We start from the raw sequence: 230,686 nt of genomic DNA, 5'->3' as shown, positions 1-230,686 counted from the left end.
TTTTGCAATGAGCACCTCACCCATTTGCTCGCCATTGCGCTGGAACATAGTTGGCGTACCCGTGCCAAGCATTAAGTCAACTCCCAAACGGTCTAGAATTGCTTGGTTGATGTCTTCGTAGTTAAACCGCGGGATGCGCACCATGACATTTGGATTGCCTTGCTCGTCAATTACTACCGTATTGCGGCCACCTGATGCATCTTCGATTGCTTTTCGGTAGCCGTCTGATGCAACGATTGCCAGTTGCGCCGAGTTTTCGGCAACTTGCTGATCAAGGGCTGCTTTTTTACTGTTGTAGTCGCTGTCTAGCGCGGCTGTTTTTGAGTCTATCTCGGCTGCTTTATTTTCTACCGCTGCAACCACACGGTCTGCCGCGGTTACGATTTCGTTGATTTGTTCAATGCTCATCATAGTTCCTTAGTAAATACTGTAAATTCTGACATTAAGAAATAGTTACGCAACGTGCGGTACATGTTGTTTACCTGCGCGGTTGCTGTGGTTAGTGATAGTGCGTTTAGCGCATCTATTTGCGGGCTGTAATCAAACATCCATGATTGCGCAGGGATTGTGATTCGAGCCAGCGCCGCCGCTGCTGCAAACTTAAGAACAAACGATCGGTTGTGTACGTTATTTACACCTTGGCGTTTGCGCTGAAGCGGCAGGTAGTCAACGGCTAATAAAGTGCCGTTTTGCGTTACTAGGCCTATCCAGTTGTAGTCAAAGTCGCCGATTTCTTGCTCTAGCACCACGGCCCATGCAACGGTGTTTTCGTCAACATAGCCAGACACATCAATATTTCGGCGGTGTACGATTTGCAAATCGCTAGGCATTGGCTCGTTTGGATTGCGCTCTTCCTGCTCATTCAGGTTTGGTATTTTTGCAAACACCAACTCTTTTACATCAAGCCCTTTGTTTTCAAGTGCTCGGGTGGTTATGTAACCTCTTCCGGCGTTGGTCATAATGCCGGTGATGGCTTCGCTCATAGTGTCTCCTTGGCGATGCTTATACCGCCCTCTTTACTTAAAAATCCATAGCGGTGATGCGCCGCAACAACATGCTGTACATCGGTGGTCATTGCTTGATGTGCGGTGTTGCTCACTACGTTATCAAACCCTAAAAATTGATATAACAACTCAGTGGGCAGTGTGTGTTTTACGTTGTGCGTAATTGCATGCAGTGGCGCGTGACTACTTTCGTTTTGCAGGTTAGTAAAACCATGGCTGTATTGCTGTGCTGCTTTATTTTGTGCGGCCAAATGCAGTGAGTGATCAATGTGGCAGCTATCCCATTGCACGTGCGTTAACCCCAAGCTTAGCGATGCATCCGCTTTGTTATGCACGGTTAATTCATAACGGCGACAAGTGCGGCCATAAAGCTGTATGAGCTCTGGTAGTAAATCAGTATTGCCTGCGAGTGTTGAATCGGTCATGTCAATAGCAATAATGTCCCAGTCACGCCCGTCGAGCCTTTCGCGCACGTTAAGAACCTCCAACCCTAAGCGGTCAAAAATACTTTTAACTGAGGCAATTTCGCCGGCACCAATGGTATTTACCAGTGCATGCTGCACGCGCTTACGATAGAGCTCTATCGGCTCGTCATCTAAACGAGTAGTTAGGCGCTCCCACGCCAAAAAACCTAAAACTGGCTCTTCGTTTTTAGATTCATCTTTTTGGTTAACAGCCCACATAACGTAGTCGCGTGATTGATCCCAATAGCCAGTTGCTGCTTTTACCAGTTTTTCGGCGTAGCCTTTATTTAACCAAGTGGCGATTTCATTAGCCATTTGCCACCTCATTAACGGTTAATGATGTAAGTACCGGCAGCCAGTTCGCGGCGGTTATGTCGTCAATATCAAATTTAATTGATTTAAGCTCGCTAAATTGCTCGTGGCATTCTGCTATCAATTGGCTAATGCTGAATACTGTTTGATGCGCTACGCGTGTAGGTGCATACGCTGCATTTTGACGAAAAGCGGCTTGTATAAACGTGGTTAAATCGCTCTTAATACTGCTGCTTTGTGGGTGCAATTTATACGTTGCGGTAATATCAAAGCCCGTGGTTGCCATGGCGTAAACCATAAAGTCGTCACCTAAACCATGATGGCCTGCGGTGCGAATGTGCTGATTAATCACGCTCAGCAAAGCTGTTGGTACAGGGCCAACATCTAAATAGATGTATGCATTGGCAGTGCCTGGACCCCGGGGGGCGTTTGTTTCTATTTCTATGTTGTCGATTGGTACGGCAAAGCTGGCAATAATTTGTTTGTACACGGCGTTAATATGCCAGCGCGCAGCGGTGCCGAATACATTGCGAATACGCAGGCGGTAATGCTCGGTGCTTTCATCATCGGAACCTGCCTTAATTAACCAATCCTCATTGTTGGTTACGGTGATCCCGCCTTGCTGTTCTGGAAAGTAGCGGTAAGCATGGGCGGGTAAGTTAAATGCGGCACCGGTGTTTTGTGCCTCGGCCAGTGCATATGCAGTGCCTTGCCCGTCGCTGAAATAAACATCTTGCAACAATGTGAGCGTGTACGTTTTATCGCCGAGTACATCAGTAATGACCTGCGTACCAGCAAAAATAGCGCTTTCACCTTCAGTATTGATACGGGTGAACGTGAGTATGCCTTGTGCTTTTACGCCTGCTTGAATAAATACATTACGCGCGGGGCCGTGGCGTTCAATTAACGCAGTGCGGCTAGCGGTCATAATAAATAAGTCTGGCATTAATTGCTGGGCTATCCAATTAAATAGCTGCACAACGGGCTTTGTGATCAACGCTTCAACGGTTCGCCAGAACGGACCAAACGGTGAGTTGTTGGCAACTTGTATGTTTTGTTCTTTTAGTTGTGTTTGCCACTGCGCTTGTGCCGTTTGCTCGTCCATTGGCAAGCCAGCGTTTTGCATTAGGGTTTTAAAGTCCACTTTGTAGGCCTCCGTATTGGCGCGTTTGCGCGGTGATGCTTAATGTACCGTCGTCATTGCGATACACTTTTATAGTGCCTGGCTTAATGCGATTGTCTTGCTCTGTGAGTAATTCAAGCTCAGTTAAAATGGGTGCTATACCGTTTTTATTGCGCAGGCCAACAAGCTTAGTTAATAGGCCGCTTTCTAAAATTCGGTGCTTAATATCCTGCGCGATAACACCAGCCTTTTTTAATGTGCTTGGGCTTAACGAGTCGTTTAGTACAAAGTCGTTATCTTGTATTTCTAAATCTATATGCATCGCTATATCAAATTCCATTAGCCGGCTAACTCCATCATTTGTTCAAAGCTTTGCGCTAAGTCGTCAGATTTAAAGTTCACGGTTTCAATATGCACGCTCTTACGGTTATCGCTGTCGCTAGAACTGCTGCTGTTATTTGTATTGCTGGTTAGGTTTTGTAAAAACGCAGACTTTTGCACCTTGGCTTTATAACTATTGCTTTGCTGTTGTTGCTCAGTGCTTAGTTGGTCAACTTTATATGCGCTGTTGTTTGCCGTGTTGGTAATTGCCTGATCTGTTTTATTCGTTGGCAACGGCGGTAAAGGCGAATTAGCCGCATTAGTAAAATTGTTGGCTGTGCTGTTTTGTAATGCTGAGTTAATAGCACTGCTATTGATGTTGGCCGTTGTTGCGCTAGTTGAGTTTGCGCCTTCGTTAGCAGCTGTGGTTACTGCGTTATTTTTAACGCTTGGGAATGCGCTATTTATTAACGTTTGGCTACGTGCTTGCGACTCTAAATTTAGTGGTACTGTGTTGTCGGTTGGCACAGCGGGCAGGCGCTGACTAGTAAATTTAAACGCATCGTTTGCTGCTTCACGCTCGGTCATTGCTTTTGGTTGGGCAGTTATGGCCGCTGGCGCTAAGTTGCTTTGCGTAGCGTTAGTTACACTGCTATTTACCTCTGTTAATGCCTGCGTGTTATTTACAGCGTCATTAATTGCAGTGCTGGCTGCGCTGTTAGTTACTGCCCTGTTTTGCTCGCTTGGGAACGCGCGGTTTATTAACGTTTGGCTACGTGCTTGCGACTCTAAATTTAACGGTGCTGCAGTATCTGTCGGCACTGCAGGTAAGCGCTGGCTAGTAAATTTAAAGGCATCGTTTGCGGCTTCACGCTCAGTCATTACTTTTGGTTGGGCAGTTATGGCCGCTGGCGCTAAGTTGCTTTGCGTAGCGTTAGTTACACTGCTATTTACCTCTGTTAATGCCTGCGTGTTATTTACAGCGTCATTAATTGCAGTGCTGGCTGCGCTGTTAGTTACTGCCCTGTTTTGCTCGCTTGGGAACGCGCGGTTTATTAACGTTTGGCTACGTGCCTGCGACTCTAAATTTAACGGTGCTGCAGTATCTGTCGGCACTGCAGGTAAGCGCTGGCTAGTAAATTTAAAGGCATCGTTTGCGGCTTCACGCTCAGTCATTACTTTGGGTTGTACTGTCAATGCGTTACTAGCTGTACTTGGTAAATAAGTGGCATCGTTTGCGGCAACTGTATTGGCTGGTAACTTAGCTGCTTTGTTAATTACTGCTTGGCCGTAGTCACGGCTGTAAGCTTGATCGGCGTTTTGCATAACCATTGTTTTTGGTTGTGCGGCTTGCGTTACTTTTGTTGCTTTTATTTCTGTTTCATCATCACCAAAATTAAAGAAGTCTTTTATTGAATCGGCAATACCTTTTAAACCACCTACCTTTTCACTTAACCAGTCGAACGCTTTGCCATAGCCTTTCATCATCATGCCCATTGGTGTAAATCCAAATATGGTTTTGATGAAGTCGAAAAAGCTGCCTAACGGAGATTTAACCGCATTCCACATACCGTTAATAGCGCTCGCTACCCAAGTGATGACGTTAACAAGCTTAGTTATAAACCAAATAACCGCTTTGATCGGGAACAGTATTAAGTTTAATGCGGCACCAAACACTAAACCGAAAACTTCACCTGCTGATGCTACCCCGGCTAGCGCCTGGCTTGATTGTTCAACCGGTGTAAACAACGATACAAACCAATTAAACACGCTTTTAACTGCGTTAATAATAGGCGAAAATGCTGCACCCAGCTCGCTAAATGCATCAATGACTGGTGCAAAACTGTGTACAAAGCCATCCCAAAAACCACTCATAAAGGCTTTGATGGGTTGCCAAAATTTATAGATTAATGCGGCGAGTAAAACCACTAAACCGATGATCACGCCTAATGGGTTGGCCAACATTACGGCATTTAAAAACCCCATGATGCGAGTGACGTTAAATAGGCCCATAGCAAACTTACCCACGCTGACAGCCGCACCTTTGGCATAAGCACCCAGTGCTGGTAAATAGCCACCTGTAAACGCTGCTGTGGTGTGGAATCTACTTTGTGCTAACGTGGCTCTCGCTGTAACGCCAGCAAAAAGCTTGCTCGCTAATGATGCGCTGTGTGTTGCTTTGGTTGATGTAGCCAATGATCCGGCTAGCGCTTTGTTGGCTTTTGTATAAAGCCCTGTAACTGATGTAAGCCCACCAAAAACTGAGGTAAGCGTTAACCCTGAAAATTTAAGTAAACCCATTGAAAAATTTACTAAACCAAATACGGTTACTAAACCCACCACGCCAACCACAACGGTTGCTATTGTGCTGGATAAAACAGGGAATTGCTCGGTTAATGAAACTATATAAGCAAAGCCTGCGGCGAGCATTTCAACGAACGGCTCTACCACGGGTAATAAGCGGTTACCCATTGCTGTAGCGGCGGCATTGAATGAGCCGCCCAGCCTATCCCATGGGCTGGCAATGATGTTTGCCATTTCGGCCGCTTTTGAGTTGTCTTGCACGCCTTCAAAAACGGCAATGCCGTCTTTTAATTTGTCGACTTTAGTGCTTAGTACGTCGACCGCTTTTGCACCTTGTTTACCAAATATTTGCGTTAGCACGTCGCCGCGCGCAACAGAACCCAACGATGATAGACGGTTATTAATACGCCCTAGCACTACGTCTATTGCGAGCATGTCGCCATTATCAGCTGTTAATTCTATGCCTAGCGTTTCTTGTGCCTTGCCAATACCTTGTAATAACGATGCGGCCTGCGTGCCCGCAACCGACCCCGACTTAGCAACTAACTGTAACTCGCCCACTAGGGCAAATTGTTGGGCTGAGCTTAACCCGATGTTTGTTGCGGTTGCGCCAAGGTTTGAAAACGCCGCTTGCATTTCTGCACCGGTGGTTTTGTAAAGCTGTACTGCGGTTGCTGTTTGGCCTGCTATTTGGTTTACCCAATTAGATTTGCCCATTTTGTTGGCTGTTTTTTCGAATATGCCATACATGGTGCCCATGTAGCTGGTAATAGTGGCTGCGTCGGCTTTGGTTGCTACCGCTAGTATGTTTGATGTTTTAGTAAATTCTGATAACTCATCGCCCGTTAGTCCGGCAATGGCTGATTGAATATCGTATGCACTGCGGACAAACTCAGCTGAGTTACCACCGAACTGAAAGCCAAATTCGTATGATGTTTTAGTGAGTTTTTGTAATGCGTCGTCGGCAACGCCGAGTGATTGCACTTCGCCCAAAGCGGCAACGTGATCAATGGCGGGGGCTAGTGATTTAGCCAGTGCATAACCACCGGCAACGGCGGTGGTTGCGCCACGCATCATTTGGTCTTGCGCGGCGGCTGTTTGCTGGCTCAGCTGATTAATTTTAGCCATGACTTTATTAACCGGCCCTGTCACCTTGTCGATGATGCCGATTGAATAAGTCAACTTATCTAACTTGCTGAGTGTTGCCATTAAATTACTCGCCGCCTAATGCTGTGCAAATGCCGTTATTTACGGCGGTTACAAAGTTTTCTTGCTGTGATGTTTCAAGGTAAAGCGCCTGTGCCAAGCTTTCGTTGGTTACTGGCATGTTGCTGAAGTATTTAGCGTGGTATGCCAGTAACTGATCGAGTCTGTTTTTGCCTATTTGCTTGGCTCGGCCTTCGATTTTTTTACGGTAAAATTAAACTCTGGCTGGTATTCTTCAACAATCGCGCCTACTAAAAACAATGCTGCGCCCGGCTGCTTCACCAGTTCTTGAACTTTTTTAGCATCACTTTCAACCACTGTGTTTAATACAAAGTTAGTGGCTGGCTGTACTTTGTTATTTGGCTGCGTCGCGTTAATGTATTTGTTGTAGTCTGCGGCATTTACGTTAAATGTAATGTCGCCAACGGGTGTTTCTAATGTGATTTTTTTCTCAAACGCCATGATTATTCACTCTCTTTTATGTCTGCTTGGTCTAGCAGTGTGTAGGTAAAATAAGGGCCATACTTGGCTGCTGATTGCTCACACAAAGCAATAAATTCATCAAAGTCATTTGGGTTTGCAAACACCTGGCAACCGGCAGACCATTTATCAACTTGCATTGATGTGACCTTGCTGTTTGCGCGGTGGCAGTTAATGCCAAAGTAACCTTGCTGCAGTACTGCTTGGGGTGTGACGTCCGTGTCTAACTCGGTGTTTTGGTTATTGTCACGTAGGACAACAACCGGTTTATGTTGTACAAGGGCGCGGTATTTGCCCTGGTGATAACCCAGCGCCCATAAACTTCTATGCTGCCCTGCAATTAGCACAGCGGTGCCGTCTATGTTCATTGGGTTTTTGCGCCAGTATGTGCCTGCGTCTGTTGTGGCTTTAAACTGCTTTAACTGCCATTCGCCATTTTGCTGATACAGCACACAAATTGCATCGTTAAACGTATTGACGCGTGTGTTTGCATGGCGAATACCTATGATGTTTAGGTTTAGTTCACCCTCAAATACTTTATGCCCACACGCTTGCATGGTGCTTAATAGTGTTGCTGCATTTAAGTTGCGAATGGCTTTAGTCATTACAAGTCTCTCACTTCATCTGCTGTTAGGTAAGGCACGCCATTGATTTTTACAAAATCAGGGCTGGTAACTGGACACTTAATTGATGTGGTGTCTTCTTCACCGCCATCCGCTTTGATGTTTAAAATTTCGTCTAGCTGTGGCAAACAACCAAATGCTTCTACGTTCTTTTTGCCTGCGGCCACTTCAGCATTAAATGCCACATCGAACGGTTCAATACCTTTCCAGCTGCCTGCTTTTTCAGCTTGCGCTTGCACAATTAACCAGTTTTCGTGATCGAGCTTTAGCGTTACTTCTGCTTCTACATCGCCATCAATAAAACCTTTTGGTATACCGCGCACTTTTTTTACCGTGCGGCCGTCGGTAATTTTTACTGTGGCTTCCATGACATGCACCATTGAACTACCAATGAAGATGTCAAAATCCTTACCGCCTAATACTTTTTGCATGTTCGCGCTCCTATTCTGCGTCGTCTAACATGATCCCAACAATAATGGTGCTCGGGGAATCAATTGGTTTTACTTTAAGCACAACCTGTAATGTGCGCGCGTCCATAAATGTAAGGCTGATGCTGTCATCTTTTGGCGCATCAATAAGACCCGGGAACTTATCAGCACCAATGTTGATAGACTTGCTCATATCGCGCAGTGGTTTACCCATCACACGCTTGCCAAACTCAATACCACTGGTGCTGTTATTTAAGCGGCGGTTTTTAATTTGCTGAATTGCAATAATGCGCACAGCTCGCGCTGCTTTATCTACAATGCGTCCTGTTTCAATCTGCTGAAAGTCACCACCTTCGGCGTCTAGCATGTTTACGTCGCCAAAATAAACGCCATCAAAGTCAGGATAAAACTGCGTACAGCTAAAGCGCAGCGCATCAAGTGCTTCGGTTGTTGCATTGGTTAGCGGGTTGCCTGCTGCATCTTCAGGCAATGGCATGAGCGACATTGCACCAGTCAGTACGCGCATTGGGCTGTCAGCAATGGTGACTGCGCTTTTACATAAGCGACCTGTTACAGCGCCTAGTTCGTCACCAAACAGTAATGGCACCACGGCCACTCGGTCACCCACGACACCATCGGTTAATGGTTGTAATGCTGTCACTAAATCTGTCCAGTTTTGCTCAGCCGTTAAACCTGGCGCGGCCAGTAAAAAACGAACACGGCGCGCAAGGCTTGATAAAATCTCAAGCGCTTTGGCTTGATAGCTTTCGATTTCTGCTTTGCCTGTTACGGGTGTACAAATAACAATAATTTCGGGGCTAACGTCTTGGTCCATTGCCTGATCAATAAGCGCCATTACGTCATCACCCGCGCCATGCGGGATAGCGTATCCGCTAACTAAATCATCGCCGTTGCGTTGCCATGCTTTAACTTGTGTTTTTAGTGCTGAGTCGGCATCGCCAAATAACTCATCAAAATCACTTTGTGCATTAATGGCTAGAATGCTGCCGTTGCTTTTGGCTGCTTGGCCAATAAACAACACGGTGCGTTCTACCTGTTTTGTAGCGCCACTGCCTGTTTGTATGGCGGCAACGGATACTTTACCTTGTGCCATGGTCGTTCCTTTTTGCTTTGCGCTACGCCACTTGCATAGCTTTGTTTAAAATAAAATTCATTTGCTCTTTTTGCTCGGCTAATGTTTGTCCTAAAAAGGAGCGGGCCGGTAAATCAATTTTCCAACTGCTCTTACCTGAGCTGCCCTTTAATTCGCGCAGTAAAAACCCTGCTTGGTTAATGCTTAAGTTTGCTGTAATCCATTTAATGCTTGGGCGTTTGCTGCCCTTGCCTTTGCCACGCGGTATTTTGTAGCCCTCGGCTATTAATGCGCGGGCTAAGTTGCGTGTGGCTGGGCCCTCTTTATTTTGTGCGGCTTTGCCTTTTGGCTTGCCTGCATCTAGGCTTACACCTTCTTGGTGGGCACGGGCTATTTTCCCGCTGTTGCCACCTTTGAAATATACCCCTGCGCTATTTGCGCCGTAGCGTACTTTCATGTTGCGCTTTAGCTTGGTGAGCATTTTCTTTTTTTTACCGTTTGCTCTGCCTTGCCATGTTTTGCCCGTTAAATCACTTTGCCTGGTGATCCGCTCTTTACTGCTTCTGTTTGCTGCGCGTATTGCACCGCGTAATATGTTGCGGCGCTTACGCGGCTTAAGCTTTAAAAACGCTAATTGCTCTTTGCTGCGCCCTTCGTCAAATTTGACGTTAAGCACTTACTTCGCCATGCAGTGTGAACGCTTCAGCTATCCATAGGCTTTGCTCGCCAAAGTCGTAACGGTTGCCGTTTAATTCAAACGGGCCGTTGGCTGTTTGTACTAGCTCTATGTCTTCACAAAGCTGTTCCATTGTCAGTTCTACTTCGTTGCTGTTGTCGTCGTTTACGTCGGCGCTAAATTCAATGTCAGTGCTATCAAAACGACCCCCATTGTTTTGCAACCAAAACGATGCAAACGCACAGATCAATGCTGCCGGTGCTGCACAAGGGTTTATGCTAATAACCCCTGAGTAATAAAAACGCGCAGCTAATAAGCCATTACCATTGACCGTTTTGCTACTTGGCTCTATGCGACCACCTTCTATCCAGCTGTCGAACTGAGTGCTTAGCGCTAAATTACGGCCTTGGTATTCAGCGCTGGCTAAATGCTGTTTAAGCATTGCTATTTTGCTTTGGCTCATAACAGCTCAACCGATAAGTTAGGGCTAAGCGATTGCAGCAGTCGCATGGCGTTTAGGCTTTGGCCTTTCCAATGTTCATAATTATCAATGGCCGTTTGGCTCTGTGCTGTTGCGCTATCGCGGTGTGTACTGCCTAGTTTTGATACCAGTAAATTAGCTTTGGCTTTGCTATACACTGCATCGTTATAAAAAATTATTTGCTGTGCGTTTAATGGCTCGCCATTGGTGAGCACTGCGCTGGCTAGTTCTTGGTTAATTTCACCCTGTGCGCGTTTTAGTTTTTCAACTAACAGATCACTTTTACTTGCGTACTCTTGGGCTATTGCGTAGTGCTCAATAAAATACGCGGTGCTCAGTGCTGGGTAATAGCCATTACCTGGCACATCAACATCGATGCTTTGTAAATCTGCTTGTGGCATGCCGCTTAAGTTCATATTGCACCTGTAAAAACACACATTTAATTGGGTGCGGGCGCCACTTAGTCACACTCGTTAAACACATAATACTAACGCTGTGCTAAGTTGCCCGCCGGCGTTGGAGCTAGTCAGCGGTTTGCTTTTCTGGCTCCGCTGGTTTAATCATTTTTTGCAATTCTTTGAGCATGGTTTTAACGCCTGCTTTGTCGTTAATGGCTTGGGCCATTTCGGCAAAGTAAAGGGCGTTGCCTAAGTTGAGCTGTGCTTTGTTTACTTTTGCGGCTATGGCGTAAAGCTTGCCGCCTACGACCTCAAGCCCTGCCCAATCTTGGTTTTTAACTGCATTAATTAAGCGATGCAGCGTAAAGCCAATGTCATACAGGCCTTGCTGCTTTGATTCTGTTAGGTAGTAATTTGCATCATCGTAGAGCTGGTCGATAACGAACGCAGGCCAATGCTTGGTATTAAACACGGTTGGCAGTGGTTGCTTTTGCTCAATGAGTAATGGCAATAGCTCTAACACTGCATCCCAGCGTTTTAAATCAACTAGCCAAATAAACACCCATGCCAATACTTTGTTGTGGTGGTTTTGTCCGCTTAGGCGGTAACGGTTAATGTAGCCTAGGTAGTCATTGCGCTGCAGGGCTTCTGACTTGTAGCTGGCTTTGTCGCTAATATCTGTAAATGTTTTTAGTTGAGCTAAGTCTGACTCGATGGCCGCTGCAAAAAACAGGTACTCGTTTTGCTCGGTGTTGTTTGCTGGCGCGTTGGCTTGAGTGGCTGTTGCCGCTGCCGTTGGCGCTTGCTTTTCAGTGCTACTTGGTACACTGCTAACTGCTTTGGCTAATGATTTTTTGACTAAGCTCATTTAAAAACACTCTTTAATTTGGTTAAAAAAAGCCGACTCAGAAACTGGAGCAAACAGGTCGGCTAATTGGGAATTTTACGAGCTACTTATACCCAGGCATCACCTGCCGCATTTGGTAGCTTGATATTTGCTGACTCAAAGTACATTGCTTTTTCAAGGTCTTCGACGTAGTAGCAATCGTTGCGTGATAGGTAGTCTTCAACACGTTTCTTTTTGGCGTTGTCTTCTACGTGGGTGCGGGTTGACCCTGCTTGCACGTAGTGGCTTAGGTTTTCAAAGCTGGTAATTAAAATGCCGCGCTCTGGAAAGAACGGAATTTTATAGCTAGCTAGGCCGCCGTAAGTGTCAATCACCTGTTGTAACTCAATTTTGGTTTTTTCACTTGGCGTGTGTGCTTGTTTGGCGTATAGCTTGTTTTTGTCATTCGCTAACAGCTCGTCGCCAATGATGGCCACCATGTTTACACGCTTATGAACTGGAATACCTTGCAATGCATCGTGCACCGCTTGGTCTAGGTTTTCGTAATCGCCACCGGCACCAATGCGAATTTCGTCAGTTACAGCACCTTCGGTAATTACACGCTCTGGCGCATCGCGGCGTAACAGTTGTAACCAACCAATGTTTACGTCTTGCAGCATGGTGTTTGTTGTAATGTCGGTTGTGTCGGCCGCTGATGTGCCATTAAAGCCAATTTTAATAATGTCGAGTGCAATTGCTTGGCGCACATGGTTACGGTAACGCTGATGAAAATCAGGAAACTTTGACCATTGGTCCATTTTGTTCCATGTGATGTGAATGTCACACTCAACCGGGTAGCAACGGTATTCGCGCTTAGCGAGCTTTGATACATCGCGAGTTTTACGCTCTTTGGTGTCGTCAGTTTCAACGCCTGCTCGACCTGTCACGCCGCCGTCTACACTCATGATCACTGACTGGCCAACAATGTCGTCTACCAGCGCTGTGTTGATCATCTGTAAAAATTCAGCTGACTCATACGTTGCATCGTATAAGCGCTGTTCAGTTGTTGGTTCTACGTTAAATTGCTCACTCATTGAAGCAACACCGTAGTTGCTTGCCATGCCTGCAAGTACTGCTACAAATAACTGTTTAGTTTTGGTCTTCATGTTCTTTCCTGCGTTTTGCTAAGTTAAGTTAGAGTGAATGCAATTACAGCAACTGGCTGTATTTGCCTTCGTCGCCTTCGGGCTCATCGTCGGCGTCGGTGGTATCACCCGCAGGTGCTTTTAATGCTTTGGCAAACTTGTCGTTTAGTTCGTCCAGTGCTGTTTTTGTGCTTGATAGCTCTTCTTTAAGCTTTGTAAGCTCCGCTGATTCTTCGGCTGGCGGGGTTGTTTCGTCTTCGGCTTCCACGTTGGTGGTTGAGAATGAATCAAGCTTTGCTGTTAGGCCGTCAAGCTTTTGGCCAAACTCGCTAAGCGGTGTGCCGAGTGCATCTTTTAATGCATTGGCTAATTGCGTTTCGTTCATGTCGGATTCTTCCTTTGCGAATAGTCGTTTAAAAAAGGGTTTTTTAGGTGTGTCGATTGGCTCACATGACCCTAAATCAACGGTTAATAAGGCGACTTCCGTGTCGTCTGCTTTGCTCTTACTACTGAAATGAATGCGGTCGGTATAGCAACTTGCTGGGTAGTCGGTCACTGCTAAGCCGGTTAGGTAGGTTTTGCCAGAGCCCATGAAATCACGGCTTATTTCGATACTGAAATATACGGCTTGGTCTGCTTTATTGAGCTGTACAAAGCTTTGGTTTGGGGCAAGTACAGCGTATAAACATACAACGCCCTCTTCGTTTTCGTAGGCTTCAACGCTTTCTACATCGCCCAACATGCCGGGTATATCAACATTGTGTAGGTTTTTAGCGGCCCACCCTGACCAGTTAAATTCATGATCAAGGTTTATGCGGGCGCCATATTTACGCGGGTTGTAGGTTTCTACAATGTCGGCTACGTCTTGCTCTGTAATTTCGCGGCCGTCAACGGTCATGCCAACGGCGGCAATAGAAAGTGGTTTTGTACGTAGTTGACCTGGCATAAACAAACCTTTTAAAAATGTTTTTTAGTTAAGCGTTTTGCTTTAAAGTAATTGCAGTTTGCACCCTCTTTTTAATCCTTTCCAACGGTTTAACTTTTTGAAATTCCTATATTTAGCTTTTAGGAAATGACAGGTTTTTAACAAACAGATTACGCGCTTTATTACTAATACACTGCCGCTATGGATTAATTAACGCGGTGCATTATGAAGGCGAACTACGGACCAGAAATACGCAAAAAAGCACAAGACTTGTATGTTGTTGAGGGCTATACGGTGGATGAAATTGCCGAGCTTGAAGATATGCCAAGTGCGCGTAGTGTTCGCCGTTGGGCTGAGGCTGGTAAGTGGGAGGATATGTGCCCAAGCTATAATGCTGAAATGGCGTTTAGCAAACGCATTAATGTGCTGGCCGATAAAGACAATAAAACCGATGCCGACTACAAAGAGTTAGATTTTTGCACCCGCCAATTATGCGCCCTTAATAAAAGCAAGCTTGCTCCTGCCCCTAAACAACGTGCCAGTAATGATGATGCGGGGAACAATAATGGAGGCGGTAGCAATAAAAAGCCGAAGAAGAAAAAGAAAAACGATTGCTCTGGCATTACCGTTGATATGCTCAACGAGCTTAAAGACAAGCTACTTTACCCACACCAAAAACATTGGTTTGAAAACCAAGACTACCGCAGTCGCTTTATTTTAAAACCTCGTCAAATTGGTGCCACATTCTATTTTGCGTTTGAAGCGTTTTACGATGCTGTGGTAAATGGCCGTAATAAAATATTTATATCGGCAAGCCGTGACCAAGCCGAAGTATTTAAAGCTAATATTGTGGCACTGTGCCGTGAGCATTTTAATATTGAATTAACCGGCTCACCGATGGTCCTTAATTTAGCCGGCGGTAAAACGGTTAAGCTGATATTTAAAAGTACCAATGCGCGCACGGCTCAGTCGGAAAGCGGCGACTTATATATAGATGAAGTGTTTTGGATACCAAACTATAAAACGCTGCGCGGTTTGGCACAGGCCATGGCAACGCATAAGCATTTGCGTATTACCTACTTTAGTACGCCAAGTGTTACCAGTCATGAAGCGTACGACCATTGGAACGGTAAATGGTACAGAAAAACCAAAGCCTGTAACGACCCTGAATTTGCCATTGATGTTAGCCATAAAAACTTAAAGCATGGCCTGTTATGTGACGATGGTATTTGGCGGCAAATGCTCACAGTGCACGATGTGGTTAAAAGTGGCTTTGACCGTATTGATATTGAAGTACTTGAAAACGAATACAGCACGGATGAGTTTAATAACTTGTTTATGTGTAAGTTTATTGATGATGCCCACAGTGCATTTAACCTTAAACAAATTATGGCCTGTGTTGGCGACTCCACTAAATGGGATGATTTTGATTTAGAGTGCGAACGTCCGTTTGCATTAAAGCCTGTGGTAATTGGCTTTGACCCCGCCCGCTTTGGCGATAAAGCAAGCGTTGCTGTGTTAAGTGCTCCGATGAAGCCTGGCGAAAAGTTCCGCTTACTTGAAGCAGTCGATTTAAGCGGTAATGACTTTGAAGCCATGGCCAGCGAGATAAAGCTACTCACCGAAAAATACAACGTGCAACACATTGGTGTTGATACCACCGGCATTGGTTATGGTGTATGGGAGATGATCACTAAATTTTACCCTAACGCCGAGCCAATACATTACAACCCCATTATTAAAAACCAACTGGTTATTAAGGCGATTAACGTAATTAAAAACCGCCGTTTTGAGTTTGACCAGGACGCAGTAAATATTGCCAGCTCGTTTATAAATATTCGCCGTAAAGTGGTTGGCGACCAAATTACCTATGCCACAAACCGCACCGCGACCACAGGTCACGCCGATATTGCGTGGGCAATTATGCACGCTATGAAATTTGAACCACTGGACGGCAATGCCCACAGCCGCCAAACCTCTGTAGGAATTGCAGCTTAATGAAACCACGATTACAAGTAAGTAACGGCCATGCGCCTAACTATAACCAACGAACAGCGGTTACCGATTCGTTTAGCTTTGGCGATCCTGAGCCGTGTTTAGATAACCGGCTAACCGATTACATTGGGGTATTTAGTGATAGCAACGGCATTTATGCACCGCCAATAAGTTTACAAGGTTTGGTAAAGCTGCTGCGCGTTAATGCCCAGCACGGGCCCATTCTCTACTTTAAGCGCAACATGATTTTAAAATGGTATAAACCTAACCCACTGTTAAGCCATCAAGCGCTTAGTAAGTTTGCCTTTGATTTGCTGTGGAGTGGTAACGCCTATTTGCAGATTATTAAAAACTCATTTGGGCAGGTCATTAAGCTGCGCCATTTGCCTGCACTGACTATGCGTTATACCGATACGCGCGGCGTATATGCACAAATAAGTAATCGCAGCCATGAGCCTATTTACTTTAATGCAGGTGAAGTTATTCACGTAAAAGAGTACGACCCAGCGCAAGGTATTTACGGCATACCGCAGTATTACGGGGGTATTCAATCAGCCTTACTCAACGAAGATGCCACTTTATTTAGACGCCGCTATTACAAGAACGGCGCGCACATGGGTTTTATATTCTCAATGGCCGACCCGAACTTAAGTGATGCCGATGAAACAGCACTAAAGAATGCCATACGCGATAGCAAAGGCGTGGGTAATTTTAGAAGTTTGTTTTTTAATTTCCGCAGTAATAAGGCCGATGCTGAAAAGTCGATAAAGATAACGCCCGTTGGCGACATATCAACTAAAGACGAATTTGAACGTATTAAAAAAATTACGCTTAACGACATGCTCAGTATGCACCGTGCGCAAGAAGCACTTAGCGGTCAATCTTCTGGCGACAGCCCCGGCTTTGGTGATTTAGATAAAATCACCCGCGCCTACTACAACAACGAAGTAGTACCACTGCAGCAAGATGTTTTAGGTATTAATAACTACCTACCCGCCGCACAGCATATTGAATTTAAAGAGCCTGAATATTCAGACCTAAACCCAACAACGAAGGAAAGCGCATGAGCTGGATAGACTTTATGGAATTTATTAAACAATGGGGGCGTTTATTTATGTTGAGCTTTTTAGCCGCAGGCATACAAATGTATTTAAGCAAACGGCAGTTTACGTTTTTTCATTATTTTATGAGTGTACTCATTGCGATATTTGCAGCTTACCTTGCCGCTATGTTTTGCGAGTGGCGGCAATTTGATGAAAGCTTAAAAACCGGTGTAATTGGGGTAACCGCCTATGCTGCCCCGCACATTTTAGAGGGGTTCGATACGCTAATAAAAGCAATTAGCAAAGACCCAAAAGCGTTTATTAAATTAATTAGGGGTGGCAAATAATGGGATGGTTTAAAACATTGGTTTCATTCATCACTGACCCAATAGCCGATTTAACCGGCGGCTATGTTGAGCGTAAACGCATAGCGGCAGAAATGGCTGCAGACGTAGCGCGTGCTGAAAACAACTTTAAAATTGCGCAGTTTGAAGCCAAAGCAAGGCGCTGCATGCAAGCCGAGCAAAACGATGCTGATTATGACTTGCTTGTGCTGAAGAACCGCGACAAAACCTTAATGGATGAATTGATCATTCTATTCTTTTTGGGTTTGTTCATCTGCCATTTTATACCGGCCATGCAACCTTACATGCATAAAGGTTGGCAATCTATGGGTTATAAAGGCGCGCCCTGGTACTTTGAATTTGTGATTGTAGGGATTGCGGTTTCGACGCTTGGATTAATGCGATTGTTTAGAGCGTTTTGGGGCGGGAAAGCTAAAGGGAATAAAAGCGCTAGTTAGGAGCTAGCGCTTTGGTGTTTAAACTTCTTCTAGTTTCAAATCAATTGTTAATCTGAATGTTGAGCCCTGCTGGTTTCCTTTGGTTAATTCTGCTTTTGCCATATATAATTTAACCGCCTTATTTATACTCGACTCAAGATTCTCTAGCTTTTCACCAAATATCTGCTTGCTTCTAAATTCACGAAATGCCTTTTCATCTTCTTCTGTTAACTCCAAATAAGTATCATCTATGATTAAATCAAAATTAACGTGAATCTCTTCATCTCTGGACCTAAAGTGATATTTCATAACCGATGTTCTTGTCGGCTCAGCGTGCTCATCTAAACCTAATTCATTTAAAACGTACTTAATAAAATCTAACATTGCTCAATCCTTTTCTAATGCATAGTAATAGGTATAACAAGGTAGCTTTTTTAATTAACCAAGTCTACTAGACCAATCTAGCTCTTTAACCTCTTCAACCTTACCTGCAACAACCTCAAGCCGCTTAAGCGCTCTTGTAAAGTTTGGCCCAGGCACACCATTAAGCGTTGCTGCATTGGTCTTGCTAATACCACGAACTAAGTAATCGCTAAGCGCCGCTTTTATATCTTCACTGGTGCTTTTACCAAACGACAAAAGCACATCTAACCGCTCTTGGCTTTGTGAGCCTTTATGTAAATATTTCATAATTTATTTATCACTTAACTGATAATAAATTAATGATATTTCAATATTAGGCAAATGACCACCTATTTGAGCTTTTTATTGTCACTTTATGTCAAACATTGTCACACTTTTGACACTGCGATCCTTTTTAACTTTCTTTTAGATCCTTTAGTAATAAGGGCTAGCCAGAAAGGGCTTGTCACTGGGGGTGTCAATTGAACGCATTTTTTGCACGAAAGCGGAAGGCGAGGAGGAGTGAATTTTGGAGTCTTTGGGTTCTCAGCTAATAGTTAAATGGTTGTTTGGCATACATGCAACCACTGTATATAATGACAGTTGTTTTTATTAACGATTGGTGAATATTATGGCGCGGGTTACTTGTCCAAATTGCGAAGCTAAAGCAACAGTTACATCACGTGAAAAGCAAAGCGCCCATGTGGTGAATTTATATTGCTCGTGCACTAACACTAAAGAGTGCGGGGCTACATTCCGTATTACCCAGTCGTTTGATCACTTCTTAAACCCGCCTTGTAAAACTACTGCACAATTAGCGGCATCACTTATTAAAAACCTACCTCGAGAACAACAATTGGAATTGATTGGGCTTTAGCCTTAACTTTATTTTAGCCATAAAAAAACCCACAACATGTGTGGGTTAGGACGAAAACGTTAAAAATTGCCTTTCGGCAAAGTTAAATTTAGCTGTTTTGTTGGGGTTTGCAAGTTTCGGTAAACTTAACAATTGAGTAGTATACCCAGTTACGACGTTTAATTTTTGGTTTCATGTTCGTCCTCTTATTAATAAGCTTGGGCGCTTAAATAACAAGGCGGTGTTTTGTAACTGCTCAATAGTGATTCTGCGGCCATCGATAGCGACTACTTTAATTTTGTTCACTGGGTGGCTCTCTTCAATAATTTCATAACGTGAGTTCTTTTTAATATTTTCAATACTACGGTTGCCGTCTTTTTGAGACTCACCAAAGGCATGGCCTAACATTCTTGCTGTATAAAATAACCCGGTTGAAAGCATTTTTTCTGCTGCTGAGTGAGTATTCATAATGCCACCTGCTGTTTTGGTTGTGTTCTGTTAGTTACTGTAAATACGTTGGCGTTAGGTTCTTGCTGGTAGCCGTTGCAAATTTCGGTAGCAAATACGCTGTTATTGTTTTTTCCGCACTGGCCGTATTGGGTTTTAGGCTTTGGCTTGTCGAATTTTGTAATAAACGGGCTGTGCTGATCCTCTGCAAAACCTTTTGGGCAAAATGCCTGGCAACTAATACATGCCATCGGCATTAATACTTTTGAAATTTGAATAGTCATATTTTCTCCTACGCCATTAAATCTAGTGCCCACCAATCGTTACTGCTGATTGCTGATGCGCTGCCTTGTTTTACTAAAGTAACTAGGTCCCAATCGCCAATAGTGACTAGGCCATTTTGTATATGGGTATTATTTGGTGTGTTGCGACCGTCAAGCTGCGCGTATTTATAAGCAAGCTCTACATATTCGCGGGCTTGTTTCCAATGGGCTTCAGTTATGTACCAGCTACCTGCTTTTTGAGAATATGTTTTAGCCAATGACTCAATAGCTAAGCGCTGATCATGCTTTATTTGCTCATCAACATTTAAAACTTGAAGTTGGCCGTCTCGTATTTGGTAAATTTGGCCGTTTCGGCTGATCCTTTTTCCGCTATTTAGATCCTTTATTACTTCATCAACATCATTTTTTGAGGTGCCCATCATATCGAGTAACAACTCAGCCCTAGACCCTGCGGCTATAGGCGTACAGTTATTACCACTAGTCCAAGATAGGTCGGCTGCGCCGACGTTGGTGTTATCCTTAGCATTGAGTTTTTCGGCTGTTCCTTTGAGTTGCCTGGTCCATTCTACTAGGCGAGTTTTAAGGCTTGTTTCGGTGGTAACGTTATAAACATTGTTAATCATGCGGTGAAGCTTTGACTCGATACTTACATTGGTAACAATGCCTTTTATGCGGCGTACTACTTCGGCGTAGTCGTTGCCCATTTGTGTGTCTTCGTACATTGATTTGAAGTTAGCCGCACGGCCTATACACATACCGCCTTGGAGTTTTACGTAGTCTTTCCAGTTGGCAGTATCTGCAGCGTGGCGAATAGGCTCTATGGTCTCGTCGCTTATTGCTTTGCCTTTTGGCATGCGGCGTAATTCACGATACACGGTAACGCTTGGTGAACCCTGAAATTGAAACTGACGAATATTCCATGTACTAGCCCAAGCTAAAACGGGGTTAGCTTGCTCTTGCAGGTTTTCGCCTGTTTCTGCATCTTCATGGTCGCTTAATTGGTAGCCATCAATATTTTTACTGATATATTTGGCAATGTAGCTGGCCGCACTGCCCTTGCTTTTATCCATTTTTATAGCGTCAAAGCGTGGGCTAAAAGTACGATAAAATTTACTGGGCGCTTTAGCTTTTTTGCCTTGGCTTTTTTTAAGGCCCCACTCGCGGCGCTTTTGTTTATAGGTTTTAAACAGCTCACTTTTTTTAGTGCCTGCGCGGTAGCTTACGCATTTTTCGACGGTTTTAATGTGCGTGCCGTGGGTGTTTATATCTACCCATTCGTTTACTACTTTTGCGCGGGTTTGCACAGGGCCGTAATAATCGTAAAGCTCTGTTTTATCTTCTTGAATAAAATACCAACGCAAAATAGCGTTCACTTCTTGCAGTTTATTTTTTGGCATAAACAGCATCATGTGCCAATGCGGGCAACCGTCGGCATGTGGCTCAACTACGCGCACACCAAAGTATTTAAGACCACGGCGCTTTAACTTAGAACGGGCACGCGCCCATGTTTGGGTTAGGTAATTTTGTGCATCTTTTGGGGTTTCGCCGTGCCATTTACTTGAGTTTGCATGAAAACGTGACGGGCAAGTAATAGTGTAAAACACACCTACATAGCCCATTTCGTCGGCTAGCTCTTCGGTCTCGCGTATGCGTAACATTAATTCGTTACGGCGGTTGGCAGGATTTGCCATACCGCTTTTTACGGCTTCAATTAAACTTATTACGTCGCCGTCGCTGCTTTGCAGTTCCATCATTTCTAGGAACTGGCGGCCACTGGCTTGGGCAAAGTTAAATTCGCGCTGTGCCTGTTTTGACGAGTAAGGGCTAATGCCACGGCGTTTAAACTTTTTGCTTTTTTTATCGTGGTATAAATCTTTGCCCACTTGGCCTGTGGCAATTTCTAGTAATTCTAAGAACTGGCGGCGAATAGTCTTTAATTGGCGAGCCCACCATCTATCACACTGCATTTTTAGCAGTGCAATTTCGTAACACTCGGTTGGCAAGTTGTCGTCGCGCATGGCATAAAATGGCACATTAGCGCCTACAGCTTTGGCATGAGTTGCTATTGCATCGTAGGTTAACGATATTATTTTTTCGTACGGTAGGTGTTGGTTTTCTTCGCTTACATCAAGCGTTATTTGCACGCATTCCATAGCGAGTGTGCCTGCGTGTTTTTTGGTTTTTTCAATACTGCTTAAAATATGCCATGGCAATGGCATATTTTGAGTAATACTAAACAGTACGCCAAAGCGTGGCTTTAAACGTGCAATGGTACGGCGTAACCATGTATTAGCACGGTATTGGCTACCCGCTTTTTTTTTGTTGTAGCGGTCTATGTATTTACGGGCCATACGACTTTGTAAAGGCACTGGCACATTTTGCAGGCCACGCGCTAAAAAGTTGCGGTCGTCAATATCGCTAATAGATGAAATTAAACCCTTAGCTATACCAGATAGTCTAAGGGCTTGTAGGTCGAGTGGCTTAGGGTTAGCCATTTATTCGGCAAACTCTATTTCAACTAAATCTTCACCTATTTGAACGGCATCAATTGCGGCGCACATTTGGTCGTAAATTGGCGTGTATTCAATGTAGTCATCAGCAATAAGTTTGACCACTGGCATAAAGTCAGTTAGGCAGTTTTCGCACTCCATTAGCATGGCAACGGTAGAGCGCTTGCCTAAATTTTTAATAGTAAAGTTGGCTTGGTCTACCGCATGCTCAACAATGTTTTTAACTAATAGCTGATTTTTAGATAGATCTTGGTCTTTGATTGTGTTCATTTTAGTAGTCCTTTGGGTTTAAAACGGAATGTCGTTTAATTCGTCGGGCAGGTGCATCTGATGAAAAACATCTACATTTTTTACGTTGTGATGATCTTGAATCATGTATTCTTTATATGAGTAGTTAAACCAAGCGTCTGCACACTCTGCCTCTTCTATTGTTTGCGAGTTAATGCAATCAAACCGCGCTGATATTTCAGGCGCATATTTTTCAAGCACTTCTTCTGCCAACTGACGCGTAACAGAAAGCATATTTCTAATGCTCGGTGATTTCTCACAATCAATTAAATGCCTAAGAGCAGTCTTTGCTTTTGGGTGTAGTTTCATTTTCAGCATTTCCCAGCGTTAAATTACAAAAAGTTCAGGGGCTAGCTCGTAGCCTTTGCAAAATACAAAATGGGCGTATTCGGTTGAATCTGTTTTACTTGGCTTTTGTGGGTCAAAGCCTGGGCGTTTGCTATGAACATAAACGGCGGCTAATGGCAGTTTTTGCCACATAGGTTTTCGCTTTTGGCTACCTAACCAATTAAGGCGTTGCAGCATGATCACTAAACCGCCCTCTTTAACCATTTCAAGCGCATGTTCTGTAAATTCTTGCGCTACGTTAAACGGTGGGTTTGTTATGAGCACGTCGTATTTCGGCAATAAAGCGCTGGGCACGTTTAAAAAATTAACGCCTTTTAAATTAGCGCGTGAGTCTTCGCGAATATCCCAGCTTTCTACAGTAAAGCCTTGTTTTTCTAGTACGGTTGGGTAGCTCATTTCGTACTTGTCGCAGCCGCCTGCGCTTGGGTCTAACATTAACGGGTATGCTTGTTCGTCAAAATTAAAGCGGCAGTTTTCGCTAAACGCTGCTAAAAAATCTTCTATTAACCAATGCGGTGTTACGTAGTAGTCATCTGCATTGCGCTGGGTTCCGCGATTAGTTGAGCTCATGATCAATCCTTAGTGTGAACTAACAGTTAGGTGGGAGTAGCTGGTTTTTGCAGACTCAGCAGGCGCATTTTGCAAAAACTTAGCCGGTGCCATGGCGTTGGCATCAACAAATGCTTTAACCAGTTCTTGTAACTGCAAAATAGCTTTGTGAATTTTAAGGCGTGTATCAGCGTTAAAATTGGCAAAGCCTTTTTCAAGGTCATGACGTTTTAGGCCTGCAGCAAAACACACTATTGTGCGCTCTTGCTCGCTTAACACTTTGGTGTATACGTACTCTGGTGTGTGGCGTTCGCTACCCATTAGCGCTTTTATTTCAGCTAAGCCTTTTGGTATGTTGCGCCCTTCTACAGCTTTTAATGGCGCTGGTTGTACGTTATTGGTTTGTTTAACAAGTGCATTAGCCATGGTTATACTCCTTGTGCTTGTTGTGGTTTAGATAGGGCTTGCGTTTTTAACCAGTACACGGCTTTTTGTATGGTTTGGTTTCCGTTGCCGTGGCAGTAAATAGGTAATGGCAACTCACCAACAAAGGCTTGTAAGCACGGTTCAAATTCAACTGATTTACAATTAACGGCGTCTTTCGTGCTTATTTTGCACGTAAGTAAATACTCAGCTTTGGCGGCTAAGTTAGGTAATGCGTTATACGTGTTTTGGTCAAATACTTTATATGTGCTCATTGCCTTTGCTCCTAGTTATTAATGCTTAGCCATTCTTTTTGGGCTGCGTCGTAACGGGCCTGTAAATACGCTCCTAGGTCGTTTACGTTTACCATGGTGGGTGCACGTTCTGAGTCGCGAATTTTAAATGTGGGTATGGGTAACTGCGCTGCCTTTGCTTTTTGCTCGGCTGTTTTAAACTTAAGGCCTAAGTATTCCTCACAAATGTCTTTAAGCGGCACCGCTGGGGTGTTGTATATCGCTAAAAGTGCAAAGGTCATGTTCATGCGGCTGCGCCTTCACCTAATTTTTGTGCTTTAATTTGCTCGCCGTACTCTGCATAAAAATGATTGGCATTCATTGAGCGCCACAGATTTATGTCTGATTCAAGCCAGACCGCACTGCGGTGTGATACACGATGCGACTTAGGGAACATGCCTTTATTCATTAGGTAGTACAGGTGAGAAAGTGAAATGCCGCACATTTCGAGCACTTGTTTACGCTTTAAGAAGTTTTCATCAGGGCCAACTACTTCACCCTGTAAGTTTTTTCTGTATTTTTCAGTATCCATAATTGACCTCTATCTTGATTCGTTTGGTTCCTAAACGGACTATAATTGTGCTAACCTTTATTGTTAGGGCACGTTATTAAGCCCAATCACATAAAGAGAACACAAAAAGAACCATTTGATGCACTATTGTATCTGGGATAATATTAGGATCTTATAAGAACCATGTCAAACACTATTGGGCTTAAAATTAAAACTATTCGTGAATCACTTCATTTAAGTCAGGCTAAGTTCTGCGAATTGCTTGATATTGGGTTAAGTGGTTACAAGAAGTATGAGGCTGGAATCTCTGAACCTGGAGCTGGTAATTTAGAAAAAATTGCTAATCACCCACAGACAAAAATGTATTTAATGTGGTTGTTTACAGGTGAAACTAATCCTGCAGCTGGACAAATTGCTCCAGGAGATTTAATCAGTCAACAAGGCCTGTTGGATGAAGAAGAGTTTGAAAAAGAGTTTATTGATACTTCAATTAAATCGTTAATGATGTTCTTTCATCTTGATTGGTTTAGGGTAAACCCAGATAAAAAGATTGATATTAACGACTGTGGTAAATTGTTGCTAAAAGACTTGAAGCCTGTGATTGACGCCCGCGCAAGCAAGCCCGCCAATAGCCAAAAAACAGCATAAAAAAAGCCCGCATTTAGCGGGCTTATTATTTACTTGTTATTTAATCGTTTTATTTCTTCATCTACTTGTTGCTTTAAGTTTTGGTAGGCTGGTTCAAGCTTCTGCCTTAGTTTTGGTATTTCTGCATATGTACCGTGATTTAAATTTTGAATTACATGAACAAGGCTTAACTCAAAGTTACTGCAAGCAAGTGCTTCATCATAATATTCACTATTAAGATTGCCTGTATTTTCTACTAACCTATCAAAGTCGCTGCAGATAACATCTAACTGTTTATCATAATTCTTTTTTACGTCATAAAATCTTAGCTTATCGCTCTCTTTGAATGGCCCTTTAAACCAATAGTCTAGCTCGTCAACTTTTGATTTTAATTGATAAATTAAATCTATTGGCTTTAACTGTTTACGCTCTTGGGTTTGTTCTGTAGGTGTACTTTGTGTGCTGTTATTGGTTTCGGTATTACTACCGCCACTTAAAATAGCGGCAATGGCCAATAAAACAATACCAAATATAACTGCTGATTTTTGAGTTATGTCTTTATGTGTTTTGCCTTTTGATTCGGCCTTTTCTTTGTTTGTTTTGTTTATTTTGTTAAGCACTGGCGGGAAGAAAAACCCAGCTGCAAACATACAAATTACCCCTGACAGGTGATCGCCTAAATCAAAATACATTATTACTGATATAAGTGATAACACCCCGAGTACCCACGTTCCGACCTTGACCATATTTATTCCTTTTATTTTCCGTAATATGTGTAGGTATATACATTAATTTATCGTTCATGTTTTAACAAGGTACGCCTTTTTAATGAACATTAAAAAACCCGCCTTAGCGGGTTATTTAACAAGTTTGAATATGGGACGTTCTTGCGCGGGTGGTATGTTAGTTGGCTTTTTAAGTGCTTGGTTTCTAAACATGGTGGCGCGTTTGTGTACCACGTTCATTGATTCTATTTTATCCCAGTTATCTGGCTGTTCTATTGTGGCGCCTAAATCCATGACTATTGAGTAGGCTACACCGCCATCGTCTTGTTGGGCTGCTGTTCCCTCTGGCATGTAGTGCTTTATTTTATGTTTAAGTATGGTTTCTATGCCTGTTGTGTTTTGGCCGCGCACTATTGCGACTCCGGTTATACACAACGCCATTGTTAAACAGATAAACATTACTATAAGTAACGGCATTTAAATTCCCTCTTTTGTTAGTAGGCCAGTAAATTTTTTAGCTGGGTAAATAGCAACAACGCCTAACGATAATAAGTTGAGCGCCACCACACTAAAGCTATAAGCTGGTGACAGCATGCTGCTATCTAGCAGGCCACGCATGATAAATTGTATTAGCTGCACAACCGATTGAGCTAGTGCAAGGTATAAGCAAAGCCGCGCAGTTGTTGAAAACGTGCAACCCCTAATGTTATGCATAAAGAATAGCGCTATGACAAATGCCATTGAACAACTAAACATGGTGAAGTAAAAAAACTGCCTGAGTGCTAGCTTGCTCATTTCTATTGTAATTATGTATTGAGCTAGGCTTGAGCTTACAAAGTGAAACACCATCACTGTAAGTGCAGCAATAAAGCATGAATGCATTGTGTGATCATCAATTGATTTTAAATTACTTTTACCACCAAAAAATAACGCCAGGCGGTGCTTGTTAAGCGTTACTAGCAAATAAAGAATAATAAGCACTTCTAGCGCTCTTATTGTCCAGTCTGTAGCAGTTATAAAATCAATCATGTGTTTTCCTTGGTGGTGTAATTAACCAGCAATAATGCTGGTTAATGATTTGTGCTGGCTTAGTTTAATTTTGGTGGCTCTACACCGCCGCCGCCACCGCCATTGTCCTGAGTATCTTCACCACCACTTACCTGCGCTAATAAAAGTACTGATTTTCCGTTTACGTGTTGCTTGTTCATAACTTAATCCTTTTTTTGTTAAAAGAGCTCTGTTTAAGAGTCAATTTCATTGTAATGATAAATTTTATAATAGCAACTCGATATACTGTATATAAAAACAGTTGCAACTTCCGAACAAGCTGATTTATAACAACTTAATAGTCAGCGATTTCACCTGTTTTTAATACCAAAAACACCTGTTTTTTTTACTCGTTTTTAACTTACATGTTACTTATATTAGAGGTAGCAATACGTTACAACTTTTGTTAAATACACGTGGTTTTGTCTTTCTTCATCCGAACACTTTTTTAAACTGGCTAAAATAGGGCTAAAATAGGGCTAAAATTAATTTAAATTATTTTTGTTAAGGGGTTTATTTGGTGATTATTTCTAATGTGGATGTGGGACCTGGCATAAAAGAACTAGAAAACAATTTAGATAACAGCCTTATAACTGACGCTACTTTTATTGGCCGTGCCAGTGGCAACAGTATGGAAGGGGTTGGTATTTTCAGCGGGGATTTATTGATTATTGATAGGGCCGCAACGGTTAAACACGGCGATGTAATCGTAGCTGCTTTAAATGGACTGTTCGTTTGTAAAATAGCCGACTTAAAAAACAACCAGCTTTTATCTGCTAACCCTGATCACCCAGCGGTAAAAATAACTGAGCATGATGAATACAACGTTGAAGGTGTTGTTGGCCAGTCGATTAGATTGCATAGAACGAGTAATTTGTTAGGGTGAAACTCGCTATCTAGCGAGTTCTTCTTTTTAATTATAAGCCTTTCATAATTTTTTTATGGAGAAATTCTTCATGTGATTTGAGCTGCATTTCTTTCCAAGAAGAAAAGTTAGTGTTACTCACAATAAAAGCTTCCCACTCTTCATCTGGTATAGCTTTAAAGTCTTCTGGAGTATTAACAACAAACCCACTTGCATCAACGAGTTCATCTAAACTTGAGTAACTTGAATAGCGAGATATAAACTCATCCGTCATTACATCGCCAACAGCAATTGAGTCCTGTTTCCCCAACTCTTCTAAGTTCTTTGTTAATTTATTTAATCCACTCATATCGGTTTTTATAGACACTACAATTCCCTTTTCATTTTGGTTAAAAACCTAGTTTAGTTAGATTTTGCAATTCATCAAATTTCTTATACAAAAAAACCCGCTAAGTAGCGGGCTTCTTTATTTAATTTTACTTTTTATATAATTTGCTAAAGCCATAAACAACTCACTTGCTGGACCTGCGAGAGCTACGTTTGGATTATCTTCGTTTTGTTGTCGGTTATGGAAAGAGAACTTAACAATCGTGAGTAATAAAGTTAAGCCAGTGCCAAGTATAAATGCAACTAAAGTTATGATTGACCCTGAATAAAGCATTTTATTTTCCATACTTTGAGTTGGTTGTTTGGCATTTTCTTTGGTTGCCTTTTCCGCCTTAAGCTCAACGTTATTTTTTTTACTTTTCTTTTCTATATCTAAAGCTGCTTTATCTTTTAGGCTTTTCTTTTCTTTTTGTATAGCGGAATTATCATTCTGACTAACAGCTGCTATCGAACTATCTTTTAAAGGCTTTTTATTTTTTTCTATTGTTGTATCTGTTCGATGTTCAAGGATATGAGTTAGTGACTTTTCAGAAAGTTCTAAACCAGTTTTCAAGAAACAAACAGCAAGAAACATAGCAACTATAAAACCAAGTGCTTTAAAACCAAGATAAAACCTTTCTTCCCAAATTTTAAACCCAAGAATAGTACTTTCACGTTTAAGAGTAGTAACATCATGATCTCTACTCAATTCCACATTGTTAGAACTTACGACCCCGTCTGAAAGGTCTAAGTTTTCATCCTCATTTCTATTAGACATAAAAAAGCCCTTAAATTAAAGGGCTAGATTATATTAATAATTTGTTCAGCTCAACTTTATAAAGTGAGATACCCTAGGTTCTTCAATCTATAATACATTGCAGCTTCTGATACTTGGAAGATTCTAGCAAGCTCTTTAATATTACTAATACCTTTAGCAAACAACATTGTTTTAATTGCATCTAAAGGCATAAGAATTTGAGCAGCAAAATTATTAGCTTCTCTTTCTTCCCAATCATCTGAATTAGAATTAAATGCAGCTGGCATATCAATACGCTGCATCTGTTTACCTGGCTCAACATGACCTAATGCATGGTGACCTAACTCATGTGCTAGAGTAAAACGCTGACGATTTAAGCTTTCTGTACCATTACAATAAATAACCCGCTGTCCTTGATTATTAATTTCAGCTAGACCACTTAAGCCTCTAAAGCTTTCATGCTCTGGATTAAAACAGTTAATAGAAGCGACTTTGATGTCTAGTTTAGTCGCAATATCTTCGATATTTACAGGTAGACGCCAGTCCCAATTGGCATCAAGTATATTCTTGACTGCTGGCAATTCCATAATAAACCCCACGACAAAAACAGCCGTAATTGGCTGTTAACTAATAAATAAGACTACTAATATTAAGAATAGTTGCATAAATAAGGTAAGCAACTTAAATGATATATGTTTAGTTAAGTAAACTTTATGCGTGTAAAGTAACTGAAGTTAAGTACCCAGTCAATTAAATATGACACAAACTGTGCTATATCGGGACCCCTTAAAACTGTAAAGGTGACCCTATAGTCCCCCTTGGAAACCTACAACCCTTTAAATGCTTACTTATCAGTCCAATCAAGCATTGGGGCCACAGAAAAGCGTCTATCCAAAGTACATTTATTCAAAGCAAACCTCAGGGTATTAAAATTATTAAGCACAGCTTAAAATGCGCTGCATTTTACACAAAAGCCTAGCGAGCATCAATGTTAAGAGAAAACCTGCAAGCCAAAATAATGGGCTATACCATTTAAAATATTGGTAACTGCAACCGAGCTTAAAATAAGCCCCATAATTCTACTTACTATACTTGCACCACTGTCACCAATTAATTTATGTACATGCGTTGCAAGCAGTAACAAAACCAGTACAACAGCCAATACAGCAAGCATCATCGAAGACGTTAGTAATTGCTCAACCCAAGTATATTCTTCATTACGAGTCATTAATACGGCGCCTAACATAGCGCCAGGGCTCGCTATAGAGGGAATCGCAAGCGGAAAAATAGCGGTTTCAGTGCTGTCGCGTACACTTTTAATTTCGGCTTCTGGTTTACTTTCACCAAATATCATTGAGAGCGCAAAAATAAGTAATATGATACCGCCGGCTATTTGAAAAGCCGAAAGTGGAATTTCAATTGCGTTAAGTAATTGCTCACCTGCAAGTACAAAAAATAAGAGCACTAATGCAGATACGCCTACCGCTTTATATATAACTTTGCGTTTAAATTTCTCATCATCACCACGTGTGACAGCAATAAATACAGGTACAGTACCAATGGGGTCAATAACCGCAAAAAAGAAAATAAATATAGCTAATAGTTCGTGCATTACTGGGTTTCCTAGGTAAAAAGCGCTTAATAAAAACGCTGCAACTACAACACAGTATGTTAGTATATCACGGTAGCATAAGGATAAGAGTAATGATGAATATAGAATCACTCGTAAGTAAAGCAAAACAAGTTTGTGACAACCGTGGTGCGCGTTTTACGCCTATCCGCGAGAAAGTATTTCGCCTATTAGCCAGCGCACAAGGTGGTGTTGGTGCATACGATTTGCTTGAGCAATTAAAAATAACTGAAACGGGTGCTAAACCTGCAACTATTTATCGTGCATTAGACTTTTTAGCTGAGCTAGGTTTTATTCATAAAATTGAAAGCACAAATGCATTTATGCTGTGTCATCATTTTGATCATATACACCCAGTACAATTGTTAATTTGCGATACCTGTGGTTTTGTCAAAGAATTACACTCGAGTGTAATTTCGCATGAGCTAAATAATTTAGCTGCCGAAGGTGGCTTTGTTGTATCAGGGCAGACAATAGAAGCACATGGTAAATGTGAATCTTGCAGAGCATCATAATCCTTCAAAGTTATCCTTAGTGACTATACTCAAACTATATAGTCATTTCACAGAACAAATTTAAGAGTAGCCACTATGAATGTAGAATTCATCAATCCTTTTTTATCTTCTTTAATTAATGTTTTGAGTACTATGGCTCAAACTCAATTGAAGCCAGGTAAACCTCGCATTAAAACTGATGAGATAGCCTGTGGTGATGTATCAGGTTTGATTGGTATGGTTGGCCCGCAAACGCGAGGATCATTTTCAATTACATTTGATGAAGAACTAGCATTGACCATCATGGAGCGTATGCTTGGCGAACGCCCTGATGCTATAGATGAAGAAGTTACCGATATGGTTGGTGAAATAACCAACATGGTAACTGGTGGTGCTAAAAATTTACTTGGCGAGAAAGGCTTCGACTTTGATATGGCAACGCCTATTGTGGTATCGGGTAAGGGTCATACAATTACTCACAAAAGCCAAGGTAAAAAAATCATCATGCCATTTAGCTGTGATGCTGGTAATGCAAACATTGAAGTTAGTTTCGATAAATTATGAGTTGGCAGCAAAAGCAAATTACATTAAAGCCTCGCCCGCGAGGTTTTCATATAATAGATGACGAAATATTGTCTCAGCTTCCTGAACTGGCGAGTTATAAAGTTGGCTTGTTACATTTATTTATTCAGCATACCTCAGCGAGCCTTACAATAAACGAAAATGCAGACCCTACTGTTCGTATGGACATGGAGAGCCATTTCAATAAATTCGTTCCTGAGCGTCAACCTTATTATCGCCACGATTATGAAGGTGACGATGACATGCCTGCACACATAAAAACTAGTACGTTAGGCTGCGAGTTAAGTATTCCTATTTCAAATGGCTATTTAGCGTTAGGTACATGGCAAGGTATTTATTTAGGTGAACATCGCGATTCTGGTGGCTCTAGAGGAGTTATAGCAACTATTCAGGGTGAGCTATTTTAATAAAAGCTCTCGGTTTCAAAGTATTGACTCCTCTGTACCTCACTCACACCTCATAACTTCAAAGTACAACAGCTTTATGGTAGATACCATCTCTCATTTTAAGCTTCAAGGTCGTATTTAACTTTCTTGGAGCTTAAACGCTTCTTGGTTTTTTATTACACCAAAACATATATGAATTAGCTTTCGCATATTTGCACACACAGCTTGCATCGGTGTTTTACCATTATTTATTAACGTCAACTTGTGTCGTTTTATTGTTTTATTCCATTGCCCAGCAACAATGGCTGCCATATAGAGTTTGCATCGAATTCTGGCTGGCCCGAGTTTACTGATTGATGTTCGTCCTTTTAATTTACCCGATTCATTGTGCCGTGGGATTAATCCACAATAAGCCGCCGCTTCTTTGGCTTTATTAAATATTTTAGCCGCAAACAAATACGTCAGCTCTCTCGATAATACGGGCCCAATGCCAGGGATAGACTCAAGTAGTTTCCTGTTTCTTTTTAAATCAGGTTCATTATCTATGTGGTTATCAATGTCAGATTTAAGCTGTTTAATTTCATCGTCTAAAAACGCGATAGTCACTTTTATCGATTGGCAAACACGTGCTGAAACGTTGCTGAATTCACTTGCTTCTAATCGATTCGCTTCTCGTTGACGGTTACTCTCAAGCGCATCTAAACGACGAATAAGGGCTTTAAGCTCTCTAATTTCTAACGCTTCAGGTTGCCAATAATTAACGACTGCGTGCTTAGCACAGCCATAATGAGCAAGCATCGTTGCATCAGATTTGTCTGTTTTGTGAATTATGTTTAAAGCGTCTGCATACTTTTTAGCTTTACCGGGATTCGCTAAAATAATATTAAAGCCTTGCTCGTGTAAAAAATACATCAGCGCTTCATGATAAACACCCGTTGGTTCGAGGGTGATAACGAGCTCACTAGCAGCGCTTTTAGTTGTATTTAAAAGCCATTTTCTATTGTGACAAAGTCTTGGCGCTTGTTTTTAAAGACTTTTGTTTTAATTTTGTTTGTAAGCTGGTCTCTCAACCACGATAAATCAATCTTCTCTTTACTAATATCAATGCCGATAAACATCATCTCTACTTACTCCCCTTGTACATACAGCATCTACTTAAAAAAAGTGTGCTTGGATACCATTCAGTTTCTGAGAATAGAAAGTCAGGGCCTTATCTACGGAGCAGTATTAAATACTAGACGCACAGGCAAGCTCACTGACTTCGATGTGATAAATGATAGCTAATCATTTATCAATGAGAGATACAAGGCGCATAGCTCGCGCGAGAAACCATAGCTTCTAACAACCAAAACTTTAATGCTGAATATTGCACTAAGAATAAAGTAGATAAGAGAGATTTTAAATTATAATTTTATTTATGATTTTTAATACAGAGAATTTTGAAAGGATATAAAAAGATTGGAGCGGTACACGAGGCTCGAACTCGTGACCTCGACCTTGGCAAGGTCGCGCTCTACCAACTGAGCTAGTACCGCATTTTTATTTCTTTAGTTATTTTACGTTGGTGCGCGACAGGTCGCGTTCAACATTCTAGCAACTGAGCTAGTACCGCATTATATTTTCATTCAACACTACAATTTCTTTTGGTTAGAAATTGGAGCGGTACACGAGGCTCGAACTCGTGACCTCGACCTTGGCAAGGTCGCGCTCTACCAACTGAGCTAGTACCGCATTTTCACTTCTTCAGTTATTTTATTGATGCGCAATAAATTACGTTCAACATCCTAGCAACTGAGCTAGCTTTTATTCACTTCAATTTCTTTTGGTTAGAAATTGGAGCGGTACACGAGGCTCGAACTCGTGACCTCGACCTTGGCAAGGTCGCGCTCTACCAACTGAGCTAGTACCGCATTTTAATTATGGATGTAAAACGACCACAATAAAAACAACTCAAACACACTAACCCCGCGTGGGTTATCGTCTTGAGCGGGGCAGGATTCTACAATAATCCGATGTGTTTGCAAGTGTTTTTTACAAATTAAAGAAATTTTCTCTATAGACTTTTAATTCCATAATCGAATCTTTAATGTCATCCAAAGCAAGGTGCGAACCTTTTTTGTTCACTTTTGCAAGCACTTCGGGTTTCCAGCGACGTGCTAATTCTTTAATAGTACTCACGTCAAGATTGCGGTAATGAAAAAAATCTTCAAGTTCACGCATGTATTTATTCATAAAACGGCGGTCTTGCCCAATTGAATTACCACACATTGGTGATACACCTGCAGGCACCCACTGTTTTAAAAAATCTAACGTTTGTGCCACGGCATACTCTTCATCGAATGTACTTGCTTTACAGCGCGCTGTTAAACCCGACTTACCATGCTGCGTAGTACACCACTCGTCCATACCATTTAGTAATTCATCACTTTGATGAATAGCTATGGTTGGCCCTTCAGCTAATATATTCAGGTCTGCGTCAGTGACAACCGTCGCAATTTCGAGTATTTTATCGGTCTCTGGTTCGAGTCCTGTCATTTCAAGATCGAGCCAAATTAAATTTGATTTATTAATAGTCATAATTACCTAAGCGGTGCTTTCCTTTAGATCCAACGCATTTCGATATATCATATTAGCATCAACCGTCGAGCTAAAGCTTTTTTTAGGAAAAGCGACATTTAACTAAGGTTATAGGCCTCCAGTGGCAAAACAGAAAAAATTAAGTAAAGGCCAATCGCGTCAGATCAAGGCCAACCACCAAAAGCGCATTAATAGCGCAGACTCAAGACCAGCTAAAAAAGGCGCGCAAGAGTGGCAAACCGATAATTTAGGTCAGGTCGAGAGCGCAATTGTGATCAGTCGTTTTGGCCAACACGCCGATGTCGAAACACAGAACGGCGATGTACTTCGTTGTAATATACGACGTACCGTGTCAAATTTAGTGTGTGGTGATGAGGTATTGTTTCGCCGTGCCAAAGTAAGTGAAGGTGATTTAGCCGGAGTAATTGAAGCCACGCAAGAGCGTCGCTCGCAACTTACCCGCCCTGACTTTTACGACGGCGTAAAAGTTATTGCAGCTAATATTGATCAAATACTCATGGTATCGGCGGTATTACCTGAGTTTACCCCAAGTATTATCGACCGCTATTTAATAGCCTGTGAAGATATGGGTATTGAGCCAATTTTAGTACTCAATAAAATAGATTTAATTGATGACGCAGGTCTTAGCGAAATACAAAAAGTTCTCGATATCTATCGTAAACTTGATTACCAAGTACTCCTTGTTAGTAATATATCGGGCAATGGTATTGATGAATTAAAAGAAGTACTTGTTGGTAAAAATAACATTTTTGTTGGCCAAAGTGGTGTGGGTAAATCCACCCTCGTTAATACTGTATTACCTAACGCTGAAATATTAACTAAAGAAGTATCTGAAAACAGCGGCCTAGGACAGCACACAACAACTGTTTCACGCCTTCACCATTTACCAAGTGGCGGTAACCTAATCGACTCGCCAGGAATTCGTGAGTTTGGTTTATGGCATTTAGATGTTGAGCGTGTAACCTGGTGCTTTAAAGAGTTTAGAGAATTTATAGGCGGGTGCCGCTTTAGAGACTGTAAACATTTAAACGATCCGGGCTGTATAGTTAAAGAAGCTGTAGCAGATGGCAAAATTTCTCAATTGCGCTTTGACAGCTACCACCGAATTTTAGAAACAATGGCCGATGGCCGTGCAGGCGCCCGTGCGCCTCGCGTATAATTTAGGATAAATACTGTGAGTTTAGACAAATTTAAAATCGCAATGCAGTACGCAATGCCAAAACATTTTATTTCACGCGTAGTGGGTAAATTAGCCGCAGCTAAAGCTGGCGCTTTAACAACGACTTTAATTAAACTATTTATTAAGCAATATAAAGTAGATATGAGCGAAGCCCAATACCCAGATCCTGCTCATTATAAAAGCTTTAATGAATTTTTTACTCGCCCTTTAAAAGACGGCATGCGCCCAATAGTAGAAGATAGCGATATCATCATTCATCCAGTGGATGGCGCAATCAGCCAGCTAGGCGATATTGTTGACGGACAGCTAATACAAGCTAAAGGTCACGATTACAGCTTACAAGCGCTACTAGGCGGCTCACAAGATGATACAACACCATTTTTAGGCGGTAAGTTTGCAACGATTTATTTAGCACCTAAAGATTACCATCGTATTCATATGCCAATTGATGGCACACTAAGCAAAATGATTTACGTGCCAGGTGATTTATTTTCAGTAAACCCACTTACCGCGCAAAACGTGCCTAACTTGTTTGCGCGTAATGAACGAGTAGTAGCAATTTTTGAAACTGAGATTGGTCCGCTTGCTATGGTACTTGTTGGCGCAACAATTGTAGCCAGCATAGAAACTATTTGGGCAGGTACTGTCACGCCACCAGCAGGTAGCGATGTATTTAGTTGGAAATACCCAACCACTGGCGATAACGCCATCACGCTTAAAAAGGGTGAAGAAATGGGTCGCTTTAAATTAGGCTCTACTGTGGTACTAGCATGGGGTGCTGATAAAGCTGAAATACTGGATGACCAACTACCAGAAGTGGTTACTCGCTTAGGTACTGCGTTTGCAAAAATTAACGACTAAATCAATCGTTAATTAGAAATCAAAAAACCGCGTTATTTAAACGCGGTTTTTTATTTTTGAAGGGGTAAAGCCTGCACACGCGTAAAGCGCCGCTTTTAATATTTATAACTGATAACTATTAATTGGCTTCTCTAAAGCGAAGCGCCCTCTAAACCTCTTTGTGAATAAATCACTTAAGATCTTATTGCACTAAGAGAAGCAAAAGAGATGTAAATGAGAAGACATCTGGCATAGAAATTACGAGCTTTGCTCGTCACGCCAGCAAGCTGTGCGTATACAAGTTTGGTGTAAGAATTTTGATGTACTGTAGGCGTGAAGCTTGCTCACGCGAAAAGCGCAGCTTTTAATTCTTTAACGCCACATGTAATAAAAGGCACAGCCCCCTTCGAAACCTATTTTCCACACTCTTTACACTCTAAATCTTTAATCACTTTAAAGTGCTGTTGCTTTAAAGTGAGCGCATCGAAGGTTATAAACACACATCCCTCTGCATAGCCCAGTAATAAGTTGAGCGTAAGTTGCGCCTGCATAGAGCCTATTACACCCAGTAGCGGGCTAATTACTCCTGCGTTACTGCAATTTATAACCGGTGTAGCTTCGCTTTGTGGAAAAACACAGCCATAACATGGGCTATCATTTTGCCTAAAATCAAAGCCCATTAACTGCCCTTTGGTTGCGAGTGCAGCACCAGAAATTAACGGTGTTTTATTAGCAATACAATAACGATTAACGCAATAGCGAGTGCTAAAGTTATCAGAGCAATCAAGTACTATATCAGCACTTTTTAGAATATTAGTGGCGTTACTCTCATCTAACTTTTGGCAATCCGTTACTATGTCTATTTGATTATTAAGACTCGCTAATACTTTACCCGCTGCAGCGACCTTGTTTTGCCCTAAGTGGTTTATTTTATAAAGCACTTGGCGCTGTAAATTTGAAAGCTCAACTTCGTCATCGTCAATTAAAATAAGCGTTCCAATGCCCGCCGCAGCTAAATACAAAAGTGCTGGGCTACCTAAACCACCAGCCCCTACTACTGCAACCGTTGAGGATTTAAGTGCTAACTGCCCTTCAAGCCCAACTTCTTCAAGCAACAAATGGCGGCTATAACGAAGGGTTTCTTTTTCGCTTAGCTCATTCACGTTTACCAGCCTTGTTAGTATTGCCCTTGTTAATATTAATGTGCACTGCTTATGGCTACTTGCAGAGCACTTATAGCCTCTACGTAATTATCAGCCTCGGTAATAGCACGCACTACGGCAACACTGCCTACACCGGTTTTAGCTACCTGCTCAGCACGGCTTAAATCAATCCCACCTATTGCTACCGTTGGATAGCTTTGCATAAGCGGTACAAATTTAATCAGCTTTTCAAGGCCTTGTATTTGCCCTGTCATGTCTTTTGTTGTGGTTGGGTAAATAGCACCAAATGCCATATAACTAGGGCGATAATTATGCGCACGTAGCATTTCATAAAAACCATGAGTAGAAAGCCCAAGCCTTAACCCAGCGTCTTTAATTGCCGCTAAATTGGCAATCTCTAAATCCTCTTGCCCTAAATGCACACCATACGCACCACGCTTAATAGCTAGCTGCCAGTAATCGTTTATAAATACCTGTGCGTTGTATTGCTTGCCCAGCTCAACAGCTTGCTTGATGAGCGCATCAAGCTCGTCTTGCGTTTTATTTTTAACGCGTAACTGCGCTGTTTTAATGCCTTGTTGTAAGCATTTTTCTAACCAATCGGTGCTATCAACAACCGCATATAAGCCCAGCGATTTACTTTCACAAGGTGCGAAATCAGCAGCCATATTAAAATCAAGCGGCACATCAAAATCTAGTTCATCGCCCAGCCAGCTACCTGGCTCAATTACTTGTGGGTAGTCAGCTAAATTAGTGGGAAACGAGGTCTGAGCAACCGGTCCAATCCCCTCGCCGTATCGAACAGACTGTTTTAGCCCTTGGTTTATATATGCCTTAGCTAAAATAAAGGCATCTTTTAATGGGTAGTCTTTAGCTAAACACGCAGCAATTACCGAAGCCATACTACACCCGGTGCCGTGGTTATGCGGTGTTTGTATTTTTTGATTGCCTAACCAGTATTCTTCACCATTTTGCGTATTACTATCAATACAATAATCAATGCAGTAGCCACTTGGGTAATCCCAATGTCCGCCTTTAATAACAACGGCTTTAGCGCCCCAGCTTAATAACTTATTAGCCGCTTCTTTTATTGCAGCCGGGCCAATTAAATACACACCGGTTAATAACTGTGTTTCATGTGTATTTGGAGTTATTACATCCACCAGCGGCAGTAGGCATTCTTTTATTGCGCTTACCGTGTCTTCTTCTGTTAGTAAGTCACCGCTTGAGGCAATAGCGACAGGGTCATATACAATAACGGGAGGCACCGGCCATTTAGCTTTATAATGACTTATATGTTCGCTGATCAACTGAATTTGCTGCACATTGGCTAACATGCCAATTTTTATCACTTTGGCTTTCATGTCTTTTTCAAGCGCTAGTAACTGCGATTCAATAATATCGGTAGACACTGCATTAATAGCCTCTACGCCTAAACTATTTTGTGCAGTAAGCGCCGTAATTGCCGTGCAGCCATGTACACCAAAACTTTGCATTGCTTTTATATCAGCTTGAATACCGGCACCGCCGCCCGAATCAGAACCGGCAATTGTCCACACTACGTTATTCATATTCTTTCCTTCACTGCTGATGCCAAAATGGCATACCCATTGTTGGGGTTGATGGGGCTGCAACGTCTTTTTCAGGCATTGCTTTTGCTTGATATGCAAAGCGCCCTGCTTCAACTGCGACTTTAAATGCGCGGCTCATAGTAATTGGGCAGCCCGCCCCTGCAATGGCTGAATTTAATAATACCGCATCATACCCCATTTCGAGTGCTTGGCAGGCATGCGATGGCAAACCTAAACCTGCATCTACTATTAATGTGGTATCGGGTAAACGCTCTCGAATAGTTTTTAAATTATAGCTATTTAACAAGCCTTTACCGGTGCCTATTGGCGCTCCCCACGGCATAAGCACCTCACACCCTAGCTCATTTAAGCGCTGGCAAAGTACTAAGTCATCGGTGCAATAAGGCAATACTTTAAAGCCATCATTAATTAATATTTTTGTGGCTTCAAGTAACGCAAAAGGGTCAGGCTGTAAATTGTAATCATCGCCAATCAGCTCCAGCTTAATCCAGTCGGTGGCAAATACCTCTCGGCACATTTTTGCAAGTGTAATCGCCTCTTTTACACTGTGGCACCCTGCAGTATTAGGGAGTATTTTTAAGCCTGTATTTTTTATTAACTGCCAAAAGTCATCACCTGCTGCTGCACTTTGTTGGCGCCTAAGCGACACGGTTACAATTTCAGCACCAGAGGCGACTATCGATTGGGTCATGATATCAGGCGACGGATAAAGCGCAGAGCCTATTAATAAACGGCTATTTACTTGCTCACCATAAATAGTTAAACAGTCTTTAGTTTGCATGAGCTTTATCCGCCTTGAATGGGTGACAGCAACTCAACACTGTCGCCCTCATTAAGTACATAGTTACTGTGCCGACTTTGTGGAATAAATTCGCCATTAACAGCCACAGCAAAAGGTGCAACTGCACCAAAGCTTTGAAGTACCTCAACGAGTGCTTTGCTATTAACATTAAGTAGCTCGCCATTAATTGTAATGTTCATTTTATTCTCACTCTATTCGTGAAACTACTTGCGCCACTAATGCCGGTGCCAGCATATAACCATGACGATATAAGCCGTTAATGCTAATTACATTACCAACTTGTGATACTTCTGGGCGGTTATCGCTAAATGCAGGGCGTAATCCGGCTTGAATATTAAGTAGTCGTGCTTCGGCAAATCCGCTGTGTACGGTATAAGCCGCTGAAAGTAACTCAAGAGTTGATCGCACTGTTGCGGCGCCGCTATCTTGCGATTCTATTTCGGTCGCACCAATTACATATTCATGATTAGGTTTAGGCGCTATATAAATTGGGTAACGCGGATGCATTAAACGCACAGGTCGCGTTAAATTTACTTCAGGTGCATATAGCCTTGCGACTTCACCGCGCACACCTCTAAGCGGTTTATCACTTTTAGCACCAAGCCCACGACAATCTATAATGTAGTCAAATGGTCGATTATTTATTTCACCGTTTTTAATGGTTACGCGCTGGTTAAACACACACTTAACTTTGCGCTTGTTGAGCATGGTAAAACTTGCTTTATAAAAGGCTTGGTTATCTATTTGCCCCTCGCAGGGTAAAAATAGACCTTGGTTAAACCGATTAGCAAGCTCTGGCTCTAACTGCGCTATTTGCAGAGCATTCAATGCCTGAGCGCTGTGCCCTGCTATGGGCTTTATTCTCTGAGTAAAGCTTTGTAGATCGCCTTTATCTTGCTGATGCGCAACAACCAATGTGCCTTGCTGCTGAAAAAACACATCCCCCTCAAGTTCACTCACTATTTCTGGCCAGCGCTTCATTGAATCAAGCCCCATTAAAGCTAAATCAGCCTCGCATAACACCGACTCAGCCAGCGGTGCCAGCATGGCTGCTGCCACTTTACCGGCGCTATTTGGGGTTTGCTCATCGTCTGCTTCAAACACCGTTACATGATGCAACTTACTTAGCTCAAGGGCAGCTAAGCGCCCTGCTAAACCAAAACCCACCACCGCAATGTTATAAAACATAAAACCTCCAAAAGCAGTTATTAGTAGGTGCGAACTCACTCGCACTTCTTCAATGTTTAAAGAAGCGAGGTATAAAACCTCACCTACATCTGTATCTAACTTCTTGCTATACCGCTTTGTGGTAAATTTCTGAGCCTGTTTGCTTAAACTGGGCAGATTTAGCTTTCATTTCGGCTTCTACATCAATCATTTTGATCTCAATAGCCTCGCCAGCGTCATTTGGATCAATACCCCGTGTTTCTAAATCTTTAGCGTAATCGCGTACTTCTTGGCTAATTTTCATAGAGCAAAATTTAGGGCCACACATAGAACAAAAGTGAGCCACTTTGCCTGACTCTTGCGGCAGGGTTTCGTCGTGATACTCGCGAGCACGCTCTGGATCTAAACCAATATTAAATTGATCATGCCATCTAAACTCAAAACGTGCTTTTGATAGCGCGTTATCGCGCTCTTGCGCGCCTGGGTGCCCCTTTGCTAAATCGGCGGCGTGCGCTGCAATTTTGTAGGTAATTAAGCCTTCTTTAACATCTTCTTTATTTGGCAGACCTAAATGCTCTTTAGGTGTTACATAACATAGCATTGCACAGCCGTACCATGCTATTTGGGCCGCCCCAATACCTGAGGTGATATGGTCGTACCCTGGTGCAATATCGGTCGTTAACGGGCCTAAAGTGTAAAATGGCGCTTCGTCGCAATGCTTTAATTGCTCATCCATATTGGCTTTAATCATGTGCATTGGCACATGCCCTGGGCCTTCAATAAATACTTGTACGTCGTGCTTCCACGCAATTTTAGTCAGTTCACCTAATGTGCGCAGCTCACTAAACTGCGCTTCATCGTTGGCATCAGCAATAGAACCTGGGCGAAGGCCATCACCGAGTGAAAAACACACATCGTATTGTTTTAAAATTTCGCAAATGTCTTCAAAGTGCGTGTATAAAAAGTTTTCTTTGTGATGCGCTAAACACCACTTAGCCATAATTGAGCCACCGCGCGACACAATACCGGTTACACGTTTAGCGGTCATTGGTACGTAACGAAGCAGTACACCGGCATGAATAGTAAAGTAATCAACACCCTGCTCGGCTTGTTCAATAAGCGTATCGCGGAAAATCTCCCACGTTAAATCCTCAGCCACACCGTTTACTTTTTCAAGCGCTTGATAAATCGGTACTGTGCCAATAGGTACAGGCGAGTTACGTACAACCCATTCGCGCGTTTCGTGAATGTAACGTCCCGTTGATAAGTCCATCACGGTGTCTGCGCCCCAGCGGGTAGACCACACCATTTTTTCTACTTCTTCTTCAATAGATGAGCTAACCGATGAATTACCAATGTTGGCGTTAACTTTAACTAAAAAGTTACGTCCTACAATCATAGGTTCTGTTTCTGGATGGTTTATATTATTTGGTAAAATAGCGCGACCACGGGCTATTTCGTCTCGTACAAATTCTGGGGTAATAAATTCAGGAATACTCGCGCCAAACGACTCGCCTTTATGCTGCGCGGCTAGTAATTCTTTACGAATTTCTGCACGCCCCATATTTTCGCGAACGGCTACGTATTCCATTTCAGGAGTAATAATCCCTTGGCGTGCGTAGTGCATTTGCGTTACGTTTTTGCCAGCGACACCACGGCGAATTTTTGGAAGGTGATCAAAGCGAATATGATCCAGCCCTTCATCTGCCATGCGTTGCTGCGAAAATTGCGACGTCACTGATTCTAAAATTTCAGTGTCACCACGGCTTTCAATCCATTGTTCACGAAATTTTGATAAGCCTTTGCGTACATCAAGTTCAAAATTAGGATCGGTATACGGGCCCGACGTATCGTAAACACGTAGCGGATCGTTTGACTCATAAACAGGGTTTTCATCTGTACCGCCAATAAACGTATCACTTAATGTGATTTCACGCATACCAACGCGCACGCCTGGTTGAGTACCTTCAACGTATACTTTATGAGAATTTGGGAACGGTTGACCCGTTAGGTTATAAATATATTCAGACGCGGCAGCACGAGTTTCTCGGCGTGACGCTTTATTTGTAGTATTTGACATGACTTGCCTCATTGCTTAAGGGTTGTCTTGTCAGATATTCCGAGGAATAGAGAAAGATCGTAAAGTAGCGTACATGCTACTTTGCAGCCTAAAATAAACAAAATCACTTTATTGTGCGCATAAAAAAAGACGCACAAGCGTCCTATTTTAGGCAGCTTGTTCCCTACGCAGGTATTAACCTGATCAGGTTCACGGATCCCGCTTTCGCGATCTCAGCCAAAAACTAATTACTTAGCTTTGGCACTCCGACAAGTATTGATATATAAATTCTGCTCGTCGATTCGAAGATATTATTCAACAAATCTGCGCTGAGTGTACGTCAGTTAAAAACTGCCCGCAAGGGGCTGTTTTTCAAAAACTTAAAATTATTTAGGGATAAACACAAATGTTTGCTCACCTTGCATGACTAATTGCTGGTCTTGCATTTTAAGTTCTGCACCTTGCTTTAAGGCTTGTAATAACTGCAGCTCAAACTCATCAAGCTCTTCGCCACACGACTTGCGCGTCATTCCTAATTTACTTACGGTAAGGTTACTTTCTTCAAGCGAGCCTTCACCAAAAAATTTGTTACAGCCAGCAAAACCGTTTACTTGCAGCGCTTCAATAAAGCTCATTGATGCATTAAACGAAGGTGGAATTGCTAAACCATCAACACGTGATAATTGCCATTGGGTGTATTTAAGCTGCTCACTGGTAACCGTCCCTGTTGATGCGCAACCAACACATAAACCGACTATAAGCATCGGTATTGCTGCTAATTTCATGCTACTACTAACTAATTGTCTAATTAATGTAATAGCAACAATATTTATGCCCTTTATCCGTTAAAAATGCATGTTTTAAATGTAAATTTTTGTTCTATGATAGTTTAAAAGTTGTCCGATTAAGTACTAAGTTGTAGTTTTGAATACGTTATCTATTTGCTCTGGTAAAAATGGCCTACCTTTTTCATTAACAGACGTTCCTATAGCCAGTGCATTGAGCATTACTTTTTCATCGTTTTTACGTATAACCGTTTGCTTAAACGCAAATTTTAAACGACTAATACGCTGCGGCTCCACAGCCACATAAAATTCATCACCTGGTAATAGTGAATGTTTATAGTCCATTTCGCTGCGCATCACGACTAGGTTAATTTTATCTTTCGCTAATTGAGCAAAATCAATACCGTGTGCGTACAAAAATTCATGGCGAGCATGCTCTAAATAATTAAAATAAACACTGTTATTTACGATACCTTGTAAGTCACATTCGTAATCACGTACTTTGAAGTCAACTTTAAAGGTCATATTAGTAATCCTGATTATTTAACGTATAATTGCCGCGTTTATAGCACATGTGTTTAAATAATTGCTACCATACGAGTCCCTAAAATGGAGTTAAGTAACCCAATGAACTTACGTTTGTCTTTAATTACTGCCGCACTTTTACCGCTGCTTGGTGCACCAATTGCAGCTAACGCTGATGATAGCGACCTAGAAAGAATTGTTGTAACTGGCGATTTTCAGCGCGAAAGCATTCAAACTCTAAGCGCGAGTGCGAGCTTATTTAGCGAAGATGAAATTAATCAACGTGGTGCAAGTTACTTAGACGAAATGTTAGGCAGTGCCGCCAATGTAAATTTTGCATCTGGTGCGTCGCGCGGTCGTTATATTCAAATTCGTGGCGTGGGGCTTCGTTCACAATTTGTAGACCCTATTAATCCATCTGTAGGCTTAGTTATTGATGGTATTAACTATTCTGGCCTTGGTGGCAGCTCATTATTATTTGATATAGACCAAGTAGAAATTTATCGTGGCCCACAAGGTACACGCTTTGGCGCAGACGGCATGGCCGGTATGATCCAAATGGGTTCAGCTAAAGCCACAAGCGATCCAAGCTTAAAATTACAAGTAGGTGCTGGCACATACAACACCCGCGAAGCAGGTATTGCAGCAAGCACAGGCTTAACAGATGACACTAGCGCACGCGTTAGCTACTTTCGTAGAAAGTCAGACGGTTACGTAGATAACCTGTACTTAAATGACGAAACACAAAATCAAGACGAGCAAGTAGCGCGTTTTAAATTAAACAGCCAGCTTACAAAGCATTTAAATACTGAGTTAAACCTTCACTATATTGACATAAACAATGGTTACGATGCGTTTACGCTTGATAACAGCCGCAATAGTGTTGCCGATGAACCAGGGCAAGATAATCAAGAAAGCTACGCTATAGGTGTTAAGAATACTTATACGGGTTTTGACGCTTTTGATTTAAATCTAAACCTATCGGCTATTGATACCGAATTACTTTACAGCTTTGACGAAGACTGGGTATGTAACGATACAAGTGAGCCAAAGTTATGTGCTGCTGGCTTACATCCAGATGGATACAGCTCAACCGATTTATACAGCCGCGATCGCGACGATCAGTCTGTAGATTTACAGTTTAATTCTAAAACGGGTAACTGGGTTGCGGGTATTTATTACCAAAACCGTGACGTTGATTTAGAGCGCCAATACACATGGTTAGCAAGCCCGTTTTCTTCAACTTACGAAACGAGTAACGTTGCAGTATATGGTCAAGTAGCGACTCCAATTGGCCCTAAAACAACATTAATTACAGGTTTACGTGTAGAGCAATACCAAGGCGACTACACCGATAGCAATGGCTTTATACAAGACACCGACGACGTAATGGTTGGCGGTAAAATAGCACTTGAATATCAAGTAATTGATCGCACTATGATCTACACCAGCATTACGCGTGGCTACAAAGCTGGCGGTATTAACTCAGAAGCGCTTGCTAAAGCCAAAGATGAAGGCTTAAACCTAAGCGCTGATTTTTTCCAGCAACACACCAGTTTCGACCCTGAATATTTATGGAGTGGCGAATTTGGTGTTAAAGGCTCATCGCTTGATGACAAATTTACGCTTCGCTTAGCTGCATTTTACATGCACCGCGACGATATTCAGTTAAAAGCATGGCAAGTAGAAGGTCAGCAATTTACCGGTTATGTTGATAACGCAAGTTCTGGTAGCAACTACGGATTAGAAGTTGAAGGTAGTTACCAACTAACTGATAATCTATTTTTAACGGGTAGTGCTGGTTACTTAAACACTGAAATAGATGACTTTGTAACGCAGTCTGGCTTAAACCAAGACGGTCGTGAGCAAGCACAGTCACCTAAATACCAGTATGCGTTTACTGCTCGCTATAACTTTACAAGTGAGCTTTACGGTATGATTGGTGTTGAAGGTAAGGACGACTACTACTTCTCAGATAGTCATAACTCACAGGCACCAAGCAGCAACTTAGTTAACTTAAGCTTTGGTTACGAAGCAGACATGTGGGCAGTTCGCGCGTGGGCTCGTAACGTGTTTGACGAGACAGTCCCTACACGTGGTTTTGAGTTTGGTAACGATCCACAAGATGGTTACACAACGCATACCTACACACAATTAGGTGAGCCTCGTGTTGCAGGTGTTACGTTTACACTTAATCTGTAAAGCACAGCCGTTGGCTTTCAAATGAAAGCTACAGCAAGCAAATAAAAACACCGCGTTTAATTTAAACGCGGTGTTTTTATTTGTAGGTGAGGTTTTATACCTCGCTTTTTTATAAAGTTAAATTACACGAGCGCGAAATAAATTCGCACCTACAAATATTACACCTACGCCTACAGGCTAAGCATTACGCTCTTTGCACATCAAACGCTATTACGTCTTTAATTTTTTCTTTATTTGTTGCGAGCATTACCAACCTATCAATCCCTAAAGCAACCCCTGCGCACTGAGGTAATCCATGTTCTAGCGCTTTAATTAAACGCGTATCCATTGGCACTTGCTTTAAACCGTTTTCAGCGCGGTATGCGTTATCTTCATTAAAACGCTTAGCTTGCTCGCTGGCATTTGTGAGTTCGTTAAAGCCATTCGCCAATTCCATATTTTTATAATAAAGCTCAAAGCGCCCTGCTACGCGTGTATCGTGTTCACAAATTTGTGCAAGTGCCGCTTGAGATGCTGGAAAATGATAAACAAAACACGGTTTTTCTTGTCCTATTGTAGGCTCTACTTTCATACAAAATAATAATTGCAGTAAGGTATCTTTATGCGTTTCATTTTGGGCTATATCAGCAAATCCCTGCTCATACGCTAGGTGCTTTAATTGCTCTATGTTCGCTGTTAGCGGATCGAGCCCAAGTGCTTGTTCAAACGCCTGCTGATAAGTAAGCCTTGTTGCCGGCTCAACATCTAAAACAAGCCGCATTAGTTCATCAATTTCATCCATAAGTGCAAATTCATCAAAGCCTGGGCGATACCATTCAAGCATTGTAAATTCGGGATTGTGATGACTACCCGCTTCTTCATTTCTAAATGCTTTACAAAGCTGAAAAATAGCGCCTGAGCCTGCTGCTAACAAGCGTTTCATAGCAAACTCTGGAGATGTTTGTAAAAAAAGAGGGAGCCCACCAGCATGCCCTGGACCTACAAATGTGGTGTTAAAACTGGCCAAATGCACATCGGTTACACTGGCACTGCTTAAGCTCGGCGTTTCTACTTCCATTACATCACGTGCATAAAAAAACTCACGAATGCTACGTAATATCGCTGCACGTTGTTTTAGTGTTTCAATGCTTGCGCTTGGGGCCCAAAGATCTGCTGACATATTTTCTCCAAAAAAAATCCCAGCTTAAGCTGGGATTTTATAAACAATGTTAAAGCTTACTTAACACGGCTTACGTATTCACCGTTACGAGTGTCTACTTTAATTACTTCGCCAATTTGTACAAATAATGGAACTCGTACTACAGCGCCTGTGCTAAGCGTTGCTGGTTTACCACCAGTACCCGCTGTATCACCCTTAAGGCCAGGATCTGTTTCAGTGATCTCAAGCTCAACAAAGTTAGGTGGTGTAACAGCAATAGGGCTGCCGTTCCATAATGTAATTGTACATAAATCATTTTCAACTAACCATTTAACTGCATCGCCTAGTGCTTTTTCGTCAGCAGCAATTTGCTCAAATGTTTCGTTGTTCATGAAATGCCAAAATTCGCCGTCTGTGTATAGATACGCTAAATCTGTATCCATTACATCAGCACCTTCAACTGATTCACCCGATTTAAAGGTTTTTTCAAGCACCTTACCAGAGATAAGTTTACGGATACGAACACGGTTGAACGCCTGGCCTTTACCAGGTTTTACCATTTCATTTTCTAAGATACTGCAAGGCTCGCCGTCCATCATAATTTTTAGGCCGCCCTTGAACTCGTTGGTGCTATAATTCGCCATCGTTTCCTCTATTTATATTTTTTCGAGTAATCTACATGCCAATGATACAAAGAAATGAAGCAAATTTGCATAAAAACTGGCAAAAAGAATTAGCAAATGTAGTTACCTGCCCAAAAACCTTGCTTGAAATGGTCGGTTTATCGAGCCAAGTCCATGAAAACGACCTAAAAGCCCGCAGTTTATTTCCGGTACGCGTGCCTATCCCTTTTATAAAAAAAATACGCAAAGGCGATCCAAACGATCCTCTTTTATTGCAAGTCATGCCACGCCATCAAGAATTTTTAACTAAGTCGGGTTTTAATAAAGATCCCCTACTTGAGCAAGATAACGACCAACCAGGTCTTTTACATAAGTATAAATCACGGGTTTTAGTGATGTTCAAAACCGGTTGTGCAGTAAATTGTCGTTATTGCTTTAGAAGACATTTTCCGTATCAAGAAAACCAACTTAATAAAAAAAGTCTGCTTGAAACACTAAGCTACATAAAATCAGATGCTGATATAAACGAAGTGATTTTGAGTGGTGGCGATCCGCTCATGGCCAAAGACGATGCCATAAGTTGGTTTTTAGATGAGCTTGAGCAATTACCACAAATTAAACGAATGCGAATTCATAGCCGTTTACCTGTTGTTATTCCTGCACGTGTTACCAATGAGTTATGTGAGCGATTAGCAAAATCGCCATTAAAAATTATTTTTATTAATCACATAAACCACGCCAACGAAATAGACGCTGATTTTAAAGCTGCCATGCAAAAGCTTAAACAAGCAAACATAACGCTTCTAAACCAAGCTGTAATTTTAAAAGATGTGAATGATACGCTCGATGCGCAAATAAATTTAAGCGAAGCGTTATTTGACGCAGACGTATTGCCGTATTATTTGTATTTGCTAGATAAAGTTGAAGGGGCCAGCCACTTTGATATTAATGAAGCGCAAGCAATTGAAATAATGGCAGAGCTATTAAAAGCTCTGCCTGGATTTTTAGTGCCTAAATTAGTTAGAGAAATAGGTGGCCAAAAAAGCAAAACACCTATCGATCTTAAGCTAATTTAAACATATATATTTACGTTGTTACCCAATGATGCAGTTACCGACTTAGCCGGTGTTTGTGCACTTGACGATTGTGCAGCACCTTCAATAAGTGCAAGTGCTGCTGCGCCATCTGCTAGTTGCTGCTTTTTAGATAAAGCAGCGCTATAAAGCTCACTGCCTTGGCCTGAGCCAGAAACAGCGGGTAAACTTGTGCCTGATATATTCATATAACAAACCTGACTTTTAAATGTAATCCAAGTATTATGTCGGCCATGCAGTACAAAGCTTTAGGAAAACCATGGATTCAATTATTGAACAACTCAATACTAATTTAAAAATTGTTTATCGTCAGGCGCTTGATGCCGACAAAAAACTCGATGAACTACAACAGCAAGGCCATGGCAAATTTAAAGCCTTATTTGCACAAGATGCTGGTTTTAGCTTTGAAGCTAAACGCTTTAAGCCGTATGTTCTTGACGTAGCCGCTGACGTTGAAAGCTTATCTAACGATGGTTTTGATGAAGAAAAACTTAAAACAACCGTTATTAAGTTACAACAAATACTCACGCTGTTAGCTACTTTTAAGTAAAGCTTAAAAATAAAAATGCCGCTATTTAGCGGCATTTTTATTTTAAGTTAATCTAAATTTGGTAATATTTGCTCACCAAACCATTCTGTTAATAAGCGTTTTTCGTAATATAGTGATTCGTCGCGGCCCATTTTAATTTTATCCATAAAGCCCATATCTTTGAGCTCCACATCAGTATCTTTACTAAGCACGGTACCGTCGTTATTGGTTAACGAATAATTAAGCTTAATGCGTGGAAAGTATATTGGTTTTACTACACGAATTTCCTCCATACCACCATAACGCACATCTCCCGCTAAATCTAAATCAGTAAACTCTACGTTTAACTTATAATCTTTTGGTAGTTGCTCAGCTAATTTAGACATATGTTTTTCAAAACTTACCGCAATACTTTTGTGATACGAGCCCTTAGCTTGGTTAGACGCTCGCACATCACGATAATCATTAAAGTCATTCCATTTAACAACAGACTCACCAGCATGGGCAAGCGCAGGCAATGCGATACACATTGTTGTTGCTATTTTTTTAACTAAATTCATATCTTTCTCCAAAGAGGTAACCAATCACAAAAGTGTGGATTGGAGTAAACCTAGCATTAGCTATTACTAAAGCTATTTTAGCACTTGTTTATTAACTATAACTTAATCTTACGAATCAAGTGTTACTTGTTTTGCACAAAATGTAATCAAAAGTATTTAATGTGCTGATATCAAAAAAATACGATTAAAATCATATAAATTACAGATAAAACATGTAAATCACCTCTATTTATGGTGAAATTAACTTAATTGATAAAAGGTACCCACGGAGCTTTCATGACTATTTTAGTAACCGGTGGCGCAGGCTATATTGGCTCGCACACTGTTTTAGAACTTTTACAGCAAGGTAACGATGTTGTTGTTATTGATAATTTAAGTAACTCATCACAAGAATCACTTGCGCGCGTAAAAAATATAACAGGTAAAGAAGCCACTTTTTACCAAGGCGATATTCTCGATAAACCCTTTTTAGATTCAGTATTTGCAAAACACACGGTTGATAGTGTTATACATTTTGCGGGTTTAAAATCAGTAGGCGAGTCGGTTGCAAAGCCAGTTGAGTACTATCAAAACAACGTTCAAGGTACGCTTACGCTTGTTGATGCGATGCGCGATGCGGGTGTATTTAAATTGGTATTTAGCTCGTCAGCCACGGTTTACGGCGACCCTGCAAGCTTACCAATCAAAGAAGATTTCCCTGTAGGCGGTACTACCAACCCTTACGGCACATCTAAGTTAATGGTTGAAATGATGCTACAAGATATCGCTAAATCAGATGAGCGCTTTGCGTTTGCTATTTTGCGTTACTTTAATCCAGTGGGTGCACATGAGTCGGGCTTAATTGGTGAAGATCCTAATGGTATTCCAAACAATCTTTTACCGTTTATCGCACAAGTAGCGGTAGGTAAATTAAAGCAACTCGCTGTATTTGGTGATGACTACGACACAGTTGATGGCACTGGTGTGCGCGACTATATACATGTTGTAGATTTAGCGATTGGCCATTTAAAAGCGCTTGATAAAATTGCCAGCAGTACGGGTGCATTAGTTTATAACCTAGGTACTGGTAATGGTTACTCTGTACTACAAATGGTTAATGCATTTATTAAAGCAAGCGATCAGGCTGTACCCTATCAGGTTTCACCTCGCCGCCCTGGTGATATTGCAGCATGTTATGCAGCGCCAGAAAAAGCACTTAATGAACTTGGCTGGGAAGCAGTGCGCGGTATTGATGAAATGATGCAAGATACCTGGCGCTGGCAGTCAAATAACCCTAACGGTTATAAAGGTTAAGTAAAACAAGCTTTGCGCTTACAATAAGTGCGCGGCATCAAGCCGCGCATACCGAGCATTTTAAACACCGAATTCAATTTTATGGCTGCGTCGTAGGCGTAGAGCTTACTCACGCGAAAAGCGCAGCTTTTAATTACTTATATCCAATATTTAATAACGAGTATCTTCGTTATGTCTGCGCCCACTGTCTTAGCAAGTTATGGTACACACCTGTTAATTGAATAATCTCTGGGCTATCTTCTACTTTGCTGCGCAAACTTTGAATCGACATATCTAAATCAAAGAGTAAACTACGTTTTTCGTCGCTGTTTACCATGCTTTGCAGCCAAAAAAATGAGGCTAATCTACGCCCACTCGTTACTGGCATTACACGATGTAAACTCGTTGAAGGGTATAACACCATACTGCCTGCGGGCAGCTTTACACTGTGTGAGCCATAAGTGTCTTCAATAACAAGTTCACCGCCCTCATAGTCTTCAGGATCGTTAATAAATAACGTCATTGATACATCTGTACGAATTTTTACTGGCGTACCCGGCACTTGTCTAATTGCATTATCTACATGTACACCAAACGATTGCCCGCCTTGATAGCAATTAAATAACGGAGGAAAAATTTTTGCAGGAAGTGCAGCCGACATAAACAAATTATTACGCGCAAGTGCTGCCATAATAATATCGCCAAGCTCTTGGCATTCAGGACTATTTTCAGGTAGCTGTAAGTTATTTTTTGCTTTGGTTGATTGATGACCTGCGGTAATACTGCCATCGGCCCACTGCGCTTTAAGCAAAACCTCATGGCAATACGCCACTTCTTCTTTCGTTAATAGCTCTGGAATTTTAACTATCATGTGCGCCCTCTCACATTTTCATCAAATAATTAAGGGCAGGTAATAGGCCTGCCCTTATGCTTACTTTTGTTTTTTAATTTGTTTTAAAATTAAAAAGAGTAGCTCGCTGTTAAACTAAACTTACGACCATCACCTGGTACAAAGTGTCCACCACCTAACTGATCAACGTAATCTTTATCACCTAGGTTTTCACCATTAAGCTGCAGGCTCAAATCTTTTGATATGTCATACGCAACCATTAGGTCAAAAATAGTATAACCTGGCGCACGAGAGCGTGTTGACGTAGTGCCGTTGTAACGCTCACCTACATACTGCGCACCTAAACCAAACGATAACTTATCCGACATATCGTACGTAGTCCAAACACTCGCGCTATTTTTAGGCGTACGTGCAAGCTCGTTACCGATTTGAGTTGCGTCGTCGCCTAATGCTTCTGTTACTTCGCTATCTTGGTAAGTGTATGAAGCAATTACAGTCCACTCTTTAGTAATTAGGCCCGTTGCTGAAAGCTCTAAACCTTGAACGCGCTGCTCACCACCGAGTATTTCGTCACTTGAGCTATCTGCAAATGGGTCATCAGTACGGGCATTGGTTTTTTCAGTACGGAAAAGTGCAGCATTAGTCTGCAGGCGGCCATCCATTAGGCTCCACTTAGTTCCTAATTCATAACTGCGGCTTTCTTCTGCGTCTAAATCAGCTGCATTTGAACGCGTAGATACCGTTAGGCTTTCAGCCGATGGGTTAAATGAATTACCTGCGCCTAAATATACACTGCCATTTTCTGTAGGTTTATAAACTACAGCTGCATTCCAGCTAAATAAATCGTCACTTGTAGAAATTAAAGCGCTTGGATCATTGTAATCGTTGTGATAATCCGTAGTGAAGCTATCAAAGCGAATTCCACCTGTAACTTCCCATTGCTTGTTAAGCGTCACTGTATCAAATGCATAAATAGCTTGGTTTTTAGCTTTAGCTTCAATGCTTGTACCGTCACGGCCGTACACACCCGTAAATGCAATTGTTGCATCAGGATTGTATAAGTCGTTACGTATTCCATCTTCAATTAGGTTATCAGGCGTAGTGGCAACAAAGTTATGGCGTGTAAACGTTTCATTTGCAAGTTCAACACCCACTACAACATCGTGAGTAAAGCCAGCAAATTCATAGTTACCAATTAAATCAACTTGAAGTGCAGCAAGTGAATTTTCTGTATCACGTGTTTTTTCATCCGCAAAGGTAATATCAGTGTCTGTTGTAACCGAGAAATAACGCGGTGCAGTTGTTACTGACTCACGCTTAACTTTACCTAAACGACCTTGCACACGTAACGTAGTATTTTGAGAAAAATCATACTCATAACGAGCTGTTGTTGAGTAAGCTTCAATATCTTCGTAATCACGGTAAATATTACCGTAAAAGTTATCAAAGTCGACAGGAGAAGGTGAGCGTGCACTATCTGCAAGTTCAGCTAATGGCGTATCACTGTAAACCCAAGGAATACCATAATCTGGTAAATTGTCTTGGCGTTGATACTCTAGGTTTAAATCAAAACGGCTGTTTGTACCAAGCCCTGTTGCAAATGCAAACGCAACAGCATTTGTTTCATTTTCAACATGGTCACGACCTGCAACATCACCTTTATCAGTAAGAAGATTGATACGTAGTGCGCTTGTATCGTTTACTTGAATGTTAGTATCAAAACGACCACGGTAATCGTTTTCTGTACCTAAACGTAGAGAAACGTCGTTAAAGTTGTCTAACTTCGCCTTTTTACTTTCTAAATTAACACTACCACCTGTTGCGCCACGACCAGAAACTGCAGAGCCTGGGCCTTTTGCAACTTCAACGGCTTCAATGTTGTAAATATCACGTGTGTAACCTGCAACATCACGAATACCATCAACAAAAATATCATTTGTTGCACTAAAACCACGAATCGACATGCTATCGCCAGTAGGTGAGCCACCCTCACCTGCTGCTAAAGAAATACCTGAAACATTACGCAAAGCATCACGTAGGCTATCTACGTTTCTGTCTTTCATTACCGCTTGGTTGATTACTGTTACCGTTTTAGCTGTATCGAGTAGCGGTTGAGTGTATTTATGCGACGTTGATTTTTCTACAACATAACTAGACTCAGTTTTAGTTTCTGCTTTGGTTACCGATAGTTCTTGAACATCCTGTGCACTTGCCCAAGTTGAAAGCGTAGCTGTAACAACCGCTGCAATTGGCTTCACGTACGCATTTCCTTTATTCGATGGCTTACTCATGGTTACTCCGTAGTTTTTATTAAGCACTTAACTATTGTTAATTTAAGGTACATATTTAATTTCGGCGAAATCCTACCACTCAAACAACGCAATGTAAACGATAATTGTTATCAATTGCATTGTTATGTGAATTCCTATATTGTATACACACTCAAAAATTAACAGTAATTACGTCCTTGTAATTGCTTGTCGTAACTTTCAGGATTGTTGTTAAGTAATGCGAAGCTTAATTAAACCAATTAGCGTAGTTATCGCGCTTTGTAGCACTATGGCAGTAAAAGCCGACACTGTTAGTGAGCTAGAACAACTCGTTAATAAATGGCTACAAATAGAAAATCAAAACACAGAATTAAATACTCATTGGCTGGAACAAAAAAGCAGTATGGAGCAAACCTTAACGCTTCTTAATGCCGAGCAGCAGCAACTTAGCGAGCTTAATCAGCGTAGAAAAAAAAGCACCAGTGAGCTTGCCCAAAAACGCGAACAGCTTGTAACTCAGCAATCAGAACTTGAAAATGATCAACAGCAATTAAATGATCAACTAGCACATATTTCTGGGCAATTACTTTCATTACAAGTGCAACTCCCCCCGCCCCTTTTGAGTAGTTGGAAAAACGCCGGTGATTTAAGCGATTCAAAACTCAGTACAACTGACAAATTACAAACAGCACTAAAAATGCTGACTCTACTTAATGATTTTCAACAACGTATTTCTATTCACGAAATGGCTATTAAGCATCCTGACGGGCAAGAAGTATGGGTTAAGCAGCTTTATTTAGGTGCAGCTCAAGCATGGTTTGTAAGCGAAGACTTAAGTTATGTAGGTATTGGTTTTCCAAGTGACTTAGGTTGGCAGTGGGAATTTGATTCAAGCATTAATGCAGAACAAGTTGCACTGGGTATTGCTGTACAGCAAAAAAAGCGCGCTGCTGATTGGGTAACACTCCCAATATTAAGTTATGTAAATAAAAACCAGCAAGGGGCTAAATAATGGCGACTAACAGCATAATTAAAGTATTTAGCGCCACAGTTTTACTTTTTAGTGCAAACATATCTTTTGCAGCTAGCAGTGATGATGCTAAGCAAAGTATTTTAAGTGATATTAAAACAGCGCAGCGTACTCTAAGTAAAACTCAAAATAGCATTTCAAAAGAGCAAGCGACCCTTGCAAAGCAAATTTTTACCAAGCAGCAATCGCTCAGTAAATTACGCGAACAAGCAGCCGTTAATCGCCGCCTAGCTGACGAAAACACATTAAGTCTTGATCAGTTACAAACCCGATTAGACACTTGGCAACAGCAGCAGCAATATCAATTAAACTTACTTAGCCGTTTTGTACGCCAAAACACCAGCAATAGTACTAGCAGTAACGAGTCGGCTAATAGCCAAAACGAGTTATTAAGCCGTGTTGTATCGCTAATTAATAATCAAGAGCAAGCACTTTATCCACAGTTAAAAAAACAATCGGTTGTGCTAAGTAATGGCGAATTAAGCCAAGCTAATACCCTTCAAGTCGGGCCTGTTGCATGGTTTAGTACGCAAACACCTAAACTTATGGGTTTATTAAATTTAGATGATGAATCTAATGCATTAAAAGTAGCGTTAGTACAATCAACAAGTGACGACAACCCACTCGATAATACTTTAAAGCAAAACGGTGTAGGCTCTACATTACTTACTTTTGATCCTAGTTTAACGCACTTAGTAACTAGCCAAGCCCAACAAGAAAGTCCGCTTGAACACCTAGAAAAAGGCGGTTTATGGGCTATCCCTATTATTTTATTTGCCTGCTTTGCACTAACCATTGCGCTATTAAAAGCCGCACAACTACTGCGTTTAAGTAAAATTAAAATGCACTCTCAAATGCAATTACAGCAATTTTTTAAAGCTGAAAATAGCAGTGAATTTGCAGGCATGCAGCAGCAGCTATTTAACTTAACGCTGCAAAGCGAAAAAGGCCAAGTACGAGACGATCAATTATTTAATCAGTTAATTCATGATAAGCATAAACTCGATAACTTTATTGGCGCTATTGCCGTTACGGCTGCAGTAGCCCCACTACTTGGCTTGTTAGGCACTGTTAGCGGCATGATCGAAACATTTAAAATGATGACTTTGTTTGGCTCAGGCGACCCAGAAGTTGTATCGGGCGGTATTGCACAAGCACTTATAACAACCGAATTGGGTTTAGTCGTTGCCATCCCTGCATTGGTATTAAATGCACTGTTATCGCGTAAAGCAAAAGCGTACTACAGCCAACTAGAAGGCTTTGCATTACAGCTAAGTCAACTAGAGAAAGGAGAAACCAATGTTTGAGAAAATCGTTAGTAACCCTATTTGCTGGTGTATTCTTTTACTCGCTTTATTTGTATACCAGCTGATTTTTCATGACTTACTGCACCTTAAACAATACCAAGCGCAGCGCAAAGGTTATTGGCAAGAAGTTAGCTCTATTTTAACTGCAGCGCTTCCGCTACTTGGTTTATTAGGCACCATTGTTGGTTTGCTTGATACATTTAAAGTAATGGCGCTGGGCCATAACGAGTTAATGAGTGACGCCATTGGTGACGCATTACTAACAACTCAACTCGGCCTTGTGTGCGCTATTCCTGCGTGGTTAATGCAAGCTTACTTAGCGTATTCGCAGCGTAATCCTAAATTACATACGTTAAGTAAACAGTTAGGGTAACACTATGCAATCACGATTAAAGCACAAGCTAGAGCAAGAAGCGGGGCAACATATTGATATGTCGCCGCTACTTGATGTGGTATTTATATTGCTAATATTTTTTATTGTTACAACCGTATTTGTACGCGAAAGCGGCGTTGAAGTTGATAAACCACAAGCCGTATCGGCCAGTCGTCTTGAGCAGCAAGTTATATTTTTAGCAATAACCGACAACCAACAAGTATTTTTTGATGGCAGCCAAATTGGTGTTGCTGGTGTACGTAGTAGTGTCGAGCAAATGTTAAAACAGCAACAACGCCCTGTGGTTATTCAAGCTGATAAAACAGTACCTACTGAATTACTTGTTCAAGTAATTGACGAAGCAAAGCTGGCAGGCGCAGCGCAAGTTAACTTGGCTACGAAACAATAATATGCACACGATTAACCCGCTTCAAAAAACAAAAAACAATCGCCATCCGCTGTTTGCATTTGGCCTTAGCCTCATTGTGCTTAGTGCTGCATTACTGCTTTTATGGCTTGGGCAACTTGCTGAACATCATATACAAGACAAAGTGGTTGTACGTGAGATTGCCATGGTGGCACTGCCACCTCCGCCACCTCCATCAATATCACAACAGCAAACAAGTGAGCCAATGCAAAGCTTAGCGGTAGAAGGTGCAGGCGCGTCAATTCAAGCCGTAAAAATTAAGATAAAGAGTGATTTAAGTATTGTAAAACCCGATACACCCAACGTAAAAGTAAGCGCGCCACAATGGCAATCAATGAGTGTAAATTGGGATGCATTTAGCTTAAATCAACTCGATGGTCTCCCCACTTTACTTACTCCCGTCAAGGCCGTTTTACCAAAAAGCTTAACCCGCCGAGGTGTTGATGTATTTACTGTAAAACTCGATGTATTTATTGATGAAAGTGGCAAGTTAAGTTTAATTGAGGTAGTACAAAACCCATACCCTGAACTTAAACCAGCTATCGACAAAATTATTAAACAAAGCCGCTTTAGTGCACCTAAAAAAGAAGGTGAAACCGTACGCGCTCGCTTTATTTGGCCAATCGAATTTAAACCTTAAGCCTATTAAAATGAAAAATATGAATATATTTAAAACGCTAAAACCATTAACTCGCGCAGTTATCACTACTTTAATGTGCTCACTCCCTTTATTAGGTGTAAGTAGCGTGCATGCAAGCGCTGCTAGTACGCCATTAAAAAGTGCGCCACTAAAAGTAACGTTATCGCCTAGCGATCCAACATGGCAGTTGGCTATAAATAATAAATTACTAGGCCCTACAGAGGTCCTTATTGAGCCGACCGAGCGCGGTTTTGCTCGCCAAGTGCAACCACTTTTACAAGCAGGTAATTACAGTGAAGTTGCGGCGCTATTTAAAGGCCGTGATATAAGCGAAGATAGCACTGCTTTAAACTTATTACGTGCACAAGTACTGCTTTCAACAAAAGACTTTAATAACGCTGAACTAGCTTACTTAGCGTGTTTAAAAGCCTCACCTGATTTAGTAAAAGCACACCAAGGTTTAAGCCTTTTATACATGCAACAAGCAAAGTATGACAAAGCACAAACACACCTAGTTCACAGTATTGAACTTGGCCAAGCTGATGCACAAAGTTATGCGCAACTTGCTTATATACACGTGCAGCATAGCCAACCTTGGAGCGCAGTAGCGGCGTACCGCCAGGCGCTTATGCTAGCGCCAGAAACAAGCCAATATCAACAAGGGCTATTGTTTGCGTTAATTGAATCGGGTGATTTAAGTCAGGCAAGTGCATTACTAAAAGAATTACTTAATAAAAGCCCTGATAAAGCTGAACTTTGGCTGCAACGTGCACAAATAGCATTACAGCTTGATCAAAAAAAGCAGGCGCTTGCTGCTATTGAAGTAGCCCTAAAACTCAACACTAAAGATGCCAGTAACCAGCTTTTAGCAGCCCAGCTGCATTTAACTGAAGGCAGCACTGAACGCGCAGTGAGTTTATTAAAGCAAGGTTTAAAACACGCCACTAAACAGCAGCAAGTTGAGGTTATTAATACCACGATGCAAACTTTAGGCTGGCTTGTATCTCAACAAAAATGGGGTTTAGCTAAAGAGCTAATAGGCAGCGCAAAAAGATTAACTAAGCAGCTACCCCGTGATGAACAAGCGCAGTTTTCTGTATACAGCGCACAAATTGCTATGCAACAGGGTAATACTAAACGTGCTCTTAAAAGCTTAAATAATGCACTTAAAATAAACCCGAATTTAGGTGATGCCCTACTTAGTTTAGCAAGTATATATCGTAGTAAAGGCCAACTCACCCAAGCTAAACTTATGTATGTTCGTGCACAAGCTCTGCCTGATTACCAACTATCGGCGTGGCTTGGATTATCGCAAATAGCGATCGATTCTAAAGACTACCCGAGCGCGCTAAAGCATCTTAGAAAAGCATTACAAGCCAACCCACAACGCCAGGACTTAATTACTAATATTCGCGCCCTTGAGAATATAGTGCGCCAAGAAGGGTAAGTTTAACGCCGTGGTTAAATTTACTTGTATAAGCACAGCTTGCTGGCTGTGACGAGCAAAGCTCGTAATTTCTATGCTTTGATGTTTTCTCATTTACCCCTCTTTGTGCAATAAGATCTTAAGTGATTTATTCACAAAGAGGTTTAGAGGGCGCTTCGCTTTAGAGAAACCAATTAGTAGCAAAGTAATCAGCTATAAATATTAAAAGCTACGCTTTTCGCGTGAGCAAGCTCGTTTACAATATATATTAAAGCATTACCAATTTTGCATTTCGACTATGCGTGATTGCGTGCGTGCATATTCAAAGCTCAACTTTTTACCTTTGTACAAATGTTCAATGTCGGTTTGCGCATTTATTACCAGCAATTTATGGCAATCGTAAAATTCATCGACTAAGGCAATGAAGCGCCGTGCTTCGTCGTCAAATGTGTGCTCATCAAGCGTTTGTTTTTCGCGTTGGTAGCTATCTTCTATACCGTGAACAATAACTTTACCCGTTGCTTTAACACCCATTTGCGGCACGTTCGATACGTATAACACATCAAATTGCGTTGCTAAAAACATATAATCGTTAGCACTACGCGGGCCGGAGCATAGCGCCATAAAATCAATCATCAAGGCATTATCGGCTCTTAATAAATAATGTAAATCGCGCCCATGCACAGTAATTGTATTGCTGCATGTTACAGCCGGATACGAAGCTAAAAACTCATTTTGAAAATCGCGTTTAGGTAAATTAATAAAATAGTGACGGCTGTTTTTACCATATCTAAAGCGGTGATCGTCCACCCCTGCTACGTTAATTATATGGCAATAGTTATTAATTAAATCGATAGTAGGTAAAAATCGCGCCCGTTGCAGGCCGTTGTAATAAAGCTGCTCTGGCTTTGCATTCGATGTGGCCACCAGCACAACACCTTGTTCAAACAACGCATTGAACAATCTGGCCATAATCATGGCATCGCCAATGTCGCTCACAAAAAACTCGTCAAAACACAGTACTCGAATATTTTTAGCCCATTGTTTTGCAATTAGAATGAGTGGATTTTTTTGACCTTGTAGCTGCGAAAGTTGGGCATGCACTTGTGCTATAAAATGATGAAAATGCAGTCGCTGCTTTTGCTCAATAGATAGGTTTTTATAAAATAAATCCATTAACATGGATTTACCACGCCCTACGGGTCCATATAAATAAATGCCTTTTATTAAGGGTGCTTTTTGCCACCATGATGTGTGAGCTTGAAGTTGCTCGCTTAGCGTATTTAAAGCTTCCACCGCATTTTGCTGCGCGGCATCAAAACACAGTTCACCTGTGTCTATTTTTGCTTGGTAAAGGCTTAAAATTTGTGTGCTGTGCACTGTCATGGTATTTCACTATCGGCTATAATCGCGCCCATTGTAGCCGACTAAAAATGTGAACCAAAATGAAATTCCCTTGCCGCTTAGATAAATTTATTAGCCACTTAGCTGAAATACCGCGCACCCAAGCTCGTGCTAGTATTAAGCGAAAAGAAGTAAGCGTGAATGGCGAAATAATCACATCACATAATTTTCAGCTAGCCCAACAAGATGAAGTACTGCACCAAGGTACGCCTTTGGTATTTTTAGGTAAGCGCTATTACATGCTAAATAAACCTGTTGGCTATGTATGCGCTAACAGCGATGAGCTACATAAAACCGTTTTTGACTTACTTGATGAGCCAAATATGAGCGACTTTCACGTAGCAGGTCGCCTTGATATAGATACCACCGGGTTAGTTATTATTACTAATGATGGCGATTGGTCACATAAAATTACGTCGCCTAAAAGCAATAAATTTAAAACCTACCTAGTCGAAACTCAAGAGCCTATTACCGATGAAGCACTTGAGCAATTACGAACAGGTGTCATGCTGCATAACGAAAAAGATTTAACTCGCCCAGCTATAGCAGAGAGACTTGCTAATTACGGCCTGCGTTTATCAATAAGTGAAGGTAAATATCATCAAGTTAAGCGTATGCTTTACGCGGTAGATAACAAAGTGGTTGAGTTACATCGCGAGCAGATTGCGGGGATTACCCTAGATGAAAACTTGGCCAGTGGTGAATATCGATTATTAACACCCGAAGAAATTAAGTTATAAAAGCGCTTTAAAGGAGCCTAAGTTTGGATATACTAGGGCGTGTTGAACTTTGTGGATTGAAATTTGTTCAATCTAGGGGCGATTTAATCGCGGCGCGAGGTTTGTAACCTAGTGGGCTAAGTAAAAATCGAGCAACAAAGAGTTAATCGCCCCTAGAAAGAACCCAAAAGGCAGAGCATGTTTGGCATTTATGCTGCGTTATCGCCTAATTATGGGGAATAACCACACTACATAGGCTCTGCCTTGCCTAAAAACCAAACATACTACTGCAAATTCAACCACCAACGTTCAACACGCCCTAACTAAAACAATATAGCCAAACTTTTACTTGAGCCTGTTGGCTTGCTCTACTAAAATAGCGCCCTTCAAAATCACTAAGGTCGGCCGTGTTAGTTAACTACAATCCCCCTATGAGTCCGTATTTAACAATACTTTTTCAGGATGACGACTTACTTATAGTTAATAAGCCAAGTGAGTTATTAACTGTTCCAGGTAAAGATCCTAAACATGCCGACAGCTTAATTAATCGCGTTAATCGTGTTTTTCCAACAGCACGAATAGTACACCGCTTAGATATGGCGACTTCTGGCATACTGTGCCTTGCCATGAATAAAGCAGCGCACAGACATTTAAGTATGCAGTTTCAAGAGCGCGAAACAGCCAAACGTTATATAGCACGTGTATACGGACACCTTGAATCTGAAACAGGATCAGTAGATTTACCCCTTATTTGTGATTGGCCTAATCGCCCTAAGCAAATGGTTGATCACGACAGAGGTAAACCTTCGCTTACGCATTTTAAAATACTAGAGCGTGAAGAAAATGCAACCCGTGTAGAACTAACCCCTATCACTGGTCGCTCGCATCAACTACGTGTGCATATGTTAAGCCTGGGTCATCCTATTTTAGGTGACAGGCTTTACGCCCATAAAGAGGCACTTGCTGCCGCTCCTCGCTTACAATTACATGCACAAATGCTGCAGTTGAAGCACCCAACCACTGAGCAAGTACTTACTTTTGAAGCCGAACCTGAATTTTAACTGGCTCAAATACTTCGTAAATTATTAAACTTTTAGATAACTTTGCCGATACCTAACTAATTGTCATTAGTTAGGTGCGTTATGCTATTTCCACGGTTTTTAAAAGGCGCTTTTTATATACAGCTCAGCTGTGCGCTACTTTTAGCTAACCCTATCAGCGCGGCGGAACATATTGCCCCACCTAGCCAATCAAGTATTGAAAAGAGCGACGTTGAGCGACTTCTTCCAAGCGATGAAATAAAACCAATATTAGCGGGTGAAACAGAATTTTTAAGCCTTTACAGCGAATATATGAGCGCTGATTTTAGAGGAGTAGTATTACTTATACCCGATTGGCACTCTTCACCTACCAATAACTCAGGCATGAGTTACTTGCGTAAAGAGCTTAATAATTTAGGTTACAGCACCTACGCAATGACAGTGCCCGACATTGATTGGCAAACTAGTAAAATGGCAAAAACAACGCCCAGCGAAACCGAAGCTGCGCCTAGTAAAGCCGAGGAACCTGCCTCATCCGACACAACAGCAAACGCCCAATCGCAGCCTGCAAAAGTAAAAGAAGAACCTCATTACGTTAATGCAATTGAAAAAGTAACTGACGACATACTTGATAACTATAAAATAAATCTCATCTCTCGTTTTAATGCGCTGTATCAAACCGCTATGGAAGATTCGAGTAATATAGTGGTTATAGCACAAGGCACGAGTGCGGGTGTGTTGTTGGAGTACTATGCAGATTTTCCAGATGAGAGACTGGATGCGTTTATAAGTTTAAGCAGTTATCTACCTAATACCAAGCGTAACGAAAGCTTGAGCCAAACAGCATCACTTGTTGCACCCGCCTTGCTTGATATTTACTACGCAAATGACAGCACAGACATTTTAATGAGCCTTAAAAATCGTCAGCGATGGGTTAACCGAAATGCAAAATTTGATTACCGCCAACGCCAGTTGTTTGGCCTGCGCGATCAACCCGATCAACACGCACGCCTAACAAAAGAAATAGACGGTTTTTTACGCCGACTTTTTTAAATACTCATAAGCAGCTTGAATATCTTGGCTCTTTTTAACAGCCAGTTCCATCATGTGTTTTGGTAGGCCTTGCGACACTAACTTATCAGGGTGGTGTTGCGACATAAGTTTACGATACGCTACTTTTATATCACGCTGCGTTGCATCGCTATTTAAACCTAATAACGCCAATGCTTGCGCACGGTTCATGTTATTATTTGGCGGTACATGGTGCCCAGAACCTTCACGGTAACTACTACTTTGACCTTGGTTTTGTTGCTGCTGATTAAATTGCTGCTGTTGCTTTCTAAAGTTAAACTCAGCTTGATAACGTTTTAATACAAATGCAAAGTGTGTTTTAGAAATGCCTAGCTGTTTACTTACTTCTGCTAATAATTGCTTTTCTTGTTCGGCTAATACCCCGTCAGAAAACGCCATTTGAATTTGTATTTCTAAAAACAACTGTATTAGATCGTTTCGTTTAGCAAAGCGTTCTTTAAAATCATGTACTGTTTCTTTAAGTGAAAAGTCGCTCTCTTTACCTGACTGAAATGCATGTTGTGCTTCGCGGCGCTCTTCCCCCTTTAAGCCCATTTCATCCATGAACAAGTTAGCCGCTTTTATATGTATTTCGCTCACTCGGCCATTCGATTTTGCAATGTGCCCCATAACAGCAAAGCAGCTTGAAAAGAATAAAGCTTGGCGCTCGTGAACATCGTCACCACTAAATAAGCTAGAAAAACCGCCTGCTTTATCAAAGTTATTTTTTAAGCTTTTATCAAATAAATGACCTAGGTATAAACCTAAAATAGCACCAAATATTTTGCCAAACATAAAGCCAAAACAAAAACCGAGAATTTTTCCCCACATCTATAATACTGCCTTCTTAAAAATTGAGTTGTTACGCCTCAAGGCGCGTGTTTAATTGGTTTAAACGCTCTGGTGTACCAATGTCATCCCACTGCCCTATATAGAGCTCAGTAGAGACTAAATGTTCATTTAGCTTTTCACGTAAAATAGGCCCTAAAGGGCGAATACCTTGCGTTAATCCTTTAAAAAAATCAGCCTGATACCGGCCAATCCCCGAAAAGGTATATTTTTGACTCTCGGCCGACAAATGGCTCAATGCAAAGTCGCCATCTGGGTTGTGTGGCGGGTTTTCTATAAGCACTATGTGCGCCTCACCGGGTTGTAAATGGAGTTGCATTAGCGCACTTACATCATAGTCGGTGTATACATCGCCATTTATTACAATGAACGAGTCGCCCAACAGCGGTAACGCTTCAATAATACCGCCGGCCGTTTCAAGGCCACCTTCAACTTCTTGGCTATAAAGTATATTTACGCCAAATTGACTGCCATCTTTAAAGTAGTCTTTTATTTTATCACCCTGCCACGCAAGGTTTATTACAATATCGGTAATGCCGGCTGCTTTAAGGTTATTTATATGGTGCTCAATAAGTGGTTTTTCAGCCACTTTTAACATTGGCTTTGGCATATTTTGCGTTAGCGGCATCATTCTTTGCCCGCGCCCTGCAGCTAAAATCATCGCTTTCATGAGCGCTCCTTTGCCAACTTTTCAGTCACTTTTGGCACTATGATATTTTTTGTCCACTCACTCAATGCTTTAAGCTCTGGGTAAATTGCTGCTACTTCAATAATGTAATCAAGCGTCGGTAAAATATTATCTAAATAACCTGTTTTACCATCGCGTAAATACAATCGACAAAATATACCCGCAGCCTTTAAGTGGCGCTGTAATCCAGTTAAATCAAACCAATATTTAAACTCATCGAATGAAGTGTTAGCCAGTAAATTTTGAGCTGTAAATTCTTGATAAGCAAAATCAAGCAAACCTGTTAATTCTTGCTCTGGCAATTTAAAGTAGCAATCGCGCAGTAGCGATACTAAGTCGTAGCAAAGCGGCCCGCGTACAGCATCTTGATAATCTATAATGGCCCACTGGCCGTTACTGTTCATAATATTACGGCTATGGTAATCACGATGAACGGTAACCGTTGGTTGCTCAAGCATGGCCTTTATTAATAGCTCTGAACTTGTTTGCCATATTATTTTTTGTTCTGCACTGAGTGGCTCATTAATAAAGTCGCTTACTAACCACTGGCTAAATATATCAAGCTCTAGCTTTATAAAATCTTCGTTATACGCTTGCATAGCAGAAACTGTGGGCGTTTTTGCCCACTGAGCACTTAAACTAATTAATGCTTGGTAATGCTCGGTGCGATTTGCATCATCAAGCATGTCAGCTAGGTGCGTACTGCCTAAATCACTGAGGATAAAAAAGCCCTGTTTCTCATCACTTGCAATAATAGTGGGAAGTAAAAAACCTTGCTCAACAAACACCTGGTTTAGCGAAATATAAGGCTCGTTATTCACTTTTTTTGGATCTGAGTCCATCACTATTAAATGCTTATTATCGTGATTTAAACGATAATAACGGCGAAAGCTAGCATCCCCCGTGATCGCGTTTAAAGTATGCGACTTGGCATTAAGGTGTGTGTTTATAAATTGTTGTAAATTCTCAAAGCGTGTCATTTTATTAGATATCTATTTTTATAGGTCAATTACTGTAATTGCCATTATTTTCCTTTATTATGTGTATATTATATTAAACACAAAGTATTAAGGTCGATAAATGAGCAAAACCTGGGGCATATTGATGCTAAGCGTAGTTAGCGCACCATCGCTTGCCGAAACTGAACTGGCACACAACCTTTGTGGCATTTCAATGCAAACCAGAGCTTGGCAACCACTTGAAGGCCTTAACCTTGGTGAAGTTGATATCCAAGCTGATGATGTTGAGCTGCTTGGCACTCAAAGCGCTGAATTTACCGGCAATGTTGATATTAACACCCTTAAGATGAGTTTGTCCGCACAAACTGCGTTGATAGACAAACAGCGTGGTTTATTAAATGCAACGGGGCCAATTACTTATCAAGACTACGTAAGTAAAGTAAACAGCACCGGATTAAATGCCGATTTAAATAATTCAGAAGTCAGTTTGTTAGGCGCCGACTACAGCTTAACCGAACAACAAGGTAAAGGCGGCGCTGAAAAGCTCACTGTTAATCAGTCTGGCTTATTACTCATGAATGCAAGCTTTACTACTTGCCCAAGTGACACACCAGCATGGGAAATTGAAGCTGACGAAATAAACCTTTCACGCGAAGAAGGCTGGGGCGAAACATATAACGCCGTATTGCGTATTTTAGATACACCGGTTTTATATTTACCTTATTTTACATTCCCGCTGGATGAGCGTCGTAAATCGGGCTTACTTACCCCGACCATTTCAAGCTCTGACAAATACGGCCTTGAAACAATTACGCCGTATTATTTAAATATTGCACCTAATTTTGATGCCACTATTACCCCTCGTTATATGTCTAACAAAGGGCTGCAATTACAAACAGAATTTAGATACCTAACAGAGCAACACGAAGGCTTAGTAGGGATTGAATACTTAGATAGTGATGATTCTGAGCCTGATTTAAATGAACGCTACATGTTTCATTGGCAACAGCAAAGCTACCTAGGTGAAAACTGGCGCGCAAACGTTGATATAACCAATGTGAGTGATGATAACTACATCACCGACTTAACTTCAAACTACGCAAGTAAAACCGATACTCAATTGTATCGTACTGGCTCACTTACCCATTTAGGTGATACATGGCGCACCGATATAAAAGTGCAAAACTTTGAAGTACTCGGCGATCACTTAGAGTCATACACTGCAATACCACAAGTTAATTTTACGCAAACAGCGCCTTGGCGTTTTGATAATTTTGACTTTAGTGTGTCGGGCGAGATTAGCCATTTTACTAATGATTCATCAGAAGTGGCCATAGACAGCGCAACTCGTGTACACGTAGAGCCAAAAGCACGCTACAACTACGCTACGCATGCGTGGTCATTTTTATCTGAAGTGAGCTTATTACAAACAAATTATAAGCAAAGCGGAAACTTAACCGGCACGCAATACAGCGATACCGTATCGCGTACTATCCCAAAAGTACGTTTGTACTCTCAACTTAACTTTGAGCGTGAAGCATCTTACTTTTTCGAAGATGGTATACAAACACTAGAGCCGCAAATTCAGTATTTATATACACCTAATAAAGATCAGTCAGACATTGGCTTGTTTGATACAACCAAACTGCAAGATGATTATTATGGTTTATTTAGAGACGTGCGCTTTTCGGGTGTTGACCGTATAGCAGCTGCTAATCAGTTTACTTTAGGTGCTACAACGCGCTTATTTGATAAAAAACAAGAAGAAGTGTTTAACTTTAGTGCGGGCCAAATATTTTATTTAAGTGACGATGCCAAGCCAACAGAGCAAGGCTTAAACTCAGACACTAATTATAATGCACTATTTGCAGCTCAAACCATGTTACATTGGCACCGCCGTTGGTACCTCGCTGGAGGTATTCAATATGATACAGATGGCAAGCAAATGGTACAGTCAAATGTAACGCTTGATTATAAAGGTGATAATAATCAGCTAGTACAATTGAACCATCGCTATGCAAATGATGTCTCAGGAAATACAATCGAGCAAGCAGGTGTATTTACAAGTATTCCTATTAGCGACGAATGGCAATTTATTGCGAGCTATCATCGAGATCTTGAAAACAACAGAAGTATCGAAGTATTGAGCGGATTACAGTATGAATCATGCTGTTGGGCTATCCAAATTACTGGCCATCGCCAAATTGAAACTGATTTAAATCAGTCAATCGGACAAGAACAAGCAACTTTTGATTCAGGTATTAGTTTGAATTTTGTATTAAAAGGACTTGGCAGTAAAAGCCGTTATGATGCACAAAAATTATTACAACAAGGTATTTTTGGCTATCGTAGACCGTATTTTCTTAGTAACTAGAGTACTATCAGCAAGAGTAGTAAAAAGAATATGAATTTAAAAAAATTATTAACATCAGCAGTTTTAAGTGCCAGCCTTTGTCAAAGTGTAATGACTGCACCAGTAGAAATAGATAAAGTTATTGGCGTTGTAAACCAAGGCGTAATTTTAAAAAGCGAAGTAGACACCATAATTGATCGTGTTAAAAAGCAAGCACAAGAACAAGGCCAGCAATTACCAAAAGATGAAACACTTCGTGTACAAGCTGTAGAGCGTTTAGTTAATCAAGCGCTTATGATGCAAATGGCTGAGCGTATGGGGTTACAAATCTCAGACAGCCAACTCGATCAAACTCTCGCTAACATGGCAAAAGAGCAAGGCGGAACAATCGCCGACTTACGCCGCACTATTGAAGGTTCGGGCGAAAGCTTTCAAGCTTACCGTGAAGAAATTCGTAAAGAAATCACAACGCAGCAAGTAACACGTGCAAGCGTTGATCGTCGTATTTATATTAGCGAACAAGAAGTTGATAACCTCTTAAAAATTATGGAAACCCAAGGTCAAAGTGCTGAAGAGTACGACATTGGTCATATTTTAATAGATATCCCTAACGATGCGACAGCTGACGAAATTGCTGATGCAAAAACACGTGCAGATAAGGTTATTGAGCTATTAAACGATGGCCAAGAGTTTAAGCGTATTGCTATTTCATCATCAAGCGGCTCTAAAGCACTTGAAGGTGGACAACTTGGTTACATGGGCATTAACGAAATGCCATCGCTTTTTGCTGAAGCAGTAAAAGGGCAAAAGAAAGGCGCTATTGTTGGCCCACTTCGCTCTGGTGCTGGTTTTCATATCATTAAAGTACAAGACGTTCGTGGTCTACAAGTTGTAGAAACAACTGAAGTACGTTCACGCCATATACTTATTAAACCTTCAATTATTTTAAGTGAAGAAAAAGCACGCTCAATGCTTGCAGGCTTTGCAAAAGACTTACGTGCAGGAACAGCCGACTTTGGTGAACTTGCTAAAGAGTACTCAGAAGATCCTGGCTCTGCACTTAAAGGTGGCGAGTACGATTGGACAGATCCAACTACCTACGTACCTGCGTTTAAAGATACATTACTTTCTCTTAAAGAAAATGAAATAAGCGAACCGTTTAGAACACAGTTTGGTTGGCATATTGTGCAGTTACTTGGCAAACGTGTAGCTGATAAAACTGAACTAGCTAAACGTAACCGTGCTCACGGTATGTTGTTTAACCGTAAATTTAAGGAAGAAAGTTTTAACTGGCAGCAAGAAATGCGCGAGCAAGCTCACGTTGAAATTTTCCCTATAGACCAATAAATATGACTCTAAGAATTGCTATTACACCGGGAGAACCAGCCGGTATTGGCCCAGATTTGCTACTCACGCTTGCTCAGCAAGCGTGGGACGCTCAACTTATAGCGATTGCTGATGGCAAACTATTAAAAGAGCGTGCAAAGCATTTAGGCTTAACAATAAACTTAATTGAATTTGATGATAATGCCCCCGCCATAGCAGCACCTGCGGGCAGTTTGTATATTCATCAGGTTGATTTAGGTGCGGATGTAGAGCTTGGCGTACTAAATGACGGTAACGGCCAATACGTGTTAGATACCTTGCGTATAGCAAGTGAAAAAAACATGGATGGCACGTTCGATGCGGTTGTTACGGGCCCTGTTCACAAAGGCATTATTAACAAAGCGGGCATTTCATTTAGCGGACACACTGAGTACTTTGCGCAGCAATCAAATACTGCAGATGTGGTTATGATGCTTGCAACTGAAGGTTTACGTGTTGCACTTGTAACCACGCATATTCCACTTGCGTATGTATCGCGTGCCATTACTCCTGAGCGCTTAACTAAAGTAGCGGGTATTTTAAATCACGACCTACAAACTAAGTTTGGGATAGAAAAACCACGTATTTTAGTGTGTGGCTTAAACCCACATGCAGGTGAAGATGGCCATTTAGGTCGTGAAGAAATAGAAACAATCACCCCAACGCTTGAAATACTTAGAAGCGAAGGGATGAATTTAATTGGCCCACTACCGGCCGATACCTTATTTCAACATAAATACCTATCTGAAGCAGATGCAGTACTTGCTATGTATCACGATCAGGGATTACCTGTGCTAAAATACAAAGGATTTGGTAAATCGGTAAATATTACCCTTGGCTTACCATTTATCCGCACCTCAGTTGACCACGGTACTGCACTCGATTTAGCAGGTACTGGTACAGCTGACGTTGGCAGTTTTGAATTAGCGATCCGCGAAGCAATTAAGCTCGCCCAAGAAAAAGCACAAAATCAATGACCGATAAAGTACATTTAGGACACCGCGCTCGTAAGCGTTTTGGGCAAAACTTTTTATTTGATGAATCTATCATCGATAAAATAGTCTCTGCGATTGATCCTAAACCAGAAGACAACTTAGTAGAAATTGGCCCCGGCCTTGGCGCAATTACTGAGCCAGTAGCCGACTTAAGCGGCCATTTAACGGTTGTTGAATTAGATAAAGATTTAGCACAACGATTAATTGAACATCCATTTTTGGGTCCTAAATTAACCGTTAACCAAGGCGATGCAATGACGTTTGACTTTGCAAGCTTGGTTCGCGATGACAAAAAATTAAAAGTGTTTGGTAACTTACCTTACAATATTTCGACACCGTTATTGTTTCACCTTTTTGAATTTTCAGATCATATTGAGCACATGCACTTTATGCTTCAAAAAGAAGTAGTAAAACGCATGGTAGCAGGCCCAGGTAGTAAAACATTTGGTCGCTTAAGCGTAATGACTCAATATTACTGTAATGCAATGCCGGTTGTTGAAGTACCACCTGAGTGCTTTAAACCAGCGCCAAAAGTTGACTCTGCTGTTATTCGTTTAATACCTAAAAAGCCAGAGCAACGTACAGCAAAAAGCGTTAAAATTTTAAACACCGTGTGTTTAGAAGCATTTAACCAGCGCCGTAAAACGCTACGTAATAGTTTAGGTAACTTACTTACCGCAGAAGAACTAACTAGCATTGGCATTGATATAACGCTGCGTGCTGAGCGCTTATCTTTACAACAATTTATTGATATAGCTAACTGGATTTATGACAACAAGCAGTAACATTGGATCGCCTGTAAAGGTATCTGTAGAAACATTTTACGTAGAAGGCCAATCTCAACCTGAGCTTGAAAAATACGTATTTGCTTACTCGGTAACAATTAAAAACCATAGTTTATGCAGTGCAAAATTACTGAGCCGCTATTGGTTAATTACCGATGCAAATGGCAAACAAGTAGAAGTTGAAGGCGAAGGCGTTGTTGGCGAAATGCCAGATATTGGCCCAGGCGAAAGCTATAAATACACCAGCGGTGCAATTTTAGATACACCTGTAGGCACTATGCAAGGCCATTACACGTTACGCAACGAGTTTGGCTCTGAGTTTCAGGCGCCTATTAATGTGTTTCGTTTGGCTTGCCCTAACATTTTGCATTAAGCACTTAGATGGCAGATTATGCGATAGGTGATTTACAAGGGTGTTTTAGTGAATTTAACACCCTTTTACAACGGGTTGATTTTAAGCCAAGTAAAGATCACCTATATTTAGTTGGCGACATAGTTGCTCGCGGGCCTGACTCCCTAGCCTGCTTAGACTATATTTACCAACATCAAAATAGCATGACCATCACTTTAGGCAATCACGACCTTCACATGGTTGCCTGCTACTTTCTTAACAAACCCACTAATCCAAAAGATAAATTAAACTCAATATTTGAAAGCCCTAAATTGGCTAACTACATCGCTTTTTTACAAACCCAGCCATTGGCTTTAGAGCTTATAAAACATAACTGCTTTATATCTCATGCGGGGTTAAATCCCGATTGGTCTGTTGAAGATGCGCTAAAACAAGCTCAATTTGCACAAAGCTGTTATCAATCAAGTAACGCAAAAGCGTTTTTTGAACACATGTATCAGCCTCACCCCGCAAAGTGGTCTAACACCCTTGATGACTTTGCAAAGTTTAGATACATAGTTAATTACTTTACCCGCATGCGTTTTTTAACAAGTGATAACACACTCGAGCTTAATGCAAAGGGTGGAATAACCGACAGCGAAACTCTCACTCCTTGGTTTAACCACCCCAATATAGCTAAATCTAAACACGATATTATTTTTGGTCACTGGGCCGCACTTGAAGGTAGAACAGGTAATTCACGGGTTCACGCCCTAGATACAGGCTGCGTATGGGGTAACACCATGACCCTAATGGAGCTGAGTACTAAAAAAGTAATTGTAGAAAAATCCCACCTTTCGTCTAAATAAACTGAAAAAAAACAATACATCTGTTAGATTTATCAATTAATAGTTAAAATTAATTAAAGTAATTGATTTTAATTACTTAACTTATTGGTACAAACGCCGATAAGTCTTAATTGAAGTACTTTTTGAGTGGAAATCTTATGAACCTGACAGTAAGCCAGCGTATTTGGGGTGGTTTTATATTTATCACACTATTATTATTAATAATTGGTGGTAATTCCTTAATAAAAATTGCAAATATTGACCGTTCCACTCAAAAAGTGAACCAACTATCACTCCCAGCATTAAATAAAAGCTCTGAGCTACAAGCCGAATTTATTTTAATGAGTAAAGCCGCTCAAGCGAGCTTTTATACGACATCAGCCAATGAGCTTGCACCAATAAAAGCACAAGTCCTTGAGCAAAAACAGCAATTCAACACGCTGCACCGTGAACTTCAAGACGTAGTAAAAAACGATACTGCACTTAATCAAAGCAGCCAAAATGTAGAAAAAACTTATTTAAGCTTTTTAAGCACCGTTGAAAATTTATTAGAAGACAAAGGCAAGCAACTAGCATTAAATAAAACATTAAAAGCACAATTAGAAAACATAGAACTAAGTGCAGAAGATGCTAACTCTGTTGTACTCGACATTATCGACATTGACGGATTTGAACAAAACCACCCTCGCGCTTATCAAGCTGCAAATAATTTAGAAAACAACTTTATGTCGGTAGTTAGTAACAGCACCGACATGCTAACTGTTAAAACGCTTAACACTCTCGATATTGTTAAGAACGAGCAAACGTATTACCTTGAAGAAGTAGTACGCACCGTTGATTTAATTAAGCCAGCAATAGAGCAAACGCATAGCGACTTATATTCAAGCCTAAAAGAATATGTTGATATTTTAGAAAATAACATAAAGGGCAGTAACAGCTTAGCGGCAAACAAAAAACGTTTAATTGATTCGATTACGCTTACGCAATCAGAGCTTGCACAGTCAGAGCAAGCCACCAAAATGGCACTTAACCAAATTGACGAGCTAGTTAATCAAGCGAGTGACGTTGCGTTTAAATTACAACAAGGTGTGCGCAGCGATGTAGACTCAGCTAATTTATGGACCTGGGTTGGTATGGTTATAGCCACCATTTTAGCAATTGTGATTGCCATTATTACTGTTAGCCGCATTACTAAACCACTTGCCGAAGTTAATCGCATTTTAGATATTGTTGCCAGTGGCGACATGACACAACGTTTAGATGACAGCGCTCAAGACGAGTTTGGCGAACTATCTAAAAGTTGTAATACACTAATTGACAGCCTACGCAGCCTAATTAAAGGTATTATTTCGCGCTCTACTCAGCTTGCAGCAGCATCAGAGCAAACATCAGCCATTACCTCAGAATCAAGCCAAGCAATTCGTAACCAGCAAGCACAAGTTGAACAAGCCGCAACCGCAACAACCGAAATGAGCAGTACATCGCAAACAGTTAGTAACAGCGCTCAACAGGCACTTAGCGAAATTAAAAATGCTGATAAAGAAGCTGAACGCGTTAAAGGTATTTCGAATAACAATAAAGCAACGATTGAACAACTAGCGCGTGAAGTAGACGACGCCTCACAAGTTATTAATAAACTGCATCAAGATAGCGCATCAATTGGCAGCATATTAGATGTAATACGCGGAATAGCGGATCAAACTAACCTACTTGCACTAAATGCCGCAATTGAAGCTGCGCGAGCTGGTGAATACGGCCGAGGCTTTGCTGTTGTAGCTGACGAAGTGCGCTCTCTAGCGAGTAAAACTCAAGAGTCCACCCAAGAGATACAATCAATGATTGAGTCGCTACAAACAGGCGCTGAAGCTGCAGTAACGGCAATGAGCAAAGGTAAGCAACGTGCTGTATCGTGTGTTGAACAAACCGACCTAGCAAGTAGCGCACTTGATTCGATTACATTTGCAGTTTCGCAAGCACACGACGTAAGCGAAGAAATTTCGACTGCCGCACTTGAGCAACAACAAGTAGCACAAGAAATTAGCGAACGCCTTGAGTCGATTGTAGCCATCGCAGAGCAAACAGCCGAAGGCGCAAACCAAACTAATATTTCAAGTTCAGAAGTAGCAAAACTTGCTGAAGAGCTTCGCTTGTCGGTAGACGAATTTAAAGTTTAGGTTTATTAAAATAATTAAAAAACCCCGATTATACAGTTTATCATCGGGGTTTTTGTTTATCTGTACTTTAGAAGCGAGGTATAAAACCTCACCTACAATATATGCACACCCTGTAGGTGCGAATTTACTTCGCGCTTATGCGACTTAGCCTTACCAAAAGCGAGGTATAAAACCTCACCTACAATATACTTCTGTAGGTGCGAATTTACTTCACGCTTATGCAACTGAAAATACTGCTTTTATTTATAAAAATCTTTATACCACTTAACTAATTCGTTAACACCTTGCTTAACGTCAACCTGCGTTTTATAACCTGTTACATTAAATAAATCTGTAGTGTCGGCAAAGGTTTTATAAACATCACCTGCTTGCATTTCACGGAAGTTCTTTTTAGCTTCAGTACCTAACTCAGCCTCAATAGCTTCAATAAACTTCATTAAATTTATTGGGCTCCCGTGACCAATGTTATAAACTGAATAAGGAGCAGAGCTAGATGCTGGCGAGCCAGTTTCTACTCTCCAATCCGGATTCGCAACAGGTATAACATTGGCTGCACGTACAACCCCTTCTACTATGTCGTCTATGTAAGTAAAATCACGCCACATATCGCCGTTGTTGTTTATATCAATCGTGTCGCCGGCAAGTATTTTTTTAGTAAAAATATACGGCGCCATATCAGGGCGACCCCATGGGCCATAAACGGTAAAAAAGCGCAGCCCTGTTGTAGGTAGGCTATACAAGTGAGAATAGCTATGCGCCATTAGCTCATTCGCTTTTTTAGTTGCGGCATAAAACGATACCGGGTGATCAACACTGTCAGTTGTTTCAAACGGTGTTTTTTCGTTTAAGCCATATACAGAGCTCGATGAAGCATAAACCAAGTGTTTAACTTTATTATTACGACACCCTTCAAGCACATTTAAGTGCCCTACTAAGTTAGAGTCTGCATAAGCATCTGGGTTTTCTATTGAATACCTAACACCGGCCTGCGCCGCTAAATGGATTACTTTATCAAACTGCTGTGCTTTAAATAACTCGCTCATTGCTGAGCGTTCACTTATATCAAGCTTAATAAATGTAAACGCTTCATGGCTTTCAAACTGCGCTAAACGAGCTAGTTTTAAATTTACATCGTAATAGTCATTAAGGTTATCAATACCAACGACTACATGGCCGGCCGCTAACAATTTTTGGCATGTTGCCGCACCAATAAAACCAGCAGCACCCGTTACTAAATATTTCATAATTTCCTATGCTTTAAGTAGATAAAGTTGAAAGTTGAAGACTAAAAGCCTAACCCCAAGTTTCAATAGTTTTCATTAAGGCAGATATTATTTTTGATAACTGCCTAGACTCTTCTATCCAAGTCCGTACTTTTACCTCAATGCCTTTAACTTTTAAAGCTATACTTATTTTCTAACGCGCCAGCAAGCAAGGCGCCTACAACAATAACATCGCAATTATACGGCTGAGTCGTAGGCGTGAAGCTTGCTCACGCACAAAAAACACTAATTTCAACTATAAGCCTTTAACCTTTGAACTTTGTTTATTAATCGCTACCAAACAAATCGCGAGTATAAACTTTGTCAGCAATATCACTGAGCTCTTCAACCATACGGTTAGATACAACAACGTCAGATATTTGCTTGAACTCGTTTAAATCTTTAATTACACGAGAGTGATAAAACTCATTTTCTTTAAGTACAGGTTCGTAAACTACAACCTCAATACCTTTCGCTTTAATACGCTTCATAATGCCTTGAATAGCAGAAGCCCTAAAGTTATCAGATCCTGTTTTCATTACTAAGCGATAAACACCAACCACTTTAGGGCTGCGCTTAATTATTGAGTCTGCAATAAAGTCTTTACGTGTGGTATTGGCATCAACAATTGCACCAATAATGTTGTTTGGTACATTTGCATAGTTTGCTCGCAATTGCTTTGTATCTTTTGGCAAGCAGTAGCCACCATAACCAAATGATGGGTTATTGTAATGACCACCAATACGCGGGTCTAAACTAACGCCCTGTATAATCTGTTTAGAGTTCAAGCCATGTGCTTCAGCGTAGCTATCAAGCTCATTAAAATAAGCGACGCGCATTGCTAAGTAAGTATTTGAGAATAACTTAATAGCTTCGGCTTCTGTTGAGTCAGTAAAAAGTACTTCAATATCTTCTTTGATAGCGCCTTGCTTAAGTAAGTTAGCAAATACACTTGCACGCTCACTTTGCTCACCAACAACAATACGCGATGGGTATAGGTTATCGTGTAGCGCTTTACCTTCACGTAAAAACTCCGGTGAAAATATTAAATTACTAATACCCAACGTCTCTTTAATATTTTGCGTAAAACCAACCGGTATAGTCGACTTAATCACCATAACTGCATTTGGGTTATGCGCTATCGCATCTTTAATTACAGCCTCTACAGAGCTTGTATTAAAGTAGTTATTTTCAACATCGTAATCGGTTGGAGTCGCAATAATTACAAAATCAGCGTTTTTGTACGCTGCTACTTTATCAGTCGTGGCTGTAAAATTTAAATCACTGCGTGTTAAAAAATCACTAATTTCAGTATCAACAATAGGCGATTGCTTATTGTTTAAAAGCGCAATTTTGTGTTCGTCTATATCTAATGCAACCACTTCATTGTGTTGTGCTAACAACATAGCATTAGAAAGGCCTACATAGCCTGTACCTACAACGGCAATTTTCATTTTATTCCCTTAATATTTATAGTGTTAATCATTCTAATTTTACTTTATGAGCGTTCACTTAAAAACAATTTTATCACCCACAACACATAGGTACTACATCGAGAAGTTATTAGCACAATAAAAACCCACCCCATAGGTGCAAATTTACTTCGCGCTCATCTAATTTAACTTTACCAAAAGCGAGGTATAAAACCTCACCTACAAAACATTTTTACCACCGCGAACACAGAGGCGCTTCGCGCTACACAGAGAAGTTATTTGATCTTCTCCTTGTCTTCTCGGTGGTGATAATAGTGTCTTAATCACTTTATGAGCATTTAGCCCAAAACAATTTTACCACCGAGAACACAGAGGCGCTTCGCGCTACACAGAGAAGTTATTTGATCTTCTCCTTCACTTCTCCTTGTCTTCTCGGTGGTGATAATAATGTCTTAATCACTTACTCTATAAACAAGCTATAAAACCTCACCTACAAAACATTTTTACCACCGAGAACACAGAGGCGCTTCGCGCTGCACGGAGAAGTTATTAGATCCTCTCCTTCACTTCTCCTTGTCTTCTCGTTGGTGATAATAATGTCTTAATTACTTTATGAGCATTTAGCCCAAAACAATTTTACCACCGAGAACACAGAGGCGCTTCGCGCTACACAGAGAAGTTATTTGATCTTCTCCTTCACTTCTCCTTGTCTTCTCGGTGGTGATAATAATGTCTTAATCACTTACTCTATAAACAAGCTATAAAACCTCACCTACAAAACATTTTTACCACCGAGAACACAGAGGCGCTTCGCGCTGCACGGAGAAGTTATTAGATCTTCTCTTTCACTTCTCTGTACCCTCTGTGTTGATAACTATTACTTATTCACTTTGTGAATTCACTTAATAAATAAGATTTAGAACTCATCTAAATACATTACTTATAGTAACCTACTAGTTCAGTTATAAAATTTGAAAGTTGCGTCTCAGGCAGCTCATTAATTCCAGCAGCAGCGGCTCGTCCACCACCGGTTGCAAACTTACTACATATATCAACAGCTCCCTGCTTATTACTAAGCGGAGCGCGTACGCTAACAGTGTAACTTCCCTTATTATTGCTTGTAACAACACCATGCGCTTTAGTCGGAGCTTGGTTAGCTAAATCATTACCTAATACACCACTAACACGACGCGCCCAAGGCTCATCATCTAATAAAATAACTTTGGCAGTATCACAATCATGCAGAACTTTGGCCCCTGCAGCTTTTTTCATATCAGCTTTATAAGCACGCTCTAAAGTATAGTAAGCAGAGTTTTCATCGTTAATGGCATCAAGCGGCGATTTATATTGCAAAAGTTGCTCGTAAAGATCTTCTGGAGAAAAATGTAAATCAGCAACTTCACTCCCATAACCATTATAATTAATATACGTACCAAATGCTTTTAGCTGCGATTTTTGTAATTCAGTCAGTTTTAACTTATCAGCCTCAGCATCAGCCTTTGCAAATAAATTATCACCATACGCAGCAGTAATTGCCCACAGGTGGAATTGATTATTAAGTAAATCACTCACAATTAAACTGGTGCACATATTTGCATCCAGATCTATATGAGGAAATAAATTTGCGTGATTAGGAATGTCACCTGCTTTGTGATGGTCAACATACATAACTTTAGCGCCAGCCGTTAAAGCATCATGAAGAGCTGGCATATTTTTTTCCATTGAAATATCAAGCACACGAATACAGTCGCCTGATTGTGGTGTTACTTTTTTTAGTAACTGAATATCACGCTTAACCCCAGTTACTTTAACTGTGTCTGTCGGATTAGCGAGTTGTAACTGAAGTAATGCGATAATACCATCAGCATCACCATTAAAAACATCGTATTTCATAATAGTCTCAAAGTCAGAAAACAAAGTACTTTGCTTAACTAAGCGGTTAATCTTTAAATTATTCAGGTATCAAAGTCTGAATACCTATAATTTTATAACTTCTTTTTCTTTTAAATACTGAATAATTTGCTCAACACTTTGTTCAATACTTTGCTGTGCTGTTTTTACATGTAACTCTGGTGATATTGGTACATCAAAAGCAGAGCTAATCCCCGTAAAGTTAGGTATTTCGCCAGCTCTCGCTTTTTTATACAAACCTTTAGGATCGCGGCTTTCGCATACTTCTATTGGAGTATCAATAAACACCTCAATAAACTCACCGTTGGCCATAATACTGCGAGCCTGGGCACGATCTGTAGCAAATGGAGAAATAAATGCTGTCGACACTATTAAGCCAGCATCAACAAATAACTTAGCAACTTCACTAATACGACGAATATTTTCAATACGGTCTTCATCGCTAAATGTGAGCCCTTTATTTAGACCCATACGAACATTGTCACCATCTAACAAATAAGTATGACAACCTAATTCAAATAATTTTGATTCCACCGCATTAGCAATAGTCGATTTACCTGAGCCACTTAATCCCGTATACCAAAGCAAAACCGGCTTATGTCCTTTATGACCTTGCTTTTGTTCTCGTGACACCGTTTGCGTGTGCCATACTATATTTTCATCCTGGCTCATTAATATACCTTACCTTTTATTCTTGTACGGCCCGAGGTAACCCCACACCGACGTAATATAATTTAAAATGTGACACCATAGTCCATTACATGTCTACTTAAACGGAAAAAACACCGGAATACAAACTAAAACAACCACTGCATAAACAACACTGACAGGTAAGCCCATTTTAACAAAGTCATTTAATCTATAGTTACCGGCATTAAAAACCATTAAATTAGTTTGATAACCATAAGGGCTTATAAAGCTTCCACTTGCAGCAAAAGCAACTGTCATAACAAACGGCAATACATCTACTCCAAACCCCAGGGCAATGGTATAACCTATAGGAAACATTAATGCAGCTGCCGCGTTATTAGTCACAAACTCAGTCATTAACCAAGTTGCTATATAAACAAAAATTAAAGCAATATATACATAACTCGGATCGTTATACTGGCCAATAAAATCGCCTAATGTAACTACTACACCAGAATTAACTAAAGCATTTGAAAGCAAAATTGCCGACGAAACAACTAACCAAATATCAACTGGAAAGCGTCTAACCAGCTCATTCGTAGTTAAACTACAAGTGAATAATAACGCTCCGAGTAATAATACTAAACCTTCTAATAAATCTAGAATACCAAAAGCGGCCAGTACAATGATTGAAATAAACCCACCAATAGATAGCCAAGCACGCCACCCATTTATTCTTGATTCAGGCTCAACACCAGAAAGTACTAAAAAGTTTTTATTAATATTGGTTCTTGTTTTGTAATCTTTACCCACCGCTAAGACTAAAAAGTCACCAGAACGAATTACAACATCCCCTAACTTTCCAGAGACCTGCTCACCATCGCGTCTAATTGCAACTACAGCGGCATCAAATAAAGCCCTAAAACCTGTTGTTTTTAAGGTTTTACCAACAATAATACTTTCCTGTCTAACTACTACTTCAGTTAAATTGCTATTTAACGTACCGTTTTTTTCAGCAAAAATCTCTAAGCCTGTAAATTGTCCAAGCTGAAGTAACTTAGTAACTTCGCCACAAAATATAAGCCTATCAGAGCACTGTATAACCTCCGAAGGAGACACGGGGCTAATTAAGTGCCCCTTTCTCACTATTTCAACTAAAAATAATGACTCTAAATGCCTCAAGCCATTAGCTTCAACGGAACGCCCGATAAGCTCAGAGTTTTCAGCAACCTTAGCATCAATAAAATACCCTTCAGAGGTCGCCTTTTTTTGCTCAATACTGGGTAACATATTCGTGCAAAAATACATAACAACACCACAGCAAACAACTAAAATAGCCCCAATTGCTGTGAACGAAAAAAACGACAGTGAACGTCCAGAAGCCTCAATATACATTGAGTTAACAATCAAATTAGTTGACGTTCCTATAAGTGTTAAAGTACCACCTAAAATAGAAGCGTAGGAAAGAGGTAAAAGTAGTTTACTCGAAAAGTGGTGAGGATTATTACGTATAGGAGAAAGTAACGTAGCGACAACAGCTGTATTATTTAAAATAGACGAAAAAAGTGTAGTAACTCCAAATAACCTAAACCAAGTAGAATGGTAACTACTCACAATTATTTTAGATGCTACAACCCTTAACAAACGTGTTTTTTCAAGTGCTAAAGAGCACAATACAAGTAAAATTAAAGTCACTAAACCAGGGTTTGCAATACTTGTTAAAAATTGCTCTTTAGTAACCAAATCACAAGCTATCAAAGCAATAAGTGTCGCTCCAAAAACAGCGACAGGCCTTCCTTGAATAACAATTAATCCAGTAACCGTAAGTGCAAAAATAAAAAGCGTTAGATAAGCATCTAATGGCATAATTATAGTAGCCATCCATAGTTAATAAAACAAAAGTGCGGGCTAAAAAAGCCCGCAATGCTTAGCACGAGCAATCTATCGGATTACTTTTGCATCCCAATGAGGAAAGTGTTTACGAACCAACGCATTAAACTCAACTTCAAAAACAGAGTGTTGGCTTTGCGATTTATTCGTTTTAGCATCCAGAGGCTTACGTATCATCCCAGCACCAACAGTTACGTTAGTTAAGCGATCAATAATAATAAACGCTCCTGTGTGTTTATTAATATCATAAGCATCAAATTGTACAGGTGCTGTTAAAGCAAATTGACAGTTACCAATCTCATTTAAGTTTAGCTGCGACGCTTCTTTTTGCTCTAGCGTATTCACGTCAACTTTATAGTTAACAGCTTCTACGTGGCCAAAAACAGACTTACTGCCAACTTTTATTTCATACTCACGGTCAACTTGTAATGCCTCTTCAGTCATCCAAACCACATCAGCTTCTAAATTAGCAGATGAATGAGGTTTTTGATGAGGGCGCACTAGCATATCGCCACGACTAACATCAATCTCATCTTCAAGCGTTAATGTAATAGCCATACCCGCAGAAGCTTTTTCAAGGTTGCCATCAAAAGTAACTATTGATTTAACTTTACTTTCTTTACCTGAAGGTAATGACGCAACAGTATCCCCCACTCTAATATCGCCAGCAGCTATAGTGCCGCTAAAGCCACGAAAATCTAAATTAGGGCGGTTAACATATTGTACTTGCAGTCTAAATTCATCATTTTTAGCATGCGTCACTGAAACCGTGTTTAAAAGCTTCATTAGCGTAGAACCAGGATACCAAGACATCGCTTCACTTTCATTTACTACGTTATCACCACGCAGTGCCGAAATTGGTACAAAACGTATATCATCAAAAGATAGTTTTTCAGCAAACTCTCGGTAATCTTTTTTAATGTTTTGATAAACAGATTGCTCGTAACCGACTGCATCCATTTTATTAATAGCAATAACTACATTCTTAATCCCTAACAAAGAACAAATATAGCTATGGCGACGTGTTTGAACTTGCACACCATGGCGAGCATCAATCAAAATAATTGCTAAATCACATGTTGAAGCGCCCGTTGCCATATTACGAGTATATTGCTCATGCCCTGGCGTATCAGCAATAATAAATTTACGTTGATCCGTTGCAAAGTATCTATATGCAACATCAATTGTAATACCTTGCTCACGCTCCGACTGAAGGCCATCAACTAAAAGCGCTAAGTCAAAATCGTTGTCTGTAGTGTTAAAGCGTTTTGAATCTTTTTCGATAGCAGCCATCTGATCTTCAAAGATCATTTTGCTGTCGTAAAGTAAGCGGCCAATTAACGTTGATTTACCATCATCTACACTGCCGCAGGTTAAAATACGCAGCATATCTTTGTTTTCGTGTACTTTTAAATAAGCTTCAATATCGGTTGCAAGTAAGTTTGTATCTTGTGACATAATTTTCTCTGAAATTTGGTTCGTAATAGGTTAATAACAAGTAGTTATTTATAATTTAGTAATAACTTGTCTCTTAAAGCTTCTAACGTATGGTTAGAAATAACCTTCCATTTTTTTCTTTTCCATAGAACCAGCTGAATCGTTATCGATTACTCTGCCTTGGCGCTCTGACGTAGTACAAAGCAGCATTTCTTGGATAATTTCAGGTAATGTTTGAGCCACAGACTCAACAGCACCAGTTAATGGATAACAACCCAATGTTCTAAAGCGAACCATTTTTTGCTGAACTTCTTCGCCTTTTTCAAGCTCCATTCGCTCATCATCAACCATAATTAATGTGCCATCACGCTCAACAACAGGACGCTCTTGTGCAAAATATAATGACGGAATTTCAATACCTTCAAGGTAAATATATTGCCAAATATCTAACTCAGTCCAATTGCTAAGTGGAAATACGCGAATGCTTTCACCTTTATCGACTTTGCTGTTATAAACATTCCAAAGTTCTGGGCGTTGGTTTTTAGGATCCCAACGATGGTTTTTATCACGGAATGAATAAACACGCTCTTTAGCACGAGATTTTTCTTCATCGCGACGAGCACCACCAAATGCAGCATCAAAACCATTCATATCAAGGGCTTGCTTTAAACCTTGAGTTTTCATAATGTCAGTATGTTTAGCACTACCATGAACAAATGGGCTAATCCCCATTTCTAAACCTTCAGGATTTTTATGAACGATTAAATCGAAACCATGCTTTTCAGCCATTTGATCTCTAAACTGAATCATTTCTTTAAATTTCCAGTTTGTATCTACGTGCATTAACGGAAAAGGTATTTTACCTGGATAAAAAGCTTTACGTGCTAAATGTAGTAATACCGAAGAGTCTTTACCAACAGAGTAAAGCATTACTGGATTATCAAATTCTGCGGCTACTTCACGCATTATATGAATTGATTCGGCTTCGAGGGCCTTAAGGTGAGTTAACTTTTCTTCATTCATAACGTTTGTTTATATCCTAAATTATCAAAATCCATCCAAGCCAATTATTAAAATATTATTTGGCTAAACTAAAACTATTATGCGTACTAGTTTAAATATTATAAACACCGCATTCAATGCGCAAGTATGCGTTCATAGTACTATATTCTTCACTAAGGTGCTGAGTGCTTCATCAAGAAAGTAAATAATCCTTATTTACTCTATAAGCGAGGTATAAAACCTCACCTACAAAACATTTTTACCACCGAGAACACAGATGCGCTTCGCGCTACACAGAGAAGTTATTAGCTCTTCTCTTTCACTTCTCTGTGGTGATAATAATGTCTTAATTACTTTATGAGCGAGGTATAAAACCTCACCTACAAAACAACTTTACCACCGAGGGCACAGAGGCGCTGCGCGCTACACAGAGAAGTTATTAGATCCTCTCTTTCACTTCTCTGTATTCTCTGTGGTGATAATAATGTCTTAATTACTTTATGAGCATTTAGCCCAAAACAATTTTACCACCGAGGGCACCGAGGCCCTTCGCGCTACACAGAGAAGTTATTAGATCTTCTCTTTCACTTCTCTTTCACTTCTCTTTCACTTCTCCTTGTCTTCTCGGTGGTGATAATAATGTCTTAATTACTTACACTTTAAGCGAGGTATAAAACCTCACCTACAAAACATTTTTACCACCGAGAACACAGAGGCGCTTCGCGCTACACAGAGAAGTTATTAGCTCTTCTCTTTCACTTCTCTGTGTTCTCTGTGTTCTCTGTGGTGATAATAATGTCTTAATCACTTTATGAGCATTTAGCCCAAAACATTTTTACCACCGAGAACACTGAGGCGCTTCGCGCTACACAGAGAAGTTATTAGCTCTTCTCTTTCACTTCTCTGTGGTGATAATAATGTCTTAATCACTTACTCTATAAGCGAGGTATAAAACTTCACCTACAAAACATTTTTACCACCGAGAACACTGAGGCGCTTCGCGCTACACGGAGAAGTTATTAGCTCTTCTCTTTCACTTCTCTGTGTTCTCGGTGGTGATAATAATGTCTTAATTACTTACTCTATAAACAAGCTATAAAACCTCACCTACAAAACATTTTTACCACCGAGAACACTGAGGCGCTTCGCGCTACAAAGAGAAGGTAAATCACTTCTCCCTTTCTTCTCAGTGGTGGTAGTTACTCATTTTATGAGTGATTACAAAACCTATATAGTCGCTCTTTTTATACTATTTCCAATGTTTATCATAAGAGCCTTTTCTACCTAGCAATCCATCGTAAATACCTTTGAGCATAAACCCAAAGCGCTTACGTCTATTTTTTTGCATAACAGAATTTAAAAAAAAGCGAATTGGCATAAAAAACAAACACCTTACTTTCCAATAATTTGGAACGTAAGCCCTGCGGCTCAACAATAAAATATTTCTAAACTGATAATACAGCCTAATTGGGGCACCAACTTTATAAGTTATACCCACAAACTTACTGCGTGAGTCTCCTAAACGATGAACCATTTCTATATTTTTGGCTTTAGCAATATCAAACCCCATACTTCGAGCACGCCAACACCATTCATGGTCAACCCCATCAATAAATAAAGATTCGTCTTTTAAACCTATATGATCAAGAGCGCTTAAATCTATCATCATCCCTGAAGCAATAATTTGAGTAACACCGACTAGGTCGTCGTATTCAAACACCTCTTTTTGAACCATAGGGTTTACTTTTTTATCTGAAAAACTACAACGAATTCTAGGGCCAATAGCAACTACATTTTGCTTCACTTTAGTAGATGCCTTAAGCAAGCTGCTTAAATTGAAAACCATATCAGTAGGTATTAAGCTGTCTTGGTCAAGTAAAATGGCATACTCACACCCTGCTTTTAAAAGATAAATAAGCCCAGCATTATGCGCATGCGCAATACCCGAGTTATCAGCAAGATGAATATAATGGTAATGACTAATTACTTTTGTGAAATCGTGAGGGGTTGGGCTATTATCAACTATAACCACTTCTTCTGTTTGCCCATATAAACGCGTTAATAATCGTTCTGTTAACGCTAGGTCGGGCTTATAAACAACTAAAACTGCACCAATCATAATTAATTGTGTTTATTTAAGCCCAATATAAAGCGGTCGGCTTTATATGCAACTTTTATAATCCATGAAGGCATCATTCGTAATACTAATACAAATAACGCATAACAATAATTTTGTAACGACTTTTGCTTAAGGGAATCCATAGCTAAAAGCCTAGCTTTAAATTCATTTACCGACTTACCTCTACCACGGCGCTTATAAAAACCATTTATGCGCCTAAAATGAAGTAATGGCTCTTTTACATTCGCAAATTTGCAGCCATCTTTTGCCAGTGCTATCCATAAAAAATAGTCTTGAGTGTTAAGCATATTAGTTAAATACCTATGCCCACGTGCAAATACACTATACCTAATAGCAACCGTAGGGTGGTTTATAGGGCAACGACGCGAAAAAGCGCAAATTAATTTAGAATGAGTAAGGGGTAACCTACGTATACCAGCTCTGTTACCTTGTTCGTCTACTTCCCACAAAGCAGAGCCAAGCACATCAACATCTTGATGCTTATTTAGTAAAGTAACTTGTTTTTCAAAACGGTGAGGTACGCAAATATCATCGGCATCCATTCTAAAAAAGTATTCTGGATTTAGTGGTAAGGTTGAATCGATAATGTAGTTCATGCATGTGCTTAACCCTTTATTTTTTAGGCCATGCACTAGCGCTAAATTTGAGTGTTGTTTTTCTATTTTAGTTAAGTAAATAGCAATATCGTCTGCTACTTCACCATCGAGCACAATCATAAATAAATCAGCAGGTAAAGTTTGGTTTAAAACACTTTCAACTGCTTGTTTTACCCACTCTAGCCGGTCGTTGATATAAACAGACATACCACAAACAACACTTACGCTACTTGCAATTGGGTAAGTAGACTGCAATATAAACTGATTATTAGTTGCCGAAATTGGGATCATACTCTCTCTATAAAAAGATAAAACAACTCAAACAAACAGTCATTTACAAACTAGAAGCAATTCTAGCTTACTTTAATTAAGCACACAAAAAAACATAACGAATAATAACGCTAGTTTTACTTTTTATTAACTACCTAAAAGGCTTAATCGCAAAGTTTTCACGTCTACGGGTTAAATTAGGATTATATGCAGTATCACAAACTATGATGTCAGCCCATGTAGCTTGCAAATAAGCAAGTACAGCATTACGTGCAATAACCAGCTTTATGAATTCCACCCACAGTACCTAGATACAAATTAGGTAGCGTAATTAAACACCTTAATTTTTGAATGCCAGCTTAACTTATGATTCTACTTAGCTCTATAAATAACTTAAGGACTTACCGTTTTAATAAGTTTTTAAACTTGCGCATAGTGCTGCCTTTTTCTGGCACTAGCTCAGCAGTAGTTAGCGCTTTGTTTTTAGCATTCATCGCTCTAATAACCTCATTTAACTTGTCGATAAACTGCCAGTTTTTAGGATTAAAATAATGCGCACCTTTAGCAAACTTTATTGCGTTGTCTAAATCACCTAGCTGAAGGTAATAACAAGCCAGCTCGTAGCAAATTTTACCTCTTTTACTCGGGTGAACAGTAAACTGGTTTATATGCTTTAACAGCAAATCGTCAATTAACGTATTATGGTCTATCGTTTCATATTGCACATTAAACAGTTCATAAATAGCTGGCGTATCAATCATTAAATTAGGGTGACTCATTACTAAGCTAACTAATTTTGCATGCAATGCAGAATCATATTTAAGTAAATACTCAGAAATTAATGCTAACTGCGATAAAGAAGCGCTCTGCTTTACAAAAAATCGCTGCTGCACATTTTTAAAAATGTTCAATAGCGGCAACAAATGAGGTTGTTTATAGTGCTCTATAAAACTGGTCATTTTTTCACAGCTTTGGTTATTTAATGCATTAAAGGTATCGGGCGAAATTAAAGAATACTCCCGACTACCAATATCACAACTTTGCAATGCTGCATCTAATTTAGGCTCTAATGCCCCCAAACCAAAATGATTTAGTAAGCGCTTAAACTCTAAGCTTTCAAAGGTAAAAGAGGGGTTAATTCTACTATTTTTAAAACCTTCATCCAAACTCATACCCAATACACAAAGCATATCTGCAACTATATTACCTCCTTGCATTAGTCTCTCATCAAACGGGCGTAGGTGCATTTTTTTGCTATCTATATTTTTAAAAACACGCTCTAAGTATTGCCATAAAAAGCTATCAACTTCTGGCGGCGCAATAAATGGTTTAATATTAGAATGTCGCTTAACGGATTGATTATAATTAGACTCTAAAAGCTCTACAGGGTTACGTACATAGGCAATAAATTCAGCGTGGGGTATCAGTTTTTGAATATCAATAATTCTGTGGAAGAAAAACTCTGACGACAAAAGTAGAGTCGAATGTCCGGTTTTTTCAAATTTAAGTAATAAACTTGTTACCTTCTCGGCATCAACTTGCCAAGTACCATTTTTAGCTTGTGTTAGTATTTCTCGCAAGTTTCCAGAGCTAATCTTATCTTTAGACAGGTCGTGTTTAGGATAAAAAATACTATTTGATTCTAAATGCGTTATATTTTTAACAAGCCACGCTTGTATAGCTGACGACCCAGTTTTACCTGGGCCGGTGTGTATAATTACTCGTTTGGTATTGTTCATTTTAACGAAAAGTCTTCTCTGGTTTGGCTTAACCAAGGGCTATAGCATGGGTCGTTTTTAAGCTGCTCACCCCATGTATTTTTCATATAGCTAACCTCTTGTTCAAAGCGCTTTATTTTTTCAGGAGTATCTTCAGCACCACGGCTAACCGACTCATGATGTATCATCTCAGCATACGGAGTCCATACATTTAAATACCCTGCTTGTTGTACTTTTAAACAAAAATCAACATCATTAAAGGCTATGGTTAAATGTTGCTCGTTTAATCCACCTACTTGCTCAAATACAGATTTTTTAACCGCTAAGCAAGCCGCAGTAACAGCCGAAAAATTTTGTGTTATTTTAAGGCGTTTAAAATAACCAGCATGTTCTTTTGGTAAATATTTGTGCGCATGCCCAGCTACACCACCTATACCTGTAACTACACCAGCATGTTGTATTGTATTATTTGGGTAGTACAATTTTGCACCAACACACCCAGCATCATTGCGTAAGGCATGGCCTAGCATTTCGTTTAACCAATTGGGTGATTGTATTTCAATGTCATTATTCATTAAAACAATCACCTCACCGTTGGCTTTACTTACTGCGTAATTATTAATAGCCGAGTAATTAAAGGGTTTGTTGTAAGTGAGTAAGCGTACTTTTTTAGCACTTTCCAGTTGCTTAAAATAGCTAATAGATTGAGGGTCGTCAGATTGGTTATCAACCAGTAGTACCTCAAAGTTTGTATAACGAGTTAAAGTATAGAGCGAGTCAATGCATTGTTTTACCAACTTAGCACTATTTTTAGTAGGTATAATAATAGACACTAATGGCTGATGCTTAGGGATAGGCCAATTCACTTTATAGGTATTACTAAGCAAACCTGTTTCTACAGTTATGTCAGCGTTATCACTAAAATAGCATTGCAGCGCTTTTAAGCCGGCATCGTGCGTATAATTTTTTTCACTTCCAGCGAGTGCAGTAGAGCCTGCTGCAATACGCCAATGGTATAAAACATAAGGTATGTGGACAATTCCTTTTGCATTACACGCTTTAATTGCCCGTAATAGTAAATCGTAGTCTTGGCTGCCTTCTACACCTTTAGTAAACCCGCCAATGGTATTTAACAGCTCTTTTTTATAAACCCCTAAATGGCAAATATAATTATGCGAATACAGTAAGTCTGGGCTAAATTTAGGCTTAAAATGAGCCTGTTCAAACTCACCTTGCTCGTTAACTTTATCTTCATCACTATATAAAATATTAGTTAAAGGCTCATTTTTTATAAATAGCGCGACTGTGTTTAAGGCGTACCTATGCAGTAAATCATCATGGTCAAGTAAAGCAATATACTCACCAGTAGCTAAATTAAGGGCATCATTAGATGCAACCGAAATATGCCCATTAACCTCGCGCTTATGGAATTTAATTTGTGGGTGCTGCGAGTAGGTATTTAATAATTGAGTTAACTCAAAATCATTTGAGCAATCATCAACTAAAATTAACTCCCAATTACTATAAGACTGCCCAATCACTGACTCAACCATAGCCTTAAAATGCTCAAGGTTCGGCTTATAAACAGGCGTAATGATAGATATTTTTACACCTTCAGTCACTATAGGCAGCAGAGACAAAGAAAAGTTATTATTGCACATAGTGGCTTTATATCCAGAAGCCCTAGGGGACATAGCCTTATTTATATTTCTGAAATATTTACGATAGAAATGTACTAACCACTTTATTTTACGTAACTTATTTTTGATTTTAAAAGCTAAATCTGGCAATTAATCATTCCTACTCCAAAGTGTAACTAAAACTAATCTTCAATCAAAAATTAGTCTGAAGATAAAAATTTACATATTTAAAGTCTAAGGCCTAATTTAGCTCGTCACACTTCAACAGTGAAATATACTCATCGGGTGTACCACAAAATACAACTTCGTTTTTTTCAATAAGATTATAATGCAGTACCTTGCCTCTCTTAATCAAAAAGTTATATAAAGGAGCAACATATAACTCGCCTTTTTCCCACTGTTCTTGCGGTAGCGATACATAATAATTGTAAGCGTTATAATAATCTTGAATATTAGCAAAGTGATATAACCCAGTGCAGCATAAATCAGATATTGGATTTTTTTCAGTCGTTAAATTAATAACTGTACTTATATCATTAACAGGGCGTACGTAAGACCAATTAGCCCCCTCACCTTTAAATACTTCTAAATAACCATCGCCTAGGCTTTCAAGATCCGGATAAGTAAAATCAGGTCTGAAGGTGTCAATATTAAAAATAGTAATAGGGTCGATACTACTTTGGTAATTAGCTAAACCTAAAGAAACGGTCTCTGCTTGACCTCGTGTTTCTTCTGTTAAAATTACAATGTCGTAATCTAGTATGTTCAGCGCTTTTATACGCTGTAGAACAAATTCATAGGTGCCGTAAACATCCCTGATTATAAAAATAAACCTTTCACTAGCAAAATATTTAGAAAAACTTTCTACTGAATGATCAAATAAACTTTTACCGTAAGCTTCAAGCATATATTTTGGTTGCGTGTAACCTGCTTTAAAAAAGCGAGAACTGAGTCCAGCCATTGGAATAACAATCATTTTTGTATCCTATTCTAATTCTTTTAATTTTTTATGTAGACGAAAGGCGTTTGCAAATAAAGCATCTTGGCGTTTGGTGTCGTCACTGTGCAGAGGTAACATCGATAAAAAAAGCTGTATTTGCATGGCAATAACTTGCTTTTGTGAAATTGAAAATTCTTGCTCGATAAGCTGAATAAAAAACGCTTGAATATTTTGTTGTTTATTATTTGTGTCAATACTAAGTTCAATAACAGTATTTTTTAAATCGACCGTATAATAACCAGCAATTATCCAATCGTATAAGCCAATAATTGAATGAGCCAACTTTGCAATGTCGTAATACACATGCCCGTAAATTGAAAGCTCACTGTCTGTTGTTAAACCACGCGGATCGATGGTTTTAATACGATTAGCGCGAAAGTCATATAAAATATTACTAAAACAAAAATCACCATGCAGTACGGAGCTATTATGGTTATCGCTTGGTAAATTTTTACTCGATAAGCTCAAAACATCGTTAAGCGAGGCACTTACATCAGCATATATCCAAACTTTATCTTGGTCATAACCACGAGTACTACAAAATTCAGTTAGTCGCTGGTCTGTTTTTGTACCAAAAAGCTCAGGTAAAGTATTAGTAGCCGCCTCTTCAGGTGCTTTCTCTTGACTACACGCTTTTAAAAAACCAACACATTCAGTCAGTATGCGTTTCCATACTTTTTGTGGTAACTCAGAAAAAACATACAACTCATTGAGCGCAGTATTATGTAAATATTCTAAGCGGTAACTAGTGCGCCCCTCGTGATTACGCTCACCTAAATATTGTGGAATGTAATTACGTAACGAGAAAGGTAACGTAGCAAACCAATTAGACTCGGCTGCAATCTTTATATCTTTACTACTCGATTTTTCAATCCAATTTGGAGTAATTTTTAAATCATTGAACGCACGCTGAGTAGTAAAATTAGCTTTTGATGAGTAATAAGTATTAACGTGTCCAAAATCCAACCAATCTTTGGCTAAACTACTCGAAAAATCAGTATGCGTTTTATAATAGTTTAAGCCAGCTAAAAAGTTCCAATTAGATTTTGTAATTGCTCGTAAAAGCTCTCTAGGCTGAGAAAATTTAAAGTAACCATTAATAATTTGGCTACCATTAATATCAAGTTGACCTTGTGCTAACTGCAACCAATCATTGTCATTTTCGGTTGCTACTGCCCAGTGGTAGTTTTCTTCTACAGTTGAAAGTGAGGCAAAATTATCGCCCTGCGGCAGCTTTTTAAAAAGCGTATCGCCAAATAGCACATGCAATGGCTCATTAAATGTGTGCTCAGACAAATTAAGCGCTGTAATTAACGATTCACCCAATGTGAGGTTATCTGGCAAGGGCAGTACTTCAACTTCATTCGTTTTTAGTAACTCTAAATCAGTACGAGACACTTTATAACTTTCGGGTACAGTCAGGTAAGTACGCACACCTTTAGGAGCAAGTTTTAATTGGTGCAAAAATAATCTTCTATTACCTAAAGGCAAAAAGCTAGGCGGTATACGCCCAAACTCAGATTGTAGCTCTTGCCCTATATACGCACCCGACATTATTAAAAACATAGTCTTTACCTAAAATTTATTACCTACAGTTCATTACCACTGTCGGTGTGTGCATTTTCTTTTGCAAGTAATTGCATTATTTCATCGTAACTCATTGACGCAAATTCTGACGGCCTAATTGATTTATCATCAATATAAAAACCATCAAAGCCACACCAAGGTTTACCCACTATAATTTCATCGTAAGGCACTTCATGCTTATCAAGCCATTCAACAATGGTTGGTAAAGTATGAATATTAATTTTACCTACATTCCCTTGGAATGTTCGCATATTACGTGCTGTAGCTATAACGATTTCAAAACCATCATTTTTATATTTTTTAAGGTTAGCTACAAGCTCTTTGTTCGGTAAAACATTTACGTAATCATTGGTATTTGCTTGGGTTAACGTTCCATCTAAGTCAACTATTAGTTTTTTCATTTTTTTCCAATCTTAGTTTATATTCATTATATTTTTTCAATATCAACGGACCATTTGGTCTTATTTTCAATGCAATTCCCATTAAAGACAAGGCTAGGTTTATATCTAAAGATTCTAATTTTATAGCTTTATCTTTGTAATTATCAGCAAGAAAATTATATGTACTTTTAAGTTGATAAAATTTATCTATTGCAGCTTTATAGTCTTGGATTTTAAATGATTTTAGAATCTCAGAAATAGTTTTTAAATCCAGTAAAGATTGGTTATAGCCATTATAGTTAATGATTTCAGCCATAATAATACTTTCACTTATTTGAGGTGAACGTAATCCTGAGGTAGTCAAGGTATCATTAGTAAACTGCTGCATGTATAACCCACTAAATATTGCACTATTACCCAACAATTTGGGACCTGCATCCGCAAAAAAGGGTTGCTGGCTGTTAATGCTTCTTTTAAATCAGCCATAAAACTTACATAATTTCTGTTGACCTGTATGAGAAAATCTCCACAAGCAGATCCACTCCCTAAAAAAGATGTCATAACTTTATTATCTTTTATTATTTTAGGCTTAAACTCTTTAATATCTAAATCAGGGCGTGCCCATATTATATTCTTAAACTTTAGATTTCTCGTAAATTCATAGTTACTCATCATAGAAAGCACATATTGAATGTTGAAAAACATTTTTCCTTGATTTACCAAATTAGATGGTAAATTGGTATCTTTATATGTCATATCATCGTGAATAACAGTCTCTACTTCTACTGATGGGTATTTACTTTTAAACTGCTTAATTAACTGGCTTGAATCATTATTAATAAGACTTTTACCGCTAGGAAATAAATCAAAAACCTCTTCAGTAGACAAGGAAGAAAAAAATGTTTTATATTTATCCGGAATGAGTCTAGTACCTTTATCTCCATGACTTCCAAAAGCAGTACCTATACCTTTCCAAGTCGAAATAAAAATAGGTAGATTATTTTTTCTGGCAAAAGAAAACCAAAAATCTAAACACTCGTTTGCACCTCGAAGCTGCCCAGAAAGGCAAATAGCGTATGGTAAACTTTGCCCATTATTAATATTTAATCGAAAATCGGATTGATTCAAAAAAGCTTTACTTACAAAATTAGAGTACGTATCTGAAAATCTAAACTCGCTTAAAGCAGCAAGCCAGTATTTGGGCTCAACTAATCTATAAATTTTATTGAGAATATCATTAGACATCTCAATTTTTATTTTTTTATTTTCTGATAATACGTAGTCTTTGAAAATATAATCCCCTAATAATGAATTATCTGATAATGCATAACTAAAATAATTAACTTTATCTTTCAATCTTATAAAGTCTAGGTGAAAAAAACTAAGTAATGGGTTAATGCCGTTCACTTAAGGTGAGCGGCTTTTTTATTTCTAGCGTACCGCTGTGGTCTTGGCTTGACTGCACGAGGAAAACCTCGATCCCTTCGAGGCTCTAGAATTAGGCTTTCTGCCATCGCATAAAAGTATTTTAATTGACGTGGTATGGCTCCAGGTGTTGAATAAGGTAATCCAACAAGCAACCTCATTATTTGAGCTAAACTACCATTGAAACTCAGTTGGTACGGTAAATAATCACCTTTTAATGTGTGGCACATTTTTACCATCTGATATCGCACCATATTATAAGTAAGCAACACTCCCCACAGCTCTTGCTTTACAAGCGCTGGTAAGCGACTTCTTAATGTTAATCGATTGCCCAGCATATATTGCTTTTGTTCCCGATAACCAAGCTCTATCTCCCAGCGGTGACTGTACAAATCACCTATATCGGCTGATAGATATCGCATCGGATCTGTCATAGATGTCATCACACTATATGATTTCCCCTTTATTTTTCGAGTCACTAACCTCGCGATTAAGGTGTTAGGCAGCGTTGGCCACATCTTTCTTGCTCTTGGGTTGCTGCTAAGTTGGACTAATTTATCATTACGCCCTAATGTTTGAATAACTTCATATTGCACATTTTTTTTCAGGGGGATTAGCCAATGGCGTTCACTGCCAGTTGTTTGCCATTTATGTAAAAGCCCTAAAGAATAGAAACCTTTGTCGAATAAAGTGAGACTGTTATCGGGTGTGGTTTCTATAAGCTTTTCAGCCAGCACCATTTCATTGACCTTGTAATCATCAAAAGCACTCCCCGTGATTAGGTGGCTGCTTAGCTCCATTTGACACACCATTCTGACCTGTGGGTATTGTGTATTAGTCGGTTTTGTAAAGGCTTCATTGTTTTGGGGTGAGTCATCCGTACGCCAAACGACACCATCGACACCAAGCAAGGTAAGCCCATTCCAATGAGGATGATTAGCGTCATTATTCCAATGCCTTTGGGTGCATTCAAATAAGGCTTTCATGGCGGCTTCACCTAGGTTTTTACGACGCTGAGTTAAAGCACTTGGCGCAACAAATGGCTTACCATCGCGGTCAACAATGTCGAGCATATTAACGACATCGGCCATCGATTTGTCATTATAAATAACCATCCCGATCAACAACCAAGCCATCGATTCTAGGGTTAGTTTTCTTTTTCGTAGTGTAACGGTTTCGGTCAGTGCATAGGCTTCTTCGATAAGAGATAAAGGGAGTAAGTCTGCGAGTGTTTCAACGTCATTAGGTTTGATGTTGTTAATAATATCGAGAGCATTAGAAAGTTGCATAAAAAAATCCGAATTCTACAAAAGAATTCGGATTCTTACATACCTAGAAGATCGTTCAAGTGCTATTAACTAATTCTTAAATGATCGGCATTAAAGTAATGGGTAATTTTTTTGTTTAGATTGAATCGAATAAAAAATTTCGTTATCACGATCCAATATCTCAGAGTAAATATTAATATATTTATCTAAGCCTTTATCCGGACTAACTGAACTAAATAAATCAATGAGATTTTCATCATCTAAATATACAAAGTCTTTGTTTGGTTTAAGTAAAATTTCATTTTTTATTTTAATATTGAAGTTTTTATAAATAGAATTAAACCTATATAACTGATGCCCAACAATGAATTGTTTAACCTTTATAGGGTCTATAAAATAATAATGATTGATAGCTTCAATTAATAAATCAAACTGCCCTTTTGAGTAAAGCACTGATAAAACTTCATTGATAGCAGAACTAGTTACAGTTAAAAATTTTTCTATAGTAGTTTCAGTTTTTTGATGCCAATAATTTAAGATATAATCAGCAAGCCAAGCGTATATGTTATTAGGCTTACCTTTAGAGAGCAACACCCCTTTTGCATTCCGAAAAATGATACTTTCTCCAATCATTTCACTACCTCTAGTCTATTTTTATATTCATCAATTTTTTGAATAATTAAAGGGCCGTTTGATCTATAGAGAAAAGCCGACTCCATATATTTCAATGCTTTAACAACATCTTTTTTTTCTAAGCTAATTGCTATATCTCGAAATAAATTAGCTGAGATATTTTTATGCCAACGAATATAATCTTCGCTATTTTTAGGTGAAAAAACTGCATTTAGTGCAATTGCAAAGTCTTTATTTAGTTGACTATTAACTGCTGAAGATAAAAGAGTATGAAGTAATGGGTATTTGTAAACCTCATCAGAAGTACCACTAGGTACATAACGCTCTACTTGCCCAGATAAGATTGCATCGGGCTCAATATAATCCACGACCTCATACAAAAAGTGAGAGGTTCTTATAAATATTACTTCATTAAATATAAGAGCCAACTGTTCATTTAAATTAAAATCAAAAAAACTGTCACCAAAAACAAGTAATCTCTTATTCGTTTTAGAAAAAGGATTTTTTATAATACGTATTTTCTCGCTATTACCCACCACTGTATTATAATTATTTACATCCCAAGTAATATAATGATATTTTTCCATACCAACAAACTTGTTGTAACTTTCTAATTTTGGATCATCAAGCATTGTATTAAGATCGCCATGCATCGATGAAACCTTATACTTAGGTTGCTCTAAATTAACGCCCATAAAGCTGGCTAAAACTTTTGTTATTTCCCAACTTCCTTCGGGAGTTGGGTGTGTATCGGTCTTAAAAAATGGCTGATTCGCATTCAAATATGACTCAAGCGGGTAAAGTACATCATCCAACATAAACTCTTTGCTTACTATCGACTCTACACCTAGCTCAGGATAAGCCTTAGACAAAACAACTGGTTTTGAAGGAAAAATAATATGCTTATAAAAAATATTGCGTTCAGTACAAAACTGACTTCGCTTGGCTATATTTTTATTAAATATATCCAAGCATTCAGAGCTTATTTTTATTTTACCAGTTAAATAATCAAACTGTTTATGATTACCTGAATATAAAAACTTTACTCCATCATCCATACTGAGCACGTTATTTACTATTTGCATTTACTTTTAATCCTTGCCTTCAACTCAGTAATTACAGGGCCTGTTGGTCTGATTTTTTGAGCAAGTGTTATTAACTCTAAAGCAATATTATTTTTTTGTCTTCGCAAATCAAAGCCGCTTCTCTGAAAACATCCGCTAAATGGTCTGATATCAGATTAGTATGATGCGTAATAAAGCTACTAGAAATTACTTGCTTTTGCTTAATAGGCGTTAAATCGAAGGTTTCTTTAGGATTGAGTGAGTATTTATAGTTTTCAAAATCCACCTTATATAATTTAATTACTTTTTCTATTATAGCTTCAGACTCTAGCAATTCAGATTTCTTAGATTTAGTATCAGTTTTGTGTGGAATTTTGTTGATTATTTCAACGCCAAAACCTTTTAGGTACTCTTTTACTTTAGTCATATCTTCTAGATAACCAATAAAAGAAGGGGTAATGCCATGCATATTATAAAATTGAGGTCTAAAATGTTTATCTGATGTGGATAAATCTGGGTGTTTTAATAAAATATCTAAATATTCTTCAAATGAAATATTATAATCAACTTCAAGACCGAGTTGTGTTACAAAATTATTCCATACAACCAGGTCTTTTTGACTGGCTACTTTATCCAAATAAGCAGACACAACCCTATCGAAAGGATTGCGAACCACAGTAAATATAGGCACATGTGGGTTGTTATATGGAGGGAAGTTGTTGATGTCATGTACATTACCAACTTCTCCACTAAGCAGAGAATTTTGTATCGTAGTACATGCAACTTTTGGATTTAATAGATAAGCAATATTATTATTTGGTTGATACTTTATAAAGTTGTTCATTTTTTAACTCTTGTATTAAATTTATTTAAAATGTCTGTATGTAGTTCACTAGTTATGCTGTCTAGATTTATTTTTGATAGGTTCATTAACTTTTCAATATAGCTTTCATCCATGCCATGTAAGCAGCTATTTATTCCATTATTGATACAAGATTCAAACTCCCTAACGTTTGAAGCGAGAACAGGCACTCCCATAGCTCCAGCTTCTACAAACTTAACATTAGATTTAGCATTATTAAATACATCATCAACAAGTGGTACAAGCATAACATGATGTTTGGCAATAAAATCTAACATAGCATCATAAGGTAATAGCGGGTAACTACTAACATTAGGTAGTGCTAAAATGCGCTCTGATGATTGCGTAGCACCTAATATTGATAAGGTTACTTCTGAATTACTTTGTAAAAACTCATACAATGGCTGCTCTATCAATTCAAAGTCTTCTTTGTGTGAATAAGTTCCTGATGCGTAAATTAGCTTCAGTGGCCCTTCTTTTTTAAGGGGCTTTCTTATTTTAGAGTGGCTTATTCGATTGGGATAAACCTCACAGTTTTTTTCATACGTGGTTTCAATGTATTCTTTCAAGGCAATGGTCGAGACAATACAGCTGTCCATTTTTAATAAAAATGTTTCGTAGGCCGTAGCTACAAACATTGCTTCGTTTAAGTTCCACTCACCACCTTTTACCGAGCCGATAGATGCGACATGTTCAGGGAATACAAGGTCATCAATTTCCCCAACACACTTTTTATTTTCACTTCGTGCGATATCTAAGAACTTACCTACATTACCTTGCTCTGCAAAGCAGCGCTGGAATATAACTGTGTCTGCTTTTTTTATTAGCTCTTTAGCAATAGATACTGAAGTTTGAGAATGTATAACTCCAGCTTGGATATTATTGTGCTGCATCCATTGTGCAACATTTAAAGACCTATAACGGGTAGAGCCATTGGTTAAGCCTGCAGAAGTAACAAACAATACTGATTTTTTTGCGTTATTTACAGGGTAATAAATTGGCTCAAAATACTCGTCTGTAGGCTTTAGTTTGTACTCTATAAGTGAATCACCTTTAACTAAGCTCTGGTATGCCACAAACTCGTGATGCCCACCAAGCCTTACTTCAAAGTTACCTAGCTCTGCTTTGGCTATATCGGAGTCGTTATTTACCAACGCTTCAAATATATTAAAGAAATAATCTTTAGAAATAGCTTTAGGTAAATATTCAGTTTGCGCCTCAGCTAAGCGCTCAAAATAGGCCTCCGCGCCCATTTGTAACTTTTGCGCGACCACATACTCTTTTGGTAGAGGCATGCCTAGCGACTTTAGCTTAAGTTCAGCTTTGCCTTTATTTTCTATAATCGCTGCTGCAGATGGCTCTGGTGATGAGAATAAGACCTCAAATAAGGTTACATTCTCTTCTAAGAAGCGGGAGTAAATAGCGGGCTCACCCAAATCATACAATAACGATGAATGCTTTAAGCATTTATTTACTCGCTCTCGAGTACCTACGTATGAGCCAATAACTTGTGTTGTAGGGTTTATACTTTTGATAAAACGATCTAGTCGAGATTGAATATTAATCAGCCAACCTACATCTACAAATAGTACTTTACTTTGATCAAATATCCCTTGCTCTTTTAAGTACAATTCTAAGCCGTTTCTTCTACTTTCATTCGCTTTATAAATCTCATGTGACAACGACTCTAGCATTGCTGACAATGCCGAAAAATCATTCCAATTAGGTATATAGTCGACTGATTTAAAATGCTGCTCTACTTTTTTTATGACTGCTTTATTTTCAGGATCTAAATTAGCTTTATTTAGAAAGTAACTAATTTTTTTCTCAGCTAGATGAAGGCCTTCTATCAAAAAGTATAAATCGTTAGAGGTTAATTCTGGTTCAAATGTAGCACCTACAACTGAAGCCCTCGATAAGTGTAAATAGCTTGATTCGAATTTATCTTCATTTAGCTCTGACTTGTATAGGGTATCAAATGCCTTTTTAATAATACGCCCATCTCTGGCCATAAAGACTATTTTACGAACACCTTCTGAATCAGCGAGTTGCTTTGTATGCATAGCCATCATGCTAGCAAGAGGTCCTGTAAGCTCAAAGCCAAGTTTAGTGTAAAAATCACTCGCTAATTGAGGATTTTCTAATGACCACATGCGTGCTGCTTGTGTACTAAAGCTATCCCATACTCTCCCCATTTGAGACAGCGTTGCTTTTTTGTCTAATGAAAGCTTAACTAGTTTAGTTTTTGCTTCATAAATAGGGGTAAAACGTACAGCATTAAAACCAGCCTCGCGAGCACACTTAATGTCGCCAATCCAGTTATCGCCAATATGAAGTAGCTCGTTTTCTTTTATATTTGCCTTTGCAGCAAAGCGTTTAACTTCTTTAAATAACTTGCCAGTATCTTTTTTCATTCCTCTTTCTGATGAAAGGAAGAATTCATCCCAGTGATCATAGCCATTCTTTATTAATATACTTTCTATGGTTTGGCGATCTAGATACATGTCACTTGTTATATATATCTGTTTCCCTTGCTTGCGTGCATATTCGTACAATTCCTTACCGATAGGATGAACGATGCAGACGTTTATTTCAGCCTGTTTTTCTATGCTGCTGTTTCTGTAAAGTGGCATGTTTTCATAAATTTCATCGACTGAAATATCATCAACTTTACCTTGTTTACTACCGAGTACTTTACCCGCCGTTTTCATGCGTTCTTCAAATAGCGACAAAATGCCAGCTTCTTTAGCGGTGTGATTATATTCAGCTATGTCAAAAACAACTTCTGGTTCAGCAACTTCTCTAGTAACTAAAGTATCAAAAATATCAAAAGATATAGCTTTAGCACTATCGATAAGCGCCTTATAGTTGTCTAATTTACTATTTCCGCCTACAGATGAAGCTGTAGGTATAAACTTTAATATTTGTGGGGCTATTACTTCTACGTAATGGCGTTTTGCTACTTTATTTTTAGCAACTAAGCCTTTTTTTTGCACGTAACGTATCATCAGTTATCAGCGAAATTGCAGCATCAGCCATTGCAGAAATATCTAGGTATGGCACAACTATACCCGCATCATTTTCTACAAAGGTATGCATACCACCAGCAGTTTCATCAAAACACACTACTGGCAACATTTGCTCTGCAGCTTCCATGCAAACTAACGGATATGGGTCTTCTCTTGATGTTAACAAAAATAGATCACCATGTTTAAAGTAATCTCGTGGGTTAGCCTTCGGGCCTATAAATTTAACAACATCAGCTACACCAAGCTTATGTATTGTGTCCTGAGCATTCAGATCTTTTTCTTTATCAGATCCAATCCAGTGCATTTCTACATTAGAAATATTATTTTCTTTTAACTTGTTCGCTACCTCACAAAATAAGTCAAACCCCTTTCTTTGCTCTACGGCGCCGCAACCAAAAATAATTTTTTTGCCTTCGCATGGGTGCTGTGTTTCCTCTGTCGCTTTGTAGTGATTAATAAAAGGCTTTAAATACTCTAATTCAATTTTATCAAAACGCTTGTTAAGTGAGGCTACACTACCTGGTGATACAGCAATATATTTGCTACATAAACTTTTTAATATTTCTACTTCGTTTTCAAAAATACTAAAAACACTTTCCATTTCATGAACGTGAGTTACAAACTCTGCATGTAAAAATTCAAATGCTTTTGCATAAGGAGCTGCTGCAATCGTATTAACATATATAGTTTGAACATGGTCTCCACAAAAGTCTTGTATATCTTGCTCTGTATGTGGCTTATCGAAAAAAAATGTAGGGGCAATCGATTCGAACTTCGCGTTCCAAGGTCCAGAGGCTCCAACAATAATAGAGAAATTTATATTAGTATTTTCTTTTAACCAGCCCATTAGCGACAATAGTACGGCAGGCGCCCCTGTTTCAGATGCTTCATGCGAAATAAACAAGATAGAGGGAGAGTTAACTTTATTCGTTAAATCAGGATCTACATATTGTACCCTTGCTCTACGTCCTTCGTATTGACCATATAATATATAATGCTCAAGAGGGTTTATATGGGACCCTGCAACATCTGGATTAGACTTTAAATAATATTCCGTATTAAATTCGTGTGATGGGTTACGCCCTTCTTTTGCTCCAAATTTAACAAAATGCTCTATTGGACAGCCCGACACATCTGGGTAATGTTCTTTATAATATTCTTCGCTAAACAAGCCACTATTTTTGAATAGCAAGAAAGTAGGATCTTTTGGAGCTGTTTCTTCGGTAATGATAAGTGGAATAACATCTTCCGAGCTAAGCTCCTTTACCGGTATAGACTCTAATTTTATTTCTTCGGAAAGATTTACTTTTACCTGCTTATCTACTTTTTTTAACTCAGGGAGTCGTGTTCTACTTTCTTGCTCCCCAATTGATATAAAGTGAAATAAAGGATTTACACCTGCTTTTTTTACGTCTTCGTTGTCATTAAGATAGAATGAAGTGTCAAATTTTAAGCTTGGGTTTCTACCTTCTTTCCAGCCAAAGTAAAAATAGTGTTCTGCCGGAGTGTAAATAGAACTTTTTACATCTGGATAGCGATTTGCATAAAATTTTTCATCAAAGTAATCCGAGTTTTCAACTTGGCTGATACGACTTTTATCTTTAAAAGTTTGCTTAATTTTTTTTAATTTTTTTAACATGATTATTTATTCCCTAGTAACGGAAGCCACCATGCTTCGTTATCTAAATACCAATCCAATGTTTTAGCGAAGCCTGTTTCAAAGCTCTCTGCTGGTACATAGCCTAGCTCGTTATTTGTTTTAGTTGCATCAATTGCATATCGGCGGTCGTGCCCTGCACGATCTGTAACGTATGTTATTAATTGCTCAACGTTATTTTCCATAGCAGCTTTAGCATTAGGGAAGCGTTTTGCAAGCTCTGGGTTTGTAGCAAATTTTTCGCCCATTACTTTACATACTAATTTAACTATATCTATATTGGCCCATTCGTTATTGCCGCCAATGTTATAGTTTTCGCCAATACGACCTTTTTTAAGTACAAGCTCTATACCGCGTGCGTGGTCTTCTACGTATAGCCAGTCGCGAATTTGTTGTCCATCGCCATAAACAGGTAAAGGCTTGTCGTTTAAAATATTAGTAACAATAAGCGGTATTAGTTTTTCAGGAAAATGGAACGGCCCATAGTTGTTTGAGCAATTTGATGTAGTAACCTCAAGTCCATAAGTATGGTGGTATGCACGTACTAAGTGGTCGCTTGCCGCTTTTGATGCAGAATATGGTGAGTTTGGTGCGTAAGCTGTTTCTTCAGTAAACGCAGGATCGGTTGCGCTTAATGTGCCGTATACTTCGTCGGTGCTTACATGATGAAAGCGATGCTCTAAAGGCTCGTTAGCAGCTGCTTTTGGCTCGTCTATCCACTTTTTTTTAGCTGCTTTTAATAAGCTGTATGTACCTAGTATGTTTGTTTCAATAAAGGCGTCGGGCCCTGTTATTGAGCGATCTACATGTGACTCTGCTGCAAAGTGTACTATGGTGTTTAACTGATGAGTGTCGATTAGGTTTTCAATTAACGCTGTATCGCAAATATCGCCGTGTACAAAGGTCATATTTGGGTTGTTTGCTACACTGTCTAGGTTTGCTTTGTTACCTGCGTAGGTAAGTGCATCTAGCACTATTACTTTGTCTTGTGGGTTTTGCGCTAACCAGTAATGTACAAAGTTGGCTCCTATAAAACCTGCACCACCGGTTACTAATAAATTTTTTACTGTCATCTGTTATTCCATTTTACAAATTTTGGCTTTACGCCTTATGCCATCGTTACAAGTCATAAGCTGTAAACTCTAAGCCGTAAGACTACAAATTGCTGTTTACTAAATAGTAAGGTAATAAAAGGTTATTTATTTTGACCTTTTATGTGTTTTATTTAGTAATAATAATTACTTTACTCGCCTAAAAAGTGAGGTTTATACCTCACTTACAAAATATTTTTATAACCAAGAAGCTTAATAACACCAGCAAGCTAAGCGCCTGCAATCACTTCTCTTTGTTTTGTGTGTATTCTCTGTGGTGATTAACCACTTTATGAGCGAGGTATAAAACCTCACCTACAAAACATTTTTACCACCGAGAACACAGAGGCGCTTCGCGCTACACTGAGAAGTTACTAGCTCTTCTCCTTTACTTCTCTTTGTCTTCTCGGTGGTAATAATAATCTCTCAATCACTTTATGAGCTTTAGCCCAAAACAATTTTACCACCGAGGGCACAGAAGCGATTCGCGCTTCACGGAGAAGTTACTAGCTCTTCTCCTTTACTTCTCTTTGTCTTCTCTGTGGTAATAATAATCTCTTAATCACTTTATGAGTTTTAGCCCAAAGCAATTTTACCACCGAGAACACAGAGGCGCTTCGCGCTACACAGAGAAGTTATTAGATCTTCTCTTTCACTTCTCTGTGTCCTCTGTGGTGATTAATCACTTAATTACTTTATTAGCGAGGTATAAAACCTCACCTACAAAACATTTTTACCACTGAGAACACCGAGGCCCTTCGCGCTACACGGAGAAGTTACTAGCTCTTCTCTTTCACTTCTCTGTGTCCTCTGTGGTGATAATAATCTCTTAATCACTTTATGAGCTTTAGCCCAAAACAATTTTACCACCGAGGGCACAGAGGCGCTTCGCGCTACACGGAAAAGTTATTAGCTCTTCTCCTTCACTTCTCCTAGCTTACCGGCTGGAGAGCGGATTTTACACGCTAATACGTTTCAGCCCGTCAAGCAACCGGACCTGATTAAAATTAATTAATAGCCCAGTTTTTATGCCTGTTAACTTTAAATAAGTTATAAGCTGAGCTGAATGAATAGGCAGCAGTTTATCAACAGCTTTTAATTCAATAATCAATTTTTCAGGTATCAATATGTCTAACCTATACCCTGCATCTATACTTATACTTTTATAGCTAATCGGTAATGCAACTTGATTCATAGGTAACAAACCAGCTTGTTGTAACTCATAAAGTAAGCAATTTTCATAACTAGATTCTAATAAACCAGGACCAAGTGTTTTATGTACTTCAATAGCGCAACCAATTACAGTTTTAGTTACCAAATCTTCCATAAATAGCGCCCTTAGAATCTATTTAGCACCTAAATAATTATAAACCCGTATTTTACCACCGAGAACACCGAGGCGCTTCGCGCTACACGGAGAAGTTACTAGCTCTTCTCCTTCACTTTTCGGTGCTCTCTGTGGTGATTAACCTCTTTATGAGCGAGGTATTATAAAACCTCACCTACAAAACATTTTCACCACCGAGAGCACCGAGGCGCTTCGCGCTACACGGAGAAATTATTAGATCTTCTCCTTCACTTCTCTGTACTCTCTGTGGTGATTAATCACTTTATGAGCGAGGTATAAAACCTCACCTACAAAACATTTTTACCACCGAGAACACCGAGGCGCTTCGCGCTACACGGAGAAGTTACTAGCTCTTCTCCTTCACTTCTCTTTGTCTTCTCTGTGGTGATAATAATCACTTAATCACTTTATTAGGAGGTACAAAACCTCACCTATAAAATTAACCTATTGGTTAAGTTTTAGCTCTGTTAGCATTTCTTTTAATTGTGCGCGCCAGTGAACTGTTTTTACGCCACTTATTTCTTCAGTCTGAGCTTTATTTAACACGCTAAATGCAGGGCGTTTAGCTGGTGTTGGGTAGCTTGCTGCTGGTATTGCACTAATTGGTATTGATTTAGTTAATAGCCCTTGCTCAATTGCAAGCTCTTGTATTGCTACTGCAAAATCGTACCACGAAGCTACACCCGCATCGGTCCAATTTAAAATAGTTGCTGTATTTTCAGTATTTAAAACTTGCTCACTGCTTGCTTTAGCTACTAAAGCCCATAGCATATTCGCCAAACCTGCCGCCCATGTTGGCGTACCCACTTGGTCGCCTACTATACCTAACTGTTCTTTTCCTGCCATTAATCGTAACATTGTTTTTACAAAGTTATTACCAAAAACAGAATAAACCCACGCGGTACGCACTATAGTTGCTTGCGAGCCTAAAATTTCATTAATAGCCTGCTCACCAGCTAGTTTAGACGCGCCATAAACGCCCAAAGGATTTGTTGCATCGCTTGCGGTATAAGGCATAGTGCTTGTGCCATCAAACACAAAATCGGTCGAAATATGTATAAGCCTGGCGTTAATATGCTTGCATGTGCTTGCTAAGTTAGCAGCAGCTAACTTATTTACTGCATAGGCTGTATCGGTATCGGTTTCGGCTTTATCAACCGCTGTATAAGCTGCAGCATTAATAACTATATCTGGCGAGTGTGTTATTAGTAACTCGTTTACCTGTTCGGCATTACTAATATCAAGCTCTTTTGAGCCAAAGCATATTAGCTCTACATTGCTTGGGCAGGTTTTTTGTAACTCTGAGCCTAGTTGGCCATTTTTACCTGTTACTAATATTTTCATAATGAGTACTTAATTTGGGGCTATTAAAATTTTGGGGCGTTTTTAAAGCTAAGGCCGGCTTCGTCTTTAGCTGATAACTGCGGTAACTTACCTTCAACTAATGGCCAATCAATATTTAGAGTTGGGTCGTCCCACTTTATTGATACTTCAACATTTGGGTTATAAACGTCGGTACATTTATATACAAATTCGGCGGTTTCTGTTGTTACATAAAAACCGTGTGCAAATCCTTCTGGCACCCACAATTGGCGTTTATTTTCAGCCGAAAGCAACACGCCTACCCACTGCCCAAAAGTTGGCGAGCTTTGGCGCATATCTACGGCTACGTCGTATACTTCACCTTGCGTTACACGCACTAATTTACCTTGGGTATTTTGTGTTTGGTAGTGTAAGCCGCGCAGTATACCGTGCGCCGATTTGCTGTGGTTTTCTTGCACAAAAGTGCGCTCGCCACAGTGTTGGTTAAATAGCTCTGTGCGAAAAGTTTCCATAAAAAAACCGCGCTCGTCACCAAATACTTGTGGCTCAATAATTTTTACATCAGGGATGCTAGTTTCAATAAATTTCATTTTAATGCCTATTAAAATACTGTTTGCTCTAAAAGCGATAATAAGTACTTGCCATAGCCTGATTTTTTAAGCGGCTTTGCTAGCTTTTTAAGCTGTTCTGCATTTATATAACCCATGCGGTAGGCTATTTCTTCTGGGCAGTTAATTTTTAAGCCTTGGCGTTTTTCTATTGCGCGAATAAAGTTAGCAGCATCTAGTAAATCATCTAGCGTACCTGTATCTAACCAAGCGGTGCCACGGCCCATTATTTCAACATTTAGCTCTTTTTTAGCGAGGTATTGGTCTATTACGTCGGTAATTTCAAGCTCGCCTCGCTCAGAGGGTTTTACATTTTTAGCAAACTCCACTACGCGACTATCAAAAAAGTATAACCCTGGTACTGCGTAGTTAGACTTAGGTTTATCTGGCTTTTCTTCTATTGAAATGGCTTTGCCGTTTTGGTCAAACTCAACCACACCATACGATTTAGGGTTTGAAACATGGTAACCAAACACTGTAGCACCTTGCTCGCACTCAGTTGCATTTTGCAGCGATAATGATAAATCGTGACCGTAAAACAGGTTGTCGCCAAGCACAAGTGCCGCGCATTGGCCTTGTAAAAAGTCTTCAGCTAATAAAAATGCTTGCGCTAGGCCATCTGGACTTGGTTGCTCTTTGTATTCAAATGTTATACCCCATGCACTACCATCGCCTAGTAGCTCTTTAAAACGAGGTAACTCAGCGGGGGTCGAAATAATTAAAATCTCGGTAATACCTGCCATCATCAAAGTAGATACCGGGTAAAATATCATCGGTTTATCGTAAACAGGCATTAATTGTTTACTCACCACTTTTGTAAGCGGGTATAAACGTGTACCCGAGCCGCCCGCTAATATAATGCCTTTACGAGCGGACTTATACAGCGGTTTTGTTAATGAATTCATATAGATTCCTGTCTATCTAATTATTATTTTAGCGCTAAACTCAATGCTACCTTAGCTCTTTTACTGTGGCTAAAATTATTTTACCAATACCAAATAGCATTAATTGCAGCACGGCAAAAAGTAAAATATTGTAAAGCGTATCTGGGTATTTACTGTCTTGTGGTAGCGTGGCTGACTCAACCACTACTAAATATTTAAGCTGCCTATAAGCCTCAATTCTGGCTTTATCGAGCGATACCTCAGAAGATGTATAACCTTTAAGCGCTAGCTCTAACTCAATTTTTAAGTCAGAAAATTGCGCAAGCACCTCGCTTACAGAGGTTCCATTATTTTTAATATTACTATTGGTGCCTTGCTGGGTAGAAAGCCTATCTCGCTCTAACTCTAGCTGGGTTTTAAGTGCGCTCAGCTCCGACGCTAGCATAACTACTTGCGGGGCTTTTTCGGTCATAGTTGAGCGTAGCCCTTTTAGCTCTGCACTTTTAGTCGCTATTTTCCCCTCAAGCCCATAGGTTATTTGCTGCAGCGCCATGCCTTCGGCCTCTGGGTCAAGTAAGTTATTTTTTTGCTGAAACGCAAGAGTGTTTTTTTGTGCATCACGCAAGCGTTGCTCAACTTTTGCATGCTCTAATCGTATAAACTTTAATTGCGCATCAGCTAGTTGGTGGCCTATTGAATTTATATACCACTCTGCACGGTTAACTATTGTTTGGGTTAGAGTGTTTGCAAATTCAGGCGTAAAGCCCTGGGCTAATATTTTTAGTACACCTGAGTCTTCGTCTATTTCAATAGTGGTGTGGTCAATGTAATAACTTAGTAGGTCTTCACTGCTAGCGTTGCTACTTAACCCCGTAAAAATATCGCCATGCTCTTGGTAATGTGCTTTTAAGTTATTGTGTGCTTGTAAGTAATTAAGCATGTCTTGCGAGTGTATGTACGCTTTAGCTATTTCGGTATCGGCTGTTGAGTTACCACCCACACCTAGGCCACTAAGTAGCGCCATTGAAGGGTCCATTGTTGCCATGCCGTCAGGCTGCTGAATTATTAATTGTGCACGGCTCTCATATCTAGGGGCTGCTAAAACGAGTTGGTAAAAAGCAAATAATATAAAAGGCACAACCAATAGTACAAACCACGGCTTAGTAAATAAGTGTAGGCCGCGCTTATTATTTAACTTAGCCATAGCAGCTTGCTTTACGTTTGGTTTTGCATTTTGCTCGGTAGAGGTACTTGATTGTGTTTGCTTTGCTTTGCTATTTATTTTGTCAGTAAGCCTAGCTAACTCTTTATTTATTTGCTCGCTTTTAGGTTTTAAATTACGAGCGCGCTGCATAACACGCCTTGCTAGGTATATATCATTTTGTTCAACCCGTTGAGCAAGCCCTATTAACTCCTCACCATTATCCCAAATGGCTTTATCGGTTTTTAACCCTAGCTCTGTAAAGCGCTGTTCTATTTTTTCTACCGCTTGTTGACTCATAATTATAATGCCTGGTAATGAGCAATTCCTTGCTCTAAATCGTTGTAAAAAGTAAGTTCACCTTGGTGCAATACAATGGCGCTATCACAAAAATGGCGTAGTTCGTCCATTTCGTGGCTTACCATTATCACATTAGCATTTTTACTTTTGTATGTGAGGGCTTCGCGCGTTTTTTTTCTAAAGTTTGCATCGCCTACCGAGGTAACCTCATCTATTAGGTATACGTCAAAATCTATACCTATTGAACAAGCAAATGCTAGGCGGGGTTTCATGCCGCTAGAGTAAGTTTTTACTGGTAAATCAAACTTTGGACCCAGCTCGGCAAATTGGCGTACACGGCGCACGTATTGGTCTAAGTCGGCAACGCCGTTAATCATTCCTATAAAGCGGGCATTTTCGGCGCCACTCATTTGCGGGTGAATTCCTGTGGCAAGCGCTACCGGCCACGATAAGTGAAGGTCGGTAATAATTTCACCTTTATTAGGGTATTCGCTGCCAGCAAGCATTTTAAATAACGTAGATTTACCTGCGCCATTAGAGCCTAAAATAGCAATGTTATGGCCGCTAGGTATTTCAAAGCTTATATTTTTAAAAATATATTGGTTACCTAACGTAGAGGGGTAGTACTTGGTAACATTTTGCAGCTTAATCACTTAATACTCCTTGTTGCATAAGGTTACCTGCTTAGCGCCTGTTTCCACGAAACGTGGTAAACAGCTAAAGCAAAAAACAATAATACAATCGTACAAGCTAATAAATAAAACTCACTTACTGCCTCTGTAGGGTAAGTGCTATAAGCCGCATGACGAGTTAACTCTATTGCATGCAAAATTGGGTTCCAATCTAAATATGGCCAGTACTCTTTAGGTATATCCTCCATCGAAAAAAATACACCCGATATAAAAAACAAAGGCCTGGTTAAAATGCCTCGTACTTTAGTAATTTCAGGTACATAACATTGTCCAATAGCAAATAGTAACCCCAGTGACAACGCTATAATCCATACTGCAAAAGCGTTGGTTATTAAAAATAATGGATCGTCTATATTAATATCCATTTTAAATAAAAACATAAGCAATAATATAAGCAAAAATACAAATAGCTTAACGAGTAAATAAAAACAACTACTGGCTAATACACTACTAATTGGCTGCACTTGCCTAAAGGCAAATAAGGCTTTATTTTTTTTTATTGAATTTGCTGAGTTATTTAAAGTTTCTAAAAACAATTGAATTAACAGCATGCCGTACATCATAAATTCGAATGTGGGCACTGTATGCGAGTCACTACCTGAGATCAGGCCGCGTAAGTACGATAGTAAAAATATAAAGCTTAATGGCTGAAATACCGCCCACGCTAAACCAAATTTATCGTTGAAGCCTGTGCGGATTTCTCGTACAAAAAGGGCAAATATAACGTCGCGCCATATTGCCCAGTTATTACGTTTAAGTACTGTGGTCATTTAGGTGGCCACATTTGCCGCAATAGCAATTTGATAAATTATTTGCGTTATATCTTTAACCGATTGCAAAAACTTGGTGTCGACTTTTGGGAGTACCAAAATTTGGTCACCTGGTTTTAAGGTGCCGTAAGCGTCTACGTCTATCATGCCGTTAGGGTGTATAACCATTATTTGGTCGTAATTGGCGCGTTCGCTGTAGCCACCCGCCCATGCTATGTAGTCGTCAATTGTTGCATTTTGGTTGTACACAAGCGCTTGTGGCATGAGTACTTCGCCGCCTATGTGTATTAAATCAGTTTTTGCTGGTATGTATATTACATCCCCCTGCTCTAACCTAATATTTGCAACTTGACCTTGATCAGAAATAACTACTTTGCCAAGTGGAACCGCTTTGCGGGCACGTTCGGTAAACTCTAAAATCATTTTACCTTCTTCGGCTCTTATTTTAGCTTCTCCGTCGGACGACGCTGGGGCGGTAAATATGCTGCGCTCTAATCGGTCTAACGCTTGGTCAATCATCTCTTTTTGCTTTTTAGCAACGCTTTTACGCTGTATATAAATTGACTTGTAGTCAGCAAGGTCTTTATTTATTTGTATATTGGCAAGTAAGTCGTGCAAGCGTGTGTTATTTTTTACTGCAAAGTACGAAGACCCTAAATAACTGCCAGCTACCTGAATGTCGAGTACCTGCGCACGTATATCGTCGTTAAAAATAAGGCGGTCGCCATCTTTAAGTGTAAAGCTTTTAAACTCGTTGTAAGGTAAGTAAACCGAAAATGGGCCTGTTTTACGATCGCCTACTATTCCTACGTGGCTTACTTTAGCAAGTGGCAAGGCAAATTTTGCTAGTTGCTCACCCGTTGCTTGATTATCTTTAAACTCAAACCTAAATGGTGCTCTTACACTGCCTGATACAACAACTGTTGCCTTTTGGCGCTCAACTAAAATTACGTCGTTGTCTTTAAAGTTAAACTTAGGGAGGTAACCACTTAGTATAAAGTCGTATAGGTCAATATTTTGAATTACTTTATTGTTGCGTAATACCTTTATAGAGCGGTAACTGCCTCGTTCAGAGTCTATTCCACCGGCTCGCTTTAAGTAGTACAAAATACTGTCGGAAGCTATACCTGCATATTGCCCAGGACGAACAATGCTACCACTTATGTAAACACTCACTGGCGTTGCTGTAAGTAAGTTTACGTATATTTGTACACTACTTTTATATACTTCTTTTATTTTATTGCTTACATAACTGTTTAGCTGGCTTGCTTTTACGTCTGCTACGTATACAGGACCTACATTAGTTATAAATAAATTACCTTGGTTATCAACCGTTATAACTTCTGATTGATTTATTGCACCCCACAGCCAAATAGAAACTTTGTCGCCTGGTGCTATTGTATAATCGTCGTTTAAACCATCTTGGCGCTCACTTTCGTAACCACCTGCAAATAAGTTTGCACCATATGGAGGTGGTAAGCCAAGCTCAGGAGTAGGTAGTAATTCAGCCGCTGACATTTCGCCTGGCAATAATGTTCCTGAGCGCCCTTGTTTATTATATGTTCCATTTTGTAACGCAGCATTAGGTAGTTGTGTTTGAGTTGTACCTGCGCTTTCAAGCAGGCTTAAAGACATTTGTTCTGCTGCAGTAACATTAGCGCTAAATAGACTAAAGGTAGAGCAGGTTAATATTAAAAATGTTTGAAATATTTTGCTTAGCATGTTCATAAAGGGCTTAAGCTCCAAAGCTAATTTGGTTGTTTTTGTTTTCAATTACTTGAGGCGTTACTACCCATTGCTGGTTGGTATTTTTACACACAGCTCGACGTTCTTGTTCGGCTAATTGTTCTGCTCTTTTTAAATAAACCACTCTACAGTTTTCACCCAATGCTGACGTATATTGCAGGCCTAATGTAAACTCAATATCATTGTATTGGCCTGTATAGCCTTGCGGCTTAGAGTCTAATACATCACTTAAATACGTGGGTAATGCGCTAGTACCCATAGATTTTATTGGCTCGTCTATTAATGCGCGTGTTGCGTGAAGAACAGGAGGTGGCGTAGCACAGCCTGTTAAAAACAGAAAAGGGAGAAGTGATAGTAAAACTTTATTATTTTTCATTATTTATTTTCTAATCTATTGGTAAGTAACAAAATAAAATCCTTGATGTGGCTAAATTTTCGTTAGCTTTTTCCATACTTGTTTAGTAATTGCCGAATAACACATAAAAAACAATAAAAAAGACACTAGCATTATCCACTCTGCAACTGCATAAACTTCAGCTAAACAACCTAGCAGGGCAAGTATACTTGCACCAGACGAAATAACAATAAGCGAAAATCGATGGCTGTAACCTGCTGCTTCAAAAATATGATGCAAATGCTGTCTGTCAGCCTGAAAAGGGGATACACCTGATTTGACTCTTCGCATTATTACTGTTGCCATATCCATTAAAGGTACCGCAATTATATACAAGGCCGTTACAGGTCTTAATGCTGGCGCATCTAATTCTATTCCTATTACCATGAGCCAAACTAGAGTTAAGCCTATGAGCATATTGCCTGAGTCACCCATAAATATTTTTGTAGCTGAACTGTGCAGTTTAAGATTAAATATTAAATACCCTAATAAGGCGGCAATAAATAAAAAAGGCAGCAAATACCATGCATTAGTTACTCGACTTAGTAAAAACGCCAAAGCAGTAAATGCAACTACACTTAGTAAACCGACTAACCCGTCCATGCCATCCATCATGTTAATAGCATTGATTCCTGCAATAATAGCAATAACTGTTAATACAATCCCAAACCCTGCTAATTTGAGTTCAAACCAACCTAAAATATATCCTAAGCTGTGTAAGTAGATCTCTGTTCCAAATATAACTAACGAGGCTACAAGCACTTGTGCAACAAGTCGGATTTTTACCGAGAGTTGATAACGATCATCTAAAGTACCCAAAAAAAGTACCAACGCTGATGCAACTAAATAAATATTTAAGTTTCGGCTGTGTTCTATAAATAACATTGAAGTAATTAATACGGCTAAATAAATTGCAATTCCGCCAACTAAAGGGATGTTTCCTTTATGTATTTTTCTATCGCAAGGGAAGTCAACCAACCCTGTTTTTACAGCAATAGGATTAATCACTTTTATGGCAACAAGTGAGATAATAAACGTAATTGAGAGAGGGAACCAAAAATCCATTATTTATCCATCAATGTAAATAGGCTAATACATAAGCACACAAATCACTCATAACAATGCAAAAACCTCACATTTATATCAATAGATTATAACTATATTAGCAATAAATAAAAGCTAAAAAATATTAAGGTTAATTAACATTTTAAAAATAACACAACAAAAAAGAGCTTAACACGCCTAAGGTACTAATTTACTCAATATTAAAACACAATATAGATAGATTGGTTTAAACACAGGCTGAACAGTTATTATTTTTGCTGTATCCGCATTTAAGCTTTTATATATTGAATAAATGATGCAAACCATAACTGTTCTTGAATATTTACACTTTAACTTCTATTTTAGATACCAACGTAAATATAAGCACCAATAAGGACAGTTAATGCAAATACTTCATCATGGGGCCGTTAACGGGGTTACCGGCTCGTGTCACGAACTAGTTATTAACGAGCAAACAAGCGTGCTTATTGATTGCGGGTTGTTTCAAGGCGAAGACTCTAAAGCCGACCTATCTATTGAGTTTGATATAGCCTGTGTTACTGCGCTTATTGTTACCCATTGCCATATTGATCATGTTGGTCGTATTCCTTACTTATTAGCTGCAGGTTTTAAAGGCCCTATTTTTACAAGTATTGCATCGGCCAGCTTACTACCCTTAGTAATAGAAGATGCTTTAAAAGTAGGTGTAACTCGCGACCCTAAAATTATAAAAGCGTGTTTAAGCCTGCTAAACAAACGCATAGTTGCCGTTGATTATAAAACATGGTTTGAACTACCAAGTAGAGGTGAACAAACTGCCAAAGCACGGTTTCAGCGGGCTGGCCATATATTAGGTTCTGCCTACGTAGAAATTGATATTACTAATAGCGATAACAACAAACATCGCGTTGTATTTTCAGGAGACTTAGGCGCGCCATATACCCCGCTACTCCCTTCGCCTAAGCCGCCCTACAAAGCCGACACCCTAGTTATTGAATCAACCTACGGTGATAAAAATCATCAAGGCCGAAAAGAGCGAACTCAAACTTTAAAAAATGTGATTGAACGCGCTGTTGCCGACAATGGTATTGTTTTAGTACCTGCTTTTAGTATTGGCCGCACACAAGAGCTGCTATATGAGCTTGAGCAACTCATACATAGCTCATCTAAAAAGTCTAAGTGGCGAGACATTCACGTAATACTCGATTCCCCCATGGCAGCTAACTTTACCGAGCAATATAAAAAATTTAAGCACCTTTGGGATAGCGAGGCCAAACGCAAAATTGCAAACGGTAGGCACCCGCTCGATTTTAAAAACCTAACTACTGTTGATTCACATAAAGAACATATGGCTATTATTAATTATTTGAGCTCACGCCAAACGCCAGCCATTATATTAGCTGCAAGCGGTATGTGCACAGGTGGCCGTATAGTTAATTACTTAGAGCATTTTCTAAGTGATGAAACCACCGATGTACTTTTTGTAGGTTACCAAGGCCATGGTACTTTAGGCCGCGAAATTCAAAAATATGGCTCACGTAACGGGTATATTTTTATAAATAATACACGCATTACCATAAACGCAAAAGTACATACAATTAGCGGGTACAGCGCCCATGCAGATCAAAAAGGATTAGTTAAGTTTGTAACGGGTATGTATAAAAAGCCAAGCCATATAAAAATTGTACATGGAGATGATGATGCAAAAAACGCTTTGGCAGCAAAGTACAAAGAGATATTAAGTAGTGAAGTTAAAATAGAGATTGGTAAATTGTAGGCGTGAAGCTTGCTCACGCAATTTGATAAATACGTAAAAGCTGCGCTTTTAATGCGCCTACATTCTCACATACACCGAGGATGAAAAACCCACGTAGGCGTGAAGCTTGCTCACGCATGAGGGCTCAAAAAGGAATAAAAATATATGGCTAACACACATAAACGTTTAAAAGGCAGGTGCCCTACCATTAATGCTTTTTACTCCATAACTTTATGTTGCTATTCTCGTAAGCCGTTATTAGCTAATTACTTAAATGCACGATTGATATCAAAAGAACTTGCCCTGTTTTCTAAAAATAATTCACTTAGTACTATTTGCTACGTAATTATGCCTGATCATATACATTGGCTTTTACAGTTAAATAGTAATTCTGACCTATCAAACCTAATTAGGAAGTTTAAAAATATTACAACTTATAGGCTTAATAAACAAAACGGTACAGAGGGAAAGGTATGGCAATCTAATTACTATGACCACAAAGTAAGAGATGGTGAAGATATAATAAATCAAGCTAGATATATAGTTGCAAACCCTTTACGCGCAGGGTTAGTAGACAACATACGCAAATACCCATACTGGGCTAAAGTATCCCCAGAATTAGCCTTTACATATCAATGAACTAACAGTATTAAAAAATGTGGGTAGTGAGGGAACATTCATGGTGTTTTGTGATCTTATGAATCGCTTAAAAACAACAGAACTAAACACCATGAATGCGTCTACTATTTTGCACAATATGCTCCGCGCTGTCACCCCTAACTCTATTCATAAAGCCAGATTTAATACTCTAGTCGCTGCCGTTAAATCTCTTTTGCACTGTCAGCAATGCACCTTGACGTCTATCGGCCGCAATTTGGATTCAAAAACAACTGAAAAACATGATATTAAACGTATTGACCGACTACTCAGTAACAATGAGCTTTTGCGTGAATCGATATCGGTTTATGTTCGCTTAAGCCGCTTTGTGGTCACTGAAAAGCATCCCGTCATTTTGGTCGATTGGAGCCATGCTGATACACAAACCAAATACTGTATTCTGCGTGCCAGCATTGTCAGTGAAGGTCGCTCTTTAACCCTGTATCAGGAAAGTGCATTCAGCTTTCAATATCATTGCCCAAAAGTGCAAAAACGGTTTTTAAAGATGCTCAAACTGATCTTGCCGAGTGATTGCCGCCCCGTGATTGTGACGGATGCGGGCTTTAAAGTCCCCTGGCTCAAAGCCGTGCGGAACAATGGCTGGCATTATATTAGTCGGGTTCGTGGTACGGCACATTTGAAAACGCAGGACAGCGATGAGTTTATTCCATGCCAGTCACTATTCAAGAACAATCAGCGTAAGAGCCAGTATCTTGGCGCGACCGAGCTGACCAAAAGTGCAAAATATCAAACTCATGCAGTGTTGGTTGGCAAGGGACATAAGTTATTAAAAAGAGATAAAAAACGCGGTTATAAGGAGCCTTGGCTACTCGTTTCTTCTCTTCCAAAAAGACACCACTTTCTCGAAAAGGTGCTCAAGCTATACGGAATGAGAATGCAGATAGAGGCAGGGTTTCGAGACCAAAAAAGTGTTAGGTTCGGCTTAGGCTCAGATCTGCACAGAACGAACAAACTCTATCGATTAGACATACTTTTACTGCTCGCAACATTGGCTCATTGGTTCTCAATGATGCTGGGTGCTGTGATAGACAAAGCAGGAAAGACAGGGGCTTTTCAAGCTAACTCAAGCAAAAACAGGCGAGTAGTGTCATGGGCATTTGTTGGGTTGCGATACTTCAAAAAACAGTCCATTAAGCTGCGGCGGCGAGATTACTTGGAAGGGCTAGCCTATTTCGTACAGGTGGTAGTGCAACTCGATTGGAAAAATATGGATGTGAGTGATGTGATTGAAATTTAATAATTATTTTTGGGGATCCCTTAGCATACTGGGATTGCGTTTACTTGTAAAAGCTGCGCTTTTAGTGCGCCAGCAAGCAAGGCGCCTACATTCTCACATACACCGAGGATGGAAAACCCACGTAGGCGTGAAGCTTGCTCACGCAATTTAGTAAATACGTAAAAGCCGCGCTTTTAGTGCGCCAGCAAGCAAGGCGCCTACATTGTCACTACACCGAGGATGGAAAACCCACGTAGGCGTGAAGCTTGCTCACGCAATTTAATAAATACGTAAAAGCTGCGCTTTTAGTGCGCCAGCAAGCAAGGCGCCACATCGTCACATACACTGAGGATGAAAAACCCACGTAGGCGTGAAGCTTGCTCACGCAATTTAGTAAATACGTAAAAGCTGCGCTTTTAGTGCGCCAGCAAGCAAGGCGCCTACAACGTGACGCACCAAAAATATAAAAACCTGCGTAGGCGTGAAGCTTGCTCACTCAATTTAATAAATACGTAAAAGCTGCGCTTTTAGTGCGCCAGCAAGCAAGGCGCCACATGGTCACATACACCGAGGATGAAAAAACCCACGTAGGCGTGAAGCTTGCTCACGCAATTTAGTAAATACGTAAAAGCCGCGCTTTTAGTGCGCCAGCAAGCAAGGCGCCTACAACGTGACACACCAAAAATATAAAAACCCACGTAGGCGTGAAGCTTGCTCACGCAACCTATTCTAAGAGCCGCTTACGTTGGGTAAAGCAGTTACATTAGTTTGGCTACTTTGTTTTTCTTGCCAGTTAAGGTCGCATATGCCATCTGTTGGAGCAAATGCAGTAGGCGCTTGCAGTAGCAGCTTACGTATTAGAATATGATCTGAGTCATCACATGCTGCTTTGAGTTTACCTAAAAATGGCTCTAGCTCATGCCATGGCATTTTTATTTCTTGCGCACTTAAAATTCTTGGATGATCGGTACCAATAACATTGTCGCCAATAAGTAGCTCTTCAAAAAGCTTTTCGCCAGGGCGCAAACCTGTACATTTTATTTCTATATCACCATTTGGCCGTTTTTCGTGCTTAACTTCAAGCCCCGATAAGTGGACCATTTTAGTTGCTAAATCTTTGATTTTTATTGGTTCACCCATATCAAGTACAAACACATCGCTGCCGACTCCCATAGCACCAGCTTGAATAACCAATTGAGCAGCTTCTGGGATCGTCATAAAGTAGCGTGTGATATCTTGATGGGTTAATGTTATTGGACCACCGGCTTTTATTTGCTTTCTAAATAATGGTACAACAGAACCAGAAGAACCCAGTACGTTACCAAAACGTACCATTGTGAAACGTGTCGAACTTTGAATATCAGACAACCCTTGCAATACAAGCTCTGCCATGCGTTTTGTAGTTCCCATAATATTTGTTGGGCGCACCGCTTTGTCTGTTGAAATGAGAACAAAAGTATCGACTTTTGCATTTATAGCTGCCGTAGCAACGTTGTAAGTCCCATAGATATTATTTCGTACACCTTCAACTACGTTATGCTCTACTAATGGGACATGCTTATACGCCGCTGCATGGTAAACGGTTTTGACTTTAAAAGTAGAAAACGTAGATTCAACTAGTTTTTTATTTTGTATTGAACCCAAAATAGGTATTACTTCTATATTTAAACCGTTTGTAGTGCGGTATTCCGATAACTCTTTTTCTATTGCGTATAGAGCAAACTCAGACAACTCAAAAAGCACTATTTTAGTTGGGTTGTTTTTAATTATTTGCCTACATAGTTCCGAGCCGATTGATCCGCCCGCACCTGTTACCATTACTATTTTATTTTCTATATTTGCTGACATTAAATCTTGACGTGGCTGAACCGAATCTCTGCCTAATAAGTCATCTATTTCTACATTTTTCACTTCATCAAGGTTGGTTGTACCCGAAACGATATCAGCCATACCTGGAATGGTCATTACTTGTAATTTAAATTTCTCTATTGCATTAAGCACTTCTTTTCGACGACTTCTTGAAACGCTAGGTAGTGCAAGTAGAATTTTATTAACGCATTTTTGCTTTGCGATTTCAGAAATTTGAGAAGGCGGATGAACGCACACCCCCTGAATTAACGATAAATGCTTTTTAGGATCGTCATCAATAAAGGCAACAGGTGAGTATTCTGACCCATTAGCTAGCGCAGTAGCAAGTTGCCGTCCAGCAGAACCCGCACCGTATATAATAACTCTTTCTTTACGACGCATTGTTATTTGCCCTACAACAGCCCTGACAGCCAGTCGAGCTCCTCCTACAAATAGAATACAAAAACTAGCGTATATAAATGGCACTGTTCGTGGGACTGGTGCACTCAAAAAGAAAGATAGAACAGTTAAGTAAACGGTGGAAAGCATAACACCTGCGATAATAGCCCACATAGCCTGCATGTTCATATAGCGAAGTACAGCTCTGTACAGCCCTAGTTTCACAAAGCTTAATAAACTTAGGGGGAGGACTGCTGCGAGTAGTATCCATGTGTGGTTATTTTTTAAAACAGCCGTGCTGTCGAGCCTTAATAAAAAGGCAAGCCAAAAGGCAACAATAATAAAAATGCTATCTACAAAAAGCGATACGACTCTTTTCTGAGGGCGAGGCAAGTTAACTAAAAATTTTAAAAACACAATATATTTCCCTGAAGCTAGCAGCGATACTGCCATTCTATTAGTTGCAATTTTACTACACGATGAACGACTGTTGCACTTAATAATTAAAGACTATATGCAAAATATTAAATAGTCTTTATGTATTTAGTTACTTTGTGTAATTTTCAGAATGCTACTTAACTCTATCACCACTGCCACTTCCAGTAACCGTTTGTAATATATAAGTAAAGTAGAGCTTGAGATTCAATGTGGCGATCATTTTGGCATCTGTTTCTGCTAGCAGCTCAGGAGTAGACATGTCAATTTCGTTAACTTGCGCTAATCCCGTTATGCCTGGTCGAACTGCAAATACATTCTTAACATCTCGAGCCTGGGTTAGCTCTTCTTGATTGAACAGCCCTGGACGAGGGCCAACTAAGCTCATTTCACCTTTTAGTACATTCCAAAGCTGCGGTAGCTCGTCTAATTTTGTCTTTCGTAAAAAACCACCAAATGTTGTAATAGATGCAGTGCTTGCTAAATGGCTAGCTACCGAGGCAGTATCTACTGTCATTGTTCTAAATTTGACTAAAGTAAACGGTTTTTTATTCCGCCCTACACGCTGCTGCATAAAAAGCGGCGAGCCAGTATCAAATAAGCCAATGACATATAAAATGAACAAAAATGGCATCGTAAGTATTAAACCTACTAAAGAAAACAAAATGTCGAGTATTCGGATCATCAATTAACCTATTTAATTTTTTGCAGATAATTTAAAGCCATCTTCAACTGAATATGGAGGTGTCCATTTTAACGTATCTTTTGTATGAGTAATATCTACTTGTAGAGATCCTATTAAACGATCAACTACGCTTTTTTTACCTAATATTGAGCCGGCAATTGAAAATAACGTTGGCGGTACTGGGAGCGCTAGATTTGACTTGCCCTGTACCTTAGCCATTAATTGTACCATTTCTGCAGTGGAAAGGTCATGGTCATCACTAACCAAAAACACTTGATTAGTAGCATTTGGATGCTCAATACACACTTCTATGAGATCAACTAAGTTATAAACAGAAACTAAGCTTCGCTTATTTTTATTTATCGCTCTAAAAGGTAAAGGAAACCCTTTATTGACTAAACTCATTAAAGAAGCAAAGTTAGCCTTTACTCCTTTACCGTAAACTAACGGAGGCCTTATTATGACTATTTCCATACCTGTTTTTTTTCCTAAAGCTAGTAGCTTTTGCTCTGCCTCTGCTTTAGATATTCCATATGGATCTTCTGGAGAATTTTCTTGTTCGGTGAAGGGTTCACGCCCTGTTGTGCTCTCCCCATTGACTTTTATCGTACTTATAAATATGAACCGCTTAACACCAGCCTCTGCTGCCTGAGTAGCTAAATTTAACGTCCCTTGGGTATTTACAGCCCTAAACGCATCAATAGGATTTTTTGTTTTTTCATTCATAACATGAACCCGAGCTGCTAAATGGATTAGCACATCGTTAGAGCGGAGCATCGAAGAGTAGTCAGTCTTCATATCAATACTAGCACGTAAATGATTATCCGAAGTCTTACCTTTGCGCCCTATCGTTTTAACTGTATATTTTGCACCTAAAGATTTAACCAAGGCTCGTCCAACAAAGCCTGTTGAACCTGTAATTATTAAATTAGACATTACTTTTAGGTCTTTTGATGAGTTCTAACACTTTAAATGGGAGCTTAAAGAGCAAAATTAATATATTTGTATAAATTCCGTTTTCTTTACACGCTTTAACTATTTCTTTATTTAATGTAATTGAACTCTTAATACCTGATGTACTAACCCCACCATCGCGCATTCTAACCAATGTACTGTTGATATGCTTGAAGCGAGCTTTGTGTACAAGTAGAAATCGGATAAATATTTCGTAGTCAGCTGATATTTTATAATCTATTTTATAAAGCCCATATTTATCATATAAGTCTTTTTTTATAAATGATGCAGGATGAGGAGGCATCCAACCAAATCTTAACTTCCATGCTTTGAAGTTAGGTAGGGAGTAAAATCGTGTAATATGGTTTAAATTTTCCGGTTTTACAAATACTAAGTTTCCAAATACAACATCTATACTTGGTTCAAAAGCTGCTACGACTTGAGATATTGACTCGTTGGTCTCATAAAAGTCATCCGAGTTTAAAATACCTACTATTTCACCTGTGGCATTTTTTATACCTTTATTCATCGCATCGTATATACCATGATCCGGCTCACTAATAACCTTACTTAATTTATTTTTATACTTATCGATAATATTAAGGGTATCATCAGTTGAGCCACCATCTACGACTATATACTCTATATTGTCATGCGATTGAGATAAAACGGACTGGATTGTGTGTTCAATTGTAGCGGCACTATTGTAACAAACGGTTACTATAGAAACTTTCATTATTTTATGCTCTTTATATATTTAAAAGTACTCTCAACTAAAGTCATTGCCATTTTCTCAGTAACACTTTCGCTATAACAACGAAGTTCAGGTGCATTGCCCGAAGGCCTTAAATGCACTATATCATTACTTTCTAACGTAATGCGCAGTCCATCCGTAGTGTCTACCGCTGTGTGCGCTGGCAAATTAAGTGTGCTTATAAATCGCGCTACATCACTCGTTATCTCTTCCAACAATGCTTTACTTTTTGCTATTGGGAACGCTTTTAAACGGTCACTCGCTGTAAAACGCTGGGGTAAATCTTTTAATAAGCTTGAAATACTTTGTGGCTGAATTAATAGCATAAATGCAGGTAATAATGCATCACGTGTTGGTAAGGCGCTGAGCGGTTTGCCATTTAAAGTAATATTGCTTCCGAGCAAATACCCGCCGTTAGCCTCAAATCCTGCTACGCTTTCATACGCTTTATTCAAATCAGCAAATTCCGCTATTACGTAAGGGGAGCCAATTTTGGTGCGCGCAACATGTTTAAAGTACCCTGATTTTTCTATCGCCGTATTACAACTAACAGGCACTGCCAACGCGTCTATGTTCAGTAACTGACTGCATAATAGCCCCAGGATATCACCTCGAAGCCACTCACCGCTCTCATCTGCCACTAACGGTCGGTCGCCATCACCATCTGTTGAAAATATCGCATCAAAACCATATGTTTTTGACCAATTACGGGCTTTTTGTTTGTCCTCATCCGACACGGCTTCGGTGTCTATAGGCACAAAGGTATCACTTCTTTCTAAACTCGTTACTTCTGCGCCTAGGCTTTCAAATAATGATTTATATATATCTCGCCCAGCGCTTGAGTGTTCATATATGCCTATCCTTTTACCTGCGAGCGCATCGCCACTAAATAGCGCTGCATAACGGCTTATATACGCCTGCTCTGCGGCATTACTCACCGTTAACGCTGATATCTGGCTAAGCGGCGCAAAAGGGGCATCATTATGTAGAATAGCTTGCTCATCTTCTTTGGTTATTTCACCATCCGGACGGTAAAATTTTAGGCCATTGCGGTCAAAAGGAATATGGCTGCCTGTAATCATTATACACGGCATCGCATCTTGCATCGCTTTATAAGCCAACGCCGGGGTCGGTATCACACCATAATAAACGGTATCAATATTAAGTTGCTTTAACCCTTGCGCGCAGGCTTGCGCCATAGTGTAACTACTTGGCCGGTTGTCTATCGCCAGTGCAACTGTGTTAAAACTAAATTCATTATCAATTGATTTTACAAACGCGATGGCAAATGCAGCACATACATCTGCCGTAAAGTCATTAACTAAACCTCGTGCCCCACTGGTACCAAAAGCAATGCCACTCTTTGAAATCACTTCTGAGCTAACTAATTTTTTATTCATTGTATTTCCAAATCAAGTCATGCTTATTGTTTACCACCAAGAGCATTTAGACACTGCGCGTTACACAGAGGAGAAACTTGTATTACAAACAGCGCCTTTTCTTCTCTGTGTATCTGTGGTGAACTAATCGGTGTTGCTACATCTCTAAGCAAGCTATAGTTTTATCTTTTTATATTGTTAATTATTTTACGCGCCCATAGCGGTCTTCAAAACGCACTATATCGTCTTCACCAAGATAGGAGCCTGATTGCACTTCAATCAATTCTAAATCAACTTTACCCGGGTTTTCTAAAGCATGAACCGCGGTGATAGGAATATAAACCGACTCGTTCTCTGTTACATACTGCTCTGTATCGTCAATTTGTACTTTGGCCGTGCCCGATACAACAATCCAGTGCTCTGCACGGTGGTGATGCATTTGTACACTCAGCTTAGCTCCAGGTTTTACGGTTATACGCTTAACTTGAAAACGCTCACCATTATCAACAGAGTCATACTTACCCCAAGGACGGTATACTTCTCTGTGTAGTTTGGCCTCTGTTCGCTGCTCATCTTTTAATTGTTGTACTATTGCTTTTACATGCTGTGACTTATCTTTATGCGCAACGAGCACCGCATCTTTGGTGTTTACTATGACCAAATTTTCAACGCCAACGGTAGCAACTAGTTTATCTTCGCCAAACACCAAGGTGTTTTTTGTATCAACGGCTTTTACGTCACCACTAAATGCATTACCATTTTCATCTTGCGGTGATACTTCCCACAATGCAGCAAAACCACCCACATCACTCCAACCAGCATCCATAGGCACAACAACAGCATCTTTAGTGTGTTCCATTACCGCATAATCTATTGATTCGTCTGGGCATGCTTCAAACGCCGCTTTATCCACACGCACAAAATCCATGTCATCATTTTGTACTTGCATGGCTTTTTCACACGCAGCATATATATCTGGGCGGAATGCTTTTAGCTCGTCTAGGTAACGGCTTGCTTTAAACAAAAACATACCGCTATTCCAGTAATAATCACCGCTTTTAATATAGTCTTGTGCTGTAGCTTCATTCGGTTTTTCGACAAAGCGCTCTACCACAAACCCTGCCTGATACTGCTCACCGCGCTTAATATAGCCATAACCTGTTTCTGGTTTATTACCTACAATACCAAAGGTCACTAACTTCCCTTGCTCAGCAAGCGTTGCCGCTTGGCTAACGCTTTGCTGAAACGCACTCGTATCATTAATAACATGGTCTGCAGCAAGTACGAGTAACAACGGGTCTTCGCCGTTTTCTAATGCTTTGAAAGCAGACAGCGCAATGGCTGGGGCTGTATTACGCCCTACGGGCTCTAAAAATATACCACTGTGCCCAACACCTAATTGACGTACTTGCTCTGCCGCTATAAAACGATGCTCTTCATTGCAAATTAGCATAGCCGGTGAATGGTCTAATCCATCTAAGCGATTTAACGTGCTTTGCAGCATCGTATAATCACCGGTTAAGGTTAAAAATTGCTTAGGGTAATTACCGCGCGAGAGCGGCCATAAACGTGTGCCTGAGCCACCCGCCATTATTACTGGTAAAATCATGTTAAATTCCTTTTGAGTCTATTGCTTGAAGGTACCATTTTGTGTGTTTGTGTACTTCATTACTTTCTAACAGTGCCTCTATAGCCAGCCAGCTGTAATTACTATGTTGCTGAGCAATCGGTAAACTGTTCAACTCATTATTGTTTATTTTTAAAACATACGCTATTGCTACATAGTGAGTACTTATACTTTCATTGAATACACAATCTGTATAAAAATGGTCATAGGGACCTAATAGATTTGCATTTTCAATTAAATATTGTGTACCTAACTCTTCAAGCGTTAAACGTTTAAACGCATCAGCTAATGCTTCATTCTTTAATATTCGCCCACCAGGTACAAACCAAAAGCCTTTTGCTGGACGATTCAAACGCTGACCAAGTAATACTTCATTTTTTTCATTTATTACTACTAAGTCAATAGATACCAAAGGTGTACTATCAATAACGGTTGTAAATATTTGCTTTTCTAAAAACATATTACTTTCTAAAGTTATCTTGATTTAGTAAAAACCACGCATATGTTTGGCGTAAGCCTTCTTCTAAGCTAATTGAATACTCCCAGCCTAAGGATTTTAAACGAGATACATCCATTAATTTTCGAGGTGCACCGTCAGGTTTAGTGCTATCAAACTCAATATCACCTTCAAATCCAACAACCTGAGCAACAGTTTCAACTAGTTCTCGAATTGTGCAATCCACTCCTGTACCCACATTTATATGACTAAGCATATCTTGTGTATTTGCTTTATAAAGTCCGTCGCTTAGATTCATTACATGAATTGACGCCGCAGCCATATCATCTACGTGCAAAAACTCGCGCATTGGCTTCCCTGAGCCCCAAGCAACCACTTTGTTGTTCCCCGCTAATTTAGCTTCATGAAAACGACGCAGTAATGCAGGTATAACGTGTGAGTTTTCTGGATGAAAATTATCATTTTCACCATATAAATTTGTTGGCATTACAGAGCGATAATTACGCCCATATTGCCGGTTATATGACTCACACATTTTAATACCAGCAATTTTTGCAATGGCGTATGGTTCATTGGTCGGCTCTAACGTTGCTGTTAGTAGTGCATCCTCTTTCATAGGTTGCTCAGCGAGTTTAGGGTATATGCACGAAGAACCTAAAAATAGCAGCTCATTAACACCTGCTAAGTGAGCGCTGTGAATAATATTATTTTGAATCGTGAGGTTTTCATATATGAATTCAGCAGGATAAGTATTGTTTGCAACAATGCCACCTACTTTTGCTGCGGCTAAATAAACCTGGTCGATATTATTTTTATTAAAGAAATCAAGTACGTCCGCTTGGCTTAATAAATTCAGTTCTGCTCTTGAGCGCGTAATGACTTCTGCATTGCTTAGAGATTTTAACTGCCTAACAATAGCACTGCCAACCATGCCATTATGCCCTGCAACAAATATACGTTGTTTGTTCATTATTCAATCCATAATAAAACCCAGCAAAGCTTGCTGGGTTAATAAGTTAATAATTAAAAACAGAGATCACTCTACAGAGACATTTACATCATAGCCATGCGACTTTAATATGGCATGTTGCTTTGCTTTAGCGAGATCATTTTGTACCATCTCGGCACACATTTCTTCTACCGTAATCTCCGGCACCCACCCTAGCTTTTCTTTGGCTTTTGATGGATCACCTAATAATGTCTCAACTTCTGCTGGTCGAAAGTAGCGAGGATCAACACGTACAATGACATCACCCACGCTTAATGCATGCGCATTATCACCGTCAATCGCAGTAACAGTCGCAATCTCATCAACTCCTTCGCCTGTAAACGCTAAAGTAATTCCTAACTCTTTTGCGGATAAAGTAACAAACTCACGTACCGAAATTTGTTTGCCTGTTGCAATAACAAAGTCCTCAGGTTTATCTTGTTGTAACATCATCCACTGCATACGAACGTAGTCTTTTGCATGTCCCCAATCACGAAGTGCATCCATGTTACCGAGGTATACACACTTTTCCAAACCTTGAGATATATTTGCTAAAGCACGTGTAATTTTACGCGTAACAAACGTTTCACCACGGCGAGGCGATTCATGATTAAACAAAATACCGTTACATGCATACATTCCGTATGACTCACGATAGTTAACAGCAATCCAATATGCGTACATTTTAGCTACAGCGTAAGGTGAGCGTGGGTGGAATGGAGTCGTCTCTTTTTGAGGAATTTCCTGTACTTCACCATAAAGCTCAGAGGTAGATGCTTGATAAAATTTAGTTTTCTTTTCTAGACCTAATAAACGAATAGCCTCAAGTAGTCGTAAAGTTCCCATAGCGTCCACATCAGCAGTGTACTCAGGAGCCTCAAAAGAAACGGCTACATGACTTTGTGCGCCTAAGTTATACACTTCATCTGGCTGCACTTCTTTTAAAATACGCGTTAAATTTGAAGTATCGGTTAAGTCGCCATAATGTAAAAAGAATTTAGGATTTACTTCGTGGATATCCTGATAGATATGGTCAACACGCTCAGTATTAAAGCTAGAAGCACGACGTTTAATACCATGCACTTCATAACCTTTTTCAAGTAAAAACTCTGCTAAATAAGATCCATCTTGACCTGTAACACCAGTAATTAAGGCCTTTTTCATAAACTAACTCCAATAATTTCAAAAATTCTATTTACATACTGCTCTTGAGAAAAATGTGTATGAGCATACCCAATATTCTCTTGAGATACTTTTTCTATTTCACGCTGATTTACAAGCATATAATTTAAAGCTTTAATAATTTCTTCTACCGAAACGGTGTTTAAGACAAAGCCATTTTCTAAATGTTTAACAAACTCAGAAATATATCCGGCTTTACTTGTCAGTAAGTATCGACCAGCAGCCAAGCCTTCAATTAGAACTATTGGCTGTGCTTCTGTTGGGTAATAGCTGGGTAATGCTACCACATTGCACCATTCGAATAACTTATTCTTTTCTTCACCTTTTACAATACCGCAATACTCAATATTATGACTGAGTGACGCTTCTATTTTTTCTTGCATTTGATACTTAGTGAGCTCTCCATCAGTCAAATATGCCCCAGCAATTTTTAAATCGATAAGATGCTGTTTCATATTTAATTTTTTCACCGCTTCAGTTAGCTCAATAATACCTTTTGTTTGCATTAAATTAGACAAAAAAAGAATTTTCAGTGGACTGTGCACTATGTTAGTACTGAAATTAGATATTTCTTCAGAAAAACAGTTCCCAACAACTTCAACGTTTATATGCTTATACATCGAAAACTGAGTATTCATTGGCTGAGATAATACAATAGCTGTAGTGACCATTCCATACCCTAAATCAGCAAGGACTCTCCAACTTCTAGGTAATGTTTCAATAAAGCTTTTGAAGTCTGAGCCATGCAAATGCACTACAACTTTTGATCCAAATAAATTTGCTAACAAGAAAATGTAGGTATCTCTTAGGAGACCAAACCTTGTTCGACTGTTTGTTAAATATATAGTTTCGGGCCTAAACCTAATAAATAAATATATTAATTTAAAAAAATAAATTACAAACCCTAGCAATTTGGCAAAAGTAGAAGCGCCAGTACTGTTAAAACAATAATGTACATTATTTTGTTCACAATATTCAGAGTCTAATAAATACTTAAATGCGACAGATTGTCCTGTAATGAACTCAGGATCTGGGCCAACTAATAAAATGCTACTTTTCAAAAAAAACTCCGCTCTAAATAATCACTGCCGTTAAGCTTTAATTCGTAACAGCTTTTTCCATACAACTGGGTTCAAAAAGTAATTTTTTAATAAACCTCTAAGTCCAAAATGTAGAAAGATAGCTCTAAACTTTTCTTTACGCTTCGTCGAAGATATCTTAGAACTAACCCCGCCCCCTTCAAAAACCGCAATCGGTAGGTCAATTTGTTTAAATGCCCCCTTACCAAAGTCTTTATAGAACCGAGCTAGCAATTCAAAATCACCAAATATTTTGTAACTTTCATCGTAAAAAGATTTATCACTGAAAAACATTGATTGATGACAGCTAAATAATTCTCCAGAACTTAAAATAACAGGCTCTTTTTTGGATTTTTCTAACTTTCTTTCTTTGTTAAATTTATGCCCATAGATAACTTTATATTCTGAGTTCGAAAATTCCTTTTTGCTTATCGCAAGCTTTAACGTATCGTTAAAGGCAAACTCATCACCAGCATTTATAAAGATTATCCATTGCCCTTGACTTAACTTAATGCCTTTATTCATCGCATTATAAATACCCGTATCAGGCTCTGAGATAAATTTATTTGTGACACTCTGCTTTTGCCACTCGGCTAAAAAGTCACTGGTACCATCACTTGACAAACCATCAACTATAATATGCTCAAAATCAGTAAATGTTTGCGATTGTATTGTTTTGCATGTTCTTTTTAAACCATCTAGATCATTAAATGTGATAGTTATAACTGATACTTTCAATTAAAAGCTCCTAGGCTTAAACTTTATAAAAGACTGTAAAGTTCTTCGTATCTTTTGGATATATTTTCATACGACCAACTTTCTAAAGCATGTTTTCTTGCTGCAATGGATAAATTTTCTCTATTTTGATAAACCCAAATTATCCCTTCAGCAAAGTCTAGAGGGTCATATGGCTTAGCCAAGTAGCCTGTCTTCTTTTGTACAACTACATCTTTCAACCCTGAAGTATCAAAACAAACAACAGGTACTCCACATGCTTGAGCCTCACTTCCTGTTTGGCCAAATGCTTCTAGCCTCGACGGAACTAGCATGACATCCATAGCATTGTAAGCTGCCGCAATAGCAATCTCATTATTTAAATGACCTGTAGAATAGCAATCAAAGCCTGCTATTGAGTTTTGCTTATCATCAGCACCGAATATTAAAAAAACAGTATTTTTCGGTTCTATATCAACAGCTATTTCATTTAACTTTGTTAAGGCTAACTCCAATAAATCGAAACCTTTTCTACTATCTGTTTTAGCAGATAGAGCTCCAAAACCTATTACAATCTTATTTTGAGGTATACCGATAAGTTCCCTCATAGCTTTTTTATCTAAAGGCTTATAAATATCTAAATCTAAAGGGTTTGCTATAGTTGAAAATGAAGCAGGGCTATTTTTAAATAACTCACTATTTTTAGCACATTCAGTTAGCCAATTACTTGGAGTTACTATTGTAATTTTTTTATTACCCCACGCCCTCATCTTTCTCTGCCAAACTAATTTATTTATATCAATGCCTTCATTAGCTTTAGGTGAAGTATTGTTATAACCTTTTAAATACCGAACACTTTGAGTGTCATCAACATAATGCTCTGCACCACAAAAAGCCCACATATCATGCAATGTCAATACTAAACTTTGTTTTATTTTACCAATTTGTTCTATTGATATACTTTCATCATTTACCCAATGAATATTAACGATATCCGGGGATTGGCTTTCAACTAAGTTCTTCAAACCGCCAGAAAACCAATTAATTGAATGATAATTCTGATTTGATGTTTTTTGCAAAGAGATAATTTTACGCGAAATTTTATATTTTAAAAAACTCATTAAACGAAAAGTAAAGCTATTATTAGTAATAATATCGCTATCTGGCTGATTTTTTTTTGAAACTACCATTCTAATGTCTAAACTCAAAGAGTGATTTTTTAATGCACTAAAAAAGCGAAATGTTGCCTTTGCAGCTCCACCTGCTGAATCTGAGCTAGAGACTAAAACGACTTTTTTCATGAAATAAGCCTCCACGCCTTCCTAAAGGCTCTAATAATTAAACTGGGGTAATTTTTTTTATAGAACCTTTTTATAGCCTTAACTGCAGTTACGTTTTCTTGTGTTAATTTTTTAGGCCATTCATTAGGGCTACTTTGAGCTAATGGAGAAGTAAAAATATCCCAATTACCACAGTTTTCACCACTGCCATCATTTCCTATGTTTTGTATGTATGTCTTAGTAGGGTTAATACACAACCCGTTGTTCTTATAAATAGTGGCATACCAAAAAATAGCCCACGTATTTAACCTACCATCTAAGTTAGCTTCGACTTGTTTCCAAAAATTATGGGTATTATCTAAGTTGAACTTACTTATATCTTCTTTTGTAAAATTACTTACCAAAGATTGTGGGTTTTTCTCAAAAAATTGCCAGTTTTCAGCCCAAGTAGCCCAGCCCCAGCAATTCATTGTACGCCAAGCAAATGTATCTTCATTTATTCCAAAGTCGATCGGATGGGTCCATCCAGAGATGTGCCAAATAGACTCATTACTTTTATATTCAGTTAAAGCATCATTCATAAATGTTAAAAAGTACTTAGAAGTTACTAAATCATCTTCAAGAACAATAACCTTCCCGTGCTTATTAATGACTTCACTAACACCAGACATGATATTTTTCGCAAGACCGAAGTTCTCGGTCCTAGCTTCAATATGAATTTCTTTAAAGTCACCATTCACTTTATTAACAATATCTACAACAGACTCATAATCAGCTCTATGCTCTGCTTTTTTAGGGAAGTCTAAAAAAACATATAACTCTGTCTTCTCAGCTAAAAAATTATCTCTTAAAGCATTTAATGTTCGTAATGTATGATCTGGCCTAGCGTAAGCAAATAACACTACTGGTGCGTAACTTCTCTCTATATTCATAACCTATTTAGCCTTGATGAAAATTAAGCTTTTAACTTGTAATAAAAATATATTAGGCGCCAAAATTATATTCGACAAAACAGCTTGGCTCGCCTGCGCTAATACTGCTGATATTGCAGCCCCTACAATACCATAACGGGGTATTAAGATGAGGTTACATATAATACATACACATAAACCAACTAGAGTTTTTGCAAGTGCTAACTTTCCTTTACCTTCAAGAACCATCCAAATAGTTTGTGCAATCCCCATATTAATAAAGAGATTAGTAAAAACATGAATTGCTAATACTTCACTAGATGATCTATAAACCTCCCCATATAGGAAAACAATCAGATATTCTGCAAAAAAATAAAATGGAATACAGATTAACCAACCAAATACAGCATAACCAAAAAACAACTTTTTAATCCATTGCTGGTACTGCTGCTCTGATTCAGCTTTTTTTCGCGTAATGAAAGGAGTTATAGTTTTTTGGATAATAACTGGAATAAATGAAAGCTGGGATGATATAGCTACACCAGCCGCATAAAAACCTAGTGATTCCGGAGACGTTAAGTTTTTTATAAGTAATTGGTCAACGCGCATATAAAGTACGACTGATAGGCCTGATAGTAGGTAAGGCCAAGACTCTCTAAGCAATTTAACAGTCAATTTTTTTGATACTGTCCAACTGAGGAAAGTATTATTTTGGTAATACATAATAATTAAAGCTAGTGCAGCAAAAACCATCTCTAGGCCAACAAAAAGAGCGAAGTAAATAATATCCTGCTCAGTAATAATTAAAAATATTCTACCAATATTTACAATACTGTAGGCTATCAATTTGGCTACAACAGATTTTTTATTAAGAGATTGACTTTGAAACCATAGTTCTAAAATATCCATACTCTGGAAAAATAGCGTAATACCAGCAAGAGCTATTAACAAAGTTAGATTAGGGCCTTCAAAACAATAGAATAAACTAACGGCCAATAAATACGATAGCCCTCCCGAAATCAACTTAATAAAGAAAGCAGATCCTATTATTTCTTCGCTATTTTTAGGGTTTAATGAAAGCTCTCTGACGACAATTCCGTCTAGCCCTGCGCGTGAAAGTGTTTGGAAAAAAATTAAGGCTGAAATGACGTATGCCAACTCTCCAAAGCTAGCTGGTCCTAAATATCGAGCAATCCAGACGCTTACAAGCATACCTAACCCAATTCGATAAAATTTATCAAAGAGCAACCAGGCTGAATTAGAAATGAAAGATTTTATATTTGCACTAATCTGCATTAGCGGGCACTTTTATTAAAGATTTTATTTAAAATACGGCTAATTCTTCTTTTTATATAAATAGTAAAATCATTTACATGAATATACTTTAAAGAAAATGCATTTGGCTTATGGACTGTTCTCGATAGCTTAACCAGCTCATGGCTCGACAATGAAATAGTTCTTTTTATTGCATAAGGCTTGAAAGGGATACCGTGAATATTTGATTTAAATATTATCGAATTTACGCCCTCATTATTTTTGACAAACTGATATTGCTCTTTATCCTGCTGAGACTCTATTGGACAAAAATAAAAAACATTATTAATAAATTTATTTATATTAATATATTTATAATCCCGCTCATCATACAGCAGCTTATTTTTCACTTCATCTTTTTGTACTTTAGTAAGATCAAACTGTCCAGCAAAACATAAGCTGTGCTTTGCCCCAACTAAAGTTCCAAATAGAGCAGCAGCATACCCTCCTGCACTAGAGCCTATAAATACAGCATCATATCCATCACATAACTCTTTTAACAAGCTTTTTACTTTATCCACAGAGTTGTACTGCTCGCTTATACCTGCAATGTACCACTGCTTATATAAATCCCTTAGCAATATAACCCTAGAATAAGAAGACTTAGGGATTATATTTTCCCATTCGTAGCGATCATTATCTATTATTTTAGATAGTTCTAAATCAGTATTTGGAAAGTATAACCCATTACTTGAAAAGCATACTAAGCACTTTTTATTATCAACATGAGGGTTATCAATAACCTTATAGTTATTATACTTTCTATACTCTGGCAGTTTTTCTAACCCAAACTGCTCAGATAAATACCCAGGCATACGAAGTCCTTTTTAACTTAGTGGTTAATTTAAATATAAAATTATAATGAATAGTCAAAGCGTAAAGTAAATAACCAAAAAAACTTTCATATGACTGCTTGCAAGGCGATGACGCAATATTTTACCATCTAATACAAGTAAATATAACTAAAAACACTTTATAAGTGACTCAATTCAACTTGGTTTTAATACTTTTGGACATGATGTGGCATCTACCTTTGCTCTAAGAACTAATAACAATAAGATAATCAGCTGGTAGGAGGTAGCAATACTTGCTGAAAACATCATTGATAGAAAGAAATATAGAGTTAAAAAATTAATCCATTTTTGACTATCCGGTAACTTCCAAGCTTTAATAACTGTAAAAGAGGCTAATAATAAAACTATAATTATCCCAACTAAGCCGGTCGACATTGCCAGCTCCAAAAATAAATTATGTGGGTAATAATTATGTGCTTGCTCTAATAAGCTACCGCCAAAAAAAATATTATCAGTAAATATATCAATTGCTGACATATATTGTTCTAGTCGAATTCCTACTGACATGTAACCTGCGTCAGAGGTTGGGTTAAACCTTGCTAAGGCTGGAGCTATGGCAATTATATCTTGAACAAACCTTATAAAAACAGCTATAAAGAAAAGAAATACCCCGCCTAGAGATATCTTAACTTTCGTAGAGGATCTAAATAAGAAAAACATAAATAAACATAATAATAAAGCTAGTAAAGGCCCTCTAGAACCGGACAATATCATTAAATAAAGTGATAAAAAAATGTGTATTAATTTAATGAAAATCTTAATATTAGAATTTGCGGCTATAATAATCCCAGCACCTAAGTAGAGTGCTATAGATATTGGGTTTAACCTTTCAAACCCAAGTCTTCCTGGTTCTGAAAATGGAAGGAGAATAAACAATAATAAAATAAAAAACAAAGAGTACTTAAAAAACACTTGCTTTAAATACTCTAAATGAGCTTTATTAAGGTCGAATGCAATTAAAGCTATAGGTATTAGTAATAAAATAAATAGATTTTGAAAGTAATAAAAAAATGTAAAAAAGCTGTTTTCAAATCCATTAGCAAAATAAATTAACACACGTAAAACATACGCAATAATACAAAAGAATAAGAAAACATGAGATCGAGTGTAAGTAACTTTAATCCTAGAAAAACATATTACTAAAATTATTGTAACTACAGTAACTAAACGAAATAATTGTGTTATAAATGGTACAGGAAGAACAGAGCCTATAAGCCCAAAGATTTGATAACCAATTAAATGCGTTACAATAGCAAATAATATAACCTTTTCCGATTTACGCAAATCCACTTTGTTAGCAGTTAACAAGCTATACCCCTAAAGAGTACTTTTCGAACGTCGAGTAAAAAAACGAATAAACACCCACATAAGCGATAAGCTCCCCCCACAAAATGCCCCAACGACTACAATAATTAAACGTTTAGGAGAGGATTTAACTTGTGGAACTGTAGCTGGAACTACTGTCTTGAATAAGTATGCATCACTTACCTCAGCCAGCATTAATGTTTGGGTCTGACTTTCAATCATATTGTAAAATACAACTTGCATATCAGTAACTGGCGTTTGAGAAATTTTTGACTTTAGATAATCAATATTCTTTTTAGACTCACTCATGTCCTTTTTTTGATAGAAACTATTAATCTCTTGCTTTAAAAGGTCAACCCATTCTTTAGCTATATTAGGAGAGTAGTGGGTAAAAGAAATTGTTAACATCCCTGTTTCATCATCTAAAGAAATAGACAACATCTCTTTTATTACTTTATATGTTTCCCAACTAGTAGGCTCAGGGTCTTTATCAGTCTCATCAATATTAATCCAGCTATTATCCTTGGGATTATAAACCTCTTGGTCATAAACTAGCTCGTTGGATAAACTATCCCAGCTTTTTACTCCCATAATTAACGGCTTTAAGTTGTACTTATTATAGAAGCTCTCTAAAAAGGGCCAACTTTTGATAAGTTCCATTGCTTGATAAACTCTACTGCTATCCCCACCACCCAAATTTATCCCTGCCATAGCTGCTAAACCACTATATTGAGAGGCTAACCCTGATAAGCCGCCCTTTGACTCACTCTTCGCTGGAGTCAACACTAACTGAGCTGTGTATTTATTTGGGAGACTCAATGAGTAAATTACAGCCCCAATTACAAATGTTACTGTGATAAAAATAACTTTCCATTTATCCAACCACAAAGCAGCTGCTAGCTCTTTTAGACTAATCACCTCATCATTTGATATTAAGTTATTAGCATTTTCCATAAACTTTCTCTTTTTTGTTAGCTGTTAAAGCTGCCTAAAGCTAAGGCAGCTTTACATAATGTATAACTGTCTATATGCCTAAAGTGTTGCTATTGCAGCCACTGCTACACCTAGTTGGTAAAGTATTTGTGTGGCGGTGCTCCAAAGCGTGAGCTTATCCATATGGTCAGCGTTTAAAGGCACGACAATTGTGTCACCGGCATCAAGCTGGTTATTACTTGATGCAAACCAACTACCCTTATCTGGAATTACAACTGAACCGTTGGCCTTGATTATGTATATACTATCTTCATCGGCGCGATCTTTTAACCCACCACTAAGGTCAAGATAATCTTCTAGACTAACCCCCGCTTTAAATAAATGAGAAGTAGAGTAATTAACTTCTCCTATTACGCTGACTGAATCACGCTTGCTTGGTACATAAAGTGTATCGCCATCTTGCAGCACTAAATTTTGCCTGTTTTCGACGATTAACGGTAAATCGATAACTAAACGCCCCACTGCTTCAACGCTTGCTAAATCGTTTAATAGTTTGTTCATTTCATCGTATGAAAGTGAATTACTGCTTACAGAGTTCTGAAAGCTTTTTGATGCAATATCACGGCGTAATTCTGTAGATAAACGAGCAAGCTGCTTTTGTTCTTGTTCTTTTATGGAAGCACGGGTAAAAATAGCAGCCTTCTGCTCTGCAAATTCAGAGAACCCTCCAGCACGTTCGAGTAACTCCGTAAGCGTTTCGCCGCGGCGTATTGTGTATGTGCCCGGAAACCTTAGTTCGCCTTTAAGTTCCACTTTTACATTTTCTTGCCAATTTGGAATGGCGAATACGTTAATACTGTCTTTGCTTTGTAAAGTAATATTGTTTTTTGAATCACCTATCATTGCGCTTTCGAGGTCTAAGCGTAAATGCTCAATCTTAGAGGCGTCACTTGAAACGATGCGAGTGATTTCGGCTTGTTTTAGATAGGCTGACTCTAACAGCCCACCTGCAGCAGTCACTAAATCACGTACATCTCCACCAACCATCAACGGATAAACCCCAGGGGACGTAACGTTGCCGCCAATTTCAACAAGTTGTACAGCATGATCAACTGATGCTTGTTGTTTAAGCTTAGCTAAAATGGGCGCTAAAAGATTATGCCGACTAAATAAAGCATAATCATCAAATTCAGTTTCAAGTTCAGCATTCTTTTGTTTTAAATCAATGTATTTTTCAAACTCTTTTTGCTGATATTTATGCCATTGCTCAGCCTTAAGCTGTTGCTCTTGCTGCTCTTGGCTTAAGGCCATATTAGTAAGTGCTGAATTTTCAGCCTCTTTTTCTTCAAAACGGCTAAATACTACGATTTTATCATTAGCTTTTAATTCTAGGTTGTTTTCAGGGTTTTTAATAATGGCTTGTGCTACATCAAATTGGTGCGCTTCTATATCACCATTTATATTAATTTCGCGAATAACTAGGCCGTAGCTTAGATCTGCTTGTGGAAGCAAGTCGCCACGTACTGATTTTAAAACATCAGAAATACGCTTACCTTGATACCATTGATAATTACCCGGACGTGCTACTGCACCAATTAAGCTAATTGAATTTTGATATTGCGAGCTAACTGAATTAAAGCGAATACGGTCGCCATCTTGTGGGATATAGTTAATTTGTGGTTTTGAAAAATCGACTGAGAGTACTTCTTTACGATCGAAGTTAAAGCGCTCTACAATAGCGCTTTTGGCGTATGCATTTGGTTTGAGGCCTCCGGCCATTGCTAATAACTGCTTAGCAGATTCACCTTTTTTAAGTTCAAAAATAGCGGGACGTTTAACTGCACCTTCAACTGTTACTTGAGCGCCAACTGATGGTATAAATACAACATCACCCGGCTTTAATACGATATCGTTGCTGCTATCGCCTTTAATAAGTAAGTCATAAAGGTCAAAATTAGCCACCGTTTTACCCGAGCGCTTCACTTGAATATTACGCAGTGAAGCAATTTCAGACACGCCACCGCTTACAAATAAAGCGTGCGAAACAGTTGTTAATGATGAAACACTGTAGCTACCTGGCTTGTATGCCTCACCTAACACTAAAATACGCATGCTACGAAGCTGATCAAGCGATACAAACGCTTTTACACCTATAATCTCTTGCTCTACTTTTACTTTTACTAGCTCTTTAATTTCAGCAAAGGTTAAACCGGCCACTTCTACAGGGCTTAAATCTGGAATACTAATACGTCCTTCACGGTCAACTATAACTTCAAAACTGTCACTTTCTTTACCATAAAAGTTTATTTTTAATTGATCGCCAGGGCCCACAATATATGTATCTGGTACTGCGGCATTTTCGCTTGGCATAAACGTAGTAGGTTCACCTGCAAACAACTCATAGCCATATGGCTTAAGTTCGTCTATTTTTGGTTTAAAGCGCTCTTCATCTGTAAGCTCTTCTTTTTCTGGCTCGGTACGCTCACCAATACTACTTTGCTGCTGTGTATTATTTTGATTATTAGATTGGTTTGTACCAGTGATCGTTGATATATCAACACCATACTGTTTTGCGAGAGCTTCTTGTTGAGCTTTAGGTAACTTTTTAAATTGCTCAATTTGAGACGCTGTTGGCGTAAAAGCCAAAGTACTAAAACTACAAAGTAGAATAAAAGCACTAATAAATTGTGTAAAAACTTTCACGAGTAGGTATATCCCTAGGTCTACAACCAAAATTGGTGGCTATAATACCTTAATTTTAGGCAAATAAAAAAGGGACTTTCGCCCCTTTTGTCATTTTAGTGTCATTAACTTAACTACATTGGTTAAAAACTGTAAACCAACGTGAATGATGTTTCAGTGTCAGTGCTTTCTTTGTCGTCAGCAACATCTGAGTTATTAGTGACATTAAAAGCGACTTTCATTTGTAACGAGCCGTTTATTTTTGCAAGTAATGCAGTTTCAGAGCGAGTTTTAGTGTTTGTATCACCGTACTCAACAGCAACTAATTGAGTAAAACGTGCATTCTCAGAAATTTGCCAGTTGTAATCTAACTTACCCAAGGCAATTACTTCGCCTTCAAATTCACCAGCAAGAGAGTTACCGTTGTCATCAACTTCAGTGCTGTCATCTGGGTATTCAAAGTATTTATAACCAGGACCAATTTCAGCACTTAGCCACATAGTTTTTTCGTTTAATAAACGTAAACCGTAACCAGCAGAAATTACTGACTCACTTCTATACGCTCCAAAATAATCTGAAACGTGTGAACCATAAATGAATAAATGAGAATGATCTTCATTTAATTTGTAATTACCTTGCGCAGAAATTGAATACTTTTCGTTAGTGCGCTGCTTGTTTTTGTCACCATTTGCATCTTCAACTTCATCTTCTTTGTAGATGCCGTCTAGCTTGTATTCGTTGTTCCAGTGTTCAAGGTTGTGCTGAACTTTAATGCCACCTTTGAGTGTGGTCGTTTCTGTATTACCACTTGTGACAATAGCACCTAGTTCACTGGTAACTTCCCATGTTCTTTGTTCTGCGTCTGCAGCAAATGCGTTTGTTGCAGCAGAAGCCGCAACTAAAACTGATAAAAGCTTTAATTTCATTAAAAAATAACCTTTGTATAAATGTACATCTATTTTATTAAAGCATTACTTGTTAGAGCAAGCTAAACAGCTAAGTAATAATGTAAAAAATTTTCATGCAGCAAATACCGCATGAAAATTTTATGTTTAATAGCTCTTTAGCACTATAACAATTAAAGATAACTTTAATTAAATAACTATTTAAAATTAGTCTTGCTTGTGAAAGTGAACATCCATTTGTGGAAATGGGATAGTAATATCTGCATCATCTAATGCGATTTTAATATTTTCCATTAATGACCAGTAAGTAGGCCAATAATCAGCAGCGTTAACCCAAGGACGAACAATAAAGTTAACACTTGAATCGCCTAACTCATTTACAGATACATTGTAAGCTGGATCTTTAAGTATGCGTGTTTCTGCATCTAATACAGATTTTAATACTTCTTTTGCGTGACGTAAATCAGCATCGTAGCCAACACCAATAACTAAATCGATACGACGAGTAGACTCTCGTGAAAAGTTAGTAATAGCACCAGACATTATTTGGGAGTTTGGTACGATAATTACTTTGTTATCTGGAGTACGTAGTTCAGTTGAGAATATTTCGATTTTTTTAACCGTACCCATTTTATTACCTGCTTCAACAAAGTCACCAGACTTAAATGGACGAAGTAAAATAATTAGTACGCCTGATGCGAAGTTAGATAATGAACCTTGTAATGCTAAACCAACAGCTAAACCGGCAGCACCTAAAATAGCAATGAACGAAGTTGTTTCAATGCCAATTTGCGAAAGTGCCATTAAAATAGTTACAGCAAATACAAGTGTGTACACAATACTTGAAACAAATGAAGCGACAGCTTTATCTACTTTCTTTTTAGCAAAACCTTTTTCAGTTAAGTTAGAACAAAACTTAGCAACACGACTACCAAGTAAAAAGATAACAAGCGCAACAACAGCTTGTATACCGTAGTGTAAAATTAGGCCTGAGTTATCATTAAGCCAATTAAGTACTGAATCCATATTTACTCCAAATGTTTTTTATTAAGCGTTTTCGGGCATTATTATACATTAATTTACAATTTACTCTCATGAAATAATAAATTGATACTATTAAATGCAAGTGTATTCTATTTTTTAGAGGCATTTATGCGATAAAACATAGCCTACTTTGAAAAAATATTAACGGCTAAATACTAATTATATTTGCCTGATTTAAATTATTTTAATTTATTTCACTTTTGGGCTTCACAACAATTATTATTTTATGTATTATGCGCGCCACACCAAACAAGGTGTGTGTAGTGGCGGTTGTAGCTCAGTTGGTAGAGCCCCGGATTGTGATTCCGGTTGTCGCGGGTTCAAGCCCCGTCAATCGCCCCACTTTTTTATCTTAGTAATATCCTATCTTTATATTGAATAATCTCCCTTACTTATCTCTTTTAATATCCCGTACAGCAAACCAAAGCTTTATCACCTGAATTAATTAATATTTTAAACTAAAACAGTTTTTCAGCAACCTTCCCTATTTAAATTAGTTTAGCGCGAAGATTTATTAAACAAGTATCCAGCCTGCAATTAAATTACATTTATTTAACCAATGTGATTGTACTGGCTGTACTTCAATACAAAAAGTGCTAGGTTTCTAGTACTAACATCATTTTATTACAAAACATCAAACTTCTACTGGGATATAAAATTAAGCATGATTAAACAGGTTTTAGGAAATTTACTGTGTAGTTGTTTAGCTGTAATGAGCTTTAACTCATTGGCTCAAAGCAATGATGAATATAATAAGCTATTGATTGAGCTTCAAAAATTAGTTTCTGAAAAAAAATACACTCAGGCTTATCAAAAAAGTAATAGCGAATACCAGTACCTGGGCGAACCCGTATACGACTTTTTATTAGGGGTCAGTGCACTTAAAACAGGGCATGCGGCGCCAGCTGTATTTGCCTTTGAACGCGTGGTTGAAAATAATCCTAGATGGTATGAAGCTCGCTTGTACTTAGTTCGCGCTTATTTAACAGTTAATAATTTACCTGCTGCCGATACTCAAGCTTTAATACTAATCAACTCACCTGACACACCTAATAATATAAAGTCTTCAGCACAATCATTGCTAGAAACTGCAGCACTTAAGCAACAAGAGGCTGGACGCTCTTATAAACAAAATATTGAGCTTGCCCTTGGCGTAGATGGCAACGTAAACGCAGGTACTGCAGAAAATACGATTATAATTCCTAATATTGGTGAGTTTTTGTTATCGCCAGAAAGTAAAAGTACGCAGGACAACTATGCACGACTTAATTACAGAGGAAAGTACTCTCACCCTATTGATCAAAAAAGCTTAATCACTTTAAGTATTGATACCGGGTGGTACAAGTTTGAAGAACTCAGTCAATACGATCGTATAAATGCGCACATTAATGCCGCCTATCAATATAAACAAAATGACATAAGTTGGTTTGCACTAGTTGCTACCACTCCGTTGATGCTTGATGGCGAACTTTATCGTACTGAATCAGCTTTAACGGCCGGAGCTAATTTTACGCTAAATAAACAAGTTAATTTATTTAGCTCTTTGACTGCAGGTGTTTTAAACAATAGATTTGATGAAAAGCTCGATAATTCATTTTATGCGATAAATACAGGTGCTAGCTATGCAGCTCGAAATTGGTTTCAAAGCTTAAGCATTAACGCTAAAAGCGAGGAAGCTGACATTACTGAGGGTGAATTTAATAGCCGTAATATTACGAGCTTGTACTACCAAGTGAACACTCAGTTGGCTCAACATTGGCAGTTGTTATCTCTTGCTGGATACCAATGGATTAATTATAAAGATGATCACCCTTTATTTTTACAAGAACGTGCCGATAACCTCTTTATGTTCTCAACTTCTGTTCGCTACTTAGTTAATCGCGATTTAGCCATACAGTTGGCTGCCAACTATCAAGATAAATCCAGTAATATTTCTTTATTCGAATATGACCGTTTAGATATAAATTTAAGCGCTTCTTACTCATTTTAATTTAAGGTATTTATGAAACATTTACTCCCTGTAATTACCACTTTACTTTGTGTAAGTTTTTATACACAAGCAAACGACCCTGCTGGTAAAACTATTTTAGCACGAGGCTCTGTACTCGCGGTTGATGGAAGCAATGAACAACAACGACAGTTGCAGCGCAGAGATACTGTTTTTGGCGTAGATCGCATTACGACTGGAGAGAAAAGCAAAGCGCAATTTTCGATGTTGGATGGTGGTTTAATAGCCTTAAAAGAAAACTCAGAATTAAATATTGCTAACTACGAATTTAATGACAATACCCAACAAGGCTCTGCTTCTATTGAGTTACTTAAAGGCGGTTTGCGCTCTATTTCCGGCGTAATTAAAAAAAATGGCGGCTCTTATAGTGTAAAAACTCCCGTAGGCTCTATTGGTATACGCGGAACGCATTTTGAAGTTCAACTGGTTAAAGGCGATGTATTTTTAGCGGTATGGGATGGCGCAATAGATTTAACGTTAGAAAATAATAACGTGGTTTCTTTGGGTGATAACGAGGCATTTTCGTTTGCACAAATTACAGCCACTGGTGAAGTCTTTAAAACAACACGTGCGGCACGCGTGTTTGATCAAAATATAGTAGCAATTGATCCTAAAGACGACAACGAAGAAGAAACTGAGCAAGCATCGGTAACTGAAGTTGAAGTAAATGCTTTTGAAGCTGATACAGGTGTTATGGATATATATTCTGAACAACAATTTCAAACTGTTAGCAGCGCATCTTTAGTCGATCAAATAGCTCAGCGCCAAGGTGTATTTAACTATGAGGTATCAAGCTTTAATGTAAATTCGAGTGTGGGTGCTGTTACTGACTTTGCTATGACTATGGCAGTTGATTTTGATAATGGCACCGTGCCTGATGGCGAAATTAGTTTTAATGACGCCGGTGGAAATTGGTATGCAGCTTACAGCGGCTTAATAAATTTAAGCGAACTTGAGCTGGCCGTTACATTTGCATCCCATGGTAACAATAAAGCCGAGGGCGATGTTGATGCAATATTTTTGAATGACTTAGACAATATTACTGGCAACTTTAATCTTAATGAAATAAATAATCCTGATGTAAATGCTAGCGGTTCTTTTAAATTAGAACCATAAACACATTGGATACAAAGCTTTTATTATGGAGTATTTAAAATGACAGCAAAAAATATATTTTTGCTTGGTTCTGTGGTGTTTTTGTTAAGTGCCTGTGGAGGCTCAGAAGAAAGTCCCACTCAAGAGGCAATACAATCACCTACGGCTGAAGTAATGCCAACGGTGACTAGCTATATAAATTTGGCTGGTGTTATAGCGAGTAATCAAACCAAGAGTACAAAAGTTTTAGGTGCTGTCACTTCAAGTAGAGGGGTTGTTGGAGCAAGTTTAGCTAATACTCGCGCTAATATTGTTTTTTCACAAACAAACGACACCGTACAAGGTAATGTTTCTTTTTTACTTGAAGCTTCGGATACTGATGGCATTGCTGAAGTTAATTTAGTACTCCCTAGCGTTAATAAAAGCATATCACTTTGTTCTTCTGATTGTGGTGTTGACTACGAAAAGTCAATTATAGGCCTCAGCCCTGCGCTTTATGGCGCAACTCCAGGGGAAATACGCCTTGAAATATGGATAACTGACACTTTAAATAATCAAGCACTTGCTGATGCAATCACTTTTAACTGGCAACCATATCAAATTGAAGGTGTTACAGCACAACGAGACGAAGATAATATTAATCTTTCGTGGCAAGCCAACCCCGAACTTAATCGTTACAACGTTTATATTGCAACTCAAGCTGGAGTCTCATCTACTAATATTAATGAATTAGAGAATGGGCAACAATTTTTAAGTATTCAAGATACTGCATTAAGCATTACCGAGTCACTTACTAATAAAAGTTACCAAGTACTTATTACCGGTGTTGATGGCAGTGGTGAAAGTGGTTTTGCTAATATAATAAACATAGCGCCAGTGGGTGGAGAGCTTGCATTTGCACCAGAGGCAAATGCCGATCAGTTTCAGATAAGTGAAGATCAAACTCTGCAAGGTAACGTGCTAACAAATGATACGAATCAATACAGTGGCGATTTACGTGTAAATGCAGATGCATTAATTCTACCGCAGCATGGCACTCTTAATATAAATGAAAATGGGGATTTTACTTATATCCCTATTGCAAACTTTAATGGTGAAGATGCCTTTAGCTATCAAGTTGCTAACGAGCTAGGTATGACAGACACCGCAGTTGTAGAGATAACCATTTTAGCTGTTAACGACGCTCCTATAGCGCTTGATAATACTTACAGCGTTACAAACAATGGAACCTTAGTTGTCCTATCGCCAGGCTTACTTATAAACGATAGCGATATAGACTTAGATGACTTAACTGTTGATACAACGCCGGTTAGCGAACCAACAAGAGGACAATTAACCCTTTTTGATAATGGTGGCTTTGAATACCAAGGCGAGCAAAATATGCAAGGCCAAGACAGCTTTCAGTATAGAGTTGTTGATGCTCAAGGTGCTCAGGCTATTGCAAATGTAACTATTGTAAGCTCAAACACTAACGTAGCCCCTGTAACAAAAAATGATAGCTATAGTTTAAGCGAAGATGAAACACTTGTGGTTACAGCAGCCAATGGTGTGCTTAGTAACGATACTGACCCAAATAATGACAGTTTTTCAGTTGATGAAACGTTTATGGTGGCACCCACACATGGCCAACTATTATTAGCAACTGATGGCAGCTTTAGTTATGTGCCGGATGCTAATTTTAATGGTGTTGATCAATTTCAATACCAAGCTATAAACTCATTAGGTGCAACCTCTACAGCCACAGTAACTTTAGTAATAAACAGCGAACCCGATAACCCTGTTGCACAAAATGATGCCTATCAATTTAGCAAAAATAAACTATTTGAAGTAACAGTACAAAATGGCTTGTTAATTAACGACTTTAATATTGAGGCTGGTGATTTATCGGTTAATACCACGGCAATTAATACAACTCAAAATGGCGAACTAACATTAAATGCTGATGGCTCGTTTACCTATCAGCCAGACTTAGGTTTTATTGGTGTAGATAGCTTTACCTATTCAATTTCAAATGAGCAAGGTTTAACTGCAACAGCTCAAGTAACCTTAAGTGAAAGCGGCGTTAATACTTTTCCACAAGCCAATGACGATCAATATACGTTAGACGAAGACAGCTCTGCATCTTTATTAGATGTGCTAGCTAACGACACTGATGCAGATGGCGATACAATTACTATTTCTAATATAGAAAATACTGCTGGTGAAGCGACTATTGTCGCCGGAAAAATACAGTTTACTCCACCAGCAAATTTTTCAGGTGAGATAGTACTGACTTACACCATTACCGATGGTTATAACACTGGTAATGAAGGTATAAACGACAGAACAGCAAGTGTGACGATTACTGTTACACCCGTTAATGATGCCCCTACTGCAAATGCTGACTCAGCAACGATGAACGAAGATGCTCCTGCGTTATTAGTTAACGTATTAGCTAACGACTCCGACATTGACGGCGATACTCTTGTGATAATAGCCGCTACTGCAGATAGAGGTTCTGCATCTGTTGTTGATAATAAAATCCAATATACGCCTGCTCCTAATACAAACGGAACAGCAATTATTAACTACACAATAAGTGATGGTAACGGCGGTACTGCAACTACTAACTTAACAATTACTATTATTCCCGTAAACGATGCTCCAATAGCAAACGCAGACTCAGCTACGATAGATGAAGATGCAGCACCAATACTAATAAACGTATTAGCCAATGACTCAGACGTGGATGGCGACAGCCTTACCATAAGCGCAGCATCAGCTGATATTGGCTCTGTATCAGTGGTTGGTAATCAAATTCAATATACACCGGCAGCCGACGACAACGGCTTAGCAACAGTTACTTATACTGTAAGCGATAGCAACGGCGGTGCCAGTACAACAACGTTAACTATCACTATTACCCCCGTAAACGATGCTCCAATAGCAAACGCCGATTCGGCTACCATGGCTGAAGATGCAGCGCCAATACTAATAAACGTATTAGCCAATGACTCAGATGTAGATGGCGACAGCCTCACAATTAGTGCAACCTCAGCTGACATTGGCTCGGTCTCAGTAGTTGGCAATCAAATTCAATACACCCCTGCACCCAATGCAAATGGACTCGCAACTGTTGTTTATACGGCAATTGATAGCAACGGTGGTGCCAGTACAGCAACACTATCTATTACTATTACTCCCGTAAACGATGAACCCATTGCAAATGCCGACACGGCGACTATGGATGAAGATGCTGCGCCGCTACTCATTGATGTGCTGGTTAATGATACAGACGCGGATAGTGATAGCCTAAGCATAACAGCAGCGTCAGTCGATAGCGGTTCAGTATCCGTTGTCGATAACAAACTACAGTACACACCGGCTGCAAATACCAACGGTATTGTTGTTGTCAGTTATACTGTAAATGATGGGAATAACGCTACAGATACTGGTAGTTTATCAATTACGATTACTCCAATTAACGATGCTCCAGTTGCGTCAAACCAAGGTTTTAATATTAGCGAAAACGCAACCGATGGTGACACTATTGGGACTGTTAGTGCCTCAGACATTGAGAACCAAAATTTAAGTTACACCCTGCTCAGTGGTGCCCCCATATTCGAAATAAACAATGATTCTGGCTTATTAACTGTAAAAGGTGAAAGCCCGTTTGATTTTGAAACAACTCCTCAGTACATATTGAGCCTAGCTATTACTGACGATGGTACGCCTAACGAAACAACTACTATTGATATAATAATTGATGTCACTGATGATGCGGAGCCTCTAGTTCCTGTTGAAGATGAAACATTTGGTCGCCCTATAACAGGTGAACTTGAGCTTTCGGGTGTTTTTTCAAGTGGTGAATTTAATGACAGTATTGAGCTAAATAATAACCTTTACTTTGTAGGTTTTAGTAATAACAGCGACAAAGATATTGTTATTGCATCCTATACAACGAGTGGTGTGATAAATACAGCATTTAACAGTGATGGCGTTAAGGTATTAGATTTAGAAAATGATGAAGAAGCAACTGCTATTATCTCTGATGGTACAAGCCTCTTTGTTGCTTACACTAGTTTTGATGGCACAAATACCGAAGCATGTTTGTTGAAAATGAATACCGCTGGCGTATTAAGTAATAACTCTGGAGATAATAATTCAGGTATTCACTGTACCGCATTAGCAAGCACTCTCGTTATTAATGACCTTGAGTTTAGCGACAATAAAATTCAAGCTGTTGGTAAGTCATTTAATGGTAACGACGACGATAGCTTATGGATAAAATACGATATATCTACACTCGCTTATGAAGCCGGAAGCCCTAAAATAGTCGATGTGAGCGGTGCTAATAGAGATGACGAAGCGTTTGCTATTAAAAACTTTAATAGCTCTGATCTTATGGTTGCCGGCAGTGTAACAAGTGCAACTGGCGATAAAGACGTACTTATTCGTTATTTAATTTCTGATGGTGAAAACAACGGAAGTTTTAATGGTAGCGCAGCATTATCGTTCGACTTGTCTGAGAATAATAAAGATGACGAATTATTTGCAATTGGCGGCGCTAAAAACACCGAATTTACAGCTTTTGCAGGTGGTTACATAACTCGTAACAGTGGTGAAAAAGAAGCCGTGGTTTTGGCTATTGATAAAACGGGTACTCTTATAACGAGTTTTGGTGATGCAGGTACTGCTATTTACGATATTGATGGTAACGGTGGTGCAGGTAATGGTGGCGCGAACGTAACAGGCGTAAAATACGAGCCAATTAAAAATGGAATTACTTTATCTGGCACTACCGGTGTTTCAGCTAACGAAAAGTTATTTTCTGCCCGTATTTTAACTTCAGACGGCTCACTTGATAGTACTTATGGTGCATCAGGTATTAATATCATTTCAGATATCAATGGAAAACAATTTGCCAAATCAGCAACTATAGATGCTAATGATACTGTATGGATATCGGGTGTTGTTGACGACTCAACCACCAAACCATTTGTTGCTGCAGTTGACGAGCAAGCCACATTATTTACCAACTTTGCAGACGTTGGTTATCTTGCTTTTGATACTATAAGCGCAGAATCTGACCATCAATCAATGCACGTTTTACAACTTAGCAATGACCCTCATGCCGGTAAGTACATTCTTGCATCAACGGCTAAATCGGACTCAATTACTAAGTTAGTATTAACACGCTTTACGAGTGCAGGTGATATCGATACTAGCTTTAGCGAAAGTGGCCATAAAGAAATTGCCATAGATTTAAGCGCATTTAATATAGCTTTGGTTGAACACAATAGCGGAAGCTTATTTATTGCGGGATCTAAAAGCAAAACTGACGGTGAAGAGGGCTTTATAGCTAAAGTTGATCAAAATGGTGATTTAGATACCTCATTCGCCAGTGATGGTATTTACTATACTACTATTTCAGGTGCTGAAAAGCTTAACTTAACTGATTTAGCACTTCATGATGGCGACATTGTTGCAGTTGGCTCTGTAGTTATAGCTGATACCCCTAGCTCGTTTATCATGATGCTAGATTCTGACGGTACACTTGACGATAACTTTGGTAGTAATGGAACAATTATAGGAATACCTTTTGAATATTATGAAAGTGTTTTTATTAATGATGATAATATTTTTATTGGTGGTAAATCTGTATCAGGTGCCAGTTCAGAATTAGTAGCATTAAAGCTCGACTCCGACGGCGAGCAAACCTACAAATACACAGGTGAAACAACCACTGATACCGAGAATAAAATGGTAAAAGTTTTAGTCGACGAATCAAATAAATTATATTTAATTGCAAACGTTGTAGATACACCTAATAAAGCCAGTATTACGCGATTACTTGCATCCGGAGTAATTGATGACAGCTATCCGTTAGGCCAATACGCGTTAGCTTCAACGGGAGATACCGAAGTAAAAAGTGCCGTTTTTGATAGCAACAACAATATTGTTTTAGTTGGTATGGGCAATAATAAAGGTATGTTGGCACGTATTTTAGCTGATGGCACAATTGACGATACGTTTGGGCCGAATCGCAGTGGGTTTTACGAAGCAAGCCAATGTACCAGTACACATGTATTTACTTCAATCATCTTACAAAATGACACCCAAGTAGTTGTAAGCAGCACCTGTAATGACACTAACTCTAACAATGTTAGTATTTCTAAATTCAATTTTGTAGAAGATGGAGCTTAGCCTTAAATTATGAAAGTTGAATTTTTTGGTGTTAGAGGCTCAATGGCTTCAGCAGGAAGTAATACGCACATTTTTGGGGGAAATACCTCATGTGTGTACATTGAACAAAGTAACGGTAAAGATCTTATTTTAGACTCTGGTACCGGTATTGTAGAACTCGGTACACGTTTACTAGGAACACAAAGTCCTATCAATATTTTGCTAACGCATAACCATTGGGACCATATTCAAGGGTTTCCTTTTTTTAAACCTATTTACCAACCTAACCGCGATATAACTATTACTGTGGGTAACGTTGATGATAAAAAAAGTGAAGATGCCATATTAAAGCAAATGAGTGGTTCGTACTTTCCGGTGTGTTATCAAGATTTACCTGCCAGCATTACGCTTAATACTGATTTATCGTCTCAAAAGCAATTTACACTTAATGGTTTTTTGGTTTCGACTGCTCCACTAAATCACCCTGGTGGTGGTACTGCTTATTGTATTAAAGCAGATGAAAAAAAGGTGGCTTACGTTACCGACAATGAGCTAAATCCGCCAGACAAGGTAAACACAAGTATTAGCGAATGGGTCAATTTTATTGAAGGCGCTGATTTACTAATTCATGATGCTCAATTTATAGATGCAGACTTGCCTCTTAAACATGGTTGGGGGCATAGCACCATAGATCAGGTGGCTGAGCTTGCGATAAAAGCGAGTATTAAAAATGTGATTATTATTAGCCACGATCCATCAAGAACCGATGAACAGTTATTAGCTATAGAAAAATATTTACACACGCAGTACGCTCAACAGGTAAAAATAGAATGCGGCCGAGAAGGACGAGTTTTTGATTTTTAGTCTATCAAGGAGCGTTACTCATTAGCTCCTTAAAACCAATTACTTCAAAGCACTTTTTCATTGGCGCTGTTATTACATTATTAATTGCATCAATAGAGCTATTTTCAACTGGGTCGCTTGCAAAGTTAGTGAACCGCGTAGAAGGTATAATATACGACTCTCGGTTGTTACTAACACTTTCAGAGGCGCCTAGGCGTATTGATGAAACCGTTGTAATAATTGATATCGATGAAAAGAGCATGCAAGAACAAGGACGCTTTCCTTGGAGTCGCTCAAAAGTAGCTGACCTTGTTACAAAGCTTACTGATGCAGGTGTTATTGTTATTGCATTCGATATATTTTTTTCTGAACAGGAAGAAAACCCTGTTACAAAAATTATGTCTGAAATTCCTGATTTATCAAAAAAGTACACCATCCCCTTTGCTGAAATTACTAAACAAGTCGATGCAGACACAAAACTAGCAAGCGCATTATCTAAAAATGATACTGTTCTTGGTTTTTTATTGATTGATGAACAACTCACTAATCAAAACTTGCCAGCTAAAAGCAGTGTTATATGGGCAAATGCGGATCATACTAATTCACAAATAAACCAGTTTCCTGGTGCTATTGTAAATATTCCACAGTTACAAAATGCTACAACGGGTACCGGTTTTATCAATGCACATAGCGATGAAGATGGTTTTATACGTAAAGCAGCTCTTATAAATCGAGTTGGCAATAAGCTTTATCCTTCTTTAGCACTTGAAGTTGCTCGACTTTATACCCTTGCTGAAAACATAGAAACCCGTTCCAATATATTAGATGGTATAACCTTATTCGAAGGTATAAAGTTTCAAGATAAGTGGATTCAAACTGATGAATATGGGCAAATATTAATTCCTTACAAAGGGCGTGCACATAGCCTCCCTTATTATTCGGCTACCGATATTTTGACCAAAAAAATTGGTTTAGAGGAATTAGAAGGCACTGTAGCCTTTATTGGCACATCGGCAATTGGACTCGCTGATTTAAGATCAACACCTGTTGGTTTACAGTATCCCGGTGTTGAGGTACATGCCAATATATTTGAAGGGTTAATGCACCCAGAGCTACTGCCATCTAAACCTAATTGGTCACTGGGAGCAAGCTTACTCATCATTACATTAACGGGTAGCGTACTGTCGTTTTTTAGCCACGGTAAGAGCGCACGTTTTATTATTGTTTTGTCTCTTACAGTCACGAGTATCGTTATATTTTTAAACGTTTATTTATGGTCAGTGCAAAAAATTAGTTTACCTTTATTAATGCCCCTTTTACTCATCATTATATTAGCGGGTTATTACATCATTGTTGGTTCTATCGCTGAAATGAAACATAGCCGAAAAATAAAATCTATGTTTGACCAATATATGCCTCCTGAGCGTATAAATCAGATGATATTACAGGGTAAAAGTTTATCTCAAAAAAGTGAGCGAAAAAATATGACGGTGTTGTTTGCCGACATTCGTAGTTTCACTTCACTATCAGAAAGTATGTCGCCCCATCAGTTAAGTGAATACTTAAACGAATATCTTACGGCTATTACCAAAATCATATTTGATCATAACGGGACTATTGATAAGTACGTAGGCGATATGGTGATGGCATTTTGGAATGCACCACTAAAAGATGAAAACCACGCTCGCCATGGTGTTGAAGCCGCAATGGGTATGATTAACGGGTTAACGCAAATAAATCAGTTATTTGCAGAAAACAATCAGCCTGCAATAAAAATTGGTATCGGTTTAAGTACTGGCGATATGAATGTAGGTGATATGGGTTCGGTTTACCGTAAAGCCTATACAGTTCTTGGTGATACTGTTAATTTAGGTGCTAGAGTAGAAAGCTTGACCAAATTTTATGGCGTAGCTATTCTTGTTACAGAAGAAACGATGAAGGAATGCCCTCATATTTCATTTCGTTTAATAGATAAAGTACAAGTTGTCGGAAAAACAACGGCTATACAGTTGTTTGAGCCTATAAATTTTACAGATAAGCTCGATGAAGAACAGTTAAATGAAGTTAAAAAGTCGCAGCAGGCCATGACGCTTTTTTATAATAAAAACTGGCCACAAGCGCTTAGCTTATTTAAAGAACTACACAGCACGACCGTATTTAGCTCTGACGTTTATACCATTTTTATCGAACGTATTAAGGGCACTGATTTGCAAACACTAGCTAAGGATTGGAATGGTGCCTTCAAACATACTAAAAAGTAGTAAACATATGCGACAGCACATTAAAGACAAAACAAACCTTCAGCATTTTATCGATATTAGTATTAGGCTAACAACAGAAAAAAACTCGTCTAAGTTACTTGATGAAATACTGCAAGTTGTGATGTCGATAGCAAATTCTGATGCTGGCAGCATTTACTCTATTACCCCAAACAAACAACTCAAGTTTGAAACGGTAATAAATAAGTCATTAAATCTTTATTTAGGTGTAGGTGGCACTTTAGGGAGCCCTGTAGATTTTCCTAATATAGATCTTTTTATTGATGGCAAACCAAACGAAACAGCTATTGTTGCCCACTCTGCAAATTCCGGCGAAGTGATTAACATTCCTGACGTGTATGATGCCCTGCCCTTTGATATGAGCGCAGCTCGCAAAATGGATGCCCGCACGGGTTACCGCTCTGAGTCCATGCTAACAATTCCTTTAAAAGATCATGAAGATGACATTATTGGTGTAATCCAGCTTATAAATGTAAAAGATGCGCAAAATAAAAACATTCCTTTTAGTGAAGAGCTTGTCACTCTAATTCGATCTTTTGCCTCTTTAGGCGCTATTTCACTAACTAACTCGACACTAATTAAGGGAATGGAAGATCTTTTTTCGACCTTTGCTGAAACAATTGCGATGGCAATAGATGAAAAGTCTCCTCATACCGGTGGCCATTGTAAACGAGTGCCAGCACTCACGTTAATGCTAGCAGATGCCGTGCATGATATAAATAAAGGCCCTTTGGCTTCATTTTCTATGAGTGAAGCTGACCGACATGAGCTTGATATAGCAGGCTGGTTACATGACTGTGGGAAAATCGCGACTCCCGATCACATTATGGAAAAGTCGACAAAACTAGAAACTATTTTTGATCGAATAAAATATGTAGATGCTAAATTTGAAATAATTAGCCGAGATTTAAAAATAGCGTATCAGCAAAAAATCATCTGTGCGATGAAGCTGCAAAAACCTATCGAAGTTCAACAATTTGAACGCCTACTTGATACCGAGCTTAAACAGTTGGCATTAGACCGTGCATTATTACAGCGTGTGAATGTAGGGGGCGAGTTTTTAGGTGATGCAGAACTTGAGCACATTGAACGCATTGCAAACAAATACCAACTCGTTATAAATGATATTAATACACCATTGCTCTCAGCTGATGAAGTTGAAAACTTAACAATACGAAGAGGCACGTTAACCGAAGCCGAACGTGAAGTAATGAAACGTCATATGGATGTAACTAAAAATATTTTAGATGCCCTGCCGTTCCCTAAACACTTAAGCAATGTGACTGAATATGCTTTAGGTCATCATGAAAAACTTGACGGTACTGGTTATCCAAGAGGTTTAACCAAAGAGCAAATGTCGGTGCCTGCAAGGTTAATGGCTATTACGGATATTTTTGAAGCGCTATCTGCGGTAGACAGGCCCTACAAAAAAGCAAAACCGGTCAGTGAGTGTTTATTTATTTTAGGCTCAATGGTTGCTAAAAACCATCTTGATGCTGACATTTTTGCTATTTTTATTGAGTCGCAAGTCTATAAAAATTATATCAATGAATATGCTAACCCAGAGCAGCTAGATGAGGTAGATTTTGATAACTTACCCGGTTACACACCTATAAGTTAGCACCTATAAAGCCATGCCTTTATTCAAAATACGCTTATTACAGCCTATACCTATCCAAACAAAAAAATGCCACCTTACGGTGGCATTTACACACGGGGTTATTTCTACTTATAGAAATCCTTTTACTTTTTATTTGTTTTTTTATGTTGTTTTATTAACAAAAAATATGGCTCCAAAGGTAGCATTTAGTGCTCTGTGTAGCAACAGTAAAAGATAAAGTTCATATATCTGCCATATTAACGTCATAAAAAAGCGCGAAGTAAATTCGCGCTTATAAACTTAACGGGCGTTATATTTTAATACACACGTACTTTTCTTCTAAATACTCATCAAGCCCTTGATGGCCGCCTTCTCGGCCTAAACCAGATTGCTTAACACCACCAAATGGCGCTACTGGGTTTGATATAACACCTTCATTAACGCCGACCATACCAAATTCAAGCCCTTCACTAACTCGGTAAATTTGCTTAATATTTTGGCTGTAAAAGTAGGCTGCTAGACCAAATGGTACATCGTTAGCAAGTGCAAGCACTTCACTTTCTTCATCAAAAGGAAAAACCGTTAATACTGGACCAAATACTTCTTCGTGGTAAATATCCATCTCTGTCGTTACGTTGTTTACTATTAATGGGTTTTGAAAGCTACCACCTAAGTCACTATTATCGCCAATCAACGTAGCACCTTTATCGAGTGCGTCTTGTACTAACTGTTGTACTTTCTCTTTGGCTTTAGGGTAAATGAGTGGGCCAATATCAACATCGTCTTCAAAACCATTTGCCACTTTTAACGCTGCAACCTTAGGCGTGATTTTTGACAGTACTTTGTCGAGAATATTACGTTGTATAAAAATACGGTTTGCAGCAACACATGCCTGCCCACTGTTTCTAAATTTAGCCGCCATTAGCCCTTCAACAGCTTCATCTAAGTCGGCATTATCAAAAATAATAAAAGGTGCATTACCGCCAAGCTCCATCGAGGTGCGCTTAATTGTGTCTGCACATTGCGATAGCAACTGCTTACCTACACCGGTAGAACCGGTAAATGTAAACTTACGCACAACTTCTGAGTCAGTCAGCATTTTACCTACTGTTTTGGCATCTTGAGAAACCAGTACATTAAATGCACCTTTAACAAAACCAGCTTGATCAGCTAAGTAAGCAAGTGCGATAGCACAAAGTGGCGTGTGTTCAGAAGGTTTGAGTATAAAGCTACAGCCCGCAGCGTAGGCTGGCGCTACTTTACGAGTAACCATAGCAATAGGAAAGTTCCACGGCGTTATACCAGCTACAACACCGACAGGCTGCTTAAAACTAGTTAAACGATGCGAGTCATCTGTTGGCGGAATTACATCTCCGTAACTACGTTTGGCTTCTTCTGCAAACCATTTGATAAAACCTGCACCATAATCAATCTCACCAAGGGATTCTTTGAGTGGTTTGCCTTGCTCTTTAGTCATCAGCTCTGCAAGTGTTTGCTTGTGCTTTATTACTAGCTCATACCAGCGCATCAAGGTTTCGCTTCGCTCAGTGGCATTCGTCGTTTTTAACTTAACAAAAGCCCCTTGAGCTGCAGCTATTGCGCTATTTACACCCTGCTCGTCAATATCGCTTACATCAACAATACTTTTTTCGGTCGCGGGATCGTTAACGCTAAAGTGCGTGTCTGTTTTATAAAACTCGCCGTTAATAAATGAGTCAGAAAAAATAAGATTACTCAAAATAAACCTCCAAAATTACGTTTTAAGGTGTTAGCTTTTAATGCGTGACATAGAGCCAAGGCTAACATTTTAGGATCTTTGCTCACGTGAGAAGCGCAGCTTCTATATTTATAACCTAGAGTTAAAACACATAACGCCAGCAAGCTTTGCGTCTACAAATAACATACGAGCTTTGCTCGTCACGCCTACAATTCACAAACAAAAAAGCCGCTGTATCAAACAGCGGCTTTTAATATATACATCGTTAAAAACTAGTGCTCTTCATTAACGATATTGAGATTGTACTTAGGTATTTCAACCACTAGGTCTTCATCTCTTATAATTGCTTGGCAACCAAGGCGTGACTCAGGCTCTAAGCCCCATGCTTTATCTAGCATGTCGTCTTCTAGCTCATCACTTTCTTCAAGTGAATCAAATCCTTCACGAATCACTAAATGACACGTAGTACATGCACACGATTTTTCACAAGCATGCGCAATGCTAATACCATTTTTAAGCGCAGCGTCGAGTACCGTTTGACCTGTAGGAGCTTCAATTGCAGCGCCGTCAGGACATAATTCAGGATGTGGAAGAAAAACAATTTGTGGCATTCTAATCTCTCTTAAATGTTGTCTACTGACTGCCCTGTAAGGGCCTTTTTAATTGATGCATCCATTCTACGCGATGCAAAGTCGCTACTCGCATTATCGACTTTTTCGATAGCTGCTTTAATTTCGCCAGGCTCTTGTGTATTTTCGCGCACTTTTACCAGTTCTGCAATTTCAGCGCGTAAGTTAGCTAGTTGCATATCGTCAAGTAATGCACCATCGGCTTCAAGTGATGCGTTAAGCGCTTCTATTACGCGCAACGCTTCTACTTGTTGCTCTTTAAGCATACGCGCTTGCATGTCGCCTTTAGCGTTGCTCATTGATTCTTTTAGCATGTTAGCTACTTGGTCATCAGATAAACCAAACGAAGGCTTAACTTGAATCTCAGCTTGTACACCTGTTGATTTTTCCATAGCTGAAACACTTAATAGGCCATCAGCATCAACTTTAAAGGTTACACGAATATGCGCAGCGCCTGCCGCCATTGGTGGAATACCTTTTAAGCTAAACTTAGCAAGCGATCGACAATCATCAACAAGCTCACGCTCACCTTGCAGCACATGTAATGACATGGCTGTTTGACCGTCTTTAAACGTCGTAAATTCTTGTGCGCGTGCTACCGGAATCGTCGTATTACGCGGAATGATTTTTTCAACCAAACCGCCCATCGTTTCAAGGCCTAGCGATAACGGTAATACATCAAGCAATAACATGTCAGAATCGGGCTTATTGCCAATTAATACGTCGGCTTGAAGTGCAGCACCCAAGGCTACAACACGATCAGGATCGATTGAAGTTAGCGGCTCTTTATCAAAAAAGCTTTGTACTTGGCTACGTACCAATGGCATACGGGTTGAACCGCCTACCATAATAACTTGCAGCACTTCTTCATTTTCAATGCCAGCATCTTTTACAGCACGACGACACGAGCGCAGCGTTTTTTTAATTAGTGGCATAGCCATTTCATCAAACGTTTCGCGCGTTACTTCAACGGTGTATTTTTGATCGTCAAACTCAAGGCCCACGTTTACTTTAGCGTATTGGCTTAATGCTTCTTTACACGCTTTTGCTTTATTGATAAATAAACGTAAAACTGAAGGTGATAATGCTGACACACCTGTTTGCTGCTTAAAGTAATCAACAAGGAGCGAATCAAAGTCATCGCCGCCGAGGCTAGAGTCGCCACCGGTTGCCATTACTTCAAACACACCTTGGTGTAATCTAAGTACTGATATATCGAACGTACCACCGCCTAAATCATAAACAGCAATAATACCTTCTTGGCCAGAGTCTAAACCATAAGCGACTGCTGCTGCTGTTGGTTCATTTAATAAACGTAGTACGTTAATACCAACAAGCTCTGCGGCATCTTTAGTACTTTGGCGCTGTGCGTCATCAAAGTACGCTGGTACTGTGATTACAGCCCCTAAAATTTCTTGGTTGCCAAAACTTTGCTCAGCTCGTGCTTTTAATGCAGCTAAAATATGGCTTGATGCTTTAATTGGACTAATTTTACCTGCCGCAGTTTCTATTGCTAGCGCACCATTGTGCTCACAAAATTCATACGGTAGTTGCCCATAACTTTGCTCTATTTCAGCCTGAGTTTTACCTAAAAAACGCTTAACCGAAATAAGTGTGTTAGCAGGGTCTTGCGTTGCTGCTTGTGCAGCTTCTGCGCCAACAGTAATACCGCCTGCTTGATAACGAACAACCGACGGTAACATAGCCGCGCCAAGATCATCAGTTAACGTGCGGGCTTCGCCGCTTTGCACTGTTGCAACTAATGAATTAGTTGTACCAAGGTCAATACCTATTGCTAGTTTATGTTCGTGTGGTGCCGCGCTTTGCCCCGGCTCAGCAATTTGCAATAATGCCATAATGCTCTTTAAACTCGTGTTGCTCGCTTTGCAGCAAGTAATTAATCGTCAAATAAACTGTCTTCGATACGCTCTAGTTCTTCACGTAACTTATAAACAAACTTCAGTTTACGAATATTATCTGCGGCAAGTTGATATTGCTGCTCATCGTTACTTGCTAATTGCTCAGCAAGTTGTGCACTGTATTGCGCATTTAATTGCTTAATTTGTTTTTCAAAATTTACAATGGCGGTATCAGGATCGCTAGCTGATGTTAGCTCTTCAAGTTCTTCACGAAGTTCCATTTGCTGCATTAAAAACATTGGATCTTGCAAGGTTTGCTGCTCTGCACGAATATCAACGCCTAGCTCACTCAACATATATTCGGCACGTTTTACTGGGTGCTTTAATGTTTGTAGCGCATCGTTAATTTCGGCGGTGCTTTGCACAGCCATTAACTTATCGCGGCTGCTCGCATTCGCGTGGCGATCAGGATGTACAGTACGCTGTAATTCCAAGTAGTGCTTGTTAACCGTTGCTAAATCAATATTGTAATCAACGGGGACTGCAAATAATTCAAAGTAACGCATAACTTCAACCAATAATATTCAGAAATAACAAAGCCCTACATTAACTGGCAGGGCTTATTTATACTACAAAGATATTTAAAGCTTAAACGGTAAAGCTTTCGCCACAACCACACTCATCTGCTTGATTAGGGTTATTAAATTTAAACCCTTCATTTAAGCCTTCTTTAGTGTAGTCGAGCTCTGTGCCATCGATGTAAACTAAGCTTTTAGCGTCAACAATTAATGTGACACCTTTAGCCGCAAAAGTTTCATCGTCTTCGTTTAAATCGTCAACAAACTCAAGTACATAAGCAAGACCTGAACAGCCCGTCGTTTTAATGCCAACGCGCAGGCCTAAACCTTTACCGCGGTTTGCTAAAAATGATTGTACGCGGTTTGCTGCCGCATCTGTCAATGTCACTGCCATGAGTTTCTCTTCTTACTTCGCTTGTTTGCTTTTGTAGTCTGCAATTGCTGCTTGAATTGCGTCTTCAGCTAAAATTGAACAGTGAATTTTCACTGGTGGCAACTCAAGCTCTGCACTGATATCAGTGTTTTTAATTGTCGCTGCTTCGTCTAGCGTTTTGCCTTTAACCCACTCTGTTACAAGTGAAGAAGAAGCAATTGCGCTACCACAACCGTAGGTTTTGAATTTTGCATCTTCAATAACGCCAGTGGCAGATACTTTAATTTGCAGTTTCATTACGTCACCACATGCTGGTGCGCCTACCATACCCGTTGCCACTGACGGATCGTTCTTATCTAGAGTACCTACGTTACGTGGGTTTTCTACGTGGTCGATTACTTTATCACTATAAGCCATTATTCTATCCTCATTACCTGCTAGGGTATGTGCTCACACTATTAGTGGTGAGCCCATTCAACTGAATCTAAATCAATACCTTCTTGATGCATCTCCCAAAGTGGAGACATCTCACGTAGGCGACCGATAGAGTTTTTCATTAATTCGACGGTGTAATCAATCTCTTCTTCGGTAGTAAAGCGACCAATACTAAAACGAATTGAGCTATGTGCTAATTCGTCGTTACGGCCAAGTGCACGTAATACATAAGAAGGCTCTAAGCTTGCAGATGTACAGGCTGAACCTGACGATACTGCAATGTCTTTTACTGCCATAAGTAACGACTCACCTTCAACAAAGTTAAAGCTGATGTTTACAATACCCGGTACTGATTGGTCTTGTGTGCCGTTAAAGTATACTTCGTCCATATCAGCCATAATGCCGTCGATTAAACGATTACGTAAGGCGCTGATGTGTGCGTGATCTTTTTCGAAATCTTGCTTAGCAATTTTAAACGCAGTACCCATACCCACTAATTGGTGAGTTGCTAGTGTACCAGAGCGCATACCGCGTTCATGTCCGCCACCGTGCATTTGCGCTTCAAGGCGAGCACGTGGTTTACGACGAACGTAAAGTGCACCAACACCTTTAGGGCCATACACTTTATGTGCAGAGAACGACATAAAATCAACTTTAAGCTGTTGCACGTCGATTAATACTTTGCCCGCGCTTTGCGCTGCATCTACGTGGAACATAATTTTACGTTCGCGACACATTTCGCCAATAGTCGCGATATCTTGAATTACACCTAGCTCGTTATTAACGTGCATGATGCTTACAAGTACTGTGTCGTCACGCATTGTGTCGGCAAGTTTTTGTAAATCAAGTAGGCCGTTTTCTTCAACGTCCATGTAAGTTACTTCAAAACCTTGGCGCTCAAGCTCACGACATGTGTCGATTACAGCTTTATGCTCAGTTTTAGCGGTAATAACGTGCTTACCTTTTTTCTTGTAAAACTGTGCTGCACCTTTAATAGCAAGGTTATTTGATTCTGTTGCACCCGATGTGAAAACAATTTCACGTGGGTCTGCATTAATTAAATCAGCAATATCTGTACGCGCTTGGTCAACAGCTTCTTCTGCTTGCCAACCAAAACGGTGTGAGCGTGACGCAGGATTACCAAACTTACCGTCCATTGTCAGGCACTGCATCATTTCTTTAGCAACACGTTCATCAACAGGCGTGGTCGCTGCGTAATCTAAATAAATCGGTAACTTCATTTCTCTCTCCGCTGCAGGTCAACCTTAAAGTTGACAGCTTACTTGAATGTTTTCCAACTGCTTAATTGCATTATTGATACTGTTATCTTGGCGCGATGCTATTTCTTTCACATCTGATTTTTCCACCAATTCAGCAAGGGTAATATTATTCAAAAATTCTTCTATGCGTGCGCTTAAGTCTGACCACAAATTATGTGTTAAACAACGCATACCACTCTGACAGCCGGTATCGGCACCTTGGCAACGTGTTGCATCGACCGATTCGTCTACGGCGCTAATAATATCGCCAACAGAGATAACGCCCGCTTCACGCCCTAGTAAATAACCACCACCAGGTCCACGAACAGAACTTACTAGGCCATTTTTACGTAAACGAGCAAATAATTGTTCAAGGTAAGACAAAGAAATTTCTTGTCTTTGTGAAATATCAGCAAGGGCTACAGGACCTACACCTGTGTGTAGTGCAACATCCAGCATAGCTGTAACGGCATATCTGCCTTTTGATGTTAACTTCATAACGCCCCCTGCACAAAAGAGTGCAAATTTTAATTACCAGAGTAAATTAGTCAAGTATTATCACTTGATAAAAATTTGATTTATAAACTCTTACTTTTTAAATTATAGAGTTAACAAACTTTCAATACTTGACCTCTTTGGTCAAGTATTACAGCCATTGTAATTACCTGAGTATTTTAGTCAAGTATTAGCTAGTTATTTACCCATTGGTTTTTATAACTAATAGCTATAACTAAGTTACTTAGGGATAGACTTATTAATTGAGGTGAGAATACCGCGTAAAATATTCATTTCGGCATCTTCAGGGTGAGCTCGGTTAAATAAACGACGTAATTTAGTCATAACTAAACCAGGGTGCTGTTTGATAATAAAGCCTGTTTTGAAAAGCGTCTCTTCAAGGTGCTCATAAAACAGCTCTGTTTGTTTTGAGCTTGGGTAAACAGCATCGTCTTCTTCAACCTTTTTAGGTTGTTGATTTAAAAACGCCATACGTGTTTCGTAACTAAGTGTTTGTACGGCCATAGCTAAATTAAGCGAGCTGTACTCTGGATTAGCAGGAATACATACGTGGTAATTACAAAGCTGTAATTCTTCATTAGTTAAGCCGCTGTTTTCACGACCAAATACTAGCGCTACAGGACCATTTACAGCTTCAGCAACGAGTTTTTCACCACATTCACGTGGTTCAACCATTGGCCACGAAAGCGTACGAGAACGCGCACTTGTGCCAATTGTTAATGTACAGTCAGCGATAGCTTCTTCAACAGTACCTACAATAACTGCATTGCCTAAAACATCAGTTGCGCCTGCAGCTAAAGCACTTGCTTGGCTGTCTATTTCACAAGCAGGATCAACTAAATAAAGCTTTGATAAACCCATGGTTTTCATGGCGCGAGCCGCCGAACCAATATTGCCCGAATGTGACGTGTTAACTAAAACAATGCGAATATCATCTAAGATCATTACTGTGCTACTTTGCTATGCCAAAAAATTGCGCAAATTCTAACATGAAAATGTAATAAGATCCTAGATTCAAAAGGCTAGATCCTAAGATCCAAGCCAATATAACGATTCTTACATGGGTAAATTCTAGGGATATACCACCAATTTGTTTTGATGTTTAAACCATTGCCGCCTTTACATAAACATCAAAACGGTTCTTTTTAGTTTTAATTTGCATACTTGGGGTTTTTTCGTTTAAGAATGGGGCGTAATCAGGGCGTTTTACAACGACACGCTTACTGGCGAGTGGATAGGCAAAATCAAGTAGGTCGTCAGCGTCGTTGTCTGCACCAACTAGCTCTTGAAATACGCGCATTTCTTTTTTAACTAATGCTGATTTTTCGCGATGCGGAAACATGGGATCTAAATAAACAACATCGGGCATGCTTTCGCACTGAGAGAGCAAGGTATGGCTTGAGCCAAATATTAGGCTCATGTTTTCTTTCATCCACACACCAATTTCAATATCGCTATAAGCTCGCTTTAACCCATCGTATAAGAGGGCTGCAACAACCGGATGACGTTCATGTAATATGACTTTGCACCCTAGCGAGGCAAGTACAAAGCCGTCTCGCCCAAGGCCTGCGGTAGCATCAAGTACAACAGGCGTTGCGCCTTTATTTAAACCCACCGCTTTGGCAATTGCTTGCCCTTTACCACCGCCAAACTTACGCCTATGGGCGGCGGCACCGGTTACAAAATCAACGTTAATTGCACCCAGTTTAGGCTCGTCGGTTTTAAATAGACTTAACCCTTTATCATCGTAATGTAAGCTAAAGCCACTGCAATTTTGCGCCCATTGGGCTAAACCAAAGCGTGTTTCTAATTCATTTAAATAAGGGCGTAACTCTTTAAAAGCACACTGAATAACCACAATAAACTCCGACGATAAAATACGCCTGTAGTATATCAACCGCTTTACTTTAAAGCACTAAAATAGCTCTATATCACTATGATGATTCGCATTGACCTTTGCGGCTTCCCCTTTAGTACGTAAATTGGATATAAGTTCATTGCGGCTTTCGGCAACTTGTTTAAGCTGATATTTGATAAAGGCTAAATCACTATTAGCCGATACAAATAACTGCATTGTTTGATCCAATTGAGATATATATAAAGTGAGATCCGCAGGATTTGCTTGTGTTTGTTGTAGCTTAATAGCGCAGTCAAGTTCATGTAGCTGCTCTATAAACTCTTTAGTACTTTTGTTTTGCTCTACATTTTGAGTAGTTAACTGCTTAACAATATCTTGAAGGGCTGTACTTATTTGAGCTGCCTGCTCATAACTGCTTTCGCTTCTTTCCATGGTAACAACCTTCTCGTTGGTTACTTCTAATATATGCGGGAACAGATCTTTGTAGCGCCCATACAAAGCATCGTTATCAACTGGCATATTTTTTATCAAAAGGGACACTTTGGGATAATTAATGATAGTGCTGCTACCAATATCAACAAATCGTTGAGCATTTCGATGTTGCTCAAGCAGCTCTTGTTCTAACGGGCAAACACCACTTTGCTGGCTGTAAAAAATACCTTTTCCTTGATACCAAAACACAACCACAACATCTAAATTTAAAGGAGCAAAAAAGGTAAAAAAGTATTCACTCAACGATTGAAAGTTATTAGCGTGATAACTTTGTCCAACGTAGCGCATTATACGCCCCATATCGCCTGACTCTGTCATTGCCATTTCAGCTGTTTTATTCGCTTTGACTATATCCAGTTTTAGTTTTGCGCATTTTTGCCTATATTCGTAAAGTACCTTTATTCGCGCTATTAACTCTTCTGCATTAAAAGGTTTTGTAATGTAATCAGATGCGCCGACGCTGTAACCTTTTACCCGATCGCTTAGCTCTATTTTAGATGAGAGAAACATAACGGGAATATCCTGAGTATTTTGACTTTGCTTTATTGTTTTACATACGTCATAACCTGACATACCTGGCATTTCAATATCGAGTAAAATAATATCTGGGTTGTATTTATTGGTTAGCCTTAATCCTTCATCGCCATCTTTTGCATGAATTATTTTACAAAACCCTGCTAAAGACTCTTCAATTATATGATGAACATACTTGTCGTCATCAATTGCCAATACCAACTTTGCCATGCCTTAGTCCATTTTATTAGGTGTGCTAAAAGCATAGTACGGTAGGATGAAATTACTAAAAATTATTAGATAATAATTTTAAAATAATAAAAAAGCGCCATTAAGGCGCTTTAATTTGATTTGTGCTAAATATTAATTTTTAAACAGCAATACCGCTATGGCGTAGTAACGCGTCGACATTTGGCTCACGACCACGGAACTTTTTAAATAATTCCATTGGCTCTTCACTGCCGCCTTTTTCTAAAATATTTTGCATGAAGGCTTGCCCTGTTTCAGCGTTAAAAATACCTTCTTCTTCAAATTTAGAAAATGCATCAGCAGAAAGTACTTCAGCCCATTTATACGAATAGTAACCTGCACTATAACCGCCGGCAAAAATATGACTAAAACCATTTTGAAAACGGTTAAACTCAGGCGGTTTAACGATTGATGTGCGGCTACGTACATCGTTTAGTACTGCTTGAATTTGGCATTGCTCACCCACTTTGTAATCGTTATGGATTTTAAAGTCGAATAACGAAAACTCAATTTGACGTAGCATTTGTACGCCTGAGTTATAGTTTTTAGCAGCAAGTAACTTATCAAGTAACTCTTTAGGTAACGGCTCACCCGTTTCATAATGACCTGAAATAAAGCTCAGGGCTTCTTCGTCATAACACCAGTTCTCTAAAAACTGACTAGGAAGCTCTACCGCATCCCATGCAACACCATTAATACCCGCAACAGGAGCTGCATCAACTTGTGTCAACATGTGGTGAATACCATGACCAAACTCATGAAATAAAGTAGTTACTTCGTCATGAGTAAACAGCGCCGGTTTATCGCCAACCGCCTTATTAAAGTTACACACTAAATAAGCCACTGGAGTTTGTAGTTCGCCGTTAGCACGTACTTTACGACCCATACAGTCATCCATCCACGCACCACCACGTTTGTGGTCGCGTGCATATAAATCTAGATAAAAGCGCCCACGAAGCGTATTGCTACTATCTACAATTTCAAAAAAGCGCACATCTTTATGATAAGTATCAAAATCAGTAACTTCTTTTACGCTAATACCAAATAAGCGATTAACGGTTTCGAATAATCCACTTAATACTTTATTTGCAGGGAAGTAAGGACGTAGTACTTCGTCTGAAATTGCATACTTTTCTTGCTTAAGCTTTTCGCTGTAGTAACCAAAATCCCATGCTTCTAATTCAGAAATACCGTGTTTTTGTTCAGCATACGCTTTTAGCTCGGCCACTTCTTGCTCTGCTTGTGGTTTTGATTTAGCCGCTAGGTCTTCTAAAAATGAGAATACTTGTTCTGGTGACTCTGCCATTTTAGTCGCGAGTGACTTTTCAGCGTAGCTGTTGAATCCTAGTAACTGTGCAAGTTCATGACGAAGCGCAAGCTCCTCTCTCATAATATCTGAGTTATCAAACTCACCGGCGTTAGGGCCTTGATCTGATGCGCGCGTAGAAAACGCAGTGTAGGTTTCCCTGCGTAGTTCGCGGTTATCTGCGTAAGCCATTATTGGTAAATATGATGGAAAATCGAGTGTAAATAACCAGCCATCTAATTCTTTACTTTTTGCGGTGTCGGCTGCAAGTGCAAGAGCTGATTCTGGCAAGCCAGCTAAGTCGCTCTCATCAGTAATATGCTTGTGCCACGCTAAAGTCGCATCCATTACATTGTTGCCAAATTTTGAGGCAAGCTCAGATAAACGTGCGCTTATTTCACCATAGCGTTTTTGTTGTTCTGGCGCTAAAGCAATACCCGATAATTTAAAATCACGCAGCGCATTAGTAATTGTTTTCTGCTGTGCTGTAGTCAGCGTTTTAAATTCGTCGCTGTTATAAAGCGTATTATACGCGTTGTATAAACCTTGATGCTGACCTACAAATGTTGAATATTCAGATATTAACGGTAAGCACTGCTCGTAAGCTTCACGTAATTCGTCGTTATTCATTACTGAATTTAAATGCGATACAGGGGAAAACATGCGCGATAATTTATCGTCAGCTTCTTCAAGGGGTAATACTAAGTCATCCCACGTGTACGAACCTTTAGCTAACACGTCATCAATGGCTTTACGACAAAGCTCAATACCGTCTTTTAGTGCGGGTACTACATACTCAGGCTTTATTTTTGAAAATGGTGGTAAGCCTTCAAGGCCAATTAATGGGTTGCTCATAAATACTCTCTTTGCGTTAATGCATTACGTTTTAAATTGGGTCTAAAAGTAAAAAAACAACTCAACTGCTTTTAAGTTGTGTAATTTTAATAGGGTTGCTCCAGAGCAAAACACAAATAACTCATTAATGAGTCGGCCACTTTATAACGTTCTAGTACCGTATCAACTAGGTTATTACTGCATATTTGCTTTTGAGTAAGTGGGCTAATGGCTATAAAGTCTTTTCGTTTGAGCTCATCTATTAAGGGATGATCTTTTTCAAAACCCCTTGGTGGGCGTTTTAGCGACTCTCCTGACATTTCAAATATAGATTTAAATTGCTCATCATAAATTGCTTTTTTATAGCTATTTGGGTTTTCATCTATGCAGGTTCTAATTGCATTAAGCGCCTTTGATTCTGGGCGCCAAATACCAGCACCTACAAAACATTCGTCATTTGCTAAGTGAAAATAAAAACCAGGGGCGTGTACGTCTTTTCCCATAAAATGGCGAAATTGAATTCCTACATTAATTTTATATGGGGTTTTATCTTTACTAAAACGCGCGTCTTTATGGATTCTCATTAAACTACCGCCGACTTTTTTATCTGATGCGACAAAATGGCTAGAAACCTCAGCAAGTGGTGCTTGCATTTGCCTAATGAAATCTAAAGCGGGCTCTCTTACGTATTCCTCATACTGTGATTTATGGTCGTTAAACCAGTCTCTATTATTGTTTTGATCAAGCAGAGCAAGAAATTCGAATGTTTTTTTACTAAACATAGGTCACCTAAACACTCTTTATTTTTAAAACTTAATGTTATGCTAATGCGCATAAAACTCAACGCCTAAGGACATAAAATGACACAACACTTTGATTATATTGCAATCGGTGGTGGCAGTGGTGGTATTGCCTCTGCAAATAGAGCGGCAATGCGTGGCGCTAAAGTAGCACTTATAGAAGCAAAACACATGGGCGGCACGTGTGTAAACGTGGGCTGTGTACCTAAAAAAGTAATGTGGCACGGTGCTCAGGTTGCTGAAGCAATTAATTTATATGCCCCAGATTACGGCTTTAATGTTGAAGTTAAAGGCTTTGATTGGAGCAAGTTAGTAGAAAGCCGTGAAGCCTATATAGGCCGAATTCATAAAGGTTATGACAGTGGCCTTGCTAGCAATGGCGTTACTGTAATCAAAGGCTTTGCTAAATTTGTAGATAATAAAACAGTTGAAGTAAACGGCAAGCACTACACAGCCGACCATATATTAATTGCAGTAGGTGGACGCCCAAGCATTCCGCATATTGAAGGTGCTGAACACGGTATCGATTCAAATGGCTTTTTTGAGCTAAAAGAGCAACCTAAGCGCGTTGCAGTAATAGGCGCAGGCTACATAGCCGTTGAGCTTGCTGGTGTATTACATGGTTTAGGTACTGAAACACATTTATTTGTTCGTAAGCATTCTCCACTTCGTAACTTTGACCCATACATAGTTGAAACCCTTGTTGATGTTATGGCTGCCGAAGGCCCTACTCTTCATACAGAATCTGTACCTCATAAATTAGTTAAAGAAGATGATGGCTCTGTAACGCTACATTTAGATAATGGTAAAACTCATAACGTTGACCAAGTAATTTGGGCCATTGGCCGCCAGCCAACAACAGATGCAATTAATGTAGCTGCTGCCGACGTAGAAGTTAACAGCGATGGTTTTGTTAAAGTTGATGAGTTTCAAAATACCACAGCTAAAAACGTTTATGCTGTTGGTGATATTATCGAAAACGGTATTGAACTTACGCCTGTAGCAGTTAAAGCAGGGCGTACTTTATCAGAACGCTTATTTAATAAAGAACTACCTGATGATTTAAAAATGGATTACAGCCTAGTTCCTACTGTTGTATTTAGTCACCCACCAATTGGTACTATTGGCCTTACTGAACAAGAAGCTATTTCTCAATACGGCGAAGAAAACGTTAAGATTTACCAATCTGGTTTTACAGCTATGTACACAGCGGTAACTAAACATCGCCAACCTTGTAAAATGAAGCTTGTATGTGCCGGCCCAGACGAAAAAGTAGTTGGCCTACATGGTATTGGTTTTGCGGTTGATGAAATGATTCAAGGTTTTGCAGTTGCCATGAAAATGGGCGCTACTAAAGCTGATTTTGATGCCGTTGTTGCGATTCACCCGACTGGCTCGGAAGAATTTGTAACGATGCGCTAGGCGCTAAACTCTAAGCGCTCAATTATAAAAAGCCCTTGTTAAGTAATTAGTAAGGGCTTTTTAATGCTTGTTATATTTTGCACAATAAACCACTTAAAACGTCACATTAAAAACATCGATTCAACATTAAAAAAACATCTAAGCCATTATTTTAAAAGCAAAAATTTTAGACCAATAAAAAGGTTAAAAGTTTAAATTTTGTTTTGGCTTTAAAGCATTTTAACGATTAGAATCCCGCGCATTTATAGTTTCTCTTGGTTATTTATGTTTTTACTGCGATCTTTTATTTATTTATTATGCCTAGCGGGTGTTGCTCATTTAATTCAACTTGAAGGGTTTGAATTAAAACAGGATGCACTTTACAGTGAAGAAACTCTTACCGAACATATGCAAGATGTTTTAACTTTTTTAAGCTGTATTTTATTTTTTTACGCTTCGCGAATTAACTTTCAACTCAAAATACCGGCTGTATTACTAGCTGCGTTATCGGCAATGATGTTTGTGAGAGAGTTTGATACCTACCTCGACTTATACTTTTTTGATGGCGCTTGGCAAAGTATCGTCTATTCAATTTTAGCTGGCGTGTTTGTTTATTTAATAACAAACAGAGGAAGTATTTTTAACGCTTTAAAAGCCTATAGCCTCACTCCTAGTTATGGAATTTGCTTATCAGGCATGGTTACTTTACTCGCATTTTCGCGAATGATGGGCAAAGGCGCATTTTGGCATTCAGTAATGGGTGATGACTATGTACGTGCGGTAAAAAACATTGTTGAAGAAGGTATAGAAACGCTTGGCTATACTTTGATTTTTATTTCAGCCATTGAGCTTGTACTCATATGCCGAAAAAGAATGGCTAAAAATCACAAGCATTGCACTGATCAAGTAACTCAATAACGTAGCTAAATTTTTTATTGGTTACTTTTTTTACACTAAATTTGCTAATTGGTTTAATAAATCAATATACTGAGCCTGTTTTTATCAACTCACGTTTAATTGGATACCATGACTAAAGATATATTGCTGCATCCGTTTCTTCTTTCAATTGTAATGATCACAATTGCATTTGTACTAAAAGTGCTTGTTGATAAGCTTGCTAAAAGTCGCGCAGAAAAAAAAGAAAAAGACATCCGTTACATCGCACACAATATTAAGCACTTTATTAATTTTGTAATGATGATATCGCTGCTATTTGTGTGGTCGACCGAAATTCAAAACTTTGCACTTTCTATTGCTGCTTTTGCCGTGGCGATTGTACTTGCAACGCGTGAGTTTATTCAGTGTGTAATAGGCTTTTTTTACCTCGTAACAACTCGCCCGTTTAGAGTGGGTGATTGGATACAAGTAGGTGATTACTTTGGTGAAGTAGCTGAAACGGATTGGATAAAAACAACCATGCATGAAATTGATATACATACTTATCAATTTTCAAGAAAAACCATATACATACCTAATAATAAGCTGATTACCAGCTCTATTAAAAACTTAAATTTTGTAAAACGCTTTGTTACACATCATTTTATTATTGTCCGAAGAGAGAGCTTTAACCCTTACCCTATTCACGACACACTCACTGAGCAAGCTAAACTGTACTGCGAAGAGTTTCAAGAAGTAGCAAGCCGTTATAATTCGATGATTGAGCGTAAACTTGATGCAAAAATATCTGGCCCAGAGCCGGTAATTCACTTTGGTACAACCGATTTAGGTGAATTTAAAGCAAGCTTTACCTTGTTTTGCCCGACAGAAAAAGCGCTTGAGATAGAGCACAAATTAACAGAGTGCTTTTTTGCGTTATGGTACAAAGAGGCTGAAAAAAATAAAGAAGGTGAAGGAGAGGCATAAACCTCGCCTACACAAAGTAAAAATACAAATCGTAGGTGCGAATTTATTTCGCGCTCTATTTCTAAGTCTGTATTTAAAAAGCGAGGTATAAAACCTCACCTACCCAAAGTAAGAATGCAAATCGTAGGTGCGAATTTATTTCGCGCCCTATTGCGTGAGCGTATATTTAAAAGGCGAGGTGTAAAACCTCACCTACAATAAACATCAAGCACGTAGGTAGGAATTCACTTCGCGCTTGAGTAATATTTAAGCTGTACCACCGACCGTTAACTGATCAATTTTAAGGCTTGGTTGGCCTACGCCTACCGGTACGCTTTGACCATCTTTACCACAAACACCAACACCTTTATCAAGTGCTAAGTCGTTACCAACCATAGATATTTGCTGCATTACTTCTGGTCCATTACCAATAAGCGTTGCGCCTTTAATTGGTTGGGTAATTTTACCATTTTCGATTAAATACGCTTCTGATGCGCTAAATACAAACTTACCTGAGGTTATATCAACTTGTCCGCCGCCAAAGTTAGGCGCGAATACCCCTTTTTTAACTGAGCTTATAATATCTGCTTGACTGTGCTCACCACCTAACATGTAGGTGTTAGTCATGCGAGGCATTGGTAAATGCGCATAAGACTCACGACGTGCGTTACCGGTAGGATTTACACCCATTAAACGCGCGTTTAGCTTATCTTGCATATAGCCTTTTAAAATACCGTTTTCGATAAGTACGTTGTAAGCGGCTGGTGTGCCTTCATCATCAACATTAAGTGACCCACGGCGATCAGCCATGGTGCCATCATCAACAACAGTACACAGCTCAGATGCTACTTTTTGGCCCACTTTACCACTAAACGCAGACGCGCCTTTGCGGTTAAAGTCGCCTTCAAGTCCATGCCCTACTGCTTCGTGTAAAAGCACGCCAGGCCAACCATTACCAAGTACAACTTCCATCGTGCCTGCAGGTGCATCAATAGCTTCAAGGTTTACTTTAGCTTGGCGTACAGCTTCTTCAGCAAATTCCATCCAACGTGGTTTACCATCAACAAGCTCTTTAAAGTAACCATAATCTAAACGTGCACCACCACCTGCGCCACCGCGTTCACGGCGACCATTTTTTTCAAGCAGCACTGAGCAGTTTAAACGAATAAGCGGGCGAATATCGGTGGCAAACGTACCATCACTTGCTGCGATTAATACTTCTTCGTATACCGCTGACATTGAGCTAATTACTTGCTCTGCATCGGGTGCTAGTTCACGAATATAGTTTTCAAGTTCGCGTAATAAACTCACCTTGTCGGTATCGCTCATACTCGAAATTGGCTGATGCGCTGCAAACTGCTCTTTAGCTTTAACATCACTAAATACTTTAATCGCTCTATCTTCGCCAGCATCTGCGATGCTACGAGCCGCTGTAGCCGCTTTATTAAGTGCTTCAAGATTTATTGCATCAGAGTAAGAAAAACCTGTTTTTTCGCCGCTTACAGCACGTACACCAACGCCACGCTCAACGTTATAAGAGCCTTCTTTAACTAAGCCGTCTTCAAGCACCCATGATTCGTGGTGGCTTGATTGAAAATATAAATCGGCGTAATCCACTTTATGCTGATGTATGTAAGCGAGCGTTTTTTCGAGCTCTTCTCTATTTAGCTGGCTGTCTTGTAGTAAATGCTGTTCAACCGAATTCATAATAAATGCTCTCTAAATCGTTGATGAGACTGCACGGGCATATCTCGTCTAATTTTTTGTAACTGGTCTAAATCTGCGTTGCAGCTTATAAAACCGGTGCCTGTTGGCAATTCACTCAGGGTATTGCCCCAAGGTGAAATAATAATACTGTGGCCATATGTTTGTCGGCCATTTTCATGTGTACCGTACTGAGCAGCTGCAACTACATAACATTGTGTTTCTATTGCGCGAGCTGCTAATAGCGGTTGCCAATGCGCTTGCCCTGTAGGGACTGTAAATGCACTGGGTACTAAAATAATATCGGCGCCTTGGCGTACTAGTTCGTTAAATAAGCCACTAAAGCGCAGATCATAACATACTGTTAAGCCAATTTTACCAAAGGGAGAATCAACAACCACTACATCGCGACCTGCTTGGGTAAAATCTGACTCTCGATAGCTACCTGTTTTATCATCAACGGTTACATCAAATAAATGTATTTTGTTATACGTTGCAACCAGCTCGCCTTGATTATTATATAAGTGCGATGCTGCGTAATACTTATGTTCGTTAAATAGCTCAGGCATTGTGCCTGCATTTAACCAAATATTATGGTGTTGGCACAATTCACTAAGTTGTAATTTGTATTGATCAACTTGCTTAGCAACACGTAACGTATCGTTACCACTTTTACTAAACACTAAAAAAGCTTCTGGCAAGCAAACAAGTAATGGTCTTGTTGCTGGCAGAGTTTTAAGTGCGCGCTTTAAGCTTGCTATGTTGTCATCAGGGTTTAGCCCTGAACACATTTGTAGGGCAACTATTGTGGGTGTGCTTATGCTTGCTGTTTTGTTCATTACGTTACTGTTACTTGTGCATCTTTAAGTTTTAAATCGACTGATGCTTGTGGCTGATTTTGCGCAGCTTGAGGTAGTGTAACTTCACGACTTTTTCTGTCGAGTTCTTGAACAATAGGATCGTTCATTTTACCCGTTACTTTAAAATTGATCTCTGAGATGACGCGCGCAGAATGAATAACTTTATCAAGTGCTAAAGCAGCAAGCCCTGTTACTGGATTAACCATCCATGCCACTATAACCGGAATGCTTGAGGTTACTTGTGGCGCTACAGCAAGGTCGTAATCTATATCTAGCGTATTTAAGTTTGCGTAGCCTTTAATTGTTAAATCGGCAGGCACACCGTCCATTTTAGTATCTTTAGTGTAAGCGATACCGTTTTCTAACTGCATAGAGCCTTGCATGCTGTTATAAAAAAAGCCCTTTGAAAATACATCTCTAAAATCAAGTTTCAGTTTGCGCACGAGTGAATCAAGGCTCAACAGCGAAAATACGCGTGCACCACCATCACTTATTTCAGTTAAGTGACCTTCCCCTAAATCCCAAGTAACCTCACCACTTAAAGTTTTCACATCAAAATCATAAGGTGCTGCTTGCCAAGTAAGATCATAATTTAGATCAGCTTTAGAATCCTTAATTGCAGAGGTAATATCAAACTCGCCAAACAATGCGCCTATATCATCACTTTTAAGCTCACCACTTAGCGTTGTTAAACCATTTTGCCACTGCCCTTTAGTGCGCAGTACATGATCTCCTTTATCGATTACAAGTTCTGATATCGATAAGCGCTCGCCATCACCTAATAATGACGCACTCACTTTATCAAGCTGGTAGCGATCAATTTTGCAGTCACTACATTCAAACTCAATGGCAGGTATTTTAGTAAGCCAGCTCAAGTCTTCCTCAGGAAGTACATCTGTTATTTCAATTAATTGCTCGCTAGGCTGTGCAAAATTAAGCCTTAAGTAATCGGCATTAATTCGTATAGGCATGCTCGGTTGTGATGTAGGAATAAAAACCCCAGCTCTAAGTTCTTTAGCATTTAGCTTTAGGTATAAATCGTCTTTTGATGGTGCTAAACGCATTTCAAAATCATTAAAGATGATGTTACTCGCATCAAGCATACCTATATTTGCGACCACCTCATTAAGCGGTGGCATAATCCCTTTTGATTTTTTATCTGGGTTTGATTTACCTGCTTTAATTATTTGATCTATCAGATCAAACCAAGGCACTAATTCACTCTGCTCAAGATTTATATTTACGCTTAAGTCTTTTTGGTTTAATCCTAAGTCTTGTTTTCCGAGCACAAAATGGACATTACTAAACTGTGATTTTCCATTTTCTAAAATAGCATTAAAGTAAAACTGTTGATTAGCGTTTGCTGTAATGAGATTAGAAATATCATCACCTTGAACTACTGCATCAAGCGCCCACATTTGTTCGCTATTTTTATTATAAGGTGCGGGTAAGTTACTCGTTAAGCCAAGTAGTTCTGAGTTTACCTGTGCACGGTAATTAAAGCCTTGTTCGGTAAAATTAAGTACTAAACCAATATCAACATCGCTTTGCCCGCTTAAATAATTTTTTAATATACCTTGTCCACTGTCAATTAATGTATCGGCGTCAATTTTGGCGTTTATATCTATGTTTGCTTGGTAATTTTTAGCATCACTTTTGCTGCTGTAATTAATATTTAGCGGCATGCCCAACCACTTCGCAGTCGCATTTTTAAGTGTGATGTTGTCGTTTTTAAAATTAAGCTCGCCAGTTAAGTTTTTAAGCTCAATACCTGGCGTTGCTATAAATACTGGCAAGTCATTTAAATTAACTTTGCCGCTAACACTGGCTCCGCCTTTAAACTTAGAGCCTACTAAAAGCTCAATACTGGCATCGGCTTCGCCTTTGCCCTGTACAACTTTAAAAATTTCAGCAAGAGGTTTGGCAATAGGTGTCGCTGCAAAAAAGTCATATAACTTTTCCATCTCTGCTTTTTTATCAATTTGCACAATAAGTTCATCAGCATTCATTAAATCTGCAATGCTCACCTGTACACTATTACCAATATCTAAATTAACCAACTTGCCTTGCTGGCTATATATGTCCATCCGCTCATTAGCAAAATTTAGCTGTACATTAGCATTAGTGACCGCAGGCCAATCAGGGTCAAACTCATAGGTTGCATTGTCTATTTGTGCTAATACATCAAACTGACCACTACCATCAGTAAATGGGAAACCAGACAAAGGCCCTGCAAATAAGACCTGTGCTTTAGATACTTCTCCGCCTTTAATTGCACCATTTAAATAGCTAACAAGTTCAGGGCTCATCGCTTTTAATGGGAAGTAATGACCTGCAATATTGGCATCTGGAGCGAATGCTTCTGCGTAAAGATCTAATCGAGGATCATCTGTTAGACTAATTTGTAATTCTGCAGCAAGAGTAACTTCATCATTATCAAACCAGATATTGTCACTACTTATATGCCAGCCATCATCTCGCTTAGCTAAATCTAGCTCTACATTTAGCTGATTATAATTTATGTCGTTACTAAAGCTTTCGCCTGTAACTAATGTGCCATTTTCACCAAATAAATTTATTCGACCACTACTTTGGGTAAGTAAACCATTTACTCTAAGTCCTTGCGCTGCTCGCACCGATCTTAATTCTTGCCAGCCAATATTGTTAGCCTCAAACCATAATTGCCATTGCTGTGCATTAGAAAAACTTAAATAAGCTTGATCTATTTGCCCACTAGGTTGGCGTTCTAAAAATGGTTCAAGTGCATTAAAATTACTTAGCCCGGCTAGGTTACTCAGTAATTCAAAATCAACTTGATGCAGCCACACTTTATTCTGCAGCCCTAGTTGGGCTTCAAACTCTAAACTTGGCCATGTTTTATCGTTACTATTAAATGTTAAACCGGTGCTTTTTAAGTGCCAGCTATTTTGTTCTGGATATAGATGGAATCCACCTTCACTCAAACTAACTTGGTGGCTTTGCTCTTCTCGCTGCCAGCGTACAAAGCTTGGTAACCACTGCATTTTCACATCGCTTACAAAACCTTTATCTAGTTTTAGCCATGCTTGTAAATTAATATCGCTATGCAGTTGTTGTTTTTGCGTATTTATATATTGCGCTAACCAATTAGATACATCGACCTTATTAGCCTGTACATAAATGTCGCCCGCAACCTGCTCTAGAGTATCCCCGGTAAGTGCTATGCGCGCGTCAAAGTCTCCGACCGAAATACCCGGCAGTGCCAGGCTTCCACTACCAAGGTGCTGCTCATCTTCATTTTGCCAAACAATGTTTTGAAGAAGTAATTTACGTTCTTTACCGTCTTCTAAAATAAAGTTAATACTGGAATTTTCTATTGCAAAATGACCCGTTTTACCCAAAAACAGTTCTTCAATTAGCTCTTTTTGCTCAAAAGAAACTTCGTCGTTATCACCGGTTTTAAATAAGTTGGTGATATTTACACTGGTATGAAAACCATTAATAACAAAATAATTAGATCTAAGTTGCAGTGCTTTTAAGCTTTCCCATAGGTTTAGCTCTAAGCTGGTTTTAGCAATGGTGAGTGATATTGGTGCGGTTTCGTTATCTTTAAACGATAAATTTTCTAGCACTAATGCAGGACCACTGCCCTGCCAACTAGCTGATATTTCACCAATAGATAAGCTTATTTCAAACTTTTCGTGTAAATAGCTTTCTATGTCACCTTTGTACTCGTTTGCATACGGGAGGGTATATTTTAAAATTGAAACAATAACGGCCAGTAATACCAAAATTATGGCGCAGGTCTGCCATAACTTTCTAAAACAAAAAAAACAGACCGCTTTTGCTTTCATTACATCATTACCACATCAAACTGTTCTTGGCTGTATAAGCTCTCTGTTTGAATATTGACTTGCTTACCAATAAATAGTTCAAGCTCAGCAAGGTTATGATACTCATCGTTTAGTAGGGCCTCACTTACAGCAGGCGCTGCATACACCATAAACTTGTCCGCTGCGTATGCTCGGTTAACACGCACTATTTCACGTAGTATTTCGTAGCAAACCGTTTCAACTGTTTTTTGTGAACCACGACCGGAACATGCTGGGCATACATCACATAAAATATGCTCTAAGCTTTCGCGTGTACGTTTACGCGTCATTTCAACAAGGCCAAGCGCTGAAAGCCCGTTAATATTCGTTTTAGTGCGATCTTTTGCAAGGGCTGATTCAAGTGAATGAAGCACCCGCCTTTTATGATCCTCACTTACCATATCGATAAAGTCGATAATGATAATACCGCCTAAGTTACGCAGCCTGAGCTGGCGGGCAATTGCAGAGGTTGCTTCTACATTGGTATTAAAAATCGTTTCTTCTAAATTACGATGCCCTACAAATGCGCCTGTATTAACATCAACAGTCGTCATTGCTTCTGTTTGGTCAATAATTATATAACCACCCGATTTTAGCGTAACTTTACGATGTAGTGCTTTTTGAATTTCGTTTTCAACGTCAAACAAGTCAAATATAGGTCGCTCGCCTGGGTAGTATTCAAGCACTTGAGAAAGCTGTGGAACAAACTCTTCTGTAAATAACTTTAGTTCTTCATAGCTGAGTTTAGAGTCAACGCGAATGCGCTCCATATCTTCGCCTACGTAGTCACGCAGGGTTCTAAAGGCAAGCGTTAAATCTTCGTGTAGGATACTGGCTTTACTCGTTTTTCTACGACGTGATGTTATTTTTTCCCATAATTTTCTTAAAAAGCCGGCATCGTGTCGTAATTCAGCTTCGCTAGCACCTTCGGCAGCTGTACGTACGATAAAGCTGCCATTTTCATCGCCATATTCTGCGACTATTTTTTTAAGACGTGAGCGCTCTTCTTCAGTTTCTATACGCTGACTAACCCCTACATGGGTCGCATCAGGCATAAACACTAAATAGCGAGAAGGAATAGTTATATCAGTGGTGAGCCTTGCGCCTTTAGTGCCTAGCGGATCTTTTACCACTTGCACCATAATGTATTGGCCTTGACGAACTAACTCTCTAATATCTTGTACTTTTTTTATTGGTACGTCGTCTACGCCTTCAACAATAGAGGCACTATTTACAATATCGGATGCATGCAAAAATGCAGCCTTTTCGAGGCCGATATCAACAAAAGCAGCCTGCATACCCGGAAGTACACGGCTTATTTTTCCTAAGTAAATATTGCCTACAATACCTAGATTACCGATTCGCTCTAGCTGTATTTCTTGCAGTACACCGTTTTCTATTAGGGCAACACGGCTTTCGCTCGGTGTGACATTGATCAGTAATTCTGTACTCATGTTACCTTCTTAAGAATGTTTTTAATAATTGTTCGGTTTCATATAAAGGTAAGCCTACAACAGAAAAATAGCTACCCGCAATGTGAGTTACAAAGCGGCCGCCTAAACCTTGGATACCGTAGCCACCGGCTTTATCTTGTGGCTCACCTGACTCCCAATAAGCATTAATTTCTTCATCTGTTAAGGTTTTAAAAGTAACATCTGTGCTTACAACACAGCTAAGCACATCATTTTGCGTTGCAAATGCAACTGCGGTAAGAACTTGATGCGTGTTACCCGATAGGCGTTTTAACGTGTGTGTAAAATCGTTTTTATCGCGAGGTTTACCCAATGACTCGTTATCTATAACAACCACGGTATCACTACCAAGTACAGGGCGATCGGTATATCCAAGCTCTACACCGCTTTGGGCTTTCAAGCGCGCTAAACGCTCAACAAGTGCTCTAGGTTGCTCGTTTGGAAGTGGGCTTTCATCTGCATCAACACTAAACTGTGTAAATTCGACACCTAATTGGCTTAATAACTCTTTACGACGGGGAGAGGCTGATGCCAAATATACTGCGGTAGTCATTACCTGATCCTAAAATGTCTGCGATATTTACGAAGTAGTAAAAAGACCCAAAACCAGCTAACCATTCCGGTTGCTACTGGCCATAAGTACTGTGGATTAAAATAAACACCTAACAAAAAGTGATTTAGCCAAAACTGCATTAAGTGATACAGCGTTAAAAATAAACCAATTAGTAGGCTTTGTTGCCAAAGCGAAAAGTTACGAATTTTTTGAAAGTTGCTCGCGGTTACAAAAATACATACCGAGAATGTAAGCGAGTTCACGCCCAGCGGTGAGCCAGACGCTAAATCGATTAATAAACCAACAACCCAAGCAGTACCAATATTTAAACGATGCGGTACTGCTAGCGACCAATACATAAGTACAAGTAAAACCCAGTCAGGTCTAAATGGCTCAAACGAAAATGGAAGTGGCATTAGTGCCATTATTAACGCAAAAAAGATGCTTAGCGCAATTAACAATGAATAACGGTTAATCATCGCTGATTTGCTCCTGTTGATTACGCCATAAAATAACCAGTAAGCGAATGCGATCTAGTTGCGCAATAGGTTCTGCAAAAACTTGTGCAAACGGTCGCCCTTCATCACGATTTATTTCGGTTACTACTGCCACCGGGTACCCTTCAGGAAATGTCCCCCCTAAACCCGATGTAACAAGTACATCGCCAATTCGCACATCTAAACTGTGTGGAACGTGAGAGAGCTTAACGACGTTAATTTTACCTATGCCTTCAACAACCGTTCGTACATCGTTACGAAGTATACGTACAGGTGTGGCATGTGTGGTGTCGGTCATTAGTAGCACGCGTGAAGTTGTTGAACCAACCTTTGTAAGCTGCCCTACTACACCCATTTCATCAATTACAGCTTGGCCTTCACTAAGCTCGTCAGTTGTACCACGGTTAATAACAACCTGATGACTATACGGGTTTGAATGTACAGAAAGTACCTGAGCAATAATTTTACGATTTGATTGCTTTGCAGATGAGCCTAATAAGGCGCGCAGTTTTTGATTTTCTCTGGCTAGAAATTGATACTGCTGAAGTTGCTCGCTTTGTAGCATTTGCTTTTTTTTCAGCGCTTCGTTTTCAGTAAGAAGTTGATCCCGCGTATGCAGGCTTTTAGCACTTAAGCTAAATAATTCGTAGGGTAAATTAGCAACATAGATTAGTGGGCTAACTAGAGTATTAAGGCTGGTACGAACAACGGTACCACCTTGCGTATATCTGTCTCCAACTATGAGTACGATACTCAAAAGCACTGCGACAAAAAGTCGCAGTTGCAAAGAGACTGTGCGTCCAAACATTAATTTCATTAGTCGTAACTAAAAACGTCACCACCATGAACATCGATCATTTCTAATGCTTTACCACCACCACGCGCAACACACGTAAGTGGATCATCAGCTACAACAACCGGAATACCCGTTTCTTCCATTAATAAACGGTCTAAATCTTTTAACAATGCACCACCGCCAGTAAGTACCATGCCGTGCGCAGAGATATCTGATGCCAGCTCTGGTGGTGATTGCTCAAGCGCAACCATTACTGCACTCACAATACCCATTAACGGCTCTTGTAAAGCTTCTAGGATTTCGTGTGAGTTAAGCGTGAATGAACGCGGAACACCTTCGGCAAGGTTACGACCACGCACTTCAATTTCGATTGGCTCATCAGTTTTGAACGCAGAGCCAATTTGATGCTTAATATTTTCAGCTGTCGCTTCACCAATTAAGCTACCAAAGTTACGACGTACATAATTAATAATAGCTTCGTCAAACTTATCGCCACCAATACGAACAGATGATGAGTAAACAACACCGTTAAGTGAAATAATAGCCACTTCAGTTGTACCACCACCAATATCAACAACCATAGAACCTGTTGCTTCTGATACTGGTAAACCTGCGCCAATAGCTGCTGCCATTGGTTCTTCAATTAAGTAAACTTCACGAGCACCAGCACCCATTGCAGATTCACGTATTGCACGTTTTTCTACTTGAGTAGCACCACACGGTACACAAATTAGTACACGCGGACTTGGGCGCATAAAGTTATTGTTATGCACTTGCTTAATGAAGTGTTGTAACATTTTTTCAGTTACATAAAAATCAGCAATTACACCGTCTTTCATTGGACGGATTGCTTTAATATTTCCCGGTGTACGACCTAGCATTTGTTTTGCTTCTGTACCTACAGATGCAACACTTTTAGGTCCACCAGCGCGTTCTTGGCGAATAGCAACAACAGAAGGTTCGTTTAATACAATACCTTCTTCTTTAACATAAATTAGGGTATTGGCTGTACCCAAGTCGATCGATAGATCGTTAGAAAAAATACCACGGAGTTTTTTAAACATGAGGCTGGATGACCTTTGAAATACGTTCTTATATTAGCTGCCTCACTTTAACATGCTCAACTATATGAGCAATATAAAGCGCAGCGCCTTTGTGAATTTGTGAAAAAAGGAAGCAAAGCTTCCTTAATTGAGTTTATCGTTCGCGAACTAAGCGAAAACCAATGTAGTTAGATCTAAAATCAGGCGCTAAAATTAAACGCGTAGATGCACGAGCAAGGCTTGGTGCAAAGTTCCACGCTCCGCCTCTTACTGCTACATCAGACTCACCTGATTCTTTATCGGTCCATTCCCATACATTACCTACGGTATCGTATAATCCAAATGCATTTGGAGAAAAAGAACCTACTGGTGATGCACGTCTATTTGACCATTCACTACCACACCAACCACAGTTAGCTAGGTTTTTACCAATTTCGTTACCCCAAGGGTATTCTGTTTCGGTTCCTGCACGTGCTGCGTATTCCCACTCAACTTCGTTAGGTAAACGAAATTGCTGCCCTGTTTGACCCGATAACCACTCAGCGTAAGCTTTTGCATCGTTATAAGTTAAACATACAGCAGGAAAGTCACTGCCTTGCTCAAAACCAGGATTACGCCAATTTAAATTTGCTTCCCATACTGGTTCGCCATTTAAATAATACGCACATCCTTTATTTTTTTCCGCTTGAGTTTTATAACCTGTATTTGCTACAAATTTTTCGTAGGCACCTACGGTTACTTCTTTACTTTGCATAGCGAAAGAATTTGCTATTACTTTTTCAATTACTGGACGTTCATTAGCTAAACCATTGCCATTGATATCGCCCATTTTAAATTTGCCTGCAGGAATAACGACAACCGGCGTTTCAACGTTTGCATTTAATACATTAACGTTTTCACTAACCTGGCGTGTTGTTACTTCTGGTTGCTCTCGAGTATAGGTCGGTGCAGCAATCGACTTAGGCTTTTTTACCAAATTTGCATTAATTATTTGTGCTTTATTCAAATCAACACGAACTTGATAAGGCTTATAGCCAAGTTTACGTATTTCAATGTTGTGAATACCCGGCGGTAAACGTGTGATCAAGCGTGTTGAGCCAAAGCTTACACCATCGATAAACACTTCATCGTCGTATACGTTTGATCGTAATGTTAGCTCTATTGATTGATCCTTCTTCTTATTAAGGATAGAAGGGTAATCTTTTTTCACCGATGCAGGTTTAACTGAATAATCACGTACTGGCTGCTTTTCTAAACGAGAAACCGACACCGTGTTGCTATTATCCGCGCTATTACTGAATGTTAACTGACTATCAGTAAATGTATTGTTATACGCGGGTTGATAAGCCGCGGTAAGTGGCGTGCCGTACTCAGAACAATAACGGTTATCAATGCTTAATAAGCTACATAAACGGCTACTGTTTACTTCGCCGCGCATGGTTACGCTTAAGTTAACGCTGTAGTTACCTTGGCCGCTAAATGCACTGTTAACTACATGGCTACTTAATATTTGTACTTGAGCGCCCGCCAAATTACGTTTTGGCTCAACAATGCGCTCTTCTGTTAAGTTTGCAAATATTTGATCTACAAAGCGTTTAGTTGCTTTTTGCAGCCCCATTTGCTGACCGCGTTGCTCACACGCTGCTAGCGTTTCTGTTCGCTTACAGTTAATCGTATGGTTAACTTCAAGCGTGCCTTCACGTGTAAACTCGTTACGTAAACGCTCTACTCTGGCTGTAGTTAACTGCTCTTTTAAGCTCTCTAAAGTATTTAAAAGCGTATGTTTAGCAACACGAATTTGCTCTATATCTTTACGGTGGGATGCAATTGCCGCCAACTGCATAGAAATATCATCTTTGTTTTGCTTATGATCAATCACCGCTTTTTGATAGCGTGATTGAGCCGCACTAATATTAATAGTGGGATCGTCAATTAAACGACGGTACATTTCGTTCATCGCATCGAGCGCTTGGTTTTTTTCTTTATCTAGCTCTGTAGAACGAGAACGAAGTAGCTCTAGTTGATTTTGTAACTGACTTTCTTCTTTAAGATGTTTTTCAAGTATTCTTGTCGAGTTATCGTATTCTGTCTGTTTAACACTAATCTCTGACTCAATTCCAGTTACTGTAGCTGTGTCTTGTGCAAATGCACTACTAGCTAACAAACTAGCTGAAATTAACAGAGATAAAGGAGTAATTCGCATATATTCCAGTCCCAAAAAGCGGCAATTATTTGGTCGTTATTATTTTTTATAATTAAAGCCTTATGCTATGTACTTGCAGCACAAAACACAAGCTTTGTTCAATTATTATCTTAGTTTACAACTATTCGCGTGTTTCACGCCAGTAAATAACCCGATCATTTCCTCTAAAGCGTCCTAATTGTAAAATAGTACGAGGATCAAGCTGTGTTTCATCCCCCTGCCAATCCCACTTTAACCAATCATAAGTATTATATTCTAAGGTAAATTCACCCAAACCATTTGGCTGCGCATAAATACCATTGTTTGCCGGATACACTCCCGCCTCTAACTGGCCAGATACACCTGTTCCATATTCGTAGGCTAATTGCGGGCTGTTAGGTGATATTTGAGTGATTTGGGTATGATCAAATACACTACAGTTATCTTCTGCGTTATTTACAAATCCACTGCCGTTGTAATACTGAGCCTGCATAGGAATAAGTAAAGGGTCGAGATCGGAGCCTGCGTTATTACCAAGTACTAAACGTCCAAACCTAAACTCTATTGGTAATGTATTTAGTCGTACGCTATTACAGCCACCTGAACATGCTGTTTGTGTATTAGGTTTATCATTTGCATCAATGAGCGTTGCTCCTTCTATGTCAGAAAGCGTTGCCATTAAACTCACCATAGCAAACGGTCCATCTGCTTGCCCTACACCTAATCTTTGAAGTGTGGTGTTTATTTGGCTCATTTGCCATTGGCCGTCGATTATATCTCCCCAGTTATTATTTCCTAGGTTTACTAAGCGGCTAGCAAAATTAGTTGCGGGTACATAGTTAGCTACTTCATTATTTTCGGCATTAATGGCTACACTGGACTTATCAAAGCCCTCTTTATAATTAGCCATTAGCTCACCATTTTGATTTAGTGCTTGTACTGTAAAGCCGAGTTCAAAAGGTTGATCAAGGTAAGTTAAATTACTGCCGTATTGCGTGCATTGTGCGGCAGCTTGAACCCCCACTACCTGAAACTGCGAAGGTGAAAAACGACCAATATTATATAATTCACCTTTTACATCTCCCGCACCAAAGTAATCGGCATCTTGCAGACCTGCTGTTAAATCAATTATGCCAACTTGGTCGTAATTATACTGCGATATAGATTCACTCCAACTGCCTGTGTCACTAAAGGCAACAGTGCTCATCGCTTCAAGCGTACCTTGAACGCCTGGCGTAGGCGCTTTAAGTAATGCCTCTACAAGTGGTTGCTCTATAATAAAGTGCTTGGCAATGGTGTTATTTATTATATTGCTGTAGTTATCTGGGTAACCATCGTTGTTAGTGTCTTGCCCTGTTTGCCATTGCACCGCATTCATTTTTAAATCGAATGCTTCGCCAGTTAATCTAAATAAACTTCCATCAGCGTCTGCTGCATAACCATCACTTGCAATTTCCATCGCTAACCCAAATGGCTTTACAACATACTCATTTGAACTCCCCGTTAGATTTACTGATAAATTAGTGACTGGGTCTAAAATTAAATTGGTATTTACATTTAAACTCAATTTTCCTGCATCGAGATAATTTATAACAATCGGGGCTTTAGACTCACTATCAAAGTTTAGTATGAACGATTTAGAGGCTTGCTCGACCGCAAAGGTATTATTGTTGTTACTAAGTGAAACCGTATCAGAGCAACTTGCACCCGCGCTGCATGTATAGGATAAATCTAAGCTTACACCGCCACCAGCAGGAAATGCAGCTTCGCATACGCCCGTAGTGGTATTTGTTTTTACCGCTTGAATAGATAGCGCTTTTGCATTAAATCCAGTATTTGAAGGCTTTGCTGATAACTGAGTAGGAATTGTAGTATTTCCATCTGTATCATTATTAAAAATAAATCCAGCATCAGAAAACGTAACTTTACAGCCACTCAAACCAACATTGTTACCACCGATATAACAACGAAGAGGTGCAGAAGGCTCTGCAGTGTTATATCCAAATGTAACACTGCCTGTGGTGCGTTTAGCAAATTCGACAGCTGTTGAGCCTGTAAAATTAATATTCTCCCCCGTAACCCAGCTTTGTTGCCCACTATTGTCTGGAGAAAGGTTTAAACTAGACGGCTCAGCAAATAGTAAATCGCAGGCGTCATTTGCGCAGGCTGTGAGTGTCATCTCTTTAGCTTCACACGTTAGACCTTTGTTATCGCTGATTGTTAAACGATAATGATCTAGGGTTTCTGGTGTATAAATACCACAAAAACCAGGGATACTCTCTGGTACTGGTAGAGCGTCAAACGTTGAGCTCCCTTCGGTAATAATTTGAGTAGCCGATGTAATTGACCCCTGATACGTTACATTTTGAGCGATTCTTACCTCACCAGTGGCAACAATATAGCCCGCAATATTTGCATCGGCTGCAATAGCAACCGCTCCATCAACATAAATAGCTAAATATGCACCAGTTTCTACCACTATATTTGTTTTACCTATATTCAAAAATGAAGTTGATAGAAGTGAGGTTGTGTCTTTTAAAAAAATACGTGTAGGCGCTGTCACTCTGTATTGTGTTTCCAGCATACTTAACTGCAACTCATCGTAATAATACATTCATTTTGCTGCTTTGCATTGTGAGTGTTATTGGGTAATCAATAAAATCAGCCACAATATTTTCAGGGGCTATATTAACTAAATCTTTTGTAGTCCAAGGGAGTGACTGAATTATTTCTTCATCGCTGAGATTTGGTTTATCCATTTGCACTATTTGATAAAAATAGTGCGGTATAACTAAATTAACTGCACAAATATCAGTAGAAACCTCATTTGTACAAGCAACAATTGCAGCGGTATAATCGGTTTACTCAGACACATTAACACTGTGAGAACTGTGAACCATCCATTGGTCGCTTTGTTTTTTTAAACATACTGCGTTAACAGTATCTGCGTAAGTTGCAACACCAATAGCTGTATTTGGATCTAAACTACGATTTAACCACGAAAACAGCTTTTCTTTCATATAGCTACTAATGTTAATTATGTATGAAATAAGTGTCGTACATTTTAACTACTTTGCCAAATTGAAAACCAAAAAAAATGCATGAAACATTCAAAATAGATGAAAATAACCAAATACAACAAATAGATAGCTCGTTTCTAAAAAAGAGAAATATTTATTTAGGTATAAAACGTGATGATTTGCTTCATCCGTTAATAAGTGGCAATAAATGGCGTAAATTAAAATATAATTTAGTGTACATGCAAAAGATAAATAAGACAGAACTTCTGACTTTTGGTGGTGCATTTTCAAACCATATTCACGCCTGCGCAGCTGCGGGAAAAGAATTTAATATAAAAACTCACGCGATTATCCGCGGACCAGAACTTGATAACAACAATCCAACAATTCAGTTTGCAAAACATTGTGGTATGAACCTACATGTTGTTAATCGTATAGAATATCGAAAACGTCACGACACCGAATACCTTAATGCTCTGCAAGAGCGTTTTCCAAACGCTTATATCATCCCTGAAGGTGGTACAAATGAACATGCTTTATTAGGGTGTAAAGAATTAGTACAAAGCTTACCCGAACATAGCTACTTAGTTTGTCCTACAGGTAGTGGTGGCACGCTTGCTGGACTAATAGAAGGCAGTGCTTCAACAACACAAGTTATTGGTATAGCGGTATTAAAACAAGCTGAATATTTAAATGAAGAAATAAAAAAGCTGAGCGCTAAAGCTAATAACCAAACTAACTGGCAATTACTCACAGAGTTTCATGATGGGGGTTATGGTAAGTTTTCACCTGAGTTATGGCAGTTTTGCCAAGATATGAGTCACACTTATAATCTGCCACTTGAGCCTATTTATAGCGGAAAAATGATGTATGCATTGTGGCAGCTTATTGAGCAAGATTATTTCCCATCTGGGAGTAAAATTATTGCTGTTCATACCGGCGGGCTTCAAGGATTAAATGGGCTTAAATATAGAGGGTTAATCTAGATCTTAATTAAATACCGCTTGCGTAAACTCTTGAAGCGGCTCTGAAAAATAAAAACCTTGAGCTCCTACCACTCCCAATTTGGTAAGCGTAAGTAGCTCTTTTTGAGTCTCTACGCCCACCGCGTATACGGGTAGATTTAAAAGACTAGCGGCTTCGACTATCCTTTTTATTTTCTTTTGATTTTGAGTTTTTTCATCTAATAAATGAACCAGTTCGTATGATAACTTAAGCCCACATACTTGGTTATAATCAACTAGCATGGCTACTTTCTCACTGCTTTTTACATTATCAATCACAATGTGTGAATGCCCTTTTTTAATAACATTAAGTGCATTAGTTATCGACTCTCTGTGAGTAAAAAATTCTGCCTCACTTATTTCAAATTGTAATTTAGTATTTAACTTAAGCCCTGCCATTTGATTGGCTAACCACTCCCAAAATACAGTATTAAACCAATTTTTAGGGTGTAGATTTACACTAACAGTTAAAGCCGAAGACTCACTGAGCATTAGCTTTTTGACTTGTGTTATTACAGCTTTATCTAATATTAAAGCGTCTTGATCACTATAAACCTGCTTAATAAAATAACGAGCGGCCAGTAAACCAAGGTGGCTATGCCTAACCCGAATAAGAGCTTCATGCTGCAGGATATCTCCACTAGAGAGTTCAAATACAGGCTGAAAGAATAATATAAATTTATTCTTTTTAATGTTTTCTATAACCTGTTTGCTAGAGAGGTGTTTTTCTTGGCTGTGATTTAACGTTAAACGGTGGCAATGCTGCAATAGGCTGCTTTGTGATAGCGCGAGTGCTGATTTTGCTAGCTTATAAACCGCCACTTGATCAGCGCCTAATTGATAATCACACGCACCTATTTTAATATTTTTATGAGTAATATTTTTTTGATGATTTTGACATATTAAAAACACATTTTTATGGAGCTTTTCAACGTAGCTATTCAACTCGCTAATAGAAATGTTTGGTAAGGTAACCGCTAAGTAATTAGAGTTTAGTATTTTTACCGACACATCCTTAAGTTCGGCTAATTTTTTAGTAATTAAGACTTTAAAATTGGCTTCTATATCCGTTTTTTTATCAAAGCTACAATCACACTCAATAAGTAAAAATAAGTTATGTAATGCAGTATTAACTCCATACAAAGAACTTAAATCACATTTTTTTGCCTGTTCGATTAGTTGAGTATTTTTATGCCTTTGTTGAATAATTTTAGTCGGCTGTATAACTGTATTTTTAAGCATTACTTTACGGTTTACTTTTAACAGGCTCCACCAGCGATAAGACCAATTAGCAGCGCCTAATATAATCAGATTTAAAAATATAAATAAGTAGCTTTGTGTTACCCACACTGGATAGTGATAGAGGCTCAAACTTAATGTTTTGTAAGAAAAAACTTCGCGCTCTATATTCACTAAATGCCTAAAGTGCTCTGCAGGTTTTGGCACTTCCAACACAAAACCTTCACTTTTAGCTAATGCGGCCAACACTTCATTATTTATAGAGGGGGATAAATTTAATTCGTAAACACGCTTAACGAACTGCTGTCCAGAACCATGTGCTTTTTGATGTAATGCATCATTTAAAATGAAATTAAAACTAATAAGTATCACCAGAAACAGAACAAAAGAGATACCTTTGAAGTACTTTAAAAGCCAGAGTTTACTCTTTTGCATAGCCTGCCACTCGTTATATTAATAACTAAAGTGTTGTTCAATATCTATAGAAGCACAAGGTTGCAAACTAAGTTTAAACTTTTATTAATAGCACTAAACAAAAAACACTCAAATAAACGAGAGCTTACAAAAATAAACAGCTATGCCCTTTATTCTGTAAATAGATGAAAGCCATCGACAAAGCATTAAATCTCGTAACTCTTGTACTTTAGGGTGTGATTCATCTTCACTATCAGTTTGAGGTAAACCTTCAGGATTAAAAATTTTAACCTCAGCACCAAAATACGTTAATAAACGTGCACTCTCCTCTATTACCAACTTGCTATAAGAACGCGCCCTTAATGATCCATATCACAATAAAATTTTAGGTTTGTGCTCAGAAAAACTAACGTTAAAATTTTTAGTATGTGGAACAACGCTGTGTGTTTTATTTGTATTTGGTAACCCATTAACTTCTGACATTTATAACTCAACCTTTACCAAATGAATATACGAAAAATCGAATATATGAAATTTCATATACAAAAGCGCGTGAGTCAAATTCTATTTTATAAATTTTTTAAGTTATTAAAAAATCGGCTCAAGCCAATGGAAGGGATTGCGGTAGGTATTTAATAAAAATATTAAATTATATGTATAGCGCAACTATTTATTTAAACAGCGAATTATAGTTTCACGTAGTTTTTGTGTTTTAATGGGTTTTGCAACATGAGCATTCATGCCAATAGATAAGTATCGTGTAATATCATCTTTCATAACATTAGCTGTTAAGGCAATTATTGGAATATTTGCGATAGTTTCATCACTATCATTACGAATAATTTGAGTCGCCTCAACACCGTCCATGATAGGCATATGAATATCCATTAAAATTATATCAAACGGCTCTAATTTTACTGTTTGGATGCACTCTAATCCATTATCAACTAAGTAAACCTGAGCGCCGCTATTTTCTAGTATGTTGGTAACTATTAGTCGATTGATTGAATTATCTTCCACAACTAATACTTTAATACCCGCCAGCGACTGTTCACTCACAGTATTTACTTTAGGCACTTCATTAAAAAAACCTAACACTCTACTGCTCACCTCCTTATACAAGACACTCGAATAAACAGGTTTTTGCAAAATTGTGTTTATATTTATTTTGTTAGCCACATCATTAAGTAAAACCTCATGATCCCTTGTAAGTACAATTATATTATTGCAAAGCTGGGGATTAATATTATAAATACGCGTTAAAAATGTTTCACTACTCATCGCTGGCATTATCCAATCGACAATAATGACTTTAAATTTTTCTTTATTCTGTTCAATAATATCAATAGCTTGCTTAGCAGACGAGCACGCAGTACATACTAAACCCATAGCTGTAAGCTGATTTTCAATTACTTTAAGGTCATCTTCATTATCATCTATAATTAATACATCAAACGGATCAGTAAAGATTAGGTTAGCCGTATCATCAATCAACGCTTGGTTGTTCAATTTAACTTCCACCGAAGCAACAAACTCACTACCCACAACTTGAGTGCTGTGTACCGTTATATCACCACCCATCAATTGGCATAAACGCTTACTAATTGTTAAACCTAACCCTGTACCACCAAACTTCCTAGTTGTAGAACTATCTGCCTTCAAATAAATTGCTAAGATTATCCTCAGCGATGCCAATACCTGAGTCTTTAACTGTAAAATATAAGCAAACACTTTGCGGATCGTCTAATAACTTTCTTGACTCAATTAAAACCGATACAGTGCCGTGAGGGGTGAATTTAATTGCGTTAGAGCATAAATTTAACAGCACCTGATTTATTCGCACTACATCGCCGATTAAGTCCAGTTTAACTGCCTCATCAATGCTAATATCAAATGTGACCCCTTTACTTTGGGCCAATTCATTGAAGGTTGCTTTGATATAATCAACAACCGAATTTACGGAAAAAGGAAATTCTTCAAGGTTAACATTTCCAGACTCAATTTTTGAAAAGTCTAAAATATTGTTAATAACCACCAGGAGTTGATCTGAGGAATATTTAATTTTATCTAAATAATGCTCATACTCATCAGGTAAACCTTTTTCGAGCAAAATATTAGTCAAACCAATAATCCCACTCATAGGGGTTCTAATCTCATGACTCATATTTGCTAAAAACTCAGACTTAGCGGATGTCAGATGCTCTGCTTCCTCCTTGGCGTGCAAAAGCTCTTCAGTGCGCTCTTCAACGCGCGACTCTAATCTTTGCTTTTCTTCATCAAGCTCTTTTAAAAGTTGAATGCGGCGTTGGTTTAAAAACAAAAACTAAAAAACTGCTAAGAATAAAAATAATTGCAGTAGCGCTGTAAATTAATATTTTATTTTTCTCAAAGTAAGTTGGCTCGTAATAAGAGATAATTGACTCTTCTGGCAAGCTCTGCGGAGCAATATTAAACTTACTTAATTGTCGCCAATCATATGAGTATGTACTAAGCCCTTCACCACTAATTTCATTTAACGCTTTATTTTCATTATAAAAAACTATTGAATCGGCAATACGTTTACCTATTTTTTTCACCCGACAAAACATACCCACCAACAACACCTGAGCCTAATAGTACTTCCCAATAGCTAAACACTGGCGCCGGACTTTCTTCAGTTAATCGCTCTACTAGCTGATAAGGACTAAGTGATTTATTATCGAAACGCCTAAAAATGGGGGTTAATAAAATAATTGAATCTGCTGGGGCATTTCTTACTCTGGTGAGTAATTCTGGTAATGGAAGATCAAACCACTTTTCTACATTTAAATACGAAAAATCACGGTTAATAACCGAAAATAGTCCTCGATGAAAGCTCATACCAATATCGTTTTTTGTATCTAAAATCACGATCAATTTTTTAGGCTTCATTAAATTAACAGCATTTGCTGTTGCTTGCGCATAATCTAATTTAGCTTGGATCACAGCTCCGCTAGTCTTTTTTAGTAGATTAAACTGGGTGCCTGGCTCTAAGTATATTCGTGGAGCATTTATAAAAAAATCATCTAATTGATGATAATAACGTCGCTGCAGATGGCGACTGAGTAACGATGATATCGATGTGCTTATTTTTATATTTTTGTTTGAGGTAGTCTTTCATTAACTGTTTTTGATTAACTTCATCAAAGCGATTTACATCGATATTTTCGACAAATAGTTCATAACTAAAAGAACGTTTTGTAAGCTCTGTACGCAGTCCAAGCTCAACACTTTTATACCAAGGCATATCTTGATTTGTTGAATTTATAAATAAAATATGAGTAACGTCTGAAGGAGGTTGAGCGTGTGAACTAGGGCTCAAGAATTGAAAAACAAGAAATAAAAATAAGATATTAGTTTTCATGTTTCTCATTGTGTAATCAGGGGAAAGTAGTTTAATGGTAAGTGTTAACGATATATATCAATTAAATACAAGATAAAATTTACTGTAATTTAACATTACCAACAATACTATTTCACTTTACAGCCTAATGAGGTCTTATATTGATAGTTTTTTGATTATCATCACAGCGCAATACGCATAAAAAACCCAGTACGAATACTGGGTTTAGAGTAAAAAGTGTAAAGAATCTAATTACCTTTACACTGTAAAAGTTGGAAAACTAAAACGGGATATCGTCATCAAAATCAATGGTTGGTTCCATTGGGTTTGATGCACCACCTTGCGGAGCACTTTGTGGTTTAGGAGCGAAACCACCTTGCTGCTGCGGTGCACTATTTTGTTGTGGTGCAAAGCCGCCTTGCGGTTGTTGGTATTGATTATTTTGTTGTGGTGCTGGCGCTGACTGAGGTTGCGCTGCAGGTGCTGCTTGCTGTTGTGGAGCATAACCACCTTGTTGCTGGTTATTTTGGCCTTGATTATTTTGACCGTAACCACCACTTTGTTGAGCACTTTGCGCTTGATTACCTTGGTAACCACCTTGTTGCCCACCTTGTGATTGATTACCTTGGTAACCACCACTTTGTTGATCGCCACCACGTGCGCCCAACATTTGCATTTGACCAGTAAAGCCATCTACAACTATTTCTGTAGTGTACTTTTCTTGGCCTTGTTGATCGGTCCACTTACGTGTTTGAAGTTTACCTTCAACATAAATTTGTGAACCTTTACGACAATATTCACCAACAATTTCAGCTAACTTGCCAAAAAATACAACACGGTGCCACTCAGTTTTATCAACCATTTGGCCAGTGTTCTTATCTTTATAGCTATCCGAAGTTGCTAGGGTAATATTTGCTACACCGTTGCCGTTAGGCATATAACGAACTTCAGGATCTTGCCCTAAATTACCAACCAAAATTACTTTGTTCACACCGCGTGCCATGGAACCATCTCCTATAAATGTTAGATTAAACCAGCGACTTTACGCGCTTGGTCTAGGTCAAATTCTTTATCATTAATCTTTAAATAGCTGCGACTTTCATCGCGAACTACAGTTGCTTCTATTACACCTGGTAAAGCAACTAACTGAGAAGCAAGTACTTGAGCATGCTCTTCAGAATCTAATTTGGTCATTAAACTAATAACTTTACTTTTGGGTGGGACTTGCATTTTCCACGCAATAATAAGCCATATTAACCCAACAAGTGCCGCTGCCGCAAACACAGCTTGCGTCGTTGTAGTTTGTGCTACATAGCCACCTAACATACCGCCCAAAAAGGCGCCTAAAAACTGACTCGATGAGTAGCCACCCATTGCTGAGCCTTTTTGGCTTGCTGGTGCTATTCGCGATACAAGCGCAGGCATAGTGGCTTCTAAAAAGTTAAACGCCACAAAATAAAGCAGCATACACACAGCAATGCCTACTACACTATTAACCCATACCGACATTGCTAACATACTAATAGTTAACAAGGCTACTGAGCCAATAAATGCTTGTTTTTCTCTCTCTTTTTTAATGGCCACAATCATTATTGGTACCATTAATAAAAATGCTAAAAATAGCACTGGAATATACAAATACCAGTGATGGTCGGCAACCAAGCCATCTTTAATTAATTGGCTCGGCAGTACCACAAAAATTGTGGTTAGCGTTAAATGCAATAACAATACACCTGCATTTAATCGTGCTAACTGAGGGTGTTTAATTAATTTTTTAATGTCGCTGAAGCTTGCTAATGTATCGCCTTTGGGCGCTTTATTTACCGCCTTTGGCACTAGCATGGTCACTATAAATATACCAAAGACAGCTAAAATAGCAGTCAACCAAAATACACCAGCAATACCCCACGAAGCTGCAACAATTGGCCCAAGTAACATAGCAAAGGCAAAGCTCATTCCTATGCTCATACCAATAACGGCCATTACTTTTGGTCGTTGCTCATCGCGGCTTAAATCTGAAGCAAACGCGAGTAGCGCACTGGCTATTGCGCCCATACCTTGTAAAGCACGGCCTACGGTAACCATTTGGATAGAGTCAGCTAATGCAGCAACGACAGAGCCAATAGCAAATACAACTAAGCCACCAACAATAACCTTTTTACGACCAATCTTATCGGATAATCGACCCATAGGTATTTGTAGTACAGCTTGCGTTAAACCATACGCACCAATGGCAAAACCAATCCAAATAGGCGAAAAACCTTCAAGCGATTGTCCATAAATAGCCAATACAGGCATCAGCATAAACAAGCCGAGCATTCTAAATGCAAACACACTCGCCAGTGATACAGCGGCGCGTTTTTCTCGTGAATTAAGTGAAGATGCGGTCATTATCTGCGTGATCTTACTCTATGAAAAATTGAGGTTGGGATTCTACCATAAGCGTAGCAATAATTAATCGCCTATAAGTAAGGATTTTTCATTGATCAAGGATTAATATTGCTTCGTATTATGCGATACTGAGTAAATAATTTTGGTAATAAACGAGATAGCATGGAAAACATTGAAGTCCGAGGCGCCCGAACGCACAATTTAAAAGACATCAGCCTAACCATCCCACGTGATAAATTAATAGTTATTACGGGTCTATCTGGTTCGGGGAAGTCATCACTTGCATTTGATACGCTTTATGCAGAAGGACAACGCCGATATGTTGAATCACTCTCTGCGTACGCAAGACAATTTTTATCGCTCATGGAAAAGCCTGATGTGGATCACATCGAAGGCCTCTCTCCTGCCATTTCTATTGAGCAAAAGTCAACGTCTCATAACCCGCGTTCAACCGTAGGTACTATTACCGAAATTTACGATTATTTACGACTTATGTTTGCCCGCGTTGGCGAACCACGATGTCCTACACATGATTTACCACTTGCTGCGCAAACCGTTAGCCAAATGGTAGATGCTGTTTTGGCTCTACCTGAGGGCAGTAAATTAATGCTGCTTGCGCCAATAGTAAAAGAGCGTAAAGGTGAGCATGTTAAGTTATTAGAACAGCTATCTAGCCAAGGTTATATTCGCGCCCGTATAGACGGTGAAGTATGTGACTTGTCTGATCCTCCAACGCTTGAGCTTCATAAAAAACATACAATAGAAGTTGTTGTAGACAGATTTAAAGTAAAAGATGGCTTACAACAACGCTTAGCAGAATCGTTCGAAACCGCACTTGAAATGTCTAATGGCGTTGCACATGTAGCATACATGGACGATAGCAGCGCTGAAGAGATTCTATTTTCAGCAAATTTTGCCTGCCCTACTTGTGGCTATGCAATGACTGAACTTGAGCCGCGTTTGTTTTCGTTTAATAACCCAGCTGGTGCTTGTCAAACCTGTGATGGCTTAGGTATACGCCAATATTTTGATCCTAATCGCGTAGTGCATAACCCAGAGTTAAGCCTTGCTGGCGGTGCAATTAAAGGCTGGGATAAACGCAGCTTTTATTACTATCAAATGCTACAAGCCGTTGCTGAGCATTATAGTTTTGATTTAGATGTGCCTTATCAAGATTTAGACAGCGAATCGAAAAAAATTATTTTAGATGGCTCTGGTAGCACTAAAATTGCGTTTAATTACCGTAACGACCGTGGCGATTTAATTACGCGTAACCATGAGTTTGAAGGCGTTTTAAATAACATGAATCGCCGCTACCGTGAGACCGAGTCAAACTCTGTACGCGAAGAACTTGCTAAATACCAAACAAGCCAAGCATGTCCTAGCTGTAATGGCTCGCGCTTACGCGAAGAATCTCGAAATGTATTTATTGGACAAACCAACTTACCTGCAATCACATGCATGAGTATTGGTGAAGCCATGGAATTTTTTGAAGGTTTAGAGTTAACCGGACAAAAAGGCCAAATAGCTGAAAAAATATTAAAAGAAATTCGCGACCGCTTATCGTTTTTAATTAACGTTGGCCTAAATTATTTATCACTTGAACGTAGCGCCGATACATTATCAGGTGGTGAGGCTCAACGTATCCGCTTAGCCAGTCAAATTGGTGCCGGTCTTGTAGGTGTAATGTACGTACTAGATGAGCCATCTATTGGGCTGCATCAACGCGATAACGACCGCTTACTACAAACACTAATCCATTTACGCGACTTAGGTAACACCGTTATTGTGGTAGAGCACGATGAAGATGCAATTCGAGCCGCTGATCATATTATTGATATTGGTCCAGGTGCGGGTGTTCATGGTGGGCATATTATTGCACAAGGTACGCGCGACGATATTTTAGCAAGCAAAGAGTCTGTTACGGGCCAGTTTTTATCAGGCGTACGTAGAATAGAAATACCAAAAGAACGTCACCCAACAAACGACAAATGGCTAGAGCTATTTGGCGCAACAGGTAATAATCTTAAAAATGTGGATTTAAAAATCCCATTTGGTTTAATGACCTGTGTGACAGGTGTATCGGGCTCGGGTAAATCAACGTTAATAAACGACACTTTGTTTAAACTTGCTCATACAGAGCTAAATGGCGCAACAACTGCCGAAGCGGCACCATATAAATCAATTAGTGGTTTAGATCATTTTGATAAAGTGATCGATATTGATCAAAGTCCGATTGGTCGTACTCCGCGTTCAAACCCGGCAACCTACACAGGTATATTTACCGGCATTCGTGAGTTATTTGCAGGTACACAAGAAGCGCGCTCACGTGGCTACAAAGTAGGTCGCTTTAGCTTTAACGTTAAAGGCGGACGCTGTGAAGCTTGCCAAGGTGACGGCTTAATTAAAGTTGAAATGCACTTTTTACCTGATGTGTATGTACCGTGTGATGTATGTAAGAGTAAACGCTATAACCGCGAAACCCTCGAAGTACAATACAAAGGTAAAAACATACACCAAGTGCTTGAGATGACTGTTGAAGACGCTCATGATTACTTTGATAAAATACCGGCTATTGCGCGTAAGCTTAAAACGCTGATGGACGTTGGTTTGTCGTACGTGCGTTTAGGTCAAGCCGCTACCACGCTTTCAGGTGGTGAGGCGCAACGTGTAAAATTAGCACGCGAGCTATCAAAGCGTGATACTGGTAAAACGCTCTATATATTAGATGAGCCAACAACAGGCTTACACTTTGCTGACATTGAACAGCTGCTTGTTGTACTTCATCGTCTGCGCGATCACGGCAATACAATTGTTGTTATTGAGCACAACCTCGATGTAATTAAAACAGCAGATTGGGTTATCGATTTAGGACCTGAAGGCGGAGCTGGCGGTGGTGAAATACTCATTGCCGGTACGCCTGAAGAAGTAGCTGAGTGTGAGCGTTCACATACTGGGCATTACTTAAAACCTCTATTAAATAAATAGAGGTTTTACTGACTCACGATAAGGAAAGTCGGTGTTACTCGGTTGTATAATTATAAAGTGTCGGGTGAGTTACCAAATTTCTATATAAAATATTTTTATAGTAACGTCAGTCATGTTGATATGTGCTATATAAAAAATGCCGCTAACAAGCGGCATTTTTTTATTTTAATAAACTTACCCGCGAGGAATAAAACCAAGCGCATCGTATACCGATTTCAATGTTTTCTCAGCGCGTACACTTGCTTTTTCAGCACCTGACTTCATTATGCCATCAAGTAGGTTTTGATCTTCTCTGATCTCTTTAAAGCGTGCTTGAATTGGCTCAATCATATTTACAACTGCATCTGCTGTATCTTTCTTTAAATGGCCATACATTTTATCTTCATACTCAGGAACTAGATCTTCAATTGAGCGCTTAGTTGCAACACTCAATAAAGTAAGCAAGTTTGATACGCCAGGCTTTTCTGTGCGATCAAAATAAATACGTGCTTGTTCATCTGAATCAGTTACTGCTTTTTTAAGCTTTTTCACAATTTGCTTAGGCTCATCTAATAACATGATGTAACCATTTGGGTTTTCGTCAGACTTAGACATTTTTTTAAGTGGATCTTGCAAGCTCATTACGCGTGCACCAAACTCAGGGATGTACGGCTCTGGTAATTTAAATACGTCGCCATATAAATTATTAAAGCGTGTGGCTATATCGCGAGTCAGCTCTAAGTGTTGCTTTTGATCATCCCCTACTGGTACTTGATCAGCTTGGTATAATAAAATATCTGCAGCTTGCAATACCGGATATGAAAATAAGCCCACGTTTACGTTATTTGCGTGCTTAGATGACTTGTCTTTAAACTGAGTCATTCGATTAAGCTCACCCATTTGCGCGTAACAATTTAATACCCACGCTAATTGTGCATGCTCAGGTACTTGCGATTGTACAAATAACGCAGATTTTTCAGGATCAATGCCACATGCCGCATAAAGAGCAATACCATCTAACACTCGAGAGCGCAGTAATTCAGGCTCTTGGCGAACCGTAATAGCGTGTAAGTCTACTAACATAAAGAAACTTTCGTGGTCTTCCTGTAACTTTAGCCACTGGTTAATAGCGCCAACATAGTTGCCTATTGTCATACCACCGGTTGGCTGAATGCCGCTTAAAACTACTGGTTTACTCATGATTTTCCTTTATTTTGCTTAATGAATAATATTTAACGCTGCGTTAGAACAGGTATTATATCTAAGAAGTTATCGCATAGGTACTGCGGATTATAATCCTCAAGATTTTCACCTTGGTTATAGCCATAACTAAGTGCAATTACGTCTATATTAGCGGCTTTAGCTGCAAGTATATCGCTTTTAGAATCACCTATCATTATTGCTTTATTAGGTTCCGCATTTAGTTTTTTGCAGGCAAATAGCAATGGTTCTGGCGATGGTTTTTTTGCCATGTCGTCACCGCATACAACCACATCAAAATGACTCGTTAGTGCCAGTTTATCGAGTAGTTTCTCTGTAAAAATTCGAGACTTATTAGTGATTAATGCTTTAGGCATACCGCGAAGTGCTGCAAGCCCTGTTTCTACATGTTGGTACAAAACACTATACTCACCAACTTGTTGTTCATAATACTTATAGAACTGTAATATTGCTTTGCCACTAAGTGACTCATCTAAATTTTCACTCACTTGCATATCGCCACTCAAAGCGCGTTTAACAAGGACTTCAACCCCATTACCAATCCAACTTTCAACCAAGCGTTGACTAACAATAGGAAAAGCAAAATCGCTCAAGGTTAAATTAATAGCGATATACAAGTCGTAAACGCTATCAACCAAAGTACCATCTAAATCAAATAAGGCGACATCGTACTTCATTACTTAACACTTCCAAGCTGCTCACGCATTTGATCAATCACCACTTTGTAATCAGGTTGATTAAAAATAGCTGAACCTGCAACAAACATATCAGCACCCGCTCGAGCCGCTGCTGCAATATTATCGACTTTAATACCACCATCAACCTCTAAGCGAATATCTCGGCCTGATTCAATAATACGCTGTTTGGCTTGGCGTAATTTTTCAAGCGTATGAGGGATAAAGCTTTGCCCGCCAAACCCAGGATTTACCGACATTAGTAAAATGGTATCTAGCTTATCAATAACATGGTCTAAATAACTTAGGCTTGTTGCTGGGTTAAACACTAATCCTGCTTTACAGCCATGATCTTTAATTAACTGTATTGTACGATCGACGTGCTCGCTGGCTTCAGGATGAAAAGTAATAATAGAAGCACCAGCCTCAGCAAATAAAGGTATTATGCTATCTACAGGCTTAACCATTAAATGTACGTCGATAGGTGCTGTAATACCGTAATCTCTTAGTGCTTTACACACCATAGGACCAATTGTGAGATTAGGTACATAGTGATTATCCATTACATCAAAGTGAACCACATCAGCACCCGCTTCGAGAACTTTATCAACATCTTCGCCTAGCTTTGCAAAATCAGCAGACAAAATAGAAGGGGCTATTAAATATTTTTGCTCTGGGTTAAACATGATTAACTCCATCAATAAATAGTGTATTGCGTTAATGTAACTTAATTGAAGATGTTACCCAAGTAATATGGCGTAATAGCCCCCATTTTAGGTAACTTTAAGTTTGATATTTAACCAGTATTTGCTATGATTAAAAAAGTAACAAATTATTGGATTTCATCATGCGTGCTTTTAAAATTGGGATATTAATTGCGTCGGCATTACTGCTTATCGGGGCGTTTAGCTTTGGTTCAAGCTCTGAGCAAGAATTAAGCTCAGTGAGTAATTGTCATAATACACAAGTGGTAAGTGCTCAAAACACTTTAACTGCGTGTATTAAAGCTGAAGAAGAGTCATCATGGTTTTCGTGGTTAACTGGCGATAGCCGTAGTGCTCAGTTTCATTACCTTGATTTACTGGAACTACTTACTAGTTCTGAAGATTCTAAAAACGCTCCTTCTTTAAAACCTTTATTTTAAATAATGCTACAATTTTTTAGCGCGTTGCAAAGTGTGCTAGCTGCATTTTTTGGTGTTCAGTCTGAAAATAAACGCCAAGTCGATTTTAAACAACATTCCCCTTTATCCATCATTTTAATTGCGATTGTACTATTTGTTGCTTTTGTTATCGCAATTTACGCAGTGGTTGCTTGGGTGCTAAATACATAGCCATCAACTCGTCAACTTTATTTCTAGAGCCACCTTTGGGGCTAATAGTGCGCTTTACTTGAATTTGTTCAAGCGATGCTTGGCTATAAATTTTACGCGTCCACACGGTATCGTGGTTTGAAATAAGCACAGGTGTGTTATTTTCAAATGCGGCTTGTTCTGCCAAATTAGCTAAGTTAGCCTGATCATCTAAATTAAACCCCCCTTTTGCGTAAGACGTAAAAGAAGCCGTTTTACTTAATGGTACATAAGGTGGGTCGCAATAAATAACAGCATTGTTAGGCACTAACTTAAAAACGTCATCGTAATCTAAACAAGTGAACGTTGCTTTTTGTGCTTTTTCAGCAAAAAAATACATTTCTTTTTCAGGAAAGTAAGGCTTTTTATACTTACCAAAAGGCACATTAAAAATGCCTTTTAAATTATACCTACACAGTCCGTTGTAACCATGGCGGTTCATGTATAAAAACAAGATTGAACGTTCGTATACATCACGGCTTTGATTAAACTGCACACGATATTCGTAATACGCATCTGCGTGATTATTCAAATCAACAAATAGCTTTTTAGCGTCACTAATAAGCTCATCTGGAGAGCTTTTTAGCTCTTTATATAAGTTAATTAAGTCTGCATTGATATCGTTGAGGATATAGTGCTTAAAGTCACTATTTAAAAACACAGAGCCTGCACCAACAAAAGGTTCAACCAAAGTATCAGCATGCTTGCTAGCTTGGTTTAATCGCGCATTAATGTTTTCAACTAGGCTGTATTTTCCGCCGGCCCATTTAAGGAAGGCTCTACTTTTTTGCTGCATTGGCTCTTTACTTCAATCTGGTGTTGCGCGATTTTACACTAAAGCAGTGTGTTTTACTGATCTACGACTGCTATTTCTTGCTTTATTTTACTAATTTTTTTATAGAAAGGTTTATTTTTTCTAACCCCAGGGGGTAAAGTATCCATTGCTGATTTTGCCTCGTTTATACTCTCAAAGCTGCCAAATGTAACAACCCACCATATTTGATTATTTCGCTTCGTTTGGTAAGAATGTGCTTGCTGCTGTAGATTGAATTGAGCAATGAAATTATCGCGAACTTCCTGCTGAGTTACCGCTAATAATTGAATAACACTATTTGTATCTGCTTGCTGCATGTACCAAATATTATCTTGGCTGATCTGAGTTTGCTCTGCTGTATTTACTTTCTCTACTTTTAGAGCTTTAGATACAACGTCACCTGCTTCACTGCTTTTGTTTTTAACGCTATTATCAATAACATTGTCTAATACCTTGACGGTATTTGCAGGTTCGGTAAGACTTTGCATGATAGCAGGCACATCATTAATGTGTACGCTCTCTGGCTCAATATCTGGCTCAACTCCTTCAGGGTCATTTAAGGTAACTACTGAGTCATTTTGCTTTATAACCGGCTCACTTACTTGCTCTACAGATATTGCTGTATTTAGGACTTGTGCTTCTTCCTGCTGATAATATTGTTGCCACCACTGCGTCATATCAGACTTATAAAGCAGACCAATAATTAAAAGCATAATTAACAACATCAAAATCAATAAGTGTAATCGCCAAGATACTTTATCTTTAACGATAATATCGGCTATGTGCTCGCTAGGTTGCCAAGCAAGCAATAAACTGGGGTTACCATGAGCCTCGGCTAAAAAAGTACTAAAAACAGGGTCTTCATCATAAGGTAAATCAGTAAAGTACCACTGCAATAACATCTTGCTTTCTCGAAGCGTTAGTGGCTCCAAGTAAATTTCGACAGCGTCATTTAAAGCAAGTTTAGACTGTGATGCAATTATGATATACAACGTATTACGGCTATTTTTAGAAAGCAGCTCAAGCTCAATTAGTATCTCTTCAGATAGTTGCCTACCGCCATCAAGCACCCATAAACAAGGTCCGCACTGCTGTTGCTCAAGCAGCTGGTAATAGTTTTCAGGTAAACTTAAATTATGATCAACCAAAGGGGAATTAAAGCTTTGCTCTAATAAATCGCTCATTAGCTGAGCGTCAGTCATTTGTGCACTTACTTGCACAAAAGCTTTATTAAAGTCATTGTATTTATCTGTAATGAAGGTTTCGAGCATATAGCTTTTACCTAGCCCCGATGTGCCAAGTAAAACTATTAAATTTTGTCCGTACTCAAATTGCAGTGCGATTCTATCCACCAAAGCCGCACGGCTTGGTAAAATTTGTGACTGCATTTACTGCTCGATTAAGTCTCTAACTTGGTCATCAGAGACATCATCAACTAATGCACACTGGCCAAATTGGGTAGGTAGAATAAAGCGTATAGTGCCTCTTTTATTCTTTTTGTCTTTACGCATATGCGTTAGGAACTGCTCGCTAGTCATTTGCTTTGGAATTTCTGTTGGTAAATTATATAGCTCAAGCAGCTTAATAATTCGATCAACTTCACTTGCGCTTAAATCTTGGCGTGTCTTAGCAAGTTTAGCTGCTAATACCATGCCTGTTGCAACAGCTTCGCCATGTAACCAAACGCCGTAGCCCATTTCTGCCTCAATTGCATGGGCAAATGTATGACCTAAGTTTAATAAAGCACGTAAACCATGCTCTTTTTCATCTTGCGCAACTATAAGTGCTTTTATTTCACAACATCTAAAAATAATATGCTGTAAGCACGATTCATCTAGTTGCTGCAAATTAGCTACGTTTCGCTCTAAGTATGCAAATAATTCGGTATCGTAAATCAGACCATACTTAATTACTTCAGCCATACCTGCTGCAAACTCTCTTGCTGGTAGGGTGTGTAATGTTTGTGTATCAATAAAAACCGCTTGAGGCTGATAAAATGCCCCTATCATATTTTTACCTAAAGGATGATTTACTGCCGTTTTACCACCTACCGATGAGTCAACCTGTGAAAGCACTGTCGTTGGTATTTGAATAAACGGTACGCCGCGCTGATAACACGCCGCTACAAAACCAGTTAGATCACCTATAACACCGCCACCTAACGCAATTAAGCACGTATCTCGGCCACAGTTATTTTGGAGTAAAAATGCTGATATTTTTTCAAACCATTCAAGTGATTTATATTGTTCACCGTCAGGAATAATAAAAGATAGCGGATTTTGATCTGCTAATGAGTCAAGTAACGCTTGTAAATATAAAGGCGCTATTGTGTCATTAGTAATGATGATAGGCCGACAATCACCAATGTGGTGAACCAGGCGGCCATTATCTTGAAGTGCAGATTGCCCAATATAAATAGGATAACTTCGCTCGTCCAAATTAACTGTTAATTTAAGCATGCTTAGTTATTTCCTTATTATTGGTTTTTAAAAATCTAATTTCTCGATGATTTGGTTAGCAACAACTTTAGCGCTTTGCTCATCGGTACGTACAACAAAATCGGCAACTTCTTTGTATAGGGGCTCGCGTTCTTCTGCTAAGCGCTCTAGTACGTTACGAGGTGCTTCTTCAGTTTGCAGTAATGGGCGACGCTTGTCGCGTTGCGTACGTGCAACTTGCTTTTCTATAGGTGTCTCTAGGTATACAACGATACCTCGGGCCGAAAGCTTGTTTCGAACTTCTTTGCTCATTACTGAACCACCACCGGTAGCAAGTACAATACCTTGCATCTCGGTTAAATCGCCAATAACAGACTCTTCTCGAAGTCTAAAGCCTTCTTCACCTTCAAGATCGAATACCCATGCAATATCTGCACCTGTGCGGCGTTCGATTTCTTGATCAGAATCAACAAATTCAAGGTGTAATTGGTCAGCGATGTGACGACCAATCGTGCTTTTGCCAGCCCCCATGGGGCCAACTAGAAATATATTACGTTTCTCAGCCATATCTTTTAGTACAAACAAACTCTAAAATTTGAAATAAAACCCCGCCTAACGACCTGGCCCCAAAATTAAGGAGGGGATTATCTCAGTAATTGCAGGGGTATTTCAAGTCAATTAGAATAAAAAGCCATATAACGAGCAATTAATCTAAATAATCACCCGTTGGTTAACATAAAACCACTGTATTTTAATCAATTTGTATTTTCGGTGTCACGAAAATAAGTAATTCACGCTTTTCATTAAACTCACTTGTGGTTTTAAATAGTCTTCCTACGTAAGGAATATCACCTAAAATTGGCACTTTACTCGTAGTATTAATGATTTGCTGTTGGAAAATACCACCGAGTACTACGGTTTGGCCATTCTCGACTAACACTTGTGTTTGAATTTCTTGAGTATCAATAGACACCGCTTCACCAGTACCTGTTTGTACGGTATCACCACGTGTATCTTGAGTAATAATTAAATCTAGAATTACTTTATTATCAGGTGTGATATGAGGTGTAACTTCTAAGCTCAGTACCGCTTTTTTAAAGCTTACGGTAGTAGCACCGCTTGAAGCTGACTCTGTATAAGGAATTTCAGTACCTTGCTCTATTCGCGCTTTTTGCTGATTAGCCGCTATTATACGTGGACTTGCAATAATCTCGCCTTTATTCTCTTCTTCAAGCGCACTTAGTTCTAAATCAATCAGCGTACCGTTAGCCAGTTTTGCTATGTGTAAGCCAATGCTAGCCGCAGGGTTAGTGATAGGTAAATTTACATTCAATCGGTCTGAAATACTTGGTGCATCTGAAGTAGATGTCGCATTATAAATACCTTCTGCGCCTTCAAGAGAGCCTGAAATACCAACACTACTGCCTTGGTCACTAAAGCCCCAACGTACGCCTAAGTCTTCAGTAACGTTATCGCGTACCGTTACCATCCGAGATTCTATTACAACCTGCTGCACTGGAATATCAAGCGTTTCAATCATGCGGCGAATGTTTTCTATACTCTTAACAGTATCTTTTACTAACAAAGTATTTGTACGTTGATCAACAGATACACTACCACGGGCAGTTATAATACTGTTTGTATCTGTTTTTAATAAGTCAGCAAAATTTTCGGCTTTAGCATAGTTTAATCGGATGTATTCACTATATAGAGGCTCTAAGTCTTCAACTTGCTGTTTAGCTTTTAAATCTTTGGCTTCACGTGCTGCAAGTTCTTCTGCAGGCGCTACCATTAATATAGAGCCATCCATGCGCTTATCTAGCCCTTTAATACGTAGTACTACGTCAAGCGCTTGATCCCACGGTACACCATCTAGGCGCAGCGTTATATTGCCCGTTACTGAATCACTGGTTACTAAGTTAAAGTCGTTGTAACCCGCGATAATTTGCAGTGCTGCACGCACAGAGATATCTTGAAAATTTAAGGTCATAGGACGACCTTGATACTCAACCCCACCATCTAAGTACGCATTTTGCGTTTCATCTTTTTCTATTGTCAACGTTAAAATATTATCTATTTGCTGATACGTAAACGTGAACTGAGCATTAGGTTCGATAACAACACGACTTAAACCATCTTCTTTAAAAGTCTCGATATTACTTACAACAGTTCCAAAATCTAATACATCTAATTCATAAAGTAGATCGTCTAAAATATCGGTGTGATGAAAGTCAGCATAAATTTTCCCGCCACTTTCATGGACTTCAATTGCAGCTTGAGTGTCTTGTAAAAATACAAGTACTTTTGCTTCACCCTTCTCACCACGTCTAAAATCAATTGACTGGATACGGTTAATGTAATTTCCACTTACATCACCTGAGTCCATCACTACATCTTCATTTTCAGATTCTGTAAGAGGGTTATCAGAGACACGTATCGATACTAAATTGTTATGAACTTCAGTCTCATAAATTTTTAATCTATCTAAGTTTACCGTTACCTTTAAACCACTGTTAGTTAAAACATTAGTAACACTGCTAATTCCAGCTTGATTAACTTCAACATCATTTAAACCAACTTCTAACTCTGCAGTATCAAAAAACATTTCGATTCGGGCTGGGCTATTAAACACTTGAACTTTTGGTTCAAAGGTTAACTCTTCATCAAAAACAAGCTGTAATTCAGTTTCGCCTTTAAGTAATGGATTATAACGAACATCATAAAGCAATGGCCCAGCTATGGCTGAGTTTACAGTGACTAAAGCAACAGCAGCCAGTAATGTCCGTGAAATACGATGAAGCCAAAGTACATCCTTATGCATCCTATTTTTACCTTTTTTATTATTAATTTGCGCCATCTGTTGCCGCCTCTAACATTTCTAATTTCGTCAGGCGCTCTTTCCAACAGCCAGACCCATCAGGGATTAATTCCACTAATTCTATATAGTCGTTGCTTACTCTTTTTACTTTGCCATCATAACTTCCAAGATAATTCCCTACCGTTACGCGGTGCAAAGTGTCATCTGTTGCTGTAATTAATGCCCATATTTGTCCACTAGAGCCAATTGTGCCTTTCATTGCTAAATTATCTAGCGGGTATTTCTCTAACGGTTCGCGGCGACGCTCTTGATCTGGGTGCAAACAGTTTTTTACTTGCGTTAGTTTATTTTGAATAATCTCAGGCTGAGGCGCTACAAACGGGCTACGTAGCTGACCAGCACTATACTCAAATATTTCAAACTTTGTCAGTTCAGGAATCGTCTCAACCTTTGGTGTGGTGCTTGCTTTTACCTGATCAATAAATTCTTTTTGCTCAGAAGTGTCATCATTACAACCAGCTAAAACAAACGCTATAGCTAAAGGTACTACGCGAAGGAGTTTCATTTTTTAACCCCTTCTTCATAACGATATGTTTTTGCAACAACACTGAATGTTAACTGTTTATCGCCCGATGATAAAATAGAAAAGTCATGTAAGCTTACAATTCGGGGTAACTGGGCCACTTTACCTACAAACTCACCAAACTCATGGTAGCTACCTATTACTTCGATTTTAATAGGTAGCTCGGTATAAAATTCTTTTTCAACTTCTGGCAGCCAACCTATTTTTAAAAAAGTCAGACCACTCGTTGTCCCAACATATGATAAATCATCAAGTAAACCAGGAGTTTCGTTCGAAGTGGGTAGACGCTTTAATAGCTGTGAAAACTTATCTTCCATTTCAATCATTTGTTGACGATATATTTCAAGGTTGCTCGCTACTGCATACTTAGTTCGATAAGTTGTTCGTAGTTCAACTTCTTTTGCCACGGCACTATGGTAGCTGTCAATTTCATCAGAAACTAATAGGCTATAACTAAAAAACAATACAAGGCCCGCAACAAATGTGCAGCAAATTGCTTTAACAGCAATTGGCCAATCACCAATGTTATCAAGCTCTATTTCATTCCAATCAATTTCACTCAGTGCTTTAAAATCAAGGTTCATCGCTAACCTCACCAATTTTATCAAATGGTTTTACATAAAATTCCATATTAAAATCACTAAGTAAACGCGAAGATTGATCGCCTGCAACAATGCCCTGCATTGAAGGATTCTCTAGTAAATATGAGCTTTGTACTTGGCGGAGCATTGTTGATAGGCGATTATTAGATTCACTACGTCCTAAAACATGTATTTGGCTGCCTTTGCGCTCCAGCTTTGTTAAATAAACGCCACCTGGCACTATTTTGGCAACTTCATCCATTATTTGCGTACCCAAATTACGGCTGCTTTGCAATTCTTCAATGAGCCTCATACGCTGTTGTAAATTTTCCTTTCTTTTATCTAAGCTTCGTATTTCACTTATTTTTTTATCTAGCATGCTAATTTCTGAGCTTAAATAATTATTCTTTAAATTTTGACCATCTTTTAAAGCGCTATAAAAAGAACTTAATAAATACATACTTGCAAAACAAAGTATAACGACACCAACAAGTATAGTTACAAATTTCTTTTTCGATTCTTCGCGCTGCGATTCACGCCAAGGAAGTAGATTTATATGTGGCATGTTGAAAAGCTCCTTAATGCCAACCCGGTCGCTATTGCAAACTGCGTTTTGTGACGCTGCATTATATTACGATCTACCTTTGGGGAGATTTCCATATTTACAAAAGGCTCTGCAACAACAGAGTGAATACCGAGTTCTTCAATAAGCAATCGGTCGATACCTTTTATCATCGATGTACCGCCCGTTAATACAATATAATCTATTTGCTCTTTACCACTGGTTGTTAAAAACATTTGCACAGCTCTGCGAACTTGTTGAAGTAACGAAGTTTGAAAAGGGGCTAATACTTCAAAGGTATAGTTTGGCGGTAAATCACCTGATGTTTTGCCTATTTCGGCTTCATCAAAGCCTTTATTATAATAAGCAACAATACTATTTGTATATTGATCGCCACCAAAAACTTGGTCACGGGTATAAATGGTTTCCCCAGCTTGCACAACACTCACAAGCATTAAAACTGCGCCAATATCGACCACAGCCACACACTTATTAAATGCATCGCTAGGTAATTGTTGATAGTAAACGTCCATAGCACGGCTCAATGCGTAGCTTTCTACATCTACTATTTTGGCTTCTAAATTTGCGGCTTCTAAAGCGCCCACCCGTGCTTCAACACTCTCAGTACGAGCAGCCGAAAGCAAAACATTCATTTTGCTAGGATCGGCCTCATTCGTCGAAAGCTTCTCAAAATCGAGGCTCACTTCATCAAGCGGGTAAGGGATTAAACTATCAGCTTCAATTTCAATTTGCGATTCAAGTTCAGCATCTGTTAACGATACATCCATGAAGATCACTTTTGTAATAACTGTTTGGCCAGAAACAGCCACTGCAGCAGATTTTAACGACTTCGGTAATTTTTTTCTTAATTTTGTAATAACGTTACCAATCGCTTCAATATCTTGGATTGTGCGCTCACTCATCGCACCTTTTGGCATCGGCTCAATTGCAAGTGCTTCTAGTCGAAATCCAGTTTCAATTTCACGTAAAAGCACCGCTTTGATAGAGTGCGATCCAATATCAATTCCTACCATCATCGGGGACGGTTTTTGAAATAGTTGACTTAGCATGTTTCAACTTGGCCTTTGTTTTAATAATAAACAAGTTATAATTTTTATCTGAAAAAATATTATTCATTTTTTAATCAATATATACTAGCAGTCAAAACTCGCAATTGGGAGTCCATTTAGGGAAATATAAGTGATTTTATTAAAACGAACTTTACAATTTTTTATCATTTGTGTGTTAATTGGTCTGATCACTTTGGTCAGTCTTTATTACTACGTTAAACCTGATATCCCCAGTGTGCAAGTTTTAAAAGACGTGCAATTACAAACTCCTATGCAAGTATTCACAAAAGATGGGCTTTTAATCAATCAATTTGGTGAAAAGCGTCGTATTCCAGTGACTATTGATGAAATTCCTCAAACCCTCATTAATGCATTTTTAGCGACAGAAGATAATCGATTTTACGATCATATAGGCATAGATCCTATAGGTATTGTACGTTCGGCTATTGTTCTTATATCTACCGGCGAGAAAAAACAAGGCGCAAGTACTATTACTATGCAGCTTGCTCGTAATTTCTTTTTAACTCGCGAAAAAGCATATATTCGTAAAGTTAAAGAAATATTTATAGCGCTACATATTGAAGGTGTATTAACAAAAGACGAAATTTTAGAGCTTTACCTTAATAAAATAGAATTGGGTAATCGCGCTTTTGGTATTGGTGCTGCAGCACAAGTTTATTACGGTAAGGAGTTAAAAAATTTAACACTTGCACAAATGGCGATGATTGCAGGTTTACCGAAGGCCCCTTCAGCTTTAAACCCAATTCGTAACCCAACGCGTGCAAAAGCACGCCGAAATGTTGTTTTAGGGCGTTTATTAACTGAAAATTATATTACTCAAGAAGAATATAACGAAGCAACGAGCCAACCTATCACCGCTTATTTTCATGGTGCTGAAATAAATTTATACGCCCCGTATATTTCTGAAATGGTGCGCGCTGAAATGGTCTCGCGTTATGGAATAGATAAAGCTTACAACTCAGGTTTTAAAATTTTCACCTCGGTAGAGTCTAAAGTTCAAAAAGCAGCGCAAAACGCACTTGTAAACAACTTACATAATTACGATATGCGCCATGGTTTTAGAGGACCAACAGATGTTTTATGGGATCCTGAAACACAACCTGCTTTAACTGAGCAACAAATACTCAATAAATTACAAAGCGTAAATGAGTTGGGTACTTTGAAAGCAGCAGCCGTGCTTAGTGTTAATGATAAAACAGCGTCGGTATTACTTAAAAGTGGCGAGCGCACAACTCTTACTTGGGATAACTTAAAATGGGCGCGTAAATATATTACTCGTTACCGCCAAAGTTTTGCTCCAAAAGCAGCTACAGATATTTTAACGCCAGGAATGCAAATATGGGTGCGTAAAAATGAAGATGACAGCTACTTACTAAGCCAAATACCAGAAGCATCAAGTGCTATTGTGTCACTCGACCCACAAGATGGCAGAATTAAAGCTATTGTAGGTGGTTACAGCTTTGAGCAAAGTCAATATAACCGAGCGGCACAAGCAAAGCGTCAAGTAGGTTCTAATATAAAACCTTTTATATATTCAGCAGCACTTGAAAAAGGTTACACGCTTGCGTCTATATTAAACGATGCTCCTATAAACCAATGGGATAAAAGCCAAGGCGTAGCATGGCGCCCTAAAAACAGCCCTGCTGTATATAATGGTCCGATAAGAATTCGCCGTGCTTTAGCACAATCTAAAAACGTTATTTCGGTGCGCTTACTACGCGGCGTTGGATTACAACGTACAGCTGATCATTTATTAAAGTTTGGCTTTAAAGATTCAGACATTAATCGCAGTGAATCACTAGCACTGGGTAGTGCTTCCATTACACCACTTGAACTTGCTCGTGGCATGAGTGCATTTGCCAATGGTGGCCACTTAATTGAACCTTACTTTATTTCAGAAGTTCAAGATGCTTACGGTAATGTATTGTTTAAAGCAAACCCTGCCCTAGCCTGTGATGAAGAGCCTTTACCAACACGCAATGAATTCTCACTTCATAATAGTAGTGATGAAGTGGAACCAACAAAAAAATGTGCACCGAGAATTATTTCTAAGCAGAATGCATTTTTAATTGCTGATGCAATGCACAGTGGTATTTGGGGCGGCGGTAGTTGGGCCCATAAAACGGGTTGGAGTGGCACAGGTTGGCGCGCACAAGCTTTAGAACGTCGTGATCTTTCGGGTAAAACAGGCACAACTAACGATTCTGTAGACACCTGGTTTAGTGGTTTTAACAGTAAAGTAATGACTTCTGTGTGGGTGGGCTTTGATAACCCAGGTAACGCTCTTGGCCGTTCTACGTACAATAACAACTTAGATAGCAGCCAAATATCTGGTGCTGAATCGGGGGCTAAAACAGCGCAGCCTGCATGGATTGAATTTATGAAAGCCGCACTTGAGGGAACACCTGAAGCGCCAATTGAACCACCTGAGGGGCTTGTTTCGATTCGTATTGATTTAGCCACTGGTTTGCTAAGCCACAAAAATGACTACACCAGCCGCTTTGAATACTTCGAAAAAGGCACTGCACCGACAAAGTATGTGCTATCTCAGCCAAACGATATATTTGAAGAAGACACAAAAACCGAAGAAGAGCTATTTTAATAATATCTCTGTAATACAAAAAACGGCAGCTTATTTAAGCTGCCGTTTTAATTTAAATAATCGCTTATTTTAAGTTTTGAACAAGCCAATATAAGTCAGAGTGTACACCCGCAGCGGTTACTTCTTTCCCAGCCCCTGGCCCCTGAATCACAAGCGCGTTATCACTATACCATTTACTATTAATTACAAAAATATTATCGCCAGGTGTAAGGTTTGCTAACGCATCCCCATTGGGGACATACGTAATTCCTACTTTAGCGATAACTTCAGTTTTTGTTATATCTAATAGGCCTGTGTATCTCAGTACTGAGTTATTAGCTTTTGCTGTATCAGCATGCTCTTCAATGAACGCATCTAGCTGGGCTTTATTGTTTAGAAAGTCTTCCCAGCTTCCTAGCGCAAGCTCGCCGGGCATTAATGCCGATAAGCTAATATCATCAAGCTCAAGCTCTATACCTAACTCTCGGGCTAAAATAAGTAACTTACGCTGCATATCTCGTCCAGATAAATCCTCGCGAGGGTCAGGCTCTGTGAACCCCATTTTCTGTGCTTCTAATACCAACTCAGAAAAAGCAGTGGTACCATCATACTTACTACATAACCACGAAAGTGTACCCGAGAACACGCCTTCAATACGCGTAATTTTATCACCACTATTTTGCAAATCAGCCAAAGCAAAATTGATAGGTAAGCCTGCGCCTACACTTGTATTATATCGCCAATGTAAATTACGTTCGCCAAGGTTACTACGAAGTGCTTTATACCATGAAGTAGGTGCTGTACCTGCATATTTGTTAGCACTAATTAAATGACAATCTCTGTCTACAAAATCTGTATATAAAAAGCTAAACTGCTCACTTGCAGTAATATCAATTAACACTTTATGTTCGTAGTTAAGCTCGCTTATCGCATTAAGTAAATCCGCAGCTTCATAGCTATTCGCCTCATGCTGCCATTGAGTTTTCCATTGCGGTATATTTATGCCACTTGCATTAAATAACATATGTTTAGAGCGAACCAGCGCTACCAATTTAATACTAAAGTCGTCTGATAAACGCTCAAATTGTGCCGATAACTGCTCAATAAAAGCATCGCCTACATTGCCAAGGCCCGCAACTATAACGGCTATTTCTTGGCCTTTATTGATTAGCTTATCGTGTAAGGCGCTTTGTATATCGCTATCTATAAATTGGTCTGTTAGTAATAAAACATAACCATTATCTTGATGCACAAAACGCGGCTTTATAGTCTGCTCAGCTAATACCTCTAAAGCTTGCAGTTTTAGTACGCTAACGTCTTGCTCAGGGGCAACAATTGCACAGCCATTTAAATTTGACTCACTAATATTAGCTCTACCAGCAAAGTAATTAATAACTTGATATGTTTGTGCAGCCGGTACTACTAAATACACTTCACCATTATGGTTAAAATGATGAAGGCTATGCTGAATAAGCTGACTAACGCTTGCGACCTCACCTTCACTTAATCCTTCAACCATTAACAGATCAACATTTTGCAGCGTGGTTATAAAGCGCTTTTTCTTTGCTGAACCTTCTTTTACTATATCTGTTGGGCTTGCTTGCACATCAAAACTACTACGAACAGCTAGCTTAATATCGCTGTTTTTAAGTGGCGATAGTGTTTTTGCATGTAATACAGGGTTACCCAAACGAGCTAATAAATTAGCTTGCCCGCGACAAATTTTGCCGTATTTAATCGCTTTTTTAACCTTACGAGGATCAGTGCTAAACACTCCCTGTGTATCGGTCCAAATACATACTTGCTTAGCATTACAGTAATTTGCAAGTAGTGTTGCACTATAATCGCTACCGTTGCGTCCAAGTGTTACGGTCTCACCTTTCGTATCGGCGGCAATAAACCCAGTAACAACATTTATCTTATTAGGTAAAATTGACTGTCGACATTGCTGCGCATTTTGCGCATGCATTAATTCACCATCGTTTAAGGTAAAAAGACTACGGGCATCTTGAGCACACGCCTCAATATTTAACTGCTGTAAATAAGTAGCGAGTAAACGTGCTGACCACAGTTCCCCATGCGCAAGTAACGCAGCCTCTTTTAGCTGCTCAGCTTGAGCAAGTTCTGCAATATTACTAAGCTCGGTATTTAGTGTTTTAAGTGCGCAGCGCTTTAAATCAGCTTGTAATAACTGCTCAATTAAATCGCTTTGATGGTTATTTAACTGCAGTAAAATATCAGCGACAGCTTGCGTGTCTTGCAGCTGATAACTTTGCCACAACGACACAAGTGTATCTGTAGTCTTACCTGCAGCAGATACCACAACACAGTCACCCGGCTGAGTATGCCCAATAATTATTTTAGCTACGCTTTGATAGCGCTCACTAGAGCTTAAGCTTGAACCACCAAATTTATGTACACAATTGACCATATTAATCACCAAAGCGCTGGACGGGCTGCACTTAATTTAACGTTTCCACCAGAAGTGCCAGCACCTTTGCCTACACGGCCAACATTTTTATTTTTCCCTGGTTTTACAAGTTCAAATACTCGTTCAAAGTCAGCTATTAAATCGTGTATATCTTCAATCCCAACCGAAATACGAATAAGCGTATCGCCCACACCCGCTTCTAAACGTGCCTTTGCCTCCATACCTGCGTGCGTCATAGTTGCAGGGTGACAAATTAAACTCTCTACGCCACCTAGTGACTCAGCTAAACTAAACGTTTTAAGGCTAGTTAAAAATGCTGCGGCGTCGTTTATATCGCCTTTAATATCAAAACTAACCATGCCACCAAAGCCAAGTTGTTGTGCTTTAGCAAGCTCATGTTGAGGATGTGACTCAAGTCCTGGATAGTAAACTTGGCTTACAAAATTGGAGCTTTCAAGGTACTTAGCTATTGCTAGCGCATTTTCTTGGTGCTGCCTTAAGCGCACATTTAAAGTACGTAGACCACGAAGCGTTAAATAACTATCAAAAGGGGCGCCCGTAATACCAATATTATTTGCCCACCAAGCAAGCTCATCACCAAGCTCTTGTGTTGCAGCAATAACAGCGCCGCCCACTACATCTGAGTGCCCGTTAATATATTTAGTAGTTGAATGCACCACAATATCTACACCAAACTTAATAGGGTTTTGTAAGGCAGGAGACAAAAACGTGTTATCTGCGGCAACCAATGCACCGCATTGCTTAGCAACATCGGTAACCGCTTTAATATCGGTTAAACGAAGTACTGGGTTACTTGGAGTCTCTATCCAAATAAGCTTAGGTTTAATTGCTAAAATTTGTTGAAGGCTTTCTTCTTTTGTTAAATCTAATACTTCAAGCTTCAATAGTCCGCGTTTTTGTAACGATGTAAATAAACGATAGCTACCACCATAACAATCATGTGGAATTACTAACGTGTCGTCACTGTTAAGTAGCTGAGTAGCTAAATGCACGGCAGCCATACCAGTGGCCGTAATTATGCCACGAGCGCCACCTTCAAGCTTAGCAAGCGTCTCTGCTAAAATATCACGATTAGGGTTACCACTGCGGCCATAATCATACTCACGCTTAGTATCAAAGTCGGCAAACGAATAAGTCGTTGATAAATAAATTGGCGGCACCACTGCACCATGATGTTTATCAGCATCAACGCCGTTACGTACAGCAATGGTCGCTTTGTTTTTTTCGCTCATATTCGTCACCTGATTAATTTGGATGTTTAGACGTCTAAAAGAGTAAGTTATCCGTTTTAATAAGTCAAAGGATTTTAAAGCTCTAGATGGCTAAAGTTAGGGAAGGCGTTTGCTAGTATCATATTTTAGCTCACAAAAGTGAGCTTATTTTTACATCCCAAATAGGCTTATTAAGATAGATCGGTATCTATTATTTGACTATCTTTTTTAAATCGATAGAATTTCACGCATATTTACACGCTTTTTATACCGTGTGAGAAATTAATAATCTGAGGCAACGATACATCTTATGGCTAAATGGAATGGTGAGTATATTCACCCATACGCAGAACACGGGAAAAAATCAGAGCAAGTTAAAAAGATCACCGTTTCGATCCCGCTAAATGTATTAAAAGTTTTAACGGATGAGCGTACGCGTCGTCAAATCAACAACCTTCGCCATGCAACAAATAGTGAATTGCTATGTGAGGCGTTTTTGCATGCCTTTACTGGTCAACCTTTACCAAATGACGATGACCTACGTAAAGACAACGCAGAAAAAGTACCAGAAGAAGTTAAAAAGATAATGCAAGAAATGGGTTTAGAAGTGCCTATTTTAAACGAAGAATAAATCGTTACCTTTTTAATCAAAAAACCTCAGCATTGCTGAGGTTTTTTTGTTTAAGCGTTATATATTACGCCATATAATTTTCAGGCAAGTCAATTTGCGCAACACCCGACTCAACCGCAGCAAGTGCTACAGCTTTAGCTATACGCGGTAGTAAACGCGGATCCATTGGTTTTGGAATAATGTACTGCGCACCAAACTCTAGCTTATCTACGCCTGCGGCTTTTAAAACTTCTGCAGGTACAGGCTCTTTGGCAATACTACGAATAGCCTCAACTGCAGCAATTTTCATTTCATCGTTAATCGCGCTTGCACGTACATCAAGTGCACCACGGAAAATAAACGGAAAACATAAAACATTGTTAACCTGGTTAGGGTAATCAGAGCGCCCTGTTGCCATAATTAAATCGTTGCGTGCGCCGTGAGCAAGTGCAGGATCGATCTCTGGATCTGGGTTTGAACATGCAAACACGACCGGCTTTTCTGCCATTAGTTTTAAATCTTCGGCAGCTAACAAATTAGGACCCGAAACACCAACAAACACATCAGCATCTGCAATTACATCTTGCAATGTGCGTTTATCGGTATTGTTAGCAAAAAGCTGTTTATATTCATTTAAATCATCGCGACGAGTATGAATAACACCTTTACGGTCAAGCATATAAATGTGTTCACGCAGTGCACCACACTTAATTAACAGTTCCATACACGCAACTGCAGCAGCGCCTGCACCTAAACATACAATTATTGCATCTTCAATTGATTTACCTTGTACTTCTAGCGCATTTAACATGCCGGCAGCCGTAACAATGGCGGTGCCGTGTTGGTCGTCATGAAAAACAGGAATGCTACAACGCTCTATTAATGCTTTTTCAATTTCAAAACACTCTGGTGCTTTAATATCTTCAAGGTTAATACCACCGAATGTGTCAGCAATATTGGCAACCGTGTTAATAAAGTCTTCTGTTGTTTTGTGCTTTACTTCAATATCAATAGAATCAAGCCCTGCAAAACGTTTAAACAATAACGCCTTGCCTTCCATTACTGGTTTAGACGCTAAAGGACCTAAATTACCCAAGCCCAAAATTGCAGTACCATTAGTGATAACCGCAACCATGTTACCCTTACCGGTATATTTATATGCATTTGCAGGATCTGCGGCAATTTCACGTACAGGCTCAGCGACACCTGGGCTATAAGCTAGGGCTAAGTCTTGAACTGTTTCAGCTGGTTTTGTTAGCTCAATGCTAATTTTACCAGGTACGGGATGTGAGTGATAATGTAGTGCTTGTTCACGAAAGTCAGACATAACGCGATGGTATCCTGCAATTTAAGTTAAAGTGAGAGGTGGAGTCTTGGGGTACGATACCCTTATTATTTTTAAATTCCAAGCAATATCAGGTCTATCCTGTTATATGCTATATCCTTTAATTTTAAGAGGTTTTTCAGTAACTTTGCAGGATTATATAAACATTTGATAAATAAAAATTCACCAAAAAAGTAAGTTTTGAGGTGCGTTTATGTCTATTAAAATATTAAAAAAATGTATGTTTAACGTATCATCATAAACTTAAAATAACAGCCTACTACACTACTTTAAAAACAGATAAGCCCACGTTAGCTACTTTTATCAACCTAGTTAAAATTTGTACTATTTAAAATATAGAGAATATCTATCAATTTGTCTGCAAAGGTTTATGCATACTCAGAATAAGAATAGGAAATAGTTATGCAAGGTGTGATGTAGCTCGAGCAAGCTAAATAAGATAAGAAGTGGTAAATTTTAGACATAAAAAAAGCACCCTAAGGTGCTTTTTTTAACTAAACAGCAATAATTACTTCTTGCTGCTAAGTGCACCGAAGCGCTTGTTGAAGCGATCAACACGGCCGCCAGTGTCTAAAATCTTTTGCTTACCAGTGTAAAACGGGTGACACGCAGAACATACGTCTAAGTGAATGTCTTTACAAAGAGTTGAGCTAGTTTCGAATTTGTTTCCGCATGAACATGTTGCAGAAATTACTTCGTACTTAGGGTGAATACCTTCTTTCATAGGAACCTCTAGTTAAGGCCGCATCGCTCTCCAAACCCGAAGTCTGGCACCATACGTCGTTAAAACAAATTTGTTGGTGGCGGATTTTATCCAACAACCTTCCCCTGCACAAGTATTTATTTATCTTTTCGCTAAAAAAGTGAACAATCTCTTTCTCAAGTACTATTGCTAGTAGGTTTTTAGCGGTATTTTTAGTACATTACAGCATTAATTTTACGGGTTGAGTTGTTATGAGTTTTGTTGAAGTTGCTATTAAAGTCCCGCTTCCACGCACCTTTGATTATAAAATAGAAGAGCAGCTCAGTGGCTTATCAACACCCATACTACCGGGCATGCGGGTTTTAGTACCTTTTGGTAATCAAAAAAAAGTAGCTGTTGTTCTGGGTATTAAAAACAGTACCGACGTCCCTTTAGATAAAATTAAGAATATTATAGAGGTAATAGACGATACCCCTATTTTAAGCGCCCAACATTTAGAACTCCTTAGCTTTACTGCCCGCTATTATTGCTATCCCTTAGGCGAAACTATTCACATAGCGCTACCGAGTGCACTTCGCCAAGGTGAATCGCCAGATAAAACCAGTATTAACATGGTTGATCTGACAGAAAAAGGCGCAAAAGTATCGTCATTAAAAGCCAAAACACAACTCAATTTATTAAAGCAGTTGTCGCAATCGGGGAAATCATCGTTAACCGAATTAAAAGCTCTTGGCTTTAGTAAAAAAACAATAGATAGCCTAATAAATAAAGAACTCATTACGCAAACTATTGAACACGATAACCAATGGCAAAGCGTTGCACCAACTGTCGGTAGTAAACCTGTACTTAATAAAGAACAAGCGGTTGCCTGTACAGCAATAAATCAAAGTAATGGATTTAGCAGCTTTTTATTAGAAGGCGTAACTGGCAGTGGTAAAACAGAAGTGTATTTACAGTGCCTAGAAGAAGTACTCAAACGTGGCGAGCAAGCATTAGTATTAGTGCCAGAAATAGGCTTAACGCCACAAACTGTAAACCGTTTTCGTCGCCGCTTTCCTGATACACCCATTATGCTTTGGCATTCAGCCCTTACCGACAACGAGCGATTGCAAACATGGCGTTTTTGCGAAAAAGGCAGTTGTGCAATAGTTATAGGCACACGTTCGAGTATTTTTCTGCCATTTTTAAAACTCGGTATGATAGTTGTCGATGAAGAGCACGATTCATCATTTAAACAACAAGATACCCTTCGTTACCATGCTCGTGATTTAGCTGCATACAGAGCTTTTCAGCATAAAATACCACTTATATTAGGCAGTGCTACACCCGCACTTGAAACACTTCACAAAGCAATTAATAACAAATATCAGCTACTAAGTTTAACCGAGCGCGCGCAAACTGCGACAGATAACCAATTTAAGTTACTCGATATGAAAGGCCAACCCGACCAAGCAGGTATTGCACATGCAAGCCTTGCAACTATGCGCCAACACTTAAATCGCGGTAAACAGGTTATGGTTTTTTTAAATCGTCGAGGTTTCTCACCCACTCTTATTTGCCATGAATGTGGCTGGCTAAGTGAATGTAAACGCTGCAGTACCAGCGCCACATTTCATAAAGCGATTGGGCAAATGATTTGTCATCACTGTGGCGATCAATACCCTGTTCCTCATCAATGTCCTGATTGTGGAAGTACGCAAATATTTCCAAATGGCAAAGGTACAGAGCAAATTGAAGAGTTTTTATCGACCGAGTTTCCAGATACACCCGTTACTCGCATAGACCGCGATTCAACTCGCCGTAAAGGCAGCCTTGAAAAAGCACTAGATGAAATAAACCTAGGCGGTGCACGCATTTTAGTTGGCACACAAATGCTTGCCAAAGGCCATCACTTTGCAGATGTAAGCCTTGTTATAATTTTAGACGTAGATAGCGGTTTATACTCATGCGACTTTAGGGCGACAGAGCATTTAGCACAGTTAGTTACTCAGGTCGCGGGGCGAGCTGGGCGTTCAGGGGAGCCTGGGCAAGTATTATTACAAACACACTTTCCAGAACACCCGCTTTTACAAGACTTAGTTAATAATGGTTACCAAGACTTTGCTCGCTTTGCACTGAGTGAACGCGATGATGCAGACTTACCACCCATTACAAATATGGCTATTGTCCGTGCACAAGGACACAGCATTAAGCTAGTCGTCGATTTTTTGACAGATTTGGTTCCTGTGAATGGGGTATCTGGTATACAATTGCTCGGTCCGATCCCTGCTCCACTTGAAAAAGTCGCAGGTATGTATCGTTTTCAATTACATATTCAAGCGCAAGATCGCCGCATATTACATCAGTACCTTGCGCAAATGGTTGATTATTTAAGTTCAAGTAAACTTGCACAAAAAGTACGCTGGAGCTTAGACGTAGACCCTATAGACATGATTTAGGTTAAGGCCAAAATAACACCATGGCACAGCACGATTATATTAACAAAAAGCCTGCAGGCAGAAACAGTAAAAAAAACGCACCCGCTAAAAAACCATTTCCTATTCTTTTAGCTGTCATAGCCATCTTACTCGTCGGTGGTTTTGCTTATACATTATGGTTTATTAAAAGTAATGCAGATCCAAAACTTGTCGAAAAACAAGCAAACCCCACTGCGCCCGCAAAAGTAGAAGTGGTTATTCCACGCACACCAGAGTTTATTAAAGAAATTAGAAACCACGAGATTCAAGTTGAAGTGAAAGAACTTGAGCAAAAAGGCCCTTACGTTATGCAGTGTGGTTCGTTTAAAACCCACGCACAAGCGGAATCGCTAAAAGCTAAAATAGCATTTGCAGGCCTCATTTCTGAAATAAAACAGGCTGAAGGCAGCAATGGTACTTGGTATAAAGTGCGCTTAGGCCCTTATAAAACCAAACGCCAAGCCGAAAGTGATAAAAACAAACTTAAACGTGTAAAAATAGTCGGCTGCGGAATTTGGGGCTGGACTTGAAAATAAACCATTCACCCATATAACCTCTTCATAATCGTTTTTTACGAGTTGCCTATGCAGCTCGATGATGAGGAATAACATGACTACTATCGTAAGTGTACGCCGTGGCGACAAGGTTGTAATTGGCGGCGATGGCCAAGTGTCTCTTGGTAATACCGTAATGAAGGGCAACGCCCGTAAAGTTCGACGTCTTTATAATGGCAAAGTAATCGCTGGTTTTGCCGGCGGTACTGCTGATGCCTTCACTCTTTTCGAACGCTTTGAAAGCAAATTAGAAATGCACCAAGGAAACCTAACTAAAGCCGCAGTAGAAATGGCTAAAGATTGGCGCAGCGACCGTGCACTTCGAAAACTCGAAGCGCTGCTCGCTGTAGCAGACGAAACAGCCTCTTTAATTATTACCGGTAATGGCGATGTGGTTCAACCTGAAAACGACCTAATTGCAATTGGCAGTGGTGGTAACTTTGCACAATCAGCTGCAACCGCCCTTTTAGAAAATACAGATTTAAGCGCTCGTGAAATAGTAGAGAAAAGCTTAACTATTGCAGGCAACATCTGCGTATTTACTAATAACTTCCAAACAATCGAAGAATTATAATAGGAACTATCATGTCTGATATGACCCCAAGAGAAATTGTTCACGAGCTAGATCAGCACATTATAGGTCAGGCTAAAGCAAAAAAAGCAGTGGCTATCGCACTTCGTAACCGCTGGCGCCGCATGCAACTCAAAGAAGATTTACGCAGCGAAGTAACACCAAAAAACATTTTAATGATTGGTCCAACCGGTGTAGGTAAAACAGAAATTGCCCGCCGATTAGCAAAACTTGCTAACGCACCCTTTATTAAAGTAGAAGCGACTAAGTTCACTGAAGTTGGCTATGTTGGTAAAGAAGTTGAGACTATCATCCGCGATTTAGTCGATGTATCAATTAAAATGACTCGCGAACAGCAGACTAAGAAATTTAAACATCGCGCCGAAGAAGCTGCAGAAGAGCGCATTTTAGATGCCCTTTTACCACCAGCGAAAGATCAATACGGCGAAACGCAGCGTGATGATAACTCATCAACTCGCCAAGCGTTCCGCAAAAAGCTACGTGAAGGTCAGCTAGATGATAAAGAAATTGAAATCGATTTAGCACAAGCACAACCAAACGTAGAAATTATGGCGCCTCCTGGTATGGAAGATATGACCAACCAGCTACAAAGCATGTTTCAAAACATGGGCGGCGATAAGCGCACTAAGCGTAAACTAAAAATCAAAGAAGCCTTCAAACTATTAACGGAAGAAGAAGCCGCTAAATTAGTAAATCCTGAAGAGCTAAAAGAGCAAGCTATTTTTGCAGTAGAGCAAAACGGTATTGTGTTTATTGATGAAATAGACAAAATTTGTAAGCGCGGCGATTCTTCAGGTCCAGATGTGAGCCGTGAAGGTGTTCAGCGCGACTTACTACCGCTAATTGAAGGTTCAACTGTAAATACTAAGCACGGAATGGTTAAAACTGACCATATGCTGTTTATTGCCTCTGGTGCGTTTCAGATGGCGAAGCCATCAGATATGATCCCAGAGCTACAGGGCCGCTTACCGATTCGAGTAGAACTTGAAGCACTTACTGCAGATGACTTTAAACGCATCCTTACAGAGCCTCATGCATCGCTTACCGAGCAACAACGAGAGCTGCTTAAAACTGAGCAGGTATCGATTGAGTTTAGCGACGATGCAATTGAGCGTATTGCCAAAGCAGCTTGGCAAGTTAACGAGAAAACCGAAAACATCGGTGCTCGTCGTCTACACACTGTAATGGAAAGATTGATGGAAGAAATTTCATACGACGCTTCTGAAAAAGCAGGCTCGTCATTAGTAATCGACGCCGCTTATGTTGAAAAACACTTAGGTGCACTTGTTGAAGATGAAGACTTAAGCCGCTTTATTCTATAAAACGAATATAAACGTTATACTAAAAGCCTCCAGATTGGGGGCTTTTTAATGGGATATATTAAATGAAACACGTAACAAAAGTGCATTACCACAGTGTAAGTAAAAATCTAGATGTTTACTTTGATGATGACAGTAAAGCTGTATTTAGCTGTGAGTTTTTACGTGTACACTCCCCTTCAGCTGAAGTGCAGGGCCATGGCTCTGGCCCAATGAAGCTAGTACTTAATAAGCAAGCTGTAGGAATAAAAAGTATTGTACCTGTTGGGCATTACGCACTTCGTTTAGATTTTGACGATGGCCATAACAGCGGACTATTTAGCTGGCGCTACTTTGAAAAACTACAACAGCAACAAGATACATTGTGGAGTGAATATTTAGCGCGGGTAACTGAACACGAAAAAAGTAAAGATAGCGTGCCTATAAAATTTGTTCCTTAAACTTTATAGGCCCGTTCTATTAAGCGTTATTAAACCTTAAATTTATCAATTGCAGTGAACAGAACGCGAGCCTGCTCAGAGACCTCTTCACTTGTTTGCGCATTGTTAGCAGCATGTTCAGTTGCGTCTTGTGCAATATCGCAAATTCTTACTACATTTTTATTAACCTCTGATGCCACTTGGCTTTGCTCATCAATAGCAACTGCTATTTGAGAGCTCATTTCCATTATTGTTTGTACATCTTCAGTAATTGCGCCTAATAGCTCACCTGCTTTAATTGCTTGCGAGGCACTTTCATCACCTTGAGAGCGACATTTGTGCATAATACTCACCACTTCTTGAGTACGCTGCTGTAAGGTACTTATAATACCTTCAATCTCACTTGTAGACTCTTGAGTACGCTTTGCTAATGAACGAACCTCATCTGCAACAACAGCAAAACCACGACCATACTCACCAGCACGGGCCGCTTCTATTGCTGCATTAAGTGCAAGTAAATTTGTTTGATCTGCAATCCCTCGAATTACATCAAGCACTGAACCAATTGTTTCACCATCTTTTTCAAGTTGCGACACTACATTTGATGCATTCCCCAGCGAATCAGATAGGGCCCTAATGTGCTTAACGGTAGAATCTACTTCACTACGCCCTTGTTGTGCACTTAAATTTGTTGACTCTGCTTTTTTCGCAGCCGCTTCAGTATTATGTGAAATATCCTGAATCGTCGCCTGCATTTCGGTGGCTGCCGTTGCAACCATGTCGGCTTCATGTAGTTGCTCTTGCATACCAGAGCTTGTTGCTGCGGTACTTTGTGATAAATGCTCTGTTGCTACATTAAGCGTGTTTAGAGCACCATTAACTTCGTTAATTAAGTTCTTAAAATCGCCTATTAAGCTATTAAAGTCGACCGTCATGGTGGTAATTTCGTCTTTACCAGTTTGCTCTATCATCACGCTCAAATCATTATTACGACGAATATCGTTAATGGTGTGATAAACCCGCTCAATAGGTACAATAATGGAGTGGCTTGTAAAATAAACGAGTGCTAATACAATCACACCTGCAATCACAAATACCAAAATAGCTAAAAATTGAGCCTGCTCTACACTTTGCTCTACTTGTAACTTAGTGTCTTTAACGATTTTAGAAACAATGGCGTCGCTTTTATCTACACTGTCACGCATTACTCCAAGTGCGCCTGACTCAAGATCTAGCCCTAGCTTAGTTTGGGCCTGCACAAGTGTTTGAAATTCGCTTTGGTATATATCAATCAAAGGATTAATTTGTGCTTTATAGTCGCTTGGCAGCTGTGCTGCAGCTATCTGCTGCTTAAATGTATTAATTCCCTCATTAAAACGCCCTAGGTACTTAATATCAAATCTCAGCATGAAATCTTTTTCTGAGCGTCTTAGTTGCAGCATTGACGACAGCAGTTGGTAATTTTGCTGCTCTTTTAATAGTTGCTCAACTTCATGAACCGAGCTTCTAAGCTTGCCATATAACCCGTCGGTCGGGGTTAAACCAATCTCTTTTTGAAGCTTAACAACAGTTTCAAAATCATTATTATAGCTATTTATTAGTTGCTCAAAGCGCTGGACCTGCTCCTGTGCGATACTTTGGTTAGCCATTAACTGTTGTAACTTTTTTACTTTATCACTTAACTGCTCAAAATCCGTTTCAAATGCAGTTAACGCGTCTTCTTGTTTATAAAACAAAAAGTTTTTTTCATGTTTACGCAATGCTAATGCATGTACGTTGAGCTCTTCTGCTAATTGAATAGTCTTGTTTAAGCTCAAGGTTGTACGTGATTCAAAAATAATCACGCATAAAAGGACCACCATTGCTAAACCAACAACGACTGCGTTTAGTTGTAAACGTCGTTTAATTGTTAAGTTTTGTAAAAAATTCATCGCTAACGCTTTTTTTGAATATGCATTTTTATTATAGCTAATAGATCAAAAGCGACTAATTAATTTAACTTTTTATTATTGGTAATTCTAAACAGTTTAAATGTGATGGCTATAAGGCGACACTATCCCACAAACCTTTATGTAACGATTGTGTGTTATTCCATTGTTGTTTAACCAACCAATCAATTAAAGGCGCGGGATCGCTGGGGTAATTTATCTGCTTGTTTTGCGGCGCGCTATTCCAATCATCAAGGGCTTGTGGGTTTAAATAGTTCATAACATGCGCCATGCCCATGGCAAATAAAGTTTTTGCATTTGCTGCTTGCTCAAACTGACCATCTAAAGGCTTTAATAGTAACTTTTTACCTAACTTAAGCGCTTCACTGGCAAGCTCAAATCCCGCATTACCAATAACGCCACTTGTGTTTGCTAAGTCGTTTAAAAAACCAGAGCGTGAAGGGGCTCGTAAATGTATATGTCCAAAAGATTGATTGGTGGCATTTGGGTGATAGCAATAAAATTCTTTTTCGGGAAAGTCTTTTAAATAATCAACAACGCTATCTAAGTTTTCGAAAGGTAAATATACCAATACCTTGTTCATTACTGCTACAGGGTTGTCGTGATTATGATGAGCAATAAAAGGCGGTATTATATTATTTGCAAATGGTTGCCAGTGCACGCCTAAGTAGGTAGTCGCTGGTGCATAATGC

General features: G+C 39.3%; 215 protein-coding genes, 4 tRNA genes, 2 pseudogenes and 1 riboswitch (2 of these 222 cut by a window edge). Of the genes and pseudogenes, 57 read left to right on the top strand and 164 right to left on the bottom strand.

Annotated features, from left to right (window positions below):
- From RB214_RS02950 to RB214_RS02875, 17 genes are all read right to left on the bottom strand, one after another.
- Positions 1–408: the 5' portion of an SUMF1/EgtB/PvdO family nonheme iron enzyme gene (locus RB214_RS02950; protein ID WP_309168349.1), read on the bottom strand. The gene continues 843 nt to the left of window position 1, outside the view; only the first 408 of its 1,251 coding nucleotides appear in the window; the start codon lies at positions 406–408; its stop codon lies off the left edge, out of view.
- A complete protein-coding gene (locus RB214_RS02945) occupies positions 408–983 on the bottom strand; it encodes a phage tail protein (protein ID WP_101163705.1) in 576 nt (191 codons plus the stop codon). Before RB214_RS02945 ends, RB214_RS02950 begins: the two co-directional genes overlap by 1 nt.
- A complete protein-coding gene (locus RB214_RS02940; protein WP_309168348.1) occupies positions 980–1,783 on the bottom strand; it encodes a hypothetical protein in 804 nt (267 codons plus the stop codon). The genes RB214_RS02945 and RB214_RS02940 overlap by 4 nt, the downstream gene beginning before the upstream one ends.
- A complete protein-coding gene (locus RB214_RS02935; protein WP_309168347.1) occupies positions 1,776–2,924 on the bottom strand; it encodes a baseplate J/gp47 family protein in 1,149 nt (382 codons plus the stop codon). The genes RB214_RS02940 and RB214_RS02935 overlap by 8 nt, the downstream gene beginning before the upstream one ends.
- Positions 2,914–3,243 (bottom strand): DUF2590 family protein, encoded by a 330-nt coding sequence (locus tag RB214_RS02930; RefSeq protein ID WP_309168346.1) that lies wholly within the window; start codon positions 3,241–3,243, stop codon positions 2,914–2,916. Before RB214_RS02930 ends, RB214_RS02935 begins: the two co-directional genes overlap by 11 nt.
- Entirely contained in the window at positions 3,243–6,737 is a 3,495-nt protein-coding gene (locus RB214_RS02925) for a phage tail tape measure protein (protein ID WP_309168345.1), read from the bottom strand. Before RB214_RS02925 ends, RB214_RS02930 begins: the two co-directional genes overlap by 1 nt.
- Before the next feature lie 4 nt (positions 6,738–6,741).
- Positions 6,742–6,855: a hypothetical protein gene (locus tag RB214_RS20455; RefSeq protein ID WP_375144332.1), complete on the bottom strand. Its 114-nt coding sequence runs from the start codon at positions 6,853–6,855 to the stop codon at positions 6,742–6,744.
- A gap of 53 nt (positions 6,856–6,908) precedes the next feature.
- Entirely contained in the window at positions 6,909–7,196 is a 288-nt protein-coding gene (locus RB214_RS02920; protein ID WP_004588926.1) for a putative phage tail assembly chaperone, read from the bottom strand.
- Positions 7,197–7,198: 2 nt separating this feature from the next.
- Positions 7,199–7,819 carry a hypothetical protein gene (locus tag RB214_RS02915; RefSeq protein ID WP_309168344.1) on the bottom strand — a complete coding sequence of 207 codons (621 nt, stop codon included), beginning with the start codon at positions 7,817–7,819 and terminating at the stop codon, positions 7,199–7,201.
- Entirely contained in the window at positions 7,819–8,268 is a 450-nt protein-coding gene (locus tag RB214_RS02910; protein WP_004588928.1) for a phage protein, read from the bottom strand. The genes RB214_RS02915 and RB214_RS02910 overlap by 1 nt, the downstream gene beginning before the upstream one ends.
- 10 nt (positions 8,269–8,278) lie before the next feature.
- A complete protein-coding gene (locus tag RB214_RS02905) occupies positions 8,279–9,379 on the bottom strand; it encodes a DUF2586 domain-containing protein (protein WP_309168343.1) in 1,101 nt (366 codons plus the stop codon).
- Between the two features lie 22 nt (positions 9,380–9,401).
- Positions 9,402–10,034: a phage virion morphogenesis protein gene (locus RB214_RS02900; RefSeq protein WP_309168342.1), complete on the bottom strand. Its 633-nt coding sequence runs from the start codon at positions 10,032–10,034 to the stop codon at positions 9,402–9,404.
- Positions 10,027–10,497, bottom strand: coding sequence for a phage tail protein (locus RB214_RS02895; protein WP_309168341.1), 471 nt, complete (start codon positions 10,495–10,497; stop codon positions 10,027–10,029). Before RB214_RS02895 ends, RB214_RS02900 begins: the two co-directional genes overlap by 8 nt.
- The gene (locus RB214_RS02890; protein ID WP_309168340.1) at positions 10,494–10,931 is read right to left on the bottom strand and encodes a phage head protein; all 438 of its coding nucleotides are present in this window, start codon (positions 10,929–10,931) and stop codon (positions 10,494–10,496) included. The genes RB214_RS02895 and RB214_RS02890 overlap by 4 nt, the downstream gene beginning before the upstream one ends.
- A 106-nt stretch (positions 10,932–11,037) precedes the next feature.
- Complete coding sequence (gene gpM / locus RB214_RS02885) at positions 11,038–11,781, bottom strand: phage terminase small subunit (RefSeq protein WP_309168339.1); 744 nt, start codon at positions 11,779–11,781, stop codon at positions 11,038–11,040.
- Positions 11,782–11,867: 86 nt separating this feature from the next.
- Positions 11,868–12,905, bottom strand: coding sequence for a phage major capsid protein, P2 family (locus tag RB214_RS02880; RefSeq protein ID WP_309168338.1), 1,038 nt, complete (start codon positions 12,903–12,905; stop codon positions 11,868–11,870).
- Positions 12,906–12,948: 43 nt separating this feature from the next.
- Positions 12,949–13,830, bottom strand: a complete 882-nt coding sequence (locus RB214_RS02875) for a GPO family capsid scaffolding protein (protein ID WP_309168337.1) — start codon at positions 13,828–13,830, stop codon at positions 12,949–12,951.
- A gap of 204 nt (positions 13,831–14,034) precedes the next feature.
- On the opposite strand from RB214_RS02875, the gene RB214_RS02870 reads away from it, so the two are divergent.
- The 4 genes from RB214_RS02870 to RB214_RS02855 are packed head-to-tail and all read left to right on the top strand — an operon-like array spanning position 14,035 to position 17,649.
- Positions 14,035–15,807 carry a terminase large subunit domain-containing protein gene (locus RB214_RS02870; protein WP_309168336.1) on the top strand — a complete coding sequence of 591 codons (1,773 nt, stop codon included), beginning with the start codon at positions 14,035–14,037 and terminating at the stop codon, positions 15,805–15,807.
- Positions 15,807–16,871: a phage portal protein gene (locus RB214_RS02865; protein ID WP_004588937.1), complete on the top strand. Its 1,065-nt coding sequence runs from the start codon at positions 15,807–15,809 to the stop codon at positions 16,869–16,871. Before RB214_RS02870 ends, RB214_RS02865 begins: the two co-directional genes overlap by 1 nt.
- A complete protein-coding gene (locus tag RB214_RS02860; RefSeq protein WP_039972501.1) occupies positions 16,868–17,194 on the top strand; it encodes a phage holin family protein in 327 nt (108 codons plus the stop codon). Before RB214_RS02865 ends, RB214_RS02860 begins: the two co-directional genes overlap by 4 nt.
- On the top strand, positions 17,194–17,649 hold the full coding sequence (locus RB214_RS02855) for a hypothetical protein (RefSeq protein ID WP_309168335.1): 456 nt from the start codon (positions 17,194–17,196) through the stop codon (positions 17,647–17,649). Before RB214_RS02860 ends, RB214_RS02855 begins: the two co-directional genes overlap by 1 nt.
- 18 nt (positions 17,650–17,667) lie before the next feature.
- Here the strand turns inward: RB214_RS02855 and RB214_RS02850 are convergent, their stop codons facing one another.
- Together RB214_RS02850 and RB214_RS02845 are read right to left on the bottom strand one after the other, a co-directional pair.
- On the bottom strand, positions 17,668–18,012 hold the full coding sequence (locus RB214_RS02850; RefSeq protein ID WP_004589364.1) for a hypothetical protein: 345 nt from the start codon (positions 18,010–18,012) through the stop codon (positions 17,668–17,670).
- A gap of 54 nt (positions 18,013–18,066) precedes the next feature.
- Positions 18,067–18,318, bottom strand: a complete 252-nt coding sequence (locus tag RB214_RS02845) for a hypothetical protein (RefSeq protein ID WP_004589365.1) — start codon at positions 18,316–18,318, stop codon at positions 18,067–18,069.
- 343 nt (positions 18,319–18,661) lie between these two features.
- On the opposite strand from RB214_RS02845, the gene RB214_RS02840 reads away from it, so the two are divergent.
- Positions 18,662–18,907, top strand: coding sequence for an ogr/Delta-like zinc finger family protein (locus tag RB214_RS02840; protein WP_309168334.1), 246 nt, complete (start codon positions 18,662–18,664; stop codon positions 18,905–18,907).
- Between the two features lie 171 nt (positions 18,908–19,078).
- Here the strand turns inward: RB214_RS02840 and RB214_RS02835 are convergent, their stop codons facing one another.
- From RB214_RS02835 to RB214_RS02790, 10 genes are read right to left on the bottom strand one after another with little or no spacing between them, the layout of a single operon-like run.
- The gene (locus tag RB214_RS02835; protein ID WP_309168333.1) at positions 19,079–19,354 is read right to left on the bottom strand and encodes a hypothetical protein; all 276 of its coding nucleotides are present in this window, start codon (positions 19,352–19,354) and stop codon (positions 19,079–19,081) included.
- Complete coding sequence (locus RB214_RS02830) at positions 19,351–19,617, bottom strand: hypothetical protein (RefSeq protein ID WP_309168332.1); 267 nt, start codon at positions 19,615–19,617, stop codon at positions 19,351–19,353. The genes RB214_RS02835 and RB214_RS02830 overlap by 4 nt, the downstream gene beginning before the upstream one ends.
- Before the next feature lie 8 nt (positions 19,618–19,625).
- Positions 19,626–22,112, bottom strand: a complete 2,487-nt coding sequence (locus RB214_RS02825; RefSeq protein WP_309168331.1) for a replication endonuclease — start codon at positions 22,110–22,112, stop codon at positions 19,626–19,628.
- A complete protein-coding gene (locus RB214_RS02820; protein ID WP_309168330.1) occupies positions 22,113–22,397 on the bottom strand; it encodes a hypothetical protein in 285 nt (94 codons plus the stop codon).
- Positions 22,398–22,415: 18 nt separating this feature from the next.
- The gene (locus RB214_RS02815) at positions 22,416–22,724 is read right to left on the bottom strand and encodes a hypothetical protein (protein ID WP_309168329.1); all 309 of its coding nucleotides are present in this window, start codon (positions 22,722–22,724) and stop codon (positions 22,416–22,418) included.
- An 18-nt stretch (positions 22,725–22,742) separates the two neighbouring features.
- Positions 22,743–23,333 carry an SAM-dependent methyltransferase gene (locus RB214_RS02810; protein ID WP_309168328.1) on the bottom strand — a complete coding sequence of 197 codons (591 nt, stop codon included), beginning with the start codon at positions 23,331–23,333 and terminating at the stop codon, positions 22,743–22,745.
- Positions 23,334–23,342: 9 nt separating this feature from the next.
- Entirely contained in the window at positions 23,343–23,738 is a 396-nt protein-coding gene (locus RB214_RS02805; protein WP_309168327.1) for a hypothetical protein, read from the bottom strand.
- Between the two features lie 2 nt (positions 23,739–23,740).
- Positions 23,741–24,010, bottom strand: a complete 270-nt coding sequence (locus RB214_RS02800) for a hypothetical protein (protein ID WP_309168326.1) — start codon at positions 24,008–24,010, stop codon at positions 23,741–23,743.
- Between the two features lie 11 nt (positions 24,011–24,021).
- Positions 24,022–24,276, bottom strand: a complete 255-nt coding sequence (locus RB214_RS02795) for a pyocin activator PrtN family protein (protein WP_309168325.1) — start codon at positions 24,274–24,276, stop codon at positions 24,022–24,024.
- A complete protein-coding gene (locus tag RB214_RS02790) occupies positions 24,273–24,560 on the bottom strand; it encodes an AlpA family phage regulatory protein (RefSeq protein WP_309168324.1) in 288 nt (95 codons plus the stop codon). The genes RB214_RS02795 and RB214_RS02790 overlap by 4 nt, the downstream gene beginning before the upstream one ends.
- A 162-nt stretch (positions 24,561–24,722) precedes the next feature.
- On the opposite strand from RB214_RS02790, the gene RB214_RS02785 reads away from it, so the two are divergent.
- Positions 24,723–25,187, top strand: a complete 465-nt coding sequence (locus RB214_RS02785; RefSeq protein ID WP_309168323.1) for a helix-turn-helix transcriptional regulator — start codon at positions 24,723–24,725, stop codon at positions 25,185–25,187.
- 29 nt (positions 25,188–25,216) lie between these two features.
- Here RB214_RS02785 and RB214_RS02780 read toward each other — a convergent pair whose 3' ends face one another.
- The 3 genes from RB214_RS02780 to RB214_RS02770 form a co-directional block, all read right to left on the bottom strand.
- Complete coding sequence (locus tag RB214_RS02780) at positions 25,217–25,912, bottom strand: hypothetical protein (protein ID WP_309168322.1); 696 nt, start codon at positions 25,910–25,912, stop codon at positions 25,217–25,219.
- A gap of 111 nt (positions 25,913–26,023) precedes the next feature.
- Complete coding sequence (locus RB214_RS02775; RefSeq protein ID WP_309168321.1) at positions 26,024–26,368, bottom strand: hypothetical protein; 345 nt, start codon at positions 26,366–26,368, stop codon at positions 26,024–26,026.
- Positions 26,369–26,920 (bottom strand): hypothetical protein, encoded by a 552-nt coding sequence (locus tag RB214_RS02770; protein WP_182779552.1) that lies wholly within the window; start codon positions 26,918–26,920, stop codon positions 26,369–26,371.
- A gap of 538 nt (positions 26,921–27,458) precedes the next feature.
- On the opposite strand from RB214_RS02770, the gene RB214_RS02765 reads away from it, so the two are divergent.
- Positions 27,459–27,824, top strand: a complete 366-nt coding sequence (locus tag RB214_RS02765; RefSeq protein ID WP_309168320.1) for a S24 family peptidase — start codon at positions 27,459–27,461, stop codon at positions 27,822–27,824.
- A 31-nt stretch (positions 27,825–27,855) separates the two neighbouring features.
- Here the strand turns inward: RB214_RS02765 and RB214_RS02760 are convergent, their stop codons facing one another.
- The 4 genes from RB214_RS02760 to RB214_RS02745 all read right to left on the bottom strand — a co-directional run bounded on the left by RB214_RS02760 (position 27,856) and on the right by RB214_RS02745 (position 30,538).
- On the bottom strand, positions 27,856–28,170 hold the full coding sequence (locus tag RB214_RS02760; protein WP_309168319.1) for a hypothetical protein: 315 nt from the start codon (positions 28,168–28,170) through the stop codon (positions 27,856–27,858).
- Positions 28,171–28,269: 99 nt separating this feature from the next.
- Positions 28,270–28,947: a hypothetical protein gene (locus tag RB214_RS02755; protein ID WP_309168318.1), complete on the bottom strand. Its 678-nt coding sequence runs from the start codon at positions 28,945–28,947 to the stop codon at positions 28,270–28,272.
- 56 nt (positions 28,948–29,003) lie between these two features.
- Positions 29,004–29,513 carry an ImmA/IrrE family metallo-endopeptidase gene (locus tag RB214_RS02750; RefSeq protein WP_309168317.1) on the bottom strand — a complete coding sequence of 170 codons (510 nt, stop codon included), beginning with the start codon at positions 29,511–29,513 and terminating at the stop codon, positions 29,004–29,006.
- A 404-nt stretch (positions 29,514–29,917) separates the two neighbouring features.
- Entirely contained in the window at positions 29,918–30,538 is a 621-nt protein-coding gene (locus RB214_RS02745; RefSeq protein ID WP_149602124.1) for a MarC family protein, read from the bottom strand.
- 95 nt (positions 30,539–30,633) lie between these two features.
- On the opposite strand from RB214_RS02745, the gene RB214_RS02740 reads away from it, so the two are divergent.
- The 3 genes from RB214_RS02740 to RB214_RS02730 all read left to right on the top strand — a co-directional run bounded on the left by RB214_RS02740 (position 30,634) and on the right by RB214_RS02730 (position 32,039).
- Positions 30,634–31,071, top strand: coding sequence for a transcriptional repressor (locus tag RB214_RS02740; protein ID WP_002957918.1), 438 nt, complete (start codon positions 30,634–30,636; stop codon positions 31,069–31,071).
- Positions 31,072–31,146: 75 nt separating this feature from the next.
- Positions 31,147–31,614: a chemotaxis protein CheX gene (locus tag RB214_RS02735; protein WP_024595807.1), complete on the top strand. Its 468-nt coding sequence runs from the start codon at positions 31,147–31,149 to the stop codon at positions 31,612–31,614.
- Positions 31,611–32,039 carry a secondary thiamine-phosphate synthase enzyme YjbQ gene (locus RB214_RS02730; RefSeq protein WP_309168316.1) on the top strand — a complete coding sequence of 143 codons (429 nt, stop codon included), beginning with the start codon at positions 31,611–31,613 and terminating at the stop codon, positions 32,037–32,039. The genes RB214_RS02735 and RB214_RS02730 overlap by 4 nt, the downstream gene beginning before the upstream one ends.
- A gap of 117 nt (positions 32,040–32,156) precedes the next feature.
- Here RB214_RS02730 and RB214_RS02725 read toward each other — a convergent pair.
- The 5 genes and pseudogenes from RB214_RS02725 to orn all read right to left on the bottom strand — a co-directional run bounded on the left by RB214_RS02725 (position 32,157) and on the right by orn (position 34,595).
- Positions 32,157–33,139, bottom strand: a pseudogene (locus tag RB214_RS02725) (IS110 family transposase).
- A 338-nt stretch (positions 33,140–33,477) separates the two neighbouring features.
- Positions 33,478–33,553, bottom strand: a tRNA-Gly gene (locus tag RB214_RS02720).
- 120 nt (positions 33,554–33,673) lie between these two features.
- Positions 33,674–33,749: transfer RNA gene (locus tag RB214_RS02715), tRNA-Gly, on the bottom strand.
- Positions 33,750–33,852: 103 nt separating this feature from the next.
- Positions 33,853–33,928: transfer RNA gene (locus RB214_RS02710), tRNA-Gly, on the bottom strand.
- Positions 33,929–34,049: 121 nt separating this feature from the next.
- Positions 34,050–34,595, bottom strand: a complete 546-nt coding sequence (gene orn / locus RB214_RS02705) for an oligoribonuclease (protein WP_004336052.1) — start codon at positions 34,593–34,595, stop codon at positions 34,050–34,052.
- A 121-nt stretch (positions 34,596–34,716) separates the two neighbouring features.
- On the opposite strand from orn, the gene rsgA reads away from it, so the two are divergent.
- Both rsgA and asd read left to right on the top strand, forming a co-directional pair.
- Positions 34,717–35,775 (top strand): small ribosomal subunit biogenesis GTPase RsgA, encoded by a 1,059-nt coding sequence (gene rsgA, locus RB214_RS02700; RefSeq protein ID WP_096793728.1) that lies wholly within the window; start codon positions 34,717–34,719, stop codon positions 35,773–35,775.
- A 15-nt stretch (positions 35,776–35,790) separates the two neighbouring features.
- Positions 35,791–36,657: an archaetidylserine decarboxylase gene (gene asd, locus RB214_RS02695; protein WP_309168315.1), complete on the top strand. Its 867-nt coding sequence runs from the start codon at positions 35,791–35,793 to the stop codon at positions 36,655–36,657.
- A 392-nt stretch (positions 36,658–37,049) separates the two neighbouring features.
- Here the strand turns inward: asd and RB214_RS02690 are convergent, their stop codons facing one another.
- From RB214_RS02690 to RB214_RS02655, 8 genes are all read right to left on the bottom strand, one after another.
- Positions 37,050–37,799: a HesA/MoeB/ThiF family protein gene (locus RB214_RS02690; RefSeq protein WP_309168314.1), complete on the bottom strand. Its 750-nt coding sequence runs from the start codon at positions 37,797–37,799 to the stop codon at positions 37,050–37,052.
- Between the two features lie 35 nt (positions 37,800–37,834).
- Complete coding sequence (gene thiE / locus RB214_RS02685; RefSeq protein WP_309168313.1) at positions 37,835–39,370, bottom strand: thiamine phosphate synthase; 1,536 nt, start codon at positions 39,368–39,370, stop codon at positions 37,835–37,837.
- A gap of 10 nt (positions 39,371–39,380) precedes the next feature.
- Positions 39,381–40,172, bottom strand: coding sequence for a thiazole synthase (locus tag RB214_RS02680; RefSeq protein WP_165744953.1), 792 nt, complete (start codon positions 40,170–40,172; stop codon positions 39,381–39,383).
- A gap of 5 nt (positions 40,173–40,177) precedes the next feature.
- Positions 40,178–40,372, bottom strand: a complete 195-nt coding sequence (gene thiS, locus RB214_RS02675; protein ID WP_002960781.1) for a sulfur carrier protein ThiS — start codon at positions 40,370–40,372, stop codon at positions 40,178–40,180.
- Positions 40,373–40,379: 7 nt separating this feature from the next.
- Entirely contained in the window at positions 40,380–41,381 is a 1,002-nt protein-coding gene (locus RB214_RS02670) for an FAD-dependent oxidoreductase (protein ID WP_309168312.1), read from the bottom strand.
- A gap of 106 nt (positions 41,382–41,487) precedes the next feature.
- The gene (thiC, locus tag RB214_RS02665) at positions 41,488–43,440 is read right to left on the bottom strand and encodes a phosphomethylpyrimidine synthase ThiC (protein WP_309168311.1); all 1,953 of its coding nucleotides are present in this window, start codon (positions 43,438–43,440) and stop codon (positions 41,488–41,490) included.
- Positions 43,441–43,583: 143 nt separating this feature from the next.
- A riboswitch (TPP riboswitch) is annotated at positions 43,584–43,698 on the bottom strand.
- Between the two features lie 107 nt (positions 43,699–43,805).
- Entirely contained in the window at positions 43,806–44,204 is a 399-nt protein-coding gene (locus RB214_RS02660) for an META domain-containing protein (protein WP_309168310.1), read from the bottom strand.
- 126 nt (positions 44,205–44,330) lie between these two features.
- Positions 44,331–44,729 (bottom strand): acyl-CoA thioesterase, encoded by a 399-nt coding sequence (locus RB214_RS02655; protein ID WP_309168309.1) that lies wholly within the window; start codon positions 44,727–44,729, stop codon positions 44,331–44,333.
- Positions 44,730–44,813: 84 nt separating this feature from the next.
- On the opposite strand from RB214_RS02655, the gene RB214_RS02650 reads away from it, so the two are divergent.
- Positions 44,814–46,931, top strand: a complete 2,118-nt coding sequence (locus RB214_RS02650) for a TonB-dependent receptor domain-containing protein (protein WP_309168308.1) — start codon at positions 44,814–44,816, stop codon at positions 46,929–46,931.
- A 184-nt stretch (positions 46,932–47,115) separates the two neighbouring features.
- On the opposite strand, the gene epmA is transcribed toward RB214_RS02650, so the two are convergent.
- Together epmA and efp are read right to left on the bottom strand one after the other, a co-directional pair.
- Positions 47,116–48,090, bottom strand: coding sequence for an elongation factor P--(R)-beta-lysine ligase (epmA, locus tag RB214_RS02645; RefSeq protein ID WP_309168307.1), 975 nt, complete (start codon positions 48,088–48,090; stop codon positions 47,116–47,118).
- Positions 48,091–48,146: 56 nt separating this feature from the next.
- Positions 48,147–48,713 (bottom strand): elongation factor P, encoded by a 567-nt coding sequence (gene efp / locus RB214_RS02640; RefSeq protein ID WP_024596699.1) that lies wholly within the window; start codon positions 48,711–48,713, stop codon positions 48,147–48,149.
- Between the two features lie 41 nt (positions 48,714–48,754).
- Here efp and epmB point away from each other — a divergent pair, with 41 nt between their 5' ends.
- A complete protein-coding gene (gene epmB / locus RB214_RS02635; RefSeq protein ID WP_309168938.1) occupies positions 48,755–49,768 on the top strand; it encodes an EF-P beta-lysylation protein EpmB in 1,014 nt (337 codons plus the stop codon).
- Here the strand turns inward: epmB and RB214_RS02630 are convergent.
- Positions 49,765–49,974, bottom strand: a complete 210-nt coding sequence (locus RB214_RS02630) for a hypothetical protein (RefSeq protein ID WP_002960797.1) — start codon at positions 49,972–49,974, stop codon at positions 49,765–49,767. The two genes, epmB and RB214_RS02630, sit on opposite strands and share 4 nt — an antisense overlap.
- 71 nt (positions 49,975–50,045) lie before the next feature.
- On the opposite strand from RB214_RS02630, the gene RB214_RS02625 reads away from it, so the two are divergent.
- Entirely contained in the window at positions 50,046–50,336 is a 291-nt protein-coding gene (locus tag RB214_RS02625) for a hypothetical protein (RefSeq protein ID WP_002960798.1), read from the top strand.
- Between the two features lie 47 nt (positions 50,337–50,383).
- On the opposite strand, the gene RB214_RS02620 is transcribed toward RB214_RS02625, so the two are convergent.
- Positions 50,384–50,875: a DUF3016 domain-containing protein gene (locus RB214_RS02620; RefSeq protein ID WP_309168306.1), complete on the bottom strand. Its 492-nt coding sequence runs from the start codon at positions 50,873–50,875 to the stop codon at positions 50,384–50,386.
- A 276-nt stretch (positions 50,876–51,151) separates the two neighbouring features.
- Between RB214_RS02620 and galE the strand changes: the two genes are divergently transcribed.
- Positions 51,152–52,168, top strand: coding sequence for a UDP-glucose 4-epimerase GalE (galE, locus tag RB214_RS02615; RefSeq protein ID WP_002960801.1), 1,017 nt, complete (start codon positions 51,152–51,154; stop codon positions 52,166–52,168).
- Between the two features lie 169 nt (positions 52,169–52,337).
- On the opposite strand, the gene RB214_RS02610 is transcribed toward galE, so the two are convergent.
- Both RB214_RS02610 and RB214_RS02605 read right to left on the bottom strand, forming a co-directional pair.
- Positions 52,338–53,018 carry a Fe2+-dependent dioxygenase gene (locus RB214_RS02610; protein ID WP_309168305.1) on the bottom strand — a complete coding sequence of 227 codons (681 nt, stop codon included), beginning with the start codon at positions 53,016–53,018 and terminating at the stop codon, positions 52,338–52,340.
- Between the two features lie 89 nt (positions 53,019–53,107).
- The gene (locus tag RB214_RS02605; RefSeq protein ID WP_309168304.1) at positions 53,108–55,288 is read right to left on the bottom strand and encodes a TonB-dependent siderophore receptor; all 2,181 of its coding nucleotides are present in this window, start codon (positions 55,286–55,288) and stop codon (positions 53,108–53,110) included.
- Between the two features lie 217 nt (positions 55,289–55,505).
- Here RB214_RS02605 and RB214_RS02600 point away from each other — a divergent pair, with 217 nt between their 5' ends.
- The 6 genes from RB214_RS02600 to RB214_RS02575 are packed head-to-tail and all read left to right on the top strand — an operon-like array spanning position 55,506 to position 60,491.
- Positions 55,506–56,279, top strand: a complete 774-nt coding sequence (locus RB214_RS02600) for a DUF3450 family protein (protein ID WP_154904276.1) — start codon at positions 55,506–55,508, stop codon at positions 56,277–56,279.
- Positions 56,279–57,604: a MotA/TolQ/ExbB proton channel family protein gene (locus tag RB214_RS02595; RefSeq protein WP_309168302.1), complete on the top strand. Its 1,326-nt coding sequence runs from the start codon at positions 56,279–56,281 to the stop codon at positions 57,602–57,604. The genes RB214_RS02600 and RB214_RS02595 overlap by 1 nt, the downstream gene beginning before the upstream one ends.
- Positions 57,597–57,977, top strand: a complete 381-nt coding sequence (locus tag RB214_RS02590) for a MotA/TolQ/ExbB proton channel family protein (RefSeq protein WP_002960812.1) — start codon at positions 57,597–57,599, stop codon at positions 57,975–57,977. The genes RB214_RS02595 and RB214_RS02590 overlap by 8 nt, the downstream gene beginning before the upstream one ends.
- Before the next feature lie 4 nt (positions 57,978–57,981).
- Complete coding sequence (locus tag RB214_RS02585; protein WP_036981164.1) at positions 57,982–58,386, top strand: biopolymer transporter ExbD; 405 nt, start codon at positions 57,982–57,984, stop codon at positions 58,384–58,386.
- Position 58,387: 1 nt separating this feature from the next.
- Positions 58,388–59,044, top strand: a complete 657-nt coding sequence (locus RB214_RS02580) for an energy transducer TonB (protein WP_138488520.1) — start codon at positions 58,388–58,390, stop codon at positions 59,042–59,044.
- 19 nt (positions 59,045–59,063) lie between these two features.
- On the top strand, positions 59,064–60,491 hold the full coding sequence (locus RB214_RS02575) for a tetratricopeptide repeat protein (protein ID WP_309168298.1): 1,428 nt from the start codon (positions 59,064–59,066) through the stop codon (positions 60,489–60,491).
- 255 nt (positions 60,492–60,746) lie between these two features.
- Here the strand turns inward: RB214_RS02575 and zapE are convergent, their stop codons facing one another.
- On the bottom strand, positions 60,747–61,856 hold the full coding sequence (gene zapE / locus RB214_RS02570; RefSeq protein WP_309168297.1) for a cell division protein ZapE: 1,110 nt from the start codon (positions 61,854–61,856) through the stop codon (positions 60,747–60,749).
- A gap of 59 nt (positions 61,857–61,915) precedes the next feature.
- On the opposite strand from zapE, the gene rsuA reads away from it, so the two are divergent.
- The 3 genes from rsuA to RB214_RS02555 all read left to right on the top strand — a co-directional run bounded on the left by rsuA (position 61,916) and on the right by RB214_RS02555 (position 64,686).
- On the top strand, positions 61,916–62,614 hold the full coding sequence (gene rsuA, locus RB214_RS02565) for a 16S rRNA pseudouridine(516) synthase RsuA (RefSeq protein ID WP_039485514.1): 699 nt from the start codon (positions 61,916–61,918) through the stop codon (positions 62,612–62,614).
- 386 nt (positions 62,615–63,000) lie between these two features.
- The gene (rluA, locus tag RB214_RS02560) at positions 63,001–63,654 is read left to right on the top strand and encodes a bifunctional tRNA pseudouridine(32) synthase/23S rRNA pseudouridine(746) synthase RluA (protein ID WP_309168295.1); all 654 of its coding nucleotides are present in this window, start codon (positions 63,001–63,003) and stop codon (positions 63,652–63,654) included.
- An 81-nt stretch (positions 63,655–63,735) separates the two neighbouring features.
- The gene (locus RB214_RS02555) at positions 63,736–64,686 is read left to right on the top strand and encodes a DUF3530 family protein (protein WP_309168293.1); all 951 of its coding nucleotides are present in this window, start codon (positions 63,736–63,738) and stop codon (positions 64,684–64,686) included.
- Here the strand turns inward: RB214_RS02555 and djlA are convergent.
- The 3 genes from djlA to RB214_RS02540 are packed head-to-tail and all read right to left on the bottom strand — an operon-like array spanning position 64,669 to position 67,221.
- Positions 64,669–65,535 carry a co-chaperone DjlA gene (gene djlA, locus RB214_RS02550; RefSeq protein WP_309168291.1) on the bottom strand — a complete coding sequence of 289 codons (867 nt, stop codon included), beginning with the start codon at positions 65,533–65,535 and terminating at the stop codon, positions 64,669–64,671. The genes RB214_RS02555 and djlA overlap by 18 nt on opposite strands.
- 31 nt (positions 65,536–65,566) lie before the next feature.
- Entirely contained in the window at positions 65,567–66,223 is a 657-nt protein-coding gene (murU, locus tag RB214_RS02545; RefSeq protein ID WP_039485522.1) for an N-acetylmuramate alpha-1-phosphate uridylyltransferase MurU, read from the bottom strand.
- On the bottom strand, positions 66,220–67,221 hold the full coding sequence (locus RB214_RS02540) for a phosphotransferase (protein ID WP_309168290.1): 1,002 nt from the start codon (positions 67,219–67,221) through the stop codon (positions 66,220–66,222). Before RB214_RS02540 ends, murU begins: the two co-directional genes overlap by 4 nt.
- A 100-nt stretch (positions 67,222–67,321) precedes the next feature.
- Between RB214_RS02540 and lptD the strand changes: the two genes are divergently transcribed.
- From lptD to RB214_RS02505, 7 genes are all read left to right on the top strand, one after another.
- Complete coding sequence (lptD, locus tag RB214_RS02535) at positions 67,322–69,574, top strand: LPS assembly protein LptD (RefSeq protein ID WP_309168288.1); 2,253 nt, start codon at positions 67,322–67,324, stop codon at positions 69,572–69,574.
- A gap of 30 nt (positions 69,575–69,604) precedes the next feature.
- Entirely contained in the window at positions 69,605–70,900 is a 1,296-nt protein-coding gene (gene surA, locus RB214_RS02530; RefSeq protein WP_309168287.1) for a peptidylprolyl isomerase SurA, read from the top strand.
- A 2-nt stretch (positions 70,901–70,902) separates the two neighbouring features.
- On the top strand, positions 70,903–71,895 hold the full coding sequence (pdxA, locus tag RB214_RS02525) for a 4-hydroxythreonine-4-phosphate dehydrogenase PdxA (protein ID WP_024589800.1): 993 nt from the start codon (positions 70,903–70,905) through the stop codon (positions 71,893–71,895).
- On the top strand, positions 71,892–72,698 hold the full coding sequence (gene rsmA, locus RB214_RS02520) for a 16S rRNA (adenine(1518)-N(6)/adenine(1519)-N(6))-dimethyltransferase RsmA (protein ID WP_002960838.1): 807 nt from the start codon (positions 71,892–71,894) through the stop codon (positions 72,696–72,698). The genes pdxA and rsmA overlap by 4 nt, the downstream gene beginning before the upstream one ends.
- Entirely contained in the window at positions 72,682–73,071 is a 390-nt protein-coding gene (gene apaG / locus RB214_RS02515; protein WP_002960839.1) for a Co2+/Mg2+ efflux protein ApaG, read from the top strand. Before rsmA ends, apaG begins: the two co-directional genes overlap by 17 nt.
- A gap of 8 nt (positions 73,072–73,079) precedes the next feature.
- Entirely contained in the window at positions 73,080–73,898 is an 819-nt protein-coding gene (locus RB214_RS02510) for a symmetrical bis(5'-nucleosyl)-tetraphosphatase (RefSeq protein WP_309168285.1), read from the top strand.
- Positions 73,899–74,035: 137 nt separating this feature from the next.
- Complete coding sequence (locus RB214_RS02505) at positions 74,036–76,051, top strand: methyl-accepting chemotaxis protein (protein WP_309168282.1); 2,016 nt, start codon at positions 74,036–74,038, stop codon at positions 76,049–76,051.
- A gap of 239 nt (positions 76,052–76,290) precedes the next feature.
- Here RB214_RS02505 and RB214_RS02500 read toward each other — a convergent pair whose 3' ends face one another.
- The 33 genes from RB214_RS02500 to wecA form a co-directional block, all read right to left on the bottom strand.
- Complete coding sequence (locus tag RB214_RS02500; RefSeq protein ID WP_309168281.1) at positions 76,291–77,295, bottom strand: NAD-dependent epimerase; 1,005 nt, start codon at positions 77,293–77,295, stop codon at positions 76,291–76,293.
- Positions 77,296–77,600: 305 nt separating this feature from the next.
- Positions 77,601–78,767 (bottom strand): nucleotide sugar dehydrogenase, encoded by a 1,167-nt coding sequence (locus RB214_RS02495; protein ID WP_309168280.1) that lies wholly within the window; start codon positions 78,765–78,767, stop codon positions 77,601–77,603.
- Positions 78,768–79,682: 915 nt separating this feature from the next.
- Positions 79,683–80,639, bottom strand: a complete 957-nt coding sequence (locus RB214_RS02490; RefSeq protein ID WP_309168278.1) for a DHH family phosphoesterase — start codon at positions 80,637–80,639, stop codon at positions 79,683–79,685.
- 84 nt (positions 80,640–80,723) lie between these two features.
- A complete protein-coding gene (gene cysC, locus RB214_RS02485) occupies positions 80,724–81,329 on the bottom strand; it encodes an adenylyl-sulfate kinase (protein WP_024596724.1) in 606 nt (201 codons plus the stop codon).
- A 93-nt stretch (positions 81,330–81,422) separates the two neighbouring features.
- Positions 81,423–83,153, bottom strand: a complete 1,731-nt coding sequence (locus tag RB214_RS02480) for an SLC13 family permease (RefSeq protein WP_309168937.1) — start codon at positions 83,151–83,153, stop codon at positions 81,423–81,425.
- 75 nt (positions 83,154–83,228) lie between these two features.
- Positions 83,229–84,635, bottom strand: coding sequence for a sulfate adenylyltransferase subunit CysN (gene cysN, locus RB214_RS02475; protein WP_182724240.1), 1,407 nt, complete (start codon positions 84,633–84,635; stop codon positions 83,229–83,231).
- Positions 84,636–84,728: 93 nt separating this feature from the next.
- Positions 84,729–85,637 carry a sulfate adenylyltransferase subunit CysD gene (gene cysD / locus RB214_RS02470; protein WP_002963147.1) on the bottom strand — a complete coding sequence of 303 codons (909 nt, stop codon included), beginning with the start codon at positions 85,635–85,637 and terminating at the stop codon, positions 84,729–84,731.
- A 1,228-nt stretch (positions 85,638–86,865) separates the two neighbouring features.
- The gene (locus tag RB214_RS02465) at positions 86,866–87,735 is read right to left on the bottom strand and encodes a glycosyltransferase family 2 protein (protein WP_002962426.1); all 870 of its coding nucleotides are present in this window, start codon (positions 87,733–87,735) and stop codon (positions 86,866–86,868) included.
- Positions 87,736–87,737: 2 nt separating this feature from the next.
- A complete protein-coding gene (locus tag RB214_RS02460; protein ID WP_309168276.1) occupies positions 87,738–88,643 on the bottom strand; it encodes a glycosyltransferase in 906 nt (301 codons plus the stop codon).
- 380 nt (positions 88,644–89,023) lie between these two features.
- The gene (locus RB214_RS02455) at positions 89,024–90,361 is read right to left on the bottom strand and encodes a hypothetical protein (protein WP_309168274.1); all 1,338 of its coding nucleotides are present in this window, start codon (positions 90,359–90,361) and stop codon (positions 89,024–89,026) included.
- Positions 90,358–92,001: a glycosyltransferase family 2 protein gene (locus RB214_RS02450; RefSeq protein WP_309168273.1), complete on the bottom strand. Its 1,644-nt coding sequence runs from the start codon at positions 91,999–92,001 to the stop codon at positions 90,358–90,360. The genes RB214_RS02455 and RB214_RS02450 overlap by 4 nt, the downstream gene beginning before the upstream one ends.
- A 220-nt stretch (positions 92,002–92,221) precedes the next feature.
- Positions 92,222–92,956 carry a glycosyltransferase family 2 protein gene (locus RB214_RS02445; RefSeq protein ID WP_309168272.1) on the bottom strand — a complete coding sequence of 245 codons (735 nt, stop codon included), beginning with the start codon at positions 92,954–92,956 and terminating at the stop codon, positions 92,222–92,224.
- 9 nt (positions 92,957–92,965) lie between these two features.
- A complete protein-coding gene (locus tag RB214_RS02440; RefSeq protein ID WP_309168270.1) occupies positions 92,966–94,546 on the bottom strand; it encodes a capsular biosynthesis protein in 1,581 nt (526 codons plus the stop codon).
- Between the two features lie 23 nt (positions 94,547–94,569).
- Positions 94,570–94,968: an HAD hydrolase family protein gene (locus RB214_RS02435; protein ID WP_309168269.1), complete on the bottom strand. Its 399-nt coding sequence runs from the start codon at positions 94,966–94,968 to the stop codon at positions 94,570–94,572.
- On the bottom strand, positions 94,949–95,335 hold the full coding sequence (locus RB214_RS02430) for a hypothetical protein (RefSeq protein ID WP_309168267.1): 387 nt from the start codon (positions 95,333–95,335) through the stop codon (positions 94,949–94,951). Before RB214_RS02430 ends, RB214_RS02435 begins: the two co-directional genes overlap by 20 nt.
- Entirely contained in the window at positions 95,308–96,303 is a 996-nt protein-coding gene (locus RB214_RS02425; protein ID WP_309168265.1) for a hypothetical protein, read from the bottom strand. Before RB214_RS02425 ends, RB214_RS02430 begins: the two co-directional genes overlap by 28 nt.
- Before the next feature lie 47 nt (positions 96,304–96,350).
- On the bottom strand, positions 96,351–97,661 hold the full coding sequence (locus RB214_RS02420; protein WP_309167426.1) for an IS4 family transposase: 1,311 nt from the start codon (positions 97,659–97,661) through the stop codon (positions 96,351–96,353).
- A 90-nt stretch (positions 97,662–97,751) separates the two neighbouring features.
- On the bottom strand, positions 97,752–98,273 hold the full coding sequence (locus tag RB214_RS02415) for a hypothetical protein (RefSeq protein ID WP_309168264.1): 522 nt from the start codon (positions 98,271–98,273) through the stop codon (positions 97,752–97,754).
- Positions 98,270–99,358, bottom strand: coding sequence for a hypothetical protein (locus RB214_RS02410; RefSeq protein ID WP_309168262.1), 1,089 nt, complete (start codon positions 99,356–99,358; stop codon positions 98,270–98,272). The genes RB214_RS02415 and RB214_RS02410 overlap by 4 nt, the downstream gene beginning before the upstream one ends.
- A 76-nt stretch (positions 99,359–99,434) precedes the next feature.
- Positions 99,435–100,181 carry a sulfotransferase family 2 domain-containing protein gene (locus RB214_RS02405; protein ID WP_309168260.1) on the bottom strand — a complete coding sequence of 249 codons (747 nt, stop codon included), beginning with the start codon at positions 100,179–100,181 and terminating at the stop codon, positions 99,435–99,437.
- Positions 100,178–103,207 (bottom strand): HAD-IA family hydrolase, encoded by a 3,030-nt coding sequence (locus RB214_RS02400; protein WP_309168258.1) that lies wholly within the window; start codon positions 103,205–103,207, stop codon positions 100,178–100,180. The genes RB214_RS02405 and RB214_RS02400 overlap by 4 nt, the downstream gene beginning before the upstream one ends.
- Entirely contained in the window at positions 103,170–104,867 is a 1,698-nt protein-coding gene (locus tag RB214_RS02395) for a glycosyltransferase (protein ID WP_309168256.1), read from the bottom strand. The genes RB214_RS02400 and RB214_RS02395 overlap by 38 nt, the downstream gene beginning before the upstream one ends.
- 2 nt (positions 104,868–104,869) lie before the next feature.
- On the bottom strand, positions 104,870–105,958 hold the full coding sequence (gene rfbB, locus RB214_RS02390) for a dTDP-glucose 4,6-dehydratase (RefSeq protein ID WP_309168255.1): 1,089 nt from the start codon (positions 105,956–105,958) through the stop codon (positions 104,870–104,872).
- 976 nt (positions 105,959–106,934) lie between these two features.
- Positions 106,935–107,303, bottom strand: coding sequence for a GxxExxY protein (locus RB214_RS02385; protein WP_165723982.1), 369 nt, complete (start codon positions 107,301–107,303; stop codon positions 106,935–106,937).
- Positions 107,304–107,768: 465 nt separating this feature from the next.
- On the bottom strand, positions 107,769–108,668 hold the full coding sequence (gene rfbD / locus RB214_RS02380; protein WP_309168253.1) for a dTDP-4-dehydrorhamnose reductase: 900 nt from the start codon (positions 108,666–108,668) through the stop codon (positions 107,769–107,771).
- Positions 108,669–108,691: 23 nt separating this feature from the next.
- The gene (gene rfbC, locus RB214_RS02375; protein WP_002958467.1) at positions 108,692–109,237 is read right to left on the bottom strand and encodes a dTDP-4-dehydrorhamnose 3,5-epimerase; all 546 of its coding nucleotides are present in this window, start codon (positions 109,235–109,237) and stop codon (positions 108,692–108,694) included.
- Between the two features lie 11 nt (positions 109,238–109,248).
- The gene (gene rfbA / locus RB214_RS02370; RefSeq protein WP_188162421.1) at positions 109,249–110,160 is read right to left on the bottom strand and encodes a glucose-1-phosphate thymidylyltransferase RfbA; all 912 of its coding nucleotides are present in this window, start codon (positions 110,158–110,160) and stop codon (positions 109,249–109,251) included.
- Between the two features lie 46 nt (positions 110,161–110,206).
- Positions 110,207–111,640: a lipopolysaccharide biosynthesis protein gene (locus tag RB214_RS02365; protein ID WP_309168250.1), complete on the bottom strand. Its 1,434-nt coding sequence runs from the start codon at positions 111,638–111,640 to the stop codon at positions 110,207–110,209.
- A 2-nt stretch (positions 111,641–111,642) separates the two neighbouring features.
- Complete coding sequence (locus RB214_RS02360; RefSeq protein ID WP_309168249.1) at positions 111,643–112,293, bottom strand: ABC transporter ATP-binding protein; 651 nt, start codon at positions 112,291–112,293, stop codon at positions 111,643–111,645.
- A 23-nt stretch (positions 112,294–112,316) separates the two neighbouring features.
- Complete coding sequence (locus RB214_RS02355) at positions 112,317–113,102, bottom strand: ABC transporter permease (protein WP_309168247.1); 786 nt, start codon at positions 113,100–113,102, stop codon at positions 112,317–112,319.
- Positions 113,103–114,830 (bottom strand): polysaccharide biosynthesis/export family protein, encoded by a 1,728-nt coding sequence (locus RB214_RS02350; protein WP_309168246.1) that lies wholly within the window; start codon positions 114,828–114,830, stop codon positions 113,103–113,105.
- A 7-nt stretch (positions 114,831–114,837) separates the two neighbouring features.
- Positions 114,838–115,224 carry a DVU3141 family protein gene (locus RB214_RS02345; RefSeq protein WP_309168244.1) on the bottom strand — a complete coding sequence of 129 codons (387 nt, stop codon included), beginning with the start codon at positions 115,222–115,224 and terminating at the stop codon, positions 114,838–114,840.
- A gap of 51 nt (positions 115,225–115,275) precedes the next feature.
- Positions 115,276–116,307 (bottom strand): UDP-N-acetylglucosamine--undecaprenyl-phosphate N-acetylglucosaminephosphotransferase, encoded by a 1,032-nt coding sequence (gene wecA / locus RB214_RS02340; RefSeq protein WP_309168242.1) that lies wholly within the window; start codon positions 116,305–116,307, stop codon positions 115,276–115,278.
- A gap of 382 nt (positions 116,308–116,689) precedes the next feature.
- Between wecA and RB214_RS02335 the strand changes: the two genes are divergently transcribed.
- From RB214_RS02335 to RB214_RS02320, 4 genes are all read left to right on the top strand, one after another.
- Entirely contained in the window at positions 116,690–118,063 is a 1,374-nt protein-coding gene (locus RB214_RS02335) for an MBL fold metallo-hydrolase (RefSeq protein WP_309168240.1), read from the top strand.
- 144 nt (positions 118,064–118,207) lie between these two features.
- Positions 118,208–118,681: a transposase gene (locus tag RB214_RS02330; protein ID WP_309168239.1), complete on the top strand. Its 474-nt coding sequence runs from the start codon at positions 118,208–118,210 to the stop codon at positions 118,679–118,681.
- A 58-nt stretch (positions 118,682–118,739) separates the two neighbouring features.
- Positions 118,740–119,957 (top strand): IS4 family transposase, encoded by a 1,218-nt coding sequence (locus RB214_RS02325; protein ID WP_139015407.1) that lies wholly within the window; start codon positions 118,740–118,742, stop codon positions 119,955–119,957.
- 467 nt (positions 119,958–120,424) lie between these two features.
- Entirely contained in the window at positions 120,425–120,553 is a 129-nt protein-coding gene (locus RB214_RS02320) for a hypothetical protein (RefSeq protein WP_309168236.1), read from the top strand.
- A gap of 112 nt (positions 120,554–120,665) precedes the next feature.
- On the opposite strand, the gene RB214_RS02315 is transcribed toward RB214_RS02320, so the two are convergent.
- The 20 genes from RB214_RS02315 to RB214_RS02220 form a co-directional block, all read right to left on the bottom strand.
- Positions 120,666–122,600: a nucleoside-diphosphate sugar epimerase/dehydratase gene (locus tag RB214_RS02315; RefSeq protein WP_309168234.1), complete on the bottom strand. Its 1,935-nt coding sequence runs from the start codon at positions 122,598–122,600 to the stop codon at positions 120,666–120,668.
- A 154-nt stretch (positions 122,601–122,754) separates the two neighbouring features.
- A complete protein-coding gene (locus tag RB214_RS02310; RefSeq protein WP_138488485.1) occupies positions 122,755–123,303 on the bottom strand; it encodes a sugar transferase in 549 nt (182 codons plus the stop codon).
- 12 nt (positions 123,304–123,315) lie between these two features.
- Entirely contained in the window at positions 123,316–124,239 is a 924-nt protein-coding gene (locus RB214_RS02305) for an SDR family oxidoreductase (protein ID WP_138488484.1), read from the bottom strand.
- Positions 124,232–124,993, bottom strand: a complete 762-nt coding sequence (locus tag RB214_RS02300; protein ID WP_138488483.1) for a glycosyltransferase family 2 protein — start codon at positions 124,991–124,993, stop codon at positions 124,232–124,234. Before RB214_RS02300 ends, RB214_RS02305 begins: the two co-directional genes overlap by 8 nt.
- Complete coding sequence (locus tag RB214_RS02295) at positions 124,993–126,411, bottom strand: phosphomannomutase (RefSeq protein ID WP_309168232.1); 1,419 nt, start codon at positions 126,409–126,411, stop codon at positions 124,993–124,995. The genes RB214_RS02300 and RB214_RS02295 overlap by 1 nt, the downstream gene beginning before the upstream one ends.
- A gap of 181 nt (positions 126,412–126,592) precedes the next feature.
- Entirely contained in the window at positions 126,593–127,999 is a 1,407-nt protein-coding gene (locus tag RB214_RS02290; protein WP_309168231.1) for a mannose-1-phosphate guanylyltransferase/mannose-6-phosphate isomerase, read from the bottom strand.
- Position 128,000: 1 nt separating this feature from the next.
- Positions 128,001–128,477, bottom strand: a complete 477-nt coding sequence (locus tag RB214_RS02285; protein WP_138488480.1) for a GDP-mannose mannosyl hydrolase — start codon at positions 128,475–128,477, stop codon at positions 128,001–128,003.
- Between the two features lies 1 nt (position 128,478).
- On the bottom strand, positions 128,479–129,444 hold the full coding sequence (locus RB214_RS02280) for a GDP-L-fucose synthase (RefSeq protein ID WP_138488479.1): 966 nt from the start codon (positions 129,442–129,444) through the stop codon (positions 128,479–128,481).
- A 66-nt stretch (positions 129,445–129,510) separates the two neighbouring features.
- Positions 129,511–130,626 carry a GDP-mannose 4,6-dehydratase gene (gene gmd, locus RB214_RS02275; protein WP_149602071.1) on the bottom strand — a complete coding sequence of 372 codons (1,116 nt, stop codon included), beginning with the start codon at positions 130,624–130,626 and terminating at the stop codon, positions 129,511–129,513.
- Positions 130,623–131,705 (bottom strand): glycosyltransferase family 4 protein, encoded by a 1,083-nt coding sequence (locus RB214_RS02270; protein ID WP_309168228.1) that lies wholly within the window; start codon positions 131,703–131,705, stop codon positions 130,623–130,625. The genes gmd and RB214_RS02270 overlap by 4 nt, the downstream gene beginning before the upstream one ends.
- Positions 131,706–131,735: 30 nt before the next feature.
- Positions 131,736–132,461, bottom strand: coding sequence for a glycosyltransferase family 2 protein (locus RB214_RS02265; protein WP_138488476.1), 726 nt, complete (start codon positions 132,459–132,461; stop codon positions 131,736–131,738).
- 23 nt (positions 132,462–132,484) lie between these two features.
- Entirely contained in the window at positions 132,485–133,738 is a 1,254-nt protein-coding gene (locus RB214_RS02260) for a glycosyltransferase (protein WP_138488475.1), read from the bottom strand.
- Complete coding sequence (locus tag RB214_RS02255) at positions 133,735–134,649, bottom strand: sugar transferase (protein WP_138488474.1); 915 nt, start codon at positions 134,647–134,649, stop codon at positions 133,735–133,737. The genes RB214_RS02260 and RB214_RS02255 overlap by 4 nt, the downstream gene beginning before the upstream one ends.
- A 3-nt stretch (positions 134,650–134,652) precedes the next feature.
- Complete coding sequence (locus tag RB214_RS02250; protein WP_309168222.1) at positions 134,653–135,924, bottom strand: flippase; 1,272 nt, start codon at positions 135,922–135,924, stop codon at positions 134,653–134,655.
- Entirely contained in the window at positions 135,924–136,757 is an 834-nt protein-coding gene (locus tag RB214_RS02245) for a hypothetical protein (protein ID WP_138488472.1), read from the bottom strand. Before RB214_RS02245 ends, RB214_RS02250 begins: the two co-directional genes overlap by 1 nt.
- 174 nt (positions 136,758–136,931) lie before the next feature.
- A complete protein-coding gene (locus RB214_RS02240) occupies positions 136,932–138,104 on the bottom strand; it encodes an O-antigen ligase family protein (protein WP_309168221.1) in 1,173 nt (390 codons plus the stop codon).
- Between the two features lie 9 nt (positions 138,105–138,113).
- On the bottom strand, positions 138,114–139,055 hold the full coding sequence (locus RB214_RS02235; protein ID WP_138488470.1) for a Wzz/FepE/Etk N-terminal domain-containing protein: 942 nt from the start codon (positions 139,053–139,055) through the stop codon (positions 138,114–138,116).
- 78 nt (positions 139,056–139,133) lie between these two features.
- Positions 139,134–141,737, bottom strand: coding sequence for an SLBB domain-containing protein (locus RB214_RS02230; protein ID WP_309168217.1), 2,604 nt, complete (start codon positions 141,735–141,737; stop codon positions 139,134–139,136).
- 122 nt (positions 141,738–141,859) lie between these two features.
- On the bottom strand, positions 141,860–142,642 hold the full coding sequence (locus RB214_RS02225; protein ID WP_024596589.1) for a YdiY family protein: 783 nt from the start codon (positions 142,640–142,642) through the stop codon (positions 141,860–141,862).
- Between the two features lie 186 nt (positions 142,643–142,828).
- A complete protein-coding gene (locus tag RB214_RS02220) occupies positions 142,829–143,647 on the bottom strand; it encodes a mechanosensitive ion channel family protein (RefSeq protein ID WP_024596588.1) in 819 nt (272 codons plus the stop codon).
- Between the two features lie 284 nt (positions 143,648–143,931).
- On the opposite strand from RB214_RS02220, the gene RB214_RS02215 reads away from it, so the two are divergent.
- The 7 genes from RB214_RS02215 to RB214_RS02185 all read left to right on the top strand — a co-directional run bounded on the left by RB214_RS02215 (position 143,932) and on the right by RB214_RS02185 (position 157,676).
- Positions 143,932–144,007 (top strand) — tRNA-His (locus tag RB214_RS02215).
- Positions 144,008–144,329: 322 nt separating this feature from the next.
- Positions 144,330–145,655: a hypothetical protein gene (locus RB214_RS02210; protein WP_309168214.1), complete on the top strand. Its 1,326-nt coding sequence runs from the start codon at positions 144,330–144,332 to the stop codon at positions 145,653–145,655.
- 12 nt (positions 145,656–145,667) lie between these two features.
- Positions 145,668–146,789 (top strand): FecR domain-containing protein, encoded by a 1,122-nt coding sequence (locus RB214_RS02205; RefSeq protein ID WP_182752335.1) that lies wholly within the window; start codon positions 145,668–145,670, stop codon positions 146,787–146,789.
- Positions 146,790–146,828: 39 nt separating this feature from the next.
- Complete coding sequence (locus RB214_RS02200; protein WP_309168211.1) at positions 146,829–152,954, top strand: Ig-like domain-containing protein; 6,126 nt, start codon at positions 146,829–146,831, stop codon at positions 152,952–152,954.
- 9 nt (positions 152,955–152,963) lie between these two features.
- A complete protein-coding gene (locus RB214_RS02195; RefSeq protein WP_309168209.1) occupies positions 152,964–153,797 on the top strand; it encodes an MBL fold metallo-hydrolase in 834 nt (277 codons plus the stop codon).
- A gap of 128 nt (positions 153,798–153,925) precedes the next feature.
- The gene (locus RB214_RS02190; protein WP_309168208.1) at positions 153,926–156,037 is read left to right on the top strand and encodes an adenylate/guanylate cyclase domain-containing protein; all 2,112 of its coding nucleotides are present in this window, start codon (positions 153,926–153,928) and stop codon (positions 156,035–156,037) included.
- Positions 156,009–157,676: an HD family phosphohydrolase gene (locus tag RB214_RS02185; protein ID WP_024597119.1), complete on the top strand. Its 1,668-nt coding sequence runs from the start codon at positions 156,009–156,011 to the stop codon at positions 157,674–157,676. The genes RB214_RS02190 and RB214_RS02185 overlap by 29 nt, the downstream gene beginning before the upstream one ends.
- Before the next feature lie 289 nt (positions 157,677–157,965).
- Here RB214_RS02185 and RB214_RS02180 read toward each other — a convergent pair whose 3' ends face one another.
- From RB214_RS02180 to RB214_RS02120, 13 genes are all read right to left on the bottom strand, one after another.
- Complete coding sequence (locus tag RB214_RS02180; protein WP_309168205.1) at positions 157,966–159,393, bottom strand: NAD-dependent succinate-semialdehyde dehydrogenase; 1,428 nt, start codon at positions 159,391–159,393, stop codon at positions 157,966–157,968.
- Positions 159,394–159,644: 251 nt separating this feature from the next.
- Positions 159,645–159,983, bottom strand: a complete 339-nt coding sequence (gene fdx / locus RB214_RS02175) for an ISC system 2Fe-2S type ferredoxin (RefSeq protein WP_002958430.1) — start codon at positions 159,981–159,983, stop codon at positions 159,645–159,647.
- 11 nt (positions 159,984–159,994) lie between these two features.
- A complete protein-coding gene (hscA, locus tag RB214_RS02170; protein WP_309168204.1) occupies positions 159,995–161,857 on the bottom strand; it encodes a Fe-S protein assembly chaperone HscA in 1,863 nt (620 codons plus the stop codon).
- Between the two features lie 41 nt (positions 161,858–161,898).
- Complete coding sequence (hscB, locus tag RB214_RS02165; RefSeq protein ID WP_024597117.1) at positions 161,899–162,426, bottom strand: co-chaperone HscB; 528 nt, start codon at positions 162,424–162,426, stop codon at positions 161,899–161,901.
- Between the two features lie 82 nt (positions 162,427–162,508).
- Positions 162,509–162,832 (bottom strand): iron-sulfur cluster assembly protein IscA, encoded by a 324-nt coding sequence (gene iscA / locus RB214_RS02160; protein WP_002958427.1) that lies wholly within the window; start codon positions 162,830–162,832, stop codon positions 162,509–162,511.
- A 12-nt stretch (positions 162,833–162,844) separates the two neighbouring features.
- Entirely contained in the window at positions 162,845–163,228 is a 384-nt protein-coding gene (gene iscU / locus RB214_RS02155) for a Fe-S cluster assembly scaffold IscU (protein WP_002958426.1), read from the bottom strand.
- A 41-nt stretch (positions 163,229–163,269) separates the two neighbouring features.
- Positions 163,270–164,487: an IscS subfamily cysteine desulfurase gene (locus RB214_RS02150; RefSeq protein ID WP_002958425.1), complete on the bottom strand. Its 1,218-nt coding sequence runs from the start codon at positions 164,485–164,487 to the stop codon at positions 163,270–163,272.
- A 24-nt stretch (positions 164,488–164,511) separates the two neighbouring features.
- Positions 164,512–165,003, bottom strand: coding sequence for a Fe-S cluster assembly transcriptional regulator IscR (gene iscR / locus RB214_RS02145; protein ID WP_002958424.1), 492 nt, complete (start codon positions 165,001–165,003; stop codon positions 164,512–164,514).
- A 237-nt stretch (positions 165,004–165,240) separates the two neighbouring features.
- On the bottom strand, positions 165,241–165,966 hold the full coding sequence (trmJ, locus tag RB214_RS02140; RefSeq protein WP_002958423.1) for a tRNA (cytosine(32)/uridine(32)-2'-O)-methyltransferase TrmJ: 726 nt from the start codon (positions 165,964–165,966) through the stop codon (positions 165,241–165,243).
- Between the two features lie 157 nt (positions 165,967–166,123).
- Complete coding sequence (locus tag RB214_RS02135) at positions 166,124–166,879, bottom strand: class I SAM-dependent methyltransferase (protein WP_182671023.1); 756 nt, start codon at positions 166,877–166,879, stop codon at positions 166,124–166,126.
- Between the two features lie 57 nt (positions 166,880–166,936).
- On the bottom strand, positions 166,937–168,115 hold the full coding sequence (locus RB214_RS02130; RefSeq protein WP_309168198.1) for a response regulator: 1,179 nt from the start codon (positions 168,113–168,115) through the stop codon (positions 166,937–166,939).
- A 139-nt stretch (positions 168,116–168,254) separates the two neighbouring features.
- Complete coding sequence (gene prlC, locus RB214_RS02125; RefSeq protein WP_165742886.1) at positions 168,255–170,294, bottom strand: oligopeptidase A; 2,040 nt, start codon at positions 170,292–170,294, stop codon at positions 168,255–168,257.
- An 86-nt stretch (positions 170,295–170,380) separates the two neighbouring features.
- Positions 170,381–171,055 carry a DUF2461 domain-containing protein gene (locus tag RB214_RS02120; RefSeq protein WP_309168196.1) on the bottom strand — a complete coding sequence of 225 codons (675 nt, stop codon included), beginning with the start codon at positions 171,053–171,055 and terminating at the stop codon, positions 170,381–170,383.
- Between the two features lie 78 nt (positions 171,056–171,133).
- On the opposite strand from RB214_RS02120, the gene gorA reads away from it, so the two are divergent.
- The 3 genes from gorA to RB214_RS02105 all read left to right on the top strand — a co-directional run bounded on the left by gorA (position 171,134) and on the right by RB214_RS02105 (position 174,337).
- Complete coding sequence (gorA, locus tag RB214_RS02115; RefSeq protein ID WP_165742884.1) at positions 171,134–172,495, top strand: glutathione-disulfide reductase; 1,362 nt, start codon at positions 171,134–171,136, stop codon at positions 172,493–172,495.
- Between the two features lie 264 nt (positions 172,496–172,759).
- A complete protein-coding gene (locus tag RB214_RS02110) occupies positions 172,760–173,392 on the top strand; it encodes a hypothetical protein (protein ID WP_165742883.1) in 633 nt (210 codons plus the stop codon).
- 108 nt (positions 173,393–173,500) lie between these two features.
- On the top strand, positions 173,501–174,337 hold the full coding sequence (locus tag RB214_RS02105; RefSeq protein ID WP_024597410.1) for a mechanosensitive ion channel family protein: 837 nt from the start codon (positions 173,501–173,503) through the stop codon (positions 174,335–174,337).
- 246 nt (positions 174,338–174,583) lie between these two features.
- On the opposite strand, the gene tldD is transcribed toward RB214_RS02105, so the two are convergent.
- From tldD to RB214_RS02045, 12 genes are all read right to left on the bottom strand, one after another.
- Entirely contained in the window at positions 174,584–176,023 is a 1,440-nt protein-coding gene (tldD, locus tag RB214_RS02100) for a metalloprotease TldD (protein WP_024597409.1), read from the bottom strand.
- Positions 176,020–176,859: a carbon-nitrogen hydrolase family protein gene (locus tag RB214_RS02095; protein ID WP_309168193.1), complete on the bottom strand. Its 840-nt coding sequence runs from the start codon at positions 176,857–176,859 to the stop codon at positions 176,020–176,022. Before RB214_RS02095 ends, tldD begins: the two co-directional genes overlap by 4 nt.
- Positions 176,859–180,713, bottom strand: a complete 3,855-nt coding sequence (locus RB214_RS02090) for a YhdP family protein (protein WP_309168192.1) — start codon at positions 180,711–180,713, stop codon at positions 176,859–176,861. The genes RB214_RS02095 and RB214_RS02090 overlap by 1 nt, the downstream gene beginning before the upstream one ends.
- Complete coding sequence (gene rng, locus RB214_RS02085) at positions 180,713–182,185, bottom strand: ribonuclease G (RefSeq protein ID WP_002958405.1); 1,473 nt, start codon at positions 182,183–182,185, stop codon at positions 180,713–180,715. Before rng ends, RB214_RS02090 begins: the two co-directional genes overlap by 1 nt.
- 1 nt (position 182,186) lies before the next feature.
- Entirely contained in the window at positions 182,187–182,756 is a 570-nt protein-coding gene (locus RB214_RS02080) for a nucleoside triphosphate pyrophosphatase (RefSeq protein ID WP_002958404.1), read from the bottom strand.
- A complete protein-coding gene (gene mreD, locus RB214_RS02075) occupies positions 182,756–183,235 on the bottom strand; it encodes a rod shape-determining protein MreD (RefSeq protein ID WP_002958403.1) in 480 nt (159 codons plus the stop codon). Before mreD ends, RB214_RS02080 begins: the two co-directional genes overlap by 1 nt.
- Positions 183,228–184,070, bottom strand: coding sequence for a rod shape-determining protein MreC (gene mreC, locus RB214_RS02070; protein ID WP_309168188.1), 843 nt, complete (start codon positions 184,068–184,070; stop codon positions 183,228–183,230). The genes mreD and mreC overlap by 8 nt, the downstream gene beginning before the upstream one ends.
- Positions 184,070–185,113: a rod shape-determining protein gene (locus RB214_RS02065; protein ID WP_002958401.1), complete on the bottom strand. Its 1,044-nt coding sequence runs from the start codon at positions 185,111–185,113 to the stop codon at positions 184,070–184,072. Before RB214_RS02065 ends, mreC begins: the two co-directional genes overlap by 1 nt.
- A gap of 133 nt (positions 185,114–185,246) precedes the next feature.
- Complete coding sequence (locus RB214_RS02060) at positions 185,247–187,295, bottom strand: SUMF1/EgtB/PvdO family nonheme iron enzyme (RefSeq protein ID WP_309168179.1); 2,049 nt, start codon at positions 187,293–187,295, stop codon at positions 185,247–185,249.
- A 121-nt stretch (positions 187,296–187,416) separates the two neighbouring features.
- Complete coding sequence (locus tag RB214_RS02055; RefSeq protein ID WP_309168177.1) at positions 187,417–189,888, bottom strand: DUF6701 domain-containing protein; 2,472 nt, start codon at positions 189,886–189,888, stop codon at positions 187,417–187,419.
- Complete coding sequence (locus tag RB214_RS02050) at positions 189,872–190,033, bottom strand: hypothetical protein (RefSeq protein WP_309168175.1); 162 nt, start codon at positions 190,031–190,033, stop codon at positions 189,872–189,874. The genes RB214_RS02055 and RB214_RS02050 overlap by 17 nt, the downstream gene beginning before the upstream one ends.
- A 102-nt stretch (positions 190,034–190,135) precedes the next feature.
- Positions 190,136–190,294, bottom strand: coding sequence for a hypothetical protein (locus RB214_RS02045; protein WP_309168173.1), 159 nt, complete (start codon positions 190,292–190,294; stop codon positions 190,136–190,138).
- 77 nt (positions 190,295–190,371) lie between these two features.
- On the opposite strand from RB214_RS02045, the gene RB214_RS02040 reads away from it, so the two are divergent.
- Positions 190,372–191,280 carry a pyridoxal-phosphate dependent enzyme gene (locus RB214_RS02040; protein WP_309168171.1) on the top strand — a complete coding sequence of 303 codons (909 nt, stop codon included), beginning with the start codon at positions 190,372–190,374 and terminating at the stop codon, positions 191,278–191,280.
- 3 nt (positions 191,281–191,283) lie between these two features.
- Here RB214_RS02040 and RB214_RS02035 read toward each other — a convergent pair whose 3' ends face one another.
- From RB214_RS02035 to RB214_RS01995, 9 genes and pseudogenes are all read right to left on the bottom strand, one after another.
- Positions 191,284–192,909 carry an EAL domain-containing protein gene (locus tag RB214_RS02035; protein WP_309168170.1) on the bottom strand — a complete coding sequence of 542 codons (1,626 nt, stop codon included), beginning with the start codon at positions 192,907–192,909 and terminating at the stop codon, positions 191,284–191,286.
- A 243-nt stretch (positions 192,910–193,152) separates the two neighbouring features.
- Positions 193,153–193,434: pseudogene (locus RB214_RS02030) on the bottom strand (NADPH-dependent FMN reductase); the annotation flags it as partial.
- A 183-nt stretch (positions 193,435–193,617) separates the two neighbouring features.
- A complete protein-coding gene (locus tag RB214_RS02025; RefSeq protein WP_309168168.1) occupies positions 193,618–194,613 on the bottom strand; it encodes a response regulator in 996 nt (331 codons plus the stop codon).
- Positions 194,600–195,271, bottom strand: a complete 672-nt coding sequence (locus tag RB214_RS02020) for a histidine kinase dimerization/phospho-acceptor domain-containing protein (RefSeq protein ID WP_309168166.1) — start codon at positions 195,269–195,271, stop codon at positions 194,600–194,602. The genes RB214_RS02025 and RB214_RS02020 overlap by 14 nt, the downstream gene beginning before the upstream one ends.
- Positions 195,228–195,527: a hypothetical protein gene (locus RB214_RS02015; protein WP_242601967.1), complete on the bottom strand. Its 300-nt coding sequence runs from the start codon at positions 195,525–195,527 to the stop codon at positions 195,228–195,230. The genes RB214_RS02020 and RB214_RS02015 overlap by 44 nt, the downstream gene beginning before the upstream one ends.
- Entirely contained in the window at positions 195,511–195,915 is a 405-nt protein-coding gene (locus RB214_RS02010; protein WP_309168165.1) for a hypothetical protein, read from the bottom strand. Before RB214_RS02010 ends, RB214_RS02015 begins: the two co-directional genes overlap by 17 nt.
- Before the next feature lie 76 nt (positions 195,916–195,991).
- A complete protein-coding gene (locus RB214_RS02005) occupies positions 195,992–196,333 on the bottom strand; it encodes a hypothetical protein (protein WP_309168164.1) in 342 nt (113 codons plus the stop codon).
- Between the two features lie 259 nt (positions 196,334–196,592).
- A complete protein-coding gene (ssb, locus tag RB214_RS02000) occupies positions 196,593–197,315 on the bottom strand; it encodes a single-stranded DNA-binding protein (protein WP_002958391.1) in 723 nt (240 codons plus the stop codon).
- Between the two features lie 20 nt (positions 197,316–197,335).
- A complete protein-coding gene (locus tag RB214_RS01995) occupies positions 197,336–198,703 on the bottom strand; it encodes an MFS transporter (protein ID WP_002958390.1) in 1,368 nt (455 codons plus the stop codon).
- Positions 198,704–198,865: 162 nt separating this feature from the next.
- Here RB214_RS01995 and uvrA point away from each other — a divergent pair, with 162 nt between their 5' ends.
- A complete protein-coding gene (gene uvrA, locus RB214_RS01990; RefSeq protein ID WP_002958389.1) occupies positions 198,866–201,691 on the top strand; it encodes an excinuclease ABC subunit UvrA in 2,826 nt (941 codons plus the stop codon).
- 174 nt (positions 201,692–201,865) lie between these two features.
- Here the strand turns inward: uvrA and trpS are convergent, their stop codons facing one another.
- Genes trpS through rpe form a run of 3 tightly spaced genes read right to left on the bottom strand, consistent with a single transcriptional unit; the run spans position 201,866 to position 204,251 of the window.
- A complete protein-coding gene (gene trpS / locus RB214_RS01985; protein ID WP_002958388.1) occupies positions 201,866–202,870 on the bottom strand; it encodes a tryptophan--tRNA ligase in 1,005 nt (334 codons plus the stop codon).
- A 32-nt stretch (positions 202,871–202,902) separates the two neighbouring features.
- On the bottom strand, positions 202,903–203,568 hold the full coding sequence (locus RB214_RS01980) for a phosphoglycolate phosphatase (protein WP_002958387.1): 666 nt from the start codon (positions 203,566–203,568) through the stop codon (positions 202,903–202,905).
- Positions 203,568–204,251, bottom strand: coding sequence for a ribulose-phosphate 3-epimerase (gene rpe / locus RB214_RS01975; RefSeq protein WP_002958386.1), 684 nt, complete (start codon positions 204,249–204,251; stop codon positions 203,568–203,570). The genes RB214_RS01980 and rpe overlap by 1 nt, the downstream gene beginning before the upstream one ends.
- A gap of 161 nt (positions 204,252–204,412) precedes the next feature.
- Between rpe and RB214_RS01970 the strand changes: the two genes are divergently transcribed.
- The gene (locus tag RB214_RS01970) at positions 204,413–204,709 is read left to right on the top strand and encodes a hypothetical protein (protein WP_002958385.1); all 297 of its coding nucleotides are present in this window, start codon (positions 204,413–204,415) and stop codon (positions 204,707–204,709) included.
- Positions 204,710–204,712: 3 nt separating this feature from the next.
- On the top strand, positions 204,713–204,898 hold the full coding sequence (locus tag RB214_RS01965) for a DUF2970 domain-containing protein (protein ID WP_002958384.1): 186 nt from the start codon (positions 204,713–204,715) through the stop codon (positions 204,896–204,898).
- On the opposite strand, the gene RB214_RS01960 is transcribed toward RB214_RS01965, so the two are convergent.
- The 9 genes from RB214_RS01960 to RB214_RS01920 form a co-directional block, all read right to left on the bottom strand.
- Entirely contained in the window at positions 204,855–205,712 is an 858-nt protein-coding gene (locus RB214_RS01960) for a Dam family site-specific DNA-(adenine-N6)-methyltransferase (RefSeq protein ID WP_002958383.1), read from the bottom strand. The genes RB214_RS01965 and RB214_RS01960 overlap by 44 nt on opposite strands.
- Before the next feature lie 53 nt (positions 205,713–205,765).
- On the bottom strand, positions 205,766–207,118 hold the full coding sequence (locus tag RB214_RS01955; RefSeq protein WP_002958382.1) for an SPOR domain-containing protein: 1,353 nt from the start codon (positions 207,116–207,118) through the stop codon (positions 205,766–205,768).
- Entirely contained in the window at positions 207,119–208,189 is a 1,071-nt protein-coding gene (gene aroB, locus RB214_RS01950; protein ID WP_002958381.1) for a 3-dehydroquinate synthase, read from the bottom strand.
- A 27-nt stretch (positions 208,190–208,216) separates the two neighbouring features.
- On the bottom strand, positions 208,217–208,735 hold the full coding sequence (gene aroK / locus RB214_RS01945) for a shikimate kinase AroK (protein ID WP_004589350.1): 519 nt from the start codon (positions 208,733–208,735) through the stop codon (positions 208,217–208,219).
- A gap of 184 nt (positions 208,736–208,919) precedes the next feature.
- Positions 208,920–211,025, bottom strand: coding sequence for a type IV pilus secretin PilQ (locus tag RB214_RS01940; RefSeq protein ID WP_002958379.1), 2,106 nt, complete (start codon positions 211,023–211,025; stop codon positions 208,920–208,922).
- Positions 211,012–211,551 carry a pilus assembly protein PilP gene (locus RB214_RS01935; protein ID WP_002958378.1) on the bottom strand — a complete coding sequence of 180 codons (540 nt, stop codon included), beginning with the start codon at positions 211,549–211,551 and terminating at the stop codon, positions 211,012–211,014. Before RB214_RS01935 ends, RB214_RS01940 begins: the two co-directional genes overlap by 14 nt.
- On the bottom strand, positions 211,548–212,153 hold the full coding sequence (locus tag RB214_RS01930) for a type 4a pilus biogenesis protein PilO (protein ID WP_002958377.1): 606 nt from the start codon (positions 212,151–212,153) through the stop codon (positions 211,548–211,550). Before RB214_RS01930 ends, RB214_RS01935 begins: the two co-directional genes overlap by 4 nt.
- On the bottom strand, positions 212,143–212,715 hold the full coding sequence (locus tag RB214_RS01925) for a PilN domain-containing protein (protein ID WP_002958376.1): 573 nt from the start codon (positions 212,713–212,715) through the stop codon (positions 212,143–212,145). The genes RB214_RS01930 and RB214_RS01925 overlap by 11 nt, the downstream gene beginning before the upstream one ends.
- Positions 212,703–213,782 carry a pilus assembly protein PilM gene (locus tag RB214_RS01920; protein ID WP_024596029.1) on the bottom strand — a complete coding sequence of 360 codons (1,080 nt, stop codon included), beginning with the start codon at positions 213,780–213,782 and terminating at the stop codon, positions 212,703–212,705. The genes RB214_RS01925 and RB214_RS01920 overlap by 13 nt, the downstream gene beginning before the upstream one ends.
- A 130-nt stretch (positions 213,783–213,912) precedes the next feature.
- Here RB214_RS01920 and RB214_RS01915 point away from each other — a divergent pair, with 130 nt between their 5' ends.
- Positions 213,913–216,405: a PBP1A family penicillin-binding protein gene (locus RB214_RS01915; protein WP_309168147.1), complete on the top strand. Its 2,493-nt coding sequence runs from the start codon at positions 213,913–213,915 to the stop codon at positions 216,403–216,405.
- 64 nt (positions 216,406–216,469) lie between these two features.
- Here the strand turns inward: RB214_RS01915 and metL are convergent, their stop codons facing one another.
- Both metL and metB read right to left on the bottom strand, forming a co-directional pair.
- Positions 216,470–218,815, bottom strand: a complete 2,346-nt coding sequence (gene metL / locus RB214_RS01910; RefSeq protein WP_309168145.1) for a bifunctional aspartate kinase/homoserine dehydrogenase II — start codon at positions 218,813–218,815, stop codon at positions 216,470–216,472.
- 5 nt (positions 218,816–218,820) lie between these two features.
- Positions 218,821–220,068, bottom strand: a complete 1,248-nt coding sequence (gene metB / locus RB214_RS01905; protein ID WP_165742859.1) for a cystathionine gamma-synthase — start codon at positions 220,066–220,068, stop codon at positions 218,821–218,823.
- A gap of 289 nt (positions 220,069–220,357) precedes the next feature.
- Between metB and metJ the strand changes: the two genes are divergently transcribed.
- The gene (gene metJ / locus RB214_RS01900) at positions 220,358–220,678 is read left to right on the top strand and encodes a met regulon transcriptional regulator MetJ (RefSeq protein WP_002958371.1); all 321 of its coding nucleotides are present in this window, start codon (positions 220,358–220,360) and stop codon (positions 220,676–220,678) included.
- A 64-nt stretch (positions 220,679–220,742) separates the two neighbouring features.
- Here the strand turns inward: metJ and RB214_RS01895 are convergent, their stop codons facing one another.
- Complete coding sequence (locus tag RB214_RS01895) at positions 220,743–221,984, bottom strand: malic enzyme-like NAD(P)-binding protein (protein WP_002958370.1); 1,242 nt, start codon at positions 221,982–221,984, stop codon at positions 220,743–220,745.
- A gap of 526 nt (positions 221,985–222,510) precedes the next feature.
- On the bottom strand, positions 222,511–222,726 hold the full coding sequence (gene rpmE, locus RB214_RS01890) for a 50S ribosomal protein L31 (RefSeq protein ID WP_002958369.1): 216 nt from the start codon (positions 222,724–222,726) through the stop codon (positions 222,511–222,513).
- 230 nt (positions 222,727–222,956) lie between these two features.
- Between rpmE and priA the strand changes: the two genes are divergently transcribed.
- The 5 genes from priA to RB214_RS01865 all read left to right on the top strand — a co-directional run bounded on the left by priA (position 222,957) and on the right by RB214_RS01865 (position 228,066).
- Entirely contained in the window at positions 222,957–225,143 is a 2,187-nt protein-coding gene (gene priA / locus RB214_RS01885; protein ID WP_309168141.1) for a primosomal protein N', read from the top strand.
- Between the two features lie 20 nt (positions 225,144–225,163).
- On the top strand, positions 225,164–225,691 hold the full coding sequence (locus tag RB214_RS01880) for an SPOR domain-containing protein (RefSeq protein ID WP_024596311.1): 528 nt from the start codon (positions 225,164–225,166) through the stop codon (positions 225,689–225,691).
- A gap of 79 nt (positions 225,692–225,770) precedes the next feature.
- Positions 225,771–226,289 carry an ATP-dependent protease subunit HslV gene (hslV, locus tag RB214_RS01875; protein ID WP_002958366.1) on the top strand — a complete coding sequence of 173 codons (519 nt, stop codon included), beginning with the start codon at positions 225,771–225,773 and terminating at the stop codon, positions 226,287–226,289.
- Between the two features lie 11 nt (positions 226,290–226,300).
- Positions 226,301–227,629 carry an HslU--HslV peptidase ATPase subunit gene (hslU, locus tag RB214_RS01870; protein ID WP_002958365.1) on the top strand — a complete coding sequence of 443 codons (1,329 nt, stop codon included), beginning with the start codon at positions 226,301–226,303 and terminating at the stop codon, positions 227,627–227,629.
- A gap of 62 nt (positions 227,630–227,691) precedes the next feature.
- Positions 227,692–228,066 (top strand): gamma-butyrobetaine hydroxylase-like domain-containing protein, encoded by a 375-nt coding sequence (locus RB214_RS01865; RefSeq protein ID WP_002958364.1) that lies wholly within the window; start codon positions 227,692–227,694, stop codon positions 228,064–228,066.
- A 29-nt stretch (positions 228,067–228,095) separates the two neighbouring features.
- Here the strand turns inward: RB214_RS01865 and RB214_RS01860 are convergent, their stop codons facing one another.
- Together RB214_RS01860 and RB214_RS01855 are read right to left on the bottom strand one after the other, a co-directional pair.
- Positions 228,096–229,976 carry a methyl-accepting chemotaxis protein gene (locus RB214_RS01860; RefSeq protein ID WP_309168136.1) on the bottom strand — a complete coding sequence of 627 codons (1,881 nt, stop codon included), beginning with the start codon at positions 229,974–229,976 and terminating at the stop codon, positions 228,096–228,098.
- Positions 229,977–230,085: 109 nt separating this feature from the next.
- Positions 230,086–230,686, bottom strand: partial view of an MJ1255/VC2487 family glycosyltransferase gene (locus tag RB214_RS01855; RefSeq protein WP_165742857.1) — the 3' portion only. Its footprint extends 431 nt past the window's final position; only the last 601 of its 1,032 coding nucleotides appear in the window; its start codon lies off the right edge, out of view — the gene reads right to left on this strand; its stop codon occupies positions 230,086–230,088.

The organism is Pseudoalteromonas sp. HL-AS1 (assembly GCF_031198785.1).
Classification (GTDB): domain Bacteria; phylum Pseudomonadota; class Gammaproteobacteria; order Enterobacterales; family Alteromonadaceae; genus Pseudoalteromonas; species Pseudoalteromonas distincta.
Note: the sequence above shows the minus strand (reverse complement) of the source record. Positions and strands in the feature narration are given on the sequence as shown.

Bases quoted from the DNA above. Each gene is read 5' to 3' on its own strand.
- RB214_RS02740 (WP_002957918.1), top strand. From the start codon at position 30,634: ATGAATATAGAATCACTCGTAAGTAAAGCAAAACAAGTTTGTGACAAC.
- RB214_RS02585 (WP_036981164.1), top strand. From the start codon at position 57,982: ATGCAATCACGATTAAAGCACAAGCTAGAGCAAGAAGCGGGGCAACAT.
- RB214_RS02385 (WP_165723982.1), bottom strand. From the start codon at position 107,303: ATGGAAGATTTGGTAACTAAAACTGTAATTGGTTGCGCTATTGAAGTA.
- RB214_RS02770 (WP_182779552.1), bottom strand. From the start codon at position 26,920: ATGATTGATTTTATAACTGCTACAGACTGGACAATAAGAGCGCTAGAA.
- RB214_RS02500 (WP_309168281.1), bottom strand. From the start codon at position 77,295: ATGAAATATTTAGTAACGGGTGCTGCTGGTTTTATTGGTGCGGCAACA.
- RB214_RS02225 (WP_024596589.1), bottom strand. From the start codon at position 142,642: ATGAAATTAAAGCTTTTATCAGTTTTAGTTGCGGCTTCTGCTGCAACA.
- metL (WP_309168145.1), bottom strand. From the start codon at position 218,815: ATGGTCAATTGTGTACATAAATTTGGTGGTTCAAGCTTAAGCTCTAGT.
- RB214_RS02895 (WP_309168341.1), bottom strand. From the start codon at position 10,497: ATGAGCCAAAGCAAAATAGCAATGCTTAAACAGCATTTAGCCAGCGCT.
- RB214_RS02745 (WP_149602124.1), bottom strand. From the start codon at position 30,538: ATGCACGAACTATTAGCTATATTTATTTTCTTTTTTGCGGTTATTGAC.
- RB214_RS02495 (WP_309168280.1), bottom strand. From the start codon at position 78,767: ATGAAAATTGCCGTTGTAGGTACAGGCTATGTAGGCCTTTCTAATGCT.
- rfbD (WP_309168253.1), bottom strand. From the start codon at position 108,668: ATGAAAATATTAGTAACAGGTAAAAATGGCCAACTAGGCTCAGAGTTA.
- hscB (WP_024597117.1), bottom strand. From the start codon at position 162,426: ATGCGTTACTTTGAATTATTTGCAGTCCCCGTTGATTACAATATTGAT.
- RB214_RS02730 (WP_309168316.1), top strand. From the start codon at position 31,611: ATGAGTTGGCAGCAAAAGCAAATTACATTAAAGCCTCGCCCGCGAGGT.
- RB214_RS02095 (WP_309168193.1), bottom strand. From the start codon at position 176,859: ATGAACAAAACAGCAAGCATAAGCACACCCACAATAGTTGCCCTACAA.
- RB214_RS02415 (WP_309168264.1), bottom strand. From the start codon at position 98,273: ATGATTGGAGAAAGTATCATTTTTCGGAATGCAAAAGGGGTGTTGCTC.
- RB214_RS02850 (WP_004589364.1), bottom strand. From the start codon at position 18,012: ATGTTAGATTTTATTAAGTACGTTTTAAATGAATTAGGTTTAGATGAG.
- RB214_RS02575 (WP_309168298.1), top strand. From the start codon at position 59,064: ATGAATATATTTAAAACGCTAAAACCATTAACTCGCGCAGTTATCACT.
- epmA (WP_309168307.1), bottom strand. From the start codon at position 48,090: ATGTCAGCAGATCTTTGGGCCCCAAGCGCAAGCATTGAAACACTAAAA.
- trpS (WP_002958388.1), bottom strand. From the start codon at position 202,870: ATGAGTAAACCAGTAGTTTTAAGCGGCATTCAGCCAACCGGTGGTATG.
- RB214_RS02825 (WP_309168331.1), bottom strand. From the start codon at position 22,112: ATGGCTAACCCTAAGCCACTCGACCTACAAGCCCTTAGACTATCTGGT.
- RB214_RS02200 (WP_309168211.1), top strand. From the start codon at position 146,829: ATGACAGCAAAAAATATATTTTTGCTTGGTTCTGTGGTGTTTTTGTTA.
- iscU (WP_002958426.1), bottom strand. From the start codon at position 163,228: ATGGCTTATAGTGATAAAGTAATCGACCACGTAGAAAACCCACGTAAC.
- metB (WP_165742859.1), bottom strand. From the start codon at position 220,068: ATGAGCGAAAAAAACAAAGCGACCATTGCTGTACGTAACGGCGTTGAT.
- djlA (WP_309168291.1), bottom strand. From the start codon at position 65,535: ATGTGGGGAAAAATTCTCGGTTTTTGTTTTGGCTTTATGTTTGGCAAA.
- rpe (WP_002958386.1), bottom strand. From the start codon at position 204,251: ATGTTTAACCCAGAGCAAAAATATTTAATAGCCCCTTCTATTTTGTCT.
- RB214_RS02940 (WP_309168348.1), bottom strand. From the start codon at position 1,783: ATGGCTAATGAAATCGCCACTTGGTTAAATAAAGGCTACGCCGAAAAA.
- orn (WP_004336052.1), bottom strand. From the start codon at position 34,595: ATGACTATTAATAAATCAAATTTAATTTGGCTCGATCTTGAAATGACA.
- RB214_RS02310 (WP_138488485.1), bottom strand. From the start codon at position 123,303: ATGATCCGAATACTCGACATTTTGTTTTCTTTAGTAGGTTTAATACTT.
- murU (WP_039485522.1), bottom strand. From the start codon at position 66,223: ATGAAAGCGATGATTTTAGCTGCAGGGCGCGGGCAAAGAATGATGCCG.
- RB214_RS02255 (WP_138488474.1), bottom strand. From the start codon at position 134,649: ATGAATATAGAGAGAAGTTACGCACCAGTAGTGTTATTTGCTTACGCT.
- RB214_RS02120 (WP_309168196.1), bottom strand. From the start codon at position 171,055: ATGTTTAGTAAAAAAACATTCGAATTTCTTGCTCTGCTTGATCAAAAC.
- rsmA (WP_002960838.1), top strand. From the start codon at position 71,892: ATGACCGATAAAGTACATTTAGGACACCGCGCTCGTAAGCGTTTTGGG.
- prlC (WP_165742886.1), bottom strand. From the start codon at position 170,294: ATGAGCAACCCATTAATTGGCCTTGAAGGCTTACCACCATTTTCAAAA.
- RB214_RS02080 (WP_002958404.1), bottom strand. From the start codon at position 182,756: ATGACTACCGCAGTATATTTGGCATCAGCCTCTCCCCGTCGTAAAGAG.
- RB214_RS02630 (WP_002960797.1), bottom strand. From the start codon at position 49,974: ATGAATATATCAGGCACAAGTTTACCCGCTGTTTCTGGCTCAGGCCAA.
- RB214_RS01920 (WP_024596029.1), bottom strand. From the start codon at position 213,782: ATGCTAAGTCAACTATTTCAAAAACCGTCCCCGATGATGGTAGGAATT.
- RB214_RS01965 (WP_002958384.1), top strand. From the start codon at position 204,713: ATGCTACAATTTTTTAGCGCGTTGCAAAGTGTGCTAGCTGCATTTTTT.
- RB214_RS02480 (WP_309168937.1), bottom strand. From the start codon at position 83,153: ATGCCATTAGATGCTTATCTAACGCTTTTTATTTTTGCACTTACGGTT.
- rng (WP_002958405.1), bottom strand. From the start codon at position 182,185: ATGAGTACAGAATTACTGATCAATGTCACACCGAGCGAAAGCCGTGTT.
- RB214_RS01935 (WP_002958378.1), bottom strand. From the start codon at position 211,551: ATGAAACTCCTTCGCGTAGTACCTTTAGCTATAGCGTTTGTTTTAGCT.
- RB214_RS02045 (WP_309168173.1), bottom strand. From the start codon at position 190,294: ATGAAAGAAAAGCTGTTTTCGTGGTTAAATCGTAGTTTAGATCCAAAT.
- RB214_RS02290 (WP_309168231.1), bottom strand. From the start codon at position 127,999: ATGATTTTACCAGTAATAATGGCGGGTGGCTCAGGCACACGTTTATGG.
- rfbC (WP_002958467.1), bottom strand. From the start codon at position 109,237: ATGAAATTTATTGAAACTAGCATCCCTGATGTAAAAATTATTGAGCCA.
- RB214_RS02400 (WP_309168258.1), bottom strand. From the start codon at position 103,207: ATGATACGTTACGTGCAAAAAAAAGGCTTAGTTGCTAAAAATAAAGTA.
- RB214_RS02465 (WP_002962426.1), bottom strand. From the start codon at position 87,735: ATGATTGGTGCAGTTTTAGTTGTTTATAAGCCCGACCTAGCGTTAACA.
- RB214_RS02395 (WP_309168256.1), bottom strand. From the start codon at position 104,867: ATGTTAAAAAAATTAAAAAAAATTAAGCAAACTTTTAAAGATAAAAGT.
- thiE (WP_309168313.1), bottom strand. From the start codon at position 39,370: ATGAATAACGTAGTGTGGACAATTGCCGGTTCTGATTCGGGCGGCGGT.
- RB214_RS02305 (WP_138488484.1), bottom strand. From the start codon at position 124,239: ATGTCTAATTTAATAATTACAGGTTCAACAGGCTTTGTTGGACGAGCC.
- RB214_RS01995 (WP_002958390.1), bottom strand. From the start codon at position 198,703: ATGACCGCATCTTCACTTAATTCACGAGAAAAACGCGCCGCTGTATCA.
- iscR (WP_002958424.1), bottom strand. From the start codon at position 165,003: ATGAAGTTAACATCAAAAGGCAGATATGCCGTTACAGCTATGCTGGAT.
- RB214_RS02005 (WP_309168164.1), bottom strand. From the start codon at position 196,333: ATGAAAACTAATATCTTATTTTTATTTCTTGTTTTTCAATTCTTGAGC.
- metJ (WP_002958371.1), top strand. From the start codon at position 220,358: ATGGCTAAATGGAATGGTGAGTATATTCACCCATACGCAGAACACGGG.
- RB214_RS20455 (WP_375144332.1), bottom strand. From the start codon at position 6,855: ATGCCAGTAACCAACGAAAGCTTGGCACAGGCGCTTTACCTTGAAACA.
- RB214_RS02460 (WP_309168276.1), bottom strand. From the start codon at position 88,643: ATGATCCCAATTTCGGCAACTAATAATCAGTTTATATTGCAGTCTACT.
- zapE (WP_309168297.1), bottom strand. From the start codon at position 61,856: ATGACAGTGCACAGCACACAAATTTTAAGCCTTTACCAAGCAAAAATA.
- RB214_RS02655 (WP_309168309.1), bottom strand. From the start codon at position 44,729: ATGACCTTTAAAGTTGACTTCAAAGTACGTGATTACGAATGTGACTTA.
- mreC (WP_309168188.1), bottom strand. From the start codon at position 184,070: ATGAAATTAATGTTTGGACGCACAGTCTCTTTGCAACTGCGACTTTTT.
- gmd (WP_149602071.1), bottom strand. From the start codon at position 130,626: ATGAAAAAGGCCTTAATTACTGGTGTTACAGGTCAAGATGGATCTTAT.
- hslV (WP_002958366.1), top strand. From the start codon at position 225,771: ATGACTACTATCGTAAGTGTACGCCGTGGCGACAAGGTTGTAATTGGC.
- fdx (WP_002958430.1), bottom strand. From the start codon at position 159,983: ATGCCACAAATTGTTTTTCTTCCACATCCTGAATTATGTCCTGACGGC.
- RB214_RS02295 (WP_309168232.1), bottom strand. From the start codon at position 126,411: ATGAATAAAAAATTAGTTAGCTCAGAAGTGATTTCAAAGAGTGGCATT.
- RB214_RS02150 (WP_002958425.1), bottom strand. From the start codon at position 164,487: ATGAAGTTACCGATTTATTTAGATTACGCAGCGACCACGCCTGTTGAT.
- RB214_RS01880 (WP_024596311.1), top strand. From the start codon at position 225,164: ATGGCACAGCACGATTATATTAACAAAAAGCCTGCAGGCAGAAACAGT.
- RB214_RS02345 (WP_309168244.1), bottom strand. From the start codon at position 115,224: ATGAAAAATAATAAAGTTTTACTATCACTTCTCCCTTTTCTGTTTTTA.
- hslU (WP_002958365.1), top strand. From the start codon at position 226,301: ATGTCTGATATGACCCCAAGAGAAATTGTTCACGAGCTAGATCAGCAC.
- RB214_RS01895 (WP_002958370.1), bottom strand. From the start codon at position 221,984: ATGTCTGACTTTCGTGAACAAGCACTACATTATCACTCACATCCCGTA.
- RB214_RS02650 (WP_309168308.1), top strand. From the start codon at position 44,814: ATGGAGTTAAGTAACCCAATGAACTTACGTTTGTCTTTAATTACTGCC.
- rsuA (WP_039485514.1), top strand. From the start codon at position 61,916: ATGAAATTCCCTTGCCGCTTAGATAAATTTATTAGCCACTTAGCTGAA.
- RB214_RS02820 (WP_309168330.1), bottom strand. From the start codon at position 22,397: ATGAACACAATCAAAGACCAAGATCTATCTAAAAATCAGCTATTAGTT.
- RB214_RS02245 (WP_138488472.1), bottom strand. From the start codon at position 136,757: ATGCCTGGGTATTTATCTGAGCAGTTTGGGTTAGAAAAACTGCCAGAG.
- RB214_RS02505 (WP_309168282.1), top strand. From the start codon at position 74,036: ATGAACCTGACAGTAAGCCAGCGTATTTGGGGTGGTTTTATATTTATC.
- apaG (WP_002960839.1), top strand. From the start codon at position 72,682: ATGACAACAAGCAGTAACATTGGATCGCCTGTAAAGGTATCTGTAGAA.
- RB214_RS02860 (WP_039972501.1), top strand. From the start codon at position 16,868: ATGAGCTGGATAGACTTTATGGAATTTATTAAACAATGGGGGCGTTTA.
- iscA (WP_002958427.1), bottom strand. From the start codon at position 162,832: ATGGCAGTGACATTGACAGATGCGGCAGCAAACCGCGTACAATCATTT.
- RB214_RS02595 (WP_309168302.1), top strand. From the start codon at position 56,279: ATGGCGACTAACAGCATAATTAAAGTATTTAGCGCCACAGTTTTACTT.
- RB214_RS02280 (WP_138488479.1), bottom strand. From the start codon at position 129,444: ATGAACAAACAACGTATATTTGTTGCAGGGCATAATGGCATGGTTGGC.
- RB214_RS02830 (WP_309168332.1), bottom strand. From the start codon at position 19,617: ATGACTATTCAAATTTCAAAAGTATTAATGCCGATGGCATGTATTAGT.
- RB214_RS02735 (WP_024595807.1), top strand. From the start codon at position 31,147: ATGAATGTAGAATTCATCAATCCTTTTTTATCTTCTTTAATTAATGTT.
- RB214_RS02450 (WP_309168273.1), bottom strand. From the start codon at position 92,001: ATGTGCAATAATAACTTTTCTTTGTCTCTGCTGCCTATAGTGACTGAA.
- RB214_RS02210 (WP_309168214.1), top strand. From the start codon at position 144,330: ATGATTAAACAGGTTTTAGGAAATTTACTGTGTAGTTGTTTAGCTGTA.
- RB214_RS02055 (WP_309168177.1), bottom strand. From the start codon at position 189,888: ATGTATTATTACGATGAGTTGCAGTTAAGTATGCTGGAAACACAATAC.
- aroB (WP_002958381.1), bottom strand. From the start codon at position 208,189: ATGCTTAAATTAACAGTTAATTTGGACGAGCGAAGTTATCCTATTTAT.
- RB214_RS02130 (WP_309168198.1), bottom strand. From the start codon at position 168,115: ATGGCAAAGTTGGTATTGGCAATTGATGACGACAAGTATGTTCATCAT.
- RB214_RS02805 (WP_309168327.1), bottom strand. From the start codon at position 23,738: ATGGCTAATGCACTTGTTAAACAAACCAATAACGTACAACCAGCGCCA.
- trmJ (WP_002958423.1), bottom strand. From the start codon at position 165,966: ATGATCTTAGATGATATTCGCATTGTTTTAGTTAACACGTCACATTCG.
- RB214_RS02195 (WP_309168209.1), top strand. From the start codon at position 152,964: ATGAAAGTTGAATTTTTTGGTGTTAGAGGCTCAATGGCTTCAGCAGGA.
- RB214_RS02330 (WP_309168239.1), top strand. From the start codon at position 118,208: ATGGCTAACACACATAAACGTTTAAAAGGCAGGTGCCCTACCATTAAT.
- RB214_RS02285 (WP_138488480.1), bottom strand. From the start codon at position 128,477: ATGTTTTTAGAAAAGCAAATATTTACAACCGTTATTGATAGTACACCT.
- RB214_RS02910 (WP_004588928.1), bottom strand. From the start codon at position 8,268: ATGCAAAAAGTATTAGGCGGTAAGGATTTTGACATCTTCATTGGTAGT.
- priA (WP_309168141.1), top strand. From the start codon at position 222,957: ATGAGTTTTGTTGAAGTTGCTATTAAAGTCCCGCTTCCACGCACCTTT.
- tldD (WP_024597409.1), bottom strand. From the start codon at position 176,023: ATGAATTCGGTTGAACAGCATTTACTACAAGACAGCCAGCTAAATAGA.
- rfbB (WP_309168255.1), bottom strand. From the start codon at position 105,958: ATGACAGTAAAAAATTTATTAGTAACCGGTGGTGCAGGTTTTATAGGA.
- RB214_RS02090 (WP_309168192.1), bottom strand. From the start codon at position 180,713: ATGAAAGCAAAAGCGGTCTGTTTTTTTTGTTTTAGAAAGTTATGGCAG.
- RB214_RS02430 (WP_309168267.1), bottom strand. From the start codon at position 95,335: ATGCAGCAGTTTACTAATGATACCTTGACTACCTCAGGATTACGTTCA.
- efp (WP_024596699.1), bottom strand. From the start codon at position 48,713: ATGGCGAATTATAGCACCAACGAGTTCAAGGGCGGCCTAAAAATTATG.
- RB214_RS02490 (WP_309168278.1), bottom strand. From the start codon at position 80,639: ATGAAATACGATGTTTTTAATGGTGATGCTGATGGTATTATCGCATTA.
- surA (WP_309168287.1), top strand. From the start codon at position 69,605: ATGAATTTAAAAAAATTATTAACATCAGCAGTTTTAAGTGCCAGCCTT.
- RB214_RS02050 (WP_309168175.1), bottom strand. From the start codon at position 190,033: ATGGATAAACCAAATCTCAGCGATGAAGAAATAATTCAGTCACTCCCT.
- RB214_RS02235 (WP_138488470.1), bottom strand. From the start codon at position 139,055: ATGGAAAATGCTAATAACTTAATATCAAATGATGAGGTGATTAGTCTA.
- RB214_RS02325 (WP_139015407.1), top strand. From the start codon at position 118,740: ATGAATCGCTTAAAAACAACAGAACTAAACACCATGAATGCGTCTACT.
- RB214_RS02335 (WP_309168240.1), top strand. From the start codon at position 116,690: ATGCAAATACTTCATCATGGGGCCGTTAACGGGGTTACCGGCTCGTGT.
- RB214_RS02105 (WP_024597410.1), top strand. From the start codon at position 173,501: ATGACTAAAGATATATTGCTGCATCCGTTTCTTCTTTCAATTGTAATG.
- RB214_RS01980 (WP_002958387.1), bottom strand. From the start codon at position 203,568: ATGAAGTACGATGTCGCCTTATTTGATTTAGATGGTACTTTGGTTGAT.
- rpmE (WP_002958369.1), bottom strand. From the start codon at position 222,726: ATGAAAGAAGGTATTCACCCTAAGTACGAAGTAATTTCTGCAACATGT.
- mreD (WP_002958403.1), bottom strand. From the start codon at position 183,235: ATGATTAACCGTTATTCATTGTTAATTGCGCTAAGCATCTTTTTTGCG.
- RB214_RS02350 (WP_309168246.1), bottom strand. From the start codon at position 114,830: ATGAACATGCTAAGCAAAATATTTCAAACATTTTTAATATTAACCTGC.
- galE (WP_002960801.1), top strand. From the start codon at position 51,152: ATGACTATTTTAGTAACCGGTGGCGCAGGCTATATTGGCTCGCACACT.
- RB214_RS02540 (WP_309168290.1), bottom strand. From the start codon at position 67,221: ATGACACGCTTTGAGAATTTACAACAATTTATAAACACACACCTTAAT.
- RB214_RS02455 (WP_309168274.1), bottom strand. From the start codon at position 90,361: ATGAACAATACCAAACGAGTAATTATACACACCGGCCCAGGTAAAACT.
- RB214_RS01940 (WP_002958379.1), bottom strand. From the start codon at position 211,025: ATGGCGCAAATTAATAATAAAAAAGGTAAAAATAGGATGCATAAGGAT.
- RB214_RS02785 (WP_309168323.1), top strand. From the start codon at position 24,723: ATGTCAAACACTATTGGGCTTAAAATTAAAACTATTCGTGAATCACTT.
- RB214_RS01955 (WP_002958382.1), bottom strand. From the start codon at position 207,118: ATGCAGTCACAAATTTTACCAAGCCGTGCGGCTTTGGTGGATAGAATC.
- RB214_RS02405 (WP_309168260.1), bottom strand. From the start codon at position 100,181: ATGAACAACTTTATAAAGTATCAACCAAATAATAATATTGCTTATCTA.
- RB214_RS02670 (WP_309168312.1), bottom strand. From the start codon at position 41,381: ATGTTTTATAACATTGCGGTGGTGGGTTTTGGTTTAGCAGGGCGCTTA.
- RB214_RS02855 (WP_309168335.1), top strand. From the start codon at position 17,194: ATGGGATGGTTTAAAACATTGGTTTCATTCATCACTGACCCAATAGCC.
- gpM (WP_309168339.1), bottom strand. From the start codon at position 11,781: ATGAGCTTAGTCAAAAAATCATTAGCCAAAGCAGTTAGCAGTGTACCA.
- RB214_RS02260 (WP_138488475.1), bottom strand. From the start codon at position 133,738: ATGAAAAAAGTCGTTTTAGTCTCTAGCTCAGATTCAGCAGGTGGAGCT.
- RB214_RS02220 (WP_024596588.1), bottom strand. From the start codon at position 143,647: ATGGATTCAGTACTTAATTGGCTTAATGATAACTCAGGCCTAATTTTA.
- RB214_RS02555 (WP_309168293.1), top strand. From the start codon at position 63,736: ATGCTATTTCCACGGTTTTTAAAAGGCGCTTTTTATATACAGCTCAGC.
- RB214_RS01960 (WP_002958383.1), bottom strand. From the start codon at position 205,712: ATGCAGCAAAAAAGTAGAGCCTTCCTTAAATGGGCCGGCGGAAAATAC.
- RB214_RS02800 (WP_309168326.1), bottom strand. From the start codon at position 24,010: ATGAGCACATATAAAGTATTTGACCAAAACACGTATAACGCATTACCT.
- RB214_RS01865 (WP_002958364.1), top strand. From the start codon at position 227,692: ATGAAACACGTAACAAAAGTGCATTACCACAGTGTAAGTAAAAATCTA.
- wecA (WP_309168242.1), bottom strand. From the start codon at position 116,307: ATGGATTTTTGGTTCCCTCTCTCAATTACGTTTATTATCTCACTTGTT.
- RB214_RS02620 (WP_309168306.1), bottom strand. From the start codon at position 50,875: ATGAATTTAGTTAAAAAAATAGCAACAACAATGTGTATCGCATTGCCT.
- RB214_RS02250 (WP_309168222.1), bottom strand. From the start codon at position 135,924: ATGCAGATTAGTGCAAATATAAAATCTTTCATTTCTAATTCAGCCTGG.
- thiS (WP_002960781.1), bottom strand. From the start codon at position 40,372: ATGAACATTACAATTAATGGCGAGCTACTTAATGTTAATAGCAAAGCA.
- rfbA (WP_188162421.1), bottom strand. From the start codon at position 110,160: ATGAATTCATTAACAAAACCGCTGTATAAGTCCGCTCGTAAAGGCATT.
- uvrA (WP_002958389.1), top strand. From the start codon at position 198,866: ATGGAAAACATTGAAGTCCGAGGCGCCCGAACGCACAATTTAAAAGAC.
- RB214_RS02870 (WP_309168336.1), top strand. From the start codon at position 14,035: ATGAAGGCGAACTACGGACCAGAAATACGCAAAAAAGCACAAGACTTG.
- RB214_RS02680 (WP_165744953.1), bottom strand. From the start codon at position 40,172: ATGCAAACTAAAGACTGTTTAACTATTTATGGTGAGCAAGTAAATAGC.
- gorA (WP_165742884.1), top strand. From the start codon at position 171,134: ATGACACAACACTTTGATTATATTGCAATCGGTGGTGGCAGTGGTGGT.
- RB214_RS02365 (WP_309168250.1), bottom strand. From the start codon at position 111,640: ATGAGTCAACAAGCGGTAGAAAAAATAGAACAGCGCTTTACAGAGCTA.
- RB214_RS02930 (WP_309168346.1), bottom strand. From the start codon at position 3,243: ATGGAATTTGATATAGCGATGCATATAGATTTAGAAATACAAGATAAC.
- epmB (WP_309168938.1), top strand. From the start codon at position 48,755: ATGATACAAAGAAATGAAGCAAATTTGCATAAAAACTGGCAAAAAGAA.
- cysD (WP_002963147.1), bottom strand. From the start codon at position 85,637: ATGAATGAAGAAAAGTTAACTCACCTTAAGGCCCTCGAAGCCGAATCA.
- RB214_RS02300 (WP_138488483.1), bottom strand. From the start codon at position 124,993: ATGAAAGTTTCTATAGTAACCGTTTGTTACAATAGTGCCGCTACAATT.
- RB214_RS02905 (WP_309168343.1), bottom strand. From the start codon at position 9,379: ATGGCACAAGGTAAAGTATCCGTTGCCGCCATACAAACAGGCAGTGGC.
- RB214_RS02600 (WP_154904276.1), top strand. From the start codon at position 55,506: ATGCGAAGCTTAATTAAACCAATTAGCGTAGTTATCGCGCTTTGTAGC.
- RB214_RS02355 (WP_309168247.1), bottom strand. From the start codon at position 113,102: ATGACCACAGTACTTAAACGTAATAACTGGGCAATATGGCGCGACGTT.
- RB214_RS02185 (WP_024597119.1), top strand. From the start codon at position 156,009: ATGGTGCCTTCAAACATACTAAAAAGTAGTAAACATATGCGACAGCAC.
- RB214_RS02840 (WP_309168334.1), top strand. From the start codon at position 18,662: ATGGCGCGGGTTACTTGTCCAAATTGCGAAGCTAAAGCAACAGTTACA.
- RB214_RS02205 (WP_182752335.1), top strand. From the start codon at position 145,668: ATGAAACATTTACTCCCTGTAATTACCACTTTACTTTGTGTAAGTTTT.
- RB214_RS02065 (WP_002958401.1), bottom strand. From the start codon at position 185,113: ATGTTTAAAAAACTCCGTGGTATTTTTTCTAACGATCTATCGATCGAC.
- RB214_RS02660 (WP_309168310.1), bottom strand. From the start codon at position 44,204: ATGAAATTAGCAGCAATACCGATGCTTATAGTCGGTTTATGTGTTGGT.
- RB214_RS02835 (WP_309168333.1), bottom strand. From the start codon at position 19,354: ATGAATACTCACTCAGCAGCAGAAAAAATGCTTTCAACCGGGTTATTT.
- RB214_RS02875 (WP_309168337.1), bottom strand. From the start codon at position 13,830: ATGCCAGGTCAACTACGTACAAAACCACTTTCTATTGCCGCCGTTGGC.
- RB214_RS02410 (WP_309168262.1), bottom strand. From the start codon at position 99,358: ATGCAAATAGTAAATAACGTGCTCAGTATGGATGATGGAGTAAAGTTT.
- aroK (WP_004589350.1), bottom strand. From the start codon at position 208,735: ATGGCTGAGAAACGTAATATATTTCTAGTTGGCCCCATGGGGGCTGGC.
- RB214_RS02925 (WP_309168345.1), bottom strand. From the start codon at position 6,737: ATGGCAACACTCAGCAAGTTAGATAAGTTGACTTATTCAATCGGCATC.
- cysN (WP_182724240.1), bottom strand. From the start codon at position 84,635: ATGTCACAAGATACAAACTTACTTGCAACCGATATTGAAGCTTATTTA.
- RB214_RS02580 (WP_138488520.1), top strand. From the start codon at position 58,388: ATGCACACGATTAACCCGCTTCAAAAAACAAAAAACAATCGCCATCCG.
- RB214_RS02920 (WP_004588926.1), bottom strand. From the start codon at position 7,196: ATGGCGTTTGAGAAAAAAATCACATTAGAAACACCCGTTGGCGACATT.
- RB214_RS02040 (WP_309168171.1), top strand. From the start codon at position 190,372: ATGCATGAAACATTCAAAATAGATGAAAATAACCAAATACAACAAATA.
- ssb (WP_002958391.1), bottom strand. From the start codon at position 197,315: ATGGCACGCGGTGTGAACAAAGTAATTTTGGTTGGTAATTTAGGGCAA.
- RB214_RS02750 (WP_309168317.1), bottom strand. From the start codon at position 29,513: ATGGAATTGCCAGCAGTCAAGAATATACTTGATGCCAATTGGGACTGG.
- hscA (WP_309168204.1), bottom strand. From the start codon at position 161,857: ATGGCATTATTGCAAATTGCTGAGCCGGGGCAAAGCGCGGCACCACAC.
- RB214_RS02810 (WP_309168328.1), bottom strand. From the start codon at position 23,333: ATGAGCTCAACTAATCGCGGAACCCAGCGCAATGCAGATGACTACTAC.
- RB214_RS02435 (WP_309168269.1), bottom strand. From the start codon at position 94,968: ATGAAAAAACTAATAGTTGACTTAGATGGAACGTTAACCCAAGCAAAT.
- RB214_RS02815 (WP_309168329.1), bottom strand. From the start codon at position 22,724: ATGAAACTACACCCAAAAGCAAAGACTGCTCTTAGGCATTTAATTGAT.
- RB214_RS02420 (WP_309167426.1), bottom strand. From the start codon at position 97,661: ATGCAACTTTCTAATGCTCTCGATATTATTAACAACATCAAACCTAAT.
- RB214_RS02795 (WP_309168325.1), bottom strand. From the start codon at position 24,276: ATGAACATGACCTTTGCACTTTTAGCGATATACAACACCCCAGCGGTG.
- RB214_RS02625 (WP_002960798.1), top strand. From the start codon at position 50,046: ATGGATTCAATTATTGAACAACTCAATACTAATTTAAAAATTGTTTAT.
- RB214_RS02110 (WP_165742883.1), top strand. From the start codon at position 172,760: ATGTTTTTACTGCGATCTTTTATTTATTTATTATGCCTAGCGGGTGTT.
- RB214_RS02060 (WP_309168179.1), bottom strand. From the start codon at position 187,295: ATGCGAATTACTCCTTTATCTCTGTTAATTTCAGCTAGTTTGTTAGCT.
- RB214_RS02440 (WP_309168270.1), bottom strand. From the start codon at position 94,546: ATGTTTTTAATAATGTCGGGTGCGTATATAGGGCAAGAGCTACAATCT.
- RB214_RS01970 (WP_002958385.1), top strand. From the start codon at position 204,413: ATGCGTGCTTTTAAAATTGGGATATTAATTGCGTCGGCATTACTGCTT.
- RB214_RS01860 (WP_309168136.1), bottom strand. From the start codon at position 229,976: ATGAATTTTTTACAAAACTTAACAATTAAACGACGTTTACAACTAAAC.
- RB214_RS02780 (WP_309168322.1), bottom strand. From the start codon at position 25,912: ATGGTCAAGGTCGGAACGTGGGTACTCGGGGTGTTATCACTTATATCA.
- RB214_RS02755 (WP_309168318.1), bottom strand. From the start codon at position 28,947: ATGTCTAATAGAAATGAGGATGAAAACTTAGACCTTTCAGACGGGGTC.
- RB214_RS01925 (WP_002958376.1), bottom strand. From the start codon at position 212,715: ATGCCACATATAAATCTACTTCCTTGGCGTGAATCGCAGCGCGAAGAA.
- RB214_RS02610 (WP_309168305.1), bottom strand. From the start codon at position 53,018: ATGATAGTTAAAATTCCAGAGCTATTAACGAAAGAAGAAGTGGCGTAT.
- thiC (WP_309168311.1), bottom strand. From the start codon at position 43,440: ATGTCAAATACTACAAATAAAGCGTCACGCCGAGAAACTCGTGCTGCC.
- RB214_RS02880 (WP_309168338.1), bottom strand. From the start codon at position 12,905: ATGAAGACCAAAACTAAACAGTTATTTGTAGCAGTACTTGCAGGCATG.
- RB214_RS02790 (WP_309168324.1), bottom strand. From the start codon at position 24,560: ATGGATACTGAAAAATACAGAAAAAACTTACAGGGTGAAGTAGTTGGC.
- RB214_RS02775 (WP_309168321.1), bottom strand. From the start codon at position 26,368: ATGCCGTTACTTATAGTAATGTTTATCTGTTTAACAATGGCGTTGTGT.
- RB214_RS02605 (WP_309168304.1), bottom strand. From the start codon at position 55,288: ATGAGTAAGCCATCGAATAAAGGAAATGCGTACGTGAAGCCAATTGCA.
- RB214_RS02915 (WP_309168344.1), bottom strand. From the start codon at position 7,819: ATGACTAAAGCCATTCGCAACTTAAATGCAGCAACACTATTAAGCACC.
- RB214_RS02865 (WP_004588937.1), top strand. From the start codon at position 15,807: ATGAAACCACGATTACAAGTAAGTAACGGCCATGCGCCTAACTATAAC.
- cysC (WP_024596724.1), bottom strand. From the start codon at position 81,329: ATGAGCCAGGATGAAAATATAGTATGGCACACGCAAACGGTGTCACGA.
- RB214_RS01930 (WP_002958377.1), bottom strand. From the start codon at position 212,153: ATGAACCTTGATTTTAAAGCACTGAGTGAAATTGATTGGAATGAAATA.
- pdxA (WP_024589800.1), top strand. From the start codon at position 70,903: ATGACTCTAAGAATTGCTATTACACCGGGAGAACCAGCCGGTATTGGC.
- RB214_RS02945 (WP_101163705.1), bottom strand. From the start codon at position 983: ATGAGCGAAGCCATCACCGGCATTATGACCAACGCCGGAAGAGGTTAC.
- RB214_RS02590 (WP_002960812.1), top strand. From the start codon at position 57,597: ATGTTTGAGAAAATCGTTAGTAACCCTATTTGCTGGTGTATTCTTTTA.
- RB214_RS02845 (WP_004589365.1), bottom strand. From the start codon at position 18,318: ATGAAATATTTACATAAAGGCTCACAAAGCCAAGAGCGGTTAGATGTG.
- RB214_RS02890 (WP_309168340.1), bottom strand. From the start codon at position 10,931: ATGAACTTAAGCGGCATGCCACAAGCAGATTTACAAAGCATCGATGTT.
- RB214_RS02445 (WP_309168272.1), bottom strand. From the start codon at position 92,956: ATGATTGTTATTCCAATGGCTGGACTCAGTTCTCGCTTTTTTAAAGCA.
- lptD (WP_309168288.1), top strand. From the start codon at position 67,322: ATGAGCAAAACCTGGGGCATATTGATGCTAAGCGTAGTTAGCGCACCA.
- RB214_RS02510 (WP_309168285.1), top strand. From the start codon at position 73,080: ATGGCAGATTATGCGATAGGTGATTTACAAGGGTGTTTTAGTGAATTT.